This window comes from Pseudomonas sp. Q1, assembly GCF_009935975.1.
In the GTDB taxonomy this organism is placed as follows: domain Bacteria; phylum Pseudomonadota; class Gammaproteobacteria; order Pseudomonadales; family Pseudomonadaceae; genus Aquipseudomonas; species Aquipseudomonas palleroniana.
Window position 1 is genome coordinate 230,687 of the sequence record NZ_QODI01000001.1, and the last position, 230,686, is coordinate 461,372.

192 protein-coding genes, 2 tRNA genes, 5 pseudogenes and 1 riboswitch (1 of these 200 only partly in view) are annotated in these 230,686 nt (G+C 60.9%); of the genes and pseudogenes, 99 read left to right on the forward strand and 100 right to left on the reverse strand.

Going from position 1 to position 230,686, the window contains the following annotated elements; translation table 11 throughout:
• Nucleotides 1–552: the 3' portion of a hypothetical protein gene (locus tag DK870_RS00940; RefSeq protein ID WP_161547682.1), read on the forward strand. 747 nt of this gene lie to the left of the window's left edge; only the last 552 of its 1,299 coding nucleotides appear in the window; the start codon falls outside the window, past its left edge; the stop codon is at nt 550–552.
• Between the two features lie 3 nt (nt 553–555).
• Nucleotides 556–1,140, forward strand: coding sequence for a hypothetical protein (locus DK870_RS00945; protein WP_143497503.1), 585 nt, complete (start codon nt 556–558; stop codon nt 1,138–1,140).
• An 81-nt stretch (nt 1,141–1,221) separates the two neighbouring features.
• On the opposite strand, the gene DK870_RS00950 is transcribed toward DK870_RS00945, so the two are convergent.
• Entirely contained in the window at nt 1,222–1,497 is a 276-nt protein-coding gene (locus tag DK870_RS00950; protein ID WP_038998267.1) for a hypothetical protein, read from the reverse strand.
• Nucleotides 1,494–2,474, reverse strand: coding sequence for an integrase domain-containing protein (locus DK870_RS00955; protein WP_065946693.1), 981 nt, complete (start codon nt 2,472–2,474; stop codon nt 1,494–1,496). Before DK870_RS00955 ends, DK870_RS00950 begins: the two co-directional genes overlap by 4 nt.
• 1,128 nt (nt 2,475–3,602) lie before the next feature.
• On the opposite strand from DK870_RS00955, the gene DK870_RS00960 reads away from it, so the two are divergent.
• The 3 genes from DK870_RS00960 to DK870_RS00970 are packed head-to-tail and all read left to right on the forward strand — an operon-like array spanning nt 3,603 to nt 6,041.
• Entirely contained in the window at nt 3,603–5,081 is a 1,479-nt protein-coding gene (locus tag DK870_RS00960) for a GNAT family N-acetyltransferase (protein ID WP_200889127.1), read from the forward strand.
• Complete coding sequence (locus DK870_RS00965) at nt 5,041–5,508, forward strand: ASCH domain-containing protein (protein ID WP_065946692.1); 468 nt, start codon at nt 5,041–5,043, stop codon at nt 5,506–5,508. The genes DK870_RS00960 and DK870_RS00965 overlap by 41 nt, the downstream gene beginning before the upstream one ends.
• Entirely contained in the window at nt 5,505–6,041 is a 537-nt protein-coding gene (locus DK870_RS00970) for an ATP-binding protein (RefSeq protein WP_065946691.1), read from the forward strand. The genes DK870_RS00965 and DK870_RS00970 overlap by 4 nt, the downstream gene beginning before the upstream one ends.
• A 200-nt stretch (nt 6,042–6,241) precedes the next feature.
• On the opposite strand, the gene DK870_RS00975 is transcribed toward DK870_RS00970, so the two are convergent.
• The 3 genes from DK870_RS00975 to DK870_RS00985 form a co-directional block, all read right to left on the reverse strand.
• Complete coding sequence (locus DK870_RS00975) at nt 6,242–7,564, reverse strand: integrase arm-type DNA-binding domain-containing protein (RefSeq protein ID WP_161547683.1); 1,323 nt, start codon at nt 7,562–7,564, stop codon at nt 6,242–6,244.
• Nucleotides 7,565–7,736: 172 nt separating this feature from the next.
• A tRNA-Thr gene (locus DK870_RS00980) sits at nt 7,737–7,812 on the reverse strand.
• Nucleotides 7,813–7,950: 138 nt separating this feature from the next.
• Nucleotides 7,951–8,184, reverse strand: a complete 234-nt coding sequence (locus tag DK870_RS00985; RefSeq protein ID WP_060754628.1) for a DUF2790 domain-containing protein — start codon at nt 8,182–8,184, stop codon at nt 7,951–7,953.
• Nucleotides 8,185–8,529: 345 nt separating this feature from the next.
• Between DK870_RS00985 and bcsQ the strand changes: the two genes are divergently transcribed.
• A complete protein-coding gene (bcsQ, locus tag DK870_RS00990) occupies nt 8,530–9,435 on the forward strand; it encodes a cellulose biosynthesis protein BcsQ (RefSeq protein WP_161547684.1) in 906 nt (301 codons plus the stop codon).
• 240 nt (nt 9,436–9,675) lie between these two features.
• Here the strand turns inward: bcsQ and DK870_RS00995 are convergent, their stop codons facing one another.
• The 5 genes from DK870_RS00995 to DK870_RS01015 form a co-directional block, all read right to left on the reverse strand.
• Nucleotides 9,676–10,863, reverse strand: coding sequence for a methyltransferase (locus DK870_RS00995; RefSeq protein WP_161547685.1), 1,188 nt, complete (start codon nt 10,861–10,863; stop codon nt 9,676–9,678).
• On the reverse strand, nt 10,844–11,533 hold the full coding sequence (locus DK870_RS01000) for an ABC transporter permease (protein WP_161547839.1): 690 nt from the start codon (nt 11,531–11,533) through the stop codon (nt 10,844–10,846). The genes DK870_RS00995 and DK870_RS01000 overlap by 20 nt, the downstream gene beginning before the upstream one ends.
• A gap of 38 nt (nt 11,534–11,571) precedes the next feature.
• Nucleotides 11,572–12,267: an ABC transporter permease gene (locus DK870_RS01005; protein ID WP_053253867.1), complete on the reverse strand. Its 696-nt coding sequence runs from the start codon at nt 12,265–12,267 to the stop codon at nt 11,572–11,574.
• Nucleotides 12,268–12,339: 72 nt separating this feature from the next.
• Nucleotides 12,340–13,092: an ABC transporter substrate-binding protein gene (locus DK870_RS01010; protein ID WP_060754625.1), complete on the reverse strand. Its 753-nt coding sequence runs from the start codon at nt 13,090–13,092 to the stop codon at nt 12,340–12,342.
• 13 nt (nt 13,093–13,105) lie between these two features.
• On the reverse strand, nt 13,106–13,879 hold the full coding sequence (locus DK870_RS01015) for an ABC transporter ATP-binding protein (RefSeq protein WP_010213906.1): 774 nt from the start codon (nt 13,877–13,879) through the stop codon (nt 13,106–13,108).
• Nucleotides 13,880–14,435: 556 nt separating this feature from the next.
• On the opposite strand from DK870_RS01015, the gene gabP reads away from it, so the two are divergent.
• Nucleotides 14,436–15,827, forward strand: a complete 1,392-nt coding sequence (gabP, locus tag DK870_RS01020; RefSeq protein WP_060754624.1) for a GABA permease — start codon at nt 14,436–14,438, stop codon at nt 15,825–15,827.
• A 119-nt stretch (nt 15,828–15,946) separates the two neighbouring features.
• On the opposite strand, the gene DK870_RS01025 is transcribed toward gabP, so the two are convergent.
• The gene (locus DK870_RS01025; RefSeq protein WP_060754623.1) at nt 15,947–16,360 is read right to left on the reverse strand and encodes a hypothetical protein; all 414 of its coding nucleotides are present in this window, start codon (nt 16,358–16,360) and stop codon (nt 15,947–15,949) included.
• A 70-nt stretch (nt 16,361–16,430) separates the two neighbouring features.
• Nucleotides 16,431–17,351 (reverse strand): alpha/beta fold hydrolase, encoded by a 921-nt coding sequence (locus DK870_RS01030; protein ID WP_060754622.1) that lies wholly within the window; start codon nt 17,349–17,351, stop codon nt 16,431–16,433.
• A gap of 173 nt (nt 17,352–17,524) precedes the next feature.
• Between DK870_RS01030 and DK870_RS01035 the strand changes: the two genes are divergently transcribed.
• Complete coding sequence (locus tag DK870_RS01035) at nt 17,525–18,490, forward strand: arsenic resistance protein (protein ID WP_161547686.1); 966 nt, start codon at nt 17,525–17,527, stop codon at nt 18,488–18,490.
• Nucleotides 18,491–18,576: 86 nt separating this feature from the next.
• Nucleotides 18,577–20,184, forward strand: a complete 1,608-nt coding sequence (locus DK870_RS01040; RefSeq protein ID WP_161547687.1) for a glycosyltransferase family 39 protein — start codon at nt 18,577–18,579, stop codon at nt 20,182–20,184.
• Nucleotides 20,185–20,203: 19 nt separating this feature from the next.
• Here the strand turns inward: DK870_RS01040 and DK870_RS01045 are convergent, their stop codons facing one another.
• The 5 genes from DK870_RS01045 to DK870_RS01065 all read right to left on the reverse strand — a co-directional run bounded on the left by DK870_RS01045 (nt 20,204) and on the right by DK870_RS01065 (nt 24,779).
• Complete coding sequence (locus DK870_RS01045; protein ID WP_060754619.1) at nt 20,204–20,878, reverse strand: hypothetical protein; 675 nt, start codon at nt 20,876–20,878, stop codon at nt 20,204–20,206.
• 172 nt (nt 20,879–21,050) lie between these two features.
• Nucleotides 21,051–21,126, reverse strand: a tRNA-Phe gene (locus DK870_RS01050).
• A gap of 103 nt (nt 21,127–21,229) precedes the next feature.
• Nucleotides 21,230–21,502, reverse strand: a complete 273-nt coding sequence (locus tag DK870_RS01055) for an oxidative damage protection protein (protein WP_060754618.1) — start codon at nt 21,500–21,502, stop codon at nt 21,230–21,232.
• Nucleotides 21,499–22,566 (reverse strand): A/G-specific adenine glycosylase, encoded by a 1,068-nt coding sequence (mutY, locus tag DK870_RS01060; RefSeq protein WP_161547688.1) that lies wholly within the window; start codon nt 22,564–22,566, stop codon nt 21,499–21,501. Before mutY ends, DK870_RS01055 begins: the two co-directional genes overlap by 4 nt.
• Complete coding sequence (locus tag DK870_RS01065; protein ID WP_060754616.1) at nt 22,563–24,779, reverse strand: AsmA family protein; 2,217 nt, start codon at nt 24,777–24,779, stop codon at nt 22,563–22,565. The genes mutY and DK870_RS01065 overlap by 4 nt, the downstream gene beginning before the upstream one ends.
• Before the next feature lie 327 nt (nt 24,780–25,106).
• On the opposite strand from DK870_RS01065, the gene DK870_RS01070 reads away from it, so the two are divergent.
• The 7 genes from DK870_RS01070 (at nt 25,107) to DK870_RS01100 (ending at nt 30,909) form a co-directional block, all read left to right on the forward strand.
• Nucleotides 25,107–26,768, forward strand: coding sequence for an OFA family MFS transporter (locus DK870_RS01070; RefSeq protein ID WP_060754615.1), 1,662 nt, complete (start codon nt 25,107–25,109; stop codon nt 26,766–26,768).
• A gap of 272 nt (nt 26,769–27,040) precedes the next feature.
• Nucleotides 27,041–27,634 carry an imidazoleglycerol-phosphate dehydratase HisB gene (gene hisB / locus DK870_RS01075; protein ID WP_017849940.1) on the forward strand — a complete coding sequence of 198 codons (594 nt, stop codon included), beginning with the start codon at nt 27,041–27,043 and terminating at the stop codon, nt 27,632–27,634.
• Complete coding sequence (gene hisH, locus DK870_RS01080) at nt 27,634–28,272, forward strand: imidazole glycerol phosphate synthase subunit HisH (RefSeq protein WP_161547689.1); 639 nt, start codon at nt 27,634–27,636, stop codon at nt 28,270–28,272. Before hisB ends, hisH begins: the two co-directional genes overlap by 1 nt.
• Nucleotides 28,273–28,530, forward strand: coding sequence for a DUF2164 domain-containing protein (locus tag DK870_RS01085; RefSeq protein WP_060754613.1), 258 nt, complete (start codon nt 28,273–28,275; stop codon nt 28,528–28,530).
• Nucleotides 28,531–28,569: 39 nt separating this feature from the next.
• Nucleotides 28,570–29,307, forward strand: coding sequence for a 1-(5-phosphoribosyl)-5-[(5-phosphoribosylamino)methylideneamino]imidazole-4-carboxamide isomerase (hisA, locus tag DK870_RS01090; protein WP_008435688.1), 738 nt, complete (start codon nt 28,570–28,572; stop codon nt 29,305–29,307).
• 9 nt (nt 29,308–29,316) lie between these two features.
• A complete protein-coding gene (gene hisF / locus DK870_RS01095; protein WP_003171107.1) occupies nt 29,317–30,087 on the forward strand; it encodes an imidazole glycerol phosphate synthase subunit HisF in 771 nt (256 codons plus the stop codon).
• Nucleotides 30,088–30,153: 66 nt separating this feature from the next.
• Entirely contained in the window at nt 30,154–30,909 is a 756-nt protein-coding gene (locus tag DK870_RS01100) for an ABC transporter substrate-binding protein (RefSeq protein WP_161547690.1), read from the forward strand.
• On the opposite strand, the gene DK870_RS01105 is transcribed toward DK870_RS01100, so the two are convergent.
• The 5 genes from DK870_RS01105 to gpmI form a co-directional block, all read right to left on the reverse strand.
• Nucleotides 30,862–32,193 carry a Vps62-related protein gene (locus tag DK870_RS01105; protein WP_161547691.1) on the reverse strand — a complete coding sequence of 444 codons (1,332 nt, stop codon included), beginning with the start codon at nt 32,191–32,193 and terminating at the stop codon, nt 30,862–30,864. The two genes, DK870_RS01100 and DK870_RS01105, sit on opposite strands and share 48 nt — an antisense overlap.
• A gap of 64 nt (nt 32,194–32,257) precedes the next feature.
• Nucleotides 32,258–33,043 (reverse strand): divergent polysaccharide deacetylase family protein, encoded by a 786-nt coding sequence (locus DK870_RS01110; RefSeq protein ID WP_060754609.1) that lies wholly within the window; start codon nt 33,041–33,043, stop codon nt 32,258–32,260.
• A gap of 1 nt (nt 33,044) precedes the next feature.
• Nucleotides 33,045–34,364 carry a S41 family peptidase gene (locus DK870_RS01115; RefSeq protein ID WP_060754608.1) on the reverse strand — a complete coding sequence of 440 codons (1,320 nt, stop codon included), beginning with the start codon at nt 34,362–34,364 and terminating at the stop codon, nt 33,045–33,047.
• A 31-nt stretch (nt 34,365–34,395) separates the two neighbouring features.
• Nucleotides 34,396–35,691 (reverse strand): murein hydrolase activator EnvC, encoded by a 1,296-nt coding sequence (locus DK870_RS01120; RefSeq protein ID WP_090367365.1) that lies wholly within the window; start codon nt 35,689–35,691, stop codon nt 34,396–34,398.
• A gap of 715 nt (nt 35,692–36,406) precedes the next feature.
• Nucleotides 36,407–37,933, reverse strand: coding sequence for a 2,3-bisphosphoglycerate-independent phosphoglycerate mutase (gpmI, locus tag DK870_RS01125; RefSeq protein ID WP_060754606.1), 1,527 nt, complete (start codon nt 37,931–37,933; stop codon nt 36,407–36,409).
• 150 nt (nt 37,934–38,083) lie between these two features.
• Between gpmI and DK870_RS01130 the strand changes: the two genes are divergently transcribed.
• Genes DK870_RS01130 through secB form a run of 3 tightly spaced genes read left to right on the forward strand, consistent with a single transcriptional unit; the run spans nt 38,084 to nt 39,274 of the window.
• Nucleotides 38,084–38,497: a rhodanese-like domain-containing protein gene (locus tag DK870_RS01130; RefSeq protein WP_060754605.1), complete on the forward strand. Its 414-nt coding sequence runs from the start codon at nt 38,084–38,086 to the stop codon at nt 38,495–38,497.
• 1 nt (nt 38,498) lies between these two features.
• Nucleotides 38,499–38,753 (forward strand): glutaredoxin 3, encoded by a 255-nt coding sequence (grxC, locus tag DK870_RS01135; protein ID WP_060754604.1) that lies wholly within the window; start codon nt 38,499–38,501, stop codon nt 38,751–38,753.
• Between the two features lie 41 nt (nt 38,754–38,794).
• Nucleotides 38,795–39,274 (forward strand): protein-export chaperone SecB, encoded by a 480-nt coding sequence (secB, locus tag DK870_RS01140; RefSeq protein ID WP_090367361.1) that lies wholly within the window; start codon nt 38,795–38,797, stop codon nt 39,272–39,274.
• 126 nt (nt 39,275–39,400) lie between these two features.
• Here the strand turns inward: secB and DK870_RS01145 are convergent, their stop codons facing one another.
• Entirely contained in the window at nt 39,401–39,856 is a 456-nt protein-coding gene (locus DK870_RS01145) for a tRNA (cytidine(34)-2'-O)-methyltransferase (RefSeq protein WP_161547692.1), read from the reverse strand.
• Here DK870_RS01145 and DK870_RS01150 point away from each other — a divergent pair.
• The gene (locus DK870_RS01150; protein WP_090367358.1) at nt 39,855–40,295 is read left to right on the forward strand and encodes a hypothetical protein; all 441 of its coding nucleotides are present in this window, start codon (nt 39,855–39,857) and stop codon (nt 40,293–40,295) included. The genes DK870_RS01145 and DK870_RS01150 overlap by 2 nt on opposite strands.
• 460 nt (nt 40,296–40,755) lie before the next feature.
• Here DK870_RS01150 and ntrC read toward each other — a convergent pair whose 3' ends face one another.
• The 4 genes from ntrC to glnA all read right to left on the reverse strand — a co-directional run bounded on the left by ntrC (nt 40,756) and on the right by glnA (nt 45,657).
• A complete protein-coding gene (gene ntrC / locus DK870_RS01155) occupies nt 40,756–42,192 on the reverse strand; it encodes a nitrogen regulation protein NR(I) (protein ID WP_161547693.1) in 1,437 nt (478 codons plus the stop codon).
• Complete coding sequence (gene glnL, locus DK870_RS01160; protein ID WP_060754600.1) at nt 42,189–43,274, reverse strand: nitrogen regulation protein NR(II); 1,086 nt, start codon at nt 43,272–43,274, stop codon at nt 42,189–42,191. Before glnL ends, ntrC begins: the two co-directional genes overlap by 4 nt.
• 261 nt (nt 43,275–43,535) lie before the next feature.
• Nucleotides 43,536–44,072: a chorismate mutase gene (locus DK870_RS01165; protein ID WP_060754599.1), complete on the reverse strand. Its 537-nt coding sequence runs from the start codon at nt 44,070–44,072 to the stop codon at nt 43,536–43,538.
• A gap of 178 nt (nt 44,073–44,250) precedes the next feature.
• Nucleotides 44,251–45,657 (reverse strand): glutamate--ammonia ligase, encoded by a 1,407-nt coding sequence (gene glnA, locus DK870_RS01170; protein ID WP_060754598.1) that lies wholly within the window; start codon nt 45,655–45,657, stop codon nt 44,251–44,253.
• A 333-nt stretch (nt 45,658–45,990) separates the two neighbouring features.
• Here glnA and thiI point away from each other — a divergent pair, with 333 nt between their 5' ends.
• Nucleotides 45,991–47,445, forward strand: coding sequence for a tRNA uracil 4-sulfurtransferase ThiI (gene thiI, locus DK870_RS01175; protein WP_060754597.1), 1,455 nt, complete (start codon nt 45,991–45,993; stop codon nt 47,443–47,445).
• Nucleotides 47,446–47,584: 139 nt separating this feature from the next.
• Nucleotides 47,585–49,405: a translational GTPase TypA gene (gene typA, locus DK870_RS01180; protein WP_060754596.1), complete on the forward strand. Its 1,821-nt coding sequence runs from the start codon at nt 47,585–47,587 to the stop codon at nt 49,403–49,405.
• A 181-nt stretch (nt 49,406–49,586) separates the two neighbouring features.
• On the opposite strand, the gene DK870_RS01185 is transcribed toward typA, so the two are convergent.
• Entirely contained in the window at nt 49,587–50,021 is a 435-nt protein-coding gene (locus DK870_RS01185) for a YkgJ family cysteine cluster protein (RefSeq protein WP_003237464.1), read from the reverse strand.
• Between the two features lie 226 nt (nt 50,022–50,247).
• On the opposite strand from DK870_RS01185, the gene DK870_RS01190 reads away from it, so the two are divergent.
• The 6 genes from DK870_RS01190 to DK870_RS01215 all read left to right on the forward strand — a co-directional run bounded on the left by DK870_RS01190 (nt 50,248) and on the right by DK870_RS01215 (nt 59,870).
• A complete protein-coding gene (locus DK870_RS01190; protein ID WP_104995279.1) occupies nt 50,248–52,698 on the forward strand; it encodes a glycogen/starch/alpha-glucan phosphorylase in 2,451 nt (816 codons plus the stop codon).
• A 166-nt stretch (nt 52,699–52,864) separates the two neighbouring features.
• Complete coding sequence (locus tag DK870_RS01195) at nt 52,865–56,383, forward strand: DUF2339 domain-containing protein (protein ID WP_161547694.1); 3,519 nt, start codon at nt 52,865–52,867, stop codon at nt 56,381–56,383.
• Nucleotides 56,383–57,732, forward strand: a complete 1,350-nt coding sequence (locus tag DK870_RS01200) for a DUF3999 domain-containing protein (RefSeq protein WP_161547695.1) — start codon at nt 56,383–56,385, stop codon at nt 57,730–57,732. The genes DK870_RS01195 and DK870_RS01200 overlap by 1 nt, the downstream gene beginning before the upstream one ends.
• Before the next feature lie 96 nt (nt 57,733–57,828).
• Nucleotides 57,829–58,839, forward strand: a complete 1,011-nt coding sequence (locus tag DK870_RS01205; RefSeq protein ID WP_060754592.1) for a class 1 fructose-bisphosphatase — start codon at nt 57,829–57,831, stop codon at nt 58,837–58,839.
• Between the two features lie 176 nt (nt 58,840–59,015).
• Nucleotides 59,016–59,270, forward strand: coding sequence for a hypothetical protein (locus tag DK870_RS01210; RefSeq protein WP_060754591.1), 255 nt, complete (start codon nt 59,016–59,018; stop codon nt 59,268–59,270).
• A gap of 30 nt (nt 59,271–59,300) precedes the next feature.
• The gene (locus DK870_RS01215; protein WP_060754590.1) at nt 59,301–59,870 is read left to right on the forward strand and encodes a lipocalin family protein; all 570 of its coding nucleotides are present in this window, start codon (nt 59,301–59,303) and stop codon (nt 59,868–59,870) included.
• A 131-nt stretch (nt 59,871–60,001) separates the two neighbouring features.
• On the opposite strand, the gene DK870_RS01220 is transcribed toward DK870_RS01215, so the two are convergent.
• A complete protein-coding gene (locus DK870_RS01220) occupies nt 60,002–61,366 on the reverse strand; it encodes a formimidoylglutamate deiminase (protein ID WP_161547696.1) in 1,365 nt (454 codons plus the stop codon).
• A 147-nt stretch (nt 61,367–61,513) separates the two neighbouring features.
• Between DK870_RS01220 and hutC the strand changes: the two genes are divergently transcribed.
• The 22 genes and pseudogenes from hutC (at nt 61,514) to DK870_RS01330 (ending at nt 88,038) form a co-directional block, all read left to right on the forward strand.
• Entirely contained in the window at nt 61,514–62,224 is a 711-nt protein-coding gene (hutC, locus tag DK870_RS01225) for a histidine utilization repressor (protein ID WP_235594029.1), read from the forward strand.
• Nucleotides 62,221–62,781: a HutD family protein gene (locus tag DK870_RS01230; protein ID WP_161547697.1), complete on the forward strand. Its 561-nt coding sequence runs from the start codon at nt 62,221–62,223 to the stop codon at nt 62,779–62,781. The genes hutC and DK870_RS01230 overlap by 4 nt, the downstream gene beginning before the upstream one ends.
• Before the next feature lie 381 nt (nt 62,782–63,162).
• Complete coding sequence (gene hutU / locus DK870_RS01235) at nt 63,163–64,866, forward strand: urocanate hydratase (protein WP_161547698.1); 1,704 nt, start codon at nt 63,163–63,165, stop codon at nt 64,864–64,866.
• Nucleotides 64,867–64,919: 53 nt separating this feature from the next.
• Entirely contained in the window at nt 64,920–66,380 is a 1,461-nt protein-coding gene (locus DK870_RS01240; protein WP_161547699.1) for a cytosine permease, read from the forward strand.
• Nucleotides 66,381–66,449: 69 nt separating this feature from the next.
• Nucleotides 66,450–67,415, forward strand: a complete 966-nt coding sequence (locus DK870_RS01245) for an ABC transporter substrate-binding protein (RefSeq protein WP_060754584.1) — start codon at nt 66,450–66,452, stop codon at nt 67,413–67,415.
• A 72-nt stretch (nt 67,416–67,487) separates the two neighbouring features.
• The gene (locus tag DK870_RS01250; protein ID WP_161547700.1) at nt 67,488–68,339 is read left to right on the forward strand and encodes a proline/glycine betaine ABC transporter permease; all 852 of its coding nucleotides are present in this window, start codon (nt 67,488–67,490) and stop codon (nt 68,337–68,339) included.
• Nucleotides 68,336–69,160 carry a glycine betaine/L-proline ABC transporter ATP-binding protein gene (locus tag DK870_RS01255; RefSeq protein WP_060754582.1) on the forward strand — a complete coding sequence of 275 codons (825 nt, stop codon included), beginning with the start codon at nt 68,336–68,338 and terminating at the stop codon, nt 69,158–69,160. Before DK870_RS01250 ends, DK870_RS01255 begins: the two co-directional genes overlap by 4 nt.
• Nucleotides 69,161–69,291: 131 nt before the next feature.
• On the forward strand, nt 69,292–70,800 hold the full coding sequence (gene hutH, locus DK870_RS01260; protein ID WP_161547701.1) for a histidine ammonia-lyase: 1,509 nt from the start codon (nt 69,292–69,294) through the stop codon (nt 70,798–70,800).
• 39 nt (nt 70,801–70,839) lie between these two features.
• Nucleotides 70,840–72,378, forward strand: coding sequence for a histidine ammonia-lyase (gene hutH / locus DK870_RS01265; protein WP_145977739.1), 1,539 nt, complete (start codon nt 70,840–70,842; stop codon nt 72,376–72,378).
• A gap of 183 nt (nt 72,379–72,561) precedes the next feature.
• Complete coding sequence (locus DK870_RS01270; protein WP_104995286.1) at nt 72,562–73,971, forward strand: amino acid permease; 1,410 nt, start codon at nt 72,562–72,564, stop codon at nt 73,969–73,971.
• A 15-nt stretch (nt 73,972–73,986) separates the two neighbouring features.
• The gene (gene hutI / locus DK870_RS01275; RefSeq protein ID WP_161547702.1) at nt 73,987–75,192 is read left to right on the forward strand and encodes an imidazolonepropionase; all 1,206 of its coding nucleotides are present in this window, start codon (nt 73,987–73,989) and stop codon (nt 75,190–75,192) included.
• A gap of 11 nt (nt 75,193–75,203) precedes the next feature.
• A complete protein-coding gene (hutG, locus tag DK870_RS01280; protein WP_104995288.1) occupies nt 75,204–76,004 on the forward strand; it encodes an N-formylglutamate deformylase in 801 nt (266 codons plus the stop codon).
• Nucleotides 76,005–76,182: 178 nt separating this feature from the next.
• A complete protein-coding gene (locus DK870_RS01285; protein ID WP_060754578.1) occupies nt 76,183–77,118 on the forward strand; it encodes a choline ABC transporter substrate-binding protein in 936 nt (311 codons plus the stop codon).
• Nucleotides 77,119–77,191: 73 nt separating this feature from the next.
• A complete protein-coding gene (locus tag DK870_RS01290) occupies nt 77,192–78,121 on the forward strand; it encodes an alpha/beta hydrolase (RefSeq protein WP_090367331.1) in 930 nt (309 codons plus the stop codon).
• Between the two features lie 103 nt (nt 78,122–78,224).
• Entirely contained in the window at nt 78,225–79,196 is a 972-nt protein-coding gene (gene pip, locus DK870_RS01295) for a prolyl aminopeptidase (RefSeq protein ID WP_090367329.1), read from the forward strand.
• Nucleotides 79,193–79,630 (forward strand): D-aminoacyl-tRNA deacylase, encoded by a 438-nt coding sequence (gene dtd / locus DK870_RS01300; RefSeq protein ID WP_161547703.1) that lies wholly within the window; start codon nt 79,193–79,195, stop codon nt 79,628–79,630. Before pip ends, dtd begins: the two co-directional genes overlap by 4 nt.
• A gap of 267 nt (nt 79,631–79,897) precedes the next feature.
• Complete coding sequence (locus tag DK870_RS01305) at nt 79,898–81,643, forward strand: glucan biosynthesis protein G (protein WP_161547704.1); 1,746 nt, start codon at nt 79,898–79,900, stop codon at nt 81,641–81,643.
• Nucleotides 81,636–84,244 (forward strand): annotated as a pseudogene (gene mdoH, locus DK870_RS01310) (glucans biosynthesis glucosyltransferase MdoH). Before DK870_RS01305 ends, mdoH begins: the two are co-directional and overlap by 8 nt.
• Before the next feature lie 148 nt (nt 84,245–84,392).
• Entirely contained in the window at nt 84,393–85,193 is an 801-nt protein-coding gene (locus tag DK870_RS01315; protein WP_161547706.1) for a transporter substrate-binding domain-containing protein, read from the forward strand.
• 219 nt (nt 85,194–85,412) lie between these two features.
• The gene (locus DK870_RS01320; protein ID WP_060754572.1) at nt 85,413–86,210 is read left to right on the forward strand and encodes a transporter substrate-binding domain-containing protein; all 798 of its coding nucleotides are present in this window, start codon (nt 85,413–85,415) and stop codon (nt 86,208–86,210) included.
• A 141-nt stretch (nt 86,211–86,351) separates the two neighbouring features.
• Nucleotides 86,352–87,311 (forward strand): amino acid ABC transporter permease, encoded by a 960-nt coding sequence (locus DK870_RS01325; RefSeq protein WP_060754571.1) that lies wholly within the window; start codon nt 86,352–86,354, stop codon nt 87,309–87,311.
• The gene (locus tag DK870_RS01330) at nt 87,304–88,038 is read left to right on the forward strand and encodes an amino acid ABC transporter ATP-binding protein (RefSeq protein WP_060754570.1); all 735 of its coding nucleotides are present in this window, start codon (nt 87,304–87,306) and stop codon (nt 88,036–88,038) included. The genes DK870_RS01325 and DK870_RS01330 overlap by 8 nt, the downstream gene beginning before the upstream one ends.
• Nucleotides 88,039–88,041: 3 nt before the next feature.
• On the opposite strand, the gene DK870_RS01335 is transcribed toward DK870_RS01330, so the two are convergent.
• The 11 genes from DK870_RS01335 to ubiE all read right to left on the reverse strand — a co-directional run bounded on the left by DK870_RS01335 (nt 88,042) and on the right by ubiE (nt 98,194).
• Nucleotides 88,042–89,949 carry a methyl-accepting chemotaxis protein gene (locus DK870_RS01335; RefSeq protein ID WP_161547707.1) on the reverse strand — a complete coding sequence of 636 codons (1,908 nt, stop codon included), beginning with the start codon at nt 89,947–89,949 and terminating at the stop codon, nt 88,042–88,044.
• Between the two features lie 127 nt (nt 89,950–90,076).
• Nucleotides 90,077–91,993, reverse strand: coding sequence for a methyl-accepting chemotaxis protein (locus DK870_RS01340; RefSeq protein WP_161547708.1), 1,917 nt, complete (start codon nt 91,991–91,993; stop codon nt 90,077–90,079).
• A gap of 229 nt (nt 91,994–92,222) precedes the next feature.
• The gene (locus DK870_RS01345) at nt 92,223–92,930 is read right to left on the reverse strand and encodes a 16S rRNA (uracil(1498)-N(3))-methyltransferase (protein WP_104995294.1); all 708 of its coding nucleotides are present in this window, start codon (nt 92,928–92,930) and stop codon (nt 92,223–92,225) included.
• Entirely contained in the window at nt 92,927–93,718 is a 792-nt protein-coding gene (tatC, locus tag DK870_RS01350; RefSeq protein WP_060754566.1) for a twin-arginine translocase subunit TatC, read from the reverse strand. The genes DK870_RS01345 and tatC overlap by 4 nt, the downstream gene beginning before the upstream one ends.
• On the reverse strand, nt 93,715–94,116 hold the full coding sequence (tatB, locus tag DK870_RS01355; RefSeq protein WP_161547709.1) for a Sec-independent protein translocase protein TatB: 402 nt from the start codon (nt 94,114–94,116) through the stop codon (nt 93,715–93,717). Before tatB ends, tatC begins: the two co-directional genes overlap by 4 nt.
• A gap of 10 nt (nt 94,117–94,126) precedes the next feature.
• Nucleotides 94,127–94,405 carry a twin-arginine translocase TatA/TatE family subunit gene (locus DK870_RS01360; RefSeq protein ID WP_060754564.1) on the reverse strand — a complete coding sequence of 93 codons (279 nt, stop codon included), beginning with the start codon at nt 94,403–94,405 and terminating at the stop codon, nt 94,127–94,129.
• A gap of 25 nt (nt 94,406–94,430) precedes the next feature.
• Complete coding sequence (locus tag DK870_RS01365; protein WP_090367314.1) at nt 94,431–94,763, reverse strand: phosphoribosyl-ATP diphosphatase; 333 nt, start codon at nt 94,761–94,763, stop codon at nt 94,431–94,433.
• Between the two features lie 2 nt (nt 94,764–94,765).
• Complete coding sequence (gene hisI / locus DK870_RS01370; protein WP_161547710.1) at nt 94,766–95,158, reverse strand: phosphoribosyl-AMP cyclohydrolase; 393 nt, start codon at nt 95,156–95,158, stop codon at nt 94,766–94,768.
• Between the two features lie 41 nt (nt 95,159–95,199).
• On the reverse strand, nt 95,200–96,804 hold the full coding sequence (gene ubiB, locus DK870_RS01375; RefSeq protein ID WP_090367310.1) for a ubiquinone biosynthesis regulatory protein kinase UbiB: 1,605 nt from the start codon (nt 96,802–96,804) through the stop codon (nt 95,200–95,202).
• Complete coding sequence (locus DK870_RS01380) at nt 96,801–97,424, reverse strand: SCP2 domain-containing protein (protein WP_104995295.1); 624 nt, start codon at nt 97,422–97,424, stop codon at nt 96,801–96,803. The genes ubiB and DK870_RS01380 overlap by 4 nt, the downstream gene beginning before the upstream one ends.
• Nucleotides 97,424–98,194 (reverse strand): bifunctional demethylmenaquinone methyltransferase/2-methoxy-6-polyprenyl-1,4-benzoquinol methylase UbiE, encoded by a 771-nt coding sequence (gene ubiE, locus DK870_RS01385; protein ID WP_060754560.1) that lies wholly within the window; start codon nt 98,192–98,194, stop codon nt 97,424–97,426. Before ubiE ends, DK870_RS01380 begins: the two co-directional genes overlap by 1 nt.
• Nucleotides 98,195–98,338: 144 nt before the next feature.
• Between ubiE and DK870_RS01390 the strand changes: the two genes are divergently transcribed.
• From DK870_RS01390 to DK870_RS01400, 3 genes are all read left to right on the forward strand, one after another.
• Complete coding sequence (locus DK870_RS01390; protein WP_060754559.1) at nt 98,339–98,614, forward strand: polyhydroxyalkanoic acid system family protein; 276 nt, start codon at nt 98,339–98,341, stop codon at nt 98,612–98,614.
• 104 nt (nt 98,615–98,718) lie between these two features.
• Entirely contained in the window at nt 98,719–99,141 is a 423-nt protein-coding gene (locus DK870_RS01395) for a phasin family protein (RefSeq protein ID WP_060754558.1), read from the forward strand.
• Between the two features lie 12 nt (nt 99,142–99,153).
• Nucleotides 99,154–100,089 (forward strand): phasin family protein, encoded by a 936-nt coding sequence (locus DK870_RS01400; RefSeq protein WP_161547711.1) that lies wholly within the window; start codon nt 99,154–99,156, stop codon nt 100,087–100,089.
• Nucleotides 100,090–100,156: 67 nt separating this feature from the next.
• Here DK870_RS01400 and DK870_RS01405 read toward each other — a convergent pair whose 3' ends face one another.
• The 7 genes from DK870_RS01405 to DK870_RS01435 form a co-directional block, all read right to left on the reverse strand.
• The gene (locus DK870_RS01405) at nt 100,157–101,113 is read right to left on the reverse strand and encodes a fimbrial protein (RefSeq protein WP_161547712.1); all 957 of its coding nucleotides are present in this window, start codon (nt 101,111–101,113) and stop codon (nt 100,157–100,159) included.
• Nucleotides 101,114–101,204: 91 nt separating this feature from the next.
• Nucleotides 101,205–101,732, reverse strand: a complete 528-nt coding sequence (locus DK870_RS01410; RefSeq protein ID WP_060754555.1) for a fimbrial protein — start codon at nt 101,730–101,732, stop codon at nt 101,205–101,207.
• 18 nt (nt 101,733–101,750) lie between these two features.
• Nucleotides 101,751–102,692, reverse strand: coding sequence for a fimbrial protein (locus DK870_RS01415; RefSeq protein WP_161547713.1), 942 nt, complete (start codon nt 102,690–102,692; stop codon nt 101,751–101,753).
• A 56-nt stretch (nt 102,693–102,748) separates the two neighbouring features.
• A complete protein-coding gene (locus DK870_RS01420; protein ID WP_161547714.1) occupies nt 102,749–105,316 on the reverse strand; it encodes a fimbria/pilus outer membrane usher protein in 2,568 nt (855 codons plus the stop codon).
• A 138-nt stretch (nt 105,317–105,454) separates the two neighbouring features.
• Nucleotides 105,455–106,222, reverse strand: a complete 768-nt coding sequence (locus DK870_RS01425) for a molecular chaperone (protein ID WP_178126850.1) — start codon at nt 106,220–106,222, stop codon at nt 105,455–105,457.
• A gap of 8 nt (nt 106,223–106,230) precedes the next feature.
• A complete protein-coding gene (locus tag DK870_RS01430) occupies nt 106,231–107,007 on the reverse strand; it encodes a molecular chaperone (RefSeq protein ID WP_161547715.1) in 777 nt (258 codons plus the stop codon).
• An 80-nt stretch (nt 107,008–107,087) separates the two neighbouring features.
• Nucleotides 107,088–107,669 carry a fimbrial protein gene (locus DK870_RS01435; protein ID WP_090367290.1) on the reverse strand — a complete coding sequence of 194 codons (582 nt, stop codon included), beginning with the start codon at nt 107,667–107,669 and terminating at the stop codon, nt 107,088–107,090.
• 371 nt (nt 107,670–108,040) lie between these two features.
• Here DK870_RS01435 and DK870_RS01440 point away from each other — a divergent pair, with 371 nt between their 5' ends.
• The gene (locus DK870_RS01440; protein ID WP_060754694.1) at nt 108,041–108,703 is read left to right on the forward strand and encodes a response regulator transcription factor; all 663 of its coding nucleotides are present in this window, start codon (nt 108,041–108,043) and stop codon (nt 108,701–108,703) included.
• Between the two features lie 17 nt (nt 108,704–108,720).
• Here DK870_RS01440 and DK870_RS01445 read toward each other — a convergent pair whose 3' ends face one another.
• From DK870_RS01445 to DK870_RS01490, 10 genes are all read right to left on the reverse strand, one after another.
• On the reverse strand, nt 108,721–109,341 hold the full coding sequence (locus DK870_RS01445) for a TetR/AcrR family transcriptional regulator (protein WP_060754549.1): 621 nt from the start codon (nt 109,339–109,341) through the stop codon (nt 108,721–108,723).
• 27 nt (nt 109,342–109,368) lie between these two features.
• Entirely contained in the window at nt 109,369–111,051 is a 1,683-nt protein-coding gene (gene phaC, locus DK870_RS01450) for a class II poly(R)-hydroxyalkanoic acid synthase (protein ID WP_161547716.1), read from the reverse strand.
• Nucleotides 111,052–111,140: 89 nt separating this feature from the next.
• Nucleotides 111,141–111,986, reverse strand: coding sequence for a poly(3-hydroxyalkanoate) depolymerase (gene phaZ, locus DK870_RS01455; protein ID WP_060754547.1), 846 nt, complete (start codon nt 111,984–111,986; stop codon nt 111,141–111,143).
• A gap of 82 nt (nt 111,987–112,068) precedes the next feature.
• Entirely contained in the window at nt 112,069–113,748 is a 1,680-nt protein-coding gene (gene phaC / locus DK870_RS01460; RefSeq protein ID WP_060754546.1) for a class II poly(R)-hydroxyalkanoic acid synthase, read from the reverse strand.
• Nucleotides 113,749–113,996: 248 nt separating this feature from the next.
• Complete coding sequence (locus DK870_RS01465; RefSeq protein ID WP_145159973.1) at nt 113,997–114,374, reverse strand: gamma-butyrobetaine hydroxylase-like domain-containing protein; 378 nt, start codon at nt 114,372–114,374, stop codon at nt 113,997–113,999.
• Nucleotides 114,375–114,522: 148 nt separating this feature from the next.
• Nucleotides 114,523–115,860: an ATP-dependent protease ATPase subunit HslU gene (hslU, locus tag DK870_RS01470; RefSeq protein WP_090367283.1), complete on the reverse strand. Its 1,338-nt coding sequence runs from the start codon at nt 115,858–115,860 to the stop codon at nt 114,523–114,525.
• A gap of 37 nt (nt 115,861–115,897) precedes the next feature.
• The gene (gene hslV / locus DK870_RS01475) at nt 115,898–116,428 is read right to left on the reverse strand and encodes an ATP-dependent protease subunit HslV (protein ID WP_003171209.1); all 531 of its coding nucleotides are present in this window, start codon (nt 116,426–116,428) and stop codon (nt 115,898–115,900) included.
• 241 nt (nt 116,429–116,669) lie between these two features.
• On the reverse strand, nt 116,670–117,371 hold the full coding sequence (locus DK870_RS01480; RefSeq protein ID WP_016972721.1) for an SPOR domain-containing protein: 702 nt from the start codon (nt 117,369–117,371) through the stop codon (nt 116,670–116,672).
• A gap of 1 nt (nt 117,372) precedes the next feature.
• Nucleotides 117,373–119,109, reverse strand: coding sequence for an arginine--tRNA ligase (gene argS, locus DK870_RS01485; RefSeq protein WP_161547717.1), 1,737 nt, complete (start codon nt 119,107–119,109; stop codon nt 117,373–117,375).
• Nucleotides 119,110–119,238: 129 nt separating this feature from the next.
• Complete coding sequence (locus DK870_RS01490; protein WP_161547718.1) at nt 119,239–121,458, reverse strand: primosomal protein N'; 2,220 nt, start codon at nt 121,456–121,458, stop codon at nt 119,239–119,241.
• Nucleotides 121,459–121,674: 216 nt separating this feature from the next.
• Between DK870_RS01490 and rpmE the strand changes: the two genes are divergently transcribed.
• The 3 genes from rpmE (at nt 121,675) to DK870_RS01505 (ending at nt 124,173) form a co-directional block, all read left to right on the forward strand.
• Entirely contained in the window at nt 121,675–121,893 is a 219-nt protein-coding gene (rpmE, locus tag DK870_RS01495; RefSeq protein WP_010213765.1) for a 50S ribosomal protein L31, read from the forward strand.
• A gap of 35 nt (nt 121,894–121,928) precedes the next feature.
• The gene (locus tag DK870_RS01500) at nt 121,929–122,723 is read left to right on the forward strand and encodes a thermonuclease family protein (RefSeq protein WP_161547719.1); all 795 of its coding nucleotides are present in this window, start codon (nt 121,929–121,931) and stop codon (nt 122,721–122,723) included.
• A gap of 181 nt (nt 122,724–122,904) precedes the next feature.
• Nucleotides 122,905–124,173, forward strand: coding sequence for a malic enzyme-like NAD(P)-binding protein (locus tag DK870_RS01505; RefSeq protein WP_161547720.1), 1,269 nt, complete (start codon nt 122,905–122,907; stop codon nt 124,171–124,173).
• A gap of 141 nt (nt 124,174–124,314) precedes the next feature.
• On the opposite strand, the gene DK870_RS01510 is transcribed toward DK870_RS01505, so the two are convergent.
• Nucleotides 124,315–126,777 carry a penicillin-binding protein 1A gene (locus DK870_RS01510; protein WP_372241627.1) on the reverse strand — a complete coding sequence of 821 codons (2,463 nt, stop codon included), beginning with the start codon at nt 126,775–126,777 and terminating at the stop codon, nt 124,315–124,317.
• Between the two features lie 232 nt (nt 126,778–127,009).
• Between DK870_RS01510 and pilM the strand changes: the two genes are divergently transcribed.
• The 11 genes and pseudogenes from pilM to hemE all read left to right on the forward strand — a co-directional run bounded on the left by pilM (nt 127,010) and on the right by hemE (nt 141,808).
• On the forward strand, nt 127,010–127,666 hold the full coding sequence (gene pilM, locus DK870_RS01515) for a type IV pilus assembly protein PilM (protein ID WP_104996200.1): 657 nt from the start codon (nt 127,010–127,012) through the stop codon (nt 127,664–127,666).
• The gene (locus DK870_RS01520; protein WP_060755206.1) at nt 127,663–128,214 is read left to right on the forward strand and encodes a PilN domain-containing protein; all 552 of its coding nucleotides are present in this window, start codon (nt 127,663–127,665) and stop codon (nt 128,212–128,214) included. The genes pilM and DK870_RS01520 overlap by 4 nt, the downstream gene beginning before the upstream one ends.
• The gene (locus DK870_RS01525; protein WP_161547722.1) at nt 128,211–129,173 is read left to right on the forward strand and encodes a pilus assembly protein PilP; all 963 of its coding nucleotides are present in this window, start codon (nt 128,211–128,213) and stop codon (nt 129,171–129,173) included. Before DK870_RS01520 ends, DK870_RS01525 begins: the two co-directional genes overlap by 4 nt.
• 138 nt (nt 129,174–129,311) lie before the next feature.
• Nucleotides 129,312–130,568, forward strand: a pseudogene (locus tag DK870_RS01530) (type IV pilus secretin PilQ); the annotation flags it as partial.
• A gap of 4 nt (nt 130,569–130,572) precedes the next feature.
• Entirely contained in the window at nt 130,573–131,091 is a 519-nt protein-coding gene (gene aroK, locus DK870_RS01535; protein ID WP_003187914.1) for a shikimate kinase AroK, read from the forward strand.
• A 125-nt stretch (nt 131,092–131,216) separates the two neighbouring features.
• Nucleotides 131,217–132,317 carry a 3-dehydroquinate synthase gene (gene aroB / locus DK870_RS01540; RefSeq protein WP_060755203.1) on the forward strand — a complete coding sequence of 367 codons (1,101 nt, stop codon included), beginning with the start codon at nt 131,217–131,219 and terminating at the stop codon, nt 132,315–132,317.
• Between the two features lie 10 nt (nt 132,318–132,327).
• Nucleotides 132,328–133,899 (forward strand): SPOR domain-containing protein, encoded by a 1,572-nt coding sequence (locus DK870_RS01545; RefSeq protein WP_090367268.1) that lies wholly within the window; start codon nt 132,328–132,330, stop codon nt 133,897–133,899.
• A gap of 355 nt (nt 133,900–134,254) precedes the next feature.
• Entirely contained in the window at nt 134,255–138,700 is a 4,446-nt protein-coding gene (gene gltB, locus DK870_RS01550) for a glutamate synthase large subunit (RefSeq protein ID WP_060755200.1), read from the forward strand.
• 32 nt (nt 138,701–138,732) lie between these two features.
• Nucleotides 138,733–140,151, forward strand: a complete 1,419-nt coding sequence (locus DK870_RS01555; protein ID WP_060755199.1) for an FAD-dependent oxidoreductase — start codon at nt 138,733–138,735, stop codon at nt 140,149–140,151.
• A 125-nt stretch (nt 140,152–140,276) separates the two neighbouring features.
• Nucleotides 140,277–140,525: pseudogene (locus tag DK870_RS01560) on the forward strand (FAD-dependent oxidoreductase); the annotation flags it as partial.
• Between the two features lie 215 nt (nt 140,526–140,740).
• Entirely contained in the window at nt 140,741–141,808 is a 1,068-nt protein-coding gene (gene hemE / locus DK870_RS01565; RefSeq protein ID WP_060755197.1) for a uroporphyrinogen decarboxylase, read from the forward strand.
• Between the two features lie 115 nt (nt 141,809–141,923).
• Here the strand turns inward: hemE and DK870_RS01570 are convergent, their stop codons facing one another.
• Nucleotides 141,924–143,150, reverse strand: a complete 1,227-nt coding sequence (locus DK870_RS01570; protein ID WP_218580376.1) for an MFS transporter — start codon at nt 143,148–143,150, stop codon at nt 141,924–141,926.
• A 172-nt stretch (nt 143,151–143,322) separates the two neighbouring features.
• On the opposite strand from DK870_RS01570, the pseudogene DK870_RS01575 reads away from it, so the two are divergent.
• Nucleotides 143,323–144,217: pseudogene (locus DK870_RS01575) on the forward strand (LysR substrate-binding domain-containing protein).
• 146 nt (nt 144,218–144,363) lie between these two features.
• On the opposite strand, the gene DK870_RS01580 reads toward DK870_RS01575, so the two are convergent.
• From DK870_RS01580 to DK870_RS01675, 20 genes are read right to left on the reverse strand one after another with little or no spacing between them, the layout of a single operon-like run.
• Nucleotides 144,364–144,759, reverse strand: a complete 396-nt coding sequence (locus DK870_RS01580) for a hypothetical protein (protein WP_090367264.1) — start codon at nt 144,757–144,759, stop codon at nt 144,364–144,366.
• Between the two features lie 26 nt (nt 144,760–144,785).
• Nucleotides 144,786–146,012, reverse strand: coding sequence for a beta-ketoacyl-ACP synthase (locus tag DK870_RS01585; RefSeq protein ID WP_161547724.1), 1,227 nt, complete (start codon nt 146,010–146,012; stop codon nt 144,786–144,788).
• On the reverse strand, nt 146,012–146,740 hold the full coding sequence (gene fabG, locus DK870_RS01590; protein ID WP_161547725.1) for a 3-oxoacyl-ACP reductase FabG: 729 nt from the start codon (nt 146,738–146,740) through the stop codon (nt 146,012–146,014). Before fabG ends, DK870_RS01585 begins: the two co-directional genes overlap by 1 nt.
• The gene (locus DK870_RS01595; protein ID WP_060755191.1) at nt 146,737–147,198 is read right to left on the reverse strand and encodes a hotdog family protein; all 462 of its coding nucleotides are present in this window, start codon (nt 147,196–147,198) and stop codon (nt 146,737–146,739) included. Before DK870_RS01595 ends, fabG begins: the two co-directional genes overlap by 4 nt.
• Nucleotides 147,195–148,361, reverse strand: coding sequence for a beta-ketoacyl-[acyl-carrier-protein] synthase family protein (locus DK870_RS01600; protein ID WP_161547726.1), 1,167 nt, complete (start codon nt 148,359–148,361; stop codon nt 147,195–147,197). The genes DK870_RS01595 and DK870_RS01600 overlap by 4 nt, the downstream gene beginning before the upstream one ends.
• Complete coding sequence (locus DK870_RS01605) at nt 148,358–148,840, reverse strand: hypothetical protein (protein WP_161547727.1); 483 nt, start codon at nt 148,838–148,840, stop codon at nt 148,358–148,360. The genes DK870_RS01600 and DK870_RS01605 overlap by 4 nt, the downstream gene beginning before the upstream one ends.
• On the reverse strand, nt 148,837–149,571 hold the full coding sequence (locus DK870_RS01610; protein ID WP_090367255.1) for a class I SAM-dependent methyltransferase: 735 nt from the start codon (nt 149,569–149,571) through the stop codon (nt 148,837–148,839). The genes DK870_RS01605 and DK870_RS01610 overlap by 4 nt, the downstream gene beginning before the upstream one ends.
• Nucleotides 149,568–150,815 carry a tryptophan 7-halogenase gene (locus tag DK870_RS01615; RefSeq protein WP_161547728.1) on the reverse strand — a complete coding sequence of 416 codons (1,248 nt, stop codon included), beginning with the start codon at nt 150,813–150,815 and terminating at the stop codon, nt 149,568–149,570. Before DK870_RS01615 ends, DK870_RS01610 begins: the two co-directional genes overlap by 4 nt.
• Before the next feature lie 33 nt (nt 150,816–150,848).
• The gene (locus tag DK870_RS01620) at nt 150,849–153,161 is read right to left on the reverse strand and encodes an MMPL family transporter (protein ID WP_161547729.1); all 2,313 of its coding nucleotides are present in this window, start codon (nt 153,159–153,161) and stop codon (nt 150,849–150,851) included.
• Complete coding sequence (locus tag DK870_RS01625; protein ID WP_161547730.1) at nt 153,151–153,834, reverse strand: outer membrane lipoprotein carrier protein LolA; 684 nt, start codon at nt 153,832–153,834, stop codon at nt 153,151–153,153. Before DK870_RS01625 ends, DK870_RS01620 begins: the two co-directional genes overlap by 11 nt.
• The gene (locus tag DK870_RS01630) at nt 153,831–154,256 is read right to left on the reverse strand and encodes a thioesterase family protein (RefSeq protein WP_161547731.1); all 426 of its coding nucleotides are present in this window, start codon (nt 154,254–154,256) and stop codon (nt 153,831–153,833) included. The genes DK870_RS01625 and DK870_RS01630 overlap by 4 nt, the downstream gene beginning before the upstream one ends.
• Nucleotides 154,249–155,790 carry a histidine ammonia-lyase gene (gene hutH / locus DK870_RS01635; RefSeq protein ID WP_161547732.1) on the reverse strand — a complete coding sequence of 514 codons (1,542 nt, stop codon included), beginning with the start codon at nt 155,788–155,790 and terminating at the stop codon, nt 154,249–154,251. The genes DK870_RS01630 and hutH (DK870_RS01635) overlap by 8 nt, the downstream gene beginning before the upstream one ends.
• Complete coding sequence (locus tag DK870_RS01640; protein ID WP_060755214.1) at nt 155,774–156,709, reverse strand: glycosyl transferase; 936 nt, start codon at nt 156,707–156,709, stop codon at nt 155,774–155,776. Before DK870_RS01640 ends, hutH (DK870_RS01635) begins: the two co-directional genes overlap by 17 nt.
• Nucleotides 156,706–157,440, reverse strand: coding sequence for a glycosyltransferase family 2 protein (locus tag DK870_RS01645; protein ID WP_090367247.1), 735 nt, complete (start codon nt 157,438–157,440; stop codon nt 156,706–156,708). The genes DK870_RS01640 and DK870_RS01645 overlap by 4 nt, the downstream gene beginning before the upstream one ends.
• Nucleotides 157,433–159,103 carry an acyl-CoA synthetase family protein gene (locus DK870_RS01650; protein ID WP_161547733.1) on the reverse strand — a complete coding sequence of 557 codons (1,671 nt, stop codon included), beginning with the start codon at nt 159,101–159,103 and terminating at the stop codon, nt 157,433–157,435. Before DK870_RS01650 ends, DK870_RS01645 begins: the two co-directional genes overlap by 8 nt.
• Nucleotides 159,100–159,645, reverse strand: coding sequence for a hypothetical protein (locus DK870_RS01655; protein WP_090367243.1), 546 nt, complete (start codon nt 159,643–159,645; stop codon nt 159,100–159,102). The genes DK870_RS01650 and DK870_RS01655 overlap by 4 nt, the downstream gene beginning before the upstream one ends.
• Entirely contained in the window at nt 159,642–159,896 is a 255-nt protein-coding gene (locus DK870_RS01660; protein ID WP_060755179.1) for an acyl carrier protein, read from the reverse strand. Before DK870_RS01660 ends, DK870_RS01655 begins: the two co-directional genes overlap by 4 nt.
• 9 nt (nt 159,897–159,905) lie before the next feature.
• The gene (locus DK870_RS01665) at nt 159,906–160,175 is read right to left on the reverse strand and encodes a phosphopantetheine-binding protein (RefSeq protein ID WP_060755178.1); all 270 of its coding nucleotides are present in this window, start codon (nt 160,173–160,175) and stop codon (nt 159,906–159,908) included.
• Complete coding sequence (locus tag DK870_RS01670) at nt 160,153–160,965, reverse strand: 1-acyl-sn-glycerol-3-phosphate acyltransferase (protein WP_060755177.1); 813 nt, start codon at nt 160,963–160,965, stop codon at nt 160,153–160,155. Before DK870_RS01670 ends, DK870_RS01665 begins: the two co-directional genes overlap by 23 nt.
• The gene (locus tag DK870_RS01675) at nt 160,941–161,663 is read right to left on the reverse strand and encodes a beta-ketoacyl synthase chain length factor (protein ID WP_090367241.1); all 723 of its coding nucleotides are present in this window, start codon (nt 161,661–161,663) and stop codon (nt 160,941–160,943) included. The genes DK870_RS01670 and DK870_RS01675 overlap by 25 nt, the downstream gene beginning before the upstream one ends.
• 336 nt (nt 161,664–161,999) lie before the next feature.
• On the opposite strand from DK870_RS01675, the gene DK870_RS01680 reads away from it, so the two are divergent.
• A complete protein-coding gene (locus DK870_RS01680; RefSeq protein WP_060755175.1) occupies nt 162,000–162,770 on the forward strand; it encodes a ParA family protein in 771 nt (256 codons plus the stop codon).
• A 225-nt stretch (nt 162,771–162,995) separates the two neighbouring features.
• On the opposite strand, the gene trxC is transcribed toward DK870_RS01680, so the two are convergent.
• Entirely contained in the window at nt 162,996–163,430 is a 435-nt protein-coding gene (gene trxC / locus DK870_RS01685; protein WP_104995327.1) for a thioredoxin TrxC, read from the reverse strand.
• A 236-nt stretch (nt 163,431–163,666) separates the two neighbouring features.
• On the opposite strand from trxC, the gene DK870_RS01690 reads away from it, so the two are divergent.
• Entirely contained in the window at nt 163,667–163,963 is a 297-nt protein-coding gene (locus DK870_RS01690) for a type II toxin-antitoxin system HigB family toxin (RefSeq protein ID WP_060755173.1), read from the forward strand.
• Nucleotides 163,960–164,361, forward strand: a complete 402-nt coding sequence (locus DK870_RS01695; RefSeq protein WP_060755172.1) for a type II toxin-antitoxin system HigA family antitoxin — start codon at nt 163,960–163,962, stop codon at nt 164,359–164,361. Before DK870_RS01690 ends, DK870_RS01695 begins: the two co-directional genes overlap by 4 nt.
• A gap of 5 nt (nt 164,362–164,366) precedes the next feature.
• Here DK870_RS01695 and selO read toward each other — a convergent pair whose 3' ends face one another.
• The 5 genes and pseudogenes from selO to DK870_RS29895 all read right to left on the reverse strand — a co-directional run.
• Nucleotides 164,367–165,830: a protein adenylyltransferase SelO gene (gene selO / locus DK870_RS01700; RefSeq protein WP_104995329.1), complete on the reverse strand. Its 1,464-nt coding sequence runs from the start codon at nt 165,828–165,830 to the stop codon at nt 164,367–164,369.
• A gap of 48 nt (nt 165,831–165,878) precedes the next feature.
• Nucleotides 165,879–169,217 (reverse strand): mechanosensitive channel MscK, encoded by a 3,339-nt coding sequence (gene mscK / locus DK870_RS01705; protein ID WP_090367235.1) that lies wholly within the window; start codon nt 169,215–169,217, stop codon nt 165,879–165,881.
• A gap of 49 nt (nt 169,218–169,266) precedes the next feature.
• Nucleotides 169,267–171,009, reverse strand: coding sequence for a potassium/proton antiporter (locus DK870_RS01710; protein ID WP_060755169.1), 1,743 nt, complete (start codon nt 171,007–171,009; stop codon nt 169,267–169,269).
• A 345-nt stretch (nt 171,010–171,354) separates the two neighbouring features.
• Nucleotides 171,355–172,227: a methyl-accepting chemotaxis protein gene (locus DK870_RS29890; protein WP_372241628.1), complete on the reverse strand. Its 873-nt coding sequence runs from the start codon at nt 172,225–172,227 to the stop codon at nt 171,355–171,357.
• A 30-nt stretch (nt 172,228–172,257) separates the two neighbouring features.
• Nucleotides 172,258–173,010, reverse strand: a pseudogene (locus tag DK870_RS29895) (MCP four helix bundle domain-containing protein); the annotation flags it as partial.
• Between the two features lie 246 nt (nt 173,011–173,256).
• Here DK870_RS29895 and DK870_RS01720 point away from each other — a divergent pair.
• Both DK870_RS01720 and DK870_RS01725 read left to right on the forward strand, forming a co-directional pair.
• On the forward strand, nt 173,257–173,487 hold the full coding sequence (locus DK870_RS01720) for a hypothetical protein (protein ID WP_058423524.1): 231 nt from the start codon (nt 173,257–173,259) through the stop codon (nt 173,485–173,487).
• On the forward strand, nt 173,484–173,774 hold the full coding sequence (locus DK870_RS01725) for a cell division protein ZapA (protein ID WP_161547735.1): 291 nt from the start codon (nt 173,484–173,486) through the stop codon (nt 173,772–173,774). The genes DK870_RS01720 and DK870_RS01725 overlap by 4 nt, the downstream gene beginning before the upstream one ends.
• Here the strand turns inward: DK870_RS01725 and DK870_RS01730 are convergent.
• From DK870_RS01730 to putA, 3 genes are all read right to left on the reverse strand, one after another.
• Nucleotides 173,771–175,573, reverse strand: coding sequence for an acyl-CoA dehydrogenase (locus DK870_RS01730; protein WP_161547736.1), 1,803 nt, complete (start codon nt 175,571–175,573; stop codon nt 173,771–173,773). The two genes, DK870_RS01725 and DK870_RS01730, sit on opposite strands and share 4 nt — an antisense overlap.
• A 163-nt stretch (nt 175,574–175,736) precedes the next feature.
• Complete coding sequence (locus tag DK870_RS01735) at nt 175,737–175,928, reverse strand: hypothetical protein (protein WP_161547737.1); 192 nt, start codon at nt 175,926–175,928, stop codon at nt 175,737–175,739.
• 160 nt (nt 175,929–176,088) lie between these two features.
• A complete protein-coding gene (putA, locus tag DK870_RS01740) occupies nt 176,089–180,042 on the reverse strand; it encodes a trifunctional transcriptional regulator/proline dehydrogenase/L-glutamate gamma-semialdehyde dehydrogenase (RefSeq protein WP_161547738.1) in 3,954 nt (1,317 codons plus the stop codon).
• A 459-nt stretch (nt 180,043–180,501) separates the two neighbouring features.
• On the opposite strand from putA, the gene putP reads away from it, so the two are divergent.
• From putP to DK870_RS01755, 3 genes are all read left to right on the forward strand, one after another.
• Nucleotides 180,502–181,986, forward strand: a complete 1,485-nt coding sequence (putP, locus tag DK870_RS01745; RefSeq protein ID WP_161547739.1) for a sodium/proline symporter PutP — start codon at nt 180,502–180,504, stop codon at nt 181,984–181,986.
• A 204-nt stretch (nt 181,987–182,190) separates the two neighbouring features.
• Nucleotides 182,191–184,203: a type VI secretion system tip protein VgrG gene (locus DK870_RS01750; RefSeq protein WP_161547740.1), complete on the forward strand. Its 2,013-nt coding sequence runs from the start codon at nt 182,191–182,193 to the stop codon at nt 184,201–184,203.
• A 26-nt stretch (nt 184,204–184,229) separates the two neighbouring features.
• Nucleotides 184,230–184,955 carry a DUF4123 domain-containing protein gene (locus DK870_RS01755; protein WP_161547741.1) on the forward strand — a complete coding sequence of 242 codons (726 nt, stop codon included), beginning with the start codon at nt 184,230–184,232 and terminating at the stop codon, nt 184,953–184,955.
• Here the strand turns inward: DK870_RS01755 and DK870_RS01760 are convergent.
• A complete protein-coding gene (locus DK870_RS01760; RefSeq protein WP_104995335.1) occupies nt 184,941–186,218 on the reverse strand; it encodes an O-acetylhomoserine aminocarboxypropyltransferase/cysteine synthase family protein in 1,278 nt (425 codons plus the stop codon). The two genes, DK870_RS01755 and DK870_RS01760, sit on opposite strands and share 15 nt — an antisense overlap.
• Before the next feature lie 174 nt (nt 186,219–186,392).
• Between DK870_RS01760 and DK870_RS01765 the strand changes: the two genes are divergently transcribed.
• On the forward strand, nt 186,393–187,229 hold the full coding sequence (locus tag DK870_RS01765; RefSeq protein WP_060755160.1) for a 23S rRNA (adenine(2030)-N(6))-methyltransferase RlmJ: 837 nt from the start codon (nt 186,393–186,395) through the stop codon (nt 187,227–187,229).
• Between the two features lie 157 nt (nt 187,230–187,386).
• Here DK870_RS01765 and msrA read toward each other — a convergent pair whose 3' ends face one another.
• From msrA to aceE, 4 genes are all read right to left on the reverse strand, one after another.
• Nucleotides 187,387–188,034: a peptide-methionine (S)-S-oxide reductase MsrA gene (gene msrA / locus DK870_RS01770; protein WP_090367222.1), complete on the reverse strand. Its 648-nt coding sequence runs from the start codon at nt 188,032–188,034 to the stop codon at nt 187,387–187,389.
• Nucleotides 188,035–188,106: 72 nt separating this feature from the next.
• Nucleotides 188,107–190,800, reverse strand: a complete 2,694-nt coding sequence (locus DK870_RS01775) for a bifunctional diguanylate cyclase/phosphodiesterase (RefSeq protein WP_161547742.1) — start codon at nt 190,798–190,800, stop codon at nt 188,107–188,109.
• Between the two features lie 304 nt (nt 190,801–191,104).
• Nucleotides 191,105–192,748 carry a dihydrolipoyllysine-residue acetyltransferase gene (aceF, locus tag DK870_RS01780; RefSeq protein ID WP_060755157.1) on the reverse strand — a complete coding sequence of 548 codons (1,644 nt, stop codon included), beginning with the start codon at nt 192,746–192,748 and terminating at the stop codon, nt 191,105–191,107.
• An 11-nt stretch (nt 192,749–192,759) separates the two neighbouring features.
• A complete protein-coding gene (gene aceE / locus DK870_RS01785; protein WP_090367216.1) occupies nt 192,760–195,405 on the reverse strand; it encodes a pyruvate dehydrogenase (acetyl-transferring), homodimeric type in 2,646 nt (881 codons plus the stop codon).
• 382 nt (nt 195,406–195,787) lie between these two features.
• Between aceE and glnE the strand changes: the two genes are divergently transcribed.
• From glnE to DK870_RS01825, 8 genes are read left to right on the forward strand one after another with little or no spacing between them, the layout of a single operon-like run.
• The gene (glnE, locus tag DK870_RS01790; protein WP_161547743.1) at nt 195,788–198,727 is read left to right on the forward strand and encodes a bifunctional [glutamate--ammonia ligase]-adenylyl-L-tyrosine phosphorylase/[glutamate--ammonia-ligase] adenylyltransferase; all 2,940 of its coding nucleotides are present in this window, start codon (nt 195,788–195,790) and stop codon (nt 198,725–198,727) included.
• Between the two features lie 54 nt (nt 198,728–198,781).
• On the forward strand, nt 198,782–199,816 hold the full coding sequence (waaF, locus tag DK870_RS01795) for a lipopolysaccharide heptosyltransferase II (RefSeq protein ID WP_060755154.1): 1,035 nt from the start codon (nt 198,782–198,784) through the stop codon (nt 199,814–199,816).
• A 1-nt stretch (nt 199,817) separates the two neighbouring features.
• Nucleotides 199,818–200,879 (forward strand): lipopolysaccharide heptosyltransferase I, encoded by a 1,062-nt coding sequence (gene waaC, locus DK870_RS01800; RefSeq protein WP_161547744.1) that lies wholly within the window; start codon nt 199,818–199,820, stop codon nt 200,877–200,879.
• Nucleotides 200,879–202,003, forward strand: coding sequence for a glycosyltransferase family 4 protein (locus DK870_RS01805; protein WP_161547745.1), 1,125 nt, complete (start codon nt 200,879–200,881; stop codon nt 202,001–202,003). The genes waaC and DK870_RS01805 overlap by 1 nt, the downstream gene beginning before the upstream one ends.
• Nucleotides 202,000–202,806 carry a lipopolysaccharide core heptose(I) kinase RfaP gene (rfaP, locus tag DK870_RS01810; protein ID WP_104995340.1) on the forward strand — a complete coding sequence of 269 codons (807 nt, stop codon included), beginning with the start codon at nt 202,000–202,002 and terminating at the stop codon, nt 202,804–202,806. The genes DK870_RS01805 and rfaP overlap by 4 nt, the downstream gene beginning before the upstream one ends.
• Nucleotides 202,806–203,540, forward strand: coding sequence for a lipopolysaccharide kinase InaA family protein (locus DK870_RS01815; RefSeq protein ID WP_090367206.1), 735 nt, complete (start codon nt 202,806–202,808; stop codon nt 203,538–203,540). The genes rfaP and DK870_RS01815 overlap by 1 nt, the downstream gene beginning before the upstream one ends.
• A complete protein-coding gene (locus DK870_RS01820; protein ID WP_090367205.1) occupies nt 203,537–204,289 on the forward strand; it encodes a lipopolysaccharide kinase InaA family protein in 753 nt (250 codons plus the stop codon). The genes DK870_RS01815 and DK870_RS01820 overlap by 4 nt, the downstream gene beginning before the upstream one ends.
• Nucleotides 204,289–205,728 carry a lipopolysaccharide kinase InaA family protein gene (locus DK870_RS01825; RefSeq protein ID WP_161547746.1) on the forward strand — a complete coding sequence of 480 codons (1,440 nt, stop codon included), beginning with the start codon at nt 204,289–204,291 and terminating at the stop codon, nt 205,726–205,728. Before DK870_RS01820 ends, DK870_RS01825 begins: the two co-directional genes overlap by 1 nt.
• Before the next feature lie 167 nt (nt 205,729–205,895).
• Here the strand turns inward: DK870_RS01825 and DK870_RS01830 are convergent, their stop codons facing one another.
• Nucleotides 205,896–207,974 carry a TonB-dependent receptor gene (locus DK870_RS01830; protein ID WP_161547747.1) on the reverse strand — a complete coding sequence of 693 codons (2,079 nt, stop codon included), beginning with the start codon at nt 207,972–207,974 and terminating at the stop codon, nt 205,896–205,898.
• A 173-nt stretch (nt 207,975–208,147) separates the two neighbouring features.
• Between DK870_RS01830 and DK870_RS01835 the strand changes: the two genes are divergently transcribed.
• The 8 genes from DK870_RS01835 (at nt 208,148) to DK870_RS01870 (ending at nt 216,765) form a co-directional block, all read left to right on the forward strand.
• Nucleotides 208,148–208,468 (forward strand): YceK/YidQ family lipoprotein, encoded by a 321-nt coding sequence (locus tag DK870_RS01835; RefSeq protein WP_161547748.1) that lies wholly within the window; start codon nt 208,148–208,150, stop codon nt 208,466–208,468.
• Nucleotides 208,469–208,612: 144 nt separating this feature from the next.
• Nucleotides 208,613–210,370 (forward strand): carbamoyltransferase, encoded by a 1,758-nt coding sequence (locus DK870_RS01840; protein WP_161547749.1) that lies wholly within the window; start codon nt 208,613–208,615, stop codon nt 210,368–210,370.
• Nucleotides 210,354–211,484: a glycosyltransferase gene (locus tag DK870_RS01845; protein ID WP_161547750.1), complete on the forward strand. Its 1,131-nt coding sequence runs from the start codon at nt 210,354–210,356 to the stop codon at nt 211,482–211,484. The genes DK870_RS01840 and DK870_RS01845 overlap by 17 nt, the downstream gene beginning before the upstream one ends.
• Nucleotides 211,484–212,380: an antimicrobial resistance protein Mig-14 gene (locus DK870_RS01850; RefSeq protein WP_161547751.1), complete on the forward strand. Its 897-nt coding sequence runs from the start codon at nt 211,484–211,486 to the stop codon at nt 212,378–212,380. The genes DK870_RS01845 and DK870_RS01850 overlap by 1 nt, the downstream gene beginning before the upstream one ends.
• The gene (locus tag DK870_RS01855; protein WP_161547752.1) at nt 212,377–213,816 is read left to right on the forward strand and encodes a PIG-L deacetylase family protein; all 1,440 of its coding nucleotides are present in this window, start codon (nt 212,377–212,379) and stop codon (nt 213,814–213,816) included. Before DK870_RS01850 ends, DK870_RS01855 begins: the two co-directional genes overlap by 4 nt.
• 32 nt (nt 213,817–213,848) lie before the next feature.
• On the forward strand, nt 213,849–214,733 hold the full coding sequence (locus DK870_RS01860; protein WP_104995346.1) for a DUF6625 family protein: 885 nt from the start codon (nt 213,849–213,851) through the stop codon (nt 214,731–214,733).
• Nucleotides 214,730–215,884 carry a glycosyltransferase gene (locus tag DK870_RS01865; RefSeq protein ID WP_161547753.1) on the forward strand — a complete coding sequence of 385 codons (1,155 nt, stop codon included), beginning with the start codon at nt 214,730–214,732 and terminating at the stop codon, nt 215,882–215,884. Before DK870_RS01860 ends, DK870_RS01865 begins: the two co-directional genes overlap by 4 nt.
• Entirely contained in the window at nt 215,881–216,765 is an 885-nt protein-coding gene (locus DK870_RS01870) for a glycosyltransferase (protein ID WP_161547754.1), read from the forward strand. The genes DK870_RS01865 and DK870_RS01870 overlap by 4 nt, the downstream gene beginning before the upstream one ends.
• 17 nt (nt 216,766–216,782) lie before the next feature.
• Here DK870_RS01870 and DK870_RS01875 read toward each other — a convergent pair whose 3' ends face one another.
• Nucleotides 216,783–218,660, reverse strand: a complete 1,878-nt coding sequence (locus DK870_RS01875) for an O-antigen ligase family protein (RefSeq protein ID WP_104995347.1) — start codon at nt 218,658–218,660, stop codon at nt 216,783–216,785.
• Nucleotides 218,661–218,818: 158 nt separating this feature from the next.
• On the opposite strand from DK870_RS01875, the gene msbA reads away from it, so the two are divergent.
• The 3 genes from msbA (at nt 218,819) to DK870_RS01890 (ending at nt 223,185) form a co-directional block, all read left to right on the forward strand.
• Nucleotides 218,819–220,624, forward strand: coding sequence for a lipid A export permease/ATP-binding protein MsbA (gene msbA / locus DK870_RS01880; protein WP_161547755.1), 1,806 nt, complete (start codon nt 218,819–218,821; stop codon nt 220,622–220,624).
• A gap of 208 nt (nt 220,625–220,832) precedes the next feature.
• Complete coding sequence (gene hldE / locus DK870_RS01885) at nt 220,833–222,257, forward strand: bifunctional D-glycero-beta-D-manno-heptose-7-phosphate kinase/D-glycero-beta-D-manno-heptose 1-phosphate adenylyltransferase HldE (RefSeq protein WP_060755139.1); 1,425 nt, start codon at nt 220,833–220,835, stop codon at nt 222,255–222,257.
• Nucleotides 222,250–223,185, forward strand: coding sequence for an NAD-dependent epimerase/dehydratase family protein (locus DK870_RS01890; RefSeq protein WP_161547756.1), 936 nt, complete (start codon nt 222,250–222,252; stop codon nt 223,183–223,185). Before hldE ends, DK870_RS01890 begins: the two co-directional genes overlap by 8 nt.
• An 18-nt stretch (nt 223,186–223,203) precedes the next feature.
• Here DK870_RS01890 and DK870_RS01895 read toward each other — a convergent pair whose 3' ends face one another.
• From DK870_RS01895 to DK870_RS01910, 4 genes are read right to left on the reverse strand one after another with little or no spacing between them, the layout of a single operon-like run.
• Complete coding sequence (locus DK870_RS01895; RefSeq protein ID WP_090367178.1) at nt 223,204–224,163, reverse strand: metal ABC transporter ATPase; 960 nt, start codon at nt 224,161–224,163, stop codon at nt 223,204–223,206.
• Nucleotides 224,164–224,204: 41 nt separating this feature from the next.
• The gene (locus DK870_RS01900; RefSeq protein WP_161547757.1) at nt 224,205–225,017 is read right to left on the reverse strand and encodes an aldo/keto reductase; all 813 of its coding nucleotides are present in this window, start codon (nt 225,015–225,017) and stop codon (nt 224,205–224,207) included.
• Nucleotides 225,014–226,189 carry an FAD-binding oxidoreductase gene (locus DK870_RS01905; protein WP_060755136.1) on the reverse strand — a complete coding sequence of 392 codons (1,176 nt, stop codon included), beginning with the start codon at nt 226,187–226,189 and terminating at the stop codon, nt 225,014–225,016. Before DK870_RS01905 ends, DK870_RS01900 begins: the two co-directional genes overlap by 4 nt.
• 55 nt (nt 226,190–226,244) lie before the next feature.
• On the reverse strand, nt 226,245–226,580 hold the full coding sequence (locus DK870_RS01910) for a multidrug efflux SMR transporter (protein WP_060755135.1): 336 nt from the start codon (nt 226,578–226,580) through the stop codon (nt 226,245–226,247).
• Between the two features lie 103 nt (nt 226,581–226,683).
• Here DK870_RS01910 and DK870_RS01915 point away from each other — a divergent pair, with 103 nt between their 5' ends.
• Both DK870_RS01915 and waaA read left to right on the forward strand, forming a co-directional pair.
• The gene (locus DK870_RS01915) at nt 226,684–227,574 is read left to right on the forward strand and encodes a LysR family transcriptional regulator (RefSeq protein WP_060755134.1); all 891 of its coding nucleotides are present in this window, start codon (nt 226,684–226,686) and stop codon (nt 227,572–227,574) included.
• A gap of 23 nt (nt 227,575–227,597) precedes the next feature.
• Entirely contained in the window at nt 227,598–228,878 is a 1,281-nt protein-coding gene (waaA, locus tag DK870_RS01920; protein WP_161547758.1) for a lipid IV(A) 3-deoxy-D-manno-octulosonic acid transferase, read from the forward strand.
• A gap of 20 nt (nt 228,879–228,898) precedes the next feature.
• Here waaA and DK870_RS01925 read toward each other — a convergent pair whose 3' ends face one another.
• Nucleotides 228,899–230,338: a TolC family outer membrane protein gene (locus tag DK870_RS01925; protein ID WP_060755132.1), complete on the reverse strand. Its 1,440-nt coding sequence runs from the start codon at nt 230,336–230,338 to the stop codon at nt 228,899–228,901.
• A gap of 196 nt (nt 230,339–230,534) precedes the next feature.
• A riboswitch (TPP riboswitch) is annotated at nt 230,535–230,640 on the forward strand.
• Nucleotides 230,641–230,686: the final 46 nt, after the last annotated feature.

Here is a 230,686-nt window from a genome sequence, read left to right on the forward strand (position 1 = left end):
CTGGCTACCGACGCTCTATTAAAACCCACGTTGCCAGGATTTGACTTGGCAAAACTGCTAGAGGAAAGCTTGCTTGGGGCTGACTTCCAAGAGAGGTTAACCTCTCAAGCTGAAGTAATGTCGCCAGGGTATTTTCACCACGCGGTTAGGGTGTTGAATGGTGTAAGGCCTGAAGTCTATGCTCGGATTTTAGCTGCTTTGCTAGCTTTTGGATTGACTGGATGTCAAGGCGGGTCCGACGCGCTGAATAGTCTTTCTGAAGAAATAGTTTCGACTCTTCAACAAGAAGATATGTCCCAGGAGCGAACAACAAAACCTGCTAACAGGGATAAAATGGATAAAATGCTTGAGGAGTATAAGCAGATCATGGACAAGAAAGGAGTTTCAAGTTTGACCTCTAGCCTTGATCTAAAATTAGCTAATGTTGATAGCGCATTACCATCTATCTCGTTTTCGCCTCAGATAAATATCCAAGGGTCAGCAGAATCATCCCCGCAGCTCAAGGACCAGCTTGGCGGAGCGGGTGAACAATTTCGCCTAGACTTGAAATAGGTAATGCCAGTGAGAAATGGAATCTTAGAGTTTGTAGGTGGGGCATTCATCCTTACAGCAATTACATATGCTTCAGGAAGGGGCTATTTCAATGGCTACTTTCGAAGCATGAATGTTGATCCTGCGTTTGTTGATGTTGCTGTCGATCAAATTTTCTTTGAGGGCGGCAGAGAGATAATTAAGGTAATAAGTCCTGTTGTATATCCGCTTCTGTTTTTTGTTGTTCTCTATGTGTTATTAGCGCTTTTGGGGACTATGTATTTGAAGCGAGTTGCATCGGAACGATCTGAGAATTTGCTGCTGGCGTGCTCGCAGTTGAAGGGTGTGTTATTGCTGGTGTCCATCGTTTGGTTCTCAAATTATTTATTTAACTCGGCAATGAAAAGCGGTGGAGAGGTTGCTGCTTCCAATGGGTGCAATTTTGTGATTGTTCATGTGAACGATAAGGAGAGTCAGACGGGGTGCCTGATTTATAAGAGCGTGGACAATATTTGGGTGCGGTATAAAGTTGACGGTTTCGAGTATGTATCTGTGTTCCCTAGAGATAATTTTTATCGGGCGGACATGAAGGTGCGAACTGGATTTTAATTCAATAGTCAGAATTTGTGGTTCTGTGGTGTTGTTTTAATCTTAGAGTTTTTATGGCGTTTATCAAAACCAGATCCTCGATCAGAGGATGAGTACCCATGGTTTCTCTAAACGACGAGCGAGCAATCGTATGGTCAGCAAATAGTAATACCGCGTCAGCTCGCTGCGCCGATTTAAGCGATGCTCAAGAAACCAAACCACATGCTTTCTCTGCCAAGCCCAAGGAGTCTGTCGCTGCCAGCGCTCAGAGATTTCAGCTTGGATGATTTTCGCCTGCCGCAAATGGCGTTGCCGCGTCGCGTGTGACCCGGTCAGCATCCCAGCCAAGAACAGTTCCATATCGAATGGCTTACTCATGTTCTCCCCCCAATGTAGGCAGCGGCCACGTCGAGTCGCCCGTGTCCAAGCTCATAGCTGATCTGCCTTCGAGCCTCACAATCAAGGCGTTTATCTATCTTGCAACATTCACCACCGTTGATAGGTGCGTAGTGCTCGGTGATTTGCTCATAGCGCTCACACGCGAACGCTGCCCTTAGCTCATGAAAGCCTTTGAGGTTATGTGCATGAAGAACGTCCCGGGCAGGGCGAACGACTTCCCGCAGAACGTTCAGGTAGCTTTCTTTCGGTGCAATCAGGTTGCGGCTACCTTCAGGCGATACCTGCTGCGCAAATCCAAGCGCGCCTCGAATGTGGTCATTCACCGTAATCCAACGTGGCGCCGATGCACCGGCGCGGCCACCTTTGGTACCGTCCTGAATGTTGACCCTGCCAAAGTCCTTGGCCTCAAGGCTTAGCCGTGGCAGGTCAGCCAAAATGGCCTCACGCAAACGCATGCCGGTGGCTCGCGCCAACTGTACAATCGCTGCGGCCCGCAACTGATCACGACTACAGAGCGCATCGATTATTTGCTTAACCTGTTCTCGATCTTGGCCTTGGGGCATCGAGTGACGCCCCCCTGTGCGCTGCATATCCAACGCCTTGCTCGGACTCGGCAATCTCACACATTGATCACCGCGAAGCGCCGCCATAGTCCTGTTAACGCTGGATAGCCGATTTTGCGCGGTGCTGATGGCTAGGTCACCGCGCCCAACCAGGTCGCGGAGATACGCCGCATAGTTGGCCAATACCTTCCGATCAACCTGCCGCGCATCATTGATACCGGGCCCCTGTTCGGATCGGCACCACTTCACAAATGCCTGCCACCGATCAGAATGCGCTTTGACTGTGCCGTAGTGGCCGCCGCCGAACATGTCTTTCAATGCCTGCGGTCCTGCGTAGCTCAATTGCCGGCCATAGCCAAAATTCCGCCCATCCCGTCTGCCTACCAATGCCATGATTAAACGCCTCTCGAAGCCAAACTTTTAAAACCATCCCCACGTCATCCCGCCAAGAATGCTGAGTGTTATCAGGGATCAAGGCCCCTGCGACCTGTGAGGGTTGTCCACTGACGCGGGACTGACGGCTCTTTACGACCGGGAGCTTGGGCACCTCATGACCTGGTCTCCTGAACACTCCCGAAGAAGTGGGCGGGTGGAGACTGCACTGGCTGACGAGACCGGCGCCGCGAGATCCTGAGTCGGGTGAAGGCAGTGAAGCGATGACCGGGGCGTGCCTGACTGTCAGTCAGGTGCAGTCCATTCCGTGGGCTGCGGCACCATCATCTGCATCGCTGTTGCTGGTGACTTTTCGGTGTTGGTCACGCCGATTGTCACGAGGGGAAATGCCGTAAAGCCTCCTACGAGTTGGGCTGCAGCAGCGGTAGGAGCGCCCGTCTCTTTCCAGGAGAAAGAGACGGGCGTAGGTTGGCGCAATGAAATGGCCAAGCGGATAGGTTGCTGCAGGGCAGCTATGAAAGGGTATGAGTTGCCGCAGTGGGCACGCTGGTAAAAGTAGGCATCCATCACATCGCTGTGACCGTGCGAGCCGCCGGACGCTAATCGCACTTTGGGAGAACCACCACCGTGTGGCGTAGCCTTAAAGGTTCTGGCTACCTGGGTTGCTGTCAACGACAGCGCTTTGCCCGATCTTTTCTACGCCTGTGGATAATTTGAGTCAAGGCTCGAATTTTCGGGAGTTCTGCGGCTGTGGATGAAATTATCCACCGGTGGAAATCTGTGGTTTTCCACAGACAGTTTGCATGCGCTTTAGATTTTTTAAGTGAGGTCCATCCAAGCAGGGCGGCTTTGCAGCCCTGTTTGGATGGACCCGCGAGGACAAGCGGATCATCTAGATTTCGAACGCTGCGTTATCCCGCCCCATCTGACCGACTGTTTGTATTTTCTCTATTCAGGGCTCGGCAGCGATGTGCGTTGCGGTTTACCGGCTGTCTGCCTAGACTCCGTGGCTAAATAACATCAGTCCATCAGCAATGTCTTGGGTTGAGTGGCGAGAGTAGTCAACGGGCGTAACCTCGTGTTCGACAGCTAATGTCGTGCATTAGACTGCGCCACCTGGAGGCATCCTTGGCATTGCGTCTTCGTTTCTTGTTAGACACCAACATCCTGATCCCGCTTCAGGACTCCATGGTGGTACTGCAGCCCAGTCTTACAAACTTCGTTAGGTTGTGCAGTGCGCACGGCTACCAACTGCTTTACCACCCTGCGTCAGCCGCGGACATCAGGCGTGACACTGATGAGGCTCGGCGCGAGCGCACCTTGGCCAGGCTCGGTCAGTACACTCAACTGCAGGCTGGGCCAGCTTGTCCATGGAACTCGCCTGAAACTTCGGTAAACGACGCTTGTGACAATGAAATTCTCTACGCGTTAGAGAATGATGCAGCGCACGTTTTGGTGACCGAGGATCAGGGGTTGCACCGTAAGGCGCGGGCACGCGGACTGAGTAGCCGCGTGTACTTCATCCAGACTGCGGACGACTGGCTGCGCCGGCTCCATGAGCCTGGTGAGGTGCGACTCCCCCACATTGAAGACGTTGAAATCCATACGTTGACCCACCAACTGGCTGGGCCATTCTTCGACAGTATCCGTGCGGGCTACGATGGTTTTAACGATTGGTTTCGTCGGAAGGCCATGGAAGGGCGTCGTGCTTGGGTCTATCGCGAAGACGCTCATCAGGCTATAGCGGCTATCTGTATTTACGCTGTTCAGGCCGACCAGGCTGTAACGGACGATGGTGAGGTGCTTGTCGGCAGGGCATTGAAGCTTTGTACGTTCAAGGTCGGCGAAACCGTTCGTGGAAGGAAACTCGGAGAGTTGTTTCTCCGGGCTGCCTTCAAGTACGCGACAAACCACCAATGTGAGTCGATTTTTCTGCACGCTAACAACGTTCAGCAGTCACAACTGATCACATTGATTGAAGACTTCGGTTTTCGCTACGAGGGGCTTTACCAAGGGGACGCAGTTTACGTAAAAGCGCATCCTGTCGCCCCGCCTCCGCTGCAGATGGACCCGTTCCAGTACGTCCAGCGCTATTATCCGCATTACATGGGCGGTGATGATGTCCATAAATTTATAGTGCCAATTCAGCCTCAGTACCATGACATTTTGTTCCCGGACTATCAGCGTCCAGGGCATGCATTGCCTGATAACCATCCGCAAAGGCATGTCAGCAATGCGATCAAACTCGCATACCTTTGTCACACCCCCAGCAAACAGCCGCGTCCAGGCGATGTCGTAATGTTCTATCGCAGTCGCGACATGCGTGCACTGACGACACTGGGTGTTGTTGAGCGATACGAGTGGTCGGAAGCGGCTGACGATATCGCACAGATTGTGAGCCGTAGAACCGTGTACTCTGATGAGCAAATAGAGGAAATGGCCAGGACTGAGACCAAGGTGATGCTATTCCGTCTGATATGTCACTTCGAGCCCCCCCTAGAGTATGCGGACCTTAAGCGCTCGCGGATCGTCAGGGGCCCCATTCAATCGATCACGAAAATATCTGATGAGTCTTTTTCCCGAATCATTCGAGCAACCGAGCGGTAGGGCTGTCCTACTTTCGATAAAGCCAAAATACGCCGACCTGATCCTTGCAGGGACGAAGCGCGTCGAGTTGCGTCGAAGCTGGCCGTCCAACGATATTGGCGTCATGGTGTTGTACTCGTCAGCACCAAAGCAGAGGCTGGTAGGAGTAGCCTTTATCGATCGGATTGAGGAGTGCGACTTTGAGAGTCTGTGGACCTTGGCAGACGCCAACGGGGGCGGCGTGACCTATGACGAACTCAAGGCTTATGTCAAAGGGAAGAAGACTGCGTTCGGTGTGATGATCCAGCGCATAAAGATCGCCGAAGTTCAGGTCGATCCGAAGGATCTTTTCGCGAACTTCACACCACCTCAGTCCTTTCTCTATCTGGGTCCGAACGATTTCCCACGCGTAATGCGCGCCATGTTTCCATCGGAGGGATCTGTATGAACATATTCGTCGCAGGTGTACACGGTGTCGGTAAGACTTTCCTCGCCTCTCAACTTCCTAAGGCCTTAGGCCTAATGCAAACCTCAGCCAGTAAGCTGATCAAGGAGGAGCGCGCGTTACCGGACTGGGGGACGGACAAACGGGTCGGTGATGTGGACGCCAATCAGATAGCACTGGCGAATGCTGTCACTCGCCACAATGAGGCCGGCACTAGGTTGCTGCTGGACGGACATTTTGTGTTGCTGGATGCTCAGGGTGAGTTTTCACCTTTGGCCGCGAACGTCTTTAAGGCTCTTCGCCTTGATGGAGTTTTACTGCTGGAAGCGGACGCTAATACAATTGCGACTCGCATACGAGAACGTGATAGCCGGGAAGTGGATATTGACCATACGATCCAATTCTTAGCCGCGGAGCGCGCTCAGGCGGAGTTAGTGTGCAATGAGCTCGGAATACCGCTTCACATTCTAGAGGCATGTGACCGTGATACCTTCGCTGCAGCGGTCGCAACAATAACTTTTAAAGCCGGACAGTAAGCAATTCTCCCCAAGTGATTAGGTCGGACGGCGTGGACGGTCCGGTCTATGTTGTGGGAATGCGTACGTCGGCTTCACTTCGACCGGTTAAGGGCGAATGCAGCCAGTCGTCAAAGGCCTTGCTATTCGACGTGCATTCAAGCCGTAATCAATAAAAAACCATATTCCTTTTGCGGAGCTGTGGCCTGTAGGTCGAGCGCTTACTCGGTTGCGCCACGTTTTGCTTTTAGGCGAGTGACGTTAGGTCCGGTCTGATTCGCGAATTCGTGTGGGCTGACATGCTCCTGCCGGTTGGCCTCCAAATACCGGCTCCACCAGTTCATGATCAGCCTGCGCTCCTCGATGAACTCGGCCTTGTGGATGTAAGCGGCGCGGACATTGTTGCGCTCCTTGTGGCTCATCTGCCGTTCAATAGCTGTCTCCGACCACAATCCTGACTCGATCAGTGCGCTGCAGGCCATCGAACGAAACCCATGCCCGCAGATATCGGTTTTGGTGTCGTATCCCATCGTCCGAAGCGCGTTGTTCACGGTATTTTCGGACATGGGCTTCCAGGGTTTGGCATCCCCTGCAAATACCAGGTCGAATTTGCCGGTTAGGGCGTGGATCTGTTCAAGCAGGGCCACGGCCTGTGGCGATAAGGGTACTAAATGGATATCTCCTGCCATCTTCGTACCCCTTGTGGAAAAGGGTACTCCCTCCAACGCTGGTCGAGTGTCAGGTATCTCCCAGGTGCCGCGCTTGAGGTCGAACTCGCTCCAGCGAGCGAAGCGCAGCTCGCTGGATCGTACAAACACATGCAGCGATAGCATCACTGTCAGACGGGTAAGTGCCCGGCCTTTATAGGTGTCGATCCGCTCCTGCAGTTCCGGCAGTCGCGATAAGGGTAGAGCCGGGCGATGCACCACCCGCGGGGCCTTGATCGAGCCTTCGAGGTCGTAAGCAGGGTTTACGGTGATAAGCCGGAGGCGCTTTGCCTCGCGCATGATGCTCTGCAGGTAGTTTTGTACCCTTAAAGCAACGTCTATCGTTCCGCGCTTCTTGATCGCTTCCAAGGGCTGCATGAGGTCATGGGTGTCGAGGTCGACAATGGCGCGGGCGCCGATCAGCGGAAATACGTGGGTTTTGAGGCGACTCATCACCGTCTTGGAATGACCTGGTGCCCACTTGGCCGACATTTCCGTATGCCAGTCGAGTGCAACGCTTTCAAAGGTTCTGCCTTTGATTACGGCTTCTGCCTTCGCTTGGTGCTTGGTTTCTATGGGATCAATACCATCCGCCAGCATTCGCTTGATTTCCAAGCGCTTGCGGCGCGCATCGGCGAGGCCAATGACGGGGTAGTTGCCGAACGAGGTCAGTCCTTCGCGTCCGTCAGGTTTGACATAGCGGAGCCGCCAGCCTTTGCGGCCATTGGGTTGGACTAGGAGATAGAGGCCGTCGCCGTCGAAAAGCTTGTAGGCGCGGTCTGTAGGTTTTGCCGAGCGGCAAGCTGCGTCGGAGAGCGGAGCAGTAGTACGCGACATAAGGGTACTCCCTTTTATCGAAGTGACCTGTATCCCAAACTCTACCCCTAAAACGGTTGGAATCCACCAGTTTCTGACGGAATCCGATGGAACGCCAAAACGAAAAAACCCGCCAGAAGGCGGGTTTTTCGGGGGTTCCAGAGATTTTGAAAGCCTTCTCTGGAACCTTGGATGGTGCCGGCACCAGGAGTCGAACCCGGGACCTACTGATTACAAGTCAGTTGCTCTACCAACTGAGCTATACCGGCGTGTTAGGGCGACGATTATAGCGATTGGCAGGCATCTGTAAACCCCTGAATTCTGACTATTTTTGCAAATGCAGAGGTTTTTTTGAGCAGGCCGTATTTTCATGGCGGCGAGTCGTGCTCCGGGGCCGTCAAATCAGCTCAGTTGCCATCGCCACAGTTGTCCGTGAATTTCATGTACTCCAACACCTGGGTCTGGTTCTTTGAGTCGAGATAGGTCATTCGCGCGTTCACTATGCCGCATCCCGAGCGGGTGTCTTCGGTGGTGGAGAGTACGCGCTGGATGTCTGGCTTGGGGGTTGCGCCGGCGTGTGCGGTGGCGGTCAGTGCAAGCAGGGCGGCGGCGATCAGGGGTTTCCAGTTGTTGGGGTTCATCGTGGTGTCCTCAGGGTCAGTGATGGGGTGAGGTCATTGAGCGCCTGGGAGGTATCTGGTCTGTGTCGTCGATCTTGGGTTTTGTCTCGTTGTGTATTGGCTGAATATTTATGTACTTGCCGATACGAAGGAGGGCTGAAGGGGAAGGGGCAGTACGTGGCTGGAGAGCCATTTAATTGACTGAAAGCCGTTCGTCCGAAAAATAATCTGCTAAAACATCAAAATAATGACACTTTTCTGTGCCTGACCCAGAATGCATTCACCGGGACGCCTATAAAAAAGACCTGCGGCTAGTGCCTGCTTGCCGAACTTCACGTCTTTAAGCTGCGTCGTGAGGAGAAGGCTATGAGCCTCAGCGAAGAACTTTTGGCGTTATTTGGCAAAGATGTCAGCCACGATGCCCAAGGCATTAATGCGCGGATGCACTTTTTTGGCAGTGTGCCTGGCGACGAAAACACCCACTCACATTCCCCGCCCGCCGATATCGCGGTTGTGCGCGCCAAGGTCGTGGCGCTGGTGTCTATCAATGGCGGCGTTGGGCGCAGCACGTTGGCCACGGCCTTGAGCAGTGGCTTGCAGCGTCATGGTGAGTCAGTGGTAGCGCTGGATCTGGACCCGCAAAATGCCTTGCACCATCACTTTGGCGTCAGTGCGGCGTTGCCCGGTATTGGTCGCACCAGTCTGGAGCATGGGCAGTGGGGGGATTTGCAACAGGTCAGCTTCGCCGGTTGCCAGGTGATTACCTTTGGCGATATCGATTTCCAGCAGCAGGAAAACCTGGAGCGTTGGCTCAAGCATGAGCCCGGTTGGTTGGCGCAGCGTCTCGCGTCCCTGGGCCTGAGCGAGCGGCAAACGCTGATCATCGATACGCCTGCCGGTAATAACGTCTACTTCCATCAAGCGCTGAGCGTTGCCGACGTGGTGCTGCTGGTGGTTCATCCCGATGCTGCGTGTCTTGCCACTCTGGAGCATTTTGACCAACTGCTGGCGCCCCATCTTGAGGGCTCTCGCCCACCCTCTGTGCATGTAGTGGTCAATCAGGTGGACGAGAGTGATGCCTTCGGCCTGGACATGGTCGAGGCCTTCAAGCAGCGCCTGGAGTCCCCACCATTTGAAGTACATCGTGACGTGGCAATCAACGAGGCGCTGGCCTTTGCGGCAGACCCGTTGGACGGCGCAGCCAAGCGGCTGGCCGGAGACGATATCAATGAGATTTGCCTGGCATTGAAGGCACCGAAAAAGAAACCATAAAGTGCGCTTTATAGGCTTAATGCCAGATGCTTATGCACAATCGGTTGGTTGCGGCTGTCAGGCGACGGCCATTTTGTGGAGCGGTTCTCAACACGCTGCAACTGCCTGTTTTGTGTGCATTTTATTTTGTGAACAAAAAATGACCAGCGTGCCTTTTGGCCTGCAGCGCTGATGGGAACAGCCTCTGTAAAGAATCCATCAACAGAGTTATCCACAGGGGCATGTAGGAAATTTTGCCCCTTAATCGCGCTCGGCCAGCACCATCAAGTTGCGTGGGGTCAGGGCCGGCTCACAGAAGCTGCCTATCTCGACCTTGTAGCCCTGTTCCGACAGATAGAGCGCCCGGTCCAACACTAGCCACATCTCCAGCGGGCGTCGAAACAAGCCTCGGACCAATTCCAGGTTGCGTACCTGCGCAAGGCGGCGCCAACCCTCGGCCTCCAGTGCAGCCCAATCCTGTTCACCTGTGGATAAGCCCTTGAGATTCGCCAGTTCCCGGCAGTAGTCGGCGAAGGATTTGCCCAGCCAACTGGCGGGCAGCGAGGGGGTGGGTAAGTAGTCGTCGTAGCCGCGTAACTGGCGTTGCAGGTGATCAAAGCCCAGGCGTCGAGCCATGGAGGTGTCACGTTGTTGGCGCACGCGATTGCCGGCGGTGACGGTTTCGCTCAATGGCAGGCACAAGTCATCTTTTGACAGGCGCAGGCCTGACGTACGGCCGGCGCTCGATAGCGGTTGGTAGTGCTCGCCATTGATGCGGTTATAGCAGCAGGGCGCCAGCGCCAGTTTTTTGCAGCCGGCAGCACTGGCCAGTTGCAACAGGCGCACGTGCAAGTCGCCGCAGGCGTGCAAGGCGACGGGCGTGTGGGCGGGGCTGAGTGTCACATCCGCCATCACGTCTTGCAGGCGATGCGTGACCGGCAATCGGTGGTGCTCGCTCAGCGCCTGGCCTGAGGCGATCAGGGCCGGGTCGTATTCCAGGCAAGTCAGTTGCTGGCCGGGTTGCAGCAGGCGACGGCCGAGATGACCTTTGCCGGCACACCAGTCCAGCCAGTGGCCAGGTGTTTCGGTGAATTGCAATGCGGCGCCGAAGGCTTCGATCTGCTGCCATTTGCGGCCGGGCACGTCGACGTTCAGGCGGTGGCGGGCCGGCTCCAGTGCGCGTTTCGGTAACTCGTCCACTGCACTGAGGCGCAATGCCCGCTCCGCCAACTGTGGAAAAGGCGCAGGCGCCGCTAACGCGTGGGCGTGGTTGTGGCTGGATTCGGCATCCGCCAACGAGCGTTGGCGAAGCCAGTGGGCCAACTCGGGATGCGCGGCTTCCCAGGGTAATTGCAGGTGCGTAAAGGGCCGTGGTCGCCACAGCCCTTGATGCTCGATCAGAAACGCATCCAGCGCTTTGAAACGGGCCTCAGCGTCCCTGGCAGGCATCGACGCGCAACCAGCGTTCGAGCAGTTTGAAGCCGCGTACCAGGATGTAAGCCATCAGCAGGTAGAACAACCCGGCGGCGAAGAAGATCTCCACCGGCAAGTAGGTGCGGGCGATGATCGTACGCGCCATGCCCGTCAGCTCCAGCAAGGTCACGGTACTGGCCAGGGCACTGGCCTTGAGCATCAGGATCACTTCGTTGCTGTAGGCCGGCAGACCGATGCGCGAGGCGCGGGGCAGGATGATGTAGAACAACGTCTTGGGCTTGGACATGCCCAGGGCGCGTGCCGCTTCGATCTCACCCGGCGGGATGGCCTGGATCGCGCCGCGCAGGATCTCGGCGATATAAGCGGCAGTGTGCAGGGTCATCGTCGCCGTGGCGCACCAGAACGGATCGCGCAGGTAGGGCCAGAGGACGCTCTCACGGACCGTATCGAACTGTGCCAGGCCGTAATAGACCAGGAACAACTGCACCAGCAGTGGCGTGCCCCGGAAGAAGAAAATGTAGGCGTAGGGCAGGGCGCTCACGTACCAGCGGCGCGAGGAACGGGCGATGCCCAGCGGGATCGCCAGCAGCAGGCCGGCAATCACCGCGATGGCAACCAGTTCCAGTGTAAGGGTGGCGCCCTGGGCGAGCTTGGGCAGCCACTTGATGATCACGGTCCAGTTCAGGCCCAGGTCGAAATGTGCCAGCCAGCTGTAGTCGCCGCTCATTGGGTGCTCCTTGCAAAGCCGCGGGCGGCGCGTTTTTCCAGGAAGTGCATGCCGGTCATGGCCAGCACGGTGAGGCCCAGGTACATGAATGCCGCGACCATGAAGAAGGTGAACGGTTGCTTGGTCACGGTCACGCCGATCTGGGCGTGGCGCATGATTTCTTCCAGGCCGATCACCGAAACCAGTGCGGTGTCCTTCATCAGAATCATGAACAGGTTGCCCAGGCCGGGCAGGGCGATGCGCCACATCTGCGGCATGATCAGGCGGGTGAAAATCCTGAACTTCGACAGCCCCAACGCCACACCCGCTTCGCGGTGGCCCTTGGGAATGGCGAGGATCGCGCCACGGAACACTTCCGTGGCGTAGGCGCCAAAGCACAGGCCGAGGGCGATCACCCCGGCGGCAAAGGCACTGAGAGAAAGGTCGGGGTTACCGAAGAACTCACCGAGGGCACGCATCAGGTTGACCGTGCCGAAATAAATCAGCAGCACCCACAGCAATTCGGGAATACCGCGGACGATGGTCGAGTAAGCGCCGCCAAGCCATTGCAGCGGCTTGTACGGGGACGTCTTGGCCAAGGCGCCGGCAAGGCCCAGCACCAGCCCCAGGCACAGGGCCGTGAGCGCCAGTTTGACGGTCATCAGCGCGCCGGCGGCAAGTGCCGGGCCGAATCCGTAGAGATCGAAATTCATGGTGTTTTCATATCGCAAGGCAGAGCTTAAAGCCGGCGTGCTCCGCTGAGCACGCCGGGCAAGTCGTTCAGATCATTCGATGCTGAACGGGAAATACTTGTCGTTGATCTTCTTGTAGGTGCCGTCTGCCTTGATCTCCGCCAGGGCTTTGTTCAGGCGCTCGCGCAGTGGGTCGCCCTTGCGTACGGCGATACCGATCTTGTCGCTTTCTACCACCGGGTCGCCTTTGAACTCGTAGGCCGAACCGTCTTTGCTCTTGAGCCATTCGTACTGCACGTACTTGTCGGCGAGGATGCCGTCCAGGCGCCCGGACGTCAGGTCGAGGTAGGCGTTTTCCTGGGTGTCATAGAGCTTGGCGGTGGTGTCCGGCAGCTTGTCTTCCAGGTAAGTACCGGCCAGGGTCGCTCGCTGTGCACCGATGGTTTTGCCCTTCAGGTATGCCGCGTCGGTCTTGAAGTCCGCAGTGGCTTTCGGCGCGATGAATTGCAGCTTGTTGGAGTAGTACGGGTCGGTGAAGTCGACGGCCTGCTTGCGTTCATCAGTGATCGACAGCGAAGACACCAGGAAGTCGAATTTCTTGGCGTTCAGGGCCGGGATGATGCCGTCCCAGTCGGAGACATACACTTCACACTTCTCGACTTTCATCTTGGCGCACAGGGCGTCGCCGATGTCTTTGTCGAAGCCGACGACGTTGCCGCTGGCGTCTTTATTGTTGAAGGGCGGGTAGGCCGCTTCGATCCCCATCTTCAGGGTTTCCGCCATGGCTGTGGCGCTGAACGCCATCGAAACGGCCGCGGCCAGAAGGAATTTTTTATAGTTCTGCATGCATGTTGCTCCGTTAGCGGTTGCTGGACATGAATTGTTTGCAGCGTGCCGAAAGCGGGTTTTCAAACACCTGCTGTGGCGATCCTTGCTCTTCGACCAGGCCCTGGTGCAAGAACACCACTTCGCTGGACACCTGGCGGGCAAAGCCCATTTCATGGGTGACCAGCAGCATGGTGCGGCCTTCTTCGGCCAGTGCGCGGATCACATTAAGTACTTCCTGAACCATTTCCGGGTCAAGGGCCGAGGTCGGCTCGTCGAACAGGATGACCTTGGGCTGCATCGCCAGGGTGCGCGCAATGGCCGCCCGTTGCTGCTGGCCGCCGGACAGTTGCGCAGGGTAAGCGTGGCGTTTGTCGGCGATGCCGACCTTGGCCAGCAGGGCTTCGGCCACTTCAATGGCTTCGGCCTTGCTCTGGCCGAGCACGCGGCGGGGCGCCTCGATGATGTTGTCGAGGATGCTCATGTGCGGCCACAGGTTAAAGTTTTGAAACACAAAACCAATTTCGCTGCGCAGGCGGTTGATCTGTTTGCCGTCGGCAGCCATCAGCTCGCCGTTTTTCGCGGCCTTGAGCTTGAGTTCTTCACCGGCGACTAGGATCTGGCCCTGATGGGGGTTTTCCAGCAGGTTGATGCAGCGCAAAAAGGTGGACTTGCCGGAACCGGAGGAACCCAGGATCGAGATCACGTCGCCGTCGCGGGCGGTCAGCGAGATACCTTTAAGTACCTCCAGCTCACCATAGCGTTTATGCAAGTTGCGGATTTCAAGCGCGGGCGTGGCCTCGGCCATGTGCGGTCCTCATTGTGTTCGTTGCGTTCGACGCTGTTGGGCCGCCTTCCTGGCGAGGCGCCAAGCTAGCATAGCGTTCGGATGGCAGCCAACAGCGCTGCGGGCGGTTAACGGGTGGTCTGCGGCAGGGTGTCGCATCGGCACAGCAGCGTGTCGCGCCATCTACAACCTGACAGACGTATGAACCCGGTAAATCCACAGGCTTCGCGTAAAAAAGGGCGCGATGGTGCCAGCTTTGGCCGGGTGTTGGAAGGGTTAACCGGGCAAACGGTGCTTATCAGCCCTTTTATGAGGCGTCACGTACTTTTTGTGTGTGCTTTTGGTGCGTTTGTTCGTCCTGAAAGTGGGTCGCACGGTAACGCTATAGCGGAATGCCATTGTTCTCAATGACTTGCGTCGGTTGTTGAATCGTCCTACAGCCCGCGTCAATCGCGGCTTTGTAACATTTTGGCGCAAATCTTGCGTAAAAAATAAAGAACGCCCCGTTGGTTTCTTTTCACGAGAAAGACTGCAGGCGGGACGGACCGTTTTCGCAATTCCTCGCAAAGGTGTGTCAATGAGTAGTACGCAAAGCTCCAATGACCTCGAACAGGGGCTCAAACCGCGTCATGTCACCATGCTGTCGATTGCCGGCGTTATTGGTGCCGGTTTGTTTGTCGGCTCTGGCCATGCGATCGCTGCAGCCGGCCCGGCCGTGCTATTGGCCTACGCGGCGGCCGGTACGCTGGTGGTATTAGTGATGCGCATGTTGGCCGAGATGGCCGTTGCGTCGCCGGACACCGGTTCGTTTTCCACTTATGCCGACCGTGCGATCGGCCATTGGGCCGGTTTCACCATCGGCTGGTTGTACTGGTGGTTCTGGGTGCTGGTGATTCCGCTGGAGGCCAACGCCGCTGCGACCATCCTTCATGCCTGGTTCCCCGGCGTGGCAATCTGGGCGTTTACCCTGATCATCACCTTGCTGCTGACGGCGACCAACCTGTTCAGCGTGAAGAACTACGGTGAGTTCGAGTTCTGGTTTGCACTGATCAAAGTGGTGGCGATCGTCGGCTTCGTGATCCTCGGGTTGGCGGCGGTTTTCGGTTTCCTGCCAACCAGCCAGGTCAGTGGCGTCTCGCACCTGTTCGACACCCAGGGCTTCATGCCTAATGGCATCGGCGCAGTCTTGGCGGCCATCCTGACGACGATGTTCTCGTTCATGGGCACTGAGATCGTCACCATCGCGGCGGCTGAATCGAAGAACCCCGGCCAACAAATCACCAAGGCCACCAACTCGGTGATCTGGCGGATTGGTTTGTTCTATCTGTTGTCGATTTTTATCGTCGTATCCCTGGTGCCATGGAACGATCCGACTCTAGCGGCGGTAGGTTCCTACCAGACGGTGCTGGAGCGCATGGGCATCCCGAATGCCAAGCTGATCGTCGACCTGGTGGTCTTGGTTGCCGTGACCAGCTGCCTGAACTCGGCGCTGTACACCGCCTCGCGCATGCTGTTCTCCCTGGGGCGTCGCGGTGATGCGCCGGCTGTGTCCAAGCGCACCAACAAGAGCGGCACGCCTTATTGGGCGGTGTTGCTGTCCACTGGCGCGGCGTTCCTGGCGGTGTTTGCCAACTACGTGGCGCCGGCGGCAGTGTTCGAGTTCCTGCTGGCCAGTTCTGGTGCCATCGCGTTGCTGGTGTACCTGGTGATTGCGGTGTCACAACTGCGCATGCGCCAGAAGCGCACGGCGGCGGGCGAGAAGATCGCGTTCAAAATGTGGCTCTTCCCGGGCCTGACCTATGCGGTGATGGTGTTCATCGTCGGTACGTTGACCGTCATGCTGTTCCAGGAAGCGCATCGGGTCGAGATTATCGCGACCGGCATCTTGAGCTTGTTGGTGGTGTTGGCGGGGTTGGTTGTGGCAAGCCGTCGCAAGGCTCAAAGAGTGGGTGCTGCAGTACTGAACTGACACGCCGCAGAACAAAAATGTGGGAGGGGGCTTGCTCCCAATAGCGGTGTGTCAGTACCAGATGCTCTGACAGACCTGATGCTATCGGGAGCAAGCCCCCTCTCACATTTCACTCTGCGTCAGTCTTCCGAGTTGGCGAGCGCTTGGGAGGCTGCCACGTAATCGGCCTGGAACTCTGACGATTCGATCCACGCCAGCGCCGCCGCTTCGTCATCGCTGTCCGTGGCCCACTGCCGATACTCGATCAGCGCCGCCAGGATAAAATCGGTGGCTTCCTCTTCGCCTTCCTGCTCCAGCACCAGTGCCAGCAAAGGGTGCGACAGGAATGCCGCACACAGCGCCTGCTGGCTGATTTCACCGGCTGTGCGCATTTCAACAAACAGCTCGGTCAAATCCACCGATTCAAGGTCGATACGGCTGTCATCGCCGGCGAACGCATCCGGCTTCGCCGCGACGGCGCGTTGGGTGCGGTTTTGCTTGGCCTTGGCCTTTGCCCGGTGGGCGCGTTTTTGCTGTTTGTTTGGCGAAGCCATGGGCTTGCGTCCTTGGTTCAGGATCGGGGTCGGGTATTGAAGCGCAGGTTGGGTGAAATCCCAAGGGAATCTACGTGCGTTCCGTCACTCGGTGCCCGGGCGTACCGTCTGCCATCTTGCCTTTTTGTAGCCACGCCAGTGCTATGGGCCATAGTCGGTTCTGGTACTCGCTACGGAAGAACGCGAAATGTCCGACGTTTTTCTCGCCGATATTTTCGGGGGCAATCCGCCAGTGAGTGCATTCGCTGTTGTTGAAATAGCCCAGTAACCGTTCGATGGCCGCCACGGTGCCAAACGGGTCGTCGGTCATGCTGATGGCCAGTATCCGCGCCTTCACGCGGCTAAATGGCAGCTCACCCAGGATGCGACCGCTGGGGCGTCTTTCGTAACTCGAGGTCGGTGTGGCCCAATCCTTCACCACGCCCGTCGGCGTGTCCTCCAACCAGCCCAGGCGCTTGCCTGGGAAGTAACCGCACAGTGCCGTCAGCAAGGGCATCGCCACATGCCATTTGGCAAGCATGCGCCAGCGTTCGCTTGCGTGATAATCGCGCCAGTAGGCGAACTGCGCGCCTACCGTGACAACCCGCCGAATCACCGCTCCCGATGCCCCCAGCCCGGCAGCGCAACCGCCGAAACTGTGGGCGACCACATCAATCGGTTGCCCGGGAAATTCTCGCTGAGCCCGTTGCAGCATTGCCTCGAAATCCAGCACGCCCCAATCTGACCAAGAGGCCTTGAAGCCGCGCAGGGAGCCGTCCCTGGATTCGCCGATGCCGCGATAGTCGTAAGTGATGACGTCCAAGCCATTGGCAAACAGATAGTCGGCAAAGCGTGAATAATGGCGGCAGCGCACGGACGTGGCGGCGTTGATGATCACCACCGGGCGTGTTGGGTCGGTACGGATGTGCCGCCAGGTGAAGCCGCCGATAAGGTAGCCGTCGGCGGCAGGCTGTCGAAAGGCTTCTGGGGTAGGTCGGGTCGGCAGGTTCATCGGTTGCCTCAATCCATGCGCTTGTAGGGTAAGCCTGGAGACTCATGCGCTTTTTTATAAGAAGCCGAAATTACCAAATTTAACCTGCCATGCGTGCAGAAAGTGCCGGTATGCTCGGCGTATCGCGTCGGCCGCCCAGGCTTGCGATCGTGTTGATTGAACAGAGTTGGCCCATGACCCGCGACACCCTCGAACACCATCAAATCCCTGTGTATTTTGCGGCGGTCCTGCTGGCTGCCTGCTTCGGCTTGCTCGCTCCCGTGGCCGCCCAGGGGCTTGGCATGCTGGTCATGCCCGCCATTGCGGTGCTGATGTACGCGATGTTCCTGCAAATTCCGTTTCTGGACCTGCGCCAGGGCTTGATCAACAAACGCTTCATCTGGGCATTGTTGCTGGCCAATTTTGTCCTGGTGCCATTGCTCGTATGGGCGTTGACACTTGGACTGGTGGAGCACCCGGGGTTGCTGGTGGGGGCGCTGTTGGTGCTGCTCACGCCGTGCATCGACTACGTGGTGGTGTTTACCCATATCGGCAAGGGCGATTCGCGGTCAATGCTGGCGGCGACGCCGCTGCTGTTGTTGCTGCAATTGGTGTTGCTGCCGGTTTACCTGAGTTTCCTGTTGGGCGCGCAGTTAGAGGGGGTAGTGGCGGTGGGGCCGTTTGTCGAGGCATTCCTGGGGTTGATCGTGGCGCCGATGATCCTGGCGGTGCTGACCACGGCCCTGGCGCGCCGCTCCAACATTGTCGGCGCGTGGAACAAGGCCTGGGCCTGGCTGCCGGTGCCGGCGATGGCGCTGGTGCTGTTTGTGGTGGTCGGCGGGCAGATCAGCGCAGTGGTGCGCGATATCGGCCTGTTGTTGCCGGTGGTTCCGGTCTACCTGGGCTTCCTGTTGTTGGCGCCGCTGATGGGCGCGTTTGCATCGAAGTTGTTTGCTTTGCCCGCGATGGCGGCGCGGGCGGTGACCTTCAGTGCATCGACCCGCAATTCGCTGGTGGTGCTGCCTCTGGCGTTGGCTCTGCCCGAAGAGGTGCGAGGTATTGCCGCAACGGCAGTCATCCTGCAAACACTGGTCGAGTTGGTGGGGGAGCTGATCTACATTCGCCTGGTGCCACGGTGGGTGTGGCCCGCCAATCGGTAAAGCGTGAATGTTGGGTTTTGTTCAGGCGTCATTCAGGACGGGCTGCGGCACCATAAGTCGGCGCACCCTACCTGAAAGGACAATCGATGGACCACCGCAGTCGTTTTCGCCTGGAGTCCCTGGGCATTTTTCTGATCGCCTTACTGCTATTCACCCTAGGGATCTGGGATCAGCAGCCCCAGGGTTTTGATGGGCGTTGGGCGCTGTTTATGCAGGAAATGTTTCGCCATGGTGCGAGCCTTTTCCCTACTACCTATGGTCAGCCGTATGCGGATTACCCCGGCACGGCGACTTTCTTCAGTTTTGTGTTTGCCCGGTTGTTTGGTGCGCCGAATCACTTGGCGAATGTGCTGCCTACGGCGCTCGCCTCGGCAGGTGTGGTCGCCCTGATCTACCGCTTGCTGGCGCCTGCCGGCCGTCCTTGGGCGTTGCTCACGGTGTTGCTGACGCTGCTCACGACCCAGTTATTGGAAAAATCCCGCTCGGTATGCCTGGACCAGATGGTCGCGCTGTTGTGCATCGGCAGTTTCTATCTGCTGCACAGCGGCGAGCGTCTGGGTTCGCGGGTGCGGCAGTTGGCGGTGTTCCCGCTGTTCGTCCTGGGCTTCGCGATTCGCGGGCCGCTGGGGTTGATCGAGGTGTGCGGGGTGGTGTGCGTGTATTGGGCGCTGGCTCGGCCAGGCGAGAGGGTCAAGCAGGTGCTGGTCCACGGCGTTGTCGGGTTGGTACTACTTGCGGCGTGCTGGTGGCTGCTGATGAAGCTGGCACGTATCAGTGGCGGCGATGCCTTTGCCGATGAAGTGTTCAAAATGCAGGTGGGTGGCCGTCTTGATGAGTCGGGCGAGCCATTTTATTTCTACTTCAAGCTGAGTTTGTATCGCTACTTCCCTGTGGTGCCGTTGGCGCTGGCGACCTTGATTGCGCTGCGTCATCGTTGGTCTGAGCGCTGGGCGAATGAGGACATGCAGCTTTTTTGGCGTCTGGGCGCGTGTGGCTTGATGATTTTGCTCGGCCTATCGGTGCCACACTTCAAGCGTGCTTACTACATCCTGCCGATGGTGCCGATGTTTGCCGCTGTCGCCGCCTATGGGCTGCTTCACGCGCAAAATTGGTTGGTGGGTGTACGTCGCGGTTATGAATGGCTTGTCGCAGCGCTACCGGCCTTGGGCGTGGTTGTGCTCTTCGTCTGTCGACAGGCGTGGCAAAAGCACGGTTACTGGCCTGATGTTTCGCTGCCGCTGCTGATCGGTGTGCTGGTCATTCTTCAAGTGGCGGCCCTGGTGGCCTGGCGGCGGGAGCTGAGGTTGGTGTCGCTCAGTGTGATCGCGCTGGCGGCGCAATGGCTGCTGCTGGTGGCGGTGATCGAGCCGGCCAAGGACCTGCAATTCGATACGCAGCGGTTCGTCAGCCAGGTAGAAACACTTCGGGTGTCGCAGCCCGGCCCGTTGGTGTTTGTCGATCTGGCGCGGGACACCTGGGCCATACGCTACATGATGAACCTGGACCACGATGAGCAGCCGCTGTTCGTGGGGCGTAACGAGCTTGAGAAGTTGAACGCGTTGCCGCGTCCATCCTGGGTGATTGTCTCGCGTAAAGAGACTGCGCTTTTGAAGGGCACGCCGGTGGAGCAACTGGCGCCCAGCTTCGAAGGGCGCTTGAATGACAATCCGTTGATGGTGTTTTTGCTCAATTAAACCGCGGAACCAGTGCAGGCTACTTGCACTGGTAGCCCTCCGGCATCTTCACGGTGTAGTTGCGTTGCACGCGATCCTGAAAATTCAGGTTCTGCAAACCCTGCTCAACCAAGAACGCCTCGACTTTGGCCGCCTGGCAATCCTCGTTGTAGGACGTTGCCCGAAGCACATACACCGCGCGCCGGCTCGCTTCGTCCCGAGCCGTGGCGGTGAACGTGGTGAGCGTGGTGTAGCCGGTTCGCTCCGAGGTGCCCACTGGGCCATAGGTGGTATTGGGTTTGCTGGTGCAGGTCAGTTGATCGTCTTTTTTCTTGTTCTTCTTGCACTCAGTGGTGGTGCTGGTCGGCACCTGGCCGTACTCGGTGGCGGTGTAGCGGTAAGTGACCTGGCGGCTGTCGACATCGAGCGTGACGGTCATTCTGATCGGTGCAGGGTTCTGAGGCAGGGTGGTGTCAGTGAATACGTTGCGAAAGCCCTGGTCCTTCATGGCCCTGACCATGTCTCGAAGGTAGTAGCGTGCATTGAGCGTGTTCTGCGCATTGCCGCCAACGGAGGTCGTCACCAGCACGGTTGCCTCTCGATCAAAGTGATAGTCCGGATCAGGCGTTGCGTTGATCGAAACATCCATTTGCGTGGCGCATCCGCTGAGCAGTGCAGCCAGCAGTAACAGCGCGCAGGACAAATACCGGGTCATAAAATCACTACCTTGCAGCCAGAAATGTAAAAACTAGACGATTGAGCCGCACGATAAACAAGCTTCAATTGGGGGCGGTCCGGCGTGGCCCTGAGTTCGTCCAGCCGGCGTTAAATCGTGGGCAATAAAAAACCCCAAGGAATCATCTTCGCTTGGGGTTTTTCGGTATTAGTGGTGCCCAGAGACGGAATCGAACCGCCGACACGGGGATTTTCAATCCCCTGCTCTACCGACTGAGCTATCTGGGCAACGGGGCGCATTAAACGGGTTTTTCAGGGGGTCGTCAAGCAAGTTTTCAAAAAATATTTAATTATTACCGTCGCTTACGTTCCGACCCCGGTTTTTGATCAGTTATTGAGCAGGTGGCACGTAGCCGTCGGCCTTGGCGTAATCTTCGCCGGAAAAGAACTTGTCCATTTCGCCCTGCAAGTATTTGCGGTCTTCGGCGTTCATCATGTTCAGGCGTTTTTCGTTGATCAGCAGGGTCTGGTGTTTCTGCCAGTCGGCCCATGCCTGGGCAGACACGTGATCGAACACATCCTGGCCCTTGGCGCCCGGATACGGTGGGCGTTCCAGGCCCGGCAGTTGTTCTTTGTACTTGCGGCACATTACGGTGCGGGTCATGACGACTCTCCTGCGTTCAATACATCGGCCGCGCGCTTCAGCAATTTTTTGACCGGGGCGGCGAGGCCCAGGCGCGGCGGGGTGGCGAGGTTATACCAGAGCCAGTCGGCCTCGGCCACGTGATGGACGGTTTCCTCAACCTGCACCAGCCAGGGCTCGATGGCCAGCTGGAAGTGGCTGAAGGTGTGGATCAGCCCGGGCAGTGGCTGCTGCTTGCCCAACGCCAGCGCGTGCTGGTTGGCGAGGTGGTCCAGGTCTTCCAGGTCATCGAGCTCCGGCAGGCTCCACAAACCGCCCCACAGGCCCGTGGACGGGCGTCGGTAAAGCAGGATCGCGCCTTCGGTATTGGCCAGCAGCGGCATCAGTGTGCGCTTTTGCGGGATGGTCTTGCGCGGCTTGGGGATCGGGTAGCGCGTCTCCAGGCCGAGCATGTGGGCTTCGCAGTCTTTTTCCAGCGGGCACAGCAGGCAGCTTGGCTTGCTGCGCGTGCAGAGCGTGGCGCCCATATCCATCATCGCCTGGGTATAGGCGTTGACCCGGTCATGCGGTGTAAAGCGCTCTGCGGTAGCCCACAGCTGCTTGGCGACCTTGGGTTCGCCGGGGTAGCCCTCTTGCGCGGTAAAGCGCGCGAGCACGCGTTTGACGTTGCCGTCGAGGATCGGGGCGCGCAGGCCCATGCTCAGGCTGGCGATCGCGCCGGCGGTGGACAGGCCGATACCGGGCAGCTCGGTGAGTTTTTCGACATCGCGGGGAAATTCGCCGCCGTATTCGGCGACGACGATCTTGGCGGTCTTCTGCAGGTTGCGGGCACGGGTGTAGTAACCCAGGCCCGTCCACAGGTGCAGCACCTCGTCTTCCGGCGCGGCGGCCAGGGCCTCGACCGTCGGCAGCGAGGCCATGAAGCGATCGAAGTAGTTCAACACCGTGCTGACCTGGGTCTGCTGCAGCATGATCTCCGAGACCCACACCCGGTAAGGCGTGATGCCCTGTTGCCAGGGCAGGTCATGGCGCCCGTGGCGGTCGTACCAGTCGAGCACCGCCTGTGAAAATTGCTCGTTTCTCATCGCTTGAACAGGCCTTTCAGGGCGTCTTTCAACTGTGGGTTGACCTTGTCGAGCTTCTCTTCAAGCTTGTCGCTGAGCTTGTTGCCGGCCGCCTTGAGCGCCACCTGGGTCAAGCCATCCTTGTCCAGGCGGCAGGCCTTGGCGCCCAACTCCAGCGGGCCACGGCAGCGTAGCGGTACTTCGATACCCTGGAAGTTGCTGCCGACCTGGCAGGCCGGGTCCGGAACGTCGCGCTTGTCGCCTTCGACGATGATGCCGACGCGGTAGTCCATGCCCAGTACGCGCAGGTCGACGTCACCGTTGCCGTTGACCGTCAAGCCCGGGATGCGCACTTTCAGGTCTGGATTGCTGGCCACGCCGTTACGGAAAGTCAGGTTGCCGCGCAGTTCCTGGAAGGGCGTGTCCTTGCCCTGTGGGGTGCTGCTCAGGGTCTTGCGGTTGAGCAGGGCGATGCCGGTGCACAGTTGCTGTTCAAGGTTGGCATTGAGCAGCATGCCGTTGTTGATCACAAAGCTGGCGGTGCCGTTGAGGCTGTCGACCAAGGCTTTCTGGCTGTTGCCACGGCCTGTGAGGTTGCTGTCCAGGGTGACCTGGCCTTTCACCGGCGGGTTTTGCCCCTGGGCCTGCAGGATGCGTTCGACCGGCACTTGCTTGATATGGGTTTGCAGTGCCACGACCGGGATGTCTTGGCGCACATCCAGCGTACCGTTGGCTTGGAACGTACCGTTGTAGAGACCGCCACTCAGGTTGTCGAGCTTGAGTTGGCCGTCGATGCCGGAGGCTTGGAGTGCAGCATTCTGGATCGGCAGCTTGCTCAGGGTCAGTTGGCCGAAGGCCAGGTCGGCGTTCACATCCAGGGTGCGCAGGCGGGTCAGCGGCAGCAGCCTGTCGGTGCTCCAGGCGCCTTTGGTCGGGGCGTCCGGCAGTGGTGTGGTGCCACCGGCGGCCATGGCGCCCATTTCGCTGTTCTGGACTTCAGCCTGGCGTGCGGCGGCGGCGCCTTTGGCGGACTCGGATTTAGGCGGCAAGTAGTTGTCGGCATTGAAGGTATCGCCCTTGAGCTGCACGCGCAGGGACTGCTTGGCGAAGTCATCCACGGCAACGCGACCGGTGAAGGTGCTGCCATCCAGCTTGAGGTTCAGGTCTTCCAGGGCCACGCTGGTAGGCGTGCCCTTGAGGCGGCTGACCAGTTCGACCTTGCTCAGGCTGCCCTCGGCCATCGCCGGCAATGGGTGGCCGACGCTTTCGAGAAACTTGGCCAGGTCAAATTGGGCAATGGACAGGGCACCGTTGAGCTGCGGGGTTTTGTTCAGGTCGTTGACCTTGAGTTCACCCAGCGCGCGTAACTGGTTGGCGGACAGTTTCAGGTTGGTCCATTCGGCGATATTGGCCGCCAGGTCTACCAGCACCTGACCCTGGGTGGAATAGGTCATGGTCTTGCCCTGCAACGGCTCGCCGGTGGCCTCGCCGCTCAATCGCATGTCTTCGAGCTGATAGCGTTTGAGGGCGTTCTGGATGCGCAGGTTGCCGGTGAGCTCGGTCTTGACGCGCATCAGCGGTTGGCTGGTGCCCAGGAATGCGGTGAGTTTCAGCGGGATGCTGGCGCCTTCGTGGACGGCGCCGGCACTCAGTTGGATGCTTTCGGCGCTGAACTGCTTGCCGGTCTGCTCGTCGTTGTATTCAACGCGGGCGTTGTTGATGGTCAGGCTGTCGATGTCCAGGCGGATCGGCTTCGGCGGTTTTTCAGGCTCCGGCTCGGCAGGTGCTTGCACGGGAGCGGGAACCGGGGCGTCGGCGCTCGCCACAGGCACGTTCTTGCCGATGTCTTCCCAGTCACCGTGGCCTTGCTTGTCGCGGTTCAGGCGCAGGTTGAGGCCCTCGACGCGCACGTCGCTCATCTGCACTTCACGACGCAGCAGCGGCAACACGCGCACCGACAGGCCGAGCATCTGCAGGTCGGCGAATGGCTTGGTCGGGTTGGTCAGGGTGGCGACGCTGGCTTCGTGCAGCTCCAGGCCCAGCCAGGGGAACAGGCTCCAGCCGATGTCGCCATTGAGCGTCAGCTCGATGTGGGCCTTGTCGCGGGCAATCTGGCGAATCTCGTCTTTGTAGTCGTTGGGATCGAAGAGGTGGGTCAGGGCGAAGCCCAGGGCCACAATGATCAGCAACAGCCCGAGAAGTACCAGACCCAGGATTTTGCCGAACGCTTTCATGGGCGAGTCCTTGTATGTCGAATTCAAAATTTAGCCGAAGAGTATAACGCCCGCAGGCTCTCGTCAGTTCACGGATCGTTACATTGTATCTAGACCCTGTGAAACGGGATTTTGGCGCCAAAAAATACAGTTATTGCGAAAAAGGTGATATCAGTTTGGTTTTTCTGTCATCCGCAGGTGCTAATCTGCGCGGGTTCGTCTGCCTTCTGCGACACTGCGTCGCGCCCTTAAGGAGCTTCTCCTCAACAAAAACGGCCATCGCTTTGCGTGTAAGGCCGAGTGAGAGAGCGCCCGACGAACAACAATCAATAACTGGGGGAAACACCAATGAGCACTAGCACTGCGACGAGTAGTACTGTCGCGCAGCCTGCGTTCCTGTCCAAGGAACGCATCATCGCCAAGCCCGGGTTCAACCGCTGGCTGGTTCCGCCGGCCGCCCTGGCCATTCACTTGTGCATCGGCATGGCCTACGGTTTCTCGGTGTTCTGGCTGCCGCTGTCCAAGGCGCTGGGCATCACCGCGCCGGTCGCCTGCGCGCCGGACATGAGCTTTATTGCCCAAGTTTTCTCATCCCAATGTGACTGGCCCATCTCCATGCTGGGCTGGATCTACACACTGTTCTTCATCTTCCTGGGTTGCTCGGCAGCGATCTGGGGTGGCTGGCTGGAACACGCCGGGCCACGCAAGGCGGGCGTTGTATCGGCTCTGTGCTGGTGCGGCGGCCTGTTGATCTCGGCGTTGGGTATCTATACCCACCAGATCTGGCTGATGTGGATCGGCTCCGGGGTCATTGGCGGCATTGGCCTGGGCCTGGGCTACATCTCGCCGGTATCGACCCTGATCAAGTGGTTCCCGGACAAACGCGGCATGGCGACCGGCATGGCAATCATGGGCTTCGGCGGCGGCGCGATGGTCGGTGCACCGCTGGCCGCGGCGCTGATGGGCCACTTTGCGTCGCCAACCAGCGTAGGCGTCTGGCAGAGCTTCCTGGTGATGGCGGCGATTTACTTCGTGTTCATGATTGGTGGCGCCTTGTCGTACCGCGTCCCGCCGACCGGCTGGAAGCCTGAGGGCTGGACCGCTCCGGCGAAAAAAGCCAGCAATGCGATGATCACTCACCGTCATGTCCATGTGAACGTGGCCTGGAAAACCCCGCAGTTCCGCCTGGTATGGCTGGTGCTGTGCCTGAACGTTTCCGCCGGTATCGGCATCCTCGGCATGGCTTCGCCGCTGTTGCAGGAAGTGTTTGGCGGCAAGTTGCTGGGTGTCGATGTGCCGTTCGGTCAGTTGGATGCGGGGCAGTTGGCTTCCATTGCGGCGATCGCGGCCGGTTTCACGGGGCTGTTGAGCTTGTTCAACATTGGTGGCCGGTTCTTCTGGGCGTCGTTCTCCGACTACCTGGGCCGCAAGAATACCTACTTTGTGTTCTTCGCCCTGGGCTTTGCCCTGTATGCGCTGATTCCGAACCTGGGGCACCTGGGTAACGTGGCGCTGTTCGTGGCGGCGTTCTGCATCATCCTGTCGATGTACGGCGGTGGTTTCGCGACGGTCCCGGCTTACCTGGCCGACCTGTTCGGCACCCAGATGGTCGGCGCGATCCACGGTCGCCTGCTGACCGCCTGGGCCGCGGCGGGCGTGTTGGGTCCGGTGCTGGTGAACTACCTGCGTGAGTATCAGTTGAGCATCGGTGTTGAGCGAGCTGCGGCCTACGACATCACCCTGTACATCCTCGCCGGGCTATTGGTGCTGGGCTTTATCTGCAACATGCTGGTACGTCCGGTGGCCGACAAGTACTTCATGACCGACGCCGAATTGGCCGCCGAACAGGCGCTGGGCCATGACAAGGGCGCGGATGCCACCACTTCCCTGGAGTGGAAGGCAGCGTCCGGTAGCGTGCCGTTGGCCATCGCCGCGTGGCTGGTAGTGGGCATTCCGTTGGCGTGGGGTGTGTGGGTGACCCTGCAGAAAACCGCAGTCCTGTTCCACTGATACAACCTTGTAGTGAGCGGGCTTGCCCCGCGCTGGGTGGCGTAGCCGCCCCAACAAGGACGTCGCGGTGTTTCAGGAAAACCGCGGTGCCTGGGTTTGGGGCGGCTGCGCCACCCGGCGCGGGGCGAGCCCGCTCACTACAGGCTTTCACATGTATGCACATGTCTATCCTCGCTTCAACTCGTCAGTCTTGTCCCCTTCGATGTTTCTGTTTAGCGCCCGCACCCCTATAATGGCTGCCTTTTTCGCCCAATGATTTTGCGGAGTTGGTGATGGCCGAACGTAAGGCGTCCGTCGAGCGCGATACTCTGGAAACCCAGATCAAAGCCTCGATCAACCTGGATGGCACCGGAAAGGCCCGATTTGATATCGGCGTCCCTTTTCTTGAGCACATGCTGGACCAGATCGCCCGTCATGGGTTGATCGACCTGGATATCGTCAGCAAGGGCGACCTGCATATCGACGACCACCACACAGTGGAAGACGTGGGCATCACGCTGGGCCAGGCTTTTGCCAAAGCCATCGGCGACAAAAAAGGCATCCGTCGCTACGGTCACGCCTATGTGCCGCTGGATGAAGCGCTGTCGCGCGTGGTCATCGACTTCTCCGGTCGCCCAGGCCTGCAGATGCACGTGCCCTACACCCGCGCCACCGTGGGCGGCTTCGATGTCGACCTGTTCCAGGAATTCTTCCAGGGCTTCGTCAACCACGCATTGGTCAGCCTGCACATCGACAACCTGCGCGGCACCAACACCCACCACCAGATCGAAACCGTGTTCAAGGCTTTCGGCCGCGCCCTGCGCATGGCCGTGGAGCTGGATGAGCGCATGGCCGGGCAAATGCCCTCGACCAAGGGCGTCCTGTAATGCAGACGGTCGCGGTTATCGATTACGGCATGGGTAACCTGCACTCGGTGGCCAAGGCCCTCGAACATGTAGGCGCCGGCAAGGTACTGATCACCAGCGATGCCAAGGTGATTCGCGAAGCTGACCGGGTGGTGTTCCCTGGTGTGGGCGCGATCCGCGATTGCATGGCTGAGATCCGCCGCCTGGGCTTTGACAGCCTGGTGCGTGAAGTCAGCCAGGATCGCCCGTTCCTCGGCATCTGCGTGGGCATGCAAGCCTTGCTCGATCGCAGTGAAGAGAACGATGGCGTTGACTGCATCGGCTTGTTCCCCGGCCAGGTAAAGTTCTTCGGCAAGGACCTGCACGAAGACGGCGCCCACCTGAAAGTCCCGCACATGGGCTGGAATGAAGTCAGCCAGACAGTGGAACACCCGCTGTGGCACGACATTCCGGACCTGGCGCGCTTCTACTTTGTGCACAGCTACTACATTGCCGCCGGTGACCCGCGCCAGGTGGTGGGTGGCGGGCATTACGGCGTCGACTTCGCCGCAGCGCTGGCCGAAGGTTCGCGCTTTGCCGTGCAGTTCCACCCGGAGAAGAGCCACACCCATGGCCTGCAATTGCTGCAGAACTTCGCCGCGTGGGATGGTCGCTGGTAAATGGCCAAGAAGCCCAGGCCGCCGATCCTGAACCTCACGCCCGAACAGGAGCGTGAGGCTACCCACAAGATCAAGGTCTTCATGGAGGACCGCTTCGAGCTCACGCTGGGCTCGTTCGAGGTGGCCGAGATTCTTGAGCTGTTCACCACCGAAGTAGCGCCGCACTATTACAACCGGGCGATTTTCGACACGCAGACGCTCCTTAAAGAAAGGTTCGAAAGCATCGAAAGCGACCTGTGGTCGCTTGAGAAGCCCTGACTTCCCAAGCATTGCTGAATATCGAATAAGGTTTGCCAGATGCTGATTATCCCCGCTATCGATCTCAAGGACGGCGCCTGCGTACGTCTGCGCCAAGGCCGCATGGAAGACTCCACCGTGTTCTCCGATGACCCGGTGAGCATGGCCGCCAAATGGGTGGAAGGGGGGTGCCGTCGCCTGCATCTGGTGGACCTGAACGGCGCCTTCGAAGGCCAGCCGGTCAACGGCGAGGTGGTGACCGCCATTGCCAAGCGCTACCCGAACCTGCCGATCCAGATCGGCGGCGGCATCCGCTCCCTGGAAACCATCGAGCACTACGTCAAGGCTGGCGTGAGCTACGTGATCATCGGCACCAAGGCCGTGAAAGACCCGGCGTTCGTGGCTGAAGCCTGCCGTGCATTTCCAGGCAAAGTGATCGTGGGCCTGGACGCCAAGGACGGTTTCGTCGCCACCGACGGTTGGGCTGAGATCAGCACCGTGCAGGTGATCGACCTGGCCAAGCAGTTCGAAGCCGACGGCGTGTCTGCCATCGTTTATACCGATATCGCCAAAGACGGCATGATGCAGGGCTGCAACGTACCGTTTACCGCGGCGCTGGCGGCGGCAACCCGAATTCCGGTGATCGCGTCCGGCGGCATTCACAACCTGGGTGACATCAAGTCGCTGCTGGACGCCAAGGCGCCTGGCATCATCGGCGCCATCACCGGCCGTGCGATCTACGAAGGTACCCTGGACGTCGCCGAAGCCCAGGCTTACTGCGATGCCTACAACGGCTGAGGACTGACCATGGCGCTGGCCAAACGCATCATCCCTTGCCTGGACGTCGACAATGGTCGCGTGGTCAAGGGCGTCAAGTTCGAGAACATCCGTGACGCCGGCGACCCGGTGGAAATCGCCCGTCGCTACGATGAGCAAGGTGCCGACGAGATTACCTTTCTCGACATCACCGCCAGCGTCGACGGCCGCGACACCACGTTGCATACCGTGGAGCGCATGGCCAGCCAGGTATTTATCCCGCTGACCGTGGGCGGTGGCGTGCGCACCGTGCAAGACATCCGCAACCTGCTCAACGCGGGGGCGGACAAGGTCTCGATCAATACCGCTGCCGTGTTCAACCCGGAGTTCGTCGGTGAAGCGGCGCAACACTTCGGTTCGCAGTGCATCGTCGTCGCCATCGACGCCAAGAAGGTTTCCGGCCCGGGCGAGACCCCGCGTTGGGAGATCTTCACCCACGGTGGTCGCAAGCCCACCGGCCTGGACGCAGTAGAGTGGGCGATGAAGATGGAGGGCCTGGGGGCTGGTGAAATCCTGCTGACCAGCATGGACCAGGACGGCATGAAAAACGGCTTCGACCTGGGCGTTACCCGTGCCATCAGTGATGCGTTGGGCATTCCGGTGATCGCCTCTGGTGGTGTCGGCAACCTGCAGCACCTGGCCGACGGCGTGATCGAAGGCCACGCCAGCGCCGTGCTGGCGGCGAGTATTTTCCACTTCGGCGAATACACCGTTCCCGAAGCCAAGGCGTACATGGCGGCGCGCGGTATCGTCGTTCGCTAAACGCTGCTGGACACCCTGGCAGGCGCGGGGCACTCTCTGCGCTTGCCATGGATTCCGGTAACCTTCATGTTCAGACACCTGCTGCTCGCCCTCGCCAGTTCTTGCGCCGTGCTGGCCGGCTCGGCGAATGCCGAAGCGCCGTCCGACGCCTCCCTGGTGTTGCTGACGGAAAACTTCCCGCCCTACAACATGGCGAAAAACGGCAAGAACTTCGCCAAGGACGAGAACATCGAAGGCATCGCCGTGGACATCGTGCGTGAAACCTTCAAGCGTGCCGGCATTTCCTACAACCTAACCCTGCGTTTCCCCTGGGAACGAATCTACAAACTCGCCCTGGAGAAACCCGGCTACGGCGTGTTCGTGATGGCGCGCCTGCCGGACCGTGAAGGCTTGTTCAAATGGGTTGGCCCCATCGGCCCGGACGACTGGGTGATGCTGGCCAAGGCTGACAGCACTATCCAGCTGCCGGACCTGGAGCACGCCCGGCATTACAAGGTTGGCGCCTACAAGGGCGACGCGATTGCCGAGACCCTGGAAAAACAGGGCCTCAAGCCGTTAGTCGTACTGCGTGACCAGGACAATGCGCAAAAGCTGCTGGATGGCCAGATCGACCTGTGGGCCACCGGTGATCCCGCCGGGCGTTACCTGGCGCGCCAGGTCGGCGTGACCGGGCTCAAGACGGTACTGCGCTTTAACAGTGCCCAGCTGTACCTGGCGCTGAACAAGGATGTGCCCGACGACGTGGTAGCCAAGCTCCAGGCCGCGCTCGATCAGTTACGGGGCGATGGTTTCATTGACGAGATCATGGCCCGCTATCTCTAGCGCCGGTTCTGTCTGTGCAGCGGCGTGCTCCAGTGCCACCTCGGTTGTGGGTAGGGGCTCGGGCAACTCAGTCTTGCTGACGTCGGGTACCGGCTGATCCTTGGGATACTCACTCATGTAAATGTGATCGCCGTTGATGTAAGTGACGGTCGCCGCCACCTGGCTGCCGTCTTGGCGCAGCAAGCGGTATTCGCTTTGGATCAGGTAAGCCGCCACGGCTTTTTGGGCCGGAATGTAGGTGATGATTTCCAGGGGCGAGGCATAGTTCCAACCTTTGGCGGACCGCTGGGTATGAGTGAAGGCCGGCTCCAGGTTCGCCGAGAAGCTCAACTGGAACGGGCGCAGGCTCGCCGACCATTTGCGCCACATCGAAACGCGAAAGATGGCTGACAGAGCGAGCGAGTAATCGCCGATCTCGCCTTTGGTCGCTGTCCACATGAACGGTTGGCTGGTGACGCTGGTGTTGTGCCCGAAACCGGCAAACTGATGGCGGTCTGTGCGCTCCAGTCGGTAGGTCGGCGACGATAGCAACTGCTCGTTTGTGCTCAGTTCCGGGTCCTTCACGCAGAACCAGGGCAGTTCACAGACCTGCGGCGGAGCAGGAGTTTCTTCTGTTGCAGGCGGTTCATAACCCGTCAGTGCCGGTGGGGATAATGGTTCGCCCGGTTGCGCGGTCAGGTCCAGGCGCAATGCGTAGGTCGGCAGATCAGGCTTGGCGTAGCGTGCATTGCCGATAAAGGTGCCAGGTGCCAGGTAGATCTCTCCAGGCTCTGCGTCCGGAGGCGTGATCGACCAGGCGCTGAAGTCCTTGGAGGCGCCACTGCCGTAATCATTCCAGATCAAGTCACCGGGTTTTGCATTGACGACCAAGTCGGCGCGGACACAGCGTACGGCGTTGCGCGAAGGCTTTTCATAGCCCACTCCGCACACCAGGCCCATGGCGACATAGCCTTCGGGCGCCAGCGGCCGCCATATGGAAAAGTCAGTGCGTGCGCCTGAATCCGTGTCTTTCCAGACCAGTTGGTAGTCTTCCGGCGAACGCAGGGCGGTGCCGTCGACTTTATTCGCGTCACTGACCACGGCGACGATCTTGCGCTGGTTGATATTGCGATAGCTGTCGGTGGCGATATCGCCCACGGGGAAAAACTGGCCCAGGGCGTCGGCGGAGGTGCTGGTGCGCCACAGGCTGACCGCTTTGTGAGCGCCGGACCCCAGGTCATTCCAGAGCGGCAGGAATTCGCTGGTGAAGCTGATGAGCAGGTCTTTGAACTGTAGATGGGGCATTCGAAAGCTCTCCGATGAATGGGAGGAGCGACTATCGAAGAATGCCGCAAGGGCGGGGCAGTACTTATCTACGCGCGGGTGAATAGGTGCCGTTTTTTCCGTGGCCGGCCATCGCTTGATTGCTGCGCACGCTGATCATCAACTTGATATCGATCCACTCCACACCCTGCGCCTTGAGCTTGGGCAACTCCCGCTCCAGCACCGCCAGGGTTTGCGGGTAGGGATGGCCGATCATCACCGCCGAGCCCTGCTTGTGGGCCAGCTTGATCGCGGTTTGCAGTTGCGTGGTGATTGCGCCTTCGGTGCGTTCGTCATCGAGAAACACGTCCCGCGAGACGCTGGCCAGGCCGATCTTTTGCGCTTCGGCAGCGGCGACGGTTTGCGCGCTGGTGCGGCTGTCGACAAAGAACTTGTTGCGCCGTTGCAACTCAGCCATCAACCAGGCCATCGCGGCCGGTTGCGCGGTCATGCGGCTGCCCATGTGGTTGTTGATGCCGGCGGTGTAGGGCACCGCCTGGAAGGCGGCATCCAGGCGTTTGCCCAGTTCTTCGATCGGCAGGTCGGGGTGCCAGGCGAACGGGCCGGTGGCCGGGTCCATGGGCATGTGCAGGATCACGATCTTGCCGGCCTTGTGGGCCTCGCGGGCGAATTCGGCGGCGTGGGGCGTGTCGGGCATGATCGCCGTGGTCACCGGCCCAGGCAGGGCCAGCACGCGGCGATCCCTCGGCAGGTTTTGCCCAAGGTCGTCGATGATCAGGGTCAGGTAGGCTTTGTGTGGCTCGCCAGCCGGGGTCGCGTGGGCGACCCCGGCCAGGCTGCACAGTACAGCGATGATCAGGGCAAAACGCATATCAACGGCTGCGGGTGATGCTCAAGCCCTTGAGCAGGCTCAGCGCCTGGGCGAGTTGATAGTCGTCGTCCTGCGGCATCGGCTTGGCTTTCGCGCCACTGCCGGTAGGCTGGTCGGCACCGCCGTTGCCATTGCCCAGGTGACCCTGCAGGTCGGCTTCCTTGTAGAACTCGCCATCGGTCTCGTTGGTGATCTTGGCGCGGCGCACCTCGATGTCCGGGACGATGCCCTGGGCCTGGATCGACCGGCCATTGGGCGTGTAATACAGCGCCGTGGTGATCTTCAGGGCTCGTTCGTTGTTCAGCGGCAACACGGTTTGCACCGAGCCTTTGCCGAAGCTGGTAGTGCCCATCAGCACGCCACGCTTCTGGTCCTGCAGGGCGCCGGCGACGATTTCCGAGGCCGAGGCGCTGCCGCCGTTGATCAATACCGCCAGCGGCACGCCTTCGCTCAGGTCATTGCCGGTGGCCGAGAAGCGCAACTCGGAGTTGGCGATCCGGCCTTTGGTGTAGACGATCAGGCCTTTGGTGATGAAGTGGTCGACCACCTCCACCGCCGCCTGCAGCACGCCGCCCGGGTTGTTGCGCAGGTCGAGCACGATGCCGTTGAGCTTCTTGCCGTTGTCTTTGCGCAGCTTGGCCAGGGCCTTGGCCACTTCGTCGCCGGTCTTTACCTGGAACTGGGTGATACGGATGTAACCGTAGCCCGACTCCAGCAACTGGCTCTTCACGCTCTTGACCGTGATGGTCGCGCGGGCCAGGGTCACGTCAAACGGAGCACCGCCGTCGCGTACCAGGGTCAGGGTGATTTTCTGGCCGAGCTTGCCGCGCATCTTGTCGACGGCTTCGGTCATGGTCTGGCCGCGAGTGGGCTGGCCGTTGATCTTCACGATCAGGTCGCCGGCCTGGATACCGGCTTTGGACGCCGGGGTGTCGTCGATCGGCGACACCACTTTGATCTGGCCATCTTCGGAGCCCACTTCGATGCCCAGGCCACCGAATTCGCCGCTGGTGCTTTCCTGCAGCTCAGCGAAATCTTCCGGGCCGAGGTAGGCGGAGTGCGGGTCGAGGTTGCTGAGCATGCCCTTGATGGCATTTTCCAGCAGGGTCTTGTCGTCTACGGGTTCGACATAGGCCGCCTTGATCCGGTCCATCACCTCGGCAAAGGTACGCAGCTCTTCCAGCGGCAACGGCGCCTTGGTGGTCACTGCGGAGGTCGCGGCGGGTGCAGCCGGTGCGGCCTGGTCGGCAAAAGCCAGAGGCGCGCCGATCACCAGGGCGATCGTCAGGGCCAGCGAAGTGAGGCGGGACAAATGCAGCATGTCGAACGAACTCCTAATGTAGGCGCGACCCTTATCCTTGGGTTCTGCACCATTGTGCGGGATCGCTCGGGCGACCCTGCTGACGAATAGCGAAATACAGCGCCGGAGTGTCCTGGCCACCACTGTTACCGACAGTGGAGATGGATTCACCGGCTTTTACAACATCACCTGCCGACTTGAGTAAAGTCTGATTGTGGCCGTAAAGGCTCAAATAGCCATTACCGTGGTCAAGAATCACCAGCAAGCCGGCACCGCGCAGCCAGTCGGCGAACACCACACGCCCGCCGTGGACGGCGTGGACCTGGCTGCCGGCAGCGGCGCTGATCATCACACCATCCCACTTGGCGCGGGTGTCATCGCCACGGGTTTCCCCAAAACGAGCCAACAATCGACCATCAACAGGCCATGGAAGTTTTCCGCGAGCTGAAGCAAAAGGGCCGCCGAACGATTCTCCCGCACTGGAAACCAGCGGGCCAGGTGCGGAATGCGCAGGTTTGCGGGGCGCCGGGGCATCCGTCGTGGCAGCCAGTTCGGCCTCACGCTGGCGCTTTTTTTCCGCTTCCTGCTGAGCGATCAGCGCTTTTTGCCGCGCTTCTTCTGCCTCGCGAGCCTGGCGGGCCAGGGTTTCCTCGATGGTCTTGAGCACTTTGGCCAGGTCGGCCTGGTCTTGCTCACGGGCCTGGAGCTTGGCGTCGCGCGCTTTGACATCGTCGTTGAGCTTGGCCAGCGCCAGCTGGCGTTCCTTGCGGACCTTGTCCAACTGGTCGCGCTGGGTGTCGAGGGCGCTTTTCTGGTCGAGCAACTGCGACTGTTGGTCGGCGATTTCCTGTTCCACGTTGGCCAATTGGCGCAAGGTTTCGTTGAAACCCTTCAATTGCTCCAGGCGGGCCTTGCTCAGGTAGTCGTAATAGGTGAGGGTGCGCGCGAATTTCTCAGGGTTCTGCTGGTTGAGCAGCAGCTTGAGATACTCCTGGCGGCCGCTCTGGTAGGCGGCGCGGGCCTGGATCGCGATCAGGCGTTGTTGCTCAACGCGGGCGCCCTGGAGTTTTTTTTTCTCAGCGTCGAGTCGCTCCAGTTCCGACTCGCTCTTCTTTAGTTCTTTTTGCAGCTCCTGGACCTGCTTCTCCAGCTTGCCCATCTCGGTTTCCGTGCTGCGCAGGTCTTTCTGCACGCCGGATTTTTCTTCCTGGAGCTTGCCGAGCAGTTTTTTCAGCTCGGTAATGTCCTGACGCGTTGCGTCCAACTGTTGTTGGGTTTGTGCACGCTCATCGGCAAAAGCCGGTTGGAGCAGGCAGACGAGAGCGAGGGTAATCAAGGCGCGAAGCATAGAGGCGGGCGACACCAGGCAAAGGGACGGCCTAGTATGCCCGCCAAGCGCTGCAAAAAAAACGCCCAATTGGGGCGGGATGCCAAGATAGGTGCCGAGTGGCAGCGGTATGTCATAAAGACATCTACCAAACACCGCAGATCACATGTGGGAGGGGGGCGATCGTTCCCACGCTCCGCGTGGGAATGCATCCCGTGACGCTCCGCGTCACCCATACGCAGAATAGTGGGACGCGGAGCGTCCCCGGCGGTATTCCCACGCAGAGCGTGGGAACGATCGTGGTGAGTCAGACCCGGATTGAGGTGGCTGTCATCTCCACTGGTTTCTCCAGGCCGATCAGTTTCAACAGGCTGATACGGCAGCCACACGTACTTCGATCGTTCCTATGCTCCGCGTGGGAATGCATCCCCTGACGCTCCGCGTCACCCATACGCAGAATAGATGGACGCGGAGCGTCCCTGGCGGCATTCCCACGCAGAGCGTGGGAACGATCGTGGTGAGTCAGACCCGGATTGAGGTGGCTGTCATTTCCACTGGTTTCTCCAGGCCGGTCAGTTTCAACAGGCGAATACGCAGCCACACGTACTTCGATCGTTCCCACGCTCCGCGTGGGAATGCATCCCGTGACGCTCCGCGTCACCCATACGCAGAATAGTGGGACGCGGAGCGTCCCCGGCGGCATTCCCACGCAGAGTGTGGGAACGATCAGGGTGAGTCAGACCAGAATCGAAGTGCCGGTCATCTCTTTCGGCTTCTCCAGGCCCATCAGCTTGAGCATGGTGGGCGCCACATCCGCCAATACGCCGCCTTCACGCACTTTCAGGTCGCGCTTGCCAACATAGATGAACGGTACCGGCTCGGTGGTGTGCGCAGTGTGGGCCTGGCCGGTCGATTCGTCGGACATCTGCTCGCAGTTGCCGTGGTCGGCGGTGATCAGTGCTTCGCCGCCGACTTTTTCCAGGGCGTCGACGATGCGGCCGACACAGGTGTCCAGGCATTCCACGGCCTTGATCGCCGCTTCCAGGTTGCCGCTGTGGCCAACCATGTCGCCATTGGCGTAGTTGACCACAATCACGTCGTAACGCTGGTGGTCGATGGCATCGACGATCTTGTCGGTCACTTCCGGTGCGCTCATTTCCGGCTGCAGGTCGTAGGTGGCGACTTTCGGCGACGGGATCAGGATGCGTTCTTCGCCCGGGAACGGCTCTTCGCGGCCACCGGAGAAGAAGAACGTCACGTGGGCGTATTTCTCGGTTTCGGCGATGCGCAGCTGGGTCTTGCCGTTTTTCGCCAGATAGTCGCCCAGCACGTTGTCCAGGCTGCCCGGGGCAAATGCCGAAGGGGCCGGGATGTTGGCGGCGTATTGGGTCAGCATCACGAACTCGACCTTCGGCTGGCGCGAGCGCTCGAAATCCTTGAAGCCGTCGTCGACGAACACGTGGCTCAGCTCGCGGGCGCGGTCGGCGCGGAAGTTCATGAACACCACGGCGTCGCCGTCTTCCACTTTCACCGGCTCACCGATGGTGGTGGCTTTGACGAACTCATCGCTCTCGCCGCGCTCGTAGGCAGCTTGCAGGCCGTCCTGTGCGGTGGCGGCGTTGAAGTCGGCCTGGCCGTTGACGATCAGGTTGTAAGCCTGGGACACGCGGTCCCAACGGTTGTCGCGGTCCATGGCGAAGTAACGACCCACCAGGCTGGCGATGCGGCCCTTGCCGAGGGCGGCGAAGGTGGCGTCCAGCAGTTCGATGGACGATTGCGCGCTTTTCGGCGGAGTGTCGCGGCCGTCGAGGAAGGCGTGCAGGTAGATCTTGTCGGCGCCGCGCTTGAAGGCCAGTTCGGCCATGGCGACCAGGTGATCCTGGTGGCTGTGAACGCCGCCGTCGGAGAGCAGGCCCATGAAGTGCACGGCCTTGCCGGCTGCGACTGCTTTATCCACCGCCGCACAGATGGTCGGGTTCTCGAAGAACTCGCCGTCGCGGATCGCTTTGGTCACACGGGTGAAGTCTTGGTATACCACTCGTCCGGCGCCGAGGTTCATGTGGCCGACTTCCGAGTTGCCCATCTGGCCGTCCGGCAAGCCCACGTCCATGCCGGAACCGGAGATCAGGCCATTGGGTACGGTAGCGGTCAGGCGGTCCAGCACGGGCTTGTTGGCCGAATACACGGCGTTGTCGTGGTGGCTTTCACTGTGTCCGAAGCCATCGAGAATTATCAGGACCAAAGGTTTAGGCGTGGTAGTCATAGATCCTCTCGCGGCGCTAATAAGGAAGAGAATTGAAAAGTGAGTGGCAGTTTAAAGCGAAGTTCCCACCACGTCACCGCTTTACGGGGGTTGGCCCCCCCGGACGGCTGTGTATACTTACCGCCATTTTAACGCCCTGGAACCTCCTTGATGGTTGATCACCTGATTGCATTTGCCACTGCCCACTACCTGCTCGCGGGTGCCTTTGTCATCCTGCTGGCGCTGCTGATCGCTCATGAAATGAGCCGCGGTGGCCGCAGCCTGAGCACGTCGGAGCTGACCGCGCTGGTCAACAAGGATGAAGCCGTTGTCGTGGATATTCGCCCGGCCAAGGAATTTGCCGGCGGCCACATTGTTGGCGCCCTGAACATTCCGCAGGACAAGCTGATCGCACGCCTGGCCGAGCTGGAAAAATACAAAGCCAAGACCATCATCCTGGTCGACGCCCAAGGCCAGCACGCCGGCACCCACGCTCGCGAAATGCTCAAGACCGGTTTCACCGCCGCCAAACTGTCCGGCGGTATCGGCAGCTGGAAGGCCGATAACCTGCCGCTGGTGAAGTGATATGAGCCAGGTTGTCGTGTATTCCAGCGATTGGTGCCCTTACTGCATGCGGGCCAAGGCCTTGCTGGAGAAAAAGGGCATTGCCTTCGAAGAGATCAAGGTCGACGGCAAACCCCAGGTGCGTGCCGAAATGGCCCAGAAAGCGGGGCGCACGTCCGTGCCGCAGATCTGGATCGGCACCCGGCACGTCGGTGGCTGCGATGACCTGTTCGCCCTGGAGCGCGCCGGTAAACTCGATGCGCTGCTGCTCGTCTGACTCCTAAACCCTAAAGACCCCAAGATTAAGAAGGATCTGTGATGACTGACCAACAGAATACCGAAGCAGCAGAAGCCCAAGGCCCACAATTTTCGCTGCAGCGCATCTACGTTCGCGACCTGTCGTTCGAAGCGCCGAAAAGCCCGGCCATCTTCCGCCAGGAGTGGACCCCAAGCGTTGCCCTGGACCTGAACACCCGCCAGAAATCCCTGGAAGGCGACTTCCACGAAGTGGTACTGACCCTGTCGGTAACCGTCAAGAATGGCGAGGAAGTGGCCTTCATCGCTGAAGTGCAACAGGCCGGTATTTTCCTGATCCAGGGCCTGGACGAAGCGTCCATGAGCCACACCCTGGGCGCGTTCTGCCCGAACATCCTGTTCCCGTATGCCCGCGAGACCCTGGACAGCCTGGTCACCCGCGGCTCGTTCCCGGCGCTGATGCTGGCTCCGGTGAACTTCGATGCCCTGTACGCTCAAGAGCTGCAGCGCATGCAACAGGAAGGCTCGTCGACGGTTCAGTAATCTCGAACCCGACGCAGAACCCAATGTGGGAGGGGGCTTGCCCCCGATGGCGGTGGATCAGTCACATAGATGTCGACTGACACTCCGCCATCGGGAGCAAGCCCCCTCCCACATTTGTTATGGGTGTTACTTGAAGCCCAGCTGGCGCCAGCCTTCGTAGACGGCAACGGCTACGGTGTTGGACAGGTTCAGGCTGCGGCAGCCCTCACGCATCGGCAGGCGCAGGCGGTGGCCGTCGGGCAGGGCGTCGAGCACCTCGGCCGGCAGACCACGGCTTTCCGGGCCGAAGAGGAAGGCGTCGCCTTCGGCAAAGCTGGCATCATGAAACGGCCGCGAGCCTTTGGTGGTGAACGCGAACAGGCGCGGGTGGCCCAGGCTTTCCAGGCAGATGGCAAGGTCGGCGTGGCGCTTGAGGGTGGCGTACTCGTGGTAGTCCAACCCGGCGCGACGCAGGCGCTTGTCGTCCATGTCGAAGCCCAGCGGCTCGATCAAATGCAGGTGGCAGCCACTATTGGCGCACAGCCTGATAACGTTGCCGGTATTCGGCGGAATTTCTGGTTGAAAAAGGATGACGTGAAACATGCACGGCTCCGAAGGCAAAGATGCGTTGCATTCTACCCCTGAAGACGACCCAAGGCCGAAGCTATTGCCACGGGTCATGGGCTCTTTGGCGATTGTCGGCCTGATGATCGGCTTGATGATCGGCCGCCTGACCACACCCGACCCGGTCGAGTTGCAGCAGGTCGAGACCCGCGCGGATGGCATGGTGGTGTGGTTCAACAGCGAACCCAAGCTGCACGGCGAGCATATCGACGGCGCGGTGGCGTTGCTGTTCGACGCCCAGGGCAAGGCTGGCGGTGGGCAACTCAAGGTCAACGACAAGGATGTGAACTGGCGCGTGCGCAAGACCGATCGCGGCTTGCTGCTCAACCTGGTGGCCGCGCGACCGTTGCGTGGAGAGTGGAACGGGGGAAAAACCGACGGCCGCTGGCGGCTGGAGATCCATCTCCGGGAGGAATAAAAGAGGGAGTTCCCGGCCTGCCTGTACCAGGGCTCCCAAAACGGGTGTGGGGCACGATGCTGTTAGCATCAAGCGCCCCGGTGTAAAGAGGGGATTCTCGGCCTGCCTGTACCAAGGTCCCCGAAACTGGGTTGTACAAGGGGTAATGCAGGGCGCGTGCCAGAACTTGTAATTTGTACCGAAAAAAGTCTCCAGAAAGCGAAAAGCCCCGAAATACGGGGCTTTGGTGTTTTTGGTTTTCAGATTTTTCTCAGCTTGGCTGAGATTTTAAGCATTGCATCTGTGCGCGATGACGGTTCGTGGTGCATTGAAGCGGTGCACGAAGATCGGGTTTGATCGTTCCCACGCTCCGCGTGGGAATGCATCCTGTGACGCTCCGCGTCATGACTCTAAAAGCGGACGCAGAGCGTCCAGGGCGGCATTCCCAGGCAGAGCGTGGGAACGATCAGAGACCTGATACTCAGCCTTCATCACCCTCATCATCATCCCCGCCATCGACCTTCATCCCCAGTTCCTTGATCTTGCGAGTCAGGGTATTGCGGCCCCAGCCCAGTAGCACGGCGGCGTCGCGGCGGCGGCCGGCGGTGTGCTTCAGGGCGGTTTCGATCATGATTCGCTCGAAGGCCGGCACAGCGCTGTCCAGCAGGTTCGACTGGCCACGTGCCAGGGCCTGATCAGCCCATTGGCGCAGCGCCTGCTCCCAGTTGGTCACGGGGGCCGAATCTTGCGGCAGGCTCAACAGCTCCGGCGGCAGATCACTGATATGCACTTCGCGTCCGGACGCCATCACGGTGATCCAGCGGCAGGTGTTCTCCAGCTGGCGCACGTTGCCGGGCCACGGCAGGTTCTTCAGGTATTCCTCGGTCTCGCTCTTGAGCAGCTTCGGTTCGACGGCCAGTTCCTGGGCTGCACGGCTGAGGAAGTGGCGGGCAAGGGTCGGGATGTCTTCACGGCGATCCGACATGCGTGGGATGTGGATACGGATGACGTTCAAGCGGTGGAACAAGTCCTCACGGAATTTGCCCGCGTGCACCAGGGTTTCCAGGTTCTGGTGGGTCGCGGCGATGATGCGCACGTCCACTTTGACGGGGGTATGCCCGCCGACACGGTAGAACTCACCATCGGCCAGCACGCGCAGCAAGCGCGTCTGGGTGTCGGCCGGCATGTCGCCGATTTCGTCGAGGAACAACGTGCCGCCATCGGCTTGTTCAAAGCGGCCACGGCGCAGGTTGGCGGCACCGGTGAAGGCACCTTTTTCATGGCCGAACAGCTCGGACTCCATCAAGTCCTTCGGGATCGCCGCCATGTTCAGGGCGATGAACGGCGAGGCTGCCCGTGGGCTGTGACGATGCAGGGCATGGGCCACCAGTTCTTTACCGGTGCCCGATTCGCCGTTGATCAGCACGGTGATGTTGGAATGGCTCAAGCGCCCGATGGCACGAAAGACTTCCTGCATCGCCGGCGCTTCACCGATGATTTCCGGAGTGCGGGTCAGGGTCGGCGGGGCTTCCTGGTTTTGCTGTTCCTGGGCGTGCTGGTTGGCGCGCTTGACCAGCGCCACCGCTTCGTCCACGTCGAACGGCTTGGGCAGGTATTCAAAGGCGCCGCCCTGATAGGACGCGACAGCGCTGTCCAGGTCGGAGTGCGCCGTCATGATGATCACCGGCAAGCGCGGGTGCTGCTCGCGGATGCGTGCCAGCAAGTCCAGGCCACTGGCGCCGGGCATGCGGATGTCGGAGATGATCACGTCCGGCTGTTGGCGGGCCAGGTGGCTCATCACGCCGTCGGCGCTGTCGAAGCTCTGGGTGGCCATGCCTTCCTGTTGCAAGGCTTTTTCGAGGACCCAGCGGATAGAACGGTCGTCATCGACGATCCACACAGTTTCACTACGGCTCATGTCGATGGGGCTCCTTGTTCCAGGGGTAGAAAGATCGAGAAGGTGGTGTGGCCAGGATGGCTCTCACATTCGATCAGACCCTGGTGCTGGCTGATGATGTTCTGGGTAATGGCCAGGCCCAGCCCGGTACCGTCCGGGCGGCCGCTGACCATGGGAAAGAAGATGGTTTCCTGAAGTTCCGCCGGAATTCCGGGGCCGTTGTCGATGATTTCGACTTTGGTCACCAGGCGATGGCGCACATGCCCGATGGTGAACTGGCGCAGGGCACGGGTGCGCAGGCTGATGCGGCCCAGGCGCAGTTCGTTCTGGCTGCTGATGGCCTGCATGGCGTTGCGCACGATATTGAGCACCGCCTGGATCATCTGTTCGCGGTCGATCAATACGTCGGGAATGCTCGGGTCGTAGTCGCGTACCAGGGTGATGCAGCCTTGGCTTTCGGCTTCCACGAGCTGGCAGACGCGCTCCAGGACTTCATGCACGTTGGTCAGCGCCAGCGACGGCAGCTTGTTGGAGCCGAGCATGCGGTCCACAAGGTTACGCAGGCGGTCGGCTTCTTCGATGATGACGTTGGTGTAGTCCTTGAGATGCTCCTCCGGCAGCTCGCGGGCCAGCAACTGCGCCGCGCCGCGAATGCCGCCCAGCGGGTTCTTGATCTCATGGGCGAGGCCGCGCACCAGCATTTTGCTGGTTTCCTGCTTGGACAACTGGGCCTCTTCCTTGGTGATGCGCAGCAGGCGGTCGCGAGGGTGTACTTCCAGCAGCAGCAAGGTGGCGCCGTTGCTCAGGATCGGGGTCACGGCGTAGTCGACGGTCAGCGTCTGGCCGGTGAGGGCGGTCAGCATCGCCTCGCGCTTGGTGAACGGGTGTGCCTGCTCCACTGCCTGGCGCAACGAGCTCAGGGCCTCGGCCGACTCGGTGAACAATTCGCTGATGAACTGCCCATGGCTGCGCTGGCCACTGATAGCCAGGAGCATCTCCGCCGCCGGGTTCATGTACTCAAGGCGCAGGTCGTCATTGAGCAGAATGGTTGCGGTGGTCAGGTTGTCGAGTAACAAACGGTGCAGTGCATCGCTGATGGTCATCAGGACCTCTTTTGGAGCAAGGCGCGGGCTTGAGGCACACGCTGATACCAGGAAAATGCAAAAACCAAACCAAGGCTCCGAAAAGAAGCGCGAGACCTCTGGAATGGGGGGTTAAGGCGCGAAACTGTGGCGTTCTGCCAGCTTGATCGTGAAGTTTCGAACCAAAATGGGCTGGACAGAGGGGAAGAGTGCAACCTTACGCACCAATATAGTGCTGTTTTGAAAGGTCCGTTCAGGAAAGCCAGGCGGCTTTACTGGCGGTCAGCCTTTGAAGATGCACAGCTCAGCCGTGGCGCGAATCATCGCCAGTTGCCGCATTGGGTCGTTCAGTGGTTCATGGACGGCCTGTGCCAGCCATTGCGGGCACTGAGGGTCGGTGCGTTGCGGAGTGAAATCCGCCAGTTGCTGGAGCATGCGCTTTTGCAGTTCGTCCAGTCGTGGGCGAATCTGCTTTACCAGATCCGGGCGTGGCTCGTCGGGCGCCTTGCCCTGGAACTGCCAGTCGGACAGGAGGGTGTATTGCACCAGTTTGTTGGCTTCGATCTGCGCCGAGAAGAATTGCTCCGCCGCATCAGGTGCCAGTTTGTAGGCCGGCGCCTGGGCGGCGACGCTGGCGATCACCTCTTGTTCGCGCTTCTTGTCTTCCACCGGCTTGTGGCTGTCCCATTTGCTCAGGGCGACCTGGTCAGCGATCTCCAGGCGTTCGGCGATGCTGTTGAGCAGTGGTTCCAGGGTGGGCGGCGCGGCGCTCGCACTGACACTGACGAATAACAGGGCTGACAAAAGTCTATGTTTCAACGCAGATCTCCTTGTGGGAGGGGGCTTGCTCCCGATGGGGCCTGTGAATACAGGTGCTGGCTGACACTCTGCCATCGGGAGCAGGCCCCCTCCCACATTTTTAATAAAACCGGGGCAAAAAAAGACCTCCCGAAGGAGGTCTTTTCGTCATCACGCTACTTCAAGCAGCGCTACTGGATCAGCAGCTGTAGTACAGCTCGTATTCCAGTGGGTGTACGAAGGTGCGTACTTTGATTTCTTCTTCGCTTTTCAGCTCGATGTAGGCATCGATGAAGTCGTCGCTGAATACGCCGCCTTTGGTCAGGAACGCACGACCTTTGTCCAGCTCTTCCAGGGCTTCTTTCAGGCTGCCGCACACTTGTGGGATCTCTTTGGCCTCTTCAGGCGGCAGGTCGTACAAGTTTTTGTCGGCGGCGTCGCCAGGGTGGATCTTGTTCTGGATACCGTCCAGGCCAGCCATTACCAGGGCAGCGAAGGCCAGGTATGGGTTGGCTGCCGGATCCGGGAAGCGGGCTTCGATACGGCGAGCGCGTGGGCTGGACACGTAAGGAATACGGATCGAAGCGGAGCGGTTACGCGCCGAGTAGGCCAGCATCACCGGAGCTTCGAAGCCTGGGACCAGACGCTTGTAGGAGTTGGTCGACGGGTTGGTGAAGCCGTTCAGGGCCTTACCGTGCTTGATGATACCGCCGATGAAGTACAGGGCAGTGTCGGACAGGCCGGCATAACCTTCGCCGGCGAAGGTGTTCTTGCCTTCTTTGGCGATGGACAGGTGAACGTGCATACCCGAACCGTTATCGCCGTACAGTGGCTTAGGCATGAAGGTTGCGGTACGGCCGTAGGCGTCAGCCACGTTGTGTACGCAGTACTTCAGGGTCTGAACTTCGTCAGCCTTGGCAACCAGGGTGTTGAACTTCACACCGATTTCGTTCTGGCCGGCAGTCGCCACTTCGTGGTGGTGAACTTCGATGACCAGGCCCATTTCTTCCATGGCGTTGCACATGGAGGTACGGATTTCGTGGTCGTGGTCGAACGGCGGAACTGGGAAGTAGCCACCTTTGATACCTGGACGGTGGCCTTTGTTGCCGCCTTCCACGTCCTGGTCGGACATCCACGAACCTTGCTCGGAGAAGATCTTGAACATGGAGCCGGAGATGTCGGACTTGAACTTGACCGAATCAAAGATGAAGAATTCTGGCTCAGGGCCTACGAATACGGTGTCGCCGATACCGGTCGACTTCAGGTATTCCTCGGCACGCTTGGCGATCGCACGTGGGTCGCGGTCGTAGCCTTGCATGGTCGAAGGCTCGATCACATCGCAAACGAGGATCAGGGTTGGGTCTTCGGTGAACGGGTCGAGAACGGCAGTGCTGTCGTCCGGCATCAGGATCATGTCGGAGGCTTCGATGCCTTTCCAGCCGGCGATGGAGGAACCGTCGAACATTTTGCCTTCTTCGAAGAAAGCATCATCCAGCGCATCACGCGCCGGCATGGTCACGTGGTGCTGAGTACCTTTGGTGTCCGTGAAGCGCAGATCAATCCATTTAACGTCATGATCTTTGATGAGTTGAACCGACTTCGACATAGTGTCCTCCGGGTGGCTTCGGGCTGGGTAGTGGAGTTAGCCCTTAGAATGTGGGTGATGCCGGCGCGGATAGTCCGCCAAGGCAACCTGCCTCACAAGAGAGCAAATTGCATGCCAGTGCGCCAACATGGGTTTTCTGCTCCAAAAACGCCCCTATAAAGGTGCATTGCGACAAAAGCCTAGAAATTGCGCACCTCAATGTAGCGCAGAGGAGCGAAAATGCACCTTATTAGTGCATTGCGTGTGCTGTGTATATTAACTGGTTAAACCTTGAGCGATTTCCGCTATAATCCGCGCCCCCCTTTTTCAGCAGGCCCGGCGCGCGCTGTTTCCATGAAATTAATCGTTAAAGTCTTCCCCGAGATCACCATTAAAAGCCGACCGGTACGGACGCGTTTCATCCGTCAGTTGGCCAAGAACATCCGTGCCGTGCTCCGTGACCTGGACCCGGCTGTGGTGGTGAATGGCGTGTGGGACAATCTCGAGCTGGAAACCCGTGTCACCGACGCCAAGGCCTTGAAGGACATGACCGAGCGCCTGAGCTGCATGCCGGGCATCGCGCATTTCCTGCAGGTGGATGAATACCCGCTGGGCGACTTCGACGACATCACCGAAAAGTGCAAGCAGCACTACGGCAGTTCGCTTGAAGGCAAGATCTTTTCTGTGCGTTGCAAGCGTGCCGGCAAGCATCCGTTCAGCTCCATGGATGTCGAGAAATATGTCGGCAGCAAGCTGCGTCGTGAGTGCGGCGCAGCGGGAATTTCGCTGAAAACGCCGGAAATCGAAGTCCGAATCGAAATTCGCGACCAACGGTTGTTTGTCATCCACAGCCAGCACAACAGCATCGGCGGCTACCCGCTGGGCGCCCTGGAACAGACCCTGGTATTGATGTCCGGCGGTTTCGATTCCACGGTGGCGGCCTACCAGATCATGCGCCGCGGCCTGATGAGCCACTTCTGCTTCTTTAACCTGGGCGGGCGTGCACACGAATTGGGCGTGATGGAAGTTGCGCACTTTATCTGGAAGAAATACGGCAGCTCCCAACGCGTGCTATTTGTGAGCGTACCGTTCGAGGAAGTGCTGGGCGAAATTCTCGGCAAAGTCGATAACAGTCATATGGGCGTGGTATTGAAGCGTATGATGTTGCGCGCCGCGTCGAGCATCGCCGACCGCCTGCATATCGACGCGCTGGTGACCGGCGAGGCGATCTCCCAGGTTTCGAGCCAGACGCTGCCGAACCTGTCGCTGATCGATTGCGTGACCGAAAAGCTGGTATTGCGCCCGCTGATCGCCAGCCACAAGCAGGACATCATCGACCTGGCACAAGAAATCGGCACCGCCGACTTTGCCAGGCACATGCCCGAGTACTGCGGGGTCATCTCGGTGAACCCCAAGACCCATGCCAAGCGCCACCGCGTGGAGCATGAAGAGAAAGAATTCGATATGGCTGTTCTGGAGCGTGCGCTCGAGAACGCCAAGCTGGTGCCGATTGATCGCGTAATCGATGAATTGGGCCAGGATGTACAGATCGAAGAAGTCAGCGAGGCTCTGGCCGGCCAGATCGTCATCGACATCCGTCACCCGGATGCCGCTGAAGATGAACCGCTGGAAATTGCTGGCATCGACGTGCAAACGCTGCCGTTCTACGCACTGAACGCGCGTTTCAAGGAACTGGATGACAGCCGTCAGTACCTGCTGTATTGCGACAAAGGCGTGATGAGTCGCCTGCATGCCCACCATTTGCTCAGTGAGGGGCATGCCAATGTGCGCGTTTATCGACCGAGCTAAGAGCCCGGGGCTGTTTGCCTGTGGCCTGCGTCACCGGCCCCCCGACTCTGCCGTCAAGCTGTAACGGCAAGGCCTGACTCTATTGTTAATCGCTGCCACGACCTGTCAGCACACCGAATCCTCTGATCGAGATACACAAGTGATCGAAAATCTACGTAACATCGCCATCATTGCTCACGTTGACCATGGTAAAACCACCCTGGTAGACAAACTCCTGCGTCAATCCGGCACCCTGGAGCGCAACGAGCTCAACGACGAGCGCGTGATGGACTCCAACGACCAGGAAAAAGAGCGCGGTATTACCATCCTGGCAAAAAACACCGCCATCAACTGGAACGGCTACCACATCAACATCGTGGACACCCCGGGCCACGCCGACTTCGGCGGCGAAGTAGAACGCGTAATGTCGATGGTCGACTCCGTTCTGCTGCTGGTTGACGCTCAAGACGGCCCTATGCCGCAAACCCGTTTCGTGACCAAGAAGGCGTTCGAAGCCGGCCTGCGTCCGATCGTGTGCATCAACAAGGTTGACCGTCCAGGCGCGCGTCCGGACTGGGTTCTGGACCAGATCTTCGACCTGTTCGACAACCTGGGTGCCACCGAAGAACAGCTGGACTTCAAAGTCGTCTACGCCTCGGCCCTGAACGGTATTGCCGGTCTGGACCACAACGACATGGCTGAAGACATGACCCCGCTGTACCAGTCGATCGTCGACAACGTACCAGCGCCGGCTGTTGACCGTGACGGTCCGTTCCAGATGCAGATCTCCGCACTGGACTACAACAGCTTCCTGGGTGTTATCGGCGTTGGCCGTATCGCTCGTGGTCGCGTCAAGCCGAACACCCCGGTTGTGGCTATCAGCGCCGACGGCAAGAAGCGCAACGGTCGTATCCTGAAGCTGATGGGTCACCACGGCCTGCACCGCATCGACGTTGAAGAAGCGGCAGCCGGTGACATCGTGTGCATCAGCGGTATGGACTCGCTGTTCATCTCTGACACCTTGTGCCACCCGGATACTCCGGAGGCGATGAAGCCTCTGACCGTTGACGAGCCAACCGTTTCCATGACCTTCCAGGTAAACGACTCGCCTTTCTGCGGTAAAGAAGGCAAGTTCGTGACCTCCCGTAACATCAAGGAGCGTCTGGACAAAGAGCTGCTGTACAACGTTGCACTGCGCGTTGAAGAAGGCGACTCGGCTGACAAGTTCAAGGTTTCCGGCCGTGGTGAGCTGCACCTCTCGGTACTGATCGAAACCATGCGTCGCGAAGGCTTCGAAATGGGTGTTGGTCGTCCTGAAGTGATCATCCGTCAGGTTGACGGCGTGAAGCAGGAACCGTTCGAAAACGTCACCATCGACACCCCTGAAGAATCCCAGGGCAAGGTCATGGAAGAGATGGGCCTGCGTAAGGGCGACCTGACCAACATGGTGCCGGATGGCAAAGGCCGTGTGCGTCTGGAATACAACATCCCTGCTCGTGGTCTGATCGGTTTCCGTAACCAGTTCCTGACCCTGACCAACGGTGCTGGCATCCTGACCTCGATCTTCGATCGCTACGACACCATGAAGTCCGGCGACATGTCCGGCCGTCAGAACGGTGTTCTGGTATCGGTAGAAACCGGCAAGGCGCTGACCTACTCCCTGGAAACCCTCCAGGCACGTGGCAAGCTGTTCGTTGAGCACGGTCAAGAGATCTACAACGGCCAGATCGTTGGTCTGAACAGCCGTGACAACGACATGGGCGTCAACCCAACCAAAGGCAAGAAGCTCGACAACATGCGTGCTTCGGGTAAAGACGAAACCATCGCCCTGGTTCCACCTGTTCGCTTCACCCTGGAACAGGCTCTGGAATTCATCCAGGACGACGAGCTGTGCGAAGTTACACCTAAGTCGATCCGTCTGCGCAAGAAGATCCTGGACGAAGGCGAGCGTACCCGCGCTGCCAAGAAAGCCAAGAACTGAGTTAGCTCAGGCTGAATAAAAACGCCCCCGGTCGAAAGGCCGGGGGCGTTTTTTTATGCCTGATCGTTCCCACGCTCTGCGTGGGAATGCCTCTTGGGACGCTCTGCGTCCCATCAAGAGCGGACGCAGAGCGTCCAGGGCTGCGTTCCCACGCAGAGCGTGGGAACGATCATCACGATCATCAGAACTTGTCGAGAGTCTTGAAGTTGGTCTCGCGCACCACTTCTTTCGGCTTGTATGCGCAATAACCCGGCCGCGGCCCGATCTTCGGGTGGTTGCGGCAGGTATCCGGGCGCTTGTCATAAATAGTGCAGAAGCGCGTCTTACGATCCAGGTACAGGCAGTCGTTGTTGCTCATACGCTGCAGTGTAAAAATTTCCGACTTGGAATTGAAGCGCTCGACAATGCCTTCCTTCTGCAGCCGCTTGGCGATGTTCTTCGGCGGGTCGCCGCGCTCGAATTCATCGACGATACCAATGCGGATCAGGTCCTTGATCTTCACTTCGACCGGCAGCGTGCAGCAGCTGGACACGCAGCCGCCGCACATGTGGGCGGAATATTTCTGCCAGGTCTCAAGACGGTCGAGTTCCGCGGCGGCGATCAGTTGAGGCTTCATCAGGGTTCCAAAAGGTGGGGCTGTATCCGGGCGCGCGATCATACCGGGATTGGTGGTTTTTTGAACAATATTTTGCGGGTTTCAGCTCAAAGGCTGATCGGCACGACCCCTGCATTAAATTTGCGCATAGGTGAATGAGTAAAAAAACTGCCGAACCAGCACGTCTACCGTCTGTCAGACCGACTAGGCTCTAGCAACTCCTTCAATCTCGCCCGAGGTCGCACCGATGTCTCAGGAACCGCTTGCACGAGAAGCAGAGGTAGCCGCATTTCGCGATGCCGTCTTGACCAAACTCACCTACGCGGTGGGCAAGGACCCGGATCACGCCTTCGACCATGACTGGTTCGAAGCCATTGCCCTGGCCGCCCGCGACCAGATGGTCGATCACTGGATGGACCACACCCGGCGCATTTATCGCAAAGGCCAGAAGCGGGTGTATTACCTCTCTCTGGAATTTCTTATCGGGCGCTTGCTCTACGACAGCCTGAGCAACCTTGGCGTGCTGGAAATTGCCCGCGAGGCCCTGGCGGAGCTGGGCGTGGACCTGGAGCGCATTCGCTTGCTGGAGCCCGACGCGGCGCTGGGCAACGGGGGCCTGGGGCGCCTGGCGGCGTGCTTCATGGAAAGCATGTCGACCTTGGGCATTGCCGGCCACGGTTATGGCATTCGCTACGAGCACGGCTTGTTCCGCCAGGCGATTGTGGATGGCTGGCAGCAGGAGCAGACCGAGCGCTGGCTGGATTTCGGCAACCCGTGGGAATTCGAGCGGGCCGAAGTGATTTACCCGATTGGCTTTGGCGGCAGCGTCGAAACCCTGGCTGACCCTTCCGGAAAGATGATCCAGGTGTGGACGCCCAACGAAACCGTGCGCGCGGTGGCCTATGACACGCCGGTGGTCGGCTGGCGTGGCGCGAGCGTCAATACCTTGCGCCTGTGGCGTGCGCGTGCGGTGGAAGACCTGCACCTGGAGCGCTTCAACGCCGGCGACCACCTGGGCGCCGTGGCCGAAGTCGCCCGTGCGGAGAGCATCTCGCGCGTGCTTTACCCGGCCGACAGCACCGAAGCGGGGCAGGAACTGCGCCTGCGCCAGGAGTACTTCTTCGTCGCGGCTTCGTTGCAAGACCTGCTGCGCCGCCACAAGAACATGCATGGCTCGGTGCTGAGCCTGGGTGAGCACGCCGCCATCCAGCTCAACGACACTCACCCCTCCATCGCCGTGGCCGAATTGATGCGCCAACTGGTCGACCTGCACGATCTTCCATGGGATGCGGCGTGGGACGTCACCGTGGAAACGCTTTCGTACACCAACCACACCCTGTTGCCCGAAGCCCTGGAAACCTGGCCGGTCGGCCTGATGGAGCGCATGTTGCCGCGGCACATGCAGATCATCTACCTGATCAACGCACAGCACATTGACTCGCTGCGTGCCAAAGGCATCCACGATTTCGACGTGCTGCGTTCGGTGTCGCTGATCGAAGAGGACAACGGCCGCCGCGTGCGCATGGGCAACCTGGCGTTCCTCGGCTCCCATAGCGTCAACGGCGTGTCCGGCCTGCACACTCAACTGATGCGCAGCACGGTGTTTTCCGAGCTGCACAAGCTGTACCCGGAGCGCATCAACAATAAAACCAACGGCATCACCTTCCGCCGCTGGCTGTACCAGGCCAACCCCAAGCTGACCGCGATGCTGGTAGAGGCGCTGGGGTCCGATATCCTCGACAAGCCTGAAGAGCGCCTGGTCGAGCTGGAACCGTTTGCCGAGAAGCAGACGTTCCGCAAAGCCTTCGCCGAACAACGCCTGCACAGCAAGCGCGCACTGGCCGAGATCATTCACGAGCGGCTGGGCATCGCCGTCAACCCGGCGGCGATGTTCGACGTGCAGGTCAAGCGCATCCACGAGTACAAGCGCCAACTGCTCAACCTGTTGCACACCGTCGCGTTGTACCAGGCGATCCGCGCCGAGCCGGAAACCGACTGGGTGCCCCGTGTGAAAATTTTCTCGGGCAAGGCGGCGGCCAGTTATCACCAGGCCAAGCTGATCATCAAACTGACCAACGACATCGCCCGCACCGTCAACAACGACCCGACCGTACGGGGCTTGCTCAAAGTGGTGTTCCTGCCCAACTACAACGTCAGCCTGGCGGAAAGCATCATTCCGGCGGCGGACTTGTCGGAGCAGATTTCCACCGCCGGCTTCGAAGCCTCAGGCACCAGCAACATGAAGTTCGGCCTCAACGGTGCGTTGACCATCGGCACCATGGACGGCGCCAACGTGGAGATGCACGAGCGCGTCGGTGCCGAGCACATGTTTATCTTCGGCCTCAGTGCGCAGCAGGTGGAGGCGCGCAAGCATGCCGGTGAGTTCCACGCAGGCCCCGATATTGCGGCGTCCCATCGCCTCAATGACGTGCTGCAGGCGATTCGCGGCGGGGTGTTCTCTCCGGATGATCCGGGGCGTTATGTGGGGTTGATCGACGGCTTGGTCAGTTACGACCGCTTCCTGGTGTGTGCCGACTTCGACTCCTACTGGGACGCCCAGGCGCGGGTCGAGGCGCATTGGCATGACTCCAAGGCATGGTGGCGTTCGGCTGTGCTGAATACGGCGCGGATGGGCTGGTTCTCCTCGGATCGCACCATCAGGGAGTACGCCACCGAGATCTGGAAAGCCCTCGACTAAACACCACTGTCCAAAATGTGGGGGGCTTGCTCCCGGTGACGGTATTCAGTTAGCAAATATGTGGACTGATACACCGCTATCGGGGGCAGGCCCCCTCCCACATTAAATCCTGGTCGATATACTGAGCGCCGGTTTGCCCGCCTCGGGTTAATTAGGGATATCGACCATGCAATGGATTTTCATGCTGATTGGCCTGGTACTCGGCTGGACACTCGACGAGTCGTTCAGTGATGCCGGCATCGGTGCGCTGCTGGGCTTGGGCATTGGCCAGGCGATTCGCCTGTCGCAGCTGGCGGCCCAGGCGCAACAGCAGGCGGGTCAGTTGGAAACCACGCAGAAGGCGCTGATCGCACTGGGTGAGCGCCTGCGGCAACTGGAAGTCCCTGCGCCGACGAACAATGTGAGCGTCGAACCGCTCGCGCCTGAGCCTGCACCGGTTATAAAGGCGCCCGAGCTGGTCTGGGAACTGCCTGCCGAAATCGCCCCCATGGTCGTGGTCGCCGAAGCGAGCCAACCGCTGCCGGATGACGTCTGGGCATCAACGCCGGCGCCTCGCCCTGCAGAACCTGCCATCCCCCGTGGCCCCAACCTGATCGAACGCGCCCTCAGCGGTGCGCGCAATTGGCTGTTCGGCGGCAATACCGTATTGCGCGTCGGCGTGGTGCTGCTGTTTCTCGGCCTGGCGTTCCTGCTGCGCTACGCCACAGAAGGCATGGTGGTGCCGATCGAGCTGCGTTACGCCGGTGTTGCCGCTGCCGCCGTTGGCCTGCTGGGCCTGGGCTGGTGGCTGCGGCTGCGCAATAGCAATTACGGTTTGATGCTGCAAGGCACCGGGATCGCGGTGCTGTACCTGACCGTTTTTGCGGCGATGCGTCTGCACCCGCTGATTGACCCGGGTGCGGCCTTGGGCCTGCTGGTGGCGGTCACCGTGTTCTCGGCGATCCTGGCGGTTACCCAGGACGCCCTCGGCCTGGCTTGCGCGGCGGCGTTGGGTGGTTTTGCCGCGCCGATCCTCACCTCTACCGGCGCCGGTAACCATGTGGCGCTGTTCAGCTATTTCGCCTTGCTGAATGCCGGCATCCTCGCCATCGCCTGGTTCAAGGCTTGGCGCTTGCTGGATCTGATCGGGTTTGTCGGCACCTTCGGTATTGGTTTTGCCTGGGGCATGCGCTCGTATACGCCGGAGCTGCTATGGAGCACCGAGCCGTTCCTGATTCTGTTCTTCCTGATGTACCTGGTGATCGGCCTGTTGTTCGCCCGCCGCAAATTGCTGGAGATGAGCGACGCCCCCGAGGACGACAGCCGGAGTGCCTTGTTGCGCTGGTCGGCGGCCAAGGGCAACTACGTTGATGGCAGCCTGTTGTTCGGCCCGCCGCTGGTGGGGTTTGGCTTGCAGTTCGCGCTGGTGCAGCATCTGGAGTTTGCCGCTGCTTTCAGCGCATTGGGCCTGGGCATAATCTACATGGGCCTGGCCCGGTGGCTCAGTGGCGGGCGTGCCTTGTTACTGTCGGAAACCTGCCTGGCGCTGGGGGTAATCTTCGCCAGCCTGGCGATACCCTTGGGCCTGGATGCGCGCTGGACGGCCGCAGCCTGGGCGGTGGAAGGCGCCGGGATCGTCTGGCTTGGCCTGCGTCAGCAGCGACCGTTGGCGCGGGCGTTTGGCCTGTTGCTGCAGTTGGGGTCGGCGCTGGCGTTCCTCAGTGGACTACGGGTGGGCGACCTGACCTTGCTTGAGGGCGCGCCGCTGGGGGCATTGCTGCTGGGCGCCGCGTTGCTGTTCAGCTTTGATCAATTGCGCAAGGCATCGACCGAGCAGACGGCGGTTTGGGAGCGCAAAGGCTTGCCGGTGCTGGCGAGCCTGGGCTTGAGTGCTTTGTACCTGCTTGCACCGTTGTTTTTGCTGACCCAAGGCACGGCCATCAGTTGGGCAATGGCCGGTCTGGTCACGTTGTGGATTGGGTTGCGCATCGGCTCGCGTACTTTCCTGTTCACCGCCTTCGCCGTGCAGTTGCTGGGCGGCGCGTTGTTCCTGTTGCGCCTGCAGGGGGGTGACGGGGCGGCGGTATTCAGTGCGGGCTGGAGCGGCCTGATGAGCGCGTCGCTGATCGGCCTGGCCTTGGTGGGCGGCATGTTACTGGCTGCGCGCGATGACCAGGTGCGCAGCGATGTGCGGCTGCTGCGTGGATTGTCGGTGGTATTGCTGGCGGGGCTGGTGCTGATCAACCTGGCGGTGCTGTTCGTACTGCCCTGGGAAAGTGCCAGCGGTGTGTGGGCGGCCAGTGGTTTGTTGATCATCTGGTTGAGCCTGCACCTGCAACAGCGCGTCAGCTTCGTGTTTGGCTTGCTGTTGCAACTGGTCGGCGGCGCCTCCTTCCTGCTGGCGGTGCCGGAGCTGCTCGGGCCCATGACCGGCGACGGCTTGCGCCCGTTGGCCCATAGCGGGTTCTGGACACCGATGGTGTTGGGCCTTGCTGCTCTGGTCGGCGCCTGGCGCTTGCAACGTGAACCCCAGGCGCCGGTATTTACCGTGTTGAAGTTGCAACGCCTGTCCGACCTGTTGCTGGTGTGGGGCGCTGCCTGGTGGGCACTGGCATTGATCGGTGAAGTGTTACGGTTTATCCCCGAGGAACTGCAAGGCCCGTTCCTGCTGGCGATTGCCGCAGCGAGCGTGGCGATTTGGGCGCTGTTGGCCGAACGCCTGCGCTGGGCCTCGCTGGGTATGCTGTGCACCTTGCTGATGCCAGCGGCGGGCCTGGTATTGCTGGTGTCCGCCCATGCCTATTACCACCCGGCGGCCTACTACGGTTGGCTGGCCTGGCTGGCGGTGTTCGCGGTGCATTTCATTGCGCTGCGCCGCTTGGCTGCGGTGGTGCCAGGCAAGGTGTTGAGCATTGCTCATGTGCTTGGCTGCTGGATGCTGATCGGCATGCTGGCCCTCGAGTTGCGCTACGGCCTGTTGTTGCTGTCGAGCGAGTACAACGCCTGGCGTTGGCTGGGTTGGGCCGTTCTGCCGAGCCTGTATCTGGTGCTGGCGGCCGCGCCCCGCGGTTGGCCGTGGCCGGTGGCGGCTTATCCGCGTGAATATCGCGTGCTGGCGGCATTGCCGTTGGCGGTGTTGATGCTCGGCTGGTTCTGGCTGGCGAATATCTTCAGCGACGGCACGGCCAGGCCGCTGCCTTATGTGCCGCTGCTCAACCCGTTGGATCTGGGGCTGTTGTTCGCGCTGTTGGGGGTGTACCTGTGGTCGCGCAGCGTGGCGCCGCAACGCGGGCCGCAGGCTGAGCTGATCGCCCAGGGTGTCGCGGGTGTTTCGCTGTTTGCGTTCTTGACGGCATTGGTGATGCGCACCGCCCACCATTGGGGCGGCGTGCCGTTTCACTGGGATGCGCTGCTGGAGTCGATGCTGGTGCAGGCCGGACTGTCGATCGTCTGGACCCTGATCGCCCTCGGCCTGATGATCGGCGGTCACCTGCGCCATCGTCGCGAAGTGTGGCTGATCGGCGCGGCGCTGATTGCGGTGGTGGTGGCCAAGCTGTTCTTTGTCGAACTGAGTAACCGCGGCGGTCTGGCGCGGATCGTGTCGTTTATCGGCGTCGGCGGGCTGTTGCTGGTGGTGGGCTACTTTGCACCGCTGCCGCCCAAGCGCGCCGAACCTGTGATTCAAACCGAAGGAGCGTCTTCTTGATGGGCAAGCTGAGTCTGGCTGGGTGGATGGTAGGGCTGCTGTGTTCGGCGGTTTACGCGCAGGAAGGGCCGGCTGACTTCACCACGCAGGTGCCGCTGGCCGTGAGCGGCAATGGCCCCTGGTATCGCCTGGAGCTGCCGCTGGCGGTGCAGTTGAGTGCGCGGCAGGCTGATCTCAGTGATGTGCGGGTGTTCAACGCCGCAGGGGAGCCACAGGCTTATGCGTTGTCGCGCCAATCGGCGCAGCGTACTGAAAGCCGCGACGTTGCCGATGTGAAGTGGTTTCCGCTGTACGCCGCTGACGCGCAGCAAGCGTTGCCCAGCGTGGTGATGAAATCCACCACCGAGGGCACCTTGCTGGAGGTGCGCCCTGCCATCAAGACGGAGAAACAGGTGCTGCGCGGCTGGGTGCTGGACGCCAGTGCGATCAAGGCGCCGTTGCAGCAACTGAGCCTTGACTGGAGCCGCGAGCAGGATGGCTTCCAGCGTTTCAGCATTGAAGCCAGTGATGACCTGCAACACTGGCAAGCCTGGGGTGATGGCCAAGTGGCGCGCTTGTCGTTTGCCGACGAGCGGGTCGAGCAGCATGACGTGAGTCTGCCGGGGCAGTCGGCACGCTATCTGCGTCTGGTCTGGCAGGGCCAAGCCGCGCCGCAGTTGACCTCGGCCAAGCTGGTCAGCGCGACCAGCAGCAGCCTGCCGCTGCCGTTGGTGTGGTCGCAGCCGTTGTCGGGCACGCGGCTCAACGCCGGCGAATACAGCTGGCAGTTGCCGACGGGCCTGCATGTCGAGCGCTTGCGCGTCGAGTTGAAGCAACCCAACACGTTGGCCCCCGTGACCTTGGCCGGGCGCCTTGAGGCCAATCAAGCGTGGCAGCCGCTGAGTAATGGTTTGTTGTATCGCCTGACCCGCAATGGCCAGGACGTGGTGCAGGATGAGTTGCAATTGCCGGGCGTGGCCGTTGCGCAGCTCAAGTTGCAGGTGGATGAGCGGGGCGGCGGTCTGGGGATCGAAGCACCGGCCCTGCGGTTTGCCGTGCGCTCCACGCAATTGGTGTTCCTGGCGCGGGGTGAGCCGCCGTTTACTCTGGCGCTCGGCAATGCTTCGGTGAAGGCGGCGAATTTGCCGTTATCCACGTTGATTCCCGACTACAGTGCCGAACGGCTCAAGGCATTGGGCCAGGCCAGCGTCACGGGAGAGGTTGTGGTCAAGCCCGCCGCCGTGGCCGTTTCGCCTGAGGTAGGTAGCGACTGGAAGAAGTTGGGCCTGTGGGCTGTGCTCCTGTTGGGCGTGGCGGCACTGGGCGCCATGGCCTACAGTTTGTTGCGCAAGCCTCAGGGCACCCCCTGAACTCTATTGGCTTTAAATCCTCTGATTAGAGGAAATAAGCCTCGACTCGCGTTAAACTGCGCGGGTTTTTAAGCCCCCCATTCTTCGGAGCCTTCCATGTCCCGCGTTACCTTGAGTCGCTATTTGATCGAGCAGACCCGCAGCAACAACACGCCTGCCGATCTGCGCTTCCTTATCGAAGTGGTGGCGCGTGCTTGCAAGGAGATCAGCCACGCCGTTTCCAAGGGCGCACTGGGTGGTGTTCTGGGCAGCATGGGCACTGAAAACGTCCAGGGCGAAGTGCAGAAGAAACTCGACGTACTGTCCAACGAGATCCTGCTCGAAGCCAACGAATGGGGCGGTCACCTGGCCGGCATGGCGTCCGAAGAAATGGACAATGCCTACCAGATCCCGGGCAAATACCCGAAAGGCGCGTACCTGTTGGTGTTCGACCCACTGGACGGTTCGTCCAACATCGACATCAACGCTCCGGTCGGCACCATCTTCTCGGTACTGCGTTGCCCGAATGAATACCTGAGCCAGAACGAAGCCCTGAACGAAAAGGCTTTCCTGCAGCCAGGCACCGAGCAGGTCGCTGCCGGCTACGCGATCTATGGCCCGCAGACCATGCTGGTGCTGACCCTGGGCGACGGCGTCAAAGGTTTCACCCTGGACCGCGAAATGGGCAGCTTCGTTCTGACTCACGAGGACATCTCGATCCCGGCGTCCACCCAGGAGTTCGCCATCAACATGTCCAACCAGCGCCACTGGGAAGCTCCCGTGCAGCGCTATGTGAACGAGTTGATGGAAGGCGAAGAAGGCCCGTTGAAGAAGAACTTCAACATGCGTTGGGTCGCTGCGATGGTGGCTGACGTGCACCGTATCCTGACCCGTGGTGGTCTGTTCATGTACCCACGTGACAGCCGCGAACCCTCCAAGCCGGGCAAACTGCGCCTGATGTACGAGGCCAACCCGATGTCCTTCCTGGTTGAGCAGGCGGGCGGTGCGTCTACCGACGGCCACCAGCGTATCCTCGACATCCAGCCTGAAGGCCTGCATCAGCGTGTGGCGGTATTCCTGGGTTCGAAGGAAGAAGTTGAGCGTGTGACGGCTTACCACAAGCAGTAAGTTGCAGCGACCGGTTATCCGCGTTGTTGTGAGCCGGATCACCCTTGAAGAAGCCCCGAAACGTTTCAGCGTTTCGGGGCTTTTTTTGTTTTTGCCTATCGGGAACCAGACACCTGTTTTCCCTTCTAAGCTTCTGGCAGATACCCCAGCTGCTTTGTCTCTCCAGGAGCTTTTCCATGTCTCTACGCCGTCTCGCCTTGTTGGCTTTTTGCGTGCTCTTAGCCGCTTGCAGCAAGGTCACTCAAGAAAACTACGCGAAGCTGTCGGCTGGCATGGCCAAGGCCGAGGTTGAGTCGTTGCTGGGCAAGCCGACCGATTGCTCCGGTGCGCTGGGTATGTCCAGTTGCACGTGGGGTGATAAAAACAGCTTTATCAGCGTGCAGTACGCCGGTGACAAAGTTCTGATGTTTTCCGGGCAAGGCCTGAAGTAAACCGGGGCGCGAGCCTGCGGGAGAAGAAGAATGATGCGTTTTGTTTTATGCCTTTGCGCCAGCCTGTTTTTGGCGGGCTGTGCCAGCCATTCTGGCGACGATCTGCAACCCAAGACCGCGAGCAACGTCAATCTCAAGCGTTACCAGGGCACCTGGTATGAGTTGGCCCGATTGCCGATGTACTTCCAGCGCAACTGCGCACAGTCCGAAGCCCGCTACACCCTGCTGCCGGATGGTGACATGTCGGTGTTCAACCGCTGCCTGACGAGCGAGTGGAAGTGGGAAGAAGCCAAGGGCACGGCCACGCCGCAAGTGCCGGGCAAGACCGACAAGCTCTGGGTCGAATTCAATAACTGGTTCACGTCGCTGCTGCCGGGCGTCGCCAAGGGCGACTACTGGGTGCTGTACGTCAGCGATGACTACAAGACGGCTATCGTCGGCAGCCCGAGCCGGCGTTACATGTGGATCTTGTCACGCACGCCGACGGTGAGTGCCGACACCCGCGAAGACTTGCTGAGCAGGGCGCGCCAGCAGGGGTATGACACCACGCGGTTGATCTGGCGTACGTCGGACAAACAGATGGCCAAGACCTCGCAATAAAACTGAGAGTATCGCTAAACAAAATGTGGGAGCGGGCTTGCTCGCGAATACGGTGTATCAGTATCAGATGTTCTGACTGAACCACAGCATTCGCGAGCAAGCCCGCTCCCACATTTGTCATATGTCGCCAGTTAGCTCAGTAAATCCTTCAAGACTTGCGTGAACGCCCGGCTGCTTTCTTCCTCGCCGGCATGATGACCATCGCGCACCACCCATTTCCCGTTCACCAGCACATCGCGCACTTGGCGATCACCGCCGGCAAACAGCCAGCGGTTGAGAATGCCGTCGTCTACCGCAGTCGCCAGATACGGGTCACTGCCGTCCAGCACAATCCAATCCGCACGCTTGCCCACTTCCAGGCGGCCAATCGGCTGCCCCAGCGCCTGGGTGCCGCCATCCAGTGCCGCATCGAACAGCGTGCGGCCAACCATCGGCTGATCACTGCGATACAAACGATTACGCCGCTGGTCACGCAGGCGTTGACCATATTCCAGCCAACGCAACTCTTCCACCACGCTCAGCGAGACATGGCTGTCGGAACCGATGCCCATGCGCCCGCCCTGGGCGAGGAAATCCACGGCTGGGAAAATGCCGTCACCCAGGTTGGCTTCAGTCGTCAGGCACAAACCGGCAATCGCGCGGCTCTGTGCCATGCGTTTCACTTCGTCGGCATCCGCATGGGTGGCGTGCACCAGGCACCAGCGCTCATCGACCTCGACGTTGTCATACAGCCACTGGAGTGGGCGCTTGCCGCTCCAGGCCAGGCAGTCATCGACTTCTTTCTGCTGTTCGGCGATATGGATATGCACCGGGCAGGCCTTGTCGCTGGCGGCCAGGACAGCACTGATCTGCTGTGGCGTGACGGCACGCAGGGAGTGAAAGCACAGGCCCAGCGCCTGCGCCGGTTGCGTTGCAAGAATCGGTTTGAGCCGCGCCTGCAGGTCGAGGTAGTTTTCGGTGCTGTTGATAAAGCGTCGCTGGCCGTCATTCGGTGCCTGGCCGCCAAAGCCTGCGTGGGTGTACAGCACCGGCAGCAACGTCAGGCCGATGCCGCTGCTCGCTGCCGCCTGGCTGATCTGCCGCGAAAGCTCCGTGCGGTCGGCGTATGGCTGGCCGCTGGCGTCATGGTGCACATAATGAAATTCGGCCACTGAGGTGTAACCGGCCTTGAGCATTTCGATGTACAGCTGGCGGGCGATAACGTGCAGTTGGTCCGGGTTGATCTTGCCGACCATGCGGTACATCAAGTCACGCCAGGTCCAGAAACTGTCATTCGGGTTGCCTGCCACTTCCGCCAAGCCGGCCATCGCGCGCTGAAACGCGTGGGAGTGCAGATTCGGCATACCGGCCAGCACCGGGCCTCTCAGCCGTTCGGCAGCGTCCGCACTGGCATTGACCTCAACTTTCGTCAGCAGCCCATCGGCGCCGACTTCAAGACGTACATCATTGGCCCATCCATTAGGCAGCAGCGCGCGTTCGGCAAAGAAAGCGGACATGATCAAGGCACCCCGGTCGTGTGTTTATTTGTATATACATATACAGACGTTTGCCTGCTCGGTAAACTCCGGCAATCTATGCATCTTTTCCCCCTGCAAGGATTCCCTGTGCCGACTCCGCCCGCCAACTCTTCGCTGGCTGCCCACATGGACGAAAGTCCGGCGCCCTTGTATGCCCGCGTCAAACAGATGATCAGCCAGCAAATCCTCACCGGCAACTGGCCGCCGCATTACCGCGTGCCGTCGGAGAGTGAATTGGTCAGCGAGCTGGGCTTCAGCCGCATGACCATCAACCGCGCCCTGCGTGAACTGACCGCCGAAGGTTTGCTGGTACGCATGCAAGGCGTCGGCACTTTCGTTGCCGAGCCCAAGAGCCAGTCGGCGCTGTTTGAAGTACACAACATTGCCGATGAAATTGCCTCGCGTGGTCATCGGCATACGTGCAAGGTCATCCACCTGGGCGAAGAAGCGGCCGGCTCCGAGCGCGCCGTCGCCCTGGAAATGCGCGAAGGCGGGCGGGTGTTCCACTCGCTGATCGTGCATTTCGAAAACGATATTCCCGTGCAAATCGAAGACCGCTTCGTCAACGCCCTGGTCGCACCGGAATACCTGCAACAGGATTTCACCCTGCAAACGCCCTACGCGTATTTGAACCAGGTCGCGCCGCTCACCGAGGGCGAGCACGTGGTCGAGGCGATCCTCGCTGACGCCGAGGAGTGCAAGCTGTTGCAGATCGAACCGAGCGAGCCGTGCCTGTTGATTCGCAGGCGTACCTGGTCGGGCCGTCAGCCGGTAACGGCGGCGCGGTTGATCCACCCCGGTTCCCGTCACAGCCTGGAAGGACGTTTCAGCAAATGAGTGCAGTGAAAGTCTGGCGCGCCACCGATTACGTGCGCATGCCGTGGAAAAACGGCGGTGGCAGCACCGAAGAAATCACCCGCGACTCAGGTATTGGCCTGGATGGTTTTGGCTGGCGCCTGTCGATTGCCGATATCGGCGAATCCGGTGGCTTCTCCACCTTCTCCGGCTACCAGCGCGTGATCACGGTGATCAAAGGTGCAGGCATGGTGCTGACGGTGGATGGTGAAGAGCAGCGCGGGTTGTTGCCGTTGCAGCCGTTCGCGTTCAAGGGTGAAAGCGAGGTGTCATGCCGCCTGATCACCGGGCCCATCCGTGACTTCAACCTGATCTATTCGCCGCAGCGTTACCACGCAAGGTTGCAGTGGGTGGATGGCGTGCAACGTTTTTTCAGTACGGCGCAGACGGTGTTGGTGTTCAGCGTCGCCGATGAGGTAAAGGTGCTGGACCAGACGCTGGGCCATCACGATTGCCTGCAAATCGACGGTAACACCGGCCTGCTGGATATCGCTGTAACAGGCCGCTGCTGTCTGATCGAACTGACGCCACTCGGTTAAAACTGTGGGAGGGGGCTTGCTCCCGATAGCGGTGGATCAGTCAGTTCATCTGTAGCTGACCCACTGCAATCGGGGGCAAGCCCCTCCCACATTTGTTTCCCATTGCTCTCAAGATCTGTTTCCAACCCGCGCACCAGTTTGTTACCGAACGCCCCAGCGTGGCGCAAAGCCACGCCGTCGTGACAAAACACCCTCCCTGTAAAACGTCTTCGTAAGAAATTTCACCATGTCTCGAAGCCTTGATTTTCAAGGCTTGCGCACGCCTTCAAAAAAACCTGCAGCGCATCTTCAAAAAGTTGGCCGCTTGATTGCATATGCTTGTATGTACAAGTAAAGATGTGTGCGTAAGACTCTCCTTCGCACCATCCCAGTTCGCGCATCATGCCGAGGAGTCCAGTCGTGACCGATTTTTCTAAAGCCAAGCCTACAAAATACCGTGACGTCGAAATCCGCGCGGCCCGCGGTAACACACTCACTGCCAAAAGCTGGCTGACAGAAGCGCCACTGCGCATGCTGATGAACAACCTCGACCCACAAGTGGCCGAAAACCCGAAAGAATTGGTGGTGTACGGCGGCATCGGTCGTGCGGCGCGCAACTGGGAATGCTACGACCAGATCGTCGAGAGCCTTACTCAACTCAATGACGATGAAACCCTGCTGGTGCAATCCGGCAAGCCGGTCGGCGTGTTCAAGACCCACAGCAATGCCCCGCGTGTGCTGATCGCCAACTCCAACCTGGTGCCGCACTGGGCCAGTTGGGAACACTTCAACGAACTGGATGCCAAGGGCCTAGCCATGTATGGCCAGATGACCGCCGGCAGCTGGATCTACATCGGCAGCCAGGGCATCGTCCAGGGCACCTACGAAACCTTCGTCGAAGCCGGTCGCCAGCACTACAACAGCGACCTTACCGGCCGCTGGGTTCTCACCGCCGGCCTCGGCGGCATGGGCGGCGCGCAACCCCTGGCTGCCACCTTGGCCGGCGCGTGCTCGCTGAACATTGAGTGCCAGCAGGTCAGCATCGACTTCCGCCTCAACAGCCGTTATGTCGACGAGCAGGCCACCGACCTCGACGACGCCCTGGCCCGCATCGCCAAGTACACCAAGGAAGGCAAGGCCATCTCTATCGCCTTGCTGGGTAACGCTGCGGAGATCCTGCCGGAACTGGTCAAGCGTGGCGTGCGCCCGGATATGGTCACCGACCAGACCAGCGCCCACGACCCACTCAACGGCTACCTGCCGGCCGGCTGGACCTGGGACGAATACCGCGCCCGCGCCAAGACCGAACCGGCTGCCGTGATCAAGGCCGCCAAGCAGTCGATGGCCGTGCATGTCAAAGCCATGCTGGAATTCCAGAAGCAAGGCATCCCGACGTTCGACTACGGTAACAACATCCGCCAGATGGCCCAGGAAGAAGGCGTGGAAAACGCATTCGACTTCCCAGGTTTCGTACCGGCCTACATCCGCCCACTGTTCTGCCGTGGTATCGGCCCGTTCCGTTGGGCGGCGCTGTCCGGCGACCCGCAGGACATCTACAAGACCGACGCCAAAGTCAAAGAGCTGATCCCGGACGACGCCCACCTGCACAACTGGCTGGACATGGCCCGCGAGCGCATCAGCTTCCAGGGCTTGCCGGCACGTATCTGCTGGGTTGGCCTGGGCCAGCGCGCCAAGCTGGGCCTGGCGTTCAACGAAATGGTGCGCAGCGGCGAGCTGTCGGCACCGGTGGTGATCGGCCGTGACCATCTGGACTCCGGCTCGGTATCCAGCCCGAACCGCGAGACCGAATCGATGCAGGATGGGTCCGACGCCGTTTCCGACTGGCCGCTGCTCAACGCCTTGCTCAACACCGCCAGCGGCGCGACGTGGGTTTCGCTGCACCACGGCGGCGGCGTGGGCATGGGCTTCTCCCAGCACTCCGGCATGGTGATCGTCTGCGACGGTACCGATGAAGCGGCCGAGCGCATTGCTCGCGTGCTGCACAATGACCCGGCAACCGGCGTGATGCGTCACGCGGATGCCGGTTACCAGATCGCGATCGACTGCGCCAAGGAACAGGGCCTCAATCTCCCGATGATCAAATAACCCCATTTGACGGGCAATCAACCAGAAAACAATCCATCAGAGGTTGAACACACATGGCTGCAAATGACGCACGTGCAAGCACCACCCCGTTGATCGAAAGGCGTTCGATCGACTACATCCCGGAAGCGGAAAGACACGGTCGTCTATTTAGCCAGTTCACCCTGTGGATGGGTGCCAACCTGCAAATCACCGCGATTGTCACCGGGGCCCTGGCCGTGGTGCTGGGCGGTGATGTGTTCTGGTCGTTGATCGGTCTGTTGATCGGCCAACTGATCGGCGGGGGCGTCATGGCGTTGCATGCGGCGCAGGGGCCCAAGCTTGGCCTGCCGCAGATGATCTCCAGCCGGGTGCAGTTCGGCGTGTATGGCGCAGCCATCCCGATCGTGCTGGTCTGCCTGATGTACCTCGGCTTCACCGCCACCGGGACGGTGTTGTCCGGTCAGGCGCTGGGCCAGTTGTTCGGGGTCAGCGACAGCGTCGGCATCCTGCTCTTTGCCAGTGTCATCGTGCTGGTCACGGTCCTGGGTTACCGCGTGATCCACTTCATCGGCCGTGTCGCCAGCGTGATTGGGGTGATCGCCTTTGTGTACCTGTTCAGTCGCCTGATGAGCCAGACCGACATTGGCGCTCTGCTGCAGATCCGCCACTTCAGCTGGAGCAGTTTTCTGCTGGCGGTGTCGCTCGCGGCCTCCTGGCAGATCGCCTTCGGCCCTTACGTGGCGGACTACTCGCGTTATCTGCCGAGCAAGACGTCATCGGTGAAAACCTTTTTCGCCGCCGGCGCAGGTTCGGTCGTCGGCGCACAGGTGGCGATGATCCTCGGCGTGTTCGCGGCAGCCATGTCCAACGGGCAGTTCGCCGGTCACGAAGTGGCCTACATCGTTGGCTTGAGCGGTACGGGGGCCACCGCTGCGTTGCTGTATTTCAGCATCGCGTTCGGCAAGGTCACCATTTCTACGCTGAACTCCTACGGCAGTTTCATGTGCATTGCGACCATCATCAGCGGCTTTCGCGGTCGCCTGGAGGTCACGCGCCTGCAGCGCCTGGTGTTCGTGCTGGTCATTGTCGGCACCGCAACCCTGATCGCGTTGCTCGGCCAGCATTCGTTCCTCGGGGCGTTCAAGTCTTTCATCCTGTTCCTGCTGGCGTTCTTTACGCCCTGGAGTGCGATCAACCTGGTGGACTACTACTGCATTACCCGCGAGCGCTATGACGTGCCGGCGCTGGCCGACCCGAACGGTCGTTACGGTCGCTGGAACCTGCTCGGTATCAGCGTCTATGTCTTCGGCGTGCTGGTGCAGTTGCCGTTTATCTCCACCAAGTTCTACACCGGTCCCCTGGTCGCCGCCCTGGGTGACGTGGACATTTCCTGGATCATCGGCCTGGTACTGCCGGCGGCCCTGTATTACGTGTGTGCGAAAAAATGGCACGGCACGGTACCCGACCACCTGATCCTGCCGGTAGAGCAGGGCGCTACACCAACAACGACAAACGGGCTGGCTGCACAAGCCTGATGGGACGTGGACAGGGCAGGATGCCTACTGACTGCCGTAATCCATTTCAAGTTTGGGAGCGTTACAACAATGAAAATGAATAAGACCCTGCTGGCCAGCGTGCTCTGTGCCGGTTTACTCGCCAGCGCTGGTGCCCAGGCAGCAGGTTGGTGCGAATCCGGTAAACCGGTGAAGTTTGCCGGCCTGAACTGGGAAAGCGGCATGTTGCTCACCGACATCCTGCAAACCGTGCTTGAAAAAGGCTACGGCTGCAAAACCGACAGCCTGCCGGGCAACTCCATCACCATGGAAAACGCCCTGAGCAGCAATGACATCCAAGTGTTTGCCGAAGAGTGGGTCGGCCGCAGCGAAGTCTGGAACAAAGCCGAGAAGGCCGGCAAAGTCGTCGGCGTCGGTGCGCCTGTGGTCGGCGCTATCGAAGGCTGGTACGTGCCGCGCTACGTGATCGAAGGCGACGCCAAGCGCAAGCTGGAACCCAAGGCGCCGGGCCTGAAGAACATCGCCGACCTCGCCCAATACGCCTCGGTCTTCAAGGACCCGGAAGAGCCGTCCAAAGGCCGTTTCTATAACTGCCCGGCCGGTTGGACCTGTGAGCTGGACAACAGCGAAATGCTCAAAAGCTACGGCCTGGAAAGCACCTACACCAACTTCCGTCCGGGCACTGGCCCCGCGCTGGATGCGGCGGTGCTGTCGAGCTACAAGCGTGGCGAGCCGATCCTGTTCTACTACTGGTCGCCGACGCCGCTGATGGGCCAGGTCGACCTGGTCAAGCTGGAAGAAAAACCGGGTGTGGATAAAAGCGTGAGCATCAAGGTCGGCTTGTCCAAGACCTTCCACGAGCAGGCGCCGGAACTGGTGGCCGTGCTGGAGAAGGTCAACCTGCCGATCGACTTGCTGAACCAGAACCTGGGCCGCATGGCCAAAGAGCGAATTGACTCGCCAAAACTGGCGAAACTGTTCCTCAAGGAACATCCTGAAGTCTGGCACGCATGGGTGAGCGACGACGCAGCCAAGAAAATCGACGCGGCCTTGTAGGTCAAGCGTACCCGGCTACCCTGAGGGGCGAGCCGGGTGCCTGCCCACAACCCACTGGATCGAGAGCACGCTATGTTTCCTGAGAGTTTTACGTTTTCCATTGCCGACTGGGTCAACGGTTGGGTGGATGCGTTGGTCACCAACTATGGCGATGTGTTCCGGCACATTTCCGACACCCTGCTATGGGCCATCGTCAACCTGGAAGGCTTGCTGCGCGCAGCGCCCTGGTGGCTGATGCTGATTATCGTCGGGGGGGTCGCCTGGCACGCCACCCGCAAAGTGGTCACCACTGCCGTCATCGTTGGCCTGCTGTTCCTGGTGGGCGCGGTTGGCCTGTGGGACAAACTGATGCAAACCCTGGCGCTGATGATGGTCGCCACGGTGATTTCGGTGCTGATTGGCATTCCCTTGGGCATTCTGTCGGCGCGCAGCAACCGCTTGCGTTCGGTATTGATGCCGTTGCTGGACATCATGCAGACCATGCCCAGCTTCGTGTACCTGATCCCGGTGCTGATGTTGTTCGGCCTGGGCAAGGTGCCGGCGATCTTCGCCACGGTGATCTACGCCGCACCGCCGCTGATTCGTCTCACCGACCTGGGGATTCGCCAGGTCGACGGCGAAGTCATGGAGGCCATCAACGCGTTTGGCGCCAACCGCTGGCAACAACTGTTCGGTGTGCAACTGCCGCTGGCCCTGCCGAGCATCATGGCCGGGATCAATCAGACCACCATGATGGCGTTGTCCATGGTGGTGATCGCTTCGATGATCGGCGCCCGTGGCTTGGGTGAAGATGTGCTGGTCGGCATCCAGACTCTCAACGTCGGCCGTGGCCTTGAAGCGGGCCTCGCGATCGTGATTCTTGCAGTGGTCATTGACCGCATTACCCAGGCCTATGGGCGTCCACGGCATGAGGCGAGCAAATGACTACCGTCAGCAAAATCGAAGTTAAAAACGTCTTCAAGATTTTCGGCAACCGCGCCCAGGAAGCCCTGGCGCTGGTGGGCCAGGGCAAGACCAAGGACCAGGTGCTGGCCGAGACCGGTTGTGTGGTCGGCGTGAACGATTTGTCCCTGAGCATCGGCACCGGCGAGATCTTCGTGATCATGGGCCTGTCCGGCTCCGGCAAGTCCACGCTGGTACGCCACTTCAACCGCCTGATCGACCCTACCAGCGGCGCGATCCTGGTGGACGGCGAAGACATCCTGCAGCTGGACATGGAGGCCCTGCGCCAATTCCGTCGACACAAGATCAGCATGGTCTTCCAAAGCTTCGGCCTGCTGCCCCACAAGAGTGTGCTCGACAATGTCGCCTACGGCCTGAAAGTGCGCGGCGAAAGCAAGCAGGTCTGCGCTGAACGTGCCCAACACTGGGTCGAAACCGTGGGCCTCAAAGGCTACGAAAAAAAATATCCGCACCAGCTCTCCGGTGGCATGCGCCAGCGCGTGGGCCTGGCGCGTGCGTTGGCGGCCGACACTGACATCATCCTGATGGACGAAGCCTTCAGCGCCCTCGACCCGCTGATCCGCGCCGAAATGCAGGACCAATTGCTGGAACTGCAGAAGACCCTGCACAAAACCATCGTGTTCATCACCCATGATCTCGATGAGGCCGTGCGCATCGGCAACCGCATTGCGATCCTCAAGGACGGCAAGCTGATCCAGGTCGGTACGCCGCGGGAGATCCTGCACTCACCTGCGGATGAGTATGTGGACCGGTTTGTTCAGCGGCGGGCGGCGGTGGTCTAGATGATGATTGTTCCCACGCTCTGCGTGGGAATGCCATCCCGTGACGCTCTGCGTCACTCCCTACAGCGGGACGCCTAGCGTCCCAGGCGGCACTCCCACGCAGAGCGTGGGAACGATCAAAAGGTATGAAGATGTCCCAGCCTGCAAAAATCATCATCGCCGACGCTCCGCTGCGTTGGCAGGACGTGGTCGCCGTGGCCCGTCACGGCGCGGTACTCGAGCTTTCGGGGCAGGCCTGGGCGCGGATCGACAATGCCCAGGCCATCGTGCAGCGCATCGTCACCAGCGGTGAGCGCGCCTATGGCGTGAACACCGGCCTGGGCGCGCTGTGCAATGTGTCGCTCAAGGGTGAGCAGCTCAGCCAACTGTCGCGCAATACGCTGTTGAGCCATGCCTGTGGCGTCGGCCCGGTGCTGAGTGACGAACAGACCCGCGCAATCATTTGCGCGGCCGTGATCAATTACAGTCATGGCAAATCCGGCCTGCACCCGCAGGTGGTGCATTCGCTGCTGGCGCTGCTCAACCACGGCATCACGCCGCAAGTACCGTCCCAGGGTTCGGTGGGCTACCTGACCCACATGGCCCATGTCGGCGTGGCCTTGCTGGGGGTTGGCAACGTGAGCTATCGCGGTCGGATCGTCACGGCGCAACAGGCCCTGGATGCGGAAGGTCTGCAGCCGGTGGCGCTTGGCGCCAAGGACGGCCTGTGCCTGGTCAACGGCACGCCGTGCATGACCGGCCTGAGCTGCCTGGCCCTGGCCGATGCCCACCATCTGCTGCAATGGGCCGATGTGATCGGGGCCATGAGCTTCGAGGCGCAGCGCGGGCAAATGGATGCGTTCGACGAAGCAATCATCGCGCTTAAACCGCACCCCGGCATGCAACAGGTCGGCATCAACCTGCGCGCCTTGCTCGACGGCAGCGAGGTGATCGCCAGCAGCAAAGGCATCCGCACCCAGGACGCGCTGAGCATCCGTTCGATCCCGCAGATCCACGGTGCGGCGCGTGATCAAGTGGAACACGCTACCCGCCAGATCGAGACCGAACTCAACAGTGCCACTGACAACCCGTTGCTGCTCGGCACGCCGGACCACTACCGCGTGGTGTCCCAGGCCAATCCTCACGGCCAGTCCGTCGCCTTGGCGGCCGACCTGCTGGCGATTGCCATGGCGGAAATCGGCTCGGTGGCCGAACGTCGCCTGGACCGCCTGATCAACCCTCATGTCAGCGGGTTGCCGGCATTCCTGGTCAGCAACCCCGGCGTCAACTCCGGGATGATGATCGTGCAGTACGTGGCCGCTTCCCTGTGCGGGCAGAACCGTCAGTTGGCGCAACCGGCGGTACTCGACAATTTCGTCACTTCGGGCCTGCAGGAAGACCACCTGAGCATGGGCACCAACGCTGCGCTCAAACTGCATCAGCTATTGGCCAACGTCACCCAGATCCTGGCCATCGAGTACCTGCTGGCGGCCCAGGCATTTGAATTCCTCAAAGATCAGCGCTTCGGCGCAGGTACCGACAGGGCCTGGCGTTTGCTGCGTGAAGTGGTCCCCGCGTACGAGCAGGACCGCTGGCTGGCGCCGGATATTGCAGCCGCCGCCCAGTTGCTCAAAGACACTGCACTACCGAATTTGCACTGAACCCCTATCCCGTATTCAAAAGAATAATTCACAAGGAGTATGAATGTGACTGCGCTAAATCTGATTCCAGGCCAACTGAGTCTTGCTCAACTGCGGGCCATCTACCAACAGCCGGTAACCCTCAGCCTGGATGACAGCGCCACGGCGCAGATCGATGCCAGCGTCGCCTGCGTGGAGCAGATTCTCGCCGAGAACCGCACCGCCTACGGCATCAACACCGGTTTCGGCTTGCTGGCCTCGACCCGTATCGCCAGCGAAGACCTGGAAAACCTGCAGCGCTCCCTGGTGCTGTCGCACGCCGCCGGCGTCGGCGAGCCGATCAGCGATGCGTTGGTGCGGCTGATCATGGTGCTCAAGGTCAACAGCCTGAGCCGTGGCTTCTCCGGGATTCGCCGCCAGGTCATCAACGCGCTCATCGCGCTGATCAACGCCGAGGTGTACCCGCACATTCCGCTTAAAGGCTCGGTGGGTGCCTCCGGTGACTTGGCGCCATTGGCCCATATGTCGCTGGTGCTGCTCGGCGAAGGCAAGGCGCGTTACAAGGGCCAATGGCTGGAAGCCACAGAAGCGCTGAAAGTCGCCGGCCTGACGCCACTGACCCTGGCCGCCAAAGAAGGCCTGGCGCTGCTCAACGGTACCCAGGTGTCCACGGCCTATGCCCTGCGTGGCCTGTTCGAAGGCGAAGACCTGTTCGCCGGCGCCCTGGCGTGCGGTGGCCTTACCGTGGAAGCCGTGCTCGGCTCGCGCTCGCCGTTCGATGCGCGCATTCACGCGGCACGCGGCCAGCGTGGCCAGATCGATTCGGCAGCGGCCTATCGTGACCTGCTGGGTGACAGCAGCGAAGTGTCCAAGTCGCACCAGAACTGCGACAAAGTGCAAGACCCGTACTCCCTGCGCTGCCAGCCGCAAGTCATGGGCGCCTGCCTGACCCAGTTCCGCCAGGCTGCCGAAGTGCTGGTGGTGGAAGCCAATGCCGTGTCGGACAACCCATTGGTATTTGCTGCCGAAGGTGACGTGATCTCCGGCGGTAACTTCCACGCCGAACCGGTGGCCATGGCTGCCGACAATATCGCCCTGGCCATCGCCGAAATCGGCTCCCTGAGCGAGCGTCGTATCTCGTTGATGATGGACAAGCACATGTCGCAACTGCCGCCGTTCCTGGTGGGCAATGGCGGGGTGAACTCCGGCTTCATGATCGCCCAGGTGACGGCGGCGGCGCTTGCCAGTGAGAACAAGGCGTTGGCCCATCCCCATAGTGTCGACAGCCTGCCGACGTCCGCCAACCAGGAAGACCATGTGTCGATGGCTCCGGCTGCCGGCAAGCGTTTGTGGGAAATGGCTGAAAACACCCGTGGCATCCTGGCAGTGGAATGGCTGGCTGCCTGCCAGGGCCTGGATCTGCGCGATGGCTTGAAAACCTCGACGAAACTGGAAAAAGCCCGCGGCCTGCTGCGCGCCAAAGTCGGCTTCTACGATAAGGACCGCTTCTTCGCCCCGGACATCAATGCCGCCAGCGAACTGCTCGCCAGCCGCTGCCTGAATGAACTGGTGCCGGCCAAGTTGTTGCCAAGCCTCTAACCGCAAACCTGTAGTGAGCGGGCTTGCCCGCGCTGGGTGGCAAAGCCGCCCCAACAAGGACGCCGCGGTTCTTCGGATAGACCGAGGTGCCTGGTATCGGGGCGGCTTCGCCGCCCAGCGCGGGGCAAGCCCGCTCACTACAGGCTCGGTTTTTCTCGGGATAAGAATAATTAGGGAAGAGAAATGCACCAGCAAGAAAAGGGTTTGAAACGCGGGCTTTCAGCTCGACATATTCGCTTCATGGCACTCGGTTCGGCCATCGGCACCGGGTTGTTCTACGGCTCCGCCTCCGCCATCCAGATGGCCGGTCCTGCCGTGCTTCTGGCCTACCTGATCGGCGGCGCCGCCGTGTTCATGGTGATGCGTGCCCTTGGCGAGATGGCGGTGCACAACCCGGTGGCCGGTTCTTTTGGCCAATACGCCAGTACCTACCTGGGGCCTATGGCCGGCTTCATCCTCGGTTGGACCTACGCGTTTGAAATGATCATCGTCTGCCTCGCCGACGTCACCGCCTTCGGCATCTATATGGGCTTCTGGTTTCCGGAAGTTGCGCGCTGGGTCTGGGTGCTGGGCATCGTGTTTCTGATCGGCGGCCTGAACCTGTGCAACGTCAAAGTCTTTGGCGAAATGGAGTTCTGGCTGTCGCTGCTCAAGGTCGGCGCCATTGTCGCGATGATCCTCGGCGGCTTGGGCATCATGCTCTTGGGCATTCACTCGGCCGGTGAAACCCAGGCCAGTGGCCTGAGCAACCTCTGGGCCCATGGCGGTTTTATGCCCAACGGCGTCGGTGGCTTGATCGCCTCGTTCGCGGTGGTGATGTTCGCCTTCGGTGGCATTGAAATCATCGGCATCACCGCCGGTGAAGCCAAGGACCCGCAACGCGTGATCCCCAAGGCGATCAACGCCGTGCCGTTGCGCATCCTGTTGTTCTACGTGCTGACGTTGTTTGTATTGATGGCGATCTACCCATGGCCGCAGATCGGCAGCCAGGGCAGTCCGTTTGTGCAGATCTTCAGCAACCTCGGCATCGGCTCGGCAGCGACCATCCTCAATATTGTGGTGATTTCGGCGGCGGTGTCGGCCATCAACAGTGACATCTTCGGCGCCGGTCGCATGATGTACGGCCTGGCCCAGCAAGGGCAGGCGCCCAAGGGGTTTGCCCGGTTGTCCCGGCAGGGCGTGCCATGGATGACCGTGGTGGTGATGGGCGCGGCGTTGCTCGGCGGCGTAGTGCTCAACTACCTGATCCCGGAAAACGTGTTCCTGCTGATCGCCTCGATTGCCACGTTTGCCACCGTGTGGGTGTGGCTGATGATCCTGTTCACCCAGGTGGCCATGCGCCGTTCCATGACCCGGGAGCAAGTGGCCGAGTTGAAATTCCCGGTGCCGTTCTGGCCCTATGCGCCGGCTGCGGCCATCGTCTTCATGCTGTTCGTGTTTGGCGTGCTGGGGTACTTCCCGGACACCCAGGCCGCTTTGCTGGTCGGGGCTGTATGGATCGTGTTGTTGGTGGTGGCTTACCTGCTGTGGGTCAAGCCCGCTGCCGGACAAGCGGCCAAGGTCCATTACGAGTCGGTTCTGTCTCATCGTTAACTTAGGGAGGCGTTGATGAAAACGCTTTGGCAACACTGCCACGTCGCAACCATGGCTCATGGCAAGTACTCGATCATCGAGGATGCCGCCATGGTCACCGCAGGTTCGCTCATCGAGTGGATCGGCCCCCGCAGCCAGGCGCCGATGGCGGACTACGCCCAGGTGCATGACCTGCAAGGCGCGTGGGTTACCCCCGGGCTGATCGACTGCCACACCCACACGGTGTTCGGCGGCAATCGCAGCGGCGAATTCGAGCAGCGCCTGGAAGGCGTCAGCTATGCCGAAATCGCGGCCAAGGGTGGCGGTATTGCCAGCACCGTGCGCGCCACCCGTGCCGCCACCGAAGACGAACTGTTCGAAAGCAGCCGCAAGCGCCTGCGCAGTTTGTTGCGTGACGGCGTGACCACGGTCGAGATCAAGTCCGGTTACGGCCTGGACCTGGTCAACGAACGCAAGATGCTGCGGGTTGCGCGGCGCCTCGGCGAAGCTCTCCCGGTCAGCGTGCGTGCGACATGCCTGGCTGCCCACGCATTGCCGCCGGAGTACAAGGATCGCGCCGACGCTTACATCGAACACATCTGTACCGAGATGCTGCCCGCCCTGGCAGCCGAAGGGCTGGTGGATGCGGTGGATGCCTTCTGCGAATACCTGGCGTTTTCCCCGGAGCAGGTGGAGCGTGTGTTCAAAGTCGCCCAGCAACTGGGCCTGCCGGTGAAGCTGCACGCCGAGCAACTGTCATCGTTGCATGGCTCCAGCCTGGCGGCGCGCTATCACGCGTTGTCGGCGGACCATCTGGAATTCATGACCGAAGCCGACGCCATCGCCATGGCCGCCTCCGGCACCGTCGCCGTCTTGCTGCCGGGCGCGTTCTACTTCCTGCGCGAAACCCAACTGCCGCCGATGGACGCCCTGCGCAAACACGGGGTGAAGATCGCCATCGCCAGCGACCTCAACCCCGGCACTTCGCCCGCGCTGTCGGTGCGCCTGATGCTGAACATGGCCTGCACCCTGTTCCGCATGACCCCGGAAGAAGCCCTGGCCGGCGCCACCCAATATGCGGCCACTGCCCTGGGGATGGGGGACACCCATGGTTCGCTGGAAGTGGGCAAGGTTGCGGACTTTGTCGCATGGCAGATCGATCGTCCCGCCGACCTGGCCTACTGGCTGGGTGGCGAGCTGGATAAACGCGTTGTGCGCCATGGCGTCGACGTCACTGTTTGAGGAGTGTTGTTGTGGATAAGGTTCTGACATTCAAACAAGGCCGTGTACCGCTGTTGATCAGCATGCCCCACGCCGGTGTGCGCCTGACGCCGGCCGTCGAAGCCGGCTTGATCCCCGAGGCGCAAAGCCTGCCGGACACCGACTGGCACATCCCTACGTTGTATGACTTTGCCGAAGAACTGGGCGCCAGCACCCTGGCGGCCGAGTACTCGCGGTTTGTGATCGACCTTAACCGCCCGTCTGACGATAAGCCGTTGTATGTCGGTGCAACCACCGGCCTGTACCCGGCGACCTTGTTCGACGGCGTGCCGTTGTTCCGTGAAGGGCTGGAACCCGACGAGAGCGAACGCGCCAGCTACCTGCAAAAGGTCTGGGGGCCGTATCACCGCACGCTGCAAGAGGAACTGGCCCGGCTCAAGGCCGAGTTCGGCTATGCCTTGCTGTTCGATGCGCACTCGATCCGTTCGGTCATCCCGCACCTGTTCGACGGGAAATTGCCGGACTTCAACCTCGGCACGTTCAACGGCGCCGCCTGCGACCCGGAGTTGGCCAGTCAGCTTGAGGCTATCTGCGCCAGCCATCCGCAGTACACCCATGTGCTGAACGGGCGCTTCAAGGGTGGGCACATCACCCGGCACTACGGTAACCCGGCCCAGGACATCCATGCCGTGCAGCTGGAGTTGGGGCAGTGCACTTATATGGAAGAGTTCGAACCGTTCCGTTATCGCGCGGACCTGGCCGAGCCGACACGCGTGGTGTTGAAGCAGTTGCTGGAGGCGTTTTTGGCCTGGGGGCAAAAGCGCTACGGCTGAACTGTCATCGGGAGCAATGCCCCTAGCTGTGTGAACCCGATCAAAGGTGGGAGGGGGCTTGCCCCCGATGACGCGTGTACAGTCGCCACAGTGCAACTGTCGGTCGCCACCGTTCGTGTTCAGAGCATCCCTGCTGGGTAAGGTTGTTGAATAAAAACAGCCGAGTGAGCCCGCATCCATGAAAAAACTGTTGTTGTCCCTCACTGGTGCCGTGCTGCTCAGCGCGAATGCCATGGCCGCCGAGCCAAGTTCCTGCAAAAACATCCGTATGGGCGTGGTCAGCTGGACCGATGTGATCGCCACCTCCGGCATGGCCGACGTATTGCTCAACGGCCTGGGCTACGACAGCAAGCAGACCAGCGCCGTGCAGCAGATCATCTTTGCCGGGATTCGCGACAAGCGCCTGGATATCTTCCTGGGTTACTGGAAGCCGGCGATGGACAACAACATCGCCCCGTTCCTGGCGGCCAAGCAGGTCAAGGTGTTCGACAAACCCAGCCTCGCCGACGCCCAGGCGACCCTGGCCGTGCCGCAATACGTTGCGGATGCGGGCCTGAAAACCTTCGCCGATATCACCCGCTTCAAGGACAAGCTGGGCGGCAAGATCTATGGCATCGAGCCCGGCAGCGGGGCCAACACCGATATCCAGAAGATGATCGACACCGACCACTTCGGCCTCGGCGGTTTCAAGCTGGTCGCTTCGGGGGAGGCCGGCATGCTGGCGGCGGTGCAGCGCGCAGTGAATCGCAAGGAGTTCGTGGTGTTTGTGGGTTGGACCCCGCACCCGATGAACATCAATATGAAGATGACCTACCTTACCGGCAGTGACGATGTGTTTGGCCCTGACGAAGGCCGCGCCACGGTCTCCACCGTCACCGCGCCGGACTTCGCCGAGCGCTGCCCCAATGCGAACCGGCTGCTGGAGAACCTGACCTTCACTGCCGCCCAAGAAAGCCAGTTGATGGTACCGATCATGGAGCGCCAGTCGCCCCAGGATGTGGCCAGGCAGTGGCTGCGCGATCACCCCGAGGATTTGCAGCGCTGGCTGGCCGGGGTTACGGCGTTTGATGGCAGTGATGGCACGGCGGCGGTTCAGGCCAGCCTCAAGCCCTGAGGCAATCACAAATCCAAATGTGGGAGCAGGGTTGCTCCCACAGTTTGATCTTCATTGCTAAGGATATGCGCGCATGTATCCAATTTCTCCGCAGCTTGCTGCTTTCGTCGCCAAAACCGAATCTTTCACCAGTGACGACTCATCCCTGGCCAGTTTGCGCCAGAACTACGACCGCATGTGCCAGGCATTCACCCCGCCGAAACCAGCGGGCTTGCAGGTCGGTGACTTCACCCTGGCCGGCGTGCGCGTGCGCAGTTATCTGCCGACTGCGTCCACTCCACCTGATGGCTGGCCATGTCTTTTTTATATACATGGCGGTGGCTGGATCGTCGGTGGGTTGGATTCCCATGATTTCATCTGCTTCGAACTGGCCAGCACGCTGCAGGTGCTGGTCATCGCCATCGACTACCGCTTGGCGCCGGAGCATCCGTTCCCGGCAGCTTATGACGATTGCCGCGACGTGTGGCAGGCCGTCCAGGCAGGGCAGGCGCCCCACGCTATCAACCTGCAACGTCTGGTGGTGATCGGCGACAGTGCCGGCGGCAACCTGGCAGCGGCGTTGTGCCAGGGTCTGCGGGATGCTGGCCAAGCGTTGCCCAAGGTTCAGGTGCTGATTTACCCAGGCTTGGGTGGCCCGGCCGATTTGCCGTCGCGTCGTGATTGCAGGGACGCGCCGCTGCTCAGCACCGACGACACCGATTATTACGCGCGGCTGTACCTGCAAGGTGCAGGCAAGCCATCGGCTTATGCCATGCCGTTGTTGGCCGAGGACTTGCGCCGTTTGCCCAGCGCCCTGGTCGCGGTGGCCCAATTCGACCCGCTACGCGACGACGGCATGTTGTATGCCGAGCGCTTGCAAGCGGCGGGTGTCAATGCCGTGCTGTACCCGGGTAAAGGTCTGATCCATGGCTGTTTGCGCGCACGCGGCCAAGTGCCGGAGGTGGATCGGCTGTATGACTATCTGCTGCAGTTCCTGAGGAGCGAAGTGCTGACACAGGTCTAATTGCTCAAGGACATGCTCATTGCACAATTCGGGTTTATGATGCCAGACGGCAAAATAATAGACGTCCCCCCAGGGATGAACCCGACACCCTACGGAGCGCGCAATGCAGACTTGGTACCCGCAGATCAAACCCTACGCCCGGCACGATCTGGCAGTCGATGACGTCCACACGCTGTATGTCGATGAAAGTGGCTCTCCCGAAGGCTTGCCGGTTATTTTCATCCATGGTGGCCCAGGTGCCGGTTGCGACGCCAACAGCCGCTGCTACTTTGATCCGAACCTGTACCGCATCGTCACCTTCGACCAGCGCGGCTGCGGGCGCTCCACTCCTCGCGCCAACCTGGAAAACAACACCACCTGGGATCTGGTCGCCGACATGGAGCGCATCCGCGAACACCTGGGCATCGATAAATGGGTGCTGTTCGGTGGCTCCTGGGGCTCGACCCTGGCCCTGGCCTACGCGCAAACCCATCCGGAGCGCGTACATGGCCTGATTGTGCGCGGCATTTTCCTGGCTCGTCCCAAGGACATCCACTGGTTCTACCAGGAGGGCGCCAGCCGCATGTTCCCGGATTACTGGCAGGATTACCTCGCGCCTATCCCGCAGGATGAGCGCCATGATTTGCTGGGTGCCTACCACAAACGCCTGACCGGCAACGACCAGATCGCCCAGATGCACGCGGCCAAGGCGTGGTCGACCTGGGAAGGGCGCATGCTGGGCCTGTGCCCCAACCCTGCGCAGGTGGAGCGGTTTGCCGAGCCGCAGCGTGCGCTGTCCATCGCTCGCATCGAGTGCCATTACTTCACTAACAACTCATTCCTCGAGCCCGACCAGCTGATTCGCGACATGCACAAGATCGCCCATCTGCCTGGCGTAATCATCCATGGCCGCTACGATATGATCTGCCCACTGGATAACGCCTGGGAACTGCATCAGGCGTGGCCCAACAGTGAGCTGCAGGTTATTCGCGAGGCTGGCCATGCCGCATCCGAACCCGGCATCACCGATGCTTTGGTGCGTGCCACCGGGGAAATGGCCCGCAACCTGCTTGACTTGCCGCCTGAAGAAGCATGAAGGGCTTGTTGCAACGGGTGTGCGGCGCCCGGGTCGAGGTGGCGGGCGATATCGTAGGGGCGATCGACCAGGGTTTACTGGTGCTGGTCGCCGTCGAGCCTTCAGATACGCCCGAGAGCGCCGACAAACTTTTGCACAAGCTGCTTAACTATCGAGTGTTCGGCGATGATGAGGGCAAGATGAACTTGTCTTTGAAGGACATCGACGGTGGTTTGCTGCTGGTGTCGCAATTCACCCTGGCAGCGGATACCAAGAGCGGGCTGCGGCCGAGCTTCTCCACGGCGGCCCCTCCGGCGCTGGGAGCGGCGCTTTTTGAACACTTGCTGTTACAAGCGCAACAATTGCATGGCAAGGTAGCGTCAGGGCGTTTTGGCGCTGATATGCAGGTGCATTTGGTCAATGATGGCCCTGTGACCTTCCTCTTACAGACATGAATGTATTAAAAACGACTTTAATGCCTAAAAACGCAGGGTTTCACTACAAATACTTCGTTGTCCCTGATGCGTTGTTTCGCGGGCTACTAGATAATCGCGCGCTACGGGGATCAGCGTTGTTTGGTCCATTTTTGATTTAGGTAGAGACTTGTCCGATAGCCTTTTGGGGAATCATTTTGACCCAGGGGAGTCGGAACAATGCTCGCCAACCTGGCATATAGATAGCTGGCCGTTGGTTTTTTGATCTGTTTTCGGCGAGGGTTGCTCGTGATTGTTAGTCCCTGTAATGCACCAAAATTGTCTGCCAAACGGTTACGAAACGCACTGGTGACGGGCTCTGCCCTGTTTTGCCTGTTCGGCGCGGGTCAACTGTGGGCATTCAGTCTGGATGATGTGTCGGCCAAGGCAAAAGAGCTGGCCGGGCAAAAATACGAAGCTCCGCGCAGCAATTTGCCAAACGAATTCCGCGAAATGAAATTCGCTGACTACCAGAAGATTCGTTTCCGCAACGAAAAAGCCGAGTGGGCTGATCAGAACACCCCGTTCAAACTGTCCTTCTATCACCAGGGTATGCATTTCGATACACCGGTGAAAATCAACGAAGTGACCGCCGACAGCGTCCAGGAAATCAAGTACGACCCGACTCGTTTCGATTTCGGCGACGTGAAGTTTGACCCTAAAGCCACCGAACAGCTGGGTTATGCCGGTTTCCGTGTGCTGTACCCGATCAACAAGGCCGACAAGCAAGACGAAATCATGACCATGCTGGGCGCGAGCTATTTCCGCGTTGTCGGCAAGGGGCAGACTTATGGCTTGTCCGCCCGTGGCATGGCGATCGACACTGCCTTGCCGTCCGGCGAGGAGTTCCCGCGTTTCACCGAGTTCTGGATCGAGCGTCCGAAACCGGGCGAGAAACAACTGGTGATCTTTGCCTTGCTCGACTCTCCACGGGCCACCGGCGCGTATCGCCTGACCCTGCGTCCGGGCGCCGACACCATTGTCGACGTCAAGTCCCAGATGTTCCTGCGCGACAAGGTCAGCAAGCTGGGCGTTGCCCCGCTGACCAGCATGTACCTGTTCGGCGCCAACCAGCCGTCCAAGGTGCTCAACTACCGTCGTGAGCTGCACGACTCCAGCGGCCTGTCGATCCATGCCGGTAACGGCGAGTGGATCTGGCGCCCGCTGAACAACCCTAAACACCTGTCGGTCAGCAGCTTCGCCGTGGAAAACCCGAAAGGTTTCGGCCTGCTGCAACGCGGTCGCGACTTCAGCCACTACGAAGACCTGGACGACAACTACGACAAGCGCCCAAGCGCCTGGATCGAGCCCGAAGGCGACTGGGGCAAAGGCACCGTCAGCCTGGTGGAAATTCCAACCGCCGATGAAACCAACGACAATATCGTTGCCTTCTGGAGCCCGGAAAACCTGCCTGAAGTCGGTCAGCCGCTGGACGTTTCCTACCGCCTGCACTGGACCATGGACGAGAAAGCCCTGCACCCGAGCGATAGCGCCTGGGTCAAGCAGACCCTGCGTTCCACCGGTGACGTGAAGCAGTCCAACCTGATTCGCCAGCCTGACGGCAGCGTGGCCTACCTGGTGGACTTCGAGGGCCCGTCTCTCAAGGCACTGCCTGCGGACGCCCCGGTGCGCAGCCAGGTGAGTGTCGGCGACAACGCCGAACTGGTTGAAAACAGCGTGCGTTACAACGAGCACACCAAAGGCTGGCGCCTGACCCTGCGAATGAAGATCAAGGACGCAGGCAAGCCGACCGAAATGCGTGCGGCGCTGGTGCAAGATGTTCCTCCTCCGGCGCCTGAGCAGGACTCGAGCCACGTGCTCAAGGCCGACAAGGTCCTGGCCAAGCAGCACGAGAAACAGGCCAAGAAAGACGTCAAGGATGCGAAAGACAAGGAAGCCAAACAGCCCGAAGCTGCCCCTGCCACCCCAGAGCCGGCCAAGACCGAACAAGTCCTGACCGAGACCTGGAGCTACCAGTTGCCTGCCGATGAGTAATTCACAAGCCAAACCAGAAACTCTGTCCGAGTACCTGGCGCATCTCCCGTTGACTGCCGAGCAGCGCGCCGAACTGGCGGGCTGCACCTCCTTCAGCGAATTGCACGAACGCCTGTCGTCGAAGACGTTCGACGCACCGACCGACGCCGCCCAAGCGTCGGTTGGCACGCGCTTGACCCTCAGTACCGCCGAGGAACTGCAAGACGCCGAAATGCTCGCGCTCGACGCCAGCGGCCGGGTCAGCCTGAAGGCCACGCCGCCGATCCGTCGGACCAAGGTGGTGCCCGAGCCATGGCGTACCAACATCCTGGTACGTGGCTGGCGCCGCTTGACCGGTCGCACCAACCCACCCAAGCCGCCGAAAGACGAGCGTGTATTGCCCGCTGCGCGCTGGCGTACCGTCGGTTCGATCCGCCGCTATATCCTGCTGATCTTGATGCTTGGCCAGACCATCGTGGCCGGCTGGTACATGAAGGGCATCATGCCGTACCAGGGCTGGTCGCTGGTCGACTTCGACGAGATCCGCAACCAGACCCTGCTGCAAACCGCCACGCAGGTACTGCCTTACGCTCTGCAAACCAGCATCCTGATCATGTTCGGGATCTTGTTCTGCTGGGTCTCGGCGGGTTTCTGGACTGCGCTGATGGGCTTCCTGGAACTGCTTACGGGGCACGATAAATACCGCATCTCCGGTAAAAGTGCCGGTGACGAGCCGATTCCGAAGGACGCCCGTACCGCGCTGGTCATGCCGATCTGCAACGAAGACGTGCCCCGGGTATTTGCCGGTTTGCGCGCTACCTTCGAGTCGGTGGCCGCCACGGGCGACCTGGACCGCTTCGATTTCTTCGTGCTCAGCGACAGTAACGACGCCGATATCTGCATCGCCGAACAACAGGCCTGGCTGGACGTGTGCCGCGAAGCCGGTGGCTTCGGCAAGATCTTCTACCGCCGCCGTCGCCGCCGCGTTAAGCGTAAAAGCGGTAACCTCGACGACTTCTGCCGTCGCTGGGGCGGTGACTACAAGTACATGGTGGTGCTCGACGCCGACAGCGTGATGAGCGGCGAATGCCTGACCAGCCTGGTACGCCTGATGGAAGCCACGCCGGACGCGGGGATTATCCAGACCGCGCCGCGTGCGTCGGGCATGGACACGCTGTATGCGCGCATGCAGCAGTTCGCCACCCGCGTGTACGGCCCGTTGTTTACTGCCGGCCTGCACTTCTGGCAGTTGGGTGAATCCCACTACTGGGGCCACAACGCAATCATCCGCATGAAGCCGTTCATCGAGCACTGCGCCTTGGCGCCGTTGCCAGGCAAAGGCGCATTCGCCGGTGCGATTCTGTCCCACGACTTCGTCGAAGCTGCGCTGATGCGCCGTGCCGGCTGGGGCGTGTGGATCGCCTACGATTTGCCGGGCAGCTACGAAGAACTGCCGCCCAACCTGCTGGATGAACTCAAGCGTGACCGGCGCTGGTGCCACGGCAACCTGATGAACTTCCGCCTGTTCCTGGTCAAGGGCATGCACCCGGTGCACCGTGCGGTGTTCCTCACCGGCGTGATGTCCTACCTGTCGGCGCCGTTGTGGTTCTTCTTCCTGGTGTTGTCGACCGCGCTGCTGGCGGTCAATACCCTGATGGAGCCGCAGTACTTCATGGCGCCGCGCCAGTTGTACCCGCTGTGGCCGCAATGGCATCCGGACAAGGCGGTGGCGCTGTTCTCCACCACCATCGTGCTGCTGTTCCTGCCTAAACTGCTGAGCATCATCCTGATCTGGGCCAAGGGCGCGAAAGAGTTCGGTGGCAAGTTCAAGGTGACGCTGTCGATGCTGCTGGAGATGCTGTTCTCCATGCTGCTGGCGCCGGTGCGGATGATCTTCCACACCCGCTTCGTACTGGCCGCGTTCCTCGGTTGGGCTGCGACCTGGAATTCGCCGCAACGTGACGACGATTCCACGCCATGGAGCGAGGCCGTCAAGCGCCACGGTCCGCAAACCGTGCTGGGCTTTTTGTGGGCCTTGTTGGTGGTGTGGTTGAACCCAAGCTTCCTGTGGTGGCTGATCCCGATCGTCGGCTCGCTGATGTTGTCGATCCCGGTGTCGGTGATCTCCAGCCGGGTCAAGTTGGGCCTCAAGTCCCGCGACGAGAGCCTGTTCCTGATCCCCGAGGAGTACAACCCGCCGCAAGCGCTGTTGTCGACCGAGCAGTACACCCACGAAAACCGTTGGCACGCCCTGCATGACGGGTTTGTACGCTCGGTGGTCGACCCGCAGCAGAACGCCCTGGCCTGCGCCCTGGCGACTTCGCGCCACCGTCAGGCGGAGCCGATCGAGCACCTGCGTGCCGAGCGGGTGCGTCATGCGTTGAAAGTCGGCCCGGCCGCACTCAGCAACGCTGAGCGCCTGGCCCTGCTCAGCGATCCGGTAGCCCTGGCCCGCCTGCACCAGCAGGTCTGGAGTGAAGGTCACGCCGAATGGCTGGGTGCTTGGCGTGCCTCGATCAAGGCTGATCCGCACGCGCCGTTGCTGCCGCTGCAACCGCTGTCGTCCCAGGCCCAACCGGCCTGATTCAGACGCCCCCGAAGGCTCACTTCGGGGGCGCTTGAAACGCTGGTCCTACGGCGTTTCGCGTCTCTTCCTTTTTGTTCTAACTCCTTGTTATTTCGAAACAAAAGACCTCGATTCGAGGCGTATTGCCGTGCCTGTGGCTGGGGTAGCATCGCCCCCCAGATTTGACTTGCCACGGGGGTATTCATGTTCAAGAGGTACGGTTCAGCATGGCTGATCGGCGTTGTCGCAGGCATCTACGCAGGTTGGTTGAATGCCGGTGCCCTCGATGATGCGGTTCGACGGGGAGTGCTGAGGGTCGGCACGACGCCCACCTACATCCCCTTTGAAATGACGAATAAGCAGGGGCGCATCGTCGGCTTCGAGATCGACCTGCTGCAGACCATGAGCCGTGCATTGGGGGTCGAGCTCGAGTTGGTGGCGGTGCCCTATACCGAGTTGCTGCCTGGCCTGATGACCAAGCAGTTTGACCTGATCGGCAGTGGCATGACGGTGACCCAGGAGCGCAACCTGAAACTGAATTTCAGCGACTCCTTTATCGTGGTCGGCCAAACCATCCTGCTGCACCCAAGCCTGGCCGGTAGGGTTTCCAGTATTGAAGACCTGGACAGTGCCGAGTACCGCGTCGCCGCCACTGCAGGCACCACCGGGTTGGCGGCGGCGCAGCGCTTCCTGGGCGCGGCGCGCCTGAGCAGTTTCGCAACCCCTGAAGAAGGTGTGCGTCAGGTCGTGGAGGGCAAGGCGGATGCCTTTGTGCACGATGCACCCTACAACCTGATTGCAATGACCCGCCCCGAGAACAGTGCGTTGCTGGTGCTCGAACAACCCTTCACCTTCGAACCGCTGGCCTTCGGCCTGAAGAAGGGCGACTACGATAGCCTCAACTGGATCAACCACTTCCTCAATCAGGTGGCCCAGGACGGGACCTACGATCGCCTGCACGACAAGTGGTTCAAGGACACTGCCTGGATGGCGGAAATCGACTGAAAGTCATAACTGTTTACACATAACCCAATGGACGAGTGACGAGGGCAATGTGTCTACGCCCATGCTTCGCTGCACCCATGTGGGGCATTTCCGACATACGCCGATAACATTTACCCGTGAAACCTTTGTGACGGGCAACGAGTGGGTTAGGATCGCACCCCGAAATGGTGCAGCCCTTTTGCGCGCCGCTCTTATAAGAACCGTCCAGGGGACTTGATGATGAAAAAGTATCTTTCGATGCTGATGCTCGGCGTCACGGCGTGGGTCGCCGCCACTGCGGCCCAGGCCGGTGCCATCGATGATGCGGTCAAGCGCGGCACGCTCAAAGTCGGCATGGACCCGACCTACATGCCGTTCGAAATGACAGACAAGCGCGGTGAAATCATCGGCTTCGAAGTCGACATCCTCAAGGCGCTGGCCAAGTCCATGGGCGTCAAGCTGGAGCTGGTCTCCACCGGTTATGACGGGATCATCCCGGCGTTCCTGACCGGTAAATTCGACATGATCGGCAGCGGCATGACCCTGACCCAGGAACGTAACCTGCGCCTGAACTTCAGCGAGCCCTTCATCGTCGTCGGCCAGACCCTGCTGATACGTAAAGACCTGGAAGGCACCATCAAGTCCTATAAAGACCTGAACGACGAGAAGTTCCGCCTGACCTCCAAGCTCGGCACCACCGGTGAGATGGTCGCCAAAAAACTGATCTCCAAAGCCAAATACCATGGCTATGACAATGAGCAGGAAGGCGTACTGGACGTGGTCAACGGCAAGGCCGATGCCTTTGTTTACGACGCGCCTTACAACGTGGTCGCCGAGAAAAAAGTCGGTAACGGCAAGCTGGTGTTCCTGGAAGAACCGTTCACGTTCGAACCCTTGGCGTTCGGTTTGAAGAAAGGCGATTACGACAGCCTGAACTACATCAACAACTTCCTGCACCAGATCCGCAACGACGGCACCTACGATCGTATCCATGACAAGTGGTTCAAGAGCTCCGAGTGGCTCAAGGACATGGAATAAGGCTTAAGACCGAGTCGCGTCCTTCGCGAGCAAGCCCGCTCCCACATTTGACCGAGTTCCAGCATGAGCATGCGGTCGAGTGTGGGAGCGGGCTTGCTCGCGAAGGCGGTCTCACAGGCGACACATATCCCGGAAAGTGAAATGAAACAGAAAAAAGCCCAATGGCCCTGGCACCTGCTGACCGTGGTCGTGCTGGTCGGCCTGGCTGGCGCCTTGTACTACGCCACTTCGCTGATGTCCTACGAGTGGCGCTGGAACCGCGTACCGCAGTACTTCGCCTACCAGGCCGAGACCTCCCAGCGTGCCGCCGATATCTCCACCGTCGTTGAACTGGTGCGCAAGGGCGATGTGGCTGAAGTCACCCTGCGCAACGACGCGGGTGTGGAGCAGAAGCTGAGCGTGGCCGACAACAGCCTGCAAGTGGCACGTGGCGATGACGTAGCCGAAGGCGATGTGGTCGGCGTGACCCGCCATTGGGCGTTGGGGCCGCTGATGTGGGGCTTGTGGACCACCTTGTGGTTATCGGTGGTCTCCGGGGTGCTTGGGTTGGCGATCGGCTTGGCGACCGGCTTGTGCCGTCTCTCCAGCAACCCGACGTTGCGTGATCTGTCGACGATCTATGTCGAACTGGTACGCGGCACGCCGTTGTTGGTGCAGATCTTCATTTTCTATTTCTTCATTGGCACCGTGCTCAACCTGTCCCGGGAGTTCGCCGGGGTGGCTGCGTTATCACTGTTTACCGGCGCCTATGTGGCGGAAATCGTTCGTGCGGGTGTGCAATCCATTGCCCGCGGTCAGAACGAAGCTGCGCGCTCCCTGGGGTTGAGTGTCAGCCAGTCGATGCGGCATGTGGTATTGCCGCAAGCCTTCAAGCGCGTGTTGCCGCCCCTGGCCGGGCAGTTTATCAGCCTGGTGAAGGACACCTCGCTGGTGTCGGTGATTGCGATTACCGAATTGCTCAAAAGCGGTCGGGAGGTGATCACCACCTCGTTCTCGCCATTTGAAATCCTGTTCTGTGTGGCAGGCTTGTACCTGCTGATCAACCTGCCGCTGTCGAAAATGGCCAGCCGGCTTGAGCGGAGGCTCGCGCAAAGTGATTGAAGTCCGCGATCTGGTAAAAGTCTTCGACACCCGTGGCCAGGTCGTGCGCGCGGTGGACCACGTGACCACCCAAGTGGCCAAGGGCGAAGTGCTGGTGGTGATCGGCCCGTCGGGCTCCGGCAAATCCACCTTCCTGCGCTGTCTCAATGGCCTGGAAACGTTCGATTCGGGTTCGGTGAGCATCGACGGCCTGCAACTGGCTGACCCGAAAACCGATGTGAACGCCTATCGCCGTGAAGTCGGCATGGTGTTCCAGCACTTCAACCTGTTCCCTCATATGACCGTGCTGGAAAACCTGTGCCTGGCGCAAAAGGTCGTGCGCAAGCGCGCCAAGAAAGAACGCGAGGCCAAGGCCCTGGCACTGCTGGAAAAAGTCGGTATTGCGCAAAAGGCCAACGAGTTTCCATCACGGCTGTCCGGCGGCCAACAGCAGCGTGTCGCGATCGCTCGCGCCCTGGCGATGGAGCCCAAGGTGATGTTGTTCGATGAGCCCACTTCGGCCCTTGACCCGGAAATGGTCGGTGAAGTACTCGACGTGATGAAGACCCTGGCCCTGGAAGGCATGACCATGGTCTGCGTCACCCACGAGATGGGGTTTGCCCGCGAAGTCGCCGACCGCGTGCTGTTCTTCGATCACGGCAAGTTGCTCGAAGACGCGTCCCCGGCCGAGTTCTTCGATGCCCCCAAAGACCCGCGGGCCCAAGCGTTTTTACGCCAGGTCCTGTAAGCGTCAGAGCCTGAATTGGCCGATCAGCGTCTGCAAATCCAGGCTGAGCCGCGTCAACTGAACACTGGCGGCCGCCGTTTCTTCGCTGGCGGTCGCCGTCTGTTCCGATACATCCCGCACCTTCAACACACTGCGATTGATCTCCTCGGCCACCGCGCTTTGCTGCTCGGCGGCGGCGGCAATCTGCGGGTTCATGTCCTGGATGATCGACACCGTGCGCGCAATCGCCGCCAACGCTTGACCGGCATCGCGGGTCAGGCCAACGCTGGTGTCGGTCAGGTTTCGGCTGCTGTCCAGAATCTGCGCCACCTGCTCGGTACCCTTGTTCAGGTCCAGGATCAGCCCTTCGATTTCTTCCGCCGATTCCTGGGTGCGTTGCGCCAGGCTGCGTACCTCATCGGCGACCACGGCAAACCCTTCTCCGGCACTCCCGGCGCGCGCCGCTTCGATGGCGGCGTTCAACGCCAGCAGGTTGGTTTGCTGGGACACGGATTTGATCACATCCAGCACGCTGCCGATTTTCTGGCTCTCCTGCTGCAAGGCGAGCATGGCGCGACTGGACAATGCCATTTCACTCGCCAGGTGACCAATCTGCTCCACCGCCTGCGCGACCACCTGTTCTCCGGCGCTGGCCTGTTGGTCTGCTTCCTGGGCGGCGGCCGACGCCTGTTCGGCGTGTCGCGAGACTTCCTGGGCGGTGGCGAGCATTTCATTCATGGCCGTGGCCACCTGGTCGGTTTCGTCTTTCTGGTTGTTTACGCCTGTGCGGGTTTGCAAGGTGACGGCGGACAATTGGGTGGCTGCACTGGCGATCTGCCGGGCACTGTCGCCGATGCGGCTGATCAGGTTGCGCAGGTTGCGGGTCATTTGGCCGATGCTCTGTTGCAATTGGCCCAGTTCATCATGGCGATCGGTCTGGGGGGCTTGGCTCAGGTCGCCGTCGGCGACGCGATGGGCAGCGGTGAGGATTGCGCGTAGCGGTATGGCAATCTGCCGGGCGATCCACCACGCGGCCAGGCCGCCGAGCAGCAAGGCCGCCACGGTGACGCTGATCAGCAGGAAACGTGTGTGGCTCGCGGCGTCATCACCCTGGGCGTTCTGGCCTTCAATCAGCGCAAGGTTTTGCTCGCGCAGTTGGTTGAGTTGTTGTTCAAAGCGGTTTTGCACGGTTTCAGTGTTGAGTTGCGCGTCCTTGAGCCGGGTGAGTTGCTCGCGATAGGTGGCCAGGTCGGTTTTGAGCTGCGCCGAGTCGACAGGCAAGGTGGTGACTGCGGCTTGGGCGACTTCCAGCGCGTCGAGCGTCTTGGCAATGGCCTCGGCGTAGGCTTGCAACGATTGTGCGGCCCATGCCGGGCTTTGCACACGCTCCTCGGCCTGCTCCATGGCCTGGCGCAACTGCTCGATGGCGCCATGGGCGTTGCCGTCTTCTGGGTCGGGTAATGCGCCGGCGAGCTGGACGAGCGTCTCACTGGCTTGCAGCGCCGTTCTTTTGAGCGCGGGGCGAATGCTCTCGCGTTGCTCGATCAAGGGCGGCAGTTGCACCAGGGCGGCCTTGAAATCCGCAACCCAGCGCGTTGCCGCCTGCAAGCGCTGCAGGTCGGCGGGGTCTTTCAAGCGGCTTGAAAGGTCGGCCAGGTGTGCGTCGATTTGTTCGATGCTGGTGGCCATCTTGGCCAGGCTGTCGGCATCCGTCAGGGTGCGGTACACGATACGATCAGCGCGCATGGCTTCTGTGTCGACGGCCAACCGCCCCAACACCGTCAGGCTGCTGGTGTGATACAGCGCGGTGTTCAAGGCTTGCCAGCCGGTCATGGCGATCAGGAGACTGAGGATCAGCACTTGGCCAAATCCCAGGACGAGCTTGAGACGGACGCTGGCATTGACCAGCAAGTGGGTCAGCCGAGAAAACATGATGAGCCTCCAATCAGAAAGAGCGTTCGGTTAAAACGCTAAAACGATTCGAGGTGTTGGCGGGCTGATAACTGCGTAGGACGTTTCACAAATTGCGGCGGCCTTGATCGACCGCCGCAGCAAAGGGTCAGACGCGGAAGCGCCCGACCAAGGTCTGCAAGTAGATCCCCAGGCGCGCCAGTTCTGCGCTGGAGGTGGCGGTCTCTTCACTGGCCGACGACGTTTGCTCCGACACGTCGCGCACATTCAGCACGCTACGGTTGATCTCTTCGGCGACGGCGCTCTGTTGCTCGGCGGCGGTAGCGATCTGCGAGTTCATCGCCTGGATGGTCGAGACCGTGCGGGTGATGCTCGCCAACGCACTGCCGGCGCGACGGGTCAGTTCGACGCTGCTGTCGGTCAGGCCACGGCTGTTGTCCAGGATAGTGGCCACCTGCTGGGTGCCGCTTTGCAGGCCGACGATCAGTTCTTCGATCTCTTCGGTGGATTTCTGGGTGCGTTGGGCCAGGCTGCGCACTTCATCGGCCACCACCGCGAAACCGCGTCCGGCTTCACCGGCGCGCGCCGCTTCAATTGCCGCGTTCAGCGCCAACAGGTTGGTTTGCTGGGCGACCGACTTGATCACGTCGAGCACGCTGCCGATCTTGTCGCTTTCGCGTTTCAGATCGCCCATGGCGGTAGTGGAGTGGCCGACTTCGGTGGCCAGGCGCTCGATCTGGTCGATGGCTTCACTGACCACCTTGTCACCTTCACGCGCCTGTTGGTCGGCGGCCACGGCGGCTTCGGACGCTTCCTCGGCGTTGCGCGCCACCTCCTGCACGGTGGCAGCCATTTCGTTCATGGCGGTGGCCACCTGGTCGGTTTCGACCTTCTGGCTGTTGACCCCGGCGCTGGTTTGTTCGGTCACGGCCGACAGTTGTTCGGCGGCGCTGGCGATTTGCGTGACGCCGTCGCTGATGCCGCCGATCAGTTCACGCAGGCCCACGGTCATGCTTTGCATGGCGCGTTGCAACTGGCCCAGTTCATCCTGGCGCATCGAGTCCAGGTTGTGGCTCAGGTCGCCCGAGGCTACGCGCTCTGCGACTTTAAGCGTCTGGTTCAGTGGGATGACGATTTGGCGGGTGATGGCCATGGCGGCGATGATGCCGAAGATCAGTGCCAGCACGGTGGCCAGCAGTAACAGCTGTTTGGCCTGCACGACGTCGGTGTCACGCACTGCCGTTTGCGAGGTGGTGAGCTTTTCGCTATGGCCCAACAGGATATCGCCTTGGGCCTTCATGGTCGCCATGGCCGCCGCGCTGGCAACCTGGGCGTCGCGATACTGGCTGACGGCAGCGCGATAGGCTTGCAGCGACACGCCGGCTTCTTGCAGGTTGGCCTGATACGGCTCCGGCAATTGGCCTTGCAGTTGGTTGATTTTTTTCAGGGCGTTGTCGATGGCATCCAGGGCCGGCTGTTCGGCCTCCGTCTTGCCGCTGTAGGTGTAGCCGCGAACCTGGAAGCGCGATTGCTGGATCAGCTTGCTCAAGTCCACCACGCTATTGAACTGGGCGACGCTGTCGCCTTGCAGCAGGGCTTTTTCGATTTCATTGATCTTGGCCACGGCGTTGTCAGCGGTGTCGCCCAACTGGCTGCGGGCGCCTTCACGCTTCAGACCGGCCTGGACCATGGCGGCGAAGGCTTTTTTGTATTGATTCAGGGCCTCCAGTTGCTGCTCGACCAGCGCCTTGTCGTTAGGCTGTTCGATCAGATCCAGAGCGGTTTTCAGGCCGCTGTCCAACTGCGTGAGCAAGCCATTGACCGCATCCGTACCTTGTTCACCACGACGCATCTCGAAGTCCAGGCGTGCCAGCCGCAGGTCTTTGGTCAGGCTGTTGAGGCTGGAAATAAAGCCGAGTTTGTCGCCACGACTGGTCACGTTGCTCAGGCCGGTCCAGCCGGTGAAGGTGATCAGTAGCGTCAGGATCAACACCAAGCCAAAGCCCACGCCCAGCTTGCGATTGACGCTCACATTCCCCAGTTTTTCGGCTAACCAACGATACATGCTGCGATCTCCTTTGGAACAAGGCTTGGACTTATTCAAAGGCTATCGGCCGGCCGGGCTATACCTGTAGGAAAACTGGAGTTTGTAGTGAGCGGGCTTGCCCCGCGCTGGGGGGCAAAGCCGCCCTAACCAAGGACGCCGCAGTGATTCAGAAAGACCGCAGCGCTTGGTTTTGGGGCGGCTTCGCCCCCCAGCGCGGGGCAAGCCCGCTCACTACAGGGATGTGTTGTTAGAACAGGCGGGCGAGCAGGGCGGTGACCGCCGTTTCGACGCGCAGGATACGTGCGCCGAGTTGCACCGGTTGCAATCCGGCCTGGGTCAGCAGGTCCACTTCGTAGGGAATCCAGCCGCCCTCGGGGCCGATGGCCAGTGTCACCGGCTCATCCAGCCCGCGCGGGCAGGCCGGGTAATCGCCGGGGTGGCCGATCAGACCCAGGGTGCCTGCGGTCATGGCGGGCAAACGGTCTTCAACGAACGGCTTGAAGCGCTTTTCGATAATGATCTCGGGCAACACCGTATCCCGTGCCTGTTCCAGGCCCAGGATCAATTGCTCACGGATCGCTTCAGGCTCCAGGAACGGCGTCTGCCAGAAGCTTTTCTCTACGCGGTAGCTGTTGACCAGCACGACCTTCGGCACGCCCATGGCGGCCACGGTTTGCAGCACCCTGCGCAGCATTTTCGGGCGCGGCAGGGCCAGCAGCAGGGTCAGGGGCAGTTTGGCCGGCGGGGGCTGGTCGAAGCTGACTTGCAGCTCGGCCTCGCGGGTTTCCAGGCGCAACAGCCGGGCGTTGCCCATCAGGCCGCCGATGCGCCCCACGCGCAGGCTGTCGCCCACCGCAGCGCGGTGGACTTCCTGCATATGCACCAGGCGCCGATCACGCAGCACCACCCGGTCGGCCGCGATAAAGTCGGCCTCTTCCAGCAACAGCAGGTTCATGGCTGGGTGGCTGGCGGCTGGTCGTTGTCGACGGGCGGGTCATCCGGCTGGTCTTCGCGCTTGCTGATCAGGCTGCCGAACAGGATGCCGATCTCGAACAGCATCCACATGGGCACGGCCAGCAAGGTCTGGGAGAAGATGTCCGGCGGCGTGAGAATCATGCCGACCACGAAGCAACCGATGATCACGTACGGGCGGATCTTCTTCAGGTATTTGACGTCGACCACGCCGATCCATACCAGCAGCACCACGGCCACCGGAATTTCGAAGGCCACGCCAAAGGCGAAGAACAGCGTCATCACGAAATCAAGATAGCTGGTGATGTCGGTCATCATCTCCACGCCGGCCGGCGTGGCTGCGGCGAAGAATTTGAAGATCAGCGGGAACACCAGGAAATACGCGAACGCCATGCCGGTGTAGAACAACAGGATGCTCGACACCAGCAACGGAACGGCGATGCGCTTCTCATGCTTGTACAGGCCCGGCGCGATGAAGCCCCAGATCTGGTGCAGGATCACCGGGATCGCAAGGAACAACGACACCATCATGGTCAGCTTCAATGGCGTGAGGAACGGCGACGACACATCGGTGGCGATCATCGTTGCTCCAGCCGGCAGGTACTGGCGCAGAGGCGTGGAGACGAAGGTGTAGATTTGCTGGGTAAAGGCGAACAGCCCGGCAAAGATGATGAAAATGGCCGCTACACAACGCAGCAGGCGGGTGCGCAACTCGGTGAGGTGCGAGACCAGCGGCATGTGCTGGTCGTTTTCCGGTTTATCAGCGCTCATGGGGCTCGCGGCGGCAATGTAGGGTCATGGGGCGCGGGCGACGCAATGGGCGTCGGCGCAGGCTCGGTTGGCGCGGCGGGCGTGGCTTGTGCAACGGGTGCGGGCGCGATGCTGTTCGGGGCCGCAGGCTCCTCCGGCTTGGCCGGCTCCTGTACCGGCGACAGGATTTTCCGGGCTTCCTGCTCCAACGACAGAATGTGTTCGTTGTGCAGTTGGCGGCGGATCTCGTCGGCGCCGATTTCCCGTTCAACTTCCTGTTTGATGGCGTTGAAACTGCGTTTCAGGCGCCCGATCCACAGGCCGGCCGTGCGTGCGGCACCGGGCAGGCGCTCAGGCCCCAATACCAGTAACGCCACGAGGCCGACGAGTAGCAGTTCAGAGAAGCTGATACCAAACATTAGTCAGTGCTCACGAGTCTTTGCGGGTCGGCTCTTCGACTTTTTCAGCCTGCACGTCGAAGGTCCGACGCTCGGTGATCGGCTGGGTGGCCTGCGGATGTACCGGCTGGGCCGGCGGCACCGGAGTGGCGACCGGGTCGGCCGGTTTTTCGTCGTCGTTCATGGCCTTGCGAAAGCCCTTGATCGACTCGCCCACATCGGTGCCCAGGTTCTTGAGTTTCTTGGTGCCGAACACCAGTACCACCACCACCAGAATGACGATCCAGTGTTTCCAGTCAAAAATGCCCATGCTGCAATTCCTCTGTGAAAGTTATTCAGGCGGACGGGCGCGAGGCCTTTTCGACGTGCCCGGACAAGCCGAAGCGACGGTCCAGTTCATCCAGTACGGCCTGCGGATGCTGCCCCAGTTGGGCGAGCATGACCAGGCTATGGAACCACAAGTCGGCGGTTTCATAGATTACATCGCTGTAATCACCGCTGATCTGCGCGTCCTTGGCGGCGATGATCGTTTCGATGGACTCCTCGCCGAGCTTTTCCAGGATCTTGTTCAATCCCTTGTGGTACAGGCTGGCGACATAGGAGCTGTCGGCATCCGCGCCCTTGCGGTCTTCCAGTACCTGGGCCACGCGGTTCAGGGTATCGCTCATGTTCAGTGTCCTGGGGAATAAATGGCGTGCGGGTCTTTGAGCACCGGCTCGACAATTTTCCATTTGCCGTCTTCGAACACGCGATAGAAGCAACTGTGACGACCGGTGTGGCACGCGATGTTGCCGATCTGCTCGACCATCAGGATCACCACGTCGGCGTCACAGTCGAGGCGTATCTCGTGCAGGGTTTGCACATGGCCGGACTCTTCGCCCTTACGCCACAGTTTGCCACGCGAACGTGACCAGTAAATAGCGCGCTGCTCAGCGGCGGTGAGGCTCAGGGCCTCGCGGTTCATCCAGGCCATCATCAGCACGCGCCCGGTCTTGTAGTCCTGGGCGATGGCCGGTACCAGGCCGTCATTGTCCCACTTGATCTCGTCCAACCAGTCTTTCATGTTCGGCTCCGGCAATTTGCGACAGTGTATAACCGGATCGGCTATCGACGCACGATCAGATACACACCCACGGCGACCATGATGCCGGCTGGCCAGTGGCCCAACTCATTCAGTGGCCCGCCAATGGCCAGTATCACGCCACCCACCAGGTGCGCGGCGCCCAACAGGCGCAGGAACCAGTCGTCCTTGCGCTTCTGCCAGGGTGGCGCCGGGTCATGGGCGTGGGGCTGGGACATGCGCTCCAGCAGGTCACGGGTCATGTTGGCCAGGTGCGGCAGTTGTTCGAACTGGCTGTGCAGGTTGCCGATCAGGGTTTTCGGGCTGACGCGCTCACGCATCCAGCGTTCCAGGAACGGTTGGGCGGTGTTCCACAGGTCAAGGTCCGGGTACAGCTGGCGCCCCAGCCCTTCAATGTTCAGCAGGGTTTTTTGCAGCAATACCAACTGCGGCTGCACTTCCATGTTGAAGCGCCGCGCTGTCTGGAACAGGCGCATCAGCACCTGGCCGAAAGAGATATCTTTCAGCGGTTTTTCAAAGATCGGTTCGCAGACGGTACGGATCGCCGCTTCGAATTCGTTGAGCTTGGTTTCCGCCGGTACCCAGCCCGAATCGATGTGCAGTTGCGCCACGCGGCGGTAGTCACGCTTGAAGAAGGCAAACAGGTTGCGCGCCAGGTAGTCCTGGTCTTCCGGGGTCAGGCTGCCGACGATGCCGCAGTCGATCGCAATGTACTGCGGGTTCCACGGGTTCACGGTGCTGACGAAGATGTTGCCCGGGTGCATGTCGGCGTGAAAGAAGCTGTCACGGAACACTTGGGTGAAGAAGATCTCCACACCGCGTTCAGCGAGCATCTTCATGTCGGTGCGCTGGTCCGCCAGGGTCGCGAGGTCGGTGACCTGCACACCGTAGATGCGTTCCATCACCAGCACTTTGGGACGGCACCAGTCCCAGTACACTTGCGGCACATACAGCAAGGGCGAGCCTTCGAAGTTGCGCTTGAGTTGACTGGCGTTGGCGGCTTCACGCAGCAGGTCGAGTTCGTCGTAGATGGTTTTTTCGTAATCGGCGACCACGTCGACCGGGTGCAGCAGGCGTGCATCGGCGGAGAAACGCTCGGCGGCGCGGGCGAGGATGAACAGCCATGCCAGGTCCTGGCCGATGATCGGCTTGAGGCCGGGGCGAATCACCTTCACCACCACTTCTTCACCGGTCTTGAGCTGTGCGGCGTGTACCTGCGCCACCGAGGCCGATGCCAGCGGCTCGATGTCGAAGCGCCTGAACACTTCGCTGATCTTTTTGCCGAGCTGTTCTTCGATCAGCTTGACCGATTGCTGCGAGTCGAACGGCGGCACGCGGTCCTGCAGCAGCATCAGTTCGTCGGCGATGTCTTCCGGCAGCAGGTCGCGGCGGGTGGAGAGGATCTGCCCGAACTTGATGAAGATCGGCCCCAGGTCCTGCAGCGCCAGGCGCAGGCGTGCACCACGGCTCAGTTCCAGCTGCTTGCGCGGCAGCCAGCGCCACGGCAGCACATAGCGTACTGCCAGAAGAAACCACGGCAGGGGCAGGGCAAACAGCAGGTCATCGAGGCGGTAGCGGGCTACGACGCGCTGGATACGAAACAGACGGCGGACGGCGAGCAGCTTCATGCGTTATCGCTTGGATCAAGGGAACGGCTCAGGCGCTCGAAGCGGGCCTCGAGGCGTTCCAGGTCGATTTTGGCCTTGTCGAGTTCACGAAAGCGCGCTTGCGCTTCCCGTTGCCCGACCAGGGTGCGCGATTCTTCGCTCAGGTATTCGGCAAGGTTCTGGTTGAGGCTGGCGAACCCTTGCTGGTACCAGCGCGAGCGGCTGCGCAGGTGCCCGCTGATCAACTGGGTGGCGACGGGGCCGATCCAGCGCGACAGCTCGTATTCCCAGTCCAGTTCCAGGTCTTGCAGCACGGCGGCCAAGTCCATCAGCACCGCACTGTCGCCTTCCAGTTCCACTTCGGCACTGTGGAGGATGGCGGTCTTGTTGCGGCTCAAGGCCAGGTGCAACAGGCTCGACGCCGGCGCCCGCAGGGTGCAGTCGGCCTCGGCGGCCCAGTGGCTGGCGAGCAGCAAGCCTTCATCGCCGGGCAGGATAAACAACTGCAAGGCGGGGCTGCGGCAGTCGACGGCAATGATCTTGCCGTTGAGGTGCGCGAGCCGCGCCAGGGCGGTGCTGTCCAGGCGCAAGACACGGTTGATGCCGTGTTCCACGCTGGCGAGAAGACCGGCGAACAACATCAGGGCTTGATGCCGCGGTGCAGGGCGACGATACCCGAGGTCATGTTGTGGTAGGTCACGCGGTCGAAACCGGCCTCCACCATCATCGACTTCAGAGTTTCCTGGTCAGGGTGCATGCGGATCGATTCGGCCAGGTAACGATAACTCTCGGCGTCATTGGTGATCAGCTTGCCCATCAACGGCATGAAGGCGAAGGAGTAGGTGTCGTAGACCTTGGACATCAGCGCGTTGGTCGGCTTGGAGAACTCCAGCACCAACAGGCGACCACCCGGCTTGAGCACGCGCAGCATGGAGCGGATCGCGTCCTCCTTGTGGGTGACGTTGCGCAGGCCGAAGGCGATGGTCACGCAGTCGAAATGGTTATCCGGGAACGGCAGTTTTTCGGCGTCGGCCTGGACGAATTCGATATTGCCGGCCACGCCTTTATCCAGCAGGCGATCGCGACCGACCTTGAGCATCGAACCGTTGATGTCCGCCAGTACCACCTGGCCGGTGGGGCCGACGAGCTTGGAGAACTTGGCCGCCAGGTCGCCCGTGCCGCCGGCGATGTCCAGCACACGGTTGCCGGCGCGTACGCCCGACAGTTCGATGGTGAAGCGTTTCCACAGGCGGTGCATGCCGCCCGACAGCACGTCGTTCATCAGGTCGTACTTGGCGGCCACGGAGTGGAACACCTCAGCGACTTTTTCCGCTTTCTGGCTTTCCGGGACGTTCTTGAAACCGAAGTGAGTGGTGGGTTCGGCATCGCTGCCTTTGCGCTGATCAGTCATATCGCTGTCACCAAAAGAGAATGCGGGACATGATAATCCCCATGACCTGCTTTGTCTTGGCAAGGCTGAAGGTAAGATAGGCGGTCACCGAGACCTTTTGCCGCATGGCAGGTGTTCCACTCGCTATAAAGAGGAGTCATTGCAATGGCCCGTATTACCGTTGAACGTGCACACACCTTGGGTAAAGAGGGCGCGCGGGCGAAGGCCGAGAAGTTGGCGCACAAGCTCAAGGAGCAATATGGCCTGGAACCTTCATGGTCCGGCGATACCTTGAACCTCAAGCGCTCGGGGGTTAAAGGCACTGTATTAGTGGCTGATGAATCGCTGCGCATTGATGTGGAACTGGGCCTGTTGATGTCGGCCATGAGTGGCACTATCAAGTCCGAAATCGAGAAGGCGCTGGATAAGGCGCTGGCTTGATTCACCGCGCTTAGGGTGCCGATTCTAATTTTTCTGCCTACTTTGTGCCCAGGCCCTCAACTCCTGTGGGCTGTTCCTCCATCCTATTTTGCGTGAGGTGCACCATGGCCAAAGTTATTTTGAAGAAAAAAAACGACGTACAGTCCACTGCCCTGAGTGACGTTAAAAGCTATGCCCGCAAGATCTGGCTGGCGGGTCTTGGTGCGTATGCCAAGGTCGGCAGCGAGGGCAGCGAGTACTTCAAAGAGCTGGTTAAGACCGGTCAACATGTTGAAAGTAAAGGCAAAAAAGTTGTGGTTGAACAACTTGATGCTGCCAACAGTCAGATTGATCAAGTAAAGAGTAATGTCTCCAGCGTCAAAGGCTTGGTTGAAGTTCAACTGGATAAAGTTGAAAAAGCCTTTGACACGCGTGTTGCAAGTGCCTTGAATCGGATTGGCATTGCGTCTAAACATGACGTTGAGACACTCTCTGCTAAGCTCGAAGAGCTGACGGCATTGCTCGAACGTGTCGCGCGTAAACATTAAGGAGACAACGGGATGGCTGTTCAAAAGAAAACTCAGAAAGAAGGCAGCTCGTGGATCGGGGAGGTTGAAAAATATTCCCGTAAGATCTGGCTTGCTGGTTTAGGCGTGTACTCGAAGGTTAGCAGTGACGGCGGTAAATACTTCGAGACCCTGGTTAAAGACGGCGAGAAGGCCGAGAAGTTGACCAAGACCACCGTAGGTAAGAAAGTCGAGGCGGCCAAGGCCACTGCCGGTTCCGCCAAGTCCAGTATTTCTGATACATGGGGCAAGTTGGAAGAAACGTTCGACAAGCGTCTGAACAGTGCCATTTCTCGGCTGGGCGTACCCAGCAAAGCAGAACTGAAGACGCTGCACAGCAAGGTCGATACCCTGACCAAGCAAATCGAAAAACTCACCGGCGCGAAAGTGGCTCCGGCGAAAACCGCAGCCGCCAAACCGGCTGCCAAGCCTGTCGCTAAAACTGCAGCGGCCAAGCCTGCGGCGAAAACGGCCGCTAAGCCTCTGGCAAAAGCCGCCGCCAAACCTGCCGCCAAGGCCCCGGTAAAAGCAGCGGCTAAACCCGCCGCCAAAACCGCCGCGGCAAAACCAGCCACCAAGCCTGCCGCCAAGCCCGTGGCCGCTAAAGCCGCTGCCAAGCCTGCCGCTAAACCCGCCGCCAAGGCCGCCGCAAAACCGGCCGCCAAGCCCGCGACTAAAACCGCTGCAGCCAAACCTGCCGCCAAACCGGCAGCCGTCAAACCCGCTGCCAAGCCGGCGGCCAAACCCGCCGCCGCTAAAAAGCCGGCCGTAGCGAAGAAACCAGCAGCGCCCAAGCCGGCAGTCGCGGTCAAGCCTGCCACGGCACCTGCGTCAACCGCCTCCACCGCCAACTCGGTTTCCGCGCCGGCGTCTGCTGCTACAACTACGACTGCAACGCCGGCCACGCCGACGCCATCCAGTCAGTCCTGATTTTACCGGGACCTGAAAATGCCCGGCCTGAAAAGGTCGGGCATTTTTTATGCGCGCTCAAACTTCATCAGTCGTAAGCGATGGAAACGATCGCGGTACTGACCAGGGTTCCTGGAGTGATCGCGGCCCCGGTTTTGTGATACTCCGCGTTCATGGGCAACACCGCTCTCGCGCCGCTTGTCGGGATCTGGCGGGTGCGTTGGGCCGCAGACCCATTGGCGGGAATGTACGCGACGTTGCGGTGGGACAGCGCGAGCGCCGTTCCTCTTGAGGTTCCCATATTGGCGAACAGCGCGCCGTTCCCGGTTGACGGCGTACCCGAGAACAGGAAGCTCACATTCCTGATCCCAGGTTCGCAGTGGGCGGTCAGTTCGAAGGGATGCACTCCGGTGGAGTTGGCGTGGTTGAAGTCGGAAACCCTGACGGTGGGCAAGATTATCGTGCGATTCACATCGCCAACGGCCAGGTCGCAGGTAGACGCGGGATTGACGAAGCGTATGGAGGTATTGAGGATCATCCGGTAATGGCCTCTGCCTCCATCCCAGTTGTTATGCTGGATTTCACCGCTAGGCAAAGTGCCGGTTGTCACCGGCCCCAGCTTGTAAAACTGCGCAACCAGCCGGGTAGCCCCCCATAGAATCCTTCCAGGAGCCGAGACAAGGCTTTCGGTCATGAGCTTGGCGGAATAGGGCGCGCCGGAGGTCAGCGTGACCATGACGCGCATGCCGATGCCAGGAACATTCGTGTGATAAATGAGCCCTCCCGGCGCCGAGATTGCGGACGTGAACCGCCCTGTGAGAAACGTCGGGGTCGGGGAGTGGCAATTCATATAAAACGTCGGGTAGGGCCCTGCAAATGTCTGGCTGGTGATCAGTTGGCCGATGCCAAGGCTTTCCGGCACGGTAATGGTGCTGGGAAAGGTCACACTGTGTTGCGTGTTGGGGTAGCGATCGCAGGCCGCCTGGGCGGCGACTGGCAAACCGAGGCCCAGCAGTACGCAAAGAGATTTGAAACCGTGCTTCATCTTCTGTTCTCGTGACGAAATAGGCGTCGGCACTGGTGGTCCACAGTTCACGCAGTGCCGTGATCAAGGTTGGAGGGATGCCAGACCTTCGTCAGTTGTAAGTGATGGACACCGTCACGGCGCTGACCAGGGTGCCTTGGGTAATCGGCACACCGGTTTTGTGATAGGCGACCTGAAGTGGCAGCACTGCCTTGTTGCCGCTGGTCGGTATCGTTCGGCTGCGTTGGGCGGGAGTGCCGTTGGCGGGGATTGTGGTGTGGGGGGCGGCGCGATGTGCAAGCCACAACGCCGTCCCGGCTGAAGTGCCGGTGTTGGCAAACAACAGCCCGTTGCCGGCGGAAACGGTGCCGGCAAACAGGAAAACTACGTTGCGAATGTCCGATTCGCAGTCGGCGGAAATTTCAAAGTTGTGCGCTCCTGTGAAATTGACCGAATCAAAGTCAGATATTTTGACCGTTGGCAGGGTAATGGTGCGGTTCACATCGCCAGCGGCGAGGTTGCAGGTACCGGCGTTGACCTGGCCCCGGAAGTTGAGGGTGCCCGTGGTCGCGGCGTGTGCGGCATTGGCAGCCAGGCTTGCGGTGATTGCCAGTGCTATGGGCAGGGTTCGAAAGCTCATCAGGTAGTCCTTGTTATTTCAGTTGTAGGTGATGTTGACGGTGGCAGTACTGGCGAGCGTGCCCGAACTGACCGTGCCGTTTTTGTGGTAAGCCGCACCGAGCGGCAGGATTGCGCGATTGCCGGTAACCACCAGCGTGCGCGTGCCATGGTTGCTAAGGGTCTGTGGGACGCCGTTGATGCGTGAGTACAGCCACAGCGCTATACCCGCTGCGGTGCCGGTGTTGGCGAACAGCAAGTCGTTCCCGGGGGCGGGAGTGCCGGTGATACTGAACGTGACGTTGCCTGCATCGGTGCAGTTGGCTGTCAGGTCGAAGTTCTGTGCGCCGGCGTAGACCTCATCTTTCAAGGCACTGACTTGGATGGACGGGAGCGTGATGGTGCGGTTGACGTCGCCGGCTGCCAGGTCGCAAGTGGCCGCAGGCCTGACGAAGCGGACCGGGCTGGCGAGTTGCAGTTGAAACCGCTCTGGAGTGATGACCCAGTGTTTTTCCCAGAACCTTCCGCTGGGGATTGTCCCGGTGGTCACCGCGCCGATTTTGTAGAAGGTGGCCTCCGCTGAGGTGAAGCTGGGGATCTTCCCGTACACCTGTTGGTAGCCTTGGTCATAAAGTGCAAAGGCTGCCGGGCCTCCGCCGCCGGCCCAGGTCATCGTGATACGCAGGCCTACCCCTGCAACTTCGGTGTGGTAAGCGTCAGTCCCCGGGTGTTGCAGCCGGGTATATCGACCCCAGACCCCGCTATGGGTGGCAACGCTGCACTCGGCAAAGTAGTCGGGTGCCGTACCGTTGAAAGCCACGCGAGTGATGACGCTGCCAACCGGCAGGCTGTCCGGCACGGTGATGGTAGCCGGCAGGTTCAAGGTAAACGTATCGTTCTGGAATCGGTCACACCTCGCCTGGGCGGCGACCGGTATGCCAAGGGCCAGCAGTGTCGAAACCAGCAGGGTAGGGTGTTTCATCGTCAGTCCCGTCCTCGGAAATAGAGCGTTTGGGCGCGATATGCGCGCTCGCCGGATCAACCGCTTGTATTGGCCGTGCAAGTGCCGGCATCCAGATGGCGCAACCGCTGGGTGGCGCTCCCTCCAGATGCCTTGTCCAGGCCGTATTGCAGCCGGCAAGACGCGTCGTCACGGCTACCCCACTTGACGGTCAACAGCCCCTGGTCACGCGCTACGCGTACAAACGCCTTGCCGCCCTGGCCGACGATCCCCACGCTGGCACCGTCTTCATCGAACACATCCGAGCCGAACGGCAGCAGGCTGCCATCCTCTCGCAACGCTGTGATCAGCACGGCTTGGCCGCTGACTGTGTCGAACTGCAGCTTCACCACCGAGCCTGCGCGGGGCGCTACGTTTTGCGCGGCGGTCTTGAGTTCCACGTCGACCGACAGGTCCTTGGGGTCCAGCTCGACCACGTTCTGGCGATAGGGCGTGAGGTGGGGCACCACGGCAAAACCCTGCTTGCCGACCTGGGCGCCATGGTTGCCGTTGATCCGCGCTCCCTGGGCGTCCGGTGCCTGGACGATGCCGATGGTGTCGCCCAGCTCCGGAGCGAAGGTCACGCCGTCTGCGTGGGCGACGACGCCACCGGTCATGCCCAGTGACATGGCGCGGTAGGTGTTGCTCTGGCCATAGCCTGCGGACAGCACGCCGTGGCTGGCCTGGTACTTCACGTCGGCGGTCACGGAGTTACCGCTGCCTTGGGTGCGGCTGCCTCCCACGCCGTAGGTGAATTCGCTGCGCTCGCCCAGTGTGCCGCCAAGGTTCACGCGTTCGCCGCTGCTTTGATTGCCGCGAAAGGCCGTCGTGGTCAAGGTCGGTGAGCGAGGGTCGCTGCCCAGTGGCAGGCTCACGGTCAGTTCCAGTTGCTTGTCGACCCTGTCACTCAGCAAATCCTTGGTGCGCTGGGCACTGACGGTGTAGTGCAGGCCCTTCCAGCTATTGGTGTAACCGGCGGTAAAGGTCAGGTTGCCGCTGGCGCGGTTCCAGTAGTTTTGCGAGGAACCGGTGAGGTACACCGAGCCGTTGCCCAGGCTCTGGTTAAGGCTGATGTCCATCCTGTCGCGCAGGCGCGACAGGTTGTCCAGGCTGCGCCCGTCGATGGCGAGGTCACGCACCCGTGCCGCGTCGGCGATGCTCAGGAAGCCTTCGGTGGAGTAACGGTAGGCGCCGAGGGCAAAGTGCGTTCCGGTGTCGGTGAAATTCTTGCTGTAGCGTAACTGCAAGCTTTGTCCGCCACGCGGTTCATGGCCCGGCAGGGCGGCTCTCGATGTGGTCAGGTCAAGTGACAGTGCGCCAACCGGGGTGTTGAACGCTGCGCCCAACAACTGCGACAGATAGTCCTCGCTGACGACCGCGCCCATGTAGGCGGTGAGCAGGTTGTTGAGCCCGTTCTGGTAGGTGGCCTGGGCCAGGGTCGGTGGATGGCGCAGGCCGATTTCATCCAGCACGCCGACACTCAGCGAGTAGCGAGTGTGGCCCGTGCGCAGCAGGTTGGCATTGGCGGCAAAGGGCACGATGAATTCGCGCTGACGGCCGTCGGCTTCGGTCACCGTGACGGTCAGGTCGCCGCCATAACCGGTGGGGAACAGGTCGTTGAGGACGAATGGGCCGGGAGCGACAGACACCTCATCGAGCAGCACGCCGCGCTGGCGCACCGTGACCCGGGCGTTGGTCTGGGCGATGCCGCGTACCACCGGTGCAAAACCGGTCATGGAGTCCGGCAGCATGCGGTCATCGCTGAAAAGGCTGGCACCGCGCAGGCGCACACTGTCGAACAGCTCGCCCGGGGTGTAGATCTCGCCCAGCATCAGTTGTGAACGCAGAGGGTTGAGTTCGCGTTGCACATAGGTGCTGCTGCTTTGATAGCCCGAGGCGGTGTCGGTCTGGCTGAAGCTGCCGTTGTGACGCCAGTGCCAGTCACCCAGGTTGAGCCCGGTGTTCAGGCCCAGGTAATGGGAGTTGAGTGAGCGACCGTTGGTGCGGGTGGCAAAGGTGTTGGCGTTGTAGCGCGCAAAGGCCGCATCGACCCCACTGTCCCAATGCTTGGGGTCAACATAGCCACGCGCCTTACGCGCCAGGTAGATCTGTGGCACCTGCAGCGTCAGGCGGTTTTCGCCCGAATCGAATTGGCTGGTGCTGCCTGGCAGGTAGGCGGAAATGTCGGCACAGCGAGCAAATGTCGGGGTGGGCGCCTGACCGGCCTCGGCCGGTTGCTTCTGCGGCGCGTCCAGGTCGATGCCAAACCTGAGCAGCGCGTCTCGCTCCAGGCACATATGCGCAGAGTCCAGGCCCTTGACCGCGATGAAGGCCAGGGTTTCACGGCCTATCCACTGGCCGTTGAGGTAGACGTCGCTGCGGTAGCTGCCGGGGAGTACAACGTTGCCCTGGCTGAATTTTGAAATATCAACTTGCTGGCCGCCCACGCCATCCGGAAAGAAGGCCGGGTTGAACTCGACATTCTCGACCGCGTGGGCGTTGAGGGCTTGGGCACCGCCCAGCAGTAACAGGCAACGCGCCGTGTGCGTCAACCAATGACGTGTCAGGGACCTGGGTCTTGCGCTGACAGGCGTGTTCAAACTCATCTTTACCATTTCCAAAAAAAGGTGCTGTCCGAATTCGGGCAAGGGGAAGCCCTGCCCTGAAAAATGGGCATCAAACGGGTGTGTTCAGTGAGGTGAGGAGCGGGTCGGGCGGCTACGGTGCTCGGCAGGCTTCGTCGCTCACATCAGGAGCTTGGCGCGATGAGAGGTCTTTACCCCAAAGTCGTCGAGCGTCTGGAATTCCACGGTTGTTGCACGGCCCGGTGCTGACTTGAGACTGGGCACTTCAAAGCGGTTGCGAGCGCCAGGGGCCACCATGTTCTCGGCGCCGGATGTCGAGGCCTTGCGTGCATGACGCAGGTTTGGCTCCAGCACTTCAATCTCCTCGAACGTCACGTGATAAGGGGTGGGGTTGTAGACTTCCAGAACCTGTCCCTGCTCGGTGGATTCGCGCCGCCATTGCAGTTTGCCCGGCGCAGCGTCGACGCCATAAGGCAGGTTCGGCGGGCGGAAAAACAGCTTGATCCGCGACCGGAAGGCGAGCTGCAGCTGGTTGCCCTGCTGGGCGTCCCGAGTTTGTGCGGGTACTTCCAGCAGGTTGAACCAGAACAGGCTTTCCTGTTTCGCCGGCAAGCTTTCGCCGGTGTAGGCCAGGCGCAGAACCTGTTGCTTTCCGGGTTCCATGCGGAAGATCGGCGGCGTGGCGATAAAGGGGATGCCGGCAAGGTCCGGCGTGGAGTGTTCGTCGCCGCTGTCCAGCCAGGCCTGAATCAACACCGGTGCCTGGTTTTTGCTTTCAAGCCTGACCGTCACCTCTTTGTCGTTCTGCGGGTAGATGATCCGCGTGTTGTTGATGACAACGCTGGCGTGCGCGAGGGCGGTGCCCAGCAGTGCGAATGCCAATACCATGAGCTGCAAGAGCCGCTGTGAAATAGAGGTTAGGTTCATGGGGTGAGTCATCGGGTAGTTGAAGGGGCAAGGTTTGCCGAGTGACGTACTCGGGCACCGAAGTCGCTGACGGTGGTGAACTCGACCTTCGAGGCGCCACGGGGACGCTCATGCAGTTGCGGCAGCGCAAACAGTTTCACGTCTCCGGCCGGCAGCAGCAGGCCATCGTTGGCTGCCTGGTTCGGCGCTTTGCTGAAGCGTTGACCCTCGCTGAGCAAGTCAACGGTGGTCAGGGAAATATGGTACGGCGTCGGGTTGGTCGCTTGCAGCGCATAGCCCTGGTCCCGGGCTACCAGCTTCCACTGCAGTTTTGCCGGGGCACTGCCCACCGGATAGGGTAATGATTGGGGGCGCAGGAACACGCGCAGGCGAGTACGGAACGCCAGTTCGATCTGGTTGTTTTGCTCGGCACCGGCGCTCACCGGGGGCACTTCCAGCACGTTCAGCCAGTACAGGCTTTCGCGGTCGGTGGGCGGTGTGTCGCCGGAGTAGCGCAGGCGCAATGCCTGCTGTTGATGAGGCTCAATGCGGAAGATCGGCGGTGACAAGGTAAACGGTGTTTGTGCCGTCGCCGGTGTCGAGCGCAGATCGCCCGTGTCCAGCCAGGTTTGCACCAGCGCCGGGCGATCGCCTTTGTTCTCGAGGCGCACGACAACCTCCTGCTGTTCGGCGGGGAAGATCACGCGAGTGCCATAAATAATCACCCCTGCATGGGCGGGAATCGCTTGCAGCGATAACCATCCAACAGCACAGGTGGCCAGCGCGAGGCGAGCCATTGTTTTCATAGTGTCCAACGTCTCTTCGAATCCAGGGAGGGACCTGCAGGGGCGCTGCAAGTCCGTTACCTACTTGGCCTGCCGGCTCCTTAATCGGCGTAAACGACCATAAAGCCGACGCGCGTCTTGACCGTACCTTCGGTGGCCGGGGCGGTGGCGTACATTTGCGCGGCCAGCGGGATGACGGCCTGGTTATCCGCGATGACGACGCCCTCCGATTTTTCGGTGTAAACGTTAATGGGCGTGCCATTACGGTTGGTCACTTCAACCTGTACGTTCTTGGCGTTGGCGGAGTCTTCAGGGTTGTCGTAGCCATCGATGTTCAAGCGCCCGGTCGCCACGTCGATGGCCGGGCTGGTGGGATCGAACGCAACCATGGCGGTGCGGCCGTTGGTGCAACTGCCTTCGCCGGGTGCGCCAATACGGATGGTGAAGCCGGTCAGGTTGGCGCGATCGCCCGGTCGCGCCAGGCGTGCAGCAGAAACACCCCCCAGGTTCACGTCCTTGACCACGGCACCGGTACCCGGCGCCGCGCCTTCGATGGTGCACGTCGTATCGTTCACCAGCCCGGTGAAATTGATGGTGCCGTCATTGGCAGCGTAGGCGGTTTGCGATACGGCGGCAGCCAATGCAAGGGCAGTTGCAGCGGAAGAGAGAGCGTTGAATTTCATAGTATTTCCAAGCATGAATTATCTGGGATTGGCCTCGCACACTTGGGCTTTGTTTAAAAACGCTCCAAGTTGGCGAGGCCTACAAATAATCGGCCGGAACCGTCGATGCTGCCTATAGAGAAGTAACGATATTGGCCTCGTGATTGTTCGAAATTTTGTATTTAGAATCCAAATAGTTGTATTGATGGCTACTTGTAAGATTGCGCTGTAAGTTGGGAATGTAAGAGAAATCCTTATTATTGTTATTGATTGAACCTGCGGTGCGGCTGGGATATACCGTGATCATAATGACCGGCGAGTTTTTGTAATGAGCAGTACTCACAAGATCGGGTTTTTCGATGCCTACATCAACTTCCAGTACGTACACCATCATGTTGCTTGATGATCATGAGATGGTTAGGCAGGGGATCGAGCTGGGCCTGAGCAAGGAAGTCGACCTTGAGGTCATCGGTTCCTTCGGCACAGGCAAGGAATTATTGGAGGCGCTTGCCCGGCGGCCTGCTGATGTGGTGGTGATGGATTTTATCCTGGGGCCTTCAGACATCGATGGCCTCAGCCTGATCCAGACCCTGAGCCGACGTTTCAAGCAGTGCAAACCCATCGTCTTGTCATCCCACTACACACCAGCAACGGTGTTAATGACGTTGAAGGCCGGAAGTTGGGGAGTATTGGGCAAAACCCAGAAGTTGACGGAGTTGGTTGCAGCGATTCGAACAGTCGCCCAAGGGCGAATTTACCTGCAGCCCTGCATGTTGCCTGAACAGCAAGGCGCCCAACTTATCTTTGAGGGGGGCGATATACCATCAACGCTGGGCGGGGGCGGTTCGCTCCCGACTAATGCCAGCCTCACACCCAAAGAACAGGAGGTGCTGCGTTGCTTTCTCGATGGCATGTCGGTGAGTTCAATTGCGGCAAAGTTTTCGCGCAGCGCCAGTACTATCAGTACGCAAAAACAATCGGCCTATCGGAAATTGGGCATCAAGACCGATAGCGAACTTTTCAAGTTCACTCAACAGTTTGGCAAGCCAGGATAGGCCGTGGCTGCCCAGCCTTAACCCGGGTTGTCCAGATAGCGCAGAGCGAACTGTTCCGTCGCCTGGCGGGCCGGTGCCAACAAGTGTGGCGCCACTAGCATCATGATCTGGTAGACCACCACCTGCACTTCACCTTCGCGATCGAGAACTCGCTGGTAATCCAGGGAAAACAACAGGGTCAGGGTGATTTGTTCCACCAACTGGCCCAGCGCCTGGGTACTGCTGACCAACTGTCCCGCCGCTTTCAACCGTGCCAGCAGTGAAGCCAGGGTGCGCTTGAGTGCCGTAAGCAGGCTGCGAATGCCCTTGGCCAGTTTCGGCAGGCGCCCGGCGAGGTTCGACAGGTCCTGGAACAGAAAGCGGTAGTGCGCCATACGCTCGACGATCAGGTGCAGGAACAACCAGTAATCTTCGGCCTCCAGTTGCGCGTTCGCGGGTGGATCGAGCAGCGGCGCCAGCTCACACTGAAAGCGTTCGAACAGCCCGAGCACCAGCGGCTCCTTGCCGTGGAAATGGTAGTAGAGGTTGCCGGGGCTGATCCCCATCTCATTGGCTACCTCCATGGTCGACACGTTGGGCTCGCCCTTGCGGTTGAACAATTGCAGGGCACATTCAAGGATACGGTCGCGGGTCTTCATCCAGTCTTCTTAATGAGTTCGTAGAGCTCAGCGCACCCGCACATAAGTGCCCGGCGCCGCTTCCATCGGTGGGTAGTTCTGGTTGCCCAGGGCCGTGAGGGTTTCGCGTTGCACGCCCGAACGCTGGGTAATCCACTCCAGCCATTGCGGCCACCAACTGCCTTCGACGTGGTTGGCGTCGTAATACCAGGCGCGTGGGTCGCTGCTCAGCTTGGCGTTCTCGACGTAGTTGGCCTTGGGGTTGCCCGGCGGGTTGAGGATGCTCTGGATATGCCCGCTGTTGGACAGCACGAAGCGTCGCTCGCCGCCCAGCAATTGAGTCGAGCGATACACCGCGTCCCAGGGGGTGATGTGGTCGTTGATCCCGGCCACGCTGAAGCTGTCCACCGTGACCTTCTGTAAATCGATTGGCGTGCCACACACTTCCAGGCCGCCGGGGTGGCTCAACGGGTTGTGCTTGAAGAAATCCAGCAGGTCGCCGTGCAGCGCCGCAGGCAGGCGCGTGTTGTCGTTGTTCCAGTACAGGATGTCGAAGGCTGGTGGCTCCTTGCCCAGCAGGTAGTTGTTGATCCAGTAGTTCCAGATCAGATCGTTGGGGCGCATCCAGGCGAACACCTTGGCCATGTCACGACCGTCCAGCACGCCCTGTTGATAGGAGTGGCGTTTGGCGGCCTCCAGGGTTTGCTCATCGACAAACAGGGTAGCGGGACTATCGATCTGGCTGTCGAGCAGGCTGACCAGGTAAGTGGCGCTGGAGATGCGCCGTAGCTGGCGCTTGGCCTGCAAGTGGCCTTGCAGGGCGGCAATGGTCAGGCCACCGGCGCAGGCACCCATCAGGTTGACCTCTCGGGCCCCGGTGATTGCCCGGCACACATTGAGCGCTTCCTCCAGGGCCGCCACGTAGGTGGACAGGCCCCATTCGCGATGGCGCACATCCGGGTTGCGCCAGCTGATCATGAACGTCTGCAAACCGTTCTTCAGGGCGTACTGCACAAAGCTGTTGCCGGGGCTCAAGTCGAAGATGTAGTACTTGTTGATCTGCGGCGGCACGATCAACAGCGGCCTGGCGTACTGTTTTTCGCTCAAGGGCTTGTACTGGATCAGCTCCAGCAGCTCGTTGCGAAACACCACCGAGCCCGGCGTAGTGGCCACCGTCTTGCCCACTTCGAAGGCGTGCTTGCTCACCTGGCGCGGCAGGCCATTGTTGTGCAGCAGGTCTTCGAACAGGTTGCTCACACCGCGCACCACACTGTTGCCTCCGGAGTTCAGCAGTTCCTTGACGGCCAGTGGGTTGAGCAGGGTGTTGGAGGGTGAAACGGCGTCATTGATCAAGGAAAAGGCAAAGTGCGCGCGGGCGCGGTCATCGGCACTCAGGTGGCTGTCATCGATCCAGTGGCGCGTCTGCTGTTGCCAGCTCAGGTAGGCTTGCAGGCTGCGCCGGTAGAGCGGGTTGAGCTTCCAGGTGGGGTCGATGAAGCGGCTGTCGTTGGGGTTGGGCTCGTGCACGGTTTCGCCCAGCAGCACGCGCCCCAACTGGCCACCCAATGCCAGGGCATGACGGGCGGTATGCAGCGGGTTGCGCAAGCTATGGGCCGCCACGCTGCGCAAGGTCGACAGCAGGTCTCGTCCCCTGAGACCGGTGATCGCATTTTGCGCGTTAATGAACGCAGCGGGGGTGGGCGCCGGGTTCGACACGGGTCTTTCTCGCATGAGCCAACACTCCTTGGTCAAGTCATCAAGCAGGCACGCCAATTCAGAACCATAGTCGGTTCCTGGGAAGTTGCGCGGCGGTGTGGTCCTTACACCGCGGGGCGCGGGTGAATCACAGCCCGCAGGCGCTCCTCCTCGAGAAACTTCATGATGATTGGCGCCACGGCTTCGGCCCGAGTGATCAGGAACAGATGGCCGTCATCGATGATGTGCAACTGTGCGTTGGGGATGCGCCAGGCCAGCAGGCGCATATTGACCAGCGGGATCAGCGGGTCGTCGTCCCCCGCCAGTACCAGGGTCGGTTGGCGGATCTTGTGCAGCCAATGGATGCTGGTCCAACCCAGGCCGGCGAACAGCTGCCAGTAGTAACCCAGTTTGCCGGCCGAGCGCACTTTGCTGGCATGTTCGGCGGCGAGTTTGGCGTCGCGACGGAATGAACCGCCATAAATCATTGGCGCGATGCGTACTACGTGGGATGGCTGGATGTAACGGCGCGGGCTGGCCATCAGCCACAACACTTTTGGCTTACCCGGCACCATGACCGCACCCGCCGCCGTGGCCGCCAGGATCAGTTTCTTGCAGCGCTCCGGGTAGTCGTAGGCAAATTGCTGCGCCAGCGCCCCGCCCCAGGACACACCCACCACATTGACCTGGCCATAGTCGAGGTAATCGAGCATTCGTGCGGTGAGCTTGGCCAGGCCGGGAAAGCGATAGGGCACGCTGGGCGTTGAAGACCCTCCCACTCCAGGCACGTCGAAGGCGATCACTTCCAGGTCCGGGTCCAGCGCCTGGGCGAACGGAAACACCAGCTCGAGGTTGGCGCCGATGCCATTGAAGATCAGCAGCGGCGTCAAGTGAGGCTTGCCCGGGCGTACCGCCGTGCGGATGGTCTGGCCGTCCAGGTCGATGGTACGGAAGATGAACGGTTGCGGCATGCTCAAGCCCTGTGAAGTGGTGTCTCTGGAGTGCAGCCAATGTGGGGGGCAAGCGCCCTCCCACATTTGATCTCATTTCAATCTAGCGTTCATGTACGTAGGTGCCCGGCGCCGCTTCCGCCGCGGCGTAGGTTTTATTTCCGAGCGCTGTAGGGGCCTTCTTCAGTTTGCCTGCCCGGTCTGCCAGCCAACCCTGCCAATGCAGCCACCAGGAGTCGGTGTGCTTGGTCGCATTCTCCTGCCAGTCCAGAGCCTTGCCGGTCAGGCTGTCGCTGGTCTGGTAGCGCGCCTTGGGGTTGCCCGGCGGGTTGAGGATGCTCTGGATATGCCCGCTGCTGGACAGCACAAATTCGACCTTGCCACCAAACAGCTGCGCCGACTTGTAGCACGACTGCCACGGTGTGATGTGGTCGTTGGTGCCGGCCAGTGCGTAGATATCCGCGGTGACCTGCTTGAGGTCAATCGGCGTGCCGCACACTTCCAGTGCGTTGGCGCGCACCAGTGGGTTGTTCTTGAACAGTTCGATCAAGTCGCCGTGGAACGCGGCGGGCAAGCGCGTGGTGTCGTTGTTCCAGAACAGGATGTCGAACACGGGAGGCTCGTTGCCCAGCAGGTAGTTGTTGACCCAGTAATTCCAGATCAGGTCGTTGGGGCGCATCCAGGCGAACACTTTGGCCATGTCGCGGCCTTCCAGCACGCCGGCCTGGTAGGAGTGGCGCTTGGCCGCTTCCAGGGTCTGTTCGTCGACGAACAGCGCCACCTGGGTGTCCAGGGCGGTGTCCAGCACGCTCACCAACAGGGTCAGGGCGTTGACCTTCTTCTCCCCCAGTGCCGCGTAATGGCCGAGCAGGGCGGTGCAGGTGATGCCGCCGGAGCAGGCGCCCAGCATGTTGACGTCCTTGCTGCCGGTGATCGCCGTAACCACATCCACCGCTTCCTTGAGCGCCTCGATGTAGGTGGACAGACCCCATTCGCGCTGGGCCTTGGTCGGGTTGCGCCAACTGACGATGAACGTCTGCTGGCCATTGCGCAGGCAAAAGCGCGCCAGGCTCTTATCCGGGCTCAGGTCGAAGACATAGAATTTGTTGATCTGCGGCGGCACCACCAACAGAGGGCGCTCGTGCACTTGCTCGGTGATCGGCTTGTACTGGATCAGCTCCAGCACATCGTTGCGAAACACCACCGCGCCTTCGCTGGTACCCAGGGTCTTGCCCACTTCGAAAGCGCCCATGTTGACCTGGCTCGGCATGCCGCCGTTGTGCACCAGATCTTTGGCGAGATGGGAAAGCCCGTCGAGCAGGCTTTTGCCGCCGGTTTCAAAGAAGCGTTTGACCGCCGCCGGGTTGGCCGCGCTGTTGGTGGGGGCCATGGCTTCGGTCATCAGGTTGATCACGAAGTGGCCGCGGCTGATGTCCTGTTCGGACAGGTTGCTGTCGCCGATCCAGTCGTGCAGTTCCTTGCGCCACGCCAGGTAGGTTTGCAGGTAGCGTTTATAGAGTGGGTTCTGGCTCCAGGCCGGGTCGTTGAAGCGACGGTCGTCGCTCTCGGGCGCCAGTTGGGATTTGCCGAACATCACGTTTTTCAATTCAACGCCGAAATGGGCGACGTGTTTGACGCTGTGCAACGGTTGCTTGATGGCTTGGGTCAACACCATCTTCGCCGAGGCCAATAAATCCTTTTTGCGTAACGCGATGATCGGGTTCAGCCCCAAGGTGTTTTCCGAGGCCTGGCGTTTCAAGTCATCGTTGTTCTTGTTACTCATCTACGACGCTCCATTGTCCGAAAGACGAGTACCGGGTACCGCTGTGCACCAGGTTTCGATACACAACACAAGCCAGGTACGCGACTCGGGTGACCGTTGATACCGCATCGTCAAATGCAGGGAACTTGCCAGTTCCATTGGTTACCCGAGTTTAATTTTTTTCGCAAGCGGGCCAATCGTTGGCCACGAGACAGGGCATTCAAGCAGATGGAATTAGAAAATGCTCTCTAAAGAGCCGCAGGCCTGAGCTAGAGCATCAGCCGCACGACCGACTCACTCGGGTCGCGGGTTTTCCCGGCGGCTTTGAGTTCCGCCAGATAATCGGCCCACAGTGCTTCCTGGCGTACAGCCAGTTGGTAGAGGTAGTCCCAAGTGAACAGTCCGCTGTCATGGCCGTCATCGAAGGTCAATTTCAGTGCGTACTGCCCGGCCGGCTCTACCTTGATCAGGCGCACGTTGATTTTGCCGAATTGCAGGATGGGTTTGCCGTGGCCCTGGACCTCTGCGGAAGGCGAGTGGGTACGCAGCAGTTCGGCGGGCAACTGATAGACCTCATCGGGCCCGTAGGTGAGGCCGAGGGTGTTGGAGGTCTTGTGCAGATTTACAGCAGTCGGGAATTTGGACATGGAAGATGATCCTGAATGAACCGGCCTCAAAATGTGGGAGGGGGCTTGCTCCCGATAGCGGTGCCTCAGTCAGCTTATCTGATACTGATACACCGCTATCGGGAGCAAGCCCCCTCCCACAGTAAAGCAAAGCAGTCCTGAGCTGGGTCTACAGGATGTAGCGCGACAAGTCTTCGTTCTGCGCCAGTTCGCCCAAGTGGCTGTTGACGTAGTCGGCGTCGATCTTGATCAGCTCGCCGTTCTGCGCACCGGCCAGGTCACCCGCACTGAAGGACACTTCTTCCAGCAAACGCTCCAGCAGCGTATGCAGGCGGCGCGCACCGATGTTCTCGGTCTTCTCGTTGACCTGCCAGGCGATTTCGGCCAGGCGCTTGATGCCGTCCGGCTGGAACTCGATCCCCAGGCCCTCGGTTTTCAGCAGCTCACGGTACTGCTCGGTGAGCGAGGCATGCGGCTCGCTGAGAATGCGTTCGAAGTCGCCCGGCGTCAGTGCCTTGAGTTCCACGCGAATCGGCAGGCGGCCTTGCAGTTCCGGCACCAGGTCGCTGGGCTTGCTCAGGTGGAAAGCACCGGAGGCGATAAACAGGATGTGGTCGGTCTTGACCATGCCCAGCTTGGTGTTCACGGTGCAGCCTTCGATCAGCGGCAGCAGGTCGCGCTGTACACCTTCGCGGGATACATCGACACCGCCGGCGTTACCGCGCTTGGCCACCTTGTCGATCTCATCGATAAACACGATACCGTGCTGCTCGACGGCTTCCAGGGCCTTGGCCTTGAGTTCTTCCTCGTTCACCAGGCGACCGGCTTCTTCGTCGCGCACCAGTTTCAGTGCTTCCTTCACCTTGAGCTTGCGGCTTTTCTTCTTGCCCTTGCCCATATTGGCGAACAGGTTCTGCAACTGGCTGGTCATTTCTTCCATGCCAGGCGGGGCCGAGATGTCGACGCCGGAGATTTCGGCGACTTCGATCTCGATTTCCTTGTCGTCCAGTTGGCCTTCACGCAGGCGCTTGCGAAACAGCTGGCGCGTGTTGGAGTCCGAGGCCGGTGCGGCGTCTTCGTTGAAACCCATGCGTGCCGGCGGCAGCAGCGCGTCGAGGATGCGCTCTTCGGCGGCGTCTTCGGCACGATGGCTGACCTTGCTCATCTCCTGCTCGCGCAGCAGCTTCAAGGCCGCGTCGGCCAGGTCACGAATGATCGACTCGACGTCGCGGCCTACATAGCCCACTTCGGTGAACTTGGTGGCTTCGACCTTGATGAAGGGGGCGTTGGCCAATTTGGCCAGGCGACGGGCGATCTCGGTTTTACCGACGCCGGTCGGGCCGATCATCAGGATGTTCTTCGGCGTTACTTCAACGCGCAGTTCTTCGGGCAGTTGCATCCGGCGCCAGCGGTTACGCAGCGCAATGGCAACGGCGCGCTTGGCATCGTCCTGGCCGATGATATGGCGGTTAAGTTCATGGACGATTTCGCGGGGAGTCATGGACATAGTGTTTGGCGGCCTCAAGCGCAAGTAAGCCTGCGGCTTACTCGGCGAGGTCCTGCTCCTCAATGGTCTGGTTGTGGTTGGTGAACACGCAGATATCGCCGGCGATACCCAGGGCGGTTTCGACGATTTCCCGGGCCGACAGGTCGGTTTTCTTCAGCAGTGCGCTGGCTGCCGCCTGGGCGTAGCCGCCACCGGAACCCATGGCGATCAGGCCATGTTCAGGCTCAACCACGTCGCCGTTACCGGTGATGATCAGGGACGCGTCTTTGTTGGCAACGGCCAGCATGGCTTCCAGGCGGCTGAGGGAGCGGTCGGTGCGCCATTCTTTGGCGAGTTCGACGGCGGCGCGAACGAGATGGCCCTGGTGTTTTTCCAGTTGGCCTTCGAAGCGCTCGAAGAGGGTGAAGGCATCGGCGGTAGCGCCGGCAAAGCCTGCGAGAACCTGGCCGTGGTACAGGCGGCGCACTTTCTTCGCGTTGCCTTTCATCACGGTATTACCCAGGGAAACCTGGCCGTCGCCGCCCATGACGACTTTGCCGTGGCGACGTACTGAAACGATGGTGGTCAAGGGGAGAGTCTCCACGCAGCGGGGCGAAAATGCCCTGATGGAAACTCATATGGGGGTGACGAGGAGGATTTCAACCGTAGGGGGGTGTGGCGGACGAGTGGTGTTTATTGGTCTGACGCACACTCGAGCACACCGCAAAAGCAAATGTGGGAGGGGGCTTGCTCCCGATGGCAATGGATCAGCCAGCTCATCTGGTACTGATACACCGCTATCGGGAGCAAGCCCCCTCCCACATTCTTGATCAGCGGCTCTGGCGTTGTTGTAACAACAGGTTACTAAACCCGGCGCCAGCCAGTTGCTTCTGTGCCACGGTCAGTTGCTCACGGTTGCTGAACGGGCCTACCAGCACGCGATACCAGGTCGCATCCTTCACCGTGCCGGACTCTACCGTCACCGCCTGGCCCAACAGAATGATCTGTGCACGCACGCGATCGGCATCCGCCTGTTTCGGGAACGAGCCCGCCTGCAGGAAGAACTTGGTCACCGGCGCTGCCTTGGTGGTGGCTACCGGTGGCGGCGGTGGCGGGGTGATGCCGGCCAGCGCGGCCTGGGCGCGTGCGGTGTCGATCTTCGCCGCTTCCGCAGGCGTTACCGGGGTGGTCGGCACTTGTGGCGTCGGCAGGGTTTTCTCCGGCACGGCGTCGGGCGGCACGATCACTTCCGATTCCGGCAGCAGCGTGTAGAAGTCGTACTTTGGCTTCACCGGTGCGGTCGGGCTCGGCGCCGTCTTGTTGGCTTCGGCTATTTTCGTGGCCTTCTGCTGCTCTTGCTTGACGCGTTTTACGTCATCGCCTTTGCCCGGCTCCAGCTTCATCAGGATCACGACAAACGCACCGACCGCCAGGCCGATGGCCATCCACAGCCAACCCGGAATAGGTTTCTTCGCCGGAGCCTGGTAGCGGCTGGCGCCGCGCTTGGGGGCGGGTTTTTTCTTGGCAGCCAACTTACATACGCTCCAGAGTTTCCAGGCCCAAGAGTTCCAGGCCTTGCTTGAGGGTCCGTCCAGCCAGTGCGGCGAGGCGAAGGCGACTTTGCTTTTGAGCTTCGTCGTCGGCGCTCAGGATCGGGCAATTCTCGTAGAAGCTGGAGAACAAGCCGGCCACTTCGTACAGGTAAGTGCAGAGGATGTGAGGCGTGCCTTTTTCGCCAACGCTGTTTAGCACTTCACCGAATTGCGCGAGCTTGGCTGCCAGCTCTTGTTCGTGCGGCGCGGCGAGCACGATCTGGCCTTCGACTTCGCTGAAGTCCTTGCCCAGCTTGCGGAATACGCCGGCTACGCGAGTGTAGGCATACAACAGGTAGGGGGCGGTGTTGCCTTCGAAGTTGAGCATCAGGTCGAAGTTGAAGCTGTAGTCGCTGGTGCGGTGCTTGGACAGGTCGGCGTACTTCACCGCCCCGATGCCCACCACGCGGGCGATGTTGCGCAGGTCGGCCTCGGCCAGTTCCGGGTTCTTTTCTTTCACCAGGTTGTAGGCACGCTCCTGGGCTTCGGTCAGCAGGTCGATCAGCTTCACGGTGCCGCCGTCGCGGGTCTTGAATGGGCGGCCATCGGCGCCGTTCATGGTGCCGAAACCCATGTGTTCCATTTCCATCGGGTGCGTCACGAACCCGGCCTTGCGCGCCACCGCGAAGACCTGCTGGAAGTGCAGGGCCTGGCGCTGGTCGACGAAGTACAGCGCACGGTCAGCCTTGAGCTTGCCGCTGCGGTAGCGTACGGCAGCCAGGTCGGTGGTGGCGTAGAGGTAGCCACCATCGGCCTTGACGATGATCACCGGCAGCGGCTCGCCTTCGGCGTTTTTGAATTCGTCGAGGAACACGCATTGGGCGCCGTTGCTTTCGACCAGCATGCCTGCGGCCTTCAAGTCGTTGACCACGTTGATCAGGTCATCGTTGTAGGCGCTTTCGCCCATCACGTCGGCCATCGTCAACTTGACGTTGAGCAGTTCGTAGATCTTCTGGCAGTGGGACAGCGAGATGTCCTTGAACCGGGTCCACAGTGCCAGGCACTCGGCGTCGCCGGCTTGCAGCTTGACTACCAGGCCGCGGGCGCGGTCGGCGAACTCTTCGGATTCGTCGAAGCGCTTCTTGGCGGCGCGGTAAAAGTTTTCCAGGTCCGACAGTTCGTCGCTGGTGATCGGGTTTTCCTGCAGGTAGGCCATCAGCATGCCGAACTGGGTGCCCCAGTCGCCGACGTGGTTCTGGCGAATCACTTCATCACCGAGAAACTCCAGGACCCGGGCCACGCCGTCGCCGATGATGGTCGAGCGCAAGTGGCCGACGTGCATCTCTTTGGCCAGGTTGGGGGCCGACAGATCGACCACGGTGCGCTGCGCCGGGCCGGCCTTGCGTGCGCCCACGTGGGCATCGGCCAGTGCCGCGTCGAGACGATTGGCCAGTGCCTGAGTGTTCTGGAAGAAGTTGATGAAGCCAGGGCCTGCGATTTCGGCCTTGGTGACACTCTCGTCGGCAGGCAGCGCGGCGATGATCTTTTCTGCCAGGTCGCGTGGTTTCATGCCCGCGGGCTTGGACAGCATCATCGCGATGTTGCTGGCGAAGTCGCCGTGGGTCTTGTCGCGGGTGTTCTCCACCTGGATCGCCGGCGTCAAGCCTTCAGGCAACACACCTTCGTCGACGAGTTGGGTGAGGGCTTGTTGGATCAGCTGGCGAATGGTGTCTTTCATGGTGTTCTCTTTCGACCGCAAGCGGCGGCGCGCGAAGCGCAGGTGGAAAAACTGGGCATTATCCGTGGCGAGGGCGGGCTTGCCAACCTTCGAAGGTCCTTCACGGACGATTAACCTGTGGCAGGGGCTTCAATACAAATCTACCGGGTCCACATCCAACGACCATCGCACCTGCCGGCCACTGGGCATTTGCTCCAGGGCAAGCAACCAGCTACTTAATAGCCGATGCAGGGGCGCGCGGGACGTCGCCTGCAAGAGTAGCTGGGCGCGATAGCGCCCGGCGCGGCGCTCCATGGGGGCAGGCACCGGGCCGAGCAATTCGATGCCGGTCAGACCCAGTTCGCCCAATAAACGTTCGGCGAGGCTGCACGCCTCATCGAGAAAACCTTCGGCCTGGCCCGGTTTGTGTGCTTCAGCCCGCAACAAGGCCAGGTGGGCGAACGGCGGCAGACCGGCGGCGCGTCGTTCGCTGAGCGCCTGTTCGGCGAAGGCAAAGTAACCTTCTTCCGTCAGCTGGATCAGCAGCGGATGGTCGGCCAAGTGGGTCTGGATAATCACCTTGCCTGGCTCTTCGGCGCGCCCGGCCCGGCCTGCGACTTGTACGATCAACTGCGCCATGCGCTCACTGGCGCGGAAGTCGCCGGAGAACAGTCCGCCATCGGCATCCAGGATCGACACCAGCGTCACCCGTGGAAAGTGATGCCCCTTGGCGAGCATCTGAGTGCCGATCAGGATGCACGGCTGGCCCTTCTGGATGGTGGCGAACAGCTGGTTCATGGCGTCTTTACGCGAGGTGCTGTCGCGGTCGACCCGCAGCACCGGGTAATCCGGGAACAGAATCCCCAGGCGTTCCTCGGCGCGCTCGGTGCCGGCGCCCACCGGGCGCAGGTCCACCTTGCCGCACTGGGGGCAGTGGCGCGGCACCCGTTCCACGTGGCCACAGTGGTGGCAGCGCAGCTCGCCGTAGCGCTGGTGCACGGTCATGCGCGCATCGCAGCGCTCGCACTCGGACATCCAGCCGCAATCGTGGCACAGCAGCGTCGGCGCAAAGCCCCGACGGTTGAGAAATACCAGAACCTGTTGGCCGGCGGCGAGTGTCTGTCCGATGGCTTGTTGCATCGGCCCGGAAATGCCGCTGTCCAGTGGCCGGCTTTTTACGTCCAGGCGCAGGAAGCGCGGTTGTTTGGCGCCACCGGCGCGCTCGTTGAGGCGCAGCAGGCCGTAACGGCCGGTGTAAGCGTTGTGCAGGCTCTCCAGTGAGGGCGTGGCGGAACCCAGCACGATAGGAATGTCTTCCTGGCGCGCTCGCACCAGCGCGAGGTCGCGGGCGTGATAGCGCAAGCCTTCCTGCTGTTTATAGGAGCCGTCATGCTCCTCGTCGATGATGATCAACCCGGGGTTCTTCATCGGCGTGAACAGCGCCGAGCGGGTGCCGATAATGATGTCGGCCTCGCCGTCGCGCGCAGCCAGCCAGGACTCCAGGCGCTCACGGTCATTGACTGCCGAGTGCACCAGGGCGATACGGGCGTTGAAGCGCTGTTCGAAACGCGCCAGGGTTTGCGGGCCGAGGTTGATCTCGGGGATCAACACCAGGGCCTGTTTGCCGGCTTGCAGGGTTTCGCGGATCAACTGCAAATAGACTTCGGTCTTGCCGCTGCCGGTGACGCCGGCCAGCAGGAATGCGTGGAAGCTGTCGAAGCCTACACGAATGGCTTCATAAGCCGCCCGTTGTTCAGTGTTCAGCGGCAGTTCGGGCTGGGCCAGCCAGTGTTCATGGCGTGGGTCGGGGGCGTGCTTGCGGATTTCCACCTGCACCAGGCCCTTGGCCAGCAGCAGGTCGAGGCTGTCTTTGCTGAGCATCAGCTTGCTCAGTAACGGATGCGCCACGCCGTGCGGATGCTGGGCCAGCGTGGCCAGGGCTTCACGCTGACGCGGCGCGCGGGCGATGCGCGGGTCGTCGAGGCGTGCGCCGGGGACTATCGACCAGAAGCGTTCCTGGCGAGCCTCCGCCAGTTCGCCTTGGCGCAGCAACACCGGCAGCGCCCAGCTCAAGGTATCGCCGAGGCTGTGTTGGTAGTACTGGGCGGTCCACAGGCACAGCTTGAACAGCGCGGGCGGCAGTGGGGCAGTGGCGTCGAGGATGGCCAGGGCCGGCTTGAGCTTTTCGGCGGGGACTTCGCTGTGGTCGGCGATTTCCACCAGGATCCCGATCATTTCCCGCCGCCCGAACGGTACGCGCACGCGCATGCCTGGCTGCAACTGCGCACGTGATACGCCGGCCGGGGCCCGGTAGTCGAACAGGCGGCGCAGGGGCGAGGGCAGGGCTAGGCGCAAAATGGCGTCGGGCACGCGGGGAGTCTCATATAAAGGCAGGCGGTGGCGCAGGTGCGGGAGCCTAGCAGACAGGCGAGGGCTTGGGGTAGCCGATGGTTTTCTGATGAAAGGGCGGCTTGCGCCACCGGCACCGCTTGCGCGATTAAAAAGGTCTGGTACAATCCGCGGCCTAATTACGTGCGGTATTCGACAATAGTGTCGAGTGGCGGCACGCTAGCCCGAGGAAGTGCCATGAAAGCCGATATCCATCCAGCGTACGAAACCATCGAAGTTACCTGCAGCTGCGGCAACAAGTTCGAAACCCGTTCGAACCTGTGCAAGCCACTGGGTACTGACGTATGCAACGAGTGCCACCCGTTCTACACCGGTAAGCAGAAGACTCTGGACACCGGCGGCCGTGTACAGCGCTTCGCAGATCGCTTTGGTGCTTTCGGTGCCAAAAAGGCCTAAGGCCGATCAACTTGGGAGGCCGTTACGGTTTTTCCATGCTGATGAAAAAGGCGTCCCTTGTGGGCGCCTTTTTTGTGCCCGGGATTTGGCTGTCGGCCGCCCAAGCCGAGGCCTACTGCCCGGCGCCGACGTCGCTGGCCCAAGTCGAAGTGCAGCACGTGGTGGATGGCGATACGGTGCGCCTCAAGGATGGTCGCCGTGTACGCATGATCGGCCTCAATACGCCGGAGACCGGCAAGCGAGGCCGCACCGACGAACCTCTTGCCGTCGCCGCGCGCCAGCGCTTGCAGGCATTGGTGACGGCCAGTGGCGGGCGAGTCGGTCTGGTGGCGGGGCGCGAGAGCAAAGACCGTTATGGACGGACCCTGGCTCACCTCTATGGTGCCGACGGTGAGAACCTGGAGGCGCAGTTGCTAGCCGAGGGGCTTGGGTTTCAAGTCGGTGTGGCGCCCAACACCGATCTGGACGCTTGCCAGCAAGCCGCCGAAGACGCCGCCCGCCGGGCGCGGCTGGGCCTATGGCGGCAATCACCCGTGCAATCGGTAACGCAACTCACGCGATCCGGCTTTGCCCTGGTCAGCGGCCGGGTGAGCAAGATTGAGCGCAATCGCGGCGGAATCTGGATTGAATTACAGGGCGCACTGGTATTACGCATTGCACCTGATCAAGCCCATCAGTTCGATAGCGCCCTGCTCAATGGTCTGCAAGGCCGGACCATCGAGGCGCGGGGTTGGGTGCAGGATCGCTCCAGGCGCGGCGCTGTGAAAAGCAGTCAGGCGCGCTGGCTTCTGACGTTGACTGACCCCAGCATGTTCAAATTGGCATCTTGAGAAAAAATTGTAGACATTTTTAATGTCGATTGTGAACAGTTAAGCCCTTGTATCCCGTGGCTCTTGGCCGAAAGTCGTAGCGTACGGCCCTTGACACCTGTGACTGCCCAGTCTTGTAGGGGCTTTACGACACGAGTATCCTCGGCGGTCCGTCGACCAACAGTAAAAGCGGAATGCCGATATGTCTGATTTGAAAACTGCCGCTCTCAAATATCATGCCCATCCTCGTCCAGGAAAGCTGAGTGTAGAGCTCACCAAAGCCACTGCCACCGCCCGCGACCTGTCGCTGGCCTACAGCCCAGGTGTTGCCGAGCCCGTACGTGAAATCGCCCGCGATCCCGAACTGGCGTACAAGTACACCGGCAAAGGCAACCTGGTTGCAGTGATTTCCGATGGCACCGCGATTCTTGGCCTGGGTAACCTCGGCCCATTGGCGTCCAAGCCAGTCATGGAAGGTAAGGGCGTGTTGTTCAAGCGCTTCGCCGGCATCGACGTTTTCGACATCGAAGTCGATTCCGAAAGCCCACAGGCTTTCATCGACACCGTTAAGCGCATTTCCATCACGTTCGGTGGCATCAACCTGGAAGACATCAAGGCACCTGAGTGCTTTGAGATCGAAAAGGCCCTGATCGAGCAATGTGACATCCCGGTATTCCACGATGACCAGCACGGCACCGCGATCGTTACCGCGGCCGGCATGATCAACGCCCTGGAAATCGCCGGCAAGACCCTGGCTGATGCCAAGATCGTTTGCCTGGGCGCCGGCGCTGCGGCCATCTCCTGCATGAAGTTGCTGGTGAGCATGGGCGCCAAGCTGGAAAACATCTTCATGGTCGACAGCAAGGGTGTCGTTCAGTCCGAGCGTACCGACCTGAACCAGTACAAGGCGATGTTTGCCCACGCTACCGACAAACGTACTCTGGCTGACGCCCTGAACGGTGCAGACGTGTTCGTTGGCCTGTCCGGCCCGAACCTGCTGAGCGCCGAAGGCCTGAAGTCCATGGCGGCCAACCCGATCGTGTTCGCCTGCTCCAACCCGGACCCGGAAATCTCCCCGGAACTGGCGCACGCCACCCGTAACGACGTGATCATGGCTACCGGTCGTTCGGACTACCCGAACCAGGTCAACAACGTACTGGGCTTCCCGTTCATCTTCCGTGGTGCCCTGGACGTTCGCGCCAAGCGCATCAACGAAGAGATGAAAGTGGCTGCTGCCAACGCCCTGCGTGAACTGGCCAAGCTGCCGGTACCTCAGGAAGTGTGTGACGCCTACGGCGGCATCAAGTTGGAATTCGGCCGTGAGTACATCATTCCCAAGCCAATGGATAAGCGCCTGATCACCCTGATCTCCGATGCCGTGGCCAAGGCCGCCATCGAGACTGGCGTGGCAACCCTGCCGTATCCGAAGCACTACCCGCTCAAAAGCGTGGATGATGTGTTCAACGGCTAAGCCGTTGTAGCGCATCAACAAAAAGCCCCGGCTCTCGCGAGTCGGGGCTTTTTTGTGGCTCAAAGGTGGAGGTGTAAGTCGGCGTTTGTAGGAGCGAGCAAGCTCGCTCCTACAAAGTCTTCATGGTCAGCCCCTCATGGGTCAGAACAGATCGATCGGCGCGCCTTCATCCGCCGGCAGTGGGCTGCCTGGGGCGGCGCCATTACCCAGCTCGTTGACCGACGGCGGCGTGTCTTCGCTCTTGAACAGTTCGAAGTACGCATTCGGCGTGCTAGGCGAGGCCGCACGGCCGCTGATCGGATCGATCCGCAGGCTGAGGATGCCTTCCGGTTCGGCTTGAGTGTGCAACGGCTTGTCCTTCAAGGCGGCGCCCATGTAGCTCATCCAGATCGGCAGCGCCACGGTACCGCCGAACTCACGGCGGCCCAGGCTTTCCGGCTGGTCATAGCCCGTCCACACGGTGGTCACGTAATCAGCGTTGTAGCCTGAGAACCAGGCGTCCTTGGATTCGTTGGTGGTACCGGTCTTGCCCGCAAGATCCGCACGGCCCAAGGCCAGCGCACGACGGCCGGTGCCCTTCTTGATCACGTCCTCAAGGATGCTGTTGAGGATGTAAGTGGTGCGGCCATCCACCACGCGCGGCGCAACGGCAGGTGCCTGAGGTTCGGCCGGTGCCGCAGTGCTGGCGACGGGCGCAGCACCTGGGGTTGGCTCGATGGTGATACCGCCATTGCCGGGGGCCGCGATGCCGTCCGGGGCGGCCACGCCATTGACGACATCACCCGGCACGCGTGGCGGGTTGGCAGTGAACAGGGTGTCGCCATTGCGGCTTTCGACCTTGTCGATCAGGTATGGCGTGATCTTGTAGCCACCGTTGGCAAAGGTGCTCCAGCCGGTAGCGATCTCCATTGGCGTAAGCGTGGCGGTGCCCAGGGCCAGGGACAGGTTCGGTGGCAGGTCCGACTTGTTGAAGCCAAAGCGCGTGATGTAGTCGATCGTCTTGCCGACGCCCATTGCCTGCAGCAGGCGGATCGACACCAGGTTACGCGACTTGTACAACGCCTCGCGCACGCGGATCGGGCCGAGGAAGGTATTGGTGTCGTTCTTCGGGCGCCAGACCTTGTCCAGGTACTCGTCGACGAACACGATCGGTGCATCGTTGACCAGGCTGGCGGCGGTGTAGCCGTTGTCCAGCGCGGCGCTGTAGATAAATGGCTTGAAGCTCGAACCCGGCTGGCGCTTGGCCTGAGTGGCGCGGTTGTAGTTGCTCTGCTCGAAGGCAAAGCCGCCGACCAGGGCGCGGATTGCACCGTTCTGCGGGTCCAGGGATACCAGCGCGCCTTGCGCCACCGGCACCTGGCTGAACTTGAGGCTGTCATCCTTCTGGCGTTGCACGCGGATCAAGTCACCCACCTGAGCCACGTCCGACGGTTGCTTGGGCATCGGGCCCATGCTGTTGGTGTTCAGGAACGGGCGCGCCCACTTCATGCTGTCCCACGCCACATGTGCTTCGCCGGTGCGCGTCAGGACTTGCACGCCATCTTTCTTCACCTGGGTGACGATGGCCGGCTCCAGGCCGCTGATCGTGCGTTGCTTGCCCAATTCTGCGGTCCAGGCGCTCAGGGTCTTGCCGGGCAGGCGCGACTCGGGGCCACGGTAGCCGTGACGTTGATCGTAGGTGATCAGGCCCTCATGTACCGACTGGTTGGCGATTTCCTGCAGGTTGCTCGGCACGGTCGTGGTGACGCGGAAACCTTCGGTATACGCGTCGCTGCCATAACGGCCGACCATTTCGGCACGGGCCATTTCGGCGATGTACGGAGCGTTCACTTCCGGCGTCGGCACGTGGTAACTGGCGTTCAGCGGCTCGGCCACGGCACTTTCGTAAGCGGCCTGGTCGATCTTGCCCAGCTTGTACATGCGGCCCAGGATCCAGTCGCGACGCTCTTTGCTGCGCGCCGGGTTGGCCAGAGGGTTGAAGCGCGACGGGGCCTTCGGCAGGCCGGCAATCATGGCCATCTGCGCCAGGCTGGCGTCACGAATCGACTTGCCGTAGTAGACCTGGGAAGCCGCCTCGATCCCGTAGGCACGGTTGCCCAGGTAGATCTTGTTGACGTACAGCTCGAGGATCTCGTCCTTGGTCAACTGACGTTCGATTTGCAGGGCCAGCAGGATCTCGGTGGCCTTGCGCGAAAAACTGCGCTCGCTGGTAAGGAAGAAGTTCTTCGCCACCTGCATGGTGATGGTGCTGCCACCGGATTGAATGTGTCCGCTTTTGACCAGCTGTGTGGCCGCACGTACCAGGCTGCTGGGGTCGACACCGTAGTGGTTGGCGAAATTATCGTCTTCCGCCGACAGCAGCGCGCTGATGAAATTGGGTGGAATGTCGGCGAAACGGATAGGGGTGCGGCGCATTTCGCCGAACTCCGCGATCAGTTTTTCATCGCTGCTGTAGACCCGCAAAGGAATCTGCAACTGGATACTTCTGAGCGCCTCTACGGAGGGCAAACCCGGACTAAGGTAGAGGTAGGCACCGCTGAGTACGAGCAGCAGCCCGCAGACGATCGCGACAATGGAGTACCCGAAAAACTTCAGCAGACGAATCAAGGCTTTTGGATTTCCAGAGAAAAGAATGGGTTACGCGTCGGGGCATGCATGGCAAACGATGGATCGACCCGAGCTGCAGATAAAAAGCGGGAAAAAACGCTGGGCATTAAAGCATTTTCGGCTTGGGGCGTCATTCGCGCCACTCAAACAAGTCGACCGAATGCATGAACGCCGGCGGTAACCAGAGGGTATGACTGCCGGTATGACCGGCAAAGTTTTGGGGAGTTTTATGAAAAAGGGATTTTTCAGGCGAAAAGTCGACACCGTCCTCGGCGTCGATATTCATGACAGCGGCATCAAGCTGGTCGAGCTGGGCCGTTCAAGCGCCGGCTATACCGTCGAGGGCTACGCCACGCAGGCACTGCCGGCGCATGCGGTGGTCGACGGCACATTGCTCGACCTTGAGGGCATAGGGCAGGCGCTGCGCCACGCTCTGGTGCGGTTGCGGACATCGGTGCGCCAGGCTGCGGTCGCCGTGGTTGGACCTTCGGTGATCACGCGGGTGATCGAAATGGACGCGGGGCTCAGTGATGAGGAGATGGTCTGGATGATCCAGATGGAGGCCGACCAATACATTCCTTACCCATTGGACGACGTGGCTATCGACTTTCAGGTGCGTGGCCCTTCGGCGCAAGACCCGCACAGGGTCGAGGTGTTGTTGGCGGCCTGTCTCAAGGAACAGGTCAAGGCGCGCGAAGAGGTCCTGGCCCTTGCCGGGCTTGTGCCGCGGGTGGTGGATATCGAGGGATTTGCATTGGAGCGTGCGAGCCGTCAGGATTTCGCCAGCTTCATGCCGGGTCATCGAGTCGATGGTGCACAATGGGCCGTGGATGCCCAGGCGCTGGGAGTGGCTTGCGGATTGGCCCTGAGGAGTTTCGCTGAATGACACGAATCAATCTTTTGCCTTGGCGCCAGGCGCTGGCACAGCGGCGGCGCAAGTATTTGCTGGTGCTGCTGCTGGCGTTCGCCTGTGTGGCATTCGCTGCGGTGTGGTTGGCCGATCAGGTGATCGACCGGGCGATAGACCGGCAAGTGACGCGCAATCAACATTTGGGCAGGGAAATCGCCGCTCAGGACGCGCGTATCAAGACCATCGACGAGTTGCAGGAGCGAAGCCAGCAATTGGCGGAGCGCATGAAGGTTGTGCAGGATCTGCATGACGCTCGATCTACCAGCGCCCAGCTGTTTGACCAGTTGGCCCGTGCAGTGCCGGATGGCGTCCGGCTGCATGAAGTGCTGGCGAACGGCGATACCATCAGCGTCAGCGGCAGCGCAGAAACCAGTGAAGACATCGCCCAGTTGATGCGTCGCCTGGAAGCCTCCCAGGGTACTCATGCCACGCGGCTCCAGCGGGTACGTGCGGATGCCGGGAGTGGCGACAATGAGTTCCAATTGATGGTGCGTCAGGGGGAAACCACCGAGGCGCAACCATGAGCCTGCCCAGGCTCGACTTTTACGCACTCACTCACAACGTTGCAACATGGCCCTGGCCTGGCAAAGCCCTGCTCGCCTGCGCATTGGCTGGCCTGCTGCTGGTGGTGGGAGACGCCTGGCTCCTGAGCCCCTCGCGGGAGCGATTGCGCGTACTTGAAACGCGGGAAACGGCGCTGCAACAACAGCTGGCGCAACGGGCGGACCTGGCTGCGGGCCTGGAGGTAAGCGCCCAACAATTCAGCGCGATGGAGCACAAGGCAGCGGCGGTACTGGGGGCGATTCCCGGCCAGCCCGAGGTGCCTGGCTTGCTTGAAGACATCACTCGCCTGGCGGCGAGCAATGGCTTGGTGGTGGAGGGCATCACGGTCCTGGATGAGCAGCCGCGCGCGTTTCTGATTGAGCAACCCGTGCAGATCGGCGCCAGTGGGGCTTACCACGACCTGGCGATGTTCGTGGCGGCCTTGGGTGGGCTGTCGAGGATCGTGACTGTGCATGATGTAGCGCTTCGCCCGGATGGCGCCTTGCTGCATCTCGAGCTGCTGGCCAGAGCCTATCGCGGCGAATCGCGCGGCGAACGGTCGCTCGATTCTGAGGCGAGTCTTGCTTATGACTCATCAGCCCGGCGCGATCCGTTCCAGCCTCCCGCCTCGCAGAACGATTGGATCTCCGGTCAGCCGGCGCTCGCGCCTGATCCCGCTCGTAGCAGGGGGAAGCTGGAAGGGTTGGCCACCGATCAGTTCGAAATGGTCGGCACGCTGTCCCGTGGTGGACAGGTCTTTGCCTTGCTACGGGCCGCGTCAGAGGTCTATCGACTGGCGGTGGGCGACTACCTGGGGCAGAACCATGGCCGGGTCAGGGCTATTCATGAGGGGCATATCGAACTTGTCGAGCTATTCCCCGATGGGCAGGGTGCATGGCTGGAGCGTCCACGAACCTTGAAGCTGAACGTCAACTCATAACGGAATCAATCAATGAAAAGGACTTTCTTGTCCTTCGGTGTGGCGCTATGGATAGCGTTCACGACACCGATGGCTGCTGCTGTGCCCAATCGCCTGGACTTGATCCAGTTGCCCCCTCCCGGGGAGATCGCTTCGGATGCGTATTCCGGCGAGAAACTGAACCTCAATTTCCAGAACATCGAACTGCGCGCAGTGCTGCAACAAATTGCCGACATTGCCGGCCTCAATCTTGTGGCCAGCGACGAAGTGCAAGGCTCGATCACCTTGCGGCTCAAGGACGTGCCCTGGGATCAGGCGCTCGACCTGGTATTGCACAGCAAAGGCTTGGATAAACGGCTGAAGGCCGGCGTATTGCTGGTCGCTCCTGCCGATGAGTTGGCTGCTCGCGAGCTGCTGACGCTGGAGTCGCGCAGGCAGATGGCTGAACTGGCACCGTTGCGTCGAGAGTTGTTGCAGGTCAACTACGCCAAGGCGGCAGACCTGGCCAAGCTGTTCCAATCCGTCAACGGGCTCGAAGGCACTACCGATGAGCGTGGTTCGGTTGCGGTGGATGACCGCACCAACAACATCATTGCCTACCAGACCGGGGAGCGGCTGGAGGAGTTGCGGCGCATTGTGGCGCAACTCGATGTTCCGGTGCGGCAGGTCATGATCGAGGCGCGGATCGTCGAGGCCAATGTCGATTATGACAAAAGCCTGGGCGCGCGTTGGGGCGGTGGGCTCAGCCGGGGGAACTGGGGCGCCGGCGGTATTCGCAAACCGCTGTCTGAAGGTACCGAGCCGCCGCAAGAGCCACCCACGTCGCCCTTTGTCGACCTGGGCTCGCTGACGGGGACGTCAGGCTTGGGTATCGCTTATATCACCGACAACCTGTTGCTGGATCTTGAGCTGACGGCCATGGAGAAAACCGGCAACGGTGAAATCGTCTCTCAGCCCAAAGTGGTGACCGCCGACAAGGAAACTGCGCGCATCCTCAAAGGCACTGAGATTCCCTATCAGGAGTCCAGCTCCAGCGGCGCCACCTCGGTGTCGTTCAAGGAGGCTTCGTTGTCCCTGGAAGTGACCCCGCAAATCACTCCGGACGACCGGGTCATCATGGAGGTCAAGGTCACCAAGGATGAGCCGGACTATCTGAACAAACTCAACGATGTGCCGCCGATCAAGAAAAACGAGGTCAATGCCAAGGTATTGGTCAAGGATGGCGAGACCATCGTGATTGGCGGGGTTTTCTCCAATACCCAAAGCAAAGTGGTAGATAAAGTGCCATTTTTGGGCGATGTGCCGTATCTTGGCCGCCTTTTCCGGCGCGATGTGTTGGCGGAGAAAAAATCCGAGCTGCTGGTATTCCTGACTCCGCGTATCATGAATAACCAGGCGATTGCTGTGAGTCGTTGATTCTGTGCGAAATTTGATTCTTGTAGGACCGATGGGGGCTGGAAAAAGCACCATCGGCCGTTTGCTGGCCAAAGAGCTGCGCCTGCCATTCAAAGATTCCGACAAGGAAATTGAATTGCGCACGGGTGCCAATATCCCATGGATCTTCGATAAGGAAGGCGAGCTGGGCTTTCGCGACCGCGAGCAGGCGATGATCGCCGAACTGTGCGGCTGCGACGGCGTAGTATTGGCCACCGGTGGTGGCGCAGTGATGCGCGATGAAAACCGCCGTGCGCTGCATGCCGGTGGCCGGGTGGTCTACCTGCATGCCTCGGTGGAGCAGCAAGTAGGCCGCACCGCTCGCGACCGCAATCGCCCGTTACTGCGCACAGCTGACCCGGCAAAGACCCTGCGGGATTTGCTGGCGTTGCGCGATCCGCTGTATCGGGAAATCGCCGATCTGGTGGTGGAAACCGATGAACGGCCGCCCCGGATGGTGGTGCTCGACATTCTTGAGCGCTTGCAGCGGCTGCCACCCCGTTAAAGCCAGGCCCGAAATGCGCTATTCTCGGCGGCGCGTCATTTCCTTCCAGGGTGTGGCGTAGAGCCATCAGTCGACGTCGGATCTTGACATCAGCGGACGTCAATACATCTTCAACGCGGGGACACATGCAGACACTTAAGGTCGATCTAGGCGAGCGCAGCTACCCGATCCATATTGGCGAAGGTCTGTTGGACCAGCCGGAGTTGCTCGCACCGCATATTGCCGGGCGACAAGTGGCGATCATCTCCAATGAAACGGTCGCGCCGTTGTATCTTGAGCGTCTGAGCCGCAGCCTGGCGGCGTACTCGGTGATCTCCGTGATTTTGCCTGACGGCGAAGCCCACAAGAACTGGGAAACCCTGCAGTTGATCTTCGATGGCCTGCTCACTGCGCGCCATGACCGGCGCACCACTGTTATCGCCCTGGGCGGCGGCGTCATCGGCGACATGGCCGGCTTTGCAGCCGCCTGCTACCAGCGTGGCGTGGATTTTATCCAGGTGCCGACCACCTTGCTGTCCCAGGTCGATTCGTCGGTGGGTGGCAAGACCGGCATCAATCATCCGCTGGGCAAGAACATGGTCGGCGCGTTCTACCAGCCGAATGCCGTGCTGATCGACACGGCGACGCTGAACACCTTGCCGCCGCGAGAGCTATCGGCCGGCCTGGCGGAGGTCATCAAATACGGGCTGATCTGCGATGAACCGTTCCTCACCTGGCTGGAAGAACACGTCGATGCCTTGCGCAATCTTGACCAGGTGGCATTGACCGAAGCGATATCCCGCTCCTGCGCCGCCAAGGCGCTGGTGGTCAATGCCGATGAGCGCGAGTCCGGTGTACGTGCCACGTTGAACCTGGGCCACACCTTCGGCCATGCGATCGAGACACACATGGGCTATGGTGTGTGGTTGCATGGGGAAGCCGTAGCGGCTGGCACAGTGATGGCGTTGGAAATGTCGCAACGCCTGGGCTGGATCAGTGCCCAGGAGCGTGATCGTGGCATCCGCCTGTTCCAGCGTGCGGGTTTGCCGGTCATCCCGCCTGAGGAGATGACCGAGGCGGACTTCCTCGAACATATGGCGATAGACAAGAAAGTGATCGACGGTCGACTGCGACTGGTATTGCTGCGCCACATGGGCGAAGCGGTGGTGACCGACGATTATCCGAAAGAGATTTTACAGGCCACGCTGGGAGCGGATTACCGCGCCCTGGCCCAGCTGAAAGGTTAATAAGATCCCGATGACTAGTTTGCATGCCGACGAGGCGTTCCTCGGCCATTACCATCTAAGCCATGACCCTTTTGCTCCGCGGGTGCCTGGTTTCAAATTCTTCCCGGCGCAGCGCAAGCCGGTGCTTGGTCAGTTGCATCACCTGGCGCGCTACAGCCAGCTGTTGCTGGTAGTGACGGGCCCGTTGGGCAGCGGCAAGACCTTGCTGCGCCAGGCGCTGGTAGCCAGCACCAACAAGCAGACGGTGCAGAGCGTGGTGGTGTCGGCCCGTGGAGCCGGTGATGCGGCGGGCGTGCTGCGCCAGGTGGCCCAGGCGCTGGACGTGCCTACCGCCGAGCCGAACGCGATCCTCAAGCAGGTGGTGCAACTGGGCCTGACCGGTCAGGAAGTCTACCTGTTGGTGGATGACGCCGAGCAGCTCGACGAGTCCGCCCTGGAAGCGCTGCTGGCGCTGGCCGCGGGGACACCCGAAGGTCGTCCCCATGTGTTCCTGTTTGGTGAGTCGTCGTTGATCGCCGATCTGGAGCAGATCAGTGGCGATCAGGAACTGTTCCACGTCATCGAATTGCAGCCCTACGAGGAAGAGGAAACCCGCGAATACCTGGCTCAACGTCTCGAAGGCGCCGGGGCCGGTATCGAACTTTTCTCCGCTCAACAGATCTCTGATATTCACGAAAGCTCCGACGGCTGGCCAGGCACCATCAACCAGGTCGCCCGGGATGCCATGATCGAAGCCATGATTGCCAGCCGCTCTGCGGTTAAGCGTCCAAAGATGGGGTTCACTATGCCTAAGAAGCACGTATTGGCTATTTCCGCCGTTGTGGTGGTCGCCGTAGCCGCCGCCTGGTTGATTCCAGGCCGTAGCAAGGCCCCCGCCACTGCCGGCGCGCCAACTGAGCAGGCGCAACTGCCACTGGGCAAGCCCACGCCAAACGTCGAGTTCGCCAACTCTGGCCAACCGACCAATCTGCCTATGGTCGGCCAGCCAGTGATGCGCGGGCCACTTGCCGAAGAGGCCGGTGGTATCTCCGAAGGCGACGACGGCGTGCCGGTGGAAGGTTCCAGCGCCACACCTCCGACCGTGACCACGACTGCACCGCCGGCGGGCGTGCCAGCGGGCCAACCGGCTGCGGTTGCCAAGCCGACACCGACCCCGGCTCCGACCGTGGCCACGGCCAAACCAGCCCCCGTGGCCAAGCCTGTAGCACCCGCTCCGGCTGCCAAGCCTGCGCCAGTGGCCAAGCCGGTCGAGAAGCCTGCCGCCACCGTTGCCAAGGCAGCCCCGGCCGCAGCCGGCAGCAGTTGGTACACCAGCCAGCCTGCTGGCCACTTCGTGGTACAGATCCTGGGCACCAGTTCCGAAGCCAACGCCCAGGCGTTCGTGAAGGAGCAGGGCGGCGAGTACCGTTATTTCAAGAAAGTGCTCAACGGCAAGCCTCTCTATGTGATCACCTACGGCAGCTTCCCAAGCCGCGCCGCAGCTGATTCTGCTATCAAAGCCTTGCCAGCGAAGGTTCAGGCTGGTAAACCTTGGCCTCGCACTGTTGCCAGCGTCCAACAGGAACTGGCGGCAACTCGCTGAAGATCCGGTGGCCTTACCCAGGCCGCCCTCCCGGCACCTCAAAAAATAACCGCAAGTGCGTGCAGTTCCTCCCGGGACCGCGCGCTTTGTGGTGTCTGCGTCACAGTAGCTTTTGAGTCGTAGCGGTCAGAATTAAAAAAGTTTTGACTAGCACAGCATATCGCTTTAAACCTTTCATAAATGCGACATAGATTTGCGACATTTCGTCGCTAAATTTGTGAGCGTCTGTGTCGGTGTGTACAATGACCTCCCTTTTGCCCCCGCTAAGTCGGCGTACGTTCGACGTGGAAGGTAACCGGTTGAATTGAAAAGAAATTTGCCTCGATATAAGAGGCAGCCTGGTGAGAAAGTGTCTATGAAAGCAGGTCTGTACCAACCCGATGAATTCAAGGATAACTGCGGTTTCGGCCTGATAGCCCATATGCAGGGCGAGCCCAGTCATACCCTTCTGCAAACGGCCATCGAGGCCCTGACCTGCATGACCCACCGCGGTGGGATCAACGCCGACGGTAAAACCGGTGACGGTTGCGGCCTGCTGATTCAAAAGCCCGACCAGTTCCTGCGCGCCGTCGCCAAAGAGCAATTTGCAGTCGACCTGCCCAAGCAATACGCCGTGGGCATGGTGTTCTTCAACCAGGACCCGGTCAAAGCCGAAGCCGCTCGCGAGAACATGAACCGCGAGATCCTGGCTGCCGGCCTGCAACTCGTCGGCTGGCGCAAGGTGCCGATCGACACCAGCGTACTCGGCCGACTGGCCCTGGAGCGCCTGCCACAGATCGAACAAGTGTTCATCGCAGGCGATGGCCTGAGCGACCAGGACATGGCGATCAAGCTGTTTACCTCGCGTCGTCGCTCGTCGGTGGCCAACGCCGCCGACACCGATCACTACATCTGCAGCTTTTCCCACAAGACCATCATTTATAAAGGCCTGATGATGCCGGCGGACTTGACCGCCTTCTATCCGGACCTGAGTGATGAGCGCCTGCAAACCGCAATCTGCGTGTTCCACCAGCGCTTCTCTACCAACACCCTGCCGAAATGGCCGCTGGCCCAGCCATTCCGCTTCCTCGCCCACAACGGCGAGATCAACACCATCACCGGCAACCGCAACTGGGCCGTGGCCCGTCGCACCAAGTTCGCCAACGATCTGATGGACCTGGAAGAGCTCGGCCCGCTGGTCAACCGCGTGGGCTCCGACTCCTCGAGCATGGACAACATGCTCGAACTGATGGTCACCGGCGGCATCGACCTGTTCCGTGGCGTGCGCATGATCATTCCGCCTGCGTGGCAGAACGTCGAGACCATGGACCCGGACCTGCGTGCGTTCTACGAGTACAACTCGATGCACATGGAACCGTGGGACGGCCCGGCCGGCGTGGTCATGACCGACGGTCGCTACGCGGTGTGCCTGCTCGACCGTAACGGTCTGCGCCCGGCGCGCTGGGTCACCACCACCAACGGTTTCATCACCCTGGCGTCGGAAATCGGCGTGTGGGACTACAAGCCGGAAGACGTTATCGCCAAGGGCCGCGTAGGCCCTGGCCAGATCCTGGCCGTGGACACCGAAACCGGGCAGATCCTCGACACCGACGCCATCGATAACCGCTTGAAGTCTCGTCACCCGTACAAGCAATGGCTGCGCAAGAACGCCCTGCGCATCCAGGCGACCATGGAAGACAACGACCACGGTTCGGCTTTCTACGACATCGACCAGCTCAAGCAGTACATGAAGATGTACCAGGTCACGTTCGAAGAGCGCGACCAGGTGCTGCGCCCGCTCGGTGAGCAAGGCTACGAGGCCGTTGGCTCCATGGGCGACGACACGCCGATGGCCGTGCTGTCGCAACGTGTGCGCACGCCGTACGACTATTTCCGCCAGCAGTTCGCCCAGGTGACCAACCCACCGATCGACCCGCTGCGCGAAGCCATCGTGATGTCCCTGGAAGTGTGCCTCGGTGCCGAGCGCAATATCTTCCAGGAATCGCCGGAGCATGCCTCCCGCGTCATCCTCAGTTCGCCAGTGGTGTCCCCGGCCAAGTGGCGCTCGTTGATGACCCTGGATCGTCCGGGTTTTGACCGCCAGATCATCGACCTGAACTACGACGAGAGCCTCGGCCTTGAAGCCGCTGTGCGCAACGTTGCCGACCAGGCCGAAGAGGCTGTACGCGCCGGTCGCACCCAGATCGTACTGACCGACCGCCACATTGCGCCGGGCAAACTGCCGATCCACGCTTCGCTGGCTACCGGTGCGGTACACCACCGCCTGACCGAAAAAGGCCTGCGCTGCGACTCCAACATCCTCGTGGAAACCGCCACCGCCCGCGACCCGCATCACTTCGCGGTGCTGATCGGTTTCGGCGCCTCGGCGGTGTATCCGTTCCTGGCCTACGAAGTGCTGGGCGACCTGATCCGCACCGGTGAAGTACTCGGCGACCTCTATGAGGTGTTCAAGAACTACCGTAAGGGCATCACCAAGGGCCTGCTGAAGATCCTGTCGAAGATGGGCATCTCCACCGTCACCTCGTACCGCGGCGCTCAATTGTTCGAAGCCATCGGTTTGTCCGAAGAAGTCTGCGAACTGAGCTTCCGTGGCGTGCCAAGTCGTATCAAGGGCGCGCGCTTCGTCGACATCGAGGCTGAACAGAAAGCCCTGGCCACCGAAGCCTGGAGTGCGCGCAAGCCGATCCAGCAAGGCGGCCTGCTCAAGTTCGTGCACGGTGGCGAATACCACGCCTACAATCCGGACGTGGTCAACACCCTGCAAGCCGCCGTGCAGCAGGGCGACTACGCCAAGTTCAAGGAATACACCGCGCTGGTGGACAACCGCCCGGTGTCGATGATCCGCGACCTGTTCAAGGTGAAAACCCTGGACACGGCGATGGACATCAACGAAGTCGAACCACTGGAGTCGATCCTCAAGCGCTTCGACTCCGCCGGTATTTCCCTGGGCGCCTTGTCGCCTGAGGCTCACGAAGCCCTGGCCGAAGCCATGAACCGCCTGGGTGCGCGTTCCAACTCCGGCGAAGGCGGTGAAGACCCGGCGCGCTACGGCACGATCAAGAGCTCGAAAATCAAGCAGGTGGCAACCGGCCGTTTCGGTGTGACCCCGGAATACCTGGTCAACGCCGAAGTGCTGCAGATCAAGGTAGCCCAGGGCGCCAAGCCCGGTGAGGGCGGCCAGCTGCCGGGCGGCAAGGTCAACGGTCTGATTGCCAAGCTGCGTTATGCGGTGCCGGGCGTCACGCTGATTTCGCCTCCGCCGCACCACGACATTTATTCAATCGAAGACTTGTCGCAGCTGATTTTCGACCTGAAACAAGTCAACCCGCAGGCCCTGGTCTCGGTGAAACTGGTGGCAGAAGCCGGCGTGGGCACCATCGCCGCCGGTGTGGCCAAGGCCTATGCCGACCTGATCACCATCTCCGGCTACGACGGCGGTACCGGTGCTTCGCCGTTGACTTCCATCAAGTATGCGGGCGCTCCGTGGGAACTCGGCCTGGCTGAAACCCACCAGACCCTGCGTGGCAACGACCTGCGCGGCAAGGTGCGGGTACAGACCGACGGTGGCCTGAAGACCGGCCTTGACGTGATCAAGGCGGCGATCCTCGGCGCCGAAAGCTTCGGCTTCGGTACCGCGCCGATGATTGCCCTTGGCTGCAAATACCTGCGCATCTGCCACCTGAACAACTGCGCCACCGGCGTGGCGACGCAGAACGAGAAGCTGCGCAAGGATCACTACATCGGCACCGTCGACATGGTGGTGAATTTCTTCACCTATGTGGCCGAAGAGACCCGTGAGTGGCTGGCCAAGCTGGGCGTGCGTTCGCTGGAGGAACTGATCGGGCGTACCGACCTGCTCGAAATCCTCGAAGGCCAGACCGCCAAGCAGCATCACCTGGACCTGACGCCGCTGTTGGGCAGTGATCACATCCCGGCCGACAAGCCGCAGTTCTGTGGTGTGGACCGCAACCCGCCGTTCGACAAGGGCCTGCTGGCCGAGAAGATGGTCGAGCTGGCCGCTTCGTCGATCAATGACGCCAGCGGTGGTGAGTTCGCGCTGGATATCTGCAACTGCGACCGCTCCATCGGCGCACGCATCTCCGGCGAAATCGCGCGCAAGCACGGCAACCAGGGCATGGCGAAAGCGCCGATCACCTTCCGCTTCAAGGGCACGGCAGGCCAGAGCTTTGGCGTATGGAACGCCGGCGGCCTGCATATGTACCTGGAAGGCGACGCCAACGACTACGTGGGCAAGGGCATGACCGGCGGCAAGCTGGTGATCGTTCCGCCCAAAGGCAGCGTCTACAAGACCCAGGACAGTGCCATTGTCGGCAACACCTGCTTGTACGGCGCCACGGGGGGCAAGCTGTTTGCCGCCGGTACCGCCGGCGAGCGTTTTGCCGTGCGTAACTCGGGTGCCCACACCGTGGTGGAAGGCACTGGCGATCACTGCTGCGAGTACATGACCGGGGGCTTCGTCGCGGTATTGGGCAAGACCGGTTACAACTTCGGTTCGGGCATGACCGGCGGCTTCGCCTACGTGCTCGACCAGGACAACACCTTCGTCGACAAGGTCAACCACGAGTTGGTCGAGATCCAGCGGATCAGCGGCGAAGCCATGGAGTCCTACCGGAACCACTTGCAACACGTGCTGGACGAGTACGTTGAGGAAACCGGCAGCGAATGGGGTCGTAACCTCGCCGAGAACCTCGATGACTACCTGCGTCGTTTCTGGCTGGTCAAGCCCAAGGCTGCCAACCTGAAATCGTTGCTTTCCAGCATCCGTGCCAACCCGCAGTGATATGCGCCTGAAGAGTTTGATGAGGTTTTAACATGGCTGAACGTCTGAATAACGACTTCCAGTTCATCGATGTCGGGCGCAAAGATCCGAAGAAGAAACTGTTGCGTCAACGCAAGAAAGAGTTCGTGGAAATCTACGAACCCTTCAAACCCCAGCACTCGGCCGACCAGGCCCATCGCTGCCTGGGTTGCGGTAACCCGTATTGCGAATGGAAGTGCCCGGTGCACAACTTCATTCCCAACTGGCTCAAGTTGGTGGCCGAGGGCAACATCCTCGCCGCCGCCGAGCTGTCGCACCAGACCAACACCCTGCCGGAAGTGTGTGGCCGGGTGTGCCCGCAAGACCGTCTGTGCGAGGGCGCGTGCACCCTGAACGATGGCTTCGGCGCAGTGACCATCGGTTCGGTGGAGAAGTACATCACCGACACCGCGTTCGCCATGGGCTGGCGTCCGGACATGTCCAAGGTCAAGCCGACCGGCAAGCGTGTCGCCATCATCGGTGCCGGCCCTGCTGGTCTGGGCTGCGCCGACGTGCTGGTGCGTGGCGGCGTGACCCCGGTGGTGTTCGACAAGAACCCGGAAATCGGCGGCCTGCTGACTTTCGGCATTCCCGAGTTCAAGCTGGAAAAAACCGTACTGAGCAACCGTCGCGAAGTGTTCACCGGCATGGGCATTGAGTTTCGTCTCAATACCGAAGTCGGCAAAGACGTGACCATGGAGCAACTGCTCGAAGAATACGATGCCGTGTTCATGGGCATGGGCACTTACACCTATATGAAGGGCGGCTTTGCCGGTGAGGACCTGCCAGGCGTTTACGACGCTCTGGACTTCCTGATCGCCAACGTCAACCGCAACCTGGGCTTTGAAAAGTCGCCGGAAGATTTCGTCGATATGAAAGGCAAGAAGGTCGTAGTGCTGGGCGGTGGCGACACTGCGATGGACTGCAACCGTACGTCGATCCGCCAGGGCGCCAAGTCGGTGACCTGTGCCTATCGCCGTGACGAAGCCAACATGCCGGGCTCGCGCAAAGAGGTGAAGAACGCCAAGGAAGAAGGCGTGAAGTTCCTCTACAACCGCCAGCCGATTGCGATTGTCGGTGAAGATCGCGTCGAAGGCGTGAAGGTGGTCGAGACGCGTCTTGGCGAACCGGACGCCCGTGGCCGTCGCAGTCCCGAGCCGATCCCGGGTTCCGAAGAGATCATCCCGGCCGACGCCGTGGTCATCGCCTTCGGTTTCCGTCCAAGCCCGGCGCCGTGGTTCGAGCAGTTCCAGATCCAGACCGACAGCCAGGGCCGCGTCGTAGCCCCGGAGCAGGGCCAGTACAAGCACCAGACCAGCAACCCGAAAATCTTCGCCGGCGGCGACATGGTGCGTGGGTCTGACCTGGTGGTTACCGCGATCTTCGAAGGCCGCAATGCCGCCGAAGGGATCCTGGACTACCTGCAGGTCTAATGATCGTTCCCACGCTCTGCGTGGGAATGCCGTCAGGGACGCTCCGCGTCTGCTCTGAAGCGTGACGCGGAGCGTCACAGGATGCATTCCCACGCGGAGCGTGGGAACGATCGAATGAGATCATCCCGGCCGACGCCGTGGTCATCGCCTTCGGTTTCCGTCCAAGCCCGGCGCCGTGGTTCGAGCAGGTCCAGATCCAGACCGACAGCCAGGGCCGCGTCGTAGCCCCGGAGCAGGGCCAGTACAAACACCAGACCAGCAACCCGAAAATCTTCGCCGGCGGCGACATGGTGCGTGGGTCTGACCTGGTGGTTACCGCGATCTTCGAAGGCCGCAACGCCGCCGAAGGGATCCTGGACTACCTGCAGGTCTAATGATCGTTCCCACGCTCTGCGTGGGAATGCCGCCCAGGACGCTCCGCGTCTGCTCTGAAGCGTGACGCGGAGCGTCACAGGATGCATTCCCACGCGGAGCGTGGGAACGATCATATCCGCGACAAATTGACCCGATAGATAAAAGGCACGGCGCATTCCGTGCCTTTTGCGTTGCGCTCTGAGAAAATGCCCGCACTTTTTTTGCGGATGCCGACATGACTGCCCTCAAGAACGACCGTTTCCTTCGTGCCCTGCTCAAGCAACCCGTAGACGTCACACCTGTCTGGATGATGCGTCAAGCCGGTCGCTACCTGCCGGAATACCGCGCCAGTCGCGCCAATGCCGGCGACTTCATGAGCCTGTGCATGAACCCTGCGTTCGCCTGCGAAGTCACGATGCAGCCGCTGGACCGCTACCCGGAACTGGACGCGGCCATCCTCTTCTCCGATATCCTCACCATCCCCGACGCCATGGGCCAAGGCCTGTACTTCGAGACCGGTGAAGGTCCGCGTTTCAAGAAAGTCGTCAGCACCCTGGCCGACATCGAAGCCCTGCCGATTCCTGATCCGCACAAAGACCTCGGTTATGTGATGGACGCCGTCAGCACCATCCGCCGCGAGCTCAATGGTCGCGTGCCGCTGATCGGCTTCTCCGGCAGCCCGTGGACCCTGGCTACCTACATGGTCGAAGGCGGCTCGTCGAAAGACTTCCGCAAGACCAAGGCCATGCTCTACGACAACCCGCAGGCCATGCACCTGCTGCTGGACAAGCTGGCGCAGTCGGTCACCTCCTACCTTAATGGCCAGATCATGGCCGGTGCGCAAGCGGTGCAGATCTTCGACACCTGGGGCGGCAACCTGTCGGCGGCGGCGTACCAGGAGTTCTCCCTGGCCTACATGCGCAAGATCGTCAGCGGCCTGATCCGTGAGCATGAGGGTCGCAAGGTGCCGGTCATCCTGTTCACCAAGAACGGCGGCCTGTGGCTGGAAAGCATCGCCGATGCAGGCGCCGATGCGTTGGGCCTGGACTGGACCTGCGACCTGGGCGAAGCCCGTCAGCGCGTGGGCAACCGCGTTGCGCTGCAAGGCAACATGGACCCGACCGTGCTCTACGCCAAGCCGGAAGCGATCCGCACCGAAGTCGGGCGCATCCTGGCCAGCTACGGCAAGGGCACCGGCCACGTGTTCAACCTCGGCCACGGCATCACGCCGGAAGTGAACCCGGAGCATGCCGGCGCTTTCCTGCGTGCGGTGCACGAGTTGTCGGCGCAATATCACGAGTAACACACAAAAAATGTGGGAGGGGGCTTACTCCCGATAGCGGTGGTTCAGTTACAAATACTGAAACTGACACACCGCTATCGGGAGCAAGCCCCCTCCCACTTTCCACCTTATCGTGTCAGACCTTCACATTCCCCAGCGGCGGCAATTTCGCCAGCTTCAACGCTACCAGCAACGCACCGATCAGCAGCGCCACAATAAACCCGCCAATCCCGTTCCAGCCTGCAAAGTGCCAGAAGAACCCTCCCGCAGTCCCCGCAACACTCGATCCCACGTAGTAGCAGAACAAGTACAGCGAAGACGCCTGCCCCTTGGCTTTTACCGCACGGCGACCGATCCAGCTGCTGGCCACCGAGTGGGCGCCGAAGAAGCCGAACGTGAAGATCAGCATGCCGGGCACCACTAGCCACAGGGGGGTGAAGAGCGTCAGGAGCATGCCGGCGAGCATCAAGACGATAGTGCCCCATAACACGCGGCGGCGGCCGAGGCGGTCGGCCAGGGAGCCGATTTTGGCCGAGCTGTAGATGCCCGAGAGGTACACCAGCGACAGCAGGCCGACCACGGCCTGGCTCAAGTCATACGGGTCGCCGAGCAAGCGATAGCCTATGTAGTTGAACATCGTCACGAATGCGCCCATCAGCATGAAGGCTTCGAGAAACAACCACGGCAAGCCCGCGTCCTTGAAGTGCATGACAAAACCGTCCAGCAGGCTACGGGGCTTGAGGCTGGTGGCGCGGAAGTTGCGCGACTCGGGGAGGATTTTCCAGAACACTGTGGCCGCCATCAGCGCCAGGGCGCCAATGATCAGCATCGCGGTATGCCAACTGACGAAGTCGATCAGGACGCCGATGATCAGGCGGCCGCTCATGCCGCCAATCGCGTTGCCGCCGATGTACAAGCCCATGGCCAGGCCGATGTGCTGCGGATGGATCTCTTCGCTCAGGTAGGTCATCGCCACCGCCGCCAGGCCGCTCAATGACAACCCCACCAGCGCACGCATCAGGAGGATGCCTTCCCACGTCGGCATCAAGCCGCTGGCGATGGTCGCCAGCGCGGCGCAGAACAGCGCTGAAACCATCACGGGTTTGCGCCCCAGCCTATCGGAGATCGGCCCGGTGATCAGCAAGCCGAATGCCAGCATCGCCGTGGACACCGACAGAATCAGGCTGCTTTGCGCCGCATTGATGGAAAACTCATGGGACAGCGCCGGCATCATCGGCTGCACGCAATACAGCAGGGCAAAGGTCGCGAAACCACCGGAGAACAGCGCCAATACGGTGCGCATGAACATCGGCGTGCCTTTTTCGATGTACTCGTCGTTGAGCTGGGCGACCACCTCGTCCAGGGCAGTGGGTGGGCGTTCTTGAGCGAATGGCGCGACAGCAGATTTCACGGGGACCTCGGGAAGCGAAAGCCTGCCAGGACTGGCAATACAAAAAAGAATATAGCTGGCTAATGATTCTTTCCAATATATTGTTCGACCTGTTTGAGAGCTTTTACGACCTAATGAGGCTTGCATGGAATTACGTCATTTGCGCTACTTCATTGCCGTCGCCGAAGAACTGCATTTTGGCCGCGCCGCACAGGTACTGGGCATCTCGCAGCCGCCGCTGAGCCAGCAGATCCAGGCGCTGGAACGGGAAGTGGGGGCGCGTTTGTTCGAGCGCACCAATCGTCGGGTTGAGTTGAGCGAGGCCGGACGGTTGTTCCTGCAAGAGGCGCGGCTGGTACTGGCTCAGGTCGACAAAGCCGCCGATGTAGCGCGGCGCGCGCAATCAGGTGAGCTGGGCGAACTGAAGATCGGCTTTACCTCATCGGCGCCGTTCAACTCCAGCATTCCCCAGGCGATCTTTGCGTTTCGCCAGGCGTTCCCGGCGGTGCATCTGAATTTGCAGGAAATGAGCAGCACCGAAGTGGCCGAGTCGCTGGTGGATGAGTCGATCCAGGTGGGGTTGATGCGCCCGCTGCCGTTGCCCGACTCGCTGGGGGGTCATTGAATTGATGCGCGAGCCGCTGGTGGCCGTGCTGAATGCCGGGCATCCCCTGGTGGACGGCAGTGAGCGCGGCTTGCACCTGGCACAGTTGGCGCAGGAGCCATTTGTGTTTTTCCCGCGGACCTACGGCAGCGGTCTCTACGCTCAACTGCTCAATCTGGCGCGTGACGCCGGTTTCAGCCCGCACTTCGCCCAGGAGGCGGGGGAGGCGATGACCATCATCGGCCTGGTAGCGGCGGGGCTCGGCGTGTCGGTGCTGCCGGCCTCTTACCAGCGCATCCGCATTGATGGCGTGGTGTATCGCACCTTGCTGGATCAAGAGGCGGTGACGGCGGTATGGCTGGTGCAGCGCAAAGGCGCGCAGAGCCCGATGGCGAAAGCGTTTGTGGAGTTGTTGACGCGCCAGCCCGTGCAATGATCGTCCCCACGCTCTGCGTGGGGACGCATCCCGTGACGCTCCGCGTCACCCTGGCACAGGACTGGAGTCTTGCGCCAACAGCGGTACGCGGAGCGTCCCAGGCGGTATTCCCACGCGGAGCGTGGGAATGATCAATGAATCAGAGTTTATTGCAGCCCCGCACCCCGCAACCCCGCCAGAATGTCGCGATCCAGCATGCTCACCCAACGGTTGTAGTTGCGATGGATCTTGCCGTCCTTGTAGCCCAGGTCGCGGCTGTCGCGGTAGGTGATGGCGTAGCTGTTGCGGGTGTAGCGGATGTCGATTTGTGCGTAGAACTGGTTGCGCACGGTGATCTCGGCCTGCACCAACTGCGGGCTCAGGCGCTGCACTGTCCATTCGCGCTTTTGCAGGGCGTTGACGATGACCTGTTTGACTTGCTCTTCACTGACCTGGGGGCCGGCTACCAAATCGTGCTGGGTGTTGAGTACCGGTTTACTGGTGCAACCGGCAGTGCTCAGCAGGGCCAGGGTGATCAGGGTGGCGCGTAGCAGGGAGGACATTCCGTTTTCTCCAATCGATTAAAAAGTCAGGACCAGCGGCGGAAAATCAGCGATGTGTTGACGCCGCCAAAGGCAAAGTTGTTGTTCATCACGTAGTCGTGGTGCATCTCACGCAGACCACCTTGCAGGTAATCCAGCTCGCCGCATTGCGGGTCGACGACGTCCAGGTTGAAGGTATGTACGTACTGGTCGCGATTCATCATCTCGATGCTGAACCACGACTCCAACGCACCGCAGGCGCCCAGGGTGTGGCCCAGGAAGCTTTTTTGCGAACTGATGGGCATGCGGCTGCCGAACAGGCTGCTGGTGGCCAGGGTCTCGGCAATGTCGCCTTGGTCGGTGGCAGTGCCGTGGCCGTTGACGTAGCCGATGGCATCCGGGGTGAGCCCGGCATCTTCCAGGGCCAGCTCCATGGCGCGGCGCATGGTTTTCTGTTCGGGGCGGGTCGTGTGCTGGCCGTCGGCATTGCTGCCGAACCCGACGATCTCGGCGTGGATGTGCGCTCCTCGCGCCAGGGCGTGTTCCAATTCTTCCAGCACCAGCATGCCGCTGCCCTCACCGATCACCAGGCCGTCGCGGCCACTGTCATAAGGCCTTGGGCTGGTTTGCGGTGCATCGTTTTTCAGGCTGGTGGCATAGAGCGCGTCGAATACCATGGCTTCGGTGGGGCACAGTTCTTCGGCGCCGCCGGCAAGCATCATCGGCAGACGGCCGAACTTGATCGCTTCATAGGCATACCCAATGCCCTGACTGCCGCTGGTGCAGGCGCTGGACGTGGGGATCAACCGCCCGGTGAGACCAAAGAAGATACTGATATTCGCCGCGGTGGTGTGGGGCATCATGCGCACATAGGAGTTGGCATTCAGCCCCTCGGCCACCGAATTGAGCAGCATATTGCCAAACGCCTTGATCTCATCGGTGCTGCCGGTGGACGAGCCGCAGGCCACGCCCATGCGCCCGTCCTTGATCGACTCGTCGCACAGCAGACCGGCGTCTTTCAACGCCTGCTCGGCGGCCCACACCGCCAGGCGCGAGACGCGACCCATGCTGCGCAGTTGTTTGCGCGTCCAGTGGGCGGGCACGACGAAATCATCAATCGGCCCGGCCAGGCGTGTATTCAATTCGCTGAAGCGGTCCCACTCATCCATGCGCCGGATGCCGCTGCGGTTGGCGCGGAAGTTGGCCGAGATAGTGGACCAATCGCTGCCCAGGGAGGTCATGCCGGCCATGCCGGTGACGACGACACGCTTCATCAGCACAGGCCTCCGTTCACCGCCAGCACCTGGCGAGTGATGTAGCCGGCTTCGGCCGACATCAGGAAATTCACCGCGCCGGCGACTTCTTCCGGGGTGCCCATGCGCTGCGCCGGGATCATCTTCATCAGCTCTTCAACCGGCACGTTTTCATCGAGCATCGCGGTGTCGATCAGGCCGGGAGCCACACAGTTGACGGTGATCTTGCGTTTGCCCAGCTCGATGGCCAGTGCCTTGGCTGCGCCGATCAGGCCGGCTTTCGAGGCGCTGTAGTTGACCTGGCCACGGTTGCCGATCAGCCCCGATACCGAGGTGATGCACACGATACGCCCGGCCGCACGACGGCGGATCATCGGCATCATCACCGGATGCAATACGTTGTAGAAACCATCGAGGTTGGTGCGCATCACCACGTCCCAATCGTCTTCGGACAAGGCTGGGAACGCACCGTCGCGGGTCAGGCCGGCGTTGAGTACCACGCCGTAATAGGCGCCATGCTGCTCCACGTCCGCCTCCAGGATTTGCTTGCAGCGCGCGCGGTCCGCCACATCGAACTGCAGCACCCGCGCCCGGCGCCCCAGGGCCTGGATTTCGACCTGCACCGCATCGGCTTCGGCACGGCCGCTGCGGCAATGCAGCACGATGTCATGCCCGGCCTGGGCCAGGCGCAAGGCAATGGCGCGGCCGATGCCACGGCTGGAGCCGGTGACCAGTACGGATTCAGTCATGGCGTTTCGTCCTTAGATTCATCTAAATAGTTGGCCGCCTGGGGCGGTCGAAATACGTTCAAGCGGGCGCTGGCCTGGATACCGTCGCCGGTCAGGTGGCATTCGAACACCCCCATGCCGTTATCGTCTTCCAGGGAACGCAGGCCGTGGATGCGCAGCTCGGCGCCTGCGGGGAAGTGTTCCACGTTGCACTCGAACTTGCGTGTGCCCAACAGGAAGCCCAGTTCCACGGCTTCGCCTTTCTGGCGCGCTCGGCAACCGGCATAGGCGGCGACGCTCTGCGCCATCAGCTCGATGCCGACCCAGGCCGGCAGGCTGCCGTCCGGACGGCTGAACAAACCGCCGGGTTTGACGGTGACACGGGTGTGGACCTGCTCCTCATCGAACGACAGCACCTGGTCGATCAGGATCATGTCGCCCGCATGGGGCAGCAGTTCGGCGAGTGGCCAATCGATCATGGGGCCTCTGCGATTATCAGGCTGATGTTATTGCCGCCGAAGGCAAACGAGTTGCTCATCAGGCAGCGTTTTTTCAAAGTGTCGCCCGCTGCGGCCCATTGCAAGGCCGGCAATGCCGGGTCGGCCTGGCCATCCCACACATGCGGCGGCACTGCACCGTGAGCCAGGCTCAGCCAGCAGAAGGCCGCTTCCAATGCACCGGCTGCGCCGAGGGTATGGCCGCTCATGGGTTTGGTCGACGAGCAGGCCACACCCTGGGGGAACAGGCTGGCCACGGCCAGGCTCTCCATGGCGTCATTGTGCAGAGTGGCGGTGCCGTGCAGGTTCAGGTAGCCGATCTGTTCCGGCGCCAGTTTCGCACTGGCCAGGGCCTTGCGCATGGCGTGCAACGCACCTTTGCCGGAGGGTTCGGGGGCGGAAATGTGGTGGGCATCACAGCTGGCGCCGCTGCCGATCAACGCGATGGGCGCAGGCTGGCGACTCATCAGGAACAGCACCGCCGCTTCGCCGATGTTGATGCCGTTACGGTTTACCGAAAATGGATTGCAACGTTCGCTCGACACCGCTTCCAGCGCGGTGAAGCCGTTAAGCGTCAACTTGCACAGACTGTCTACGCCGCCGCAGATCACCGCATCGCATACGCCCAGGTCCAGCAGGCGCTGGGCACTGACCAGCGCACGGGCACTGGACGTGCACGCTGTGGAAATCACATAGGCCGGGCCGCTCAAGTGCAGCCAGTCGGCGAGGAAATTCGCCGGCGCGCTGAGCTCCTGCTGCTGGTAGTCATAGTCGCCGGGGAATTGCTGATTGCGCAGGTAATGGGCGATACCGCGGCTGGCTTCATCGATGCCCGACGTGCTGGTGCCCAACACGACACCCACGCGTGCTGCACCGTGAGTGTGGATCGCCTGACGAATCTCGTCTTCAATCTGCAGCGCCGCTTCCAGCAACAGTTGGTTGTTACGGCTATTTTGTGCGCCCAGCGCTGCGGGAATGTCTGCCAGCTCACCCCGCACGCCGCCTACCGGCAGCACGCGATCCGGCACCCAGCCGCTCTCGGCACGCATGCCCGAGCAGTCGCCGGCAAACAGGCTGCGGCTGACTTCGGCTTGGCCGCGCCCCAGCGCGCAGATCACGCCGAGCGCATTCAGATAGGCCGTCATCGGCCCACCCCAAGCGGCGTGATGCGATAGCTCAACGGCTGCCCATTCATGTTCACACTGAACACCTCGGAAGACTGATACACGATTTGCCAGTGCCCCGGCAGCGTACGCGTCAGGTCCCTCGCCTGGGCGCTCGGGTACAGCGCAGGCACGTCATCGGCCGACGTCAGGGCAAACAGCAGCGCAGCGAACAGCTCCCGCGCCTGAGGGTTGGGCGGCAGCAAACCATCGGCCTGCCACTGGCCATCGACCAGTTTTTGGCGGGCCTGGGGAATGCCCAGCGGGTCCATCATCGACCAGCGAATCGCGCTGCCTTCACGCTGGATGACCAGCAACCAGTCCTGGGTCTGGCCGCCCGTGCGGCGCTGTACATGCAGTTGCATCGGCAAGCTCAACGCCGGATTTTTCGCCGGCAGCGGCGGCTGGCTGGCGCAGGCGCTCAGCAGCAACAGGCAGCCGATCAGCAACAGGCGGATCATAGGGTGGCACTCGCCAGAGGTTTACGCGCTACGCAGTTGACCAGCGTTTCCTCACGTTGGCCCACCGGCGGCGGATTGCGCAGGCCCCAGCGTTCGAGCAGGCCGAAATCGCTGGCACGGCTCCACCACAGATAGGGGTATGAGACGTTCTGCGGGCCAAATTCAAAGCCCTGTTCGCGGAGCATCTGCAGGTACTCTTCGGCGCTCTTCTGCACGTGCATCGGGTGACGGAACAGCCAGCGGATCACCCAGGTATCGATGTAGGCTTCGGTCGACTCGGCAAACAGCAAGTAACCACCGGGCTTGAGCACTCGGTAGAACTCTTTGAGTGCGCGATGCTGTTCGACCAGATGATGAAAGGTCTGGTGGCAGAACAGGATGTCGACGCTTTCGTCCGGCACCTGCAGGGTCGCGCAGTCGCTGCCGATCAACTCCACCGCCAGGCCTTGGCGGGCGGCTTCGGCCTGGCTCAGCGCCAGGCTGTGAGGGTCGGCATCCAGGCCGATCAGGCGCTCGGGCGCAAAGACCTGCTGCAAATAGCGAAACGACTTGCCCTGGCCGCAACCGGCGTCCAGCAATACCGGCGCCACCGGCAACGGTTCGCTGAACAAGCTGCGCAGGTCATTGATCGCCACGCGCAACACATGGTGTTGCCAGGTGTGGCTGCGCAGGAACCAGAAACCGAACCGGGTTTCTTCGACGTAGTTCTTACTCAGGTACTGGGTAGTCATACCGTTTCACTCGCACAAATTTCCGACAACATCCGCAGGCGCCGCTTGGGTTCGCTGACAAACGGGTTACGTTCATCCCAGGCATAACCGGCGAGGATCGAGCTGATCATCCGACGGATCTCCGGTGAGCTGCCCGGGTGAAAGATCACGTCCTGGAACGTTCCGGCATACCAGCCTTCGACGTAGCAACGGAAGGTATCGACACCGCGCTTGAGCGGCTCGGCAAACTCGGTTTGCCAGTCGACGGTTTCGCCCTTCAATTGGCGATGCAGCACATCCGCCGCCATGCTCGCCGAACGCATGGCAATGGTCACGCCGGAGGAGAATACCGGGTCGAGGAACTCCGCCGCATTGCCCAACAGCGCAAAGCCCGGCCCGTGCAGGGTTGTGACGTTGGCCGAGTAACCGCCGATGGTCCGTGCCGGCGTGTCCCAGACGGCGTTTTGCAGTACGCCGCGCAGGCTCGGGGTTTCATCGATGAAGCCCCGCAGGCACGCGTCGAGATCGCTGTCGCGGCCGTCAAAGTGTTGTTTGGCCGCCACTACGCCCACTGAACAACGCCCGTTGCTGAAGGGGATGGTCCAGAACCAGATATCGCGCTTCGTCGGGTGGGTGGTCACGAGGATTTTGCTGCGGTCGAAACCTGGGTGCGTGATGCGGTCCTCGACGTGAGTGAATACCGCCTGGCGCAAGGGAAAGTTCGAAGGGGCTTCCAGTTCCAGCAGGCGCGGCAACACGCGGCCATAACCACTGGCATCCAGCACGAATCTGGCCTTGATGTGGTACTCGCTGCCGTTCTCCCGGCGGATATGCAGGTAGCGGCACTCGCCACTCAAGTCCACACCCGCGACGGTTTCGCCGTAGCGAATGTCCACGCCTTGCAGTGCCGCCTGATCGGCCAGCAACTTGTCGAACTCGCCGCGCTGCACCTGGAAGGTGGTCGGCTTGCCGTCGCTGAAGGTGTCGCCGAAATCAAACGCGCTGTAGCGCTCGCCCCAGGCGAACGCCGCACCGGTTTTCACCTGGAAGCCCGCTGCTTGCACGGCGTCGAGCATGCCGGCTTCTTCGATAAAGTCGATGCAGTGGGACAGCAGGCTTTCGCCAATCGAGAACCGTGGGAAATGCTGGCGCTCGATGATCAATACGTCATGCCCGTTGCGCTTTAACAGCGCGGCGGCGATAGCCCCGGATGGTCCGGCGCCGATCACGACCACCTGGCGACGTTCCATTTCAACTATTGGCACGAGGGCTCCTTGCCACTTTGGCGATAACGGTATTCATAAGGCATGTTTGTGTTGCCCGGCCCAGGGCGCCAGCATAAAGCTGAACGCCAGGCCCAGGCTGACCGACAGGCCGAAATTGCTCACGGCCGGTGTACTGGACACCGCCAGCAGGCCGAACGACAACCACGTCGTCAGCGCGGCCAGCAGCGTCCCCAGAAGACTCACGGCCGCGCCGCCGATCTGCTCGCGCATCAGGATGGCGTAGTCGACGCTGATGGCCGTGACCAGCAGCAGGCCGAACAGGCTGAACAGGGTCAGCGGCTGGCCCAGCCAACCGAGGCTGGCCAGGCTGCACAGGGCCGCCAGCAACGGCAGGGCGACAATGCGCAAGGCACCGCCGAAACCGAACGGCAGGATCAGCAGCAACACGATCAGCACGCAGGACATCAGTTTCAATTCGGCGGCGCTGACCTGCGTGTCGGCGAACACCCGGTTCAGGTCGCCCAAGCGATCGACCAACTGCACGCCAGGCAAGTCCTGTGCTTGTACGCGCAGCAACGCCGGGTTGTTCAAGCCTTGCAGGCTGACCATCGCCGCGACGCCACCGTCCACCGGGCCCAGCCACAGGGTGCGCCAGGGTTCCGCCAGCGGGCCTTTGAGCGCCGCATCGATGTCTTCGGTAGGCAACGCCTGCAACTGCGTGACTTCGGCCTGCAGGGCGCTCGCCGGGATGCCGAGGTCCAGCAGCGGTTGCCAATGCTGCGCCAGGTTGTTCAGCCCCTCGCGCAGTTTTTGCTGTTCGGCGGGCAGATTGACCAGTTGGTTGAGCGCCAGGTAGCCCTGAAGCTTATTCATGTTTACCAGTTGATCCAGGCGCTGGCCCAATGCGGCCTGGCGCTCCAGCAACTGCTGCTGGTTCTCTGCCCGCACCAGGAAGAACTGGCTGGTTGGCTGAAAACCGGTGATGCGCGCCACGGCCTGGGCTTCCTGCAGCAATTGCGGCGGTGCGCCGATCCACTGGCGGATATCGTTCTTGCTGCTCAGGTGCCACAGGCCGCCGGCGCAAAACAGCAACAGCAGTACCAGCAACACCGGGCTCGGTACGCGTTTGAGCAGCGCTGTACGCGCTTGCCACAACACCTCGGCAATACGCAGCGGCCACTGCGCGGGGCGCAGTTCCACGTTCTTGAGCAGCGCCGGCAGCAGGCACACGGCCGACAGATACGCCCCCACCAGCCCGGCGGCGGAAAACACGGCGATTTGTGTCAAGGCGGGAAAGGGCGTCCAGGCCAGCGCCAGGTAACCGATGCAACTGGTGGCCAGGCTCAGGCTCAGCCCGGGCAGGGTGATGCGTAACGCCGGCCAACTGCGCCACGGGCGCATGCTCCAGCTTTTCGACAGGTAGTGCAGCGGGTAATCCACGGCCACGCCGATCAGGCTGGAGCCGAGCACCAGGGTTATCACATGTATGTGGCCGAACAGCGCGACACAGGCCACCGCGCCAAACAGCATGCCTGCCAGCACCGGGACAAACGCCAGCAGTACGCGCCAGCGGCGGAATGCCAACAACAGCAACAACAGGATGCCCAAGGTGGCGCCGCCGCCGACCCAGGTGATCTCCCGTGTGGCTTGCTGCTGCCCATTGGCCGCGTAAAGCAGACCGCTGGCGGCGAGCAGTTGTGCGCCGTGTTCGCCTGCCTGTAGGCGGCTGGCCTTGAGCAGATCCGCCACTTGCAGCGGTAGTTTCATATCGAAGGCATTGCCGGTGGTGCGCGCACGCAGCAACACCCAGCTTTTGCCGTCGGCATCGGCGATCAGCGCGCCGCTGCCGATATCCAGTTGCACCGAGCCATGTTGCGGCTGGCTGCTCTGGATGCGCCCGGTCAGGCCCAGCCAATCGTCTTGGCTCGGCACCAGGCTGAACCCGCTGAAGGGGTCGAACAAGGTCTGCACGCGCTGCTGGATAAACGCGTCGGGATGGTCGATCAGTTGCTCGCGATCCTTGGCCGAGAGCATCGCCAGCCGCCCGCGCAGCAGCTGTTCGCGCAGTGCCGGCAAGTCGGCTTGCAGGTTCCATTGCACCTTTTCAAACAAGCCGCTGGCCTGCCAGCGTTCGCCCAGTTGCTGCGCTACGCTCACCGCTTGCTGGCGGTCGGTATGCCCCACCAGCACCAGCATCTCGCGGTTCAACGGTTCCTGCATGCGCTGCTCGGCTTGCAGTTCCAGGGCATCCGGCGTGTTGCCCGGCACCAGTTCCATCAGGTTGGCCGACAGCGGCGCACCGTGGCGCCACTGCCAGCCGGCCACGGCCAGCACGGCCACCAGCAGGATCAGGAACAGGCGCGGCAGCAGGCGCTCACTGGGCAAAGTCGTGTTGCTCCGCGTCAGTCAGGGGCAGGCTTGCAGTGCTGTCCTGCATGCGCAGCACGGTGCTGTCACCCTGGGTTTCGAGCAACTGGATGGTCTGCACCAGCTCGCCGCCGTCAATGTTGATCTGGGTGAACACTTGCTTGAGCAACAACGAGCGTGGAACCAGCGTCAGCTTCCACTGCTTGGCTTCGCCTTGCAGTTGCAGTTCAAAGTCGCGCTGCAAGCCGCTGCTGTCGCCCTGGAGCACCGCAAGGAACAACCGGTTCTGCTCGGCCCCGGCGCTCTTGTTCGGCAGCAGTTGCCAGCCACCGGCGTCACGGCGGGCAATGCCTTGGGCGCTGATGCGGTAGTCCTGTTGCAACGGGGTTTTGAGCAGCCACAGCAGGCCGTGGTCTTTGGCCAGCACGAAGGTGCCTTTGCTGATCAGCGGCTGGGGCAGGGCGCGCAGGTGTTTTTCCTGGGTGAAGCTGCCGTGGATCACCGATGGTTTTGCCAACTGCTCGCTTAGCTGCTGCAGGTCAAAAGCATGAGCACTCAGGCTTAGCAGCAACCCAACCCCTGTAGGAGCGAGCTTGCTCGCGAAAAACCTGAGGGCGCGGCGCAGTGTCAGGCAGCCCGTATTCACGTTGACGATTTTCGCCGGCAAGCCGGCTCCTACAGGGGATCTCATTGCAGGGCCCTCTCGATGGCGTCTGTGAAGACTTTGGGCGAGGCCAGCTGCATCTCGCGGCTGGCGATTTCCACGGCCACTTGCACGGTGCTGGCGCGGGTCATGCGCTCGCCGCTGGCCAGGTCGGTAATCAGGTAGTTGACCTTCAAGCGGTTCTCCCATTCCACCAGGCTGGCGCGCACATTGAGGGTCTGGCCAAAGGTGGCGCCGCGCACGTAGCGCAGTTGCATATCGATCACCGGCCAGGCGTAGCCCGATGCCTGCATCTGGGTGTAGTTGTGCCCGAGCTTGTCCAGCAGCGCACAACGCGCCACTTCCAGGTACTTCACGTAATGCCCGTGCCAGACCACGTGCATGGTGTCGATGTCGAAAAACGGTACGAGGATTTCAGTGTCGCAATGCAACACGCCCTGGCTACGCATGCAGCCTCCAGTGTTGCTCGGCGATACGTTTGAGGCACAGGCGCAACTCGCCTTCCAGCGCTCGATCCTCGATGACCGGCGGGAAGTCTTTGCCCAGTTCCTCGTGCATGGCGGCCAGGGCCGGCGGCAGCGGCCGTGCCTCCTCGGCCTGGGCGCGCAGCCATACGCCCTGGTTGGCGGCGAGCAAGGTCGCGGCAGCGACTTGTTCGGTCAGCTCCAGCACGCGGATCGCGTCGCGGGCGGCGATGGTACCCATGCTCACTTTGTCCTGGTTATGGCACTCGGTGGAGCGCGAGAACACGCTGGCCGGCATGGTGTTTTTCAGCGCTTCGGCGGTCCAGGCGCTGGTGCCGATCTGCACGGCCTTGAAGCCGTGGTTGAGCATGGCGCGGTCGGCCGGCGCGCCGGACAGGTTGCTCGGCAGGCCATGGTTGTAGCGCACGTCCACCAGCAGTGCGAGCTGGCGGTCGAGCAGGTCGGCGACATTGGCCACCAGGGTCTTGAGGCTGTCCATGGCAAAGGCGATATGCCCGCCGTAGAAGTGCCCACCGTGCAGTACACGTTCTTCTTGCGCGTCGATGATCGGGTTGTCGTTGGCGCTGTTCAGCTCGGTCTCGATAAACGCGCGCAGCCAGCTCAGGCTGTCGGCCAGTACGCCGAGTACGTGGGGTGCACAACGCAGCGAATAGCGGTCTTGCAGGCGGTGCAGCGGCGCGGTCGGCGCATCGATTGCCAGATCCTTGCGCAGCCAGGCGGCCACTTGCATCTGCCCCGGGTGCGGTTTAGCGGCGAACAGGCGCTCGTCGAAGTGCTCCGGGTTGCCTTGCAGCGCCACCACGTTCAGCGCGGTAATGCGTGTGGCCAATTGCAGCAGGTAGTCGGCGCGGGCGAAGGCCAGGCAGGCCAGGCCGGTCATTACGGCGGTGCCGTTCATCAGCGCCAGGGCTTCCTTGGGGCGCAATACCAGCGGGTTCCAACCCAGTTCGCGGTGTACGTCGGCAGCCTGGCGGCGCTCGCCAAGGAACATCACCTCACGTTCGCCGGACAAGGTCGCCGCCACATAAGACAGCGGGGTCAGATCGCCGCTGGCACCCACCGAGCCTTCCTCCGGGATCAGCGGCAGTACGTCGTGTTCGAGAAAGGCCTGCAGGCGCTCCAGCAGTTCGACGCGCACGCCGGACACCCCATGGCACAGCGACTGCAACCGCGCAGCCAATACTGCGCGGGTGGCCTGGGCGTCGAGCAGCTTGCCCAGCCCGCAGCCATGAAAGGTATACAGGTGACGGGGCAGCGCCTCGACATGTTGCAGCGGCACCGCCACCACGCACGAGTCGCCGTAGCCGGTGGTCACGCCGTAGATCACGCCTTCCTTGTCCAGCAGCGAGTCGAGGAACTGCGCGCCCTTGGCGATACGCTGGCGATACGCGGCGTCGTTCTGCAACTGCGTGGGCGCCTGGCGGTTGGCCAGGGCTCGCACGTCTTCAATGCGCAGAGCGCGTTCGCCAAAGGTTACCGGCTCAAGATGCGTCGTCATCGGTCTTCCAGAAAGGGTAAAAGTTGAACCATTGTCGGGGCGCTTGCAGGCAGAACTCGCCCAGGCGTGCGGCGTAGCGCGCAGTCCACTGGGCAATCACCTGCTCGCGGGTGCTGCGCTTCCATTCGATCAATTGGGTGAAGGGCTCGATGGTCAGGCGATAGCGGCCGTCGTGCTTGAGGCACATCAGCAGGTTGACCGGGCATTTGAGCAGGCCGGCCAACAACCACGGACCTTGGGGGAAGGCGGCATCCTGGCCGAGGAAATCCACCCGCACCTTGCGCCCACCGTGCAGCGGCACGCGGTCGCCGGCAATCGCCAGCCACTCGCCCTCGTCCAGGCGCTGGCTGAGCAACAGCATGGTGGCCGGGTCCAGTTCGCTGACCTGGATCAGACGCAAATGGGTCGCCCCGGCTTCACCCAGCAGGCGGTTGAAACGCTCGGCATGCTTGGTGTGCACCAGCACGTTCATGGTGACTTGCTCGCCGATCTCCGCCAGGGCGCGGCACACTTCAAGGTTGCCCAAGTGTGCGCCCACCAGCATCTGCCCGCGCTCGCCGCGCAGTTGCCCACGCAATTGTGCCGGGTCGTCGATTTCGATCTGTTCGATGCGCAGCTTGCCGTTCCACACATCGAGCTTGTCGAGCAAGGCGTCGGCGAAGGCCATGAACTGACCGAACACGCTTTTATGGGTGGGTTGCAATTCGTTGCGGCCGCTCCAGTACGCCAGGCGCTGCTGGTACTCCCAGGCACTCTGGCGGGCCGTGCGGCCGAAGAGGAAGAAGTACAACACGATGCCGTACAGCAGGGGGCTCAACAGGCGACGGCCCAGGACCCTGGCGGCGACAGCGGTGAGTTTCATCAACCAGAAACTGCCGCGCTCCTCGCGGTCGGCCCAATGTTTGTGGCTGTCGTTCATGCCTGCCACCGCCGCCACAGGATGATCGGTGCCCGTACCAACATGCCGAAGAACAGCCGGGTATGCATGGCCGAGATACGCACGTTGTCGCGGAACAGGCGGAAGTGCGACAGGCCGTCGGCGGGGTAATGCACCTGGGTCGGCAGCCAGCGCATCGGCTGGTTGCGCCAGGCCAGGCGCACCAGGATGTCCGAGTCGAAATCCATGCGCGTGCCGATGTAGGCCGAGTCCATCAGGGCCAATGTGGGTGCCAGCGGGTACACGCGAAAGCCACACATCGAGTCGCGAATCTGCAGCGACAGGGTGTTGATCCACACCCAGACGTGAGTCAGGTAGCGTGCGTACAGGCGGCCCTTGGGCACGCTTTCATCGTATTCGGGATAGCCACAGATCACGGCCGTTGGGTGGGCGCGCGACGCGTCAAGGAAGGCCTCGACTTCACGCAGGTCGTGCTGGCCGTCGGCATCCACCTGCAGGGCGTGGCTGAAGCCCAGGCGTGCAGCCTCGCGAAAACCGGCCATGACCGCGCCGCCTTTGCCCTGGTTGCTCGGCAAGGTCAGCAGGGTGACCGACTCCAGCGTCGCCAGTTGCGCCAATACGGCCGCGCAGGCCGGGCTGCTGCCGTCATCCACCAACAGGCACGCCAGGCCACTGTCCAGCAGGCTGTGGACCACGGCCGGCACGGCGGCTTCATGGTTGTAGACCGGGATCAGGGCGCACGGCTTATGCATGGGCGGTGACCAGCTGGATGCGCCCGCTGGAGCAAGCGGCAACGCCGTTGCGGTAGGCGAAATACAGTTTGCCGCGTTCCGGGTCGAAGCGCAGGTGCAGCTCGATCTGGTCACCGGGGCGCACCAGTTGCTGGAACTTGAGCACTTCCATGCCGGCGAACGTCGTGGGCAGGTCCATCAGCTGTTGGCCCAGGTTGAACGCCCATTCCACCTGCACCACGCCCGGCAGTACCGGCGTCGCGGGGAAGTGGCCGCTGAAATAGGCCAGGTCCGGTGGGACGCTCAGTTGCAGGGTCCATTCGCCATCGGTTTCGACTTGCTCCAACACGTGCGGCGCTTTTGGCCGTGGGGCGAGCAACAGGGCCGTGACATCGGCCTGGGGCAGCTTGCCCTGGGCGTTCAGCGGCAACTGGCGCAGCAAGCGCCAACGGCGGGGCAGGGCCAGCGCCTCGCAATGTTGGCTCAGGTGCTGGCGCAGGGTTTGGGTCAGCGTGCGACGTCCCTGGTTGCGCAGGGCGTGCAGGCCGTCGGCACTGAGCACCACCAGCGCGCCGAGGGATGCGCGGTTTTCCTGCACCACGCCCAGGCGGGTTTCGGCAACCCACGGGTGGGTCATCAGTGCCTGTTCCAGCATGGGCAGGGAGATGCGTTTTTCTTCCAGCTTGACGATGCGGTCCAGGCGGCCGAGCAATTCAAAGCGGCCATCGGCGTGGATCCGCGCCGCGTCGGCGGTCTGTTCGATATGACCGGCCGGCAGATAGGGCGAAGCAATGCGCAGGGCGCCCTCGGCATCCTGGCTCAGTTGCACATCGGCAAAGGGTTCCCACGGCTGTGCGCCTTGGCGCCAGGCGATGCCACCGGTTTCCGAACTGCCGAGGATTTCCGTCGGCCATTGCTGCAGGCGATCGTAAAGCTCGCCGGCCGCCTCGATGGGCAAGGCGCCGCCGGACGAAAACACCCGTGATACCTGGCGCAACGCGGGCCAGTCGAGGTTGTCGCCCATGCGCTTGAGCAGCGCCGGGCTGGCCACCCAGGCAAATTGCGGGTGTTCGCGGCTGGCGCGCTGCAGGTCTTCGGGAAAGGCCAGTTGCTGGCGCACGAAGCGGCGCCCGGCATACAGCGGCCATAGCACACGGAACAGCAGGCCGTAGATGTGTTGGGTGGCGACACTGCCGATGATGCAGGCGTCTTTGAGGTCCGCGCCCCATAGGGCTTCCAGAGCCTCGACTTCGTTGGCCAACTGACGCAGGGTTTTGTCGATACGCTTGGGCTCACCGCTGGAGCCGGAGGTGCACAGGCTCAGTCGGCAGGTATCCAGGTCGAGCGCGGCGGGGCTCAATGGGGCCTGGTACAACGCATCCAGATCAGTCGGCTCAACCAGCCAGGCATCCACTGAGTCGTCCCAGCGTTGGCGGGTCTGGGGTTGCAGGTCGGCAGGCAGCAGCACACTGACCCCGGCACGCCAGGCGCCCAGCAGGGCAATCGCCAGTAAGCCTGCGTCTTCCAGATGTACAGCCAGACGCTGGATGCCACGCGCTTGCAGGCCCGCCGCGAGGCTCAGGGCGTGTGCCCACAGCTGGGCATGATTCATCAGCGGCTCGCTGGTCACCCAGCGCTGTTCCAGCGGCTCAAGCAGCAAGTGCTCAAGTTTCAAACCTTTCATACGCGGCCTCGAACCCTTTGTCGTACCAGCCATTCCACGGCAAACAACAGCCCCATCAGCCCGTAGGCGATCAAGCCGTTGTACAACGTCCACCAGCTCAGCGGCGCCCACAGCGTGAGGGCGGCGGCCAGCAGGCCATTACACAGAAAAAACACGCTCCAGACCACGGTGACCTGGCGCGTATAGACCACCGCTTTGGGCGGCAACTGCGGCTCGGTCATGCGCGCCAGGCGCTCGACCACCGGCGGGCCATACTTCAGGCTCAGGCCGAACAGCGCCAGCATGAATGCGCTGACCAGGCTAGGGTACCAGCGCAGCCACTGCGGGTTGTCGAACCAGGCCAGCAACAGGCAGAACACAATCACCGTCACGGCCATCCAGCGACTGCCGGGGCGCCGAGCCGCAGTGAGTGCACGCAACAGCCACAGGCTACCCAGCAACAGGCCGAACTGCCATGGCGCAAAGTGCTCGGTGCCGTAATACACCGCAAAGGGGTACAGCAGCCCTGCCAGCAACAGGCCAAGGCCGATCAACCGGCTCATGCGGCAGGCGTGACCAGACGGTACACCGCCTCTACCACGTCGTTCACGGTACGCACCGCCTTGAACTCTTCGGCGGCGATCTTCTTGCCGGTCTGGCGTTTGATATGGTCGATCAGGTCCACGGCATCGATGCTGTCGATTTCCAGGTCCTGATACAGGTTGGCCTCGAGGGTGATGCGTTCCGCGGGCAGTTCAAACAGTTCCACCAAGGCATCGCGCAGGGTGTTGAAAATATCGTCACGAGTTTGCATGGTACGGTCTCAAGCTGCCTGTCTGGCTGTGACGAACGCCGCAAGGCTGGCCACGTTGGTGAAGTGATTGCGGGTGTCCTTGGCGTCGGCGTCGATCTTGATACCGTACTTTTTCTGGATCGCCAGGCCCAATTCCAGGGCGTCGACCGAGTCCAGGCCCAGGCCTTCGCCGAACAGGGTTTGTTCGCTGCCGATGTCGTCGGCGCTGATGTCTTCCAGGCCCAGGGCCTCGATGATCAACGTTTTTATGTCGTGCTCAAGGCGTTGTTGGTCGCTCATCTTCGGCGAGCTCCTTAATGAAATAGTGGTGCAGGTAATCGTTGAGCTTGCGTGAAGCCTGGGGCGCAGGCCCAAGAGCGGCAAACGCTTGTGGTTCTATATCGGCACCCACCCGCAAACTGAAGTGCACGCGGCATTTGGGGATGCGGTACCAGGGTTCGGCCTTGGTCAGGGTGGTCGGGCTGACCTTGATCACCACGGGGGTAATGATTGTCGCACCGCGCAGTGCAATGGCGGCGCCGCCGCGATGAAAGGCGGGTGTCGCGCCGGGTGGGGTGCGGGTGCCTTCGGGAAAGATGATCAGGGTCTGGCCTTCGCGCAGGGCAGCGGCAGCGGCATCGAGCATTTCGGCGCTGCCATCATTGCTGATATAGCCGGCTTCACGCACAGGCCCACGGGTGAAGGGGTTTTGCCACAGGCTCTGCTTGACTACGCAGTTGGCCTGGCGCACCAGGCCGATCAGGAACACCACGTCGATCAGCGACGGATGGTTGGCGATGATCATCTGGCCCGGGCGGCCGAGGTTTTCAGCACCTTCGACGCTGTAGGTCAGCACGCCGGCGCGTTGCATCAGGCGGATAAACAGCCAGAACAACCTGCTGATGGTCAGGCGCGCACGGCGCTGATGTGTGTCGGCGCTGCCCGGCAGACAACTGAGCAACGGAAATACCAGCAACCGCAGGCACAGCCCGCCGAGGCCGAACAGCGCGAAGCTGGCGGCGGTGGCGAACAGGCGCCAGTAGTACGCGTCCCGCGGTTTGCGGGTCAGGGCTTGCGTTGCCAGTTCCATACACGGTTCTTCCAGGCATGTTGGCAGGCGTCCTGTCCGTTCAGCAGGGTGCGCAGCAGGTTCAGGGCGTGGGGCCACGGTTGGGCGGTGCTGGGTTGGACAGTGCCGGTGGTGAGTTCCAGCTGCCACTCGTCGCCCGGCGTCAGCAACAGGCCCAGAGCGTAGGGGAAGGGTACGTCGTGGATCCAGCTGGCGTAGGCTTCGGGCGGCTGTTCTTCGGTGATCACCAGCAGCACGGCCGGCGCCCCTTCGTCGAGCAGTGCGGCGGCTTCCAGCAGGCCATGCTCCAGGCCATCGCCGGCGGCGGCGAGGGCGGTCATTTCGCTGGTTTCATTGCGCAGGATCGACCACAGGCCAATCACCGCGTTATGCACCGACAGGCTGAACTGGGTGGGCGACAACGGCTGGTCGTTGGCCAGGTCGCTGAGGATATCGAGGGTGCGCGGGGTTTCGCCGTGGCGGGAGATAAAGACCAAGGGCAGGTCCTGCAGGCCCTCGGCCAGCGGCCAACCCACGCTGAACGCCATGCGCGCCAAGCGGCTCAGGCGCCGGCGCTGCATGGCCGGGAGGAATGACACGTCGGGGGAGGCTTCGCTGGCAGGCAGCAACACCGGGGCCAGGCACCATGTGCGCCAGGCATCCGCGCTCTCGAGGCCAGGAGCCCATGCGCGCCATTGGGCGATGTTGAAGTTGATCACTGAGACGTTATCCCGCCCCTGCGGGCTTCCATGTGCGGCTGTTGGCCCCGAATACCGGGACAGGGAGCAACGGCCGAATGGCGCGCATTATCCCGGTGGCGTGGGGTTCTAGCAAATTTTGGTAAAAATTTGTGCACGTCGATTACAAATCAGTCGTGGAGATTTGCCGATTGTCCTTTACGCGGTGCTCGTTGGGGCGTCGGACGCGTCCCTTTCATTTGTATGCGAGGTCCTGGTATCGGCGTGTCATGCATGGCTGAACGGATGAACGAGGTAGCTAACAGGCGCTTTTGCCCTCTACACTCGGGACATTCATTGATACACGGAGGTTTTTCCATGCGGCGCGTGGTGTTCAATCAGAAAGGCGGTGTGGGCAAGTCCAGCATTGCCTGCAACCTGGCGGCGGTCAGCGCCAGCGAAGGCTATCGAACCCTGTTGGTGGACCTCGATGCACAAGCCAACTCAACCCAGTACCTCACCGGGCTGACCGGCGACGATATCCCCATGGGTATCGCCGATTTTTTCAAGCAAACCCTGTCTTCTGGGCCGTTCTCCAAGAAAAACCAGGTGGATATCTACGAAACCCCGTTCGACAACCTCCATGTGGTCACCGCCACCGCAGAATTGGCGGATTTGCAGCCCAAGCTTGAGGCCAAGCACAAGATCAACAAGCTGCGAAAACTGCTGGATGAGCTGGGTGAAGATTACGATCGGATCTACCTGGATACCCCGCCGGCCTTGAATTTTTATGCGGTTTCGGCGCTGATTGCTGCTGATCGTGTGTTGATCCCGTTCGATTGCGACAGCTTCTCGCGCCAGGCACTTTATGGCCTGCTGGCGGAAATCGAAGAGTTGAAGGAAGACCATAACGAAGGCCTTGAAGTGGAAGGCATTGTGGTCAACCAGTTCCAGGCCCGGGCGAGCCTGCCGCAGCAAATGCTCGACGAGTTGATCGCCGAAGGCTTGCCGGTGTTGCCGGTGTACCTGGCCAGTTCCGTGCGCATGCGCGAGTCGCACCAGGAGAGCAAGCCGCTGATCCACTTGGACCCACGACATAAGCTGACCCAGCAGTTTGTGGAGTTACATAACCTGCTGGAAAACGCGTGACCTGAGGCGCAACACAAAACTCATGTGGGAGGGGGCAGATCCCCTGGTTTATACGCCTGGACGGGCAATAACCTCACCGCCTTAAATCTCTAGGTAAAACGCGGTCAAATGTGGGAGGGGGCTTGCTCCCGATGGCGGTGGGTCAGCCAGCACAGGGGCTGCTGATAGCCCGCTATCGGGAGCAAGCCCCCTCCCACATTTGGTCTGCGTTGTTCTTGAGGTTGATCAGATGCCCTGGCTGTGCAGCCAATTCATCAACTGCGGCAATGGAAACGCCCCACTCTGACGCGCCACTTCACGGCCGTTCTTGAACAGGATCAAACTCGGGATCGAGCGAATCCCCAACTGCGCCGACAATTGCTGGTTGGCTTCGCTGTCCAGCTTGGCCAGCCGGCACTTTCCCTGCAGTTGCCCTGCCGCCTGTTCAAACACCGGTGCAAACGACTTGCACGGCCCGCACCAGTCGGCCCATACATCCACCAGTAACGGTAAATCCCCCTTGATCTGGCTGGCGTAGTCGCCTTGCTTCAGCTCGAAAGGCTTGTTCAACAAAACCGGTTGCTTGCAGCGCCCGCATTTGGGTGCATCACCCAGGCGTTCGCCGGGGATGCGGTTGAGGCCGTTGCAATGTGGGCAGGGAATGACGAGAGGTTCGGACATGGATGCGCTCCTTGGGTGTGGCCAGTGGAGTGTATTTGGAGCCAAGTCTGGGGGTTATCAAGGTTGGAAGAGGAGACTTATCCGCTCACAGTTTTGCCTGTGTCGATCTGAGTTCGGCTGCCTAGGCTGCTAAAGCCGGTTTTGTTCTGAGCCGTTGGTCTGTTTGTGGCTATAGCAAATTGCGATAGTCGCAATTCGAGCTTAGCCTTCATAGCAAGATGCGATAAGGATGTTGCATGCGAGTCATCAGTGAAAAAAGGATCTGGGAAGCCAAGGAAAAGTGGCCGCGCTCAGCGATGGCGTTGGATCAGTGGTATCGCGTAATCAAGCGCAACTCCCCCAAAGACTTTGCGTCGATGAAAACCATGTTCCCCGCCACTGACAAGGTCGGAGAGTTTCACGTGTTTGATATCGGGGGTAACAAGCTGAGGCTGATTGCTTGCGTGGCGTATCAGGTGCAGCGCGTTTACATCAAGCATCTGCTTGATCACCGCGATTATGAGAAAGATAAATGGAAGGAAAAAATCAGATGAGCGCACTCATGCGAGTAGCGGCTGAACACTGGCAGTTCGTTTCGCCGGTGCTGCGCAAACCAGAAAGCGAGGCGGACTATGATGCGCTGGTGTGCGGTTTGGACGAGTTATTGAGCCTGATCGGTGAGGTTGAAGACAGCCCTCTGATGAGCTTGGTGGACATTCTCAGCGACTGGATCGAAGCCTACGATCAAAAGCATCGCCCAATGCCCGTCGCCAGTGGCGTCGATGTTCTGCGATACATGATGCGCGAGCATAACCTTACCCAGAGCGACTTGCCGGGCGTCGGCGCCCAGTCCGTGGTTTCTGAGATACTGAGCGGAAAGCGCCAGCTCAACGTGCGGCAAATTCGTTGGCTGGCTGAGCGTTTTGGCGTTTCAGTGGAGACCTTTATCTAAGGGCTTCAAGACGAACAACTGATCTCCAGATGCTTACCCCAATCCGGTGGCCGCTGCGCGTATTGCTCCATTCCCGCTTGCGCCTCGAACGGCTTGGAAAGCACCTCATGCAGCCGCCGCACTTCGCTGTAATCCCCGGACTCGGCGGCGGCAATAGCGTTTTGCGCAAGGTAGTTGCGCAAGATGTACAGCGGGTTCACCGCGTGCATCCGCGCACGGCGCTGTTCTTCGCTGCCGTCGCCATCGCGTTCAACACGAGCCTTGTACAGCTCGGCCCAGGCGTCAAACCCGGCCAGGTCGACAAAATCATCGCGCAGACGTGCCACTGCCAGCGCCGCCGGCTCATCCCCCAGGCGGCGGAAGAACAGCGTGTAGTCCACGCCACTGTTCTGCATTAGCTTCAGCAGGCGTTCGACCAATTTCTGGTCATCATCTTCGGCGGTGGTCAGCCCCAGCCGGCGACGCATCAGGTCCAGGTAATGCGCCTGATACAGCGGCAGGTACAGGCCAAGGGCTTCTTTCAACGCGTCGACGCTGATAAACGGGGTGAGCGCCTGGGCCAATGCGCTGAGGTTCCACTGCCCGATCGGCACCTGGTTGCTGAATGAGTAACGCCCTTCATGATCGGAGTGGTTGCAGATGAAGTGCGCGTCGAAATCATCGAGAAACGCAAACGGCCCGAAGTCGAAGGTGATGCCCAGGATCGACATGTTGTCGGTGTTCATCACCCCATGGCAGAAGCCGTAAGCCTGCCATTTGGCGATCATCTCGGCGTTGCGCTCGACGATTTCGCGGAACATTGCCAGGTACGGTTCGGGCTGTTCCCGGCACTCGGGGTAATGCAGGTTCAGCACATGTTCGGCCAACTGCGCCTGCTGCTCGGGCTTCTGGGTGTAGTAGAAATACTCGAAATGCCCGAAGCGGATATGGCTGGGCGCCAGGCGCAGCACCATCGCGCCACGCTCCTGTTTTTCACGCCATACCGGTGTGCTGGAGCCGATCACGCATAAGGCGCGGCTGCTGGGGATGCCCAACGCATGCAGGGCTTCAGAGGCCAGGAACTCGCGGATCGATGAGCGCAACACGGCGCGCCCATCACCCATCCGTGAGTAAGGCGTCATGCCGGCTCCCTTGAGGTGCAGGTCCCAGTGCTCGCCCGCGTCGTTGTACACCTCGCCCAGTAACAGCCCACGGCCGTCACCCAGTTGCGGGGTATAGCCGCCGAACTGATGCCCGGAATAGACCATCGCCCGTGGTTGCGCCTCGGCCCACAGCTTGTGGCCGCCAAACAGCTCGGCGAACACCGGTGTGTCGGCCACGGCGGGGTCAAGGTCGAGCAGGGCCATGGCGGCGTCGCTGGCTACGACCAGGCGCGGTTCGTCGAGGGGTTCAGGCAGTACGTGGGTTGAGAACGCGTCGCCCAGGCGTGCGAAACGGTTGTCGAAGGTCAGTTCGTCGAGGGCTTTCACCGGCCATCTCCAGCAGAATGTCCGAGCATTCTGCTGGGGATAACGCCGTTAGTCGAGTTTGCTGGGCGGCGGTTCTTGCACACCGCCGTCGTTGGCGGGCTGGGTCGGCGGGTCGACTTCCACCAGTTTGTATTCCTGGCCGTGCAGGTTTTTCAAGTAAACCTCCATCTGGCGGAACGAAATGTTGATGTGCTCTTTCTTGAACTCGCGGTTGATAAAGCGGTTCACTTCGTCGATCACCGGGTTGCGGTCGCCCAGGTCACGCACGTGCATGCGCAGTTCGTGGTCGAGGGTGCTTTCGCCGAAGTTGAGGAAGTACACATGCGGCTCCGGCTCCTTGAGCACCCGCGGGTTTTCGCGGGCAGCCTTGAGCAGCAGCTCTTTCACGCGGTCCAGGTCGGAGCCGTAGTCCACGCCCAGTTTCAGGGTGACGCGGGTGATGGTGTCGGTCAGCGACCAGTTGATCAGTTGCCCGGTGATGAATGTCTTGTTCGGGACAATGATGTCTTTGCGGTCGAAGTCGGTAATGGTGGTGGCGCGGATGCGGATCTTGCTCACCGTGCCCGACAGGTTGCCGATGGTAATGGTGTCGCCAATGCGCACCGGGCGTTCGAACAGGATCATGATGCCGGAGATGAAGTTGGCGAAAATCTCCTGCATCCCGAACCCCAACCCCACCGACAGCGCCGCCACCAGCCATTGCAACTTGTCCCAGCTCACACCGAGGGTGGACAGGGTAGAGACGAAGCCGACGCCGGCAATCACATACGACAGCAAGGTGGTGGTGGCGTAGGCGCTGCCCTGGGCCAGGTCCAGCTTGGACAGCACCAAGACTTCCAGCAGGCCGGGCAGGTTGCGCGCCAGGGCGAAGGTGATGCCGACGATGATCGAAGCGCCGAGCAGGTCGCCGATGCTGATCGGCACCATGCTGATGTTGGCGCCGGTGCCGCTGGTGTATTCGTAGAGGGTCACGTTGTCCAGGTAGGAGAACACGGTGATCAGGTCTTTCCACACCCAGTACAGCGCCGCAATGAAGCCGCCCAGCAACGCCAGGCGGATTAGGCGCATGGATTGTTCGTTGACCTGCTCGATATCCAGGGTCGGTTCTTCGATCACGGCTTCGCCATCACCGGCCTCCTTGGCGGCCTGGCGCTTGGCCAGGGCCCGGGCATAGGCCAGGCGTCGTGCGGCAACGCCCAGGCCGCGTGCGAAAGTGGCCTCGATGACCAGCCAGAGCATCAGCAGGTACAGGGTGTTGATCAGACGGTCGCTGAGTTTGAGCGCGGTATAGTAGTAGCCGAAGCACACCGCAATAAACAGCGCGATGGGCAGGGCGGTAAACACCAGCCCTACGACTTTTCGGAACAGCGAGGCTTTTTCGTGGGTTGGGCTGTTCAGCAGCAGGCGACCGAGCAGCCAGGCCATCAATGCGTAACAGGTCAGTACCACGCCGATGCCCAGCACGTCGTCGGCCAGCGCCGCCGGTTGATGTTCGGCGATGGCCACCACGGCAACCAGCGCCAATACGACCAGCCCGAGTTTGCGTATCCAACCCTGGAGAAAGGCCACCTGAGGCCGCTCCCAGCGGAAATGCAGTTCAGCCACACCGCCCGGTGCGAGAATTCTGTAGGCGGTGTAGAACACCAGCCACGCTTGGGCAATCAGCAGCAGTGCGACGCCCAGGTTGGCGTTTTGCCCGCGAGCGTCGATCTGCAGGGCATAGCCGCACAACGCCAGGCCCAGGGAAACCGGCAATGCCAGCAGGATATTGATCAGGATCGCCTGCGGTGTGTGCCACTGGCTGTCGCGCTTGAAGTGGCCGATGTCCAGGTGGACCTTGTTCAGGCGCTGGTACAGGGCTTTGCGTCGCCACAGCAGGGCACCGATCAACAGCAGCAATGGCAGGAACAGCAGCGGGCGTTGAGTCAGGCCGTCATACAGTTCGCTGACGCTGGAGGCCCAGGGCAACGTGGTGATCTGCTTGCTCAGGTGATCCGGTACGGTTTCCAGCCATTCGGTATCCAGCGGCTTGTTGCTCGGGATCCAGAACATTTGCTCATCCAGGGTCGCGCGCAGGTTGCTGGCGGTGCTGAGCAGTTGTTTCTGGTTCAGTTGCAGGGTGATGGATTCATTGAGCAGCGCGCTCAGTTCCCGGCTCAGGCGCTCCAGCAGGTCGCTACGCGTGATCGCCAGTTCCAGCAGAGTACGGCGCAGTTGCGGGGTGACTTCATCCGGCGGCTGGTTGGCCAGCAGGTTATCGACATAGCTGCTGGGGGTGCTGATCAGCTCGCGTTGCTGGTTGACCTCGAACTGGTACAAGCGAATGTTGGCGATGTCGTCTGCCAGGTTGCGGTCGACGGTGAGGCGCGGCAACGCCTGCTTTTGCTTGTAGAGGATCTTGGACAGCAGCAGGCTGCCCTTGAGCACGTTGATTTGCTCGTCCAGGGCCGAGTCGCTCTGGGTCACGGTGTCCAGTTGTTGTTTGGTCTCCAGGTTCTTCTGGGTCAGGTCGTTGAGGCGGTCGGTGCTTTTGAGCAGGTAGTCGGAGAGCTTGAGGTTGGCTGCGCTCTCGGAGGCCAGCAGGCTGCTGCTGCCGGCTTTTTGCGCTTCGATGGACTGCTGGGTCACCGTCTGTTGGGACTGGGCCAGGCGCTTCTGGTTGATCAGGGTTTGCAGGTCCTGGATCTCTTGTTCCAGGCGGGCGGTCTTTTCGACCACCAGATCATGCTGGCTGTTGCCCAGGTCTTGCAGTTGGCTGTTGCCGGCCAGTTCCTGGCGGCGCAGCGGGATCAGCGCATTCAGGGAGGCGAGTTCGGCATTCAGCTGGTTGCGCTGGTCGCCGCTGAGGGTCTTGCCGTTGTCTTTACCAAGCTTGAGGGTCGCGTTGATCTGCTGGATACGCGTCTGGCTGTTGCTGATTTCGGTCTGGGCGCGTTCGGGGCGGGTTTGGGCGGCGATGGTCAGGCTGTTGGCGTCGGCCAGTTCCTTTTGCAGGTCGCCTTGCTGGGTGGAGCGTTGCACCAGCAGTTGCTCAAGCTGCGGCACCGGCAGGCTCGCGTAGCGCTGCGCCACCGGGATGATTTTGGTGGCCTTGAGCCGCACCAGTTCGCGCTGGTTTTCGCTGGTCTGGCGCGGAGCGTCTTCCAGTTGGCGCTTGAGGTCGATGAGGCGCTGCTCGTAATCCTGCTTGTTGCCCAAAAAAGTCAGGGTCTGTTGCAGGATGGTCTGCAGCGCCTTCATATCGGCATCGGGCAGCTTGCGGTCGGGCAGCTTGTCCAGGCTTTGCTGGATGGCGTCGGCGCTGGGCGGCTCGGCGGCATGGACGATGCCGACACACAGGGTCAGGCTCAGCAGGGCAGTGGCGAGATAAGTGCGCAAGGTTGGCATAGAGACCGGTCGAGCAAGGTGAAGAATCGGGGCATTGTGGCCCCGCAGTTTAGAGGAAGAGTCCGGGGCCCGGGCGACTTCCTTCGGGAAATCTGACGCCGACTTTACCAATCTTGTTCCCGTCCATGACAGCGACGGTCCAGATGGTGTTGTTCCATTCCACCTGGTCGCCGACGATAGGTGCGCCGCCGACTTTCTGGGTGATGAAGCTGCTCAGCGGCATGTCCGGGTCGATGCCTTCGAGCTTGAGGCCGTACAGGGCCGACACCGCGCCCAGCTGGGCGTCGCCTTCCAGGACGAAGTCGCCGAAGAAGCGCAGATCCAGCCCGCGTTGCGGCGCCTGGCTGAACAGTTTGCCCAGGGCCGGCAGGTTGTGTTCGTGACCGATCACGCAGAGCAGATCGTCGACTTCAAGCACCGTACTACCCGACGGATGGAGCAGTTGCTGGCCCCGGAACAGGGCGGCGATCCGCGTGCCCTCGGGCATTTTCAGTTCGCGCAGGGCGGCGCCGATGCACCACTTCTCCGCGCCCAGGCGGTAGACGAACAACTCCCACTCACTGGTGACGTGTACTTCCAGCGCTGCACGGGAGATCGGTGCCGGTTCCGGCGGTACGGTGACCTTGAGCAGTTTGGCCACCCACGGCAGGCTGGTGCCTTGCACCAGCAACGAGACCAGCACGATAAAGAACGCCAGGTTGAAGTACAGCTGCGCATGGGGCAGCCCGGCCATCAGCGGGAATACCGCGAGGATGATCGGCACCGCGCCGCGCAGGCCGACCCAGGCGATAAAGGCTTTTTCGCGACCGTGAAACGCCTTGAACGGTAACAGGCCGACGATGACGGACAGCGGTCGCGCAAACAGAATCATCCACAGCGCCAGGCCCAGAGCCGGCAGGGCAATCGGCAGCAAGTCATGGGGCGTGACCAGCAGGCCCAGCACCAGGAACATGCCGATCTGTGCCAGCCACGCCATGCCGTCGAGCATATGCAAAATGCCATGACGGCTGCGCACCGGCCGGTTACCGATGACCAGGCCGCACAGGTACACGGCGAGGAAGCCGCTGCCATGCAGGGCGTTGGTCAGGGCGAATACCACCAGGCCGCCGGCGATCACCAGGATCGGGTACAGGCCGGTGGCCAGGTTGATGCGGTTGACCATCTGCAGCATCAGCCAGCCGCCGCCCAGGCCGATGATGCCACCGATGCCGAACTCGCGGATCAGGTGCGTCAGCAGGCTCCAGTGCAGGCCGGTCTGGCCGCTGGCGAGCATGTCGATCAGGGTCACGGTGAGGAACACCGCCATCGGGTCGTTGCTGCCGGACTCGATTTCCAGGCTGGCGGTAACCCGTTCGTTCAGGCCCTTGCCGCCCAGCAGCGAAAACACCGCGGCGGCGTCCGTGGAGCCGACGATTGCGCCGATCAGCAAGCCCTGGATGAGATTCAGGTCAAATAGCCAGGCCGCCGCCATGCCCGTCAGGCCGGTGGTAATCAACACCCCCACCGTGGCCAGCGATAACGCTGGCCAGAGTGCCACGCGGAAACTCGCCACCCGCGTGCGCAAGCCGCCGTCGAGCAGGATCACGGCCAGGGCGAGGTTGCCCACCAGGTAGGCGGTCGGGTAGTTGTCGAAGATGATGCCGCCGCCATCCACGCCGGCGACCATGCCCACGGCCAGGATGATCACCAGGATCGGAATCCCTAGGCGGGACGAAAGGGAACTCACCAGAATGCTCGCACCCACCAGCAACGCGCCGATCAAGAACAGGCTGTTGATGGTCGTTGCATTCAAAGGCGGTACTCCAGGGCTGGGAAGACGGGCGCAAACTGACCATGCAGTCTGCGTGCCAGCGATTCTAACCTGTTGAATTGCTGCGCTGTCAAAAGCTTTTCGGCAGGCTCCGATACAAACAATTTCCCTGTAGTGAGCGGGCTTGCCCCGCGCTGGGTGGCAACGCCGCCCCAACAAAGATACCGCGGTATTTCAGAAGGACCGAGGTGCCTGGGTTCGGGGCGGCTGCGCCACCCAGCGCGGGGCAAGCCCGCTCACTACAGATGATGTGTTCTACATTCCACCATTTAACTCACTGGCATTAGGGCTTGCCCTCTCCCACATTTTCAAGCCAGTGGTGTCCAGTCAGAGGCGGAAACGGCTCACCATCCCGTTCAAATCCACTGCCAGGCGCGACAACTCACTGCTCGCCGTACTGGTTTGGCTGGCACCGGTTGCCGACTGCACCGACAGATCACGAATGTTCACCAGGTTACGGTCCACTTCACGCGCCACCTGTGCCTGTTCTTCCGCTGCGCTGGCGATCACCAGGTTGCGCTCGTTGATCTCGGTGATCGCGGTGTTGATAGTGTCCAGGGACATGCCTGCCCCTTTGGCAATGTTCAGCGTGGATTCTGCGCGTTCGGTGCTGTTACGCATCGAGTCCACCGCATGCCCGGTGCCGGTCTGAATGCTGCCGATCATCCGTTCGATCTCACTGGTCGATTGCTGAGTGCGGTGGGCCAGCGCCCGCACTTCATCGGCGACCACGGCGAAGCCACGACCGGCTTCACCGGCACGCGCCGCTTCAATCGCCGCGTTCAAGGCCAGCAGGTTGGTCTGGTCGGCCAGGCCGCGAATCACGTCCAGCACCTTGCCGATGTCACGCGATTCGTTGGCCAGCTCGCCAATCAGGGTGGCGGTGGCTTGCACGTCGCTGCTCATGCGTTCGATGGCACTGACGGTTTCCTGTACCAGATCACGTCCGTCGCCGGCCGACGTGGTGGCGTTGCGCGAGGCCTCCGAGGTGCTGACCGCATTACGTGCGACTTCTTCGACGGCGCTGGTCATCTCGTTGACGGCAGTGGCAGCCTGTTCGATTTCGTTGTTCTGCTGGGTCAGGCCGCGAGCGCTTTCGTCGGTGACGGCGTTCAGTTCTTCGGCGGCGGACGCCAGCTGGGTGGCGGAGCCGGCGATGCGTTGCAGAGTGTCGCGCAGCTTGTCCTGCATCTTGGCCATGGCGGCCAGCAGGCGGCCGGCTTCGTCGTTGCCGTCGACCTTGATCGGGCGGGTCAGGTTGCCTTCAGCCACTTCTTCGGCCGCTTCCAGAGCCTGGGAAATCGGCACGGTGATGCTGCGGGTCAGCAACCAGGCGAACAACAGCGTCAGCCCCGTGGCGATGATCAGCAGGCCCACTACCAGGTCAAAGGCCATGTCGTACTGGTTTTTGGCTTGCAGGTTGGCGGCATTGGCATCGTTGTTATTGATGTCCAGCAGGCGGGTCAACACGGCATTGACCTGCTCGGAGTTGTCCAACAATTGCGTGTTCAGCAGGTCGCGCAGGGCTTCGATCTGATTGGCGCGCGACAGGCTCTTCATGCGTTCTTCAATCTGGTGGTACTGGCCCAGCAGGCGTACGTACTCCTCGTAGGCATTGCGTTCTTCAGGGCTGCTGATCAGCTTTTCGTAGACGGCCTGGGCTGTGCGGATCTGCTGATTGCGCAGGTCGAAGGCATCCAGGGTCTTTTGCTGCACGTCCGGCTCGCGGTTAGTCAGCAGGCGGTACGACAGCACTCGCAGGCGCAGGGTCAGTTGGGTGAACTCGTCCAGGGCGCGGATGCTCGGCACGCTGCTCAGGGTGATGGCTTCGGTGGCTGCGCGGATCTTGCTCATCTGGTTCAAGGCGAACACGCCCAGACACAACATCAGTGCGCCAATAAACGCGAAGCCGAGGAAGGCCCTCGGAGCGATATTCATATTACGGAGAGACATGCGGGAATCCTGGGAAGAAGCGCGATCCATGCGGTCTTTAGACGGGTATATATCGGCTATCGGCCATGCGACTAAAGTCTTAAGGGCGTGCGCGCTTTTGTCGCATCGGACGAGGGGTTAAACCGATTCAGGAACCAGATGGGGGAATTGCAGTCACTAAGGCTCCGAAAGTGCGGCCCGGCCCTTAAAAAACGGGCTGCGCGCCGGGGATAAGCCTGGCATCCGAGGTGAATTTTCTTTATCGTCACCGCCCTTTTAAAAGCCCGAGAAATCAAAATGTTAGAAGCATCTCTCAGTCAATTGGAACAATTGGTCAGCGACCTTGTACAGCAGAACCAGGACCTGCTGGGCAGCAACGAGTCCCTCAAGGCGGAACTGGCCCGCGCCAAGGACGAAAACGACAGCCTGCAACTGAGCCTGATGGAACAGGAAGAAAAGCACGGCGCCACCGCCGCTCGCATCCAGGCGTTGGTTGAGCGTGTGAGCGCAGGGCCTGTCAGCGCATGAGTGAAGGGATAAAGGTCGTTTCGATTCTCGGAGAGGATTACTCGATCAAGGCTCCGGCCGGGGAAGACCAAACCCTGATGCACGCCGTGACCCTGCTCAAGGCCTCGTTGGCCACCACCAAGAAAAAGTACCCGACCCTGATCGGTGACAAATTATTGGTACTGGCCGCGCTGAACCTGTGCGCCGAGCAGATCGAAATGCAACAGCGTCACCAGCAGGAGCTCGACCGTTACCAAGAGCAAGTCAGCGCCACGGTCGAAGTGATTTCCAAGGCCATCCAGCCCTAGAACCAGTCATCCTGCATCCCCAGGCACGTATCGTCGCGTGCCTCCAGAATCGCCAGTTCATGATGGCAGCTCGGCACTTCCCAGGTCAGGAAGTACCGGGCAGCCTGGAGCTTGCCTTTATAGAAGGCGACGTCGGCCGCATTCCCCTTGGCCAGCCCTTCCTCGGCGCGTATCGCCTGTTCCAGCCAGCGCCAGCCAATCACCGTATGCCCGAACACTTTCAAATACAGCGCCGAGTTCGCCAGGCTGCTGTTGACCTTGCCTTGGGCCAGATCCGTCAGCAGGCCGATCGTCACGCTTTGCAAGCGGTTGACCAGGTGTTCCAGTGGCTCACGCAATGCGTTCAGTGACGGATAGGCCTCTGCCCGTGCGCCCGTCTCGGCGATCAATCGAATCAACTGCTTGAGACCCGCACCACCGTTCTGCGCCAATTTACGCCCGAGCAAGTCCAGGGACTGAATGCCATGGGTCCCTTCGTGGATCGGGTTCAGGCGGTTGTCGCGGTAATACTGCTCAACCGGATATTCACGGGTGTAGCCGTGGCCCCCGAGAATCTGGATCGCCAGTTCATTGGCCTTGAGGCAAAACTCCGACGGCCAGGATTTGACGATAGGCGTGAGCAAATCCAGCAGCTCGTGGGCTTGCTTGCGCTCGGCCTCGGTCTCCAGAGTGGTGGTGTCGTCAAATAGCCGTGCGGCGTAGAGGCCAAGGTCGAAGGCGCCTTCCACGTAGGACTTTTGGGTCAGCAACATGCGCTTGATGTCGGCGTGCTGGATGATCGAGACCGGTGCTGTCGTAGGATCTTTGCTATCGGGCAGGCGGCCCTGCGGGCGCTCACGCGCATATTCCAGTGAGTACAGGTAACCGGCATACCCGAGCATCACGGCGCCCATGCCGACACCGATGCGTGCCTCATTCATCATCTGAAACATGCAGCTCAGGCCCTGGTGCGGTTTGCCCACCAGATAACCGATACAGTTGCCGTTATCGCCGAAGTTGAGCGCAGTGGAAGTGGTGCCGCGCCAGCCCATTTTGTGAAACAGCCCGGCCAGCAGCACATCGTTGCGCGCGCCGAGGCTGCCATCGTCGTTGACCAGGAACTTGGGCACGATAAACAGCGAAATGCCTTTCACCCCGGGCGGCGCATCCGGCAGCTTGGCCAGCACCATGTGCACAATGTTTTCCGACAGCGGGTGGTCGCCGCCGGAGATGAAAATCTTATTGCCCTTGAGTCGATAAGTGCCGTCGGCGGCAGGTTCCGCGCGTGTGCGGATATCCGACAGCGACGAGCCGGCGTGGGGCTCGGTGAGGGCCATGGTGCCGAAGAAGCGGCCGTCGATCATCGGCTGCAGAAAGCGCTGTTTCTGTTCTTCGGTGCCGAAGCTTTCGATCAGGTTGGCGGCGCCCATAGTCAGGAACGGGTAGGACGTCGACGCCGCGTTGGCTGACTGAAAATGCGCGAAACAGGCTTGAGACAGCAGAGTGGGCAGTTGCATGCCGCCGGCCTCGAAGCTACGGGCGGCATTGAGGAAGCCGGCTTCGAGGAAGGCATCCACGGCGGGTTTCACTTCCGGAATCAGAATTGCCGCACCGTCTGCATAGCGCGGCTCGTTTTCATCGTTCTTGCGGTTATGGGGGGCAAAGTACTTTTCAGCGATGTTTCGCGCCGTGCCGATCGCGGAGTCGAATGTCTCGCGGTTGTGCTCTGCAAATCGCTCGCGCTGGGTCAGGCCCTCGGCATCGAGGACTTCGTACAGCTCGAAAGCCAGGTTGCGGGAACTGAGCAGCGACTCGGACATGGCGGGTTACCTTTGGAGGAATTGGCCTGAGTCTAAGTGCGCGAATGGAGGCTGGATAGCAAGATTGATTTGGGTGATGGAGGGGCAGAACAGCGGAAGCTGGAAGATGTTGGGATTTATAAGGGTTGCGCTCCTCAGGCTGAGGAGCGCGACCGTGGAGCAGTCAGATTGTCCAGATATCTACCGTGACATTACCATCAGATTTTTTAGTGTAAATCTTATCGACAATTCTTAAGAGATTGTTTTTCGTCAGAATGTGCTCGCCGATTCTTGCACTCCTGATGAACTCTTGGTTGGAAATTTCGCCGGTAATTACACTGGCTTTACGAGTTGCATCGCTAACTTTTGTGGTCATCACACTCTCTCCTTGATTAGTGTTCCCCAAAAGACTGCAAAATTCCCTTCAGGAGCCAAGACTCTAAGACGGATGAAACGAGTTGGATAGCTGTTAGAAATAACAGGTAGCGGCCATGGATCGCTCCCACGCGTGTGAGCGCGGGAACGATCAGAGGTGGTTAGCCGATAGTCATCAGGCTGGCGTTACCGCCTGCCGCCGCGGTGTTGACGCTCAATGCACGCTCGATCACCAGGCGCTCCAGCGCAATCGCCGTCTCACCCTGCGACAAACCCTGCACCCCGACAATCGCGCCGCCACGCTGGGCCACTTGCTGGCACACCGCACGCAGTTGGTCGGAGTCGCCGTGGTGCAGAACGGCGTCGAATACGACTTCGTCCTTGGTCCAGTCGGCCACGCGCTTGATCTTCGCCTGAATCTCCCTCGGCAGGCGTGGGAACAAGGCCTTGGCCAGGCCAGTTTCCGGCCATACCGCCGAACCGCCTACCGCCATTACCGCCGCCAGTTGAGTGAGCAGATCGCCTTCCACCTCCGCCAGCGACAGCACGTGCTCGCGAGGCAGGATGGCGTAGCTGTTGCGCTCGCCGGTCGGGCCGGCCAGTTGGCGGGTGATACCGCTTTGCGACTGCGCGGCGAATTGAGTGCATAGGGCGCTCAGTTCGCTGAACTTATTGCTGTCGGCCCAGGTTTTCAGGGCGGTCAGCGGTTGGCTCATGGCATCGCGCAGGCGCACGTCCGGTGCGGCCAGTGCATCGCCACGCACGAAGGATTGTTCGATCGCATCGGTCGGACGTGTCGACAGCAGGCGGTACAGGTACAGCGGGCCACCGGCTTTCGGGCCGGTGCCCGACAGGCCTTCGCCGCCGAACGGCTGCACGCCGACCACGGCGCCGACGATGTTGCGGTTGACGTAGACGTTACCGGCATTGACGTTGTCGATCACCTTGGCGATGGTCTCGTCGATACGGGTATGCACGCCCAGGGTCAGGCCGTAGCCCGAAGCGTTGATCTGGCCGATGAGCTGGTCGATTTCCTTGCGCTTGTAGCGCACCACGTGCAGCACCGGGCCGAAGATCTCGCGTTGCAGTTCGTCGAAGCTTTCCAGCTCGATCAGGGTCGGCATCACGAAGGTGCCGCGCTTGATCTCTTCGCCGTCGGCGATGGCCACTTGGTACACGTTGCGGCCTTTGTCGCGCATGGCCTGGATGTGTTTCTCGATGCCGGCCTTGGCTTCGGCGTCGATCACCGGGCCGATATCCACCGACAGGCGTTCCGGGTTGCCCAGACGGCATTCAGCCATGGCGCCTTTGAGCATTTCGATGACGCGGTCTGCCGAATCTTCCTGCAGGCACAGTACGCGCAGGGCCGAGCAACGTTGACCGGCACTGTCGAAGGCCGAGGACACCACGTCGATGACCACTTGTTCGGTCAAGGCTGAGGAATCGACGATCATCGCGTTCTGGCCACCGGTTTCGGCGATCAGCGGGATCGGGCGGCCCTGGGGGTCCAGGCGGCCGGCGACATTGCGTTGCAGCAGGCGCGCCACTTCGGTGGAACCGGTGAACATCACGCCTTTGACGCGATCATCACCCACCAGGCGGGCGCCCACGCTTTCGCCCTGACCGGGCAGCAGTTGCAGCACACCTTCCGGAATGCCGGCTTCCAGCAGGATGCGCACGGCTTGTGCGGCCACCAGCGGGGTTTGCTCGGCAGGCTTGGCCAGTACCGGGTTACCCGCCGCCAGTGCGGCGGCAACTTGGCCACTGAAGATGGCCAGCGGGAAGTTCCACGGGCTGATACACACCACCGGGCCCAATGGGCGGTGGGCGTCGTTGGTGAAATCGTTGCGTGCCTGCACCGCGTAATACCGCAGGAAATCCACGGCCTCGCGCACTTCGGCGATGGCGTTGGCGAAGGTCTTGCCGGCTTCGCGGGCCAGCAGCCCCATCAGCGGCTGGATCTCGCTTTCCATCAGGTCGGCGGCACGCTCCAGGATCGCGGCACGTTCGGCAGGCGGAGTGGCCTGCCAGATCGGACCGGCGTTGATCGCGCACTGGATGGCGTTATCGACGTCTGCAACGGTGGCTTCCTGGACCTGGCCGACGACGTCGCGCAGGTCGGCGGGGTTCAGCACCGGCGTTGTCGCTTGCTCGCTGGACGCGCAACCGAGCATCGGCGCGGCTTTCCAGTCGTTGTGGGCCGTGGCCAGCAGGGCGCAGGACAGCGACGCCAGGCGATGTTCGTTGGCCAAGTCGATACCGGCGGAGTTGGCGCGGTCGCTGCCATACAGGTCGCGTGGCAACGGAATACGCGGGTGCGGCAGGCCGAAACCGCCTTCCAGCGTGGCCATTTGCTCGATGCTGGCCACGGGGTCAGCCACCAGCTCCTGAATCGAGATCGACTGATCGGCGATGCGGTTGACGAAGGAGGTATTGGCGCCGTTTTCCAACAGGCGACGTACCAGGTAAGCCAGCAGCGTTTCGTGGGTGCCGACCGGTGCGTACACGCGGCACGGACGGTTCAGCTTGCCATCGGCAACCTTGCCCACAACCTGTTCGTACAGCGGCTCGCCCATGCCGTGCAGGCATTGGAACTCGTACTGGCCAGGGTAATAGTTCTGGCCGGCGATATGGTAGATGGCCGACAGTGTATGAGCGTTGTGCGTAGCGAACTGCGGGTAGATGACTTCCGGTACCGACAGCAGTTTGCGTGCGCAGGCAATGTAGGAAACGTCGGTGTACACCTTGCGGGTGTACACCGGGTAGCCTTCCAGGCCCTCGACCTGGGCGCGCTTGATCTCGCTGTCCCAGTACGCGCCTTTCACCAGGCGGATCATCAGGCGATGGCGGCTGCGGCGCGCCAGGTCGATAACGTAGTCAATCACATACGGGCAACGCTTCTGGTAGGCCTGGATCACAAAACCGATACCGTTCCAGCCGGTCAGTTGCGGCTCGAAACACAGGCGTTCCAGCAGGTCCAGGGACAGCTCGAGGCGGTCGGCTTCTTCGGCGTCGATATTCAGGCCTATATCGTATTGCTTGGCGAGCAGGGTCAGCGACAGCAGGCGCGGGTACAGCTCGTCCATCACACGCTCGTACTGAGCGCGGCTGTAACGCGGGTGCAGGGCCGAAAGCTTGATGGAGATGCCTGGCCCTTCATAAATCCCACGGCCGTGAGACGCCTTGCCGATGGAATGGATAGCTTGTTCGTACGAGGCCAAGTACTTCTGGGCGTCATGCTCGGTGAGTGCGGCTTCGCCGAGCATGTCGTAGGAGTAACGGAAGCCCTTGGCTTCGAACTTGCTCGCATTGGCCAGGGCTTCGGCGATGGTCTCGCCGGTGACGAACTGCTCGCCCATCAGGCGCATGGCCATGTCGACGCCCTTGCGGATCATCGGTTCGCCGCTCTTGCCGATGATGCGGCTCAGGGATGAAGTCAGGCCGGCTTCATTGTGGGTGGAGACCAGTTTGCCGGTCAGCAGCAGGCCCCAGGTGGCGGCGTTGACGAACAGCGACGGGCTGTTGCCCAGGTGCGGCTGCCAGTTGCCGGTGCTGATCTTGTCGCGGATCAGCGCGTCACGGGTGCCCTTGTCCGGGATGCGCAACAACGCTTCGGCCAGGCACATCAGGGCCACGCCTTCCTGGGACGACAGGGAAAATTCTTGCAGCAGGCCCTGAACAATACCGGCACGGCCGCCGGCACTCTTCTGATTGCGCAGTTTTTCGGCAATCGAGGCGGCCAGTTTGTTGGTGGCTTCGGCCATCGGCGCCGGCAGGCGTGCCTGCTCGATCAGCATGGGCACCACTTCCGGTTCCGGGCGGCGGTAAGCAGCGGTGATCGACGCACGCAGTACCGACTGCGGCAGGATACTTTCGGCGAACTCCAGGAAGCACTGGTGGGCGTGATCGGTCTGGATCTCGCCGGCCTCTTCAACGTCCTTGCTGCCCAAGCCATTGAGCTCGGTCAGGGTTGCACCACCCTCGAGTTTCTCCAGGTAATTGAAAATCGCCTGCTTGATCAGCCAGTGCGGCGTGCGATCAATGGAGGTCGCGGCAGCCTTCAGGCGTTCGCGGGTCGGGTCGTCGAGTTTGACCCCAAGGGTGGTCGTTGCCATCTTTTTATCCTCATGGGTGCCACTACCGAGTGGCATCTGCTGGCGCCAAGATTAGCTTTGCCCATGAGGAGGTGCAACCGGGTGCAACCCTTTTGTTCAGGAAATTTTTGAAGGTTCTTGAGAAAAAATCGGCCCTCAGCGGAATCCGCTTCTTCTTGGTGCGTTTTATTATAATGTCGGCTGTTTTTGCTCCGAAAGGGAGCAAAAACGCGGTGTTTGGCGTAATACATGTCTGGGTGCAACTTATTCTCGCGAAACTGGTTGCACCTTATTTGCTTTGTTGCATAGCATTCGCGACCAAGGTGCAACCACCTCCAAGGTTCGGTTCATCGGCTGGCGGCTTTCCTGGGGAAACGCCAGTCATAAATGCGCGGCACGCAGTTTCGTCTACCCGGTTAACACTGGGTAGCCGTCTGACAGACCGCCGCTACATAAAAACAAAGCCAGGGCGTCACTCTTATGAGCGTTAGCAATCCAACCCTGATCACGTTCGTGATCTACATCGCAGCAATGGTACTGATCGGCTTCATGGCCTATCGCTCCACCAACAACCTTTCCGATTACATCCTTGGCGGTCGCAGCCTCGGTAGCGTGGTGACGGCTCTGTCGGCCGGCGCTTCCGACATGAGCGGCTGGTTGTTGATGGGTTTGCCGGGCGCGATCTACATGTCGGGCCTCTCGGAAAGCTGGATCGCCATCGGCCTGATCGTCGGTGCTTACCTGAACTGGCTGTTCGTGGCCGGTCGCCTGCGCGTACAAACCGAACACAACGGCGATGCCCTGACCCTGCCGGACTATTTCTCCAGCCGTTTCGAAGATAAAAGCGGCTTGCTGCGGATCATCTCTGCGGTAGTGATCCTGGTGTTCTTCACCATCTATTGCGCGTCCGGCATTGTGGCCGGTGCCCGCCTGTTCGAAAGCACCTTTGGCATGTCCTACGAAACCGCCCTGTGGGCCGGCGCTGCAGCGACCATTGCCTACACCTTTGTCGGTGGTTTTCTGGCCGTCAGCTGGACTGACACCGTGCAAGCCACGCTGATGATTTTTGCGCTGATCCTCACGCCGATCATCGTGCTGCTGGCCACCGGTGGCGTCGACACCACCTTCCTGGCCATCGAAGCCAAGAATCCCGACAACTTCAATATGCTGAAGAACACTACCTTCATTGGCATCGTTTCGCTGATGGGTTGGGGCCTGGGCTACTTCGGCCAGCCGCATATCCTCGCGCGTTTCATGGCGGCCGATTCGGTGAAGTCGATCGCCAAGGCGCGTCGCATCTCCATGACCTGGATGATCCTGTGCCTGGGTGGCACCGTGGCGGTGGGCTTTTTCGGTATCGCTTACTTCTCGGCGCATCCGGAGGTGGCAGGTCCAGTGACCGAGAACCACGAACGTGTGTTCATCGAGTTGGCCAAGCTGCTGTTCAACCCATGGATTGCCGGTGTATTGCTGTCGGCCATCCTCGCGGCGGTGATGAGTACCCTGAGCTGCCAGTTGCTGGTGTGCTCCAGCGCCTTGACCGAAGACTTCTACAAGACCTTCCTGCGTAAAAATGCGTCCCAGCTGGAACTGGTCTGGGTCGGCCGTGCCATGGTGCTGCTGGTGGCCCTGATCGCCATCGCCATGGCCGCCAACCCGGACAACCGCGTGCTGGGCCTGGTGAGCTATGCCTGGGCCGGTTTCGGCGCAGCATTCGGGCCTGTGGTACTGATCTCGGTGATCTGGAAAGGCATGACCCGCAACGGCGCACTGGCCGGTATCCTGGTTGGTGCGATCACCGTCATCGTATGGAAACACTTCAGCCTGCTCGGCCTGTACGAAATCATCCCGGGCTTTATCTTCGCCAGCCTCGCGATCTACTTCGTGAGCAAGCTGGGCGCACCGACCGCAGGTATGGTCGAGCGTTTTAATGCTGCGGAAAAAGACTACAACCTCAACAAGTGATTCGTCAGGTGTTGAGCCTGCGCTGAATTGAAAAAGAGGCCCGCGTCCTACGGATGGCGGGCCTTTTTTTGCGCGTGATTTTCGCAGGGCCGAAGAAGATTCGGGCGTGTACATGTAGGGCGTTACTGATTTATCCAGGCTGTGCTCAGCGGGGTAGAACAGTGGTGCAGAATCATCCGCCTACTTCCCGCAGAGAAACACCGGATGTTCGCTCCTGCTAATCAAAGTGCTTTTACCCTCACCCTTGATGGGGAGCCCAGTGAGCTCAAGGTCTTGGAGTTCAAGGGGACCGAAGCCATCAGCCAGCCCTACCGTTTCAACCTTGAACTGGTCAGCGAGCAACCTGATCTCGACCTGGAAAGTCTGCTGCATCGCCAGGTGTATCTCGGGTTTGATGACCAGGGGCATGGCGTCCACGGCCTGGTTTACCGGGTGGCACAAGGTGACTCCGGGCGGCGTCTCACGCGTTATCAGGTCAGCCTGGTGCCGCAACTGGCGTACCTGAAACACAGCAGTCACCAGCGCATCTTCCAGCACCTGACAGTGCCGCAGATCGTTGCGCAAGTGCTGGAGGTGCAGGGCATCCAGAGTGACCGGTTCAAATTCCAACTCAGCGGTACCTACCCTGCGCGTGAGTACTGCGTGCAGTTTGGTGAGACCGACCTGGCATTCATCCAGCGGTTGTGCGCCGAGTTGGGCATTCACTATCACTTCCAGCATTCGCCCGCAGGGCACCTGCTGGTGTTCGGTGATGACCAGACGGTGTTTACCCAGGCCGAACAGTCCACCGCTTACATGCCCGGTTCCGGAATGGTGGCGGATACGCCGGTGGTCAGGCGCATGACCGTGCAATTGGAAACCCGCACTACTGCGGTCAGCCTGCGCGACTACGACTTCCGTAAACCACGCCTGACGTTGGAGAGTGAAGTGGCTGGCGAGCAGCTTCCTCGGCTGCTGGAGCAGGGTTTTCCCGGCCAATTTTCCGACCGTTCCCATGGCAAATGCCTGACGCAGCAGAGGCTGGAGCGGCATCGCAGCGACTACCGCGTCGCCCATGGCCAAGCTGATGAGCCGGCGTTGGTCAGTGGCCGTTTCCTCAAATTGAGCGGGCACCCTCGTGACGACTGGAACGACCTGTGGCTGGTGACGCGGGTCACGCACGAAGGCAGGCAGCCCCAGGTGCTTGAGGAAGCGGTGGTCGAGGTGGCAGGCGGGGATTTGCGCCAGGGGTATCGCAATGAATTCAGGGCGGCACCCTGGGACGTGATTTTCCGGCCGCCGCTGCCGGAGCAGCCACGCCCGAGTATTTCCGGGTATCAGCATGCGGTGGTCACCGGGCCTGACGACAGCGAAATCCATTGCGACGAGTATGGCCGGGTCAAAGTGCAAATGGCCTGGGATCGTACGGGAGAACACAACGACCACTCCAGCTGCTGGCTGAGGGTGGCCAGTGCCTGGGCGCATGATCGTTATGGCTCGGTGCTGATCCCGCGGGTCGGCATGGAGGTGCTGGTGGGCTTCGTCAATGGCGACCTGGATATGCCGGTGGTCATGGGTTGCCTGCCCAACGCGGCGACGCCGGTGCCCCTCGAACTGCCGGCGGACAAGACCCGCAGTATCTTGCGCAGCCATAGCAGCCCAGGCGGGGGTGGCTACAACGAACTGCGTATCGAAGACCGCAAGGGGGCCGAGGAGATCTACCTGCGCGCCCAGCGGGACTGGACTGAGCATGTGCTGCATGATCAGCAGGTGCAGGTGGATAACCTGCGCCGGATAACGGTGGGCGGCGAGTCGCACCATGAATTGCAGGGCGAAGAGCAGCGCATCACCCACGGTAACCGCCTGACTGAACTCAAGCAGGATGATCATCTGGTGGTCGGTGGTTCGCAGCAAATACAGGCTGGGCGGACCGTTCAGATCGGCGCCGGGCAGAGTGTCGTGATCGATGCCGGTGCCAGCGTGACGATTCAGGCGGGCGGCCAATCGATCACGGTTTCAGCGGGCGGCATATTCAGCAGTGTGCCGATCCAGCTTGGCGGGGCGCCGGTTCCCGCTGTTGCGCCGTTGCTACCGGGCATAAAGGCAACGCTGCTGGCGGTAATACCCGCTCCGTTGAGTCGCGCTCAAGTGGCCAGCCTGAAACGCAGCGCGCCGTTCTGCGAGGAGTGTGAGCGCTGCAAGCATGGCCAGTGTGAAATCCCTCGACACAGTGGCTGAGCCTAACCTGAAAGGAGTTTACCGCGATGAACAAGCTGCTGACCCCCAATGCCTGGATCACACAACACCCCCTGCAGGCTGATGAGCGGATCTTCGCCATCTTGAGTGGTACCAGCGATGCCAGACCCTTTGGCCACTGGCAAGCCATGGGCGGCGGGATGCTGCCCCAATCGATCTGGGCAGGCACCGCCTATGCCGAGTGGGATGAGGTCATGCCTCATGTCGGTATCGTCGAGCCGGGCAGTGCCTTTCTCGATTGGGTCGCAACCACTGACGCTATGGATTGGGGCTGGTTGGCGGTGTCGTCCAGCTCGCTCGACATCGTGATTGCCCATCTGCAAAGCCTGACCAAGGTCTATCTGCCCGACGGCCAGGTGGTGTTCTTGCGTTTTTGGGATGGTGCTCAGTTTCTGCCGGTTGTGCAGGGCCTGGGCGATGACGCGGGGAGGGTATTGCCGGTGTTCCAGCGGTATCTGATCAATGGCCGGCCGCTGACGGTTGCGCCTGGTGCGGTCACGGTTGCCAAGACCAGCCCCTGGTGGCGAGTGCCTGCACCTCTATTGGCGCATGTGGCAGAACAATCCCCGCAAACCCTGGTCGACAACCTGCTGCAATGGCTCGAAGAACAGCGCCCCGACCTGCACGCCGGGTTTACGCCGACGACCTTGCAGCACAAGGTCGCCTACTGGGCGCGCAGGCCGACGATCAGCCCCGCAGCGCTGGCCGATTACCTCGCCTCAGAGTTGAGTTGAACCCAGCGCCTGCTGCAGATCGTCGATCAGGTCGTCAATCGCCTCGATACCCACCGACAGGCGGATCATCTCGGGCTTTACTCCGGCCTTGGCTTGCTCGTGTTCATTCATCTGCCGATGGGTGGTGGATGCCGGATGACAGGCCAGGGACTTCGCGTCGCCGATATTCACCAGGCGCTTGAAGATCTGCAGGGCGTCGTAGAAGCGTACACCGGCATCAAAGCCACCCTTCAAGCCGAAGGAGAGGATCGCCGAGGGTTTGCCTTGCAGGTATTTTTGCGCCAAAGCGAAATGCGGGTGGTCCGGCAGCCCGGCGTAACTGACCCATTCCACCGCAGCATGGCCTTGAAGGAATTGCGCGACCTTGAGGGCATTCTCAGTGTGGCGCTCCATGCGCAGGGCCAGGGTTTCCAGGCCTTGCAGCAGCAGGAACGCATTCATCGGCGCCAGCGCTGCGCCGGTGTTGCGCAGGGGCACGGTGCGGGCGCGGGCAATGAAGGCGGCCGGGCCGAATTTTTCGGTGTAGACCACGCCGTGATAGGCCGGCTCAGGGTTGTTGAGCCCGGGGAATTTTTCGGGGTATCGGGTCCAGGGGAAGGTACCGCTGTCGACGATTACGCCGCCCAGGGAATTGCCATGGCCGCCGATGTATTTGGTCACTGAGTGCACGACGATGTCGGCGCCGAACTGGATCGGCTTGCACAGGATCGGCGTAGCCACTGTGTTATCCACCATCAGCGGTACGCCACGGGCGTGGGCCACCGCTGCCAGGGCTTCGAGGTCGACGATGTTGCCCGCCGGGTTGCCGATACTCTCGCAGTAGACCAGCTTGGTATCGACGTCGACCAGTTCTGCGATGGCCGCGGCGCTGTCATCGCGGGCAAAACGGACCTCGACCCCAAAACTCGGCAGCAAGTGGGCGAACAGGGTATAGGTGCCGCCGTAGAGCTGCGGGGTGGTGACAATATTGTCGCCGGCGCGGGTGAGGGTCTGGATTGCATAGTGGATGGCGGCACTGCCGGCCGACACCGCCAACGCCGCGATGCCGCCTTCGAGGGCGGCGATACGTTGCTCCAACACATCGTTGGTGGGGTTCATGATGCGCGTGTAGATATTGCCGGGCACGTCGAGGTTGAAGAGGTCGGCGCCGTGCTGGGCGTTGTCGAATTCGAAAGCGACATTCTGATAGATCGGCACGGCGACGGCCTTGGTGGTCGGGTCGGACTTGAAGCCGTGATGCAGCGCGATGGTGGCGTCTTTCATGATTGTTATTGACCTCCCTGGAGAACGGATCGCCACAATAAATCCACCCTGGCCACACCATTTAGATTTTTTTCAGCCGGCCTCCTGTGTTTGCGGCATAAGCGTCGCCCGACACGCAGCCCTGCACCTTTGCTCACGTAGAAGGTAAACTTCGCCCCCTGCGCAGGAGCAACCATGAATTATCGTCACGCCTTTCACGCCGGCAACCATGCCGATGTCTTCAAACACCTGACCTTGACCCGCCTCATCGCCCTGATGTCGCGCAAGGAACAGCCGTTCGCCTACCTCGACACTCACGCCGGCATTGGTCTGTACGACCTGCAAGGCGACCAGGCCAACCGCACCGGTGAATACCTGGAAGGCATCGCCCGCCTGTGGGGTGAAAGCGACCTGCCGCCACTGACCGCCGATTACATGCGCGTATTGCACGAGATGAACCCGGACGGCCAATTGCGTTACTACCCGGGTTCACCGGAGCTGGCGCGGCGTCTCACGCGCCCGCAGGATCGTGTGCTGCTCAATGAAAAGCACCCGGACGATGGCGTGTTGCTCAAGGACAACATGAAGGGTGATCGTCGTGTGAAGGTGCACCTGGGCGAGGGCTGGCATGTTCCGCGTGCCTTGCTGCCCGTGCCGGAAAAGCGTGCGCTGATGCTGATCGACCCGCCTTTCGAAAAACTCGACGAGATGCAACGCTGCGCGGCTTCCCTCAAAGAGGCGGTGGGCCGCATGCGTCAGACCGTTGCGGCCATCTGGTATCCGGTGAAAGACCAGCGCATGTTGCGCCGTTTCTACCAGGACCTGGCCGGCACCGGTGCGCCGAAGTTGCTGCGTGTGGAATTGCTGGTGCATCCGCTGGACACGCCCAACACCTTGACCGGCTCGGGCCTGGCGATCGCCAACCCGCCGTGGGGCTTGGAGGAGGAATTGCGTGAGCTGCTGCCATGGCTGTCCAAGAAGCTTGGCCAGACCCAGGGTGGGTGGCAGATGGATTGGCTTATTGCCGAGTAACTGCTGATTGTAGTGAGCGGGCTTGCCCCGCGCTGGGCGGCGTAGCCGCCCCAACAAGGACGCCGCGGTGTTTCAGAAGGACCGAGGTGCCTGGGTTTGGGGCGGCTACGCCGCCCAGCGCGGGGCAAGCCCGCTCACTACAAGTTCAGGGTTAGGGTCAGATCGGGCAGGTCACGCCGGTGCCGCCGATGCCGCAATACCCCTGCGGGTTCTTTGCCAGATACTGCTGGTGATACGCCTCGGCGAAGTACACCGTCGGTGCTTCTTCGATCTCCGTGGTGATTTCACCCAGGCCGGCTTTGGTCAGTTCGGCCTGATAGGCTTGCGCACTGGCTTTGGCCGCTGCCAGTTGCTCAGGCGTGGTGGCGTAGATCACCGAGCGGTACTGGCTGCCGATGTCGTTGCCCTGGCGCATGCCCTGGGTCGGGTTGTGCAGTTCCCAGAACATCTTCAGCAAGTCTTCGTATTTCACCTTGGCTTGGTCATACACCACCAACACCACTTCGCTGTGGCCGGTCAGGCCAGAGCAGACTTCTTCATAGGTCGGGTTCGGCGTGTAGCCACCGGCATAACCGACCACCGTGCTGACCACGCCATCGCGCTGCCAGAACTTGCGCTCGGCGCCCCAGAAGCAACCCAGGCCGAAGATGGCGAACCCGACGTCGTCGAGGAATGGGCCCAGCAGCGGGTTGCCGTTGACGAAGTGGGTGTCCGGCAGCGCCATTGGGGTTTCACGGCCGGGCAAAGCTTGTTCTTGAGTAGGCAGCACGTTTTTGTTCACCAGAATTTCCGAGCGCAAGACCATGATCAGTCCTCTCAGTCAGATTGAGTTAGGTAAGAATTCAGACAGTCAGTGTGCCCGAGTGTTACATCGCTGTCAGGCGATTGGCCCGCGCGGGTAGCGTTTAAGCATCTTCATCAGCTCTGAGCCAGGGATCGGCCGGTCGAACAGGTAGCCCTGGCCCACATCGCAGCGATGCCGACGCAGGAACGCCAGTTGTTCGGCGGTCTCGATACCTTCGGCCACCACCTTGAGCTTGAGGTTGTGGGCCATGGCGATCACCGCCGAGGTGATTTCCATGTCGTCCTGGTTGTCCGGGATTTCGTGGATAAAGCTGCGATCGATCTTAATGATGTCGATGGGGAATTTTTTCAAGTAGCTCAGCGACGAGTAACCGGTGCCGAAGTCGTCCATGGCCAGGGTCAGGCCGAAGCTCTTCAACTGGTCCAGTTGCAGGCGCGTGTCTTCAGTGGCCTCCAGCAGCAGGCCTTCGGTCAGTTCAAGCTCCAGCAGATTCGCCGGCAGCTGTTCTTCCTTGAGGATCGTGGCGATCGACGCCACCAGGTCCGGGTCGGAAAACTGTTTGGGCGACAGGTTGATCGCCACCTGCAAGTTGCCCATGCCGGCGGCGCTCAATTGCTTGCTCATGCGGCAGGCCTGGCGGGCGATCCATTTGCCGATGGGGATGATCAGCCCGGTCTCTTCGGCCACGCTGATGAACTGGTCGGGACGGATCATGCCCTTTTCCGGATGGTTCCAGCGCAGCAGCGCTTCCATGCCCAGCAGGCGGCCGCTGCGCAGGCACAGCTTGGGCTGGTAGAACACATCCAGCTCGTTCTGAGTCAGGGCGCGGCGCAGGTTGTTTTCCACGAACAGCTTGTAGCTGGCCTCGGCGTTCAGCGCCTCGGTAAACACTTGCACCTGGTGTTTGCCGTTGGCCTTGGCTTTGTGCAAGGCCAGGCCGGCGTTGCGCATCAGGGTCTGCGGGTCGCGGCCATGCAGTGGCGCACAGGCCAGCCCCACCGAGCCGGTGATACTGATCAATTGGTTGTCGACGAACATGGGCTTGTCGAGGGTCGTCAGCAGTTGGCTGGCGACCTGCTGGCCCGTCTCCAGGTCGGCATCGTCCAGCAGCACCGCAAACTCGTTACTGGCAAAGCGCGCCAGGCTGCCGCCGGCACTCAAGCTGTTACGCAGGCGCCGGGCCAGGCTGATCAGCAGTTTGTCGCCGGTCTGGTGGCCGAGGCTGTCGTTGATCCGCTTGAAGTTGTCGATGTCCACCAGCAACAGGCTGATAGGGCTGTCGCTGTCCCGGGCGAAGCGCTCATCCAGGTTGCGGATAAACGCCGGGCGGTTGCCCAGGTTGGTCAGGTTATCGGTGTAGGCCAGGCGCTCGATACGCTGCTGGGCCAGCTTGGTCTGGGTGATGTCTTCGTAGATGCCGATGTAGTGGGTCAGTTCGCGGTTGTCGCCATACACCTTGGAAATCGACAGTTGGCCCCAGTAGGGTTCCAGGTTCTTGCGCCGGCTCTTGAATTCGCCTTGCCAGCTGTTGCTCTTGGCCAGGCTTGACGGGGCGTCGAACAGCAACTCGCTGAGGTTCTCCAGCGCCGGCAGTTGCGCCAGGCGATGGCCGTGGACTTCTTCGGCGCTGTACTGGGTAATCGCGGTAAAGCTGGGGTTGACGTACTCCACCACACCATCGCAATTGACCAGCAAGAAGGCGTTGGCACTTTGCTCCACTGCCCGCTGGAATAAATGCAGCGCGCTGGTGGCGGCGCGACGGTTGTGGTTGTTGATCACGTGGGCGAACTGGTCGGCCAGTTCGCCGGCAAAGGCGATCTCATCGGACTGCCAGTCGCGTGCTCGACCGCTCTGTTCCAGGCACAACACGCCGACGACATGGCCATCGACGCGGATGCTCGCGTCAAGCATCGCGTAGATGTCCTTGGCGCGCAGGTGGTCGGCCATTTCACGCGTGCGTGGATCGCGCATCGCATGGGTGGCGTCGATGGCACGGCTGCTGTGCAGGGCTTCCAGGTAGTCCGGGAAACCGCTGGCGTCGATCGCCTCGGGCAGGTGGTGTTTTTGGTCAATGCGGTGATACGCCGAGATCGGCACCAGGCGCTGCCCTTCGAGGTTCCAGATACTGGCGCAATCGACCTGGTAGATATCGCAGGCACTGCGGGTGATCAGCTCGGCGGCTTCCTGCAGCGAGTTAGGCGTGCTGTAGCGCTGGCGCGCCAGCAGCAGGATCAGTTCCTGCTGGGCGCGTACCCGCTCCAGGTGCTGCAATTGTTCCTGTTGCGCACGCTGGTTGAGTTCCAGGGCGATTTGCAGGCGGCTGTTCTGGTTTTCCAGGTCGGCAGTCGGGGCAAAAGTCGGTACTTCACTGAACAGGCCGTCGACCACCATGAGGTAGCCACGCAGCAAGTGACGATTGTGTTGCTTGTAGGCCTCGCCCATTTCCAGCAGGCTCAGCGGCCCATCGTGGGTGTGCAAGGTGTAGCGCACCAGGTAATGGGGGCTCTGGCTCAGTTGCTGCTGGATCGCATCGTGCAACTGATAGCGCGCCTGGGGTTCCATCAGGCTGGCGTAGGGGGTGCCGAGCAGGGCGCACAACTCGACCGCCGGCAGGCCGAATTGGCGTTCGCAATTGGGGTCGAGGTAAAGCATGGCCCAGCTTGCCTCATTAAGCCGCTCGAAACGCAGCATGCCGAGGCGCGAAGGCACCGGTAATTGCGTCACTACCTCGGCCGCCATTCGGGCGACATCGGGTTGGCTTTTCATGGGGGAAACTCGCTTGGGAAAATGCGCACTGCACCGGGCTCACGCCCTCTTTACTGTCGCCTGCGGCAAGGTTGCATCATGCAGCACGCACTGACAAGAGAGGATGAAGGCTAAGTGCTATATGGCTGTTATCGGCCGCACGGGGGATTTCTGCAATCGGGCTGATAGAAGGTGTACAAACCTGTTCTGGCTGTGCAACAAGAGCCCAAAAAAAGCCCCGCCAAGTGGCGGGGTTGAGGTACGAGCGTGGCGCTCGGAAATCGGTGCAGCCAGGCCTCCCTGGTAACAGGGAGGCCCGTGAGGCTTACAGCAGGATGGTGCGGATGTCGTTCAGCAACTGGCTCAGGCGCTGAGTGAAGCGTGCAGCCGCGGCGCCGTTGATCACACGGTGATCGTAGGACAACGACAGAGGCAGCATCAACTTCGGCTGGAAAGCTTTACCGTCCCACACAGGCTGGATAGTCGCCTTGGACACGCCCAGGATCGCCACTTCCGGCGCGTTGACGATTGGCGTGAAGCCAGTGCCGCCAATGTGACCGAGGCTGGAGATGGTGAAGCACGCACCTTGCATATCGTCTGGGGTGAGCTTCTTGTCGCGGGCCTTGGCCGCCAGCGCAGCCGCTTCAGCAGCAAGTTGCAGCAGGCTCTTCTGGTCGACGTTCTTGATGACCGGTACCAGCAGGCCATCCGGAGTATCGACGGCAAAGCCAATGTGTACGTATTTCTTGCGGATGATCGCTTTACCGCTCGGGGCCAGCGAACTGTTGAAGTCCGGCAGTTCCTTGAGCAGGTGCGCGCAAGCCTTGAGCAGCAGCGGCAGCACGGTCAGTTTCACGCCGGCTTTTTCGGCCACGGCTTTCTGCGCAACGCGGAAAGCTTCCAGGTCGGTGATATCGGCCTGGTCGAACTGAGTCACGTGCGGAATGTTCAGCCAGCTGGCGTGCAGACCTGCTGCGCCGATCTGCATCAGGCGGGTCATCGGCACTTCTTCGATTTCGCCGAAGCGGCTGAAGTCCACGGTGCGGATCGGCGGAATGCCCGAACCACCGGTAGCGCCGCCTGCAGCCGGAGCTTCCTTGGCTTTTTGCATCATGGCTTTGACGTAAGCCTGCACGTCTTCCTTCAGCACACGGCCGTGAGGGCCGCTGGCCGACACAGCACTCAGCTCAACGCCGAACTCACGAGCCAGCTGACGTACCGCAGGGCCTGCATGAACCTTGGCACCGCTTGGCGCGGGTGTGGCAGCAGCAGGGGCCGCAGCGGCCTCGGCTTTTGCCGCAGGCGCAGGGGCGGCGGCGGCCGGAGCCGCTTCAGCCTTGGCGGCCGGAGCGGCAGCCGGTGCTGGTGCGGCAGCAGGCGCCGCGCCTTGTACTTTCAGCTTGAGGATGAAGTCACCGGTGCCGACTTCGTCTTCCAGCTTGACCGCGATGCTTTCCACGACGCCGGCAGCCGGCGAAGGGATTTCCATGGAGGCCTTGTCGGACTCCAGGGTGATCAGCGACTGGTCGGCTTCGACGGTATCGCCGACCTTGACCAGCAGCTCGATGATCTTGGCCTTGCCCGACGAGCCGATGTCCGGCACATGAATGTCCTGGACGCTGGCGGCGGCGGGTGCAGCAGCCGGGGCCGGGGCGGCCTCGACAGCAGGTTTTTCAGCAGCAGGCGCTGGCGCGGCAGCGGCAGCAGGAGCCGCCGCTGGGGCCGCATCAGCGGCACCTTCGATTTCCAGCTCCAGCAGTTCGTCGCCTTCTTTCAGGCGGTCGCCCAGCTTAACTTTCAGGCTCTTGACCACGCCGGCCTTGGGAGCAGGGATTTCCATGCTCGCCTTGTCCGATTCCAGGGTCAGGATGCTCTGGTCGGCTTCAACCTTGTCGCCGACCTTCACAAACAGCTCGATTACTTCACCTTCACCGCTGCCGATGTCAGGTACGCGAATGAGTTCGCTCACAAAAAATCTCCTCAGCAGTCCAGTGGGTTGCGTTTTTCCGGGTTGATCCCGAACTTGACGATAGCGTCAGCCACTACCTTGGGTTCGATCTCACCACGGTCAGCCAAGGCTTCCAGGGCTGCCAACACCACGAAGTGACGGTCGACTTCGAAGAAGTGACGCAGCTTCTTGCGGCTGTCACTGCGGCCGAAACCGTCGGTGCCCAGGACTTTGAATTCCTTGGACGGGACCCACTGGCGAATTTGTTCCGCGTACAGTTTCATGTAGTCGGTCGAAGCGATCACCGGGCCTTTACGGCCGGTCAGGCACTCTTCAACGAAGGTGCGCTGTGGCTTCTGGCCAGGGTGCAGGCGGTTGTGACGTTCTACGGCCAGGCCATCGCGACGCAGTTCGTTGAAGCTGGTAACGCTCCACACGTCGGCGCCGACGTTGAACTCTTCACGCAGGATCTTCGCCGCTTCACGCACTTCACGCAGGATGGTGCCGGAGCCCATCAGTTGTACGTGGTGCGCTGCTTCCTTGGTGTCTTCTTCGAGCAGGTACATGCCCTTGATGATGCCTTCCTCCACGCCGGCCGGCATGGCTGGCTGCTGGTAGGACTCGTTCATCACGGTGATGTAGTAGAAAACGTCCTGCTGCTCTTCGGTCATCTTCTTCATGCCGTCCTGGATGATCACCGCCAGCTCATAGCCGTAGGTTGGATCAAAGGTGCGGCAGTTCGGGATGGTGGCAGCCAGGATGTGGCTGTGACCGTCTTCGTGTTGCAGGCCTTCGCCGTTCAGCGTGGTCCGGCCGGCAGTGCCGCCGATCAGGAAGCCACGGGTACGGCTGTCGCCGGCCGCCCAGGCCAGGTCGCCGATACGCTGGAAGCCGAACATCGAGTAGAAGATGTAGAACGGCAGCATTGGCTGGTTGTGGCTGGAGTACGAAGTACCGGCAGCGATGAAGGAGCTCATGGCGCCCGCTTCGTTGATGCCTTCTTCGAGGATCTGGCCCTTCTTGTCTTCCTTGTAGAACATCACCTGGTCTTTATCGACTGGCTCGTAGAGCTGGCCGACGGAGGAGTAGATGCCCAACTGACGGAACATGCCTTCCATACCGAAGGTACGGGCTTCGTCCGGAATGATCGGGACGATGCGCGGGCCGATGTCCTTGTCCTTGACCAGCTGCGCCAGAATACGCACGAAGGCCATGGTGGTGGAGATTTCACGGTCGCCCGAACCGTCAAGGATAGCCTTGAGGGTGCTGAGGTCTGGCGTCGGTACGCTGAAGCTGTTGGCGCGGCGCTGTGGCACGAAACCACCCAGTGCGGCGCGGCGCTCGCTCAGGTAACGAGCTTCGGCGCTGTTCGGCTCCGGCTTGAAGAACGGCAGGTTTTCCAGCTCTTCGTCTTTTACTGGAATGTCGAAGCGGTCGCGGAACAGCTTCAGGCTGTCGACATCGACTTTCTTGGTGTTGTGCGCGGTGTTTTTCGCTTCGCCGGCACCGGTGCCATAACCCTTGATGGTCTTGGCCAGGATGACGGTCGGTTGTTCCTTGTGGTTGACCGCTTCGTGGTACGCCGCGTAGACCTTGTACGGGTCGTGGCCGCCACGGTTGAGTTTCCAGATCTCGTCGTCGGACAGGTCGGCAACCATCGCCTTGAGTTCAGGCGTGTTGAAGAAGTGTTCACGCACGAACGCGCCGTCTTTGGCTTTGTAGTTCTGGTACTCGCCGTCGATGACTTCGTCCATGCGACGCTGCAGGATGCCGTCGACGTCCTTGGCCAGCAGTGGGTCCCAGAAACGGCCCCAGATGACCTTGGTCACGTTCCACTGAGCACCGCGGAACACGCCTTCGAGTTCCTGGATGATCTTGCCGTTGCCGCGAACCGGGCCGTCGAGGCGCTGCAGGTTGCAGTTGATGACGAAGATCAGGTTGTCCAGCTTCTCGCGGCCGGCCAGGGAGATGGCACCCAGGGATTCCGGCTCGTCACACTCGCCGTCACCCAGGAAGCACCAGACTTTCTGCTTGCCTTCAGGGATGAAGCCACGGGCTTCCAGGTACTTCATGAAACGTGCCTGGTAGATCGCCTGGATCGGGCCCAGGCCCATGGATACCGTCGGGAACTGCCAGAAATCAGGCATCAGCCATGGGTGCGGGTACGACGACAGGCCGTTACCGTCCACTTCCTGGCGGAAGTTGTTCATGTGTTCTTCGGTGATGCGGCCTTCCATGAACGCACGGGCGTAGACGCCTGGGGAGGTGTGGCCCTGGAAGTAGATCAGGTCGCCGCCGTGCTCGTCGGTCGGGGCCTGGAAGAAGTAGTTGAAGCCGATGTCATACAGGGTCGCGCTGGAAGCGAAGCTGGAGATGTGACCGCCCAGGTCCGAATCTTTCAAGTTCGTGCGCATTACCATCGCCATGGCGTTCCAACGTACCAGCGAGCGAATGCGGCGTTCCATGAACAGGTCGCCAGGCATGCGTGCTTCGTGGGTAACGGGGATGGTGTTGCGGTATGGCGTGGTGATGGCGTAAGGCAGTTGCGAGCCGCTGCGGGTCGCGAGTTCGCCCATACGGGTCATCAGGTAGTGAGCACGGTCTTCGCCTTCTTTGTCGAGAACCGATTCCAGGGCGTCCAGCCATTCCTGGGTTTCGACGGGATCGAGGTCTTGCATGGCTTGCTCCAGGGCGGAAAGGCTACCAGAATCGGTTGCCTGAGTTTGCGACTGGCCTTGTGGGCAGACGACATAAATTCTTGGATGGCCGAAGGTTGCTTCGGCGTCCTGTAGTTTTACTACAAATCGTCAGCCATTTCAGCCTTTCGAATGTATATACGAGTAGTAAAACTACACAAGACTGAGCGTATGGCTCGGTCTGGCTGGTGAGCATAATCGTTATTGTTGATCTTTTGCGAACAAGAAAAGGTGAATGTTTGATGTTGGCTGCCAAAATGAAATTAATTTCAGCTATTTCTAACCTTTGTTCGACAGTCCTTCACCGAGCGTGGTTCCTGCGTTCACAGCTACAAGCCATTCACGCGCCGATCAAGGATAGACCATGAGCCTTCCAACGCTGGCCGAACTGCCGGCCATTCTCTTGCCTTTTGCCCAGCGGGCCGAGCAGTCATTTCGTGACGCGGTGGCCGCGCTGGATGACGATCATGGCTTTTCTGCGTGGACGCCGCAACGGTGGGCCGACTTCGCCCGGGTATGCGCCGCCAGTGATTTTGTCATTGAACAGAGTCTTCGTGACCCGTTGATGTTGCTGGAGCTGGTGGCCTGGGGCGAGCTGGATCGCGGCTTTGCACCAGGCGAACTGTGCGGGCAGGTGGCCGGCGCGGTGCAACAGGCTGAAACAGAAGACGAGCTGGGGCGTGTATTGCGTCGTCAGCGTACCCGTCAGCAGGTGCGGATTATCTGGCGCGACCTGACTCGACAGGCGGACCTGGTGCAAACCTGCCGTGACCTCTCCGACATGGCGGACGCCTGTATCGACCAAGCGTACCAGTGGCTGTATCAGCGCCATTGCGTGCAATTCGGCACGCCGACCGGCCGGCGTAGCGGCGAACCGCAGCACATGGTCATCCTCGGCATGGGCAAGCTCGGTGCGGTGGAACTGAACCTGTCATCCGATATCGACCTGATCTTCGCCTATCCCGAAGGCGGCGAGACGGTGGGCGTGAAGCGCGCCCTGGATAATCAGGAGTTCTTTATTCGTCTTGGTCAAAAACTGATCAAGGCCCTGGACCCGATGACAGTCGACGGTTTTGTGTTCCGTGTTGACATGCGCCTGCGCCCCTATGGTTCAGCGGGTGCCTTGGTGCTCAGCTTCAACGCGCTGGAGCAGTACTACCAGGATCAGGGGCGCGACTGGGAACGCTACGCCATGATCAAGGCACGCGTCGTGGCGGGCGATCAGGTGGCCGGCGCGCAACTGCTCGATATGCTGCGACCGTTCGTCTACCGCCGTTATCTGGATTTTTCCGCCATCGAAGCGCTGCGCACCATGAAGCAGTTGATCCAGCAGGAAGTGCGGCGCAAAGGCATGGCCGACAATATCAAGCTGGGCTCGGGGGGGATCCGTGAGGTCGAGTTTATCGCCCAGGCGTTCCAGCTGATTCACGGTGGTCGTGACCTCAGCCTGCAACAGCGCCCGCTGCTCAAGGTGTTGGGCACTCTGGAAGGCCAGGCCTACCTGCCGCCGGCGGTGATTGCCGAGTTGCGCGAAGGCTATGAATTCCTGCGCTACACCGAACATGCCATCCAGGCCATCGCCGACCGGCAGACCCAGATGCTTCCGGACAACCCGCAGGATCAGGCACGTATTGCCTTTATGTTGGGCTTTGCCGATTGGGCGGCATTTCATGAGCGCTTGATGTATTGGCGCGGTCGGGTGGATTGGCATTTTCGCCAAGTGATCGCTGACCCGGATGAAGAGGAAGGCGACGAAAGCGAGCTGATGGTGGGCGGTGAGTGGTTGCCGCTGTGGGAAGAGTCCCAGGATGAAGACGCGGCGTGCCGCCAGTTGGCCGAGGGCGGCTTCAGCGACGCGCCCAAGGCCCTCAAGGCCCTGGCCAGCCTGCGAGGCAGCCCGCAATTGCGCGCGATGCAGCGCCTGGGGCGTGAGCGGCTGGACGCGTTTATCCCGCGCCTGCTGGCCCAGGCGGTGGAACACGCCAACCCCGACCTGGTCTTGGAGCGCGTACTGCCGCTGGTGGAAGCCGTCGCGCGGCGCTCCGCTTACCTGGTGCTGCTGACCGAGAACCCCGATGCGCTGCGCCGTTTGCTGACGTTGTGCGCCGCCAGTCCCTGGATCGCCGAGCAGATCACGCGGTTTCCGTTGCTGCTCGACGAGTTGCTCAACGAAGGTCGCCTGTTCAAACCGCCGTTGGCACCTGAGCTGGCGGCCGAGTTGCGCGAGCGCCTGACGCGCATCCCCGAGGACGACCTTGAGCAGCAGATGGAGGCGCTACGCCATTTCAAGCTGGCTCACCGCCTGCGCGTGGCCGCTTCGGAGATCGCCGGCAGCTTGCCGTTGATGAAGGTCAGCGATTACCTCACTTGGCTTGCCGAAGCCATCCTCGAACAAGTCTTGGCCCTGGCCTGGCGCCAGACCGTGGCCCGCCATGGTTCGCCGCAGCGCGTGGACGGCACCTTGTGCGATCCTGGGTTCATCATTGTCGGTTATGGCAAAGTCGGCGGGATCGAACTGGGGCATGGTTCGGACCTGGACCTGGTCTTTATCCATGATGGCGACCCGCAGGCGGAAACCGATGGGGCCAAACCGATCGATGGGGCGCAGTTCTTCACGCGCCTGGGCCAGCGGATCATTCACCTGCTGACCACCCAGACCAACTCGGGCCAGCTGTATGAGGTGGATATGCGCCTGCGACCTTCCGGCGCCTCAGGGTTATTGGTCAGTTCACTGGGCGCGTTTGATCGCTATCAACAAAATGAAGCCTGGACCTGGGAGCATCAGGCCCTGATCCGCGCCCGGGTGTTGGTGGGCAGCCAGGACGTCGGGCAGGCCTTCGAGCAGGTGAGGGCCCGTGTGCTGGGCCGTGAGCGGGACCCGGTCAAGCTGCGCCAGGAGGTCAGCGAGATGCGCGCCAAGATGCGCGATAACCTGGGCACCAAGACCACGGCGGCCGGCACCGGCGCCAATGCGTTCGAGGCGACGGCGGTGTTCGATCTCAAGCAGGACGCCGGAGGTATCGTCGATATTGAATTTATGGTGCAATACGCGGCTTTGGCGTGGTCTGCGCAACATCCATCGTTGCTGCGCTATACCGACAATATCCGCATTCTGGAAGGCTTGGAGCAGGTAGGGCTGATGCCCGCCGCCGATGCCCACCTGCTGCGCGAGGTGTATAAGGCCTACCGTTCCGCTGCGCATCGCCAGGCTCTGCAAAACGAGTCCGGCACGGTCGCCGGGGATCAGTTCGCCGACGAACGGCGGCAGGTGATGCGAATCTGGCAGGAGCTGGGGTTGAGCTGAAACACTATTAGGGCGGGGAGGCATAAGCCTCCCCGCATCGTTTGTGGAAACTACATGAATATTCTGATCGTTGGGCCCAGTTGGGTCGGTGACATGGTGATGGCGCAGACACTGTTCCAGTGCCTGAAACAGCGTCATCCCGACTGCCAAATCGACGTGCTCGCCCCCGAGTGGAGCCGGCCGATCCTCGAGCGCATGCCCGAGGTGCGCAAGGCCTTGAGCTTCCCGCTCGGCCACGGCGCCCTTGAACTGGCGACCCGTCGGCGCATCGGCAAATCCCTGGCCGGCCAGTACGACCAGGCCATCCTGCTGCCCAACTCGCTGAAGTCGGCGCTGGTGCCGTATTTTGCCGGCATCCCCAAGCGTACCGGCTGGCGCGGCGAGTTCCGTTATGTGTTGCTCAACGACGTGCGCACCCTCGACAAGGCGCGCTACCCGCTGATGATCGAGCGGTTCATGGCCCTGGCTTACGAGCCGGGTGCCGAGTTGCCCAAGCCTTACCCGCGCCCCAGCCTGCAGATCGACCCGCTGACCCGCGACGCGGCACTGGCCAAGTTCGGCCTGACCCTGGACCGCCCGGTGTTGGCGCTGTGCCCGGGTGCCGAGTTTGGCGAGTCCAAACGCTGGCCGTCGGAGCATTACGCCAAAGTCGCCGAGACCAAGATCCGCGAGGGTTGGCAGGTGTGGCTCTTCGGATCGAAAAACGATCACTCGGTAGGCGAAGACATCCGTCAGCGCCTGATCCCCGGCCTGCGCGAAGAAGCGGTGAACCTCAGTGGCGACACCTCGCTGGCCGAGGCGATCGACCTGCTGTCCTGCGCGGATTCGGTGGTGTCCAATGACTCGGGCCTGATGCACGTAGCGGCCGCGCTGAACCGCCCGCTGGTGGCCGTTTACGGTTCCACCTCACCCGGTTTCACACCGCCGTTGGCCGACCAGGTCGAAGTGGTGCGCCTGGGCCTGGACTGCAGCCCGTGTTTTGACCGCACCTGCCGGTTCGGTCACTACAACTGCCTGCGCCAATTGCTGCCGCAGCCGGTCAACGAGGCTTTGCAGCGGTTGCAGGGCTCAGTGGTCGAGGTCCGTTAGTTTGCGCGTATTGGTAATCAAGACCTCATCCCTGGGCGACGTGATCCATGCGTTGCCGGCACTGACCGACGCGGCGCGGGCCATTCCCGGTATCCGCTTCGATTGGGTGGTGGAAGAAGGCTTTGCCGAAATCCCCACCTGGCACCCGGCGGTGGACAAAGTGATCCCGGTGGCGATTCGTCGCTGGCGCAAGAACCTCTGGCAGACCTTCAAGAGCGGTGAGTGGCGACGCTTCAAGCAACGCATCCAGTCAACCAGGTACGACCTGGTGATCGACGCTCAGGGCCTGCTCAAAAGCGCCTGGCTGACGCGCTACGTGCGTGCGCCGGTGGCCGGTTTCGATAAGAACTCCGCACGTGAACCCATCGCGGCGCGCTTTTATTCCCGGCGCCTGGCCGTGGCCCGTGGGCAACATGCGGTGGAGCGCTTGCGCCAGCTGTTCGCCGTGGCGTTGGGCTATGACCTGCCCAAGGCCCTGGGCGATTACGGCCTGAACGTCGAAAAGTTGCTTGGCCTGCCGCCGCAAAAGCCCTTTGTACTGTTGCTGCACGGCACCACCTGGGATACCAAGCATTGGCCCGAGGCCTATTGGCGCGAGCTGGCTGAGCGGATGGGCCGCCTGGGCATGGACGTGAAGCTGCCGTGGGGCAATGCTGCCGAAAAGGCCCGGGCCGAACGCCTGGCCCAGGGGCTGCCCAACGCCGAAGTACTGCCCAAACTGAACCTCGCCGGCGTCGCCCGTGTGTTGGCCGGTGCCCGCGCCTGCGTGGCGGTGGACACGGGCCTTGGTCACTTGGCTGCAGCGCTGGATGTGCCAACCCTTTCGCTGTTCGGCCCCACCAACCCCGGCCTCACCGGCGCCTATGGCAAAGGCCAGATCCACATGGCCAGTGACTTCCCATGTGCACCCTGCCTGCAAAAGCAATGCACCTATCAGCCCACGGCCGACGACTTGCGTCGGTTCGACATCCGGCGTGAATCGCCATTGTGCTTTACACGCCTGAATCCCGAGCGTGTGGCAAGCCGACTGACCACGCTGTTACTGGCCGAGGACCTGCACTGATGCAACTGGCTTTTGTACTCTACAAATACTTTCCCTTCGGCGGCTTGCAACGCGACTTCATGCGTATCGCCCTGGAGTGCCAGCAGCGTGGTCATCAGATTCGCGTGTACACGTTGATCTGGGAAGGAGATATCCCGCCGGGTTTTGAAGTGCTGGTGGCGCCGGTCAAGGCGTTCTTCAACCATCGTCGCAACGAGAAACTCAGCGCCTGGATGGCAGCGGACCTGGCCAAGCGCCCGGTGGACCGTTTGATCGGCTTCAATAAAATGCCCGGCCTGGATGTTTACTATGCCGCCGACGGCTGTTTTGAAGACAAGGCGCAAAACCTGCGTCACTCGTTGTACCGCTATTTCGGCCGCTACAAGCACTTTGCCGAGTACGAGCGTGCGGTGTTCGCCAGGGAGGCCAAGACCGAAATCCTGATGATTTCCGAAGTGCAGCAGCCGTTGTTCATCAAGCATTACGATACGCCGCTTGAACGCTTCCATCTGCTGCCGCCAGGCATTGCCCAGGACCGCCGTGCGCCGCCGAATGCCGCCGAGATTCGCGAGGGTTTCCGCAAGGAATTCAACTTGGGTGACGACGATTTGCTGCTGGTGCAAATCGGCTCGGGTTTCAAGACCAAAGGTGTCGATCGCAGCCTCAAGGCTGTGGCCGCGTTGTCGCCCGAGCTGAAAAAACGCGTCCGGTTATTTGTAATCGGCCAGGACGACCCCAAGGTATTCCAACTGCAAAGCGCGGCGTTGGGGCTGGGGGATAACGTGCAGTTCCTCAAGGGCCGCAGCGATATCCCGCGTTTCCTGCTGGGCGCCGACCTGTTGATTCATCCGGCGTACAACGAAAATACCGGTACGGTGTTGCTCGAAGCCTTGGTGGCGGGTTTGCCGGTGCTGGTCTCGGCCGTGTGTGGTTATGCCCACTACATTGCTGAAGCCGACAGTGGCCTGGTACTGGATGAGCCGTTCGAGCAGAACCAGCTCAACCATTACCTGACGCACATGCTCACCGACACTGCACAGCGCGCGGCCTGGAGCCGCAATGGGTTGGCCTTTGCCGAGACGGCCGACCTCTACAGCATGCCGCAACACGCTGCGGATGTGATTCTGGCGGAGCCCAAACGATGAAGTTGATCCTTGCCGAACCCTTCAAGACTTTATGGGCTGGGCTTGATGCCTTTGCCGAAGTCGAGAAACTGCAAGGCGAAGTGTTTCGCGAACTGGCGGCACGTCGTACTTTGCGCACCGAGGTGGGTGGCCGTCCGTATTTCGTGAAGGTCCACCGTGGCATTGGCTGGGGCGAAATCTTCAAGAACCTGATTACCGCCAAGTTGCCGGTGCTGGGCGCCGGCCTCGAGTGGGCGGCGATTCATCGCTTGCAGGAACTCGGCGTGCCGACCATGACCGGCGTAGCCTTCGGCGAAAAAGGCAGTAATCCGGCAGACCAGCACTCGTTCATCATCACCGAAGAGCTGGCGCCGACTCTCAGTCTCGAAGACGTTACCGTGAACTGGGCCGCTGAACCCCCTGCGCCCGCGTTACGCCACGCCCTCACGGCCGAATTGGCGCGCATGGTCGGAGACATGCACCGGGGTGGCGTCAATCACCGCGACTGCTACCTGTGCCACTTCCTGCTGGACACCTCGCAACCGATTGACGCACGCAATATCAAGCTCTCGGTGATCGACCTGCACCGTGCCCAATTGCGCGCTCAATTGCCGTTGCGCTGGCGTGATAAAGATCTGTCTGCGTTGTACTACTCGGCGCTGGATATAGGTCTTACCCGTCGCGACAAGCTGCGTTTCCTGAAGGGGTACTTCCGTCAGCCGCTGCGTCAGATCCTGGCCGAACAAGCGGCATCCTTGAGCCTGCTGCAGCGCAAGGCCGACAAGCTATATGCGCGCAAGCAACGTTTGGGGGATGCAATCTGATGGCGGGTTGGAACCTGGAACCTGCCTACGCGGCCCTGAAAGATGACTTCGGTAGCCTTGAGGCGGTTTTCGCCCTGCAAGGCCAGCAACTGACTCGCGACCCGTTGTCGGAAGTGATCCGGGTGGAGCGGGGCGGGGTCAATTACTACGTCAAGCGCTACACCGGCGCCGGCAAGGGCCTGCGGCGTTATCTGGGCAAGCCGCGGGTCAAGTCCGAATGGCAGAACCTCAAGCGCTTCAACAAGTGGGGCATTCCCACTGCGGATGTGGTGGCTTGGGGGTTGGAGCGCAATGGCCTGGCCTACGACCGTGGTGCAATGATCACCCGCGAGCTGCCCAAGACCGAAGACCTGTCGGTGCTGGCCGACCGCAACGATGCGCGTCTCAAGAACCGCAAATGGGTGGATGTGGTCAGCCGCCAGCTCGCCGAATATACCCGTACCATGCACGAGCACCGTTTTACCCATAACGATTTGAAGTGGCGCAACCTGTTGATCGACGACCAGCAGACGCTGTACCTGATCGACTGCCCCAACGGTGATTTCTGGCGCGGCTTCTGGCTCAAGTACCGCATTACCAAAGACCTGGCATGCCTGGACAAGGTTGCCAAATATCATTTGTCGGCCACCCAGCGCCTGCGGTTCTACATGCAATACCGCCAACGTACGCACCTGACGGCGTCGGACAAACAGCGAATTCGCCATGTGGTGAAGTTTTTCGAGGGACGCGAATGAGTGACTTTCTGGCGGCCGAAGACCGAGCCCTGCTTGAGCGCAATGGCCTTGCAACCTTCGAGGCATTGTGGACCAAGCAATTGGACGCGGTCGACGAACCGAACACCAGCCGTGGTGGGTGGAGCAGCGTATTCCGTCTGGAACTGGAGGGGCAGGGTTATTACCTCAAACGCCAAAGCAACTATCTGACGCGTACCTTGCATAGCCCGTTCGGCGAGCCTAGCTTCGCCCGCGAATTCCGCAATATCAGCCGCTACCGGCAGCTGGGTATTCCTGCATTGCAGGCTGCCTTTTTTGGTGAGCGCAAGGTGCAGGGCGAGCGCCGTGCCATCTTGCTGACCCGTGCATTGGACGGCTGGAGCGACCTGGACACATTGCTGGAGCAATGGTCGCAATTGAGCGATGCTCAGCGTGCCGCGATCCTGCTGGCGTGCGGTCAGCTCGCCCGGCGCCTGCATCGCGCAGGCCAGGTGCATGGTTGTTTTTACCCCAAGCATATTTTCCTGCGGGCCAGTGATGAAGGCTACGCCGCGCAGCTGATTGACCTGGAGAAAACCCGGCCGCTGTTGTTCGGTTGGCGTGACCGCGTCAAGGATCTGGAGCCGTTGTTGCGACGCGCGCCGCAATGGTCGGACGACCAGGTACGCCAACTGCTGGCCGCCTATCTCGGCGAGCCGCAAGACAGTGCGCTGGTCTCTACATGGCTGCAGAAATTGACCGCCCGCCGCAGCCAAAAGGAAAACCGTTGATGCGTTTGTCCGAGCTGAAAATGGCCGGCCGTACTCCCGACCTGCCCCTGACCATTGAGCTTGCGGATGCGGCGGGCCCTGGCCAACTGCAACTGTTGAGCCTGCTGCGGGTATTGCCGGGTGAGCGTTACGTCGGTGCCGCGGTGTGGCGTGGCCGCCCGGTGTTGGCCAAGTTGTTGGTGGGCAGCAAGGCGGCACGCCATTTTCAGCGTGAACTCTCGGGTGTGCGCCTGCTCGCCGAGCACGGCCTGACCACGCCGTTGTTGCTGGCTGATGGTTTGAAGGACGGCGAGGGCGGCTGGCTGCTGTTCGAGTTCGTCGACGGTGCGCAAAGCCTCGCCGATGCCTGGCAGGCGGTCGAAGGTTTGCCGCCGCTGGCAGATGAACAAACCGCCGTACTCGCCGAAGCCCTGGGCGCGATTGCCCAGATGCATGCCAAAGGCCTGTGGCAGGAAGACCTGCATCTGGACAACCTATTGCGCCATGATGGCAAGCTGTACCTGATCGATGGTGCCGGGATTCGTGTCGAAGAAGCGGGCAAGCCGCTGTCGCGCAGCCGGGTGCTGGAAAACCTCGGTGTGTTCTTCGCCCAGCTACCCAAACACCTTGAGCCGTTCACCGAGGAGCTGCTGGTGTATTACCTGCTGGGCAACGGCGAACATGCCTTGCCGCTGGAAGCCCTGGAAAAACAGGTGCACAAGGTCAGTGCCTGGCGCCTGCGGGACTTTTTGAGCAAGGTCGGCCGTGAATGCACGCTGTTCAGCGTCGTAAGGGGGGCTTTTGCCTTGCGCGCCATTCGTCGTGAGGAAGAACCGGCGATGCTGCGGGTGCTGGCGCAGGCTGACGTGTTGCTCGATCAGGGCCATCTCTATAAAACCGGTGGCGCGGCGACTGTCGCCAAGGTAGAGGTCGCTGATAGGCCGTTGGTGATCAAGCGATACAACATCAAAGGTTTTGTGCATTGGCTCAAGCGCTTCTGGCGCCCCAGCCGCGCCTGGCATTCCTGGCGCGAAGGCAACCGCCTGGCGTTCCTGGGGATCGCTACACCCAAGCCGCTGGCTGTACTGGAGAAGCGTTTTCTCTGGCTGCGCGGCCGGGCTTACCTGGTGACCGAGTTCTTGCCGGGACCGGACATCATCGAGCGCTTCGCGCCCTACGTTGAACACGGCGATGCGCCTGAGAACGAACTGTTGGCCCTGGACCAGTTGTTCGCCGAACTGATCCGCGAGCGCATCAGCCATGGCGACTTCAAAGGGCACAACCTGTTCTGGAACGAAGGCCGCTGGGCAATGATCGATCTGGATGCCATGTGCCAGCACCGCTCAGTCGCCAGCTTTGCCCCGGCGTTTGCCAGGGATCGTGCGCGGTTTATGCGTAATTGGCCGTCGGACAGTGCGCTCTACAAGTTGATTGACCAGCGTTTGCCCAAGCAGGTCTGATTCGGGCGAGACCTAATGCCTGATCAGTTAAGCGATAGAACGGACGATGGTTAATCTGTGGGAGGGGGCTTGCTCCCGATAGGCCGTGCGGCGGCCTCAAAAATGGGCCTGCTACGCAGTCCATCGGGGGGAGCAAGCCCCCTCCCACAGGTTGATTTGGGGGGAATCTAGAACTGGTACTCAGCCCCTGCGCCCGCATACCACGATCGCCCGGGGGCCGCTTCGTAATAGCGGCCGTTGCCGTCACCGACAATGACCGAGCCGACATACTGGCGATCCAGCAAGTTATCCAGGCGCAACGTCTGGTGAAAGGTCCAGTGTTCCACCTTCTGCTCGAACCGTGCACGCCAGTTGAAGACGCTGTAGCCCGGCGCCGCGTGTTGCTGGTTGGTGTCTTCTACGTAGACCTTGCTGCGGTACATGCCTTCAAGAGCGCTGCTGACCCAGTCGCGGGGCTTCCAGTTCAGCTCGGCGAACAGGGTGGTTTGTGGTACGCCTGGCAGGTAGTTGCCCTTGTCCACGGGTTTGCCACCGCCAACAAAATCGCTGTCATAGGTGGCTTGCAGGCGGGTGTAGGCAAGTTGGGTGCTCCACTGTTCCGTCAGTTGGCTTTCGATACCCAATTCAAAGCCTCGGCGCAGAGTGCGGCCGGCGTTTTGATAGGTGGTGCGGCCACCGCTGGATTGTTGCACCACCAGCTCGTCTTCGGTGGTGATCTGGAACACGGCTGCGTTGAGTCGCGTGTCCTGCCCGAGGCGGGCTTTGAGCCCCATTTCATACTGGGTGCTGACTGACGGCTTGAGCGCGAAGTTAAAGCCGTTCGAGGTGCCGGAATAGGCCGATTCGGCCTGGGTCGGTGTTTCGAAGCCTTTGCCCGCACTCACATAGCCATGCAGGTCCGGCGTAAAGGCGTACATGACGCTCACCGACGGCGTGTTCTTCTGGTAGGTCTTGTTGCCGCTGTCGTTACCGTCGCTGAGGAAGTGATCGTCGACGTCCATCTTCATGGTGCTGTGGCGCAGGCCGGCTTGCAGCGTCCAGTCGCCCAGCAGCCAGTTGGCTTGCACGAACGGGTCGAGACTGGTGGCGGTGTCGATTTCATCGCGGCCCAGGGCGCCTTTGACGCCATGCACGCCGTCGAGCGTATTGGAATAGCCCTGGCGATCATCCTGACTGCGGTCGTAGTCGAGGCCGGTGATCAGCGTGAGGTCTCCAGGCGCGCTGGTGATGGGTTGCAGCCAGCGCAGGGAGCCGCCGTAGAATTTACGCTCGAAGTCCACCACGCCACCGCGCTTGTCGGGTGGTGTACCACCTGGAATCGATAAATATTGAATCACGCTGCGGCGGCCCGTGTACGCATTCACCTGCAAGGTGGCATCGCCGAAGTAGCGCTCATAATTCAGCCCCAACTGTTGGTGGTCGATACTTTTTCGCGTGTTGTATGTCAACGCACTGGTGCTCACCGAGCGCGGGTCGGCCTTGTAGGCTTGCCATGTCTGGCCCAGCGGATCCTGCGTATTATTCTGCTCCAGGCTGCTGTAGATCAGCGCCAGTTTGCTGTCGTCGTCGGGCTGGACGTTGAGCTTGGCGAAGGTCTGGTCGCGGCGGGCGCTGCTGTGGTCACGGTAGCCGTCGGTGTCCATGCGTGAGGCGTCGAGCACGAAGCCGGCACCGTTGGCCGCGCCTTCGGCGCTCAGGTGGTTTTTGTTCAGGCCATCGCTACCCACCAGGGTTTCGGCGCCGATGCGCGGTGCGCCTTCGCCGTCACGCGAGAACATCTGGATCACCCCGCCGGCGTTGCTGCCGTACAGCGTGGCTGCCGGGCCGCGCAGCACTTCAATGCGCTCGGCGGTGTCGAGGTTGAACGTGGCCGCCTGGCCCTGGCCGTCCGGGGTGCTGGCGGGGATGCCGTCGGCAATCAATTTGATGCCGCGCACGCCAAACGCCGAGCGTGCGCCGAAGCCGCGGGAGGAAATCTGCAGGTCTTGCGCATAGTTCTGACGGTTTTGCACCACCAGGCCCGGCACGCGGGACAGGGTTTCGGAGGCGTTGATGCCCAGTTGGCCGTCGCTGATCTGCTCGCGGCTGATACTGTCTATCGAGTACGGCAGGTCGAACGTCGGGCTGGCGCTGCGCGAGCCGGTGACCACGCTGGGATCGAGGATCAGGGCGTCGTCGGCCGTAGCGGTATCGCATACGGCGAACAGGCCAGGTAATAGCAGGGTGATGCGGGCGAGGGTTTTCATGAGTCAGCCGAAATGCGAGGCGCTTTGTGTGTAAACGCGCAAAAGGACGCGAGTTTAGTGGTTTGGCAGTTTTTGCGCATTTCGGAAGCATCCTACGCGTTGTATCGGCGGGGCTGGGCTGAACCCCGATCAAGTCAGGTGCTAGCGTGGCGAACCATCTCTGAGGGCTCGCCATGAAAATAAAAACTGCGCTGGCAGTCGGTTTGGTTTCAATGACGATCAGTGGCTGCGGCACACTCAATACGGTGCTGCGTGAAGATGTCGCAGCGACCCGAGAGCTGCGCAAGCAAAAAACCTATTGTGCGGCCATTCCTCGTATCTACAGCGGCGTGGCGTTTGATTTCTGCCTGCTGCACGCTGCGCCAGACCCGACGGGCGTGCTCATACCGTTTGTGTTGGCTGATATCGCCTTGTCGGGTGCATTGGACACGGTCGTTCTGCCCTATACCCTGTATCGGCAAGTCGAGTACGGCTACCTCTATGTCTACCGTTAAGCCGCGCCGATCCTCTTGCCGCTAACAGTCTTGTGCTGCTTTTAAGCTATAATCCCGCCCTTTAGCTGTTTCCCGCCGAGGTGGGAGGCACACTTTTTTCAGGCGCAACCCGCCTGCATGCAGACTAAAAGAGGCTAGACCCCTGTGGCATTGACGATTCTTGGCCTGTCCGGCGCCCTTAGCCATGATCCTTCCGCAGCCTTGTATATCGACGGCAAGCTGATCGCGGCCGCCGAAGAAGAGCGCTTCGTACGCGACAAACATGCAAAGAACCGCATGCCTTACGAGTCGGCGAAGTTCTGCCTGGAACAGGCCGGCATCAAGCCTTCCGACGTTGACGTAGTGGCGATCCCATTCGCTCCGATCAGCCTGTTCGGTGAGGCGCGCTGGCACTATGCCAAGCGTTACTGGTACGCCCCGGACCGCGCCCTTGACGCGATCCTGATGGGCAACCGTCGCTACAAGCGCTATCGCAACAAGATCGTCTGGTGCCTGGAGCAACTGGGCTTCGATCCGAAGAAGATCAAGATCGAACCGGTTGAACACCACCTGGCTCATGCTTCCAGCGCCTACCACTGCTCGGGCTTCCAGGAAAAAACCGCGATCCTGGGCATCGACGGCAAGGGCGAGTACGCCACCACGTTCTTCGGCTACGGCGAAAACGGCAAGATCCACAAGATCAAGGAATTCTACGATCCGGACTCCCTGGGCGGCCTGTACGGTGCAATCACCGAGTTCCTCGGCTTCGAGATGCTCGACGGTGAGTTCAAGGTCATGGGCATGGCGCCGTATGGCGATGCCAGCAAGTACGACTTCTCCCGCCTGGCCTCGTTTGAGAATGGCGAGTTGGTGATCAACACCGACTATGCCAACGTCATCGGCCTGCGCCGTTACAAAGAGAAGGGCAAGGGCTTCTACTTCTCGCCGAAACTGATCGAGTGGCTGGGCCCGAAACGCGAGGGTGACATCGCCGACGAGCCGTACATCCACTATGCCGCCAGCATGCAGGCGCTGTTCGAGAAGCTGGCCCTGCAGATGATCGACCATTACCTGGGCGACATCCTCAAGGACACCGGCAAGCTGGCCTTCGCCGGCGGCTGTGCGCTGAACGTCAAGCTCAACCAGAAGATCATCGCGCGTGACGACGTGAAAGAGCTGTTCGTGCAACCGGCGTCCGGCGACGCCGGCACTGCGGTTGGCGCGGCGGCCTATGTGTCACACGCTCGTGGTGTACCGGTAGAGAAGATGGAACACGTCTACCTCGGCCCGTCCTACAGCAACGAAGACGTGATCGCCGCGTGCGCCAAACACGAGAGCAAGCCGAACTGGCGCAAGATCGAAAACATGCCTAAGCGCATCGCCAAGATCATGGTCGACGGCAACCCGGTAGCCTGGTTCCAGGGCCGCATGGAATTCGGTCCGCGTGCGTTGGGCGGCCGTTCGATCATCGGTTGCCCAAGCGCCACCGGCGTGGCTGACCGCATCAACCACCAGATCAAGTTCCGCGAGCGCTGGAGGCCTTTCTGCCCGTCGATGCTCGACACTGTGGCCCCGCAGATGATCAAGGTCGACCACCCGGCGCCGTTCATGACCTTCACCTTTGAAGTGGCCGAGGAATGGAAAACCCGCGTGCCGGAAGTGGTCCATGAAGATGGCACCTCCCGAGCCCAGGTGCTCAAGCGCGAATACAACCCGCGCTACTACGACATGATGAAAGAGCTGGAAGTACTGACCGGCAACGGCGTGTCCCTGAACACCTCGCTCAACCGTCGTGGCGAAGCGATGATCTGCTCGCCGACCGATGCGTTGAACATGTTCTTCGGCTCCGACCTGCAGTACCTGATCATGGAAGACATCCTGGTCGTCAAAGACGGCGTGGACCCTTATGACGCGCTCGGCTGATCGGCAGGTCCTGCAATTCTGCCACGGCTATGACGGGCCGTTCCTGGACTGCGCGCGGCAATACGCCAGCCTGTTCGCGGGCTCGGGTTACAAGGTGACCACGGTGTTCCTCACCGGGGTCGCCGACCCCGGCGTGGCGGCGGCCTGTGCCAGTGATGAAGTGTTGTTCATGGAATACAGCTCCAAGGCCATCCGTGGCCTGAAGCTGTCGGCCATCGCCCAGATGCGCAAGATTGCCGCGTCACGCAACTTCAGCTTCTGCATTGCCCACCGCGCCAAACCCATTTACATCGCCCTGCTGGGCACGGGGTTGCAGGTCATCGGCGTGCATCACGCCTTTGGTGACTATCAGCGTCGAGGTCGTCGCCTGTTTGCCTCGATCTTCCAGAAGCGCCTGAGCCTGCTGGCAGTTTCGGACGCGGTGCGTGATGACATCCGTCGCTGCCTGCCGAAATGGCCGGAGGCACGTATTCAGACTTTGTATAACCGCATCGATGTCGAGGCCCTGCAGGGGCAACAGGTGTCGAAGGATGAGGCACGCGACGCCCTGGGGTTGTCACCCGACGAGTGGGTGGTCGGCAACGTCGGTCGCCTGCACCCGGACAAAGACCAGGCCACGCTGCTCAAGGGCTTTGCCCTGGCATTGGCGCAGTTGCCGGCTGAAAGCAAGCTGGCGATCCTCGGCAGCGGGCGCCTGGAGCAAGACCTCAAGAGCCAGGCTCGCGAATTGGGGATTGCCGATCGGGTGTTGTTCCTCGGCCAGGTGCCGAATGCGCGCCTGTATTTCCGTGCGTTCGATGCCTTTGCCCTGAGTTCCGACCACGAGCCCTTCGGCATGGTGCTGCTTGAAGCCATGGCTGCCGGTGTACCGTTGCTGGCCACGGCTTGCGGCGGTGCGCGGGAAGTGGTCGAAGGCGTTGGCATATTGTTTCCCTTCGGTGATGCCGAGCACCTGGCACAGGGCCTGGTCCATCTGGCTGCAATGGGCCCGCAGCAGAAGCGCCAGTGCGCCGAAATGATGCTGGAGCGTCTGCATGCACAGTTCTCGGATCAGGCAGTACACACGGCTTTCTGGCAGTTGCCCCACGTAATTGAACTGACCGCGGGGGCTTGATGCTCAATCGATTTCAAGGCTGGCGTGAGCGTGGCTGGTCCGTTGTCGACGCGACTGCCTACAGCGCCGCGTGGAAGCGTTTCGGCGGCAGTGTCGCCACCCATCCGCAGATCATCGAACGCCTGGCCGCGCTGGCGGGTATTCCCGTGCGCTATCTGGCTTGGGAGCAAGGCGACGAACTCAAGGCGTGCATTGCTACGTGGGGGCGCGACCTGGCGTTGTCCAAGGATGTACTCAAGCGTCGGGGCAAGAAGGGCCTCTTCGACCTGGGCAATGCCGAATTGATCCTGCCGGCCGCCGTCGATGCCCAGGCACCGCTGCGTCACCGGGCCCGTTACTTGTCGACCCTTAATGAGGGGCGTTTCAGCGGGCTCAAGCCCCAGCCCGAACAGTTGGCCATGGCGCGTACCCCGGAAGAATTGTCGAAGAAGTTTCGCTACAACCAGCGCCGTGAGTTGCGCTTGTTGGAGGAGGCTGGTGGTGTCGTGCGGTCGGTGAGCGAATTTTCCAGCCAGGAACTGGCTGCGATCTACTGCGATTTGTTCCTGCGTCGCTGGGGTTTTGTCGCCACGGGTGCCGAGCGGATGGCCGAGGTGATCGAGTTGCTGCGTGAATGGCTGATCGGCTCGGTTATTTTTCTTAACGATGCGCCGATTGCTGTGCAGTTGGTGTACCGGGTCGAGTCGTCCGACTGGATCAGCGTGGAATATGTCAATGGTGGTGTCGACCCTGAAACCCGCTCATTCAGCCCAGGCAGCGTCCTGAGCTTTCTCAATACCCAAGCCGCCTGGGAGCAGGCGCGAGAAGTCGGCAAACCGCTGCGGTTTTCTTTCGGTCGGGCCGATCGCGAGTATAAGGACCGCTGGTGCAACCCGGTGCAGGTATTCAGCGTATGAGTCGCAAGCAGCAGTTGCTCAAGCGTCACCGGCGTAACAAGCGCATCGGTCTGTTGATCGGTTTGTTGCTGTTGGTGGTCATTGGCGTGCTGGTGGCCTGGTGGCTACCGATAGTGCTGGCCGTGTTGGCATGGGTCGCCCACGAAGCCTGGTTTGCCGACCATTTGTTCTACTCGCCGTCGCAAGACTATCAATACCCGTTTGCAGAAGACGCTCAATTGGCCGGAGTGCGGCTGGAGGGCGATCGGCTGCTACTTGATCGGCCTGACGAATTGAAGGCGGACGCCACGTTGATACTGGCCATTGGGTTGGAGAGCCGTTGGCTGGGGCGTTTTCTTGACCCTGCCGTCGAGCTGACAGGCGGCGGGCAGGTCGACCGTCAAGCATTCGAGCGCGGTGTAAACGGTACGCGCTATGTCAATCTGACGGGGCTGGCGCCGGCCCTGCTCGCCGGGGAGTTGCGGGTACGTGCGCGTCATTGCCGGTTCAAAGGCGCGCCCAAGCTGTGGGCCTGGAGCAACCCTGACCTGAGTACGCGGCGAGTGATGGTGGTCGCGCCCCATGCCGATGACGCTGAGTTGGCGGCGTTCGGCCTTTACAGCCAGGCCGAAGAACCGTGGATCGTGACCCTGACCGCCGGTGAAATCGAAGCTGAACATTACCGGCAGATGGGCCTGGGGGCTGTCGAGGCGTCGCGCGTCAAGGGTCGGCTGCGTGCCTGGGACAGTATCGCCGTACCGCGCTGGGCCGGTGTGCCCGAATCCCATTGCGTGCAACTGGGCTATTTTTGCCTGCAACTGCAAGCCATGCAGGCCGCGCCGGACGTGCCGGTTACCTCGCGGGAAGCGGACCTTGCGGATACCCGTCTGTTTCGCCAATTCAACCCATTCCCGCTGCCGACCGATGGTGACGGTTTGCCGACCTGGAACAACCTGCTGGCTGACCTGCGTCACTTGTTACTGACGGCGCGCCCCGAAGTCATCGTGTTACCGCATCCGGTCATCGACCCGCATCCTGACCATATCTGCGCGCAGCAAGCGGTGCTGGAAGCGCTGCAGGGGTTGGAATGGCAACCGTCCATGTTGCTCGGATACGCCAATCACTTGCACGACAATGATCGCTGGCCGATGGGGGATGCCGGCAGTGGTGTCGCTTTGCCACCTTTCTTTGATTCAACGTACACTTTGCACCCTTATTGCATATCGCTGACTGATGAGCAGCAGTGTGACAAGGCAATGTCGCTTGGAATGATGCATGACTTGCAACCGCGGATGCCGTTCAAGCGGCGACTGCGGCGGGTTATCCAGCGGGTTCTGGCGCGCCGGACGATTTCACCTTGGGGAGAAAACGAGTTTTTCCGCAAGGCCGTCCGTCGTCATGAGCTGTACTGGGTGATCCGACGTCCCCAAGCGTTCGGCAATGTGAGAGAGCACTGAGTGCTCTCTGTAAATGGCAGTGAGTCCCCGTTTTGATCAACCCATGCCCTCGTATTATTTTTATCATCCCCTACTTCGGCTGCTGGCCGTTCTGGATGCCGTTTTTCCTGGAAAGCTGCCGTCACAATCCGGATATCGACTGGCTGTTGTTCAGTGATTGTCCAATGCCGGCCAACGTCCCGACCAATGTGCGCATCGAGCACATCACATTTGCCGATTACTGCGCCCTGGTATCACAGCGCCTGAATATCCCGTTTGCCCCTCAGGCTGCTTACAAACTGTGCGACATCAAGCCAGCGCTCGGGTATATCCACGCCGACCGGCTTGAAGAGTATGATTTCTGGGCCTTTGGCGATCTGGACCTGATCTACGGCAACCTGCGTAACTATTTCACCGCAGAGCGTCTTGCCGGCTACAACTTGTTCTCCACCCATGAGCGCCGCGTGGCGGGCCACTTGTGCCTGATGCGCAACACCGCCAGCAAGCGCGAAGTGTTCATGCAGATGAAGAATTGGCAGCAACGTTTCACCGATCAGAAGCACCATGCGCTGGACGAGGGCGCCTTCAGCAGGATCTTCCTGTGGCGCAAGAACTTTCCTAAGCCATTGTTCGAGCTGGTCGGTAAGCTCAACCCGTGGCGCCGGCAGAGTGAGTTTGTCGAGGCATTCAGCACGCCCGGCGGCGTGATCAAATGGCACGACGGCACGGACCGCTTCCCGCACCAGTGGTATTGGAACAAGGGACACCTGACCAATGACCGGGACGGCGAGCGGGAATTTCCCTATTTTCATTTTGTCTGTTGGAAGCGTAATCAGTGGCCATTGGTGGAAACACCGTGTCCTGATCAGATCCAGGCGCTGGCGGCTGCACCGTCCTGGATTGTTGATGCTACGGGTTTCCATCGAGGAGCGTTATGAGCCGGCGGTTCAAAGTCTTGCAGTTGCAGCCTGACTACAATGTCAAATCCCATGATTTCGCTGACTTGGCCGAGCAGATCGTCAAGGCACTGCCGACGGATCGCTATGAGGTCACCGCAGCCTTCCTGCGCGGTCGACCGGGGCCGGGCGAGCCGGTGAGCCGTGCGCACGCATCGGTGTATTTCGAGTTTTCCGACAAGGCCCTCAAAGGCATGCGCCTGCTTGCCATGTGGCGCCTGTATCAGTTCTGCCGCAAGGAACGCTTCGACGTAGTGGTGTGCAACCGCTTCAAGCCCGTCAACATGCTGCTGCAGCTCAACCGCTGGTTGAAGATCCCCCTGTGTATCGGGATCTCCCACGGGTTTGGCGAGTACGACCGCTTATACCGCCGCAAACAGGCCCAGCGACTGATTGACGGCCATTGGCGGTTTGTCGGCGTGTCACCGGCGGTCAAGCAGTACCTGCTGGACTGTCAGTGCGGCTTCACCGACAGCAACACCTACGCGATTACCAATGCCATCGATATCGAACAGACCGATGCATTGCAGTATTCCCGGGAGCAGGCGCGTGAGCTGCTGGGGCTCGACCCTTCGGTGCGCTTGGTCGGAGCGTTGGGCCGGCTGGTGCCGGTCAAGGGGCATACTTATTTACTGCAGGCTTTTGCGCAGCTCAAGGAGCGCTATCCCTCGGCGCAGACGGCTATCATCGGCGCCGGACGGGAGGAGGCCAACTTGTCGGCTGAAATCGAGCGCCTGGGCTTGAGCGGTCGTGTCCACTTGCTCGGCTTTCGCGAGAACGCTTTGCGTTATGTGCGCGCTTTTGACATCTGGGCGATGCCGTCCCTGGCCGAGGGCTTGGGCCTGGCGCTGCTGGAAGGCATGAGTGGGCGACTGCCGATCATCGCGTCGAGCGTGCCGGCCATGCTGCCATTGATCGAGGGTGCGGGCGGCCTGGCGGTCGAACCGGCCAACGTTGCGGCGCTGGCGCAGGCGCTGGACAGCTACCTGGCTCTGCCCGATGACGCCTTGGCGCGCAAGGGTGAACAGGCTTATCAGTACCTCCAGGCCAATCATGACATCGAGGTGTTCCGTCGCGAATATCTCGAGCTCATCGAGTCGGGACTGGCTCAAGCACGCAGAGAGAATGTATGAACCAGAATCAACCGTTGGTCACTGTGATCATCGCGTCGTACAACCACGCTCCCTATATAGAAGAGAGCATCCTGAGCGTACTGAACCAGACGTATGCCAACATCGAGCTGCTGGTGATCGATGACGGCTCCACCGATGACAGCGTCGTGCGCATTCGCGGCTTGCTGGAACATCACGCCTTTGATTTTCGCGTACAGCAGAACCAGGGGCTGACCAACACTCTCAATGACGCCATCGCACGCGCCAGGGGCTCGTTGATTGTGCCGTTCGGTTCCGATGACATTATGTTGCCCGAGCGTATTGCGACCCAGGTTGCCTATATGGACGGCAAGCCAGAGGTGGGGATTTGCGCAGGTAATATCGAACTGATCGACTCCGAGGGGGCGCTGTATCCCGAAAGCCGCCAGCGCCGCGATGTACCCTTCCGGCGCCTCGATTTCGATGACATGTTCCTGGAGCGCAAGCCTTATCCGCCAGCACCGACGCTGATGATTCGGCGCGAGGCGCTGGAGGCGGTCGGGGGGTTCGACCCGCAGATTCGTCTGGAAGACTTGTTCATCGAATTGAAGATCACTCACGCGGGTTACTTCATCGACGGTTTGAACGTGGTGATGGCGCGCTATCGCAAGCACGCTACCAACTCCTACAAAAACCACCGCTTCATGATCGACAGCATCCTGCGCACCTACGCCCTGTTCAGCGATCACCCGCTGTACGACGAGGTGCGTTACAAGTTCCTCAGTTCCATGTTCCTCAAGACGTCCAATCGCAATCGCGAGCTAGCCCGGGAGTTGTTGGCGCAGATTCCGTTTCGCGCCTGGAACAAGAAGACCTGGCGTGGCCTGGCCCGCCTGTATTTTTCCCCGCTGGAAAAAGACTGATCCCCCTACGGGCCCTGTCATCTGCTGGCGGGGCTTGTATCCTGTTCTGTCGGACGCAGCGTCTGTGCCTTTTCGCGGATCTTCAACGTGGCTTGTGCCGACGCGACGGCGGCATAGCCTTGCATCAGTTGTTCAAAATGGCTCTCGAACAACCAGTTGCGGTCTTGCGAATAGCGCTGCATGTGCTTGAGGTTGCGTTGACGCAGGGCGTTGCGCAGTGCCGACGGATACAGGCGCATATCTGCCACGTCAATCAGCCCGAACTCGCCGTCTTCCATGAACAGTACATTGCCCAGGTGCAGAGAGCGGAAGTACACGCCTCGTTCGTGAAGCAGGGCTATGTACCGGCCTAGACGCTCCACAAGAGCGCCGCGCAGGCTGCTGTCCAGGCTTTGCAGGGTCTGGCGCACGGTCAGCCCCGGCAGCGGCTGGTAACGCACGGCGGTGCTGCCGTCGCGCAGGCTGTAGAGGTCGAGGATAGTCGGCGCGACGATGCCGAGTGCGCGAAGCTGCGCAGCGTTGCTGGCAAAGCGTTCCGAATAAGGATTGAACCAGCCGGAGGTGTACCAGCGGCGGGCTCTGAAGAGCTTGAGGAAGCTGCCGTCCTCCAGGCGCAGGACCTTCGGGCCAAGGCCATCGGCCTCGATTACGTGGGCGTTGCAGCATAGTTGGTCAAACGCCTGCGGAGTGAGGGTTTTGACCGGCGTGTCCAGCAAGCTTCGACGACGCTGGGCGATGCTCAGCCCGGTCAGCAGTGCCAGCGGAATCCACAGCAGGAACCAGTGCTCCTTGGGCCGCGAAAGGATGCCGCCGCCTTCGGTGAGGCCCGCGCCGATGCCGTACACCAAGAGCGCCGATGCCAGGATAAACAGCGGCTGCGTACGTTGTTTGATGCCTATATACAACCCCCGTCCGAGCATGAATACCCACGGGATGAAGCCGATGATGCCGACATAATAGAAAACGCCCAGCGCAAAACTGTGAGGTTCGTACAGTTGGTAGCCATTCCAGAAAGTCAGGTACAGCTCGGAGTTGTAGCTGTGGCCGATCCAAGGATGTTCGGCAATGCGTTCTAGTGCCAGGTCCCATACTTCAAAGCGGAGCGAACTGCCGCGCCCACTGATGGCATCTGGGTATAGGATCAGTAATCCGACCAGGGCTATTGCCAAGCCGGTAATCAGCAGTGCTGCGCGGCGGTTACGGCTGAGGAAACTCAGCCACAGAACGGCGAGAGCCATGGCTACCAAAGGTGTTCGTGAGCCGGTAGCCAGCAAGGCTGCAGCCATGATCATCGTGGCCGGCACGCTGAACCACAGCGCCTGGAGGCGCTTGGTGGTCATGCAGATATATAACCAGTAAACGCAGAAGAAACCGAACAAATGAGAACTGAGCAGCGGGTTATCGAGGGCACCACGCCCGCCGATCATGCGCATGCCCGGCTCGAACCCTTTGACGAACGCCACCAGATTGCATAGGCAAACCACCAAGGCGATCACCGCAGCACCGAAGAAAATCGGTTTGAACAGTTCGGCGCGGTAATGCAGCAGCAGCGCGCAGCCGCCAAACAGGAGGAAGGTGTTCAATGGGCGCTTGAGCAGGTCGCTGTCGAGGGTGGGTTCAACACTCCACAGCAGGCTGGTCAGAGCCCAGCCTGCGAAGACCAGGAACGCGATTGCCAAGGGTTCACGCAGCAGTTCCCTGAGCTCTCGGGGACGCTGCAAAAACATGAACAAGGTCGGTACGGTAAAAAGGATGTAAACGATTCGGTGCAATACGTTGCGGTTGGACACGAAGAACAGTGAGCTCAGGAGCAGCAACAAGCCAATGGGCAAAATCCAAAGGACCAGGAAGTCGAAAACGCGATTTGAGCCATAACTAAGGCGCTTGGAGTGCATACAGTAAAGCCATTCCAGAGAGAGAAAACCGACCATCTTAAGATAGTGGCTATATAATGTCTTCGGTCGGATCCAGCCGGGCCGAGGGGCAAGCCGGGTGCAAGTACAACAGAGAAGCTGTGCTAAAGTCAGCCTCCTTTTTCAAAACGCCGCGTGATATGACCGACTCCAGTCCGAGCGCAAGCCCTTCGAGCTTGAAAATATACTTCCGCCTGCTCAGCTACGTTAAGCCTTACATGGGCTTGTTCGCGTTGAGTATCGTCGGATTTCTGATTTTCGCGTCAACCCAGCCGATGCTGGGTTACATCCTCAAGTACTTTGTCGATGGCCTGTCCAACCCGCAAGCCGTGTTGTTCCCCACTGTGCCGTTCCTGCGGGACCTGCAACTGCTGCAGGCCGTGCCGCTGCTGATCATCTTGATCGCCGCCTGGCAGGGCCTGGGGTCTTTCCTGGGCAACTACCTGTTGGCCAAGGTCTCCCTGGGCCTGGTCCACGACCTGCGGGTGCAGTTGTTCAACAACCTGCTGACGCTGCCTAACCGGTACTTCGACAACCACAACTCGGGACACCTGATTTCCCGCATCACCTTCAACGTGACCATGGTCACAGGTGCGGCAACCGATGCGATCAAGGTGGTCATCCGTGAAGGCATGACGGTGATCTTCCTGTTCGCCTCCCTGTTGTTCATGAACTGGCGCCTGACGCTCGTCATGATCGCCATCCTGCCGCTGATTGCGGTGATGGTCAGCACGGCCAGCAAGAAATTTCGCAAGCAGAGCAAAAAGATCCAGGTGGCGATGGGTGACGTGACCCACGTGGCTTCGGAAACCATCCAGGGCTATCGCGTGGTGCGCAGCTTCGGCGGTGAAATCTACGAGGAGAAGCGTTTTCTCAAGGCCAGCCAGAGCAATACCGACAAGCAACTGCGCATGACCCGTACGGGCGCGATCTACACGCCGGCGTTGCAACTGGTGATCTACACCGCCATGGCGGTATTGATGTTCCTGGTTCTGTATCTTCGTGGCGATGCGTCCGCCGGTGACATGGTCGCCTACATCACGTTGGCCGGTTTGTTGCCCAAGCCGATCCGCCAACTGTCGGAAGTCAGCTCGACCATCCAGAAAGGTGTCGCCGGTGCTGAAAGCATTTTCGAGCAGTTGGACGAGGCGGTTGAAGTCGACCACGGCACTATCGAGCGCGACAAGGTCAGCGGGCGCCTGGAAGTGCGCCAGTTGAACTTCACTTACCCCGGCACCGAGCGTCATGTGCTCAAGGACATCAGTTTCACCGCCGAGCCGGGGCAGATGATTGCGCTGGTTGGGCGCTCAGGCAGCGGCAAGTCGACCCTGGCCAGCCTCATCCCGCGTTTTTACCACCACGAGAGTGGGGAGATTCTGCTCGATGGCGTCGAAATCGAAGACTACAAGCTGCTCAACCTGCGCAAGCATATCGCCCAGGTAACCCAGCATGTCACCCTGTTCAGTGACACCGTGACCAACAACATCGCTTACGGCGACCTGGCCGGAGCACCACGGGAGGCGGTTGAAGCCGCGGCGGCGGATGCCAATGCCAAGGACTTCATCGACCAGTTGCCCAAGGGCTTCGATACCCAAGTCGGTGAAAACGGCGTGTTGTTGTCCGGTGGCCAGCGCCAGCGCCTGGCGATTGCCCGTGCACTACTCAAGAATGCACCGCTGCTGATTCTCGACGAGGCCACCTCGGCGCTCGACACCGAGTCCGAGCGCCACATTCAGGCGGCGTTGGACAACGTCATGCAAGGTCGCACGACCCTGGTGATCGCGCACCGCCTGTCGACCATCGAGAAGGCTGACCTGATCCTGGTGATGGACGATGGCCGTATCGTGGAGCGCGGTACCCACGGCGAGTTGCTCGCGCAAAACGGCTACTATGCCCGCCTGCACTCCATGGGCCTGGATACGCCGGTATCGGCCGATATCACCTGATCGACAGGTACACAGGGCAATGTGGGAGGGGGCTTGCCCCCGATAGCGAAGTGTCAGCTTGCAGAAATGCCGGCTGATATTTCGCTATCGGCGGGCACGCCCCCTCCAGCATTCGCCCCGTAGTGGATTCGGCGTCGCGCTAGTCACAAGCCATCGCAAACCCTGTGCTAATATCGCGCCCCTGTTCATTTTGTATGTGGGTTGCACCATGAAGTTGTCCATGCCGCGATTCGATCAAGCCCCTGTCTTGGTGGTCGGCGATGTCATGCTCGACCGTTACTGGCATGGTGGTACCTCACGGATTTCCCCTGAGGCACCGGTGCCGGTAGTCAAGGTCGAGCAAATCGAAGACCGTCCAGGTGGTGCTGCCAACGTTGCCCTCAATATTGCCGCGCTCGGCGCTCCAGCCTCCCTGGTGGGTGTGACCGGCGACGACGAAGCCGCCGACAGCCTGGCCAACAGCCTGCGCGGGGCCGGCGTGCGTGCGGTGTTCCAGCGTATCGCCCATCAGCCGACCATCGTCAAGTTGCGAGTCATGAGCCGGCACCAACAGTTGCTGCGTATCGATTTCGAAGAACCCTTCGCCACCGACGCCTTGGCTCTCGGCAGCCAGGTTGATGAGTTGCTCGAAGGCATCAAGGTGCTGGTGTTGTCCGACTACGGAAAAGGCGCCTTGAGGAACCATCAGGCGCTGATTCAGGCCGCCAAGGCCAAGGGCATTCCGGTGCTGGCCGATCCCAAGGGCAAGGACTTCTCGATTTATCGGGGCGCCAGCCTGATCACGCCGAACCTCAGTGAGTTCGAAGCCATCGTCGGTGGTTGCGCCGATGAGCATGACTTGGTGAGCAAGGGTGCGGCGCTGATGGCCGACCTCGACCTGGGCGCCTTGCTGGTGACCCGTGGCGAGCACGGCATGACCCTGTTGCGCCCAGGCCACCCGGCGATGCACCTGCCGGCGCGTGCCCGTGAAGTGTTTGATGTCACCGGTGCCGGTGACACCGTCATTTCTACCTTGGCCGCGTCTATCGCGGCAGGTGAAGAATTGCCTCACGCCGTGGCCCTGGCCAATTTGGCGGCAGGCATTGTGGTTGGCAAACTGGGTACGGCGGCCATCAGTGCACCTGAGCTGCGCCGGGCGATCCAGCGTTCCGAAGGTTCCGAGCGTGGCGTACTGAGTATCGAGCAGTTGCTGCTGGCGATTGACGATGCGCGTGCCCACAACGAAAGCATTGTGTTCACCAATGGCTGCTTCGACATCCTGCATGCCGGCCATGTGACTTACCTGGAGCAGGCGCGTGCCCAAGGCGATCGCCTGATCGTTGCGGTCAATGACGATGCTTCGGTCAGTCGCTTGAAAGGTCCGGGCCGTCCGATCAACAGCGTTGACCGTCGCATGGCGGTGCTGGCGGGGTTGGGCGCGGTGGATTGGGTGATCAGCTTCCCCGAAGGCACCCCGGAAAATCTGCTGGCCCAGGTCAAGCCGGACGTGCTGGTCAAGGGCGGTGACTATTCCGTCGACCAGGTGGTCGGTGCCGACATCGTCAGCGCCTACGGCGGCAAGGTCAAAGTGTTGGGCTTGGTTGAGAACAGCTCGACCACCGCGATTGTCGAGAAGATCCGCAACAATGAGTAACTTTGATAAGTGGGTCCTGATTACCGGCGGTGCGGGCTTCATTGGCTCGCACCTGGTGGACGCGTTGCTTGCCAAAGGCTATGGCGTGCGGGTGCTGGATAACCTGTCCACCGGCAAACGCAGCAACTTGTCGATGGATAACCCGCGTTTGGAGCTGATTGAAGGTAATGTCGCCGATGCGGACCTGGTGGCGAAGGCCGCCGTCGGCGCGACTGCCGTGGTGCACTTGGCTGCAGTGGCCTCGGTGCAGGCCTCGGTGGATGACCCGGTCAGCACGCACCAGAGCAATTTTGTCGGTACCTTGAATGTCTGTGAGGCCATGCGCAAGGCCGGCGTCAGGCGTGTGGTGTATGCCTCCAGCGCCGCGGTCTATGGCAACAACGGCGAGGGGGCTTCGATTGCCGAAGAAACCACCAAGGCGCCATTGACGCCTTACGCGTCCGATAAATTGGCCAGCGAGCATTACTTCGATTTCTACCGCCGCCAGCATGGCCTGGAGCCGGTGATCTTCCGTTTCTTCAATATCTTCGGGCCGCGCCAGGATCCGTCATCGCCGTATTCCGGTGTGATCAGTATCTTCAGCGAGCGCGCGCAGCAAGGCGTGCCGATCGCCGTGTTTGGCGATGGCGAGCAAACCCGTGACTTCATGTACGTGGAAGATCTGGTGGACGTGCTGGTACAGGCCATTGAAGCGCCCGCTGCACCGCTGGGTGCAATCAATGTCGGTTGGAACCGCACCACTACGCTCAAGGACGTACTGCAAGCCTTGCAAGACATCGTCGGCAAGTTGCCGGCTGTGACTTACGGGCCTGCACGCTCTGGGGATATCCGACATTCGCGGGCGAATAACCAACGGCTGCTGGCGAGTTTTACGCTGCCCGAGCCCACGCCGTTGAAGGTGGGCCTGGAGCGTTTGCTCAGAGGCTGACGGTAAGGAGGCCAGCCTTTATCGGCTGGCTTTTTTCTTTGGCACGATTTTACGCAGCATCCGCTGTGCCAGATGCTTCAATCGCGACTCTTTTTCCGGCTCTGCCAGGCCTTGCTGCCTGAGCCAGTCTTTCCAGCGAATCCGCTCATCACGTACCAACCAGCCTTCCTGTTGGGCGAAGCTTTCCGCCAGGTACAAACCCCGTGTGCTCGCCGGGTACAGTTGGTCTTTCTTGACGGTGTAAAGCTCGGCCAGTGGCTGGCCGTCTTTCAGAGGCATCAGGTACAGGTCGGGGCGCTGGCGGTCCAGGCGGGCGACCAACTGATCACCTTCCAGGCGCTCATCGACATGGAACAGGCTCAGGGACTTGGCTTCCTTCGGTACTTCCAGCCTCAAGTCATAAATCAGCTGCAGCGATGCGGTGGGCAGGTGCACATAAGCCCGTGGGCGCTCGATCAATTGAGTGGTTGCGCAACGCACCGGTCGCGCCGCGCCAGACAGCGGGCTGAGGCGAAAGGGCAAGGCTTCACGGTAGTGCAGGGCTGCGGAGTAGGGCGCCGGTAGCCAGGTGTCGTTGAAGCGCCCGCCGAGCCAGCCTTCCGGGGTTTCGAGCAGGCACTCTTCGGCAATTTCCTGGATGGCGGTGTGCAGCGGCAGGTTCAATTCATGGGCCGGGACGTAGCCGGAGATCAGCTTGAGCACCACATCGCCACGGTCCTGGCGGCGTTGGCGCACGAGCACCCAGTAGTCCTTGTTTTGCCAATGCAGCGTCAGTCGCACCGAGACGCCAAGGTTGGCCAGTTCCAGGGCAAAGCGCTCGGCGTTCGGCACGTCTACCGGTTTGCGCCGTTGCAGGGTCTGGGCGAAATTGAGCGGCATGCCGACGCTCTGGTAGCTCAGGCCCTCGGGGGTGGCTTCGACGTGTAGCGGCAGTGTTTTGAAGTTGCTGGGGTTTTTTCTTATGAGCGTTCGCGGCATGTCGGCTCCTTCTTGCGACGGGGTCGGCCGCGTCGGCGGCATCAGAGTTGACGAATGACCTGGGCAGCGGTCGCCACGTTATGGGCCAGGTGCAGCGGGTTGATGGTCCCGACAATAGCACTGGCGACGCCCGTTTGCGCAAACAACAACATGAAACTGGCATGAATTGGATCCATTCCGGGCTCAAGGCAAACGTGGCCGCTGGCCAAGGCTTTTTTCACCAGGATGCCTTTGCCATGGGTCGCGGCGTAATCAATCACGGCCTTCTCGGCCTGCTCGTTCAGATTGTAGGTGACCATCGCGCAATCGCCTTGTTCCAGAGCCTTCACACCGCCTTCAACGGTTTTGCCGGAGAAGCCGAAGCCGCGAATCTTGCCCTCTTTTTTCAGTGCCGCCAGGGTTTGGTAAACCTCACAATCGTTGAGGATGTGCAGATCATTGCCGTCGGAGTGCACCAGCAACAGATCGATAAAATCCGTTTCAAGTCTTTTCAAGCTGCGCTCGATCGACAGGCGGGTGTGGGCCTCACTGAAGTCATGACGGGATACGCCGTCGGCAAACTCTTCACCAACCTTGCTGACAATCACCCAATCCTTGCGCTGGCCACGTAGCAGCGGCCCCAGGCGTTCTTCGCTGCGACCGTAGGCGGGGGCGGTGTCGATCAGGTTGATGCCCAGCTGTCGGGCCTGGCGCAACAACATTCGCGCTTCGTCATCGTCGGGGATCTGAAAGCCGCTGGGGTATTTCACGCCCTGGTCGCGGCCCAGTTTGACGGTGCCCAGGCCCAGTGGCGAGACGATCAGGCCCGTGCTGCCCAGGGGGCGATGCAGGTCGTGCAAGGTAGGCAGGCTCATGGCAACAGTTGCTCCCAGGCAGGCACGCCGATCGCGGGTTTCGGCAGGTCGGGCAGAGGCTCGCCGGCGCCGGGTCGGATACCGTCGCGTTCCAGGCTGTCGAGCACGCGATCGGCGAAGTCCGGCGCCAGGGCCAGCTTGGTCGGCCAGCCCACCAGTAGACGGCCCTGTTCGGCGAGGAATGCATTGTCGGGGCGGCTCAGACCCGATTGCAGCGGCTCGGCGCGGTCGACCCGCAAGGTGGCCCACTGGGTCTGGCTCATGTCGATCCACGGCAGCAGTTGCGCCACTTCCTTTTGTGCGGTGGCGATCTGTTCTTCAGGGGTACGTGCCACACCGTCGGCTTCGGCGATATCTCCGCCGATGTACCACACCCAATTGCCATCCGCTGCCGGGTGGGTGGTAACGGTGAGGCGCGGCTTGGTGCCGCCACCCAGGCAATGGGCATACAGCGGCTTCAGGCCTGGGCCCTTGGCGATGATCATATGCAGGGGGCGTTTCTGCATGGCCGGTTGGCTGAGGCCCAGGGCGCCGAGCAAGTCAGCCGTGCCGGCGCCGGCACTCAACACGATGCGTTGCGCGCGGATCTCGCGGCCATCGACCTTCAAGCCCACCAAGTGGTCGTCTTCGCGCAGCGGTTCGATCTGCTTTGCGGCGAGCAGGCTATCACCGCCCAGTTGCGCCAGGCGTTGAATCACACTCGGCACGTCCACCACGAGTTCGGCCAAGCGATAGACCTTGCCCTTGAAGCGGCGATCCTGCAGGGCGGGGGGCAATTCGTCGCCTTTGACCTGGTCCACACGCCCGCGCACGGCCTTGCTGGCAAAGAAGCTGGTGAGGTTGCCGGCGAGCGTGCCGGGGGACCATAGATAGTGGGCTTCGGACAGCAAGCGTACGCCGGACAAATCCAGCTCGCCCGTTCCTGCCAGGGCTTCACGCCAGCGGCGCGGCATGTCGGCAATGGCTTCGGACGCGCCGGTGAGCGCGCCGTGCAGGGCATATTTCGCCCCACCGTGAATGATTCCCTGCGACTTCACGCTTTGCCCGCCGCCCAGGGTGGCGCTTTCCACCAGTACCGTGGAAAACCCCTGGCGGCGCAGGCGCGCATTCAGCCAGAGGCCGGCAACCCCGGCGCCGACAATCAGTACGTCGGTGGAAATAACGGATGGCATCGGCGACCTCAGTGTTCAAGACAAGGGACGCAGTATACAGCCTGTTGAGTAGCGGTCAGTGCCCGGCGGTTTTCGAGAACAACTGAATCACTACCACGCCCAGTACGATCAGGCCCATCCCCAGCATCGCCGGGACATCCAGCTTCTGCCCGTAGATGAACAATGCCGCGACACTGACCATCACGATCCCCAGCCCTGCCCATACCGCATAGGCCACGCCCACCGGTACGCTGCGCACCACCAGGGTGAGCATCCAGAACGCTACGCCATAACCCACAATCATCAGCATCAGCGGGATGGGTGTGCTCAGGCCCTTGACCGCTTTCATGGAAACGGTCGCGATCACTTCCGAGCAAATGGCAATGGCCAGGTAGAGGTAGGCGACATTCATGGGGTAATCCTCGGTGTGTTGCGTGCTAGATAAGGTCGGCATTCTAGCGACTGCCAAGATGCGGTAAAGTCATTACCTATCCGAATTAAAGATGGGTTAGGCCATGAGCGTGCAGTGGAACCTTGAGCAGATGCGCCTGTTTGTCAGTGTCGCCGAGCAGCGTTCGTTTTCCGCGGTGGCCCGTGACCAGCGCAAGGCTCAATCGGCGGTGAGCAATGGGATTGCCTTGCTTGAGGCGGACCTGGGGCTGAGCCTGTTTGATCGTAGCAGTGGCCGCCAGCCACGCCTGACCGAGGCGGGCAGTGTGTTGCTGGAGGAGGCGCGTGAGGTGTTGCGCCAGTGTGAGCGGCTCAATGGTCGGGCGCTGTCCTTGACCCGGGGTGAAGAAGCCTGTCTGCGCCTGGCCCAGGACGAAGCCATGTTGTTCCAGCCGGTACTCGACAGCCTTGAAGCGCTGGCCGCGCAATACCCGTTGCTGGAAGTGCAATTGTCCAGCGCTGCCCAAGGCGACGTAGCGCGTAAGTTGGTGGAGCGCAAAGCCGACCTGGGCCTGCTGTTCTATCACGACCAAATCCCCGAGGCGCTTGAGCGGCGGGTGGTGGGCAGTGTGGAAATGGTCACGGTGTGCGGCGTGAACCACCCGCTCGCCAAGGAGCGATATGTGGATTGCCAGCGCCTGGCACAGTTTCGCCAACTGTTGATGTCGACCCAGACCAGTGTGTACCCCGGCAGTGAGGCTGCCAGCCCTCTGGTGTGGCGCGCCGACAGTTTCTATGTGCTGGCCGAATGGTTGATGAGTGGCTTGGGTTGGGCCTGGCTGCCGCGGCATATCGTGCAGTACCCCACCTATCAGCAACAAATGGTCGAGTTGGACAGCGAATGGACGCCACCGGCCCTGGTGGTGGAACTGGTCTGGCGTCGGGATGAACACCTCGGGCCTGCCGCACGCTTCCTGGCTGAACGATTTGCCGAGTGCTTGCAGGCGATCGACTGAAAAAGCCGATAAACTCCGCCGCCATGAATAGAACTCTCTACAGCTGTCTGTTTTACCTGGCGCTGCCGTTGGTGGCTTTACGTCTGTGGCTGCGCGCGCGCAAGGCGCCGGCGTATGCCAAGCGCGTGGGCGAGCGGTTTTCCTATGGCCTGCCGATGATGCGGCCGGGCGGGATCTGGGTGCATGCGGTGTCGGTCGGCGAAAGCATCGCTGCCGCGCCGATGATACGCGGGCTGATGGCGCGCCACCCGACGCTGCCGATCACCATCACCTGCATGACGCCCACCGGTTCCGAGCGTATCCAGGCGTTGTTCGCCAATGAGCCGCGCATTCAGCATTGTTACCTGCCCTATGACGTGCCGTGCGCCGCCAAGCGTTTTCTGGATCAGGTGCAGCCGAAACTGGCGGTGATCATGGAGACGGAGCTGTGGCCCAATCACATCCACGCCTGCTACCAGCGTGGCATTCCGGTGGCACTGGCCAATGCGCGACTGTCGGCGCGCTCGGCCAAGGGTTATGGGCGTTTCGCCAAACTGACCGCACCGATGCTGGCTGAGATGAGCCTGTTCGCCGTGCAGACGCGTACCGAGGCCGAGCGTTTCCTGAGCCTGGGTGCGCGCCCGGAAACCGTTGAAATCACGGGTTCGATCAAATTCGACCTGACTGTCGACCCCGAGCTGCCGCTGCGCGCCGCCGCCCTGCGGGAGCAATGGGGCGCGCGCGAGCGCCCGGTGTGGATCGCCGCCAGTACCCATGAAGGCGAAGATGAAGTGGTGCTGGCGGCCCACCGCCAGTTGCTCGAGAGCTATCCCAATGCGTTGCTGATTCTGGTGCCGCGCCATCAGGAGCGTTTCGGTCCGATGTTTGAGTTGTGCCGGCAACGAGGATTCGCCACGGTGCGTCGCTCCAGCGGTGACCCCGTGACCGCGCAGACCTCCGTGTTGCTGGGCGACACCATGGGCGAGTTGCTGTTTCTGTATGCCCTGGCCGACAGTGCTTTCGTCGGCGGCAGCCTGGTGCCGACCGGCGGCCACAACCCGTTGGAGCCGGCGGCGCTGGCCCTGCCTGTGATCATGGGGCCGCACCGGTTCAACTTCCTCGAAATCAGCGCGATGATGCATGAGGCGGGGGCGTTGCGCGAAGTCGACGATGCCCAAGGTCTGGCCGAAGCTGTGCGCCAGCTGTTCGAGCTGCCACAGGATGCGCGCAAGATGGCGCAGGCTGGGCTCAAGGTGATGCAGGCCAACCAGGGCGCGCTCAAGCGCTTGCTGGATGGCCTGGACAGGCTATTGGATCAGCACTGATTCCATTGTAGGCGCTGTGCTTAATTACCCGGGCGGGCCTTGAGCTGTTCGGCGGCGGCCTTGGCCAGGTCCGGCGGCAGGAAGTCCTTGTCCGGGTTGTAGTCAGCCTTGAGGTAGCGCGCCAGGTCCTGCAAGTCCCCCGGGTTCAAGGTGCCCGCCGCCTGCTTCAAGCGCAGGTTGTCGAGGATGTAGTCGTAGCGGCTGTTGTTGTAGTTGCGCACCGACGCATAGAGCTGGCGCTGTGAGTCGAGCACGTCGACGATGTTGCGCGTACCCACCTGGTAGCCGATCTCCGTGGCTTCCACCGCGCTCTGGTTGGAAATGATCGACTGGCGGCGTGCCTGTACCTGTTCCACGTCGGTGTTCACTGCGCGGTGCAGGTTGCGTGTATTTTCCACCACCTGGCGCCGCAGGCCTTCGCGTTGCTGCTCGGTCTGGCCCAGGCGCGAGTAGGATTCACGCACTTGGGAACTGGTCAGCCCGCCGCTGTAGATCGGAATGTTCAGGCGCAGGCCAATGGTGCGTTGTTCCACATCGCCGCGATAGGGCGTGCCAAAGGCATTCGGGTTGCTGAACCCGAGGGCGTCGTTGTCGCCTTTCTCATATTGCGCCACCGCATCGAGTGTCGGGGCATGCCCGGCCTTGCGTTGCTTGAGGGTTTCCTCGGCGGCGGTGACGGCGTAGTTGCTGGCGAGCAGGTTCAGGTTCTGGCGGCCGGCGGTTTCAACCCAGGCCTTGGCGTCGTTCGGCAGCGGTGGCAACACCGGCAGTGTGTGGACGATGCCCTGGATCGAGTTGTATTGACGATTGGTCAGGGTGATCAACGCTTCAAAGGCGTCTTCCACCTGACGCTGGGCCAGGATCCGGTTGGCGCGCGCGGTGTCGTAGCTGGCCTGGGATTGCAGTACGTCGGTCTTGTCCGACAGGCCCACGTCGAAGCGCTCGCTGGACTGGTCCAGCTGGCGCTTGAAGGCGTTCTCTTCGGCCTTGGTCGAGGCCAGGTTGTCCTGGGCGCGCAGCACGGCAAAGTAGCTTTCGGCGCTTTGCAGGATCAGGTTCTGCTCGGTGGCCGACAGTTGCAGCGCGGCCTGCTCGTTGGTGGCCTCGGCAGCCTGTAGCTGGAACCAGCGATCGGCGCGGAACAGCGGCTGGCTCAAGGTCGCGCGCCAGGAGTGAGCGTCGCGGTTGGCGGTGGCGGCCGGCGTGTCGATCTGGGTGCGCACGGTGTTGATATCGGCACCGCCCGACAGGTTGGGCAACAAGCCGGCGCGGGCCTGGGGCACCACTTCCTTTTGTGCGCCATATTGGGCGCGTGCGGCTGCCAGGTCGGCGTTGTTGTCCACCGCTTCCTGGTAAACGCTGACCAGGTCGGTTTTGGTCGTCAGGGGCGCTTCAGCTGCCCAGACCATTCCGTTGGTTGCACAAGACACGGCAAGCGCCAGTGAAAGTTTGCGCAGCATGAGGCGATCCCTAGATTGAATATTACGGTGATAATTTAGCGCCCAAGGCTAAGGCTGGCCGTTCCTGGCGTCAAGCATTGTGGCGGCAACCGAGTGTAGTGGCGCTGACCCGGCGCAACAATCCCGCAATCATGCCATTCATCACGCTGAATGCAGCGCTATTGGCAATTTGCCCATGCCATGGTCTAGACTGCCTGCGTTCTTGTCGGGGTGCCTTGTTGGAAGGCTGAGATCGGTAAATACCGGATCCCGTTGAACCTGATCAGGTTAGCGCCTGCGTAGGGAACAAGATTTCTCGTCACCCGGCGAGTCCTCTTGTGCTTCGTCCGGGATGAATGTTCGACAATC

What these genes read in the sequence shown, in the direction of transcription:
- DK870_RS01865 (WP_161547753.1), top strand. Translation starts at nt 214,730, where the DNA reads ATGAGCCGGCGGTTCAAAGTCTTGCAGTTGCAGCCTGACTACAATGTC.
- argS (WP_161547717.1), bottom strand. Translation starts at nt 119,109, where the DNA reads ATGAAAGACACCATTCGCCAGCTGATCCAACAAGCCCTCACCCAACTC.
- DK870_RS01325 (WP_060754571.1), top strand. Translation starts at nt 86,352, where the DNA reads ATGAAACAGAAAAAAGCCCAATGGCCCTGGCACCTGCTGACCGTGGTC.
- DK870_RS01925 (WP_060755132.1), bottom strand. Translation starts at nt 230,338, where the DNA reads ATGCTGCGCAAACTTTCACTGGCGCTTGCCGTGTCTTGTGCAACCAAC.
- DK870_RS01335 (WP_161547707.1), bottom strand. Translation starts at nt 89,949, where the DNA reads ATGTTTTCTCGGCTGACCCACTTGCTGGTCAATGCCAGCGTCCGTCTC.
- phaC (WP_161547716.1), bottom strand. Translation starts at nt 111,051, where the DNA reads ATGCGAGAAAGACCCGTGTCGAACCCGGCGCCCACCCCCGCTGCGTTC.
- DK870_RS01500 (WP_161547719.1), top strand. Translation starts at nt 121,929, where the DNA reads ATGCTGATGAAAAAGGCGTCCCTTGTGGGCGCCTTTTTTGTGCCCGGG.
- hutC (WP_235594029.1), top strand. Translation starts at nt 61,514, where the DNA reads ATGGACGAAAGTCCGGCGCCCTTGTATGCCCGCGTCAAACAGATGATC.
- DK870_RS01435 (WP_090367290.1), bottom strand. Translation starts at nt 107,669, where the DNA reads ATGAAATTCAACGCTCTCTCTTCCGCTGCAACTGCCCTTGCATTGGCT.
- DK870_RS00970 (WP_065946691.1), top strand. Translation starts at nt 5,505, where the DNA reads ATGAACATATTCGTCGCAGGTGTACACGGTGTCGGTAAGACTTTCCTC.
- DK870_RS01150 (WP_090367358.1), top strand. Translation starts at nt 39,855, where the DNA reads ATGCACGGCTCCGAAGGCAAAGATGCGTTGCATTCTACCCCTGAAGAC.
- mutY (WP_161547688.1), bottom strand. Translation starts at nt 22,566, where the DNA reads ATGAGAAACGAGCAATTTTCACAGGCGGTGCTCGACTGGTACGACCGC.
- rfaP (WP_104995340.1), top strand. Translation starts at nt 202,000, where the DNA reads ATGAAGTTGATCCTTGCCGAACCCTTCAAGACTTTATGGGCTGGGCTT.
- hutI (WP_161547702.1), top strand. Translation starts at nt 73,987, where the DNA reads ATGAAAACGCTTTGGCAACACTGCCACGTCGCAACCATGGCTCATGGC.
- hldE (WP_060755139.1), top strand. Translation starts at nt 220,833, where the DNA reads ATGAAGTTGTCCATGCCGCGATTCGATCAAGCCCCTGTCTTGGTGGTC.
- DK870_RS01040 (WP_161547687.1), top strand. Translation starts at nt 18,577, where the DNA reads ATGGACCACCGCAGTCGTTTTCGCCTGGAGTCCCTGGGCATTTTTCTG.
- DK870_RS01665 (WP_060755178.1), bottom strand. Translation starts at nt 160,175, where the DNA reads ATGAGCGACCAACAACGCCTTGAGCACGACATAAAAACGTTGATCATC.
- DK870_RS00975 (WP_161547683.1), bottom strand. Translation starts at nt 7,564, where the DNA reads ATGTCGCGTACTACTGCTCCGCTCTCCGACGCAGCTTGCCGCTCGGCA.
- DK870_RS01660 (WP_060755179.1), bottom strand. Translation starts at nt 159,896, where the DNA reads ATGCAAACTCGTGACGATATTTTCAACACCCTGCGCGATGCCTTGGTG.
- DK870_RS01200 (WP_161547695.1), top strand. Translation starts at nt 56,383, where the DNA reads ATGGGCAAGCTGAGTCTGGCTGGGTGGATGGTAGGGCTGCTGTGTTCG.
- DK870_RS01340 (WP_161547708.1), bottom strand. Translation starts at nt 91,993, where the DNA reads ATGTATCGTTGGTTAGCCGAAAAACTGGGGAATGTGAGCGTCAATCGC.
- DK870_RS01425 (WP_178126850.1), bottom strand. Translation starts at nt 106,222, where the DNA reads ATGAACCTAACCTCTATTTCACAGCGGCTCTTGCAGCTCATGGTATTG.
- DK870_RS01240 (WP_161547699.1), top strand. Translation starts at nt 64,920, where the DNA reads ATGGCTGCAAATGACGCACGTGCAAGCACCACCCCGTTGATCGAAAGG.
- DK870_RS01190 (WP_104995279.1), top strand. Translation starts at nt 50,248, where the DNA reads ATGTCTCAGGAACCGCTTGCACGAGAAGCAGAGGTAGCCGCATTTCGC.
- dtd (WP_161547703.1), top strand. Translation starts at nt 79,193, where the DNA reads ATGAAGGGCTTGTTGCAACGGGTGTGCGGCGCCCGGGTCGAGGTGGCG.
- DK870_RS01085 (WP_060754613.1), top strand. Translation starts at nt 28,273, where the DNA reads ATGGCCAAGAAGCCCAGGCCGCCGATCCTGAACCTCACGCCCGAACAG.
- DK870_RS01065 (WP_060754616.1), bottom strand. Translation starts at nt 24,779, where the DNA reads ATGAAAGCGTTCGGCAAAATCCTGGGTCTGGTACTTCTCGGGCTGTTG.
- DK870_RS01025 (WP_060754623.1), bottom strand. Translation starts at nt 16,360, where the DNA reads ATGGCTTCGCCAAACAAACAGCAAAAACGCGCCCACCGGGCAAAGGCC.
- DK870_RS01410 (WP_060754555.1), bottom strand. Translation starts at nt 101,732, where the DNA reads ATGAGCTTTCGAACCCTGCCCATAGCACTGGCAATCACCGCAAGCCTG.
- waaA (WP_161547758.1), top strand. Translation starts at nt 227,598, where the DNA reads ATGAATAGAACTCTCTACAGCTGTCTGTTTTACCTGGCGCTGCCGTTG.
- DK870_RS01835 (WP_161547748.1), top strand. Translation starts at nt 208,148, where the DNA reads ATGAAAATAAAAACTGCGCTGGCAGTCGGTTTGGTTTCAATGACGATC.
- DK870_RS01445 (WP_060754549.1), bottom strand. Translation starts at nt 109,341, where the DNA reads ATGAAGACCCGCGACCGTATCCTTGAATGTGCCCTGCAATTGTTCAAC.
- msbA (WP_161547755.1), top strand. Translation starts at nt 218,819, where the DNA reads ATGACCGACTCCAGTCCGAGCGCAAGCCCTTCGAGCTTGAAAATATAC.
- DK870_RS01520 (WP_060755206.1), top strand. Translation starts at nt 127,663, where the DNA reads ATGACACGAATCAATCTTTTGCCTTGGCGCCAGGCGCTGGCACAGCGG.
- glnL (WP_060754600.1), bottom strand. Translation starts at nt 43,274, where the DNA reads ATGACCATCAGCGATGCACTGCACCGTTTGTTACTCGACAACCTGACC.
- DK870_RS01640 (WP_060755214.1), bottom strand. Translation starts at nt 156,709, where the DNA reads ATGAACGACAGCCACAAACATTGGGCCGACCGCGAGGAGCGCGGCAGT.
- DK870_RS01245 (WP_060754584.1), top strand. Translation starts at nt 66,450, where the DNA reads ATGAAAATGAATAAGACCCTGCTGGCCAGCGTGCTCTGTGCCGGTTTA.
- DK870_RS01100 (WP_161547690.1), top strand. Translation starts at nt 30,154, where the DNA reads ATGTTCAGACACCTGCTGCTCGCCCTCGCCAGTTCTTGCGCCGTGCTG.
- DK870_RS01005 (WP_053253867.1), bottom strand. Translation starts at nt 12,267, where the DNA reads ATGAATTTCGATCTCTACGGATTCGGCCCGGCACTTGCCGCCGGCGCG.
- DK870_RS00950 (WP_038998267.1), bottom strand. Translation starts at nt 1,497, where the DNA reads ATGAGTAAGCCATTCGATATGGAACTGTTCTTGGCTGGGATGCTGACC.
- DK870_RS01395 (WP_060754558.1), top strand. Translation starts at nt 98,719, where the DNA reads ATGGCCAAAGTTATTTTGAAGAAAAAAAACGACGTACAGTCCACTGCC.
- DK870_RS01870 (WP_161547754.1), top strand. Translation starts at nt 215,881, where the DNA reads ATGAACCAGAATCAACCGTTGGTCACTGTGATCATCGCGTCGTACAAC.
- hisH (WP_161547689.1), top strand. Translation starts at nt 27,634, where the DNA reads ATGCAGACGGTCGCGGTTATCGATTACGGCATGGGTAACCTGCACTCG.
- pip (WP_090367329.1), top strand. Translation starts at nt 78,225, where the DNA reads ATGCAGACTTGGTACCCGCAGATCAAACCCTACGCCCGGCACGATCTG.
- DK870_RS01845 (WP_161547750.1), top strand. Translation starts at nt 210,354, where the DNA reads ATGACGCGCTCGGCTGATCGGCAGGTCCTGCAATTCTGCCACGGCTAT.
- gabP (WP_060754624.1), top strand. Translation starts at nt 14,436, where the DNA reads ATGAGTAGTACGCAAAGCTCCAATGACCTCGAACAGGGGCTCAAACCG.
- fabG (WP_161547725.1), bottom strand. Translation starts at nt 146,740, where the DNA reads ATGACTGAATCCGTACTGGTCACCGGCTCCAGCCGTGGCATCGGCCGC.
- DK870_RS01215 (WP_060754590.1), top strand. Translation starts at nt 59,301, where the DNA reads ATGATGCGTTTTGTTTTATGCCTTTGCGCCAGCCTGTTTTTGGCGGGC.
- gpmI (WP_060754606.1), bottom strand. Translation starts at nt 37,933, where the DNA reads ATGACTACCACGCCTAAACCTTTGGTCCTGATAATTCTCGATGGCTTC.
- DK870_RS00945 (WP_143497503.1), top strand. Translation starts at nt 556, where the DNA reads ATGCCAGTGAGAAATGGAATCTTAGAGTTTGTAGGTGGGGCATTCATC.
- phaC (WP_060754546.1), bottom strand. Translation starts at nt 113,748, where the DNA reads ATGAGTAACAAGAACAACGATGACTTGAAACGCCAGGCCTCGGAAAAC.
- DK870_RS01380 (WP_104995295.1), bottom strand. Translation starts at nt 97,424, where the DNA reads ATGTTGTTCGCCGGTCTTCTCGCCAGCGTGGAACACGGCATCAACCGT.
- DK870_RS01650 (WP_161547733.1), bottom strand. Translation starts at nt 159,103, where the DNA reads ATGAAAGGTTTGAAACTTGAGCACTTGCTGCTTGAGCCGCTGGAACAG.
- DK870_RS01830 (WP_161547747.1), bottom strand. Translation starts at nt 207,974, where the DNA reads ATGAAAACCCTCGCCCGCATCACCCTGCTATTACCTGGCCTGTTCGCC.
- tatC (WP_060754566.1), bottom strand. Translation starts at nt 93,718, where the DNA reads ATGAGCGCTGATAAACCGGAAAACGACCAGCACATGCCGCTGGTCTCG.
- msrA (WP_090367222.1), bottom strand. Translation starts at nt 188,034, where the DNA reads ATGGTCTTGCGCTCGGAAATTCTGGTGAACAAAAACGTGCTGCCTACT.
- DK870_RS00955 (WP_065946693.1), bottom strand. Translation starts at nt 2,474, where the DNA reads ATGGCATTGGTAGGCAGACGGGATGGGCGGAATTTTGGCTATGGCCGG.
- DK870_RS01580 (WP_090367264.1), bottom strand. Translation starts at nt 144,759, where the DNA reads ATGTCCTCCCTGCTACGCGCCACCCTGATCACCCTGGCCCTGCTGAGC.
- DK870_RS01895 (WP_090367178.1), bottom strand. Translation starts at nt 224,163, where the DNA reads ATGCCGCGAACGCTCATAAGAAAAAACCCCAGCAACTTCAAAACACTG.
- DK870_RS01625 (WP_161547730.1), bottom strand. Translation starts at nt 153,834, where the DNA reads ATGAGATCCCCTGTAGGAGCCGGCTTGCCGGCGAAAATCGTCAACGTG.
- DK870_RS01360 (WP_060754564.1), bottom strand. Translation starts at nt 94,405, where the DNA reads ATGGGCATTTTTGACTGGAAACACTGGATCGTCATTCTGGTGGTGGTG.
- DK870_RS01655 (WP_090367243.1), bottom strand. Translation starts at nt 159,645, where the DNA reads ATGAGCCGGTTGATCGGCCTTGGCCTGTTGCTGGCAGGGCTGCTGTAC.
- DK870_RS01110 (WP_060754609.1), bottom strand. Translation starts at nt 33,043, where the DNA reads ATGCGTTTTGCCCTGATCATCGCTGTACTGTGCAGCCTGGCCGGGGTC.
- DK870_RS00985 (WP_060754628.1), bottom strand. Translation starts at nt 8,184, where the DNA reads ATGAACCCCAACAACTGGAAACCCCTGATCGCCGCCGCCCTGCTTGCA.
- DK870_RS01695 (WP_060755172.1), top strand. Translation starts at nt 163,960, where the DNA reads ATGAGCGCACTCATGCGAGTAGCGGCTGAACACTGGCAGTTCGTTTCG.
- aceE (WP_090367216.1), bottom strand. Translation starts at nt 195,405, where the DNA reads ATGCAAGACCTCGATCCCGTCGAAACCCAGGAATGGCTGGACGCCCTG.
- glnE (WP_161547743.1), top strand. Translation starts at nt 195,788, where the DNA reads ATGAGCCTTCCAACGCTGGCCGAACTGCCGGCCATTCTCTTGCCTTTT.
- DK870_RS01345 (WP_104995294.1), bottom strand. Translation starts at nt 92,930, where the DNA reads ATGAACCTGCTGTTGCTGGAAGAGGCCGACTTTATCGCGGCCGACCGG.
- DK870_RS01070 (WP_060754615.1), top strand. Translation starts at nt 25,107, where the DNA reads ATGAGCACTAGCACTGCGACGAGTAGTACTGTCGCGCAGCCTGCGTTC.
- DK870_RS01230 (WP_161547697.1), top strand. Translation starts at nt 62,221, where the DNA reads ATGAGTGCAGTGAAAGTCTGGCGCGCCACCGATTACGTGCGCATGCCG.
- DK870_RS01220 (WP_161547696.1), bottom strand. Translation starts at nt 61,366, where the DNA reads ATGTCCGCTTTCTTTGCCGAACGCGCGCTGCTGCCTAATGGATGGGCC.
- DK870_RS01405 (WP_161547712.1), bottom strand. Translation starts at nt 101,113, where the DNA reads ATGAAGCACGGTTTCAAATCTCTTTGCGTACTGCTGGGCCTCGGTTTG.
- DK870_RS01875 (WP_104995347.1), bottom strand. Translation starts at nt 218,660, where the DNA reads ATGCACTCCAAGCGCCTTAGTTATGGCTCAAATCGCGTTTTCGACTTC.
- DK870_RS01035 (WP_161547686.1), top strand. Translation starts at nt 17,525, where the DNA reads ATGACCCGCGACACCCTCGAACACCATCAAATCCCTGTGTATTTTGCG.
- waaF (WP_060755154.1), top strand. Translation starts at nt 198,782, where the DNA reads ATGAATATTCTGATCGTTGGGCCCAGTTGGGTCGGTGACATGGTGATG.
- aroB (WP_060755203.1), top strand. Translation starts at nt 131,217, where the DNA reads ATGCAGACACTTAAGGTCGATCTAGGCGAGCGCAGCTACCCGATCCAT.
- DK870_RS01900 (WP_161547757.1), bottom strand. Translation starts at nt 225,017, where the DNA reads ATGAGCCTGCCTACCTTGCACGACCTGCATCGCCCCCTGGGCAGCACG.
- hisA (WP_008435688.1), top strand. Translation starts at nt 28,570, where the DNA reads ATGCTGATTATCCCCGCTATCGATCTCAAGGACGGCGCCTGCGTACGT.
- phaZ (WP_060754547.1), bottom strand. Translation starts at nt 111,986, where the DNA reads ATGCCGCAACCGTTCATCTTCCGTACCATCGACCTGGACGGCCAGACC.
- DK870_RS01210 (WP_060754591.1), top strand. Translation starts at nt 59,016, where the DNA reads ATGTCTCTACGCCGTCTCGCCTTGTTGGCTTTTTGCGTGCTCTTAGCC.
- DK870_RS01015 (WP_010213906.1), bottom strand. Translation starts at nt 13,879, where the DNA reads ATGGCCGAGGCCACGCCCGCGCTTGAAATCCGCAACTTGCATAAACGC.
- DK870_RS01805 (WP_161547745.1), top strand. Translation starts at nt 200,879, where the DNA reads ATGCAACTGGCTTTTGTACTCTACAAATACTTTCCCTTCGGCGGCTTG.
- DK870_RS01600 (WP_161547726.1), bottom strand. Translation starts at nt 148,361, where the DNA reads ATGACGGCCTATCTGAATGCGCTCGGCGTGATCTGCGCGCTGGGGCGC.
- hutH (WP_161547701.1), top strand. Translation starts at nt 69,292, where the DNA reads ATGTCCCAGCCTGCAAAAATCATCATCGCCGACGCTCCGCTGCGTTGG.
- DK870_RS01120 (WP_090367365.1), bottom strand. Translation starts at nt 35,691, where the DNA reads ATGCTTCGCGCCTTGATTACCCTCGCTCTCGTCTGCCTGCTCCAACCG.
- DK870_RS01285 (WP_060754578.1), top strand. Translation starts at nt 76,183, where the DNA reads ATGAAAAAACTGTTGTTGTCCCTCACTGGTGCCGTGCTGCTCAGCGCG.
- DK870_RS01255 (WP_060754582.1), top strand. Translation starts at nt 68,336, where the DNA reads ATGACTACCGTCAGCAAAATCGAAGTTAAAAACGTCTTCAAGATTTTC.
- DK870_RS01105 (WP_161547691.1), bottom strand. Translation starts at nt 32,193, where the DNA reads ATGCCCCATCTACAGTTCAAAGACCTGCTCATCAGCTTCACCAGCGAA.
- DK870_RS01185 (WP_003237464.1), bottom strand. Translation starts at nt 50,021, where the DNA reads ATGAAGCCTCAACTGATCGCCGCCGCGGAACTCGACCGTCTTGAGACC.
- DK870_RS01290 (WP_090367331.1), top strand. Translation starts at nt 77,192, where the DNA reads ATGTATCCAATTTCTCCGCAGCTTGCTGCTTTCGTCGCCAAAACCGAA.
- DK870_RS00995 (WP_161547685.1), bottom strand. Translation starts at nt 10,863, where the DNA reads ATGCCTGCCAGGGACGCTGAGGCCCGTTTCAAAGCGCTGGATGCGTTT.
- DK870_RS01910 (WP_060755135.1), bottom strand. Translation starts at nt 226,580, where the DNA reads ATGAATGTCGCCTACCTCTACCTGGCCATTGCCATTTGCTCGGAAGTG.
- DK870_RS01415 (WP_161547713.1), bottom strand. Translation starts at nt 102,692, where the DNA reads ATGAAACACCCTACCCTGCTGGTTTCGACACTGCTGGCCCTTGGCATA.
- DK870_RS01690 (WP_060755173.1), top strand. Translation starts at nt 163,667, where the DNA reads ATGCGAGTCATCAGTGAAAAAAGGATCTGGGAAGCCAAGGAAAAGTGG.
- DK870_RS01815 (WP_090367206.1), top strand. Translation starts at nt 202,806, where the DNA reads ATGGCGGGTTGGAACCTGGAACCTGCCTACGCGGCCCTGAAAGATGAC.
- bcsQ (WP_161547684.1), top strand. Translation starts at nt 8,530, where the DNA reads ATGAGCCTCAGCGAAGAACTTTTGGCGTTATTTGGCAAAGATGTCAGC.
- grxC (WP_060754604.1), top strand. Translation starts at nt 38,499, where the DNA reads ATGAGCCAGGTTGTCGTGTATTCCAGCGATTGGTGCCCTTACTGCATG.
- DK870_RS01630 (WP_161547731.1), bottom strand. Translation starts at nt 154,256, where the DNA reads ATGCGTAGCCAGGGCGTGTTGCATTGCGACACTGAAATCCTCGTACCG.
- DK870_RS01735 (WP_161547737.1), bottom strand. Translation starts at nt 175,928, where the DNA reads ATGACCACAAAAGTTAGCGATGCAACTCGTAAAGCCAGTGTAATTACC.
- hisI (WP_161547710.1), bottom strand. Translation starts at nt 95,158, where the DNA reads ATGAAAGACTGGTTGGACGAGATCAAGTGGGACAATGACGGCCTGGTA.
- DK870_RS01765 (WP_060755160.1), top strand. Translation starts at nt 186,393, where the DNA reads ATGAATTATCGTCACGCCTTTCACGCCGGCAACCATGCCGATGTCTTC.
- DK870_RS01045 (WP_060754619.1), bottom strand. Translation starts at nt 20,878, where the DNA reads ATGACCCGGTATTTGTCCTGCGCGCTGTTACTGCTGGCTGCACTGCTC.
- DK870_RS01915 (WP_060755134.1), top strand. Translation starts at nt 226,684, where the DNA reads ATGAGCGTGCAGTGGAACCTTGAGCAGATGCGCCTGTTTGTCAGTGTC.
- DK870_RS01010 (WP_060754625.1), bottom strand. Translation starts at nt 13,092, where the DNA reads ATGCAGAACTATAAAAAATTCCTTCTGGCCGCGGCCGTTTCGATGGCG.
- DK870_RS01115 (WP_060754608.1), bottom strand. Translation starts at nt 34,364, where the DNA reads ATGCTGCATTTGTCCCGCCTCACTTCGCTGGCCCTGACGATCGCCCTG.
- DK870_RS01825 (WP_161547746.1), top strand. Translation starts at nt 204,289, where the DNA reads ATGCGTTTGTCCGAGCTGAAAATGGCCGGCCGTACTCCCGACCTGCCC.
- DK870_RS01670 (WP_060755177.1), bottom strand. Translation starts at nt 160,965, where the DNA reads ATGGAACTGGCAACGCAAGCCCTGACCCGCAAACCGCGGGACGCGTAC.
- DK870_RS01130 (WP_060754605.1), top strand. Translation starts at nt 38,084, where the DNA reads ATGGTTGATCACCTGATTGCATTTGCCACTGCCCACTACCTGCTCGCG.
- DK870_RS01430 (WP_161547715.1), bottom strand. Translation starts at nt 107,007, where the DNA reads ATGAAAACAATGGCTCGCCTCGCGCTGGCCACCTGTGCTGTTGGATGG.
- gltB (WP_060755200.1), top strand. Translation starts at nt 134,255, where the DNA reads ATGAAAGCAGGTCTGTACCAACCCGATGAATTCAAGGATAACTGCGGT.
- DK870_RS01645 (WP_090367247.1), bottom strand. Translation starts at nt 157,440, where the DNA reads ATGCATAAGCCGTGCGCCCTGATCCCGGTCTACAACCATGAAGCCGCC.
- DK870_RS01890 (WP_161547756.1), top strand. Translation starts at nt 222,250, where the DNA reads ATGAGTAACTTTGATAAGTGGGTCCTGATTACCGGCGGTGCGGGCTTC.
- DK870_RS01605 (WP_161547727.1), bottom strand. Translation starts at nt 148,840, where the DNA reads ATGATCCGCCTGTTGCTGATCGGCTGCCTGTTGCTGCTGAGCGCCTGC.
- hutH (WP_145977739.1), top strand. Translation starts at nt 70,840, where the DNA reads ATGAATGTGACTGCGCTAAATCTGATTCCAGGCCAACTGAGTCTTGCT.
- DK870_RS01905 (WP_060755136.1), bottom strand. Translation starts at nt 226,189, where the DNA reads ATGCCATCCGTTATTTCCACCGACGTACTGATTGTCGGCGCCGGGGTT.
- DK870_RS01750 (WP_161547740.1), top strand. Translation starts at nt 182,191, where the DNA reads ATGTTCGCTCCTGCTAATCAAAGTGCTTTTACCCTCACCCTTGATGGG.
- DK870_RS01720 (WP_058423524.1), top strand. Translation starts at nt 173,257, where the DNA reads ATGTTAGAAGCATCTCTCAGTCAATTGGAACAATTGGTCAGCGACCTT.
- DK870_RS01820 (WP_090367205.1), top strand. Translation starts at nt 203,537, where the DNA reads ATGAGTGACTTTCTGGCGGCCGAAGACCGAGCCCTGCTTGAGCGCAAT.
- DK870_RS01400 (WP_161547711.1), top strand. Translation starts at nt 99,154, where the DNA reads ATGGCTGTTCAAAAGAAAACTCAGAAAGAAGGCAGCTCGTGGATCGGG.
- hutH (WP_161547732.1), bottom strand. Translation starts at nt 155,790, where the DNA reads ATGACGACGCATCTTGAGCCGGTAACCTTTGGCGAACGCGCTCTGCGC.
- ubiE (WP_060754560.1), bottom strand. Translation starts at nt 98,194, where the DNA reads ATGACTGATCAGCGCAAAGGCAGCGATGCCGAACCCACCACTCACTTC.
- DK870_RS01725 (WP_161547735.1), top strand. Translation starts at nt 173,484, where the DNA reads ATGAGTGAAGGGATAAAGGTCGTTTCGATTCTCGGAGAGGATTACTCG.
- hutU (WP_161547698.1), top strand. Translation starts at nt 63,163, where the DNA reads ATGCCGAGGAGTCCAGTCGTGACCGATTTTTCTAAAGCCAAGCCTACA.
- DK870_RS01555 (WP_060755199.1), top strand. Translation starts at nt 138,733, where the DNA reads ATGGCTGAACGTCTGAATAACGACTTCCAGTTCATCGATGTCGGGCGC.
- DK870_RS01525 (WP_161547722.1), top strand. Translation starts at nt 128,211, where the DNA reads ATGAGCCTGCCCAGGCTCGACTTTTACGCACTCACTCACAACGTTGCA.
- DK870_RS01420 (WP_161547714.1), bottom strand. Translation starts at nt 105,316, where the DNA reads ATGAGTTTGAACACGCCTGTCAGCGCAAGACCCAGGTCCCTGACACGT.
- hslU (WP_090367283.1), bottom strand. Translation starts at nt 115,860, where the DNA reads ATGTCCATGACTCCCCGCGAAATCGTCCATGAACTTAACCGCCATATC.
- putA (WP_161547738.1), bottom strand. Translation starts at nt 180,042, where the DNA reads ATGGCAACGACCACCCTTGGGGTCAAACTCGACGACCCGACCCGCGAA.
- DK870_RS01250 (WP_161547700.1), top strand. Translation starts at nt 67,488, where the DNA reads ATGTTTCCTGAGAGTTTTACGTTTTCCATTGCCGACTGGGTCAACGGT.
- DK870_RS01610 (WP_090367255.1), bottom strand. Translation starts at nt 149,571, where the DNA reads ATGACTACCCAGTACCTGAGTAAGAACTACGTCGAAGAAACCCGGTTC.
- DK870_RS01195 (WP_161547694.1), top strand. Translation starts at nt 52,865, where the DNA reads ATGCAATGGATTTTCATGCTGATTGGCCTGGTACTCGGCTGGACACTC.
- DK870_RS01730 (WP_161547736.1), bottom strand. Translation starts at nt 175,573, where the DNA reads ATGTCCGAGTCGCTGCTCAGTTCCCGCAACCTGGCTTTCGAGCTGTAC.
- hisB (WP_017849940.1), top strand. Translation starts at nt 27,041, where the DNA reads ATGGCCGAACGTAAGGCGTCCGTCGAGCGCGATACTCTGGAAACCCAG.
- secB (WP_090367361.1), top strand. Translation starts at nt 38,795, where the DNA reads ATGACTGACCAACAGAATACCGAAGCAGCAGAAGCCCAAGGCCCACAA.
- hemE (WP_060755197.1), top strand. Translation starts at nt 140,741, where the DNA reads ATGACTGCCCTCAAGAACGACCGTTTCCTTCGTGCCCTGCTCAAGCAA.
- tatB (WP_161547709.1), bottom strand. Translation starts at nt 94,116, where the DNA reads ATGTTTGGTATCAGCTTCTCTGAACTGCTACTCGTCGGCCTCGTGGCG.
- DK870_RS01595 (WP_060755191.1), bottom strand. Translation starts at nt 147,198, where the DNA reads ATGATCGATTGGCCACTCGCCGAACTGCTGCCCCATGCGGGCGACATG.
- ntrC (WP_161547693.1), bottom strand. Translation starts at nt 42,192, where the DNA reads ATGAGCCGTAGTGAAACTGTGTGGATCGTCGATGACGACCGTTCTATC.
- DK870_RS01365 (WP_090367314.1), bottom strand. Translation starts at nt 94,763, where the DNA reads ATGAGCGATACCCTGAACCGCGTGGCCCAGGTACTGGAAGACCGCAAG.
- glnA (WP_060754598.1), bottom strand. Translation starts at nt 45,657, where the DNA reads ATGTCGAAGTCGGTTCAACTCATCAAAGATCATGACGTTAAATGGATT.
- DK870_RS01390 (WP_060754559.1), top strand. Translation starts at nt 98,339, where the DNA reads ATGGCCCGTATTACCGTTGAACGTGCACACACCTTGGGTAAAGAGGGC.
- DK870_RS00965 (WP_065946692.1), top strand. Translation starts at nt 5,041, where the DNA reads ATGAGTCTTTTTCCCGAATCATTCGAGCAACCGAGCGGTAGGGCTGTC.
- DK870_RS01585 (WP_161547724.1), bottom strand. Translation starts at nt 146,012, where the DNA reads ATGAAGCGTGTCGTCGTCACCGGCATGGCCGGCATGACCTCCCTGGGC.
- DK870_RS01145 (WP_161547692.1), bottom strand. Translation starts at nt 39,856, where the DNA reads ATGTTTCACGTCATCCTTTTTCAACCAGAAATTCCGCCGAATACCGGC.
- trxC (WP_104995327.1), bottom strand. Translation starts at nt 163,430, where the DNA reads ATGTCCGAACCTCTCGTCATTCCCTGCCCACATTGCAACGGCCTCAAC.
- DK870_RS29890 (WP_372241628.1), bottom strand. Translation starts at nt 172,227, where the DNA reads ATGGCCAAGATGCAGGACAAGCTGCGCGACACTCTGCAACGCATCGCC.
- DK870_RS01465 (WP_145159973.1), bottom strand. Translation starts at nt 114,374, where the DNA reads ATGTCCAAATTCCCGACTGCTGTAAATCTGCACAAGACCTCCAACACC.
- DK870_RS01440 (WP_060754694.1), top strand. Translation starts at nt 108,041, where the DNA reads ATGTTGCTTGATGATCATGAGATGGTTAGGCAGGGGATCGAGCTGGGC.
- mscK (WP_090367235.1), bottom strand. Translation starts at nt 169,217, where the DNA reads ATGCCAACCTTGCGCACTTATCTCGCCACTGCCCTGCTGAGCCTGACC.
- DK870_RS01505 (WP_161547720.1), top strand. Translation starts at nt 122,905, where the DNA reads ATGTCTGATTTGAAAACTGCCGCTCTCAAATATCATGCCCATCCTCGT.
- DK870_RS01680 (WP_060755175.1), top strand. Translation starts at nt 162,000, where the DNA reads ATGCGGCGCGTGGTGTTCAATCAGAAAGGCGGTGTGGGCAAGTCCAGC.
- DK870_RS01205 (WP_060754592.1), top strand. Translation starts at nt 57,829, where the DNA reads ATGTCCCGCGTTACCTTGAGTCGCTATTTGATCGAGCAGACCCGCAGC.
- pilM (WP_104996200.1), top strand. Translation starts at nt 127,010, where the DNA reads ATGAAAAAGGGATTTTTCAGGCGAAAAGTCGACACCGTCCTCGGCGTC.
- DK870_RS01855 (WP_161547752.1), top strand. Translation starts at nt 212,377, where the DNA reads ATGAGTCGCAAGCAGCAGTTGCTCAAGCGTCACCGGCGTAACAAGCGC.
- thiI (WP_060754597.1), top strand. Translation starts at nt 45,991, where the DNA reads ATGAAATTAATCGTTAAAGTCTTCCCCGAGATCACCATTAAAAGCCGA.
- DK870_RS01030 (WP_060754622.1), bottom strand. Translation starts at nt 17,351, where the DNA reads ATGAACCTGCCGACCCGACCTACCCCAGAAGCCTTTCGACAGCCTGCC.
- rpmE (WP_010213765.1), top strand. Translation starts at nt 121,675, where the DNA reads ATGAAAGCCGATATCCATCCAGCGTACGAAACCATCGAAGTTACCTGC.
- putP (WP_161547739.1), top strand. Translation starts at nt 180,502, where the DNA reads ATGAGCGTTAGCAATCCAACCCTGATCACGTTCGTGATCTACATCGCA.
- hisF (WP_003171107.1), top strand. Translation starts at nt 29,317, where the DNA reads ATGGCGCTGGCCAAACGCATCATCCCTTGCCTGGACGTCGACAATGGT.
- DK870_RS01755 (WP_161547741.1), top strand. Translation starts at nt 184,230, where the DNA reads ATGAACAAGCTGCTGACCCCCAATGCCTGGATCACACAACACCCCCTG.
- DK870_RS01775 (WP_161547742.1), bottom strand. Translation starts at nt 190,800, where the DNA reads ATGAAAAGCCAACCCGATGTCGCCCGAATGGCGGCCGAGGTAGTGACG.
- DK870_RS01760 (WP_104995335.1), bottom strand. Translation starts at nt 186,218, where the DNA reads ATGAAAGACGCCACCATCGCGCTGCATCACGGCTTCAAGTCCGACCCG.
- DK870_RS01320 (WP_060754572.1), top strand. Translation starts at nt 85,413, where the DNA reads ATGAAAAAGTATCTTTCGATGCTGATGCTCGGCGTCACGGCGTGGGTC.
- DK870_RS01545 (WP_090367268.1), top strand. Translation starts at nt 132,328, where the DNA reads ATGACTAGTTTGCATGCCGACGAGGCGTTCCTCGGCCATTACCATCTA.
- DK870_RS01270 (WP_104995286.1), top strand. Translation starts at nt 72,562, where the DNA reads ATGCACCAGCAAGAAAAGGGTTTGAAACGCGGGCTTTCAGCTCGACAT.
- DK870_RS01315 (WP_161547706.1), top strand. Translation starts at nt 84,393, where the DNA reads ATGTTCAAGAGGTACGGTTCAGCATGGCTGATCGGCGTTGTCGCAGGC.
- ubiB (WP_090367310.1), bottom strand. Translation starts at nt 96,804, where the DNA reads ATGAAGCTGCTCGCCGTCCGCCGTCTGTTTCGTATCCAGCGCGTCGTA.
- DK870_RS01055 (WP_060754618.1), bottom strand. Translation starts at nt 21,502, where the DNA reads ATGACCCGCACCGTAATGTGCCGCAAGTACAAAGAACAACTGCCGGGC.
- DK870_RS01850 (WP_161547751.1), top strand. Translation starts at nt 211,484, where the DNA reads ATGCTCAATCGATTTCAAGGCTGGCGTGAGCGTGGCTGGTCCGTTGTC.